The organism is Nocardia iowensis (assembly GCF_019222765.1).
GTDB lineage: Bacteria > Actinomycetota > Actinomycetes > Mycobacteriales > Mycobacteriaceae > Nocardia > Nocardia iowensis.
The window spans coordinates 4,413,761-4,637,329 of sequence record NZ_CP078145.1 but is presented as its reverse complement, the minus strand read 5'-3'; the positions used below and the strand labels follow the sequence as shown (position 1 = coordinate 4,637,329).

Sequence of the window (223,569 nt, the reverse complement as noted above, 5' to 3'; positions counted from 1 at the left end):
AGAGCACACCGGACGCGGAGATCGTCCCGATCACCGTGGTCGACGCGCAACCGCCCCGGCTGTTCTCGTTCCGCTGGAGCCACCCGGCCGATGAACCGGCGGCTGTCGGCAATTCGATGTTCGTGACCTTCGAACTCACCCCTTCCGGGGAGGGCACCACGGTCCGGATGACGGAGACCGGGTTCCGCGAAATGGGTTGGGAAGTCGCCGTTCTGGAGCAACATTACAACTCACACTGCGAGGGCTGGGACCTGTACCTGCCGCGTCTGGGCGAGTACGTCGTGCGGCTGGTTTCGAGCCGATGAGCGGCCTAGTCGACGACGACCTCTGGTCGGCCATCGGTGATCCGACCCGTCGGCGCATGCTCGACCTGCTCCTGGCCGACGGGGAGGGCACGGCGACCACCCTCAGTGAGCGGCTACCCGTGACCCGGCAGGCCGTCGCGCGCCATCTCGGCGTGCTCGACCGGGTCGGCTTGGTACACGGGACACCCGAGGGCCGCGAGCGACGCTACCGCGTCGATGACGCCCAACTCGCTCGCGCCGTAGCGCAACTCAACGCCGTCGGGTCCACGTGGGATGCCAGGCTGCAGCGGATCAAGCGGATCGCCGAAACCATTCAGCGCAACAAACAGCAGTAACAACGAGAAGAGGAGTTCGACATGGTGGACATTCTGCACAGGGCCGGGATCAAGGCAGGTATCGACGACGTCTATGCGGCGTTGACGACGACCGACGGACTGGCCGGTTGGTGGACGACCGACACCAAGGGGGACACGAACATCGGGGGAGTAATCCAGTTCCGTTTCGGGGCGGATGGATTCGATATGAAGGTGCTCGACGGCAAGCCTGCCGAGCAGGTGCGCTGGCAGGTCGTCGGGGGTCCGGAGGAATGGATCGGCACCGAAGTGGTGTGGGACCTGAAGCAGGACGGTGAGTACACGATCGTTCTGTTCCAGCATCGAGGATGGAAGGAGCCGGTCGAGTTCATGCACCATTGCAGCACCAAGTGGGCGATCTTCCTGATGAGCTTGAAGTCGCTGGTCGAAACCGGCACGGGGGCACCGTATCCCGATGATGTGAAGGTCGACAACTGGAACTAGGTCGATAGTGCGTGGGGGATGGTGGGCGATCTGTTGGATCGCCTGCCATCTCTTCTACTTGACATAATGTGCATTATCGGCGTAGAAACGGAGTCAATAATCGGGGCTGTACCGGGCCATATTGCTCCGTGTGTGCGCGGCGTTTGCGTTGACTCGTATTCGCTTGGGCGCCCGCCCCGCTGTCGTAGCCGGTCGTTGTGTGCGGTGTGCGCGTTGGATCGGCGTTGATCTCCCCTTGGCAAATTTGCCGTTGATGTAAATATTCCGGTCTACGGACGATTCAAGCGGAAAGTGTTGGCCTGGTTCCGGATTGGCCATTTAGGGCCGCTCCCCTAGGTCTACTTCCCTACCTTCAAAACGTCACAGTGACGTTTTGAAGGTAGGGAAGTGTAGACGCTGAATCCTGTTGAGGGTCAGCCGTTCCAGCTAGTTTTGGCCACTCGCGAAGGGGTGTCGACTCGGGCTTGTTGCGGACAAGTCTCGCCGACCCGTTCGGTGCGACCCGTTCCAGCGCCGGTCCACGAGGCCAGATCTTTACCGGTGGCTCTGTTTTGGCATGCCAGTGGTCGGCATGCTGGGCGGGTGTTGATTCGGCGGTTGGTTGCGTTGTATGTCGGTCTGTGGTTGTACGGGTTCTCGATGGCGGTGATGGTGCGGGCGGGTCTCGGGTTGGATCCGTGGGATGTGTTTCATCAGGGTGTGGTCGAGCATGTGCCGCTCAGCTTCGGTGCGGTGACGGCTGTGACCGGGATTGTCGTTCTGCTGGCGTGGATTCCGTTGCGGCAGCGGCCCGGCCTGGGGACGGTGAGCAATGTGGTGGTCATCGCGGTGTCGGTCGATGTGGGACTGTGGCTGTTGCCTGCGTGGCAGATGATTCCCGCGCAGGTCGGTGCGATGGGTGCGGCCGTGGTGCTCAATGCGATCGCCACGGTGCTGTACATCGGGGCCGGGATGGGGCCGGGCCCGCGCGATGGACTGATGACTGGACTGGTTCGGCGGACCGGAGTCTCGGTGTGGGTGGTACGGACCGCGATCGAGGTGACGGTGTTGTCGACCGGCTGGGTGCTCGGTGGCAGCGTCGGCATCGGAACCCTGGTGTACGCCTTCGGTATCGGCCCGCTGATCCAACTCATGATCCCCGCGGTGAACCGCCACCTGCCAGGTTTCCAGAACCGCCCGACAGACGAACCGGCCGCCGCGGTCCCCGCGTAAGCCAGGATTCGTCATGATCAACGGGACATGGCTGTGGCGCTACTCGCGAAATGCCTCAGCCATGTCCCGTTGGTCATGCTTGTTGCCTGTGGTGAGCCTGGAGGTCTCCCCTGCTGGCTCAACTGTAGGCTCAGGTTGTCCACCGCGAAACGTCACTGTGACGACAAGGTAAGGGCGCGTGGGAAAGTCGCGCCTCAATGCTTCCGTGGCTGTCGAGTGCCTGAGCGGGCCCGGCTCATCGGGTTGTGACATCTGATCATCGGTCGTGAATCGGTAGACGACGAGATCGTCGATATTCCGGGAGAACTCAGGGAAAACTCCCGCAATCAATTGGGGGCTCGGCCCGGATGCGGCGATCGGCGCTGCACAGAGACGATGGTCGGCATGAAAGCCGCCATGCGACGAGTCGATGTCTATTTCCTGTGGCTTCTGGTCATATTCGTCGGCATACAGTTCGGGGCCGGTTGGTACGAGAAGCTCGCAGTCGTTTCGCTGTGGGCCGACCTGCCACCCGACCAGGTGCTCGACGGAATGAACGAGTCGGGGATGCACCGTGCGGGACGCGCGTTCTGGCCGTTCGTGTCGCCGGTCGTCGCGGTTGCCGCAGTAGCGAATCTGGTGTTCGCGTGGCGCTCCACCGCGCCCAACCGTTCCTGGTGGCTGGCCGGTGCGGCCGTGATGTGCGGGTACGCCGCGATCAGCTACGGCTACTTCGTCCCGCAGATGCTGACGTTCCAGTCCGATGGGGGCTCGTGGTCACCCGAGCGCATCGACTCCTTCGTTACTTGGTGGACCCGACTGAATTACGGCCGCATGGTGATCGGTGGAATCGGCTGGTTGTGTCTACTGCGTGCGCTTTCACTGTCCACCGCCTACCGCGATCCGGGACACGCTGATTCCGAACATCGACACGCTGCGCCTCTCGGCATCCGCGATGGTCAACAGACCTGATCGGCTCCGCTCATGACCCCGGTCGCGCTGGGCGGTGCCTGATCCAGCACATCGCTCGGCCGGAGTCGGCGGGAGCGGTCTTCTCGCGCGGTCCGATCCGATCGAGGCGAAACCCGATCCGGCGGGCCACGGCGGCGCTGCGGGTGTTGGTTGCGTCGCAGTGGATTTCGACGCGGTCTATGGCTGGTAGGGCGAGGGCGATCTCGGTCAGCGCCGCCGCGGCGCGGGTGATCACGCCGTTCCCGGTGTGCGAGACGTGGCACCAGTAGCCGAGTTCGATTGCGCCGTAACCGATCCTGTCATGCAGGTCCGCGCCGCCGAGCACGGTCTCGGCTAGGTCGAAAATGCCGTAGCGGAAGGATCCTCGCTCGGTTGGCCAGCGCATGGCTTGTTCCCCGTAGGTGCGCTGGCCGTCCACTGTCGCGAGATCGAGGAGGCTGTCGTCCCACCATGGGCGTAAGTGATCGAACGATGCGGTCATCGCCTTCCATCGCGGCAGGAGATCTGCTGGCTGCCATCGGCGAATCAGTAGCTCGTCCAAGATGATTCGTTCGGGCGGGGTGATCCCGGGCGCCAGTGCCGGTGACCGTTCGGTTTGCATTGCACGAGGATGGCGGTGCATTCGGAGACAGGCAAGCCAATAAACCCAGCGGACGCGCCGTCGACCGGCGGTCTCGGCGGGATGGCACCCACCGGAATCCCCGGTCGGCACCGCATGCCTCGCACCGATCGCCTGGGATGATTTCGCGGTCAGAGTGGTAGTCCCTTGAGGCGGTGGTGGTAGCACGTACGTAGGCAGCAGCTCCTGAAACCCGCTGTGCCATAACCACACGGCGCCGCCACCTCCCGGAGGCGATCGCAGAACTGGAGACGGTTATCCGGGGCGTGAGAAGCGCCTCGTGGCACCCGGCCCTCGCCTGAATGTGGCGGGTGCCGGGTGCCGTTCGGTCCGGGTCGGGTGCGTAGCTATTGGTCGTGGTGTTGTCCGGGGGCTGCGCTGCCTTGGTATTCGCCGAGATCGGTGACCAGTCGGGTGAGTTCGGGGTCGCTGTCGTAGCGCCGCTGGTGTAGCGCGGCGATCTTCGCGCCCATCTCGGGGTCGGGGTCGTCGGTGATGTCGAAGGACATGAACTTGTCCACCAGAGGCAGTCCGATGCGGTCGGTGTGCAGATGGGCGGGGTGGGTGAGGTATTCCCAGTAGCCGTCGAGATCATCGATGGCGAAGACCGCGCCGTAGTCGTATTCGCCGCCGTAGTCGGGTCCGACGGTGAAGTGCCGTACCGATGGGATCTGGCGTCCCTGGTTGCGCAAGCTTTCCAGTGCCTGCTCGAGCCGTTCGGCGGGGGTGCCGGGTTTGATGGTGAAGCGATTGCCGTGGTAGATCATCTTTCTGAACCTTTCTGAGTGGTGTTCTTTTTGCGTCCGTGGACGAGGGTGACCGCGGAGCCGGCGAGCAGTGTGATGCCGGTGGCGGCGAAGGCACCGGCTGTTCCGAGGGCCGATACCAGCGGGGCGAGGAGCAAGGGGGATAGAAATTGGCCGAGGAATATCGCGGTGACCAGCCCGGCGAGGATCCGTCCCCGGTGCTCGGGCGCAGCGAGGTCGCCGAGTCTCGAGCTGAGATGCGGTACGACCACGCCGACGCCGAATCCGCCGATCAGCAGTCCCGCCATCACCTGCGGAAGAAATGCCGCGGTGCCGACGACAATCCACCCCACCCCCAGCATCGCGATGCTGAACCCGGTGAGCGATGCCGAGGACAAACGACTTCGCAAGGCCGGAAACGCCAGCGCCCCCGCCGCACTGGTCAGTGTGCTGCCCGCGATGACGGTGCCGATCGCGGCGGGACTCACGCCGTCACCGGCGAGCAGGAACGGTAGTTGCGTTGGCGCCATGTAGAACGCGAGCGTCGCGGCCAAGGCGAAGGCGTAGATCCCCAGGACAGGGCGGGTCCTGCTGTGCATGGGGCGGCGCACCGATGATGGCGCCGGCTGGTGATCGCGACGTTGATCGCGTAGCGCGGTGGTGGCGGCCAGGGCGAGTACCGCGGCGACCGCGTAGATCCAGAACGGAGCCCGCCAGTCGATGGCGGCCAGCAGGCCCGCCAACGGCAGGAACACGACACCGCCGAGGCTGGCGGACGCCTGTTGCCAACCCAGCCATCGCGCCCGCCGCGCACCGTCGTACCAGTGCGTGAGCGCAGTGCTCACGGCGGTCATCACTGCGCCGACCGCGATGCCGAGCACGACCCTGCTGACCAGCAACACGGGCAACTCGTCGAGGAAGTAGCCCGCCGTGCCGCTCACGGCGTACAGCAGCAAGCCGCCAACCAGCAGTGGTGCATATCCGAACCGGTCGGCGATCCGGCCCGAGATCGGCGCGGTTACCGCGATGGCCAGGGAGGTGACGGTGACCGCGAGACGGACCAGCAGATCCGCACCCGGGGTAGCCGCGAACTCGGTGCGCATGCCGGGAAGGCTCGGGGAGATGATCGCGGCCGCCATGATCGTCAGCGCGGCCGCGGCGAGTACCGTAGCGCGTGCGTGCCGGGACGGCCCTGCGGACAAGACCGGCGACCGGCTGGTGGAAACGCTCATGACTCGAGCACCACCTTGCCGACGACGGTGCCGGATTCGGCGAGTCGCATCGCCTCGGCCACCTCCGACAAGGAATTCGAGCAGCCGCCCGGGTCCGTATCCGGCCCGCGACGGCCAGGTCGAAGACGCGGCCGAGGGGGCAGGACGACCTCCACGGTGGTGACAGTCTGTGTCGTGTCGCGAGTCACGGGTTCTCCTATAGTGTGTGACTGGTCAATCACTCTGAGCGAATGAGAGACGCGCGAGTTCACAGATCGTCGAGCGCCTCTGGCGGCTAGGTCTTGTGGCGGGTCTCGGGCCTGTTGGGATGACGGATTCCGGCGGTGAGGATTTCTGCCCAGGTGCCCTGGTGGTCGTCGATGTCCAGCGTCGTGATGAGATGGCAGAGTTGCCCGAAGGCCATGAATCGCTGGACTTGTTCGTCTCCGGCACCCGAGCGCACCTTGGCCATTTCGGTGACTCGCGCGAGCCCTTGGCGCATGGCGTCGGCGATTTCGGCGATCTCAGCGACCGACTGCGCATGGACCTGGAGCATCAGCAGCTTGTCGTCGGCGATGAGGTCGGCGTACGCGCCGCCCATCCGGTACAGAACCTCCTCCGGAGCGCAGCCCGCGGCGGTCGCGGCTGCGGCGGCCAGGGCCTGCTCCACCAGTTCGAAACAGCGATCCAGCGCCGCAACGAACAGGGCGGTCTTGCCGGGAAACAGCTTGAACACATAGGCGGGGGAAATCCCGGCCCTGGTCGCGACGTTGGCGATGGGCGTGCCGTGGTAGCCGGTGCGTGCGAACTCCTCGATCGCCGCGTCGACAACAGCCTCGCGCCGAATCTCGGCTGTCGAGAGAGTGGCTCGCTTGGTCATGTGAGTGACTGTACACTCACTCCCCGGCGCTGTCATCCCTGCCGCCATTTCCACCGACCTGGACCACGCGCTCGGCCCGAGACACACCGTTCGGCGCCGGCCTTCGCAACGCACCGTTGCGGCTCGTCCGTGGCGTTCTTGGGCCGATGCGGCGTGTGCTTCGGTGGTTCAGAACCCTGGAGGCCGTTGGTAGCCGGGTGGGAAATCCTTGTCGCGCCATGCGGTGACTCCCCATTTCCCGTTCTCCCGCGTCCAGACGGTCGTGTTCGTTCCTTGCCGGTCCGGCCAGTCGCCTGCGCTGGTGCGCGCGCCCTGCTGGGTCCATTGCCAGTCGACGACCACGACATCTTTACCGAGCACTCGCACGGACTGGATCGAGCCTGTCGATGAGGTGCCGACGAAGCTCGGGAAGCCTGGCGGGGGCTGTGGCGAGAACAGTTTCTCGTGCAGCGACCTGATCTCCGCCCGCCCGTGCAGCACCATGCCGATCGGGTTGTGAAAGTCCGCGTCGGGATGGAATTCAGCAACGAACCCTTCCAGATCGCGGTGATCGAGCGCCGCCATGAGGCGCTGAATTCCGTCATTGACCGACTGCTGGGCTTGCGGACGATCCCTGTCTCCCCCGCCCTGGGCTCCGCACCCAACCATCGCTAGCACCACTCCGGTGAGTAGGGCTACGAGCGGTATATGCCTAGTCACATGCATTGATCGACCTATCCTGTGCTAAATCGGAACCGGAACTCCAATTCCACATTATCGGAGCGCCTCAGGTAGATCAAGTGGAACCGGATTTCTGGATCCGGTTAACTGGTTGCATGACGAGCAACAGCGCCAAACGTGAACGATCCGACGCGCGTCGCAACCGCGAGCGCATCCTGGACGCTGCGCGCGCTGCTTTCGCCGCCGACGGCACCGGCCTGGAGATGCGCGCGATCGCCGAGGCGGCGGGTGTCGGCATCGGCACCGTGTTTCGCAACTTCCCCACCAAACAGCAGCTCGTCTCGGCGATGGCGCACGAATGGGCCACCCAACGGGACGCGACCCTCGGGCGTTCGTTATCGATCACCGATCCATGGGGAGCTGTCGCCGACCACGTCCGGTGGTGTGGCGAGATGATGAGCCGCGAACCAGGTCTGCGCAGGTTGCTGATGGATGAGTCCGTCAAATCCCAGTTGTCGGACGAAGAGGACACAGCATTCGCGGCGGGCCTGGCCGAGTTGGTCGCCAGAGCCCAGGCGGCGCAGGTGCTGCGTACCGAAGTCACGACAGCCACCTACTACGGATTGCTGGTCGGTCTCGCCGCCGCGATCAACGCCGGAAGCGCTTGGCAGATCGCCGCCGACGTCATCTTGTCGGGCCTGCGCCGCCCCAAGGACGCGCCGCAGGTCGACAACGGGGCATCGACATAAGCGCGCATTCGACGGATCGGCCCGGGCGCTGCGCGCCGAGTTGGTGGTGCCACCAGCGGCGTGGGCACGGCAATTGACGGCGTTTCAACGGATGATCAGGTCGCTACCGTTGGGCGCGCACGGAGTGCACTGATTGTGAAAGGTAGTGTCAATGAAGCGTTTTGGGGTTTCGTCTCTGGTGGTCGGTGCGGCCGTGGCAGGCGCGGTGTACGCGGCGGCGCCCGCGATGGCGGGGCAGGGCCTCCCCCTCGAATCTCCGACCGCCAGCGCTGAGACGCAGCAGGTGGCCGATATCTCGCCGTCCGGCTCGGCGAATTCGCTGGCCTCCGGCTCGGCGTGGCTCCCGTGCCTGCTCGGTCAGAAGTCGACGTTCTGTAACTGGGTCGGCTGAGGGTTCGGTTCGACCGGCCGGTGCCGCGCGCTCGACGGCGGCACCGGCCTCGGCGCGTTCTACCGGGACTTCCTGTGGCTGGCCGTCTTCAACGATTCGTACGCGTAATAGGAAGAGGCCTACGTGACCGACCTGTCCCCGCAGGAGCAGCGCTACATGCAACTACTCGACGAACTCCAACAGGCTCGCGGCATCGAAGTCTATTTCGAAGAACGAGGCCCGGTCGAGAAGATCTACGGGGATGTGCCGACGACCTTCGCGAGGTTGGCCGAGCTGCATGGGCTGATCCTCGATCCGGAACTCCAGCAGGGCTTTCTGCGGTTCGAGGGCGTGTCCAGCCACTGGGGCATCTACCTCGAGGACACCTATCTGAGCGGTGAATTCTCGGTTCGGCACCTAGGGGCGGCGATGTTCGCCACCGCGAAGCATTTGGTGACCGAAGACAGCACCGAGTTCGAACGTCACCTTTATCCACAGCTGCGAGTATTCGACAGCCAGCCCAGGACTGGGGTCGGTACGATGGCGGCACTGCGCATCCAGCCCGGCGTCACCACCCCGGAGATCTGGTACTACCACGGCACTCGCGGTACTTTCCGACTCGACTTGAACTACCGGGAGTACCTTGACGCTCTCCTTGTCACCAAAGGGGCACATGGGTGGCAATATTTGTTCGCCGATGTGGACATGAAGAACGACGAATTCCACGGACCGGCGACGAATATGCGAATCATGCTGGCCGCGTTCCCTGATCTCTTCCCTGACCACGACTATTCTCCGCTGCGCGCGCGGCTGGCTGAGCGACTTCGCTGAGAGACGCGAGCAAGCCGGGCCGGTCCCGGACAGCGCGTTCAGATCCTCGACGAACTCCGTGTCAGCGGCGAGTTCAACATCTCGTACCTGCTCACCGCGCTCTCCACTGGGTCACCTCCGACGGCATGGGAGTTGTCGGCAGCCGAGCAAGAACGGTACGCGGATCGCGCCTGGGCGCTAGCTTGCTAGTATGCTAGCATTGGCTTGTGGGCGAAGAGGAAGTGAAGCAGTTCAACGTTTACCTGCCGCTCGGGCTGATCAAGCAGGTCAAGTTCCGGGCGATCGAGTCGGGGATGTCGCTGTCGGCGCTGGTGGCCGACGCGCTGCGCGCCTACCTCGACGACACCCGCCCGCAGTCACCGTCAGGAAAGGATTGATATGAAGACCGAGGGCATCGAGGCCGTGTTCCTGGAGACCCACAATTGGGGCAAGCAGGCCAGGTTTCTACAGGAACTGGGTTTCGAGGTCGAGTTCGAGACCGACCACAATTCGGGCCAGTTCCGTAGCGGTGACGGCCCCTATGTCTTCGTGGCCGAGGTCCCACCGACCCAGGATCCGCGGACGCTGCTGGTGGTGAAGGTCGCCGACACGCACAATCGCCCCGGCGGCGATGTCGACATCGTCACCGACTTCGAGGCGACCCACTACGGGACCCAGGAGATGACCGTCCGCGACCCGGACGGGCGGCTGTGGAATCTGCAGGCGCCGGGCCAGGAGTGAGTGTGATGCCGAGCGAGCAGATGATCGCCCCGGATCACACCGCGGTCCGGGTTGCGCTGTGGCGGGCACTGCATACGCAGATCGATGCACCCCCTTATGTTTTCGACGACGAGATCGGGCTGCGGCTGGCGGCGCCGGAGGACGGCTGGCGGGATCGCCCGGATATGGATCCGCAGACCACCAGCCCGATGCGCGCGGGCGTCGTGTCCCGGGCTCGCTTCATCGAGGATCTGCTCGCCGAACAGGTCGGCCGCGGCGTGGATCAGTACGTTCTCCTCGGCGCCGGACTGGACACCTTCGCGCAGCGCCGGCCCGAGTTGGCCGCGCGGCTGACGGTGTTCGAGATCGATCAGCCCGGCCCGCAGGCATGGAAGCGGCAACGCCTCACCGAACTCGGATTCGGCGTTCCGGACCGATTGCGGCTGGTACCTGTCGATTTCGAGGTGGACTCGTGGTGGGAGCGATTGACGGCCGCCGGTTTCGACCCGCGCCGACCGGCGGTCGTGGCATCCACCGGCGTCTCCATGTACCTCACCCGGGAGACGAATATCGCCACCCTCCGCCAGATTTCGACGCTGGCGCCCGGCTCCACGCTGGCTACGACGTTCATGCTGCCGCTCGGACTCGTCGATTCCGACGAACAGCGGCTGCGCCGGTTCGCTGAACAGGGCGCCCGCGCATCGGGCACTCCGTTCATCAGTTTCTTCCGCCCCGACGAGATCGTGTCGCTGGCCAAGGAGGCGGGTTTCGCTGCAGCCCAGCATATTTCGCCCAGCCAGCTGACCCGCCACTACTTCGCCGACCGTGCCGACGGGCTCCAGCCCGCGGAATCGGAACAGATCCTGGTGGCAACCACCTGACTGGTCCATAGCTGCGGCAGCAGGTCAGGCAACCTGGAACCAATCGCCGATACCCCTGTCCAGCAGCTCGAAGGCGCGCTCTGCCTCGCCGACCGCCACCGGATGCCGCTGTGCTGCCGTCTGGCCATTGGCCAGCGCGTGCCAGTTGGCCTCGCTGAGGTTGCGCTGCACCGCGATGATCGCGCTCGCCGCCAGCCGCGCGTCCAGTTCCCCTGGCGGCCCGAGTGTCCGGGCGAGCGCATCCTCTCCGCTGGTGAGGAACTGGGCGAGGCGCGCGGTCAGCGCCGGGGTATTCAGTACCAGTCGGTAGCAGGCCAGCACCTCGGGCGCATCGCACAGGCCGGTGCTGGGTTCGTGGTGGTCCAGCCCGGCGCGGAACGCGGCTCGCAGGGCGGCCAACGGCACCTGTCCGGGTGCCCGGCTTCGTACCACGCGGGCAGCCTCGTCGACGTGGTCGGCGAACCGGTGCACGACGAGGTCCTCCTTGGACGGAAAGTACTTGAACAGTGTGCGTTTGGACACCTCCGCGGCGGTGGCGATGTCCACCACCGACACCGCGTCGAATCCATCGGCAAGAAAGAGCCGCAGCGCGGCGTCGGAGATGGCTGCGCGAGTGTGTTGTTTCTTGCGCTCGCGCAGGCCCGGCTCGGGGGTCATGTCAGCAGTGTAGCCAAATGTAAACCGAGTAGATAAGTAAACTTGGTGTACTTTTGTTGGTATGCGAATCGGCGTTGCCCTGCCCACCGACTACTACAACCAGCTCACCCCAGGGGTGAATCCCGTCGACTACCTGCTCGACCAGGCCCGCAAGTTGGCCGCGCTCGGCGTGCCCGCGGTCTGGCTGACCCAGCGGTTCGACTACGACGCACTGACAGTTGCCGCGCTGATCGGGCGGGAACTGCCCGACATCACGGTCGGGACGGCGATCGTCCCGATCCACCCACGCCACCCCAACGCGCTGGCCATGCAGGCGCAAACAGCGCAGGCGGCCGGCAACGGGCGCTTCGAACTCGGCCTCGGTTTGTCGCTGCCGGAGATCGCCGCCGGCTACGGCAACACGCACCCGCGCATCCGCTACCTACGCGAATACCTCAGTGCCTTAAGGGATCTGCTCCACACAGGCGCGGTCGACCACAGCGGCGAGACGCTGGTGGCCAAATCACCGACCCGCAGCATGATGCCGACGGTCCACGCACCGGTCCCCGTGCTGCTGGCCACTTCGGGTCCGCTGACCCTGCAGGTCGCCGCCGAACTCGCCGACGGCGCGCTCCCACTCCTCACCGGTCCCAACACCCTGGCCGACTTCACCATCCCAACACTTGCTCGACACGCGGCGGCAGCCGCTCGGCCGACACCTCGGGTGATCGGCATGGTGGGCGGAGTAGTCACCGCTGACGTCGCCGCCGCCCGTGATCGCGCGGCGCAACAGATGCACAGATACGGCGAGATGCCGACATACCGTGCGTTGCTGGACCGTGAGAAAGTCTCCCATCCAGTGGAATTGGCCGTGATCGGCGACGAGCAGACCATGGCCGACGCGGTAGCCCGTTACGCCGAGGCCGGCGTTGGCGAACTGATCTTCGCGCTGACCGCGATAGGGTCGACGCGCGACGAGGAGCGAACCTGGGCACTACTCGGCGAATTGAGCAGAACCGGCAGCGCCTGAAGGTGTGTACTGACCCACTCCCCGACCACGGATTCAATTGAGGTGTTTGACCAGGATGGTGTACTCGCCTGCCGTCGTATGGGGTGTCCATCCTTCGTTGCGGTAGAGCCGTTGCGCGGGTTGGTTGTCGCGATGGACTCCCAGCGTCAGTGCGGGCAGCCCAGACTGTCTGGCGGTGTCCTGAAGGCGTTGTAGCAGAACAGTTCCCAGTCCTTGGCCGCGAACGGTCGCGGCGGTGGCGATAGTCAACTCCGGGGTGTGGTCGTCGATGAACGCCGGTGAGCCGACCGGTCGAACAGTCGCGCCCACGCCGCGCCGACGGGTATGCCGTGCTGATCGTGGGCGATGACCCCGAGGTCGGAAGGTTTGCCCCAGTCCGCGACATAGCGGTAGGACTCGGCGGTGCTGGGCAAGTCGTCGAGGGTGAGCAGGTGACCGGAGGCTTGGGTCGCCTCGATCAGCATCTCCGCCAAGAATTGCTGGTCGGCGGGGGTGGTTTCGCGGTAGATGAATCGGGTGTGTGACATGGTGACTTTCCTTGGTCGGGCGGCGACCCGGTGCACAATGCGCGGCCGTTCAGATCCACCCTCGTTGGGTGGACAACCGAATCGCCTCGATGCGATTGCGGGTGCCGAGTTTGTGGTTGATGGCCGCTAGGTTGTTGCGGATGGTTCCGGCCGAAAGATGCAATGTCGCAGCGATTTCGCCGGGAGTGCGTCCCTGCGCGGCAAGGCGCAAAATGTCGATATCGCGGGCACTGAGCGGGTTGCCGGGCACACGCAGGGCTTCGGCGACCGTGTGTGGCTCCAGTACCCGCTCGCCGTGGGCGACCCGATGCACGGTGTCGGTCAATGCACCTATCGACGCCGCTTTGCTCAGCAGCCCCTCCACCTGGGCCCCTAAGGCAGACTTCAACAGATCGGGCCGGTGCGGCGGCGTCACGAGGACGACACGACAGGACGGTAAGACCGACTTGAGCTGCACGGCGGCCGAAACCCCTTCCAGCCCTGCGAGATCAGCGTCCAACAGCGCGAGGTTCGGCCGAGTACGCAGCGCGCTTGGCACTACCTCGGTGCCCAGTGACACCTGTGAAACCACCTGGATGCCGGGCACGCCGGACAGGACGGTGGCCATCGCTTCGCGGGGCAGTCGTAGGCTGCCGGCGATCAGCACTCGAATCATGGATGTTCCATTTCGGAGGACGCCAAAGAGGTCTGGAATGTGCCGAAGCACGCGGCGAGCCGTCGTTCCCCTCCGGGAAGGAGCGGAGGGGAACGACGGTGGGCTCAGGCGCGGGCCGGTCGGAGGCCGAAAGCCTTGGCTCGGGCTTCGCCGTCGAAGCTGATGTAGAGGGTGGCCAGCACCTGCGGCACCATGACCGCGGCGGCGGCACCTTGCAGCGCGCGAGCGCCGATCAGCATGGCAGGTCCGGTCGCGAGGCCACACAGCAGCGAGGCCACGGTGAACGCGGCGGTGCCGGTGAGAAAGACCCGTTTGCGGCCATAGATATCACCCAGTCGCCCACCGGTGATCAGCCCGAGGGCGAACACCAGCGTGTATGCGGCCGGAATCCACTGCACCGCAGCGCTTGTCGCGCCGGTATCGGCTTGGATCGAGGGTAGCGCGGTGTAGACGATGGAGCCGTCGAGCGCGTTCATCAACTCGGCGACCAGCACCACGATCAGCGTGATGGTGAGCGCGCGGCCCGCAGCGCCGGTGGAACTGCGGGCGCGGGCGGTGTCAAGGGTTTCCGAAGACACGAAAACCTCCTGTTCTTACAGTTGGTCAGGGATACGGGCAGACCTGGGCCACGTACGCCAACTGCGCACAGGAGAGTGGAAACGGGTACGACAAAGTCCCAGGCCATCGGGAAAAGCCGTCCACGACATGACCGGAGCACGCACTCGGCGGCTCACGGGTCAGTGCCGGAACAACGGCTACTTGGCCTGGGAAGGAATAAGTCATCACCTCGAACTCGATCGGAGCGAAACACGGGTTCGTGTTCCGCGGGCGCACCCTGCGGGAGGCCGGGCAAACCACTGTCCGAATCGGTGACCGATCGGCAGTGACGCCGATCGGTGGGCTCCGTCGAACAGCGGTATCGCTAAGTACAGTTGTACCCTATGGGCAAGTCCGAGAAAAGCCGATATGAGCCAAATCGCACTAGGTACATACGTACCCTGAAGGTATCGGAAAGTCCGGACAGCTGCGGTGGAGGAAAAATGGCCGAGGTCGCACAGAGCGCAAAACCAGTGCGCCGACGCCGATTCGATCCGAACCGCCGGGAACGCATCGCGCACGCCGCGATTCAAGTCATCGGAGAACGGGGCGTGGAGGGCTTGACCCACCGCGCGGTCGCCGAGGCCGCCGACGTTCCGATCGCGGGCACCACCTATCACTACAAGGACAAAGAGGATCTGCTCACCGCAGCCCTCGAGATCTGCGTCGCCGACTACGCCGCCCTCATGGCCGCCATCCCGCGGACCGATCCCGCGAAGACGATCGAGCAGATCATCGATCAGACCGCGGACGCCCTGATCGGCTGCTTCACTACCGAACGCACGATCACCACCGTGCAACTCGAGTTGTACGTCGCCGCCATTCGGCGTCCCGCATTGCGACCGATCGCCGACCGCTTCACCGAAGCTACCCGCACCATGTACGCCCACTACACCGACCCCGACACCGCCGCCCTGCTCACCGACACCGCCCAAGGGATCACCCTGCGCGGCATGGCAACCGACATCCCACCCACCGGGGAACAAATCCGCAACCTTCTCATCCGCTGCCTGCCATGAACACCCGCGTGAACCCGCATTGCAGGTGGGTTCGCGCGGGCGAGGCCGCGAAACCGGCGTGACCGCAAGACTTGATCGCCGCACCGATGCATCCGGTGGTGGTCACGGCCAGCGCCGAAACCAGGGCCGCGAGAAAGCGGCGGCGAGGTGGCGTGGACTGCACCGGATAGCGCTGGAATGACCGGAGATTGCCCGTGGGTGGGCGGATGTTAGGTTCACCAGCGCTGGGCGTATGTCCAGTTGGGTCGGGCTGGTTGGTGTGGAGGCATGGTGGGCAAGACGGCGCGAGTTGTGATCGCTTGTGCGGCAGCGGCAATGGTGACGGCGGGCGGTGGCGCTCCGGTGGCGTCAGCGGCTCCGGCGTTCGGTGAGTATGTGGCGCTGGGTGATTCGTGGTCCGCGGATGCCTCGCTGAGCCAGGCGACGGGTGAGTTCGTGCCGTTGGCGTGCGCGCAGAGCCAGGGTAGCTATCCCAAACAGGTCGCGGCCGCGCTGGCTGTTCCGGTTTTCCGGGATGCGACATGTGGTGGCGCGACCTCGGTGCATATGACCGGCCCGCACAGTGTTCCGTTCGGGGTCAATCCCCCGCAGTTCGATCGGCTCACCGCGTCCACCGATCTGGTGACGCTCGGAATCGGTGGCAACGACGCGGGGTTGGCGGCGACCGTGCAGCAGTGCGTGACCGGTGACGCGGCGCTGTCGCCGTGCCTGGATACTTTGGTGGACGGCGACGTGGATCAGATGTCGCTGAATATCGCCGCGGCAGAACAGAAGGTGACCGCGACCATCGACGGCATTCGGCAGCGCTCGCCGCGGGCGCGGATTCTGCTGCTGGACTACTTCGAAGGAGTCACCACCGGACCCGGCTGTTTCCCGACCGTACCGATCTCCGATGCCGACGCGGATTGGCTGGGTCGCAAGCTGATCGAGCTGAATGCGATGCTGGCGCGCGTCGCGCGAGCCACGGGCGTCGAGTTGGTCGACACATACAGCACGAGCAGCGGTCACGATGCGTGCCAGCCTCCCGGTGTCCGGTGGGCCGAAGGGCTGGTCCCATGGTCGAGCAACCCTCCGGGTTTGGCGGTGCCGTTCCACCCCAACCAACTCGGCGCCGACCACCAGGCACGCAGGGTGCTGGCGGCCCTGGGTCGATAGCCCTTACCGCATGACGGGCGGGTTCGTTGGTTGTGTGGTTCGGCGTGCGCCTCGTGAGCGGCCCGGAAGGCGCTGATTCGGTGGGTTGTGAGCATAGAGGTACCTACGGTCTGCTTGGTAGCCTTTGGCAAGCGAACCGGCGGAAGGGGTAACCCCATGAGTGCCACCACCATTGCCCGGCAGTGCACGCTGTGTGAGGCACACTGCGGAATTCTGGTGACCGTCGAGGGCGAGCAGGTCACGCGGATCGAGGGGAATCCGGATGACGTGCTGTCGCAGGGCTATATCTGCCCGAAGGCGACGGCGATGGGTGGGCTGCATCATGATCCGGATCGGTTGCGGACGCCGATGCGACGGGTGGGTGACGGGTTCGAGCCGATCGGATGGGATGAGGCGTTCCGGGAGATCGGCCAGCGGCTGCGGGCGGTGCGCGGCGAGTACGGGCCGAGCGCGATCGGCATGTATCTGGGGAACCCGGCGGCGCACAGTTCGTCGGTGATCTACGGGGCGCTGCTGCGTGCGGTGTTGCTGACCAAGAACTTCTATTCGGCGTCGTCGATCGATCAGTTTCCGCAGGAGTTCGTGGCGTGGCGGATGTTCGGGTCGAACGTGCTGATGCCGGTCACCGATATCGATCGCACCGATCGGCTGGTGATCCTTGGCGCGAACCCGGCGGTGTCGAACGGGTCGATCACCACGATGCCCAATGCCAAGCAGCGCATTCGGAATGTGCGGAGCCGGGGCGGAAAGGTGGTGGTGATCGACCCGCGGCGCACCGAGACCGCGCGGCTGGCCGATCAGCATGTGGCGGTGAGCCCAGGTGGTGATGTGTATCTGCTGCTGGCGATGCTGCGGGTGCTGATCACGGAAAACCTGTGCGACGAAAAGGCAATTCGCGCGCAGTGCACCGGATGGGAACAGCTGCGGGAGCTGGTGGCCGAGGCGACACCGGAGCGGATGGCCCCGCATGCCGGAGTCGACGCGGACACCATTCGCCTGCTCGCTCGCGAGCATGCCGCCGCGTCGTCGGCGGTGTTGTACGCGCGGATCGGGGTGTGCCAGCAGGTGACCGGCACGCTCACGCATTGGCTGGTGAACACCATCAACGCGGTCACCGGGAACCTGGATCGGGCGGGTGGGCAGATGTTCGCGACCCCACCGGTGGACGCGGCACGGTTCACGAAATACCTGCCGATGGCCTACGGGGCGTGGACGGATCGTTCCGGGGTCTACAAGTCGTTCCGGACCGAGCTGCCGGTCGCGGTATTGGCCGATGAGATCCTGACCGAAGGTCCTGGCCGGATCCGGGCGATGATCACCTACGCCGGAAATCCGGTGCTGTCCACGCCACAGCGCGGCCGGCTCGGCTCGGCGCTGGATTCGCTGGATTTCTATGTCGCCGTGGACATGTACATCACCGAGACGACCCGGCACGCGGACATCATTCTGCCGCCGATCTCGCCACTGGAGCGCGAGGACGTCAACCTGCTGTTCCCGGTGTTCAGTGTGCGCAACAACCTGCGCTACGACGCTCGGGTTTTCGATCCGCCCGCCGATGGGCTGGAGGATTGGCAGATCATGGCGCGGCTGGTGACCGAGTTGGTGCCGTTGCCGGTGCGGCGGTGGACGGGACGGGCGCTCAATGGGGTGTTGGAGCAGTTCAGTCCGGTGCGGTTGGCGACGGTCGGGGTGGCCACCGGCCCGTATGGGGTGTTGCGGCGGGGGCGTAAGGGGTTGACGGTCGGTAAGGTGCGGGACTCGGCCGGGGGGATCGATTTGGGTCCGTTGCGGCCGAGGTTGCGTTCGCTGATCGGGACCAGGGATCACAAGGTGCGTTTGGCGCCGGAGGATTTCTGTGCCGCGGCCCGCCAGATTCTCGATGACGCCCGCGCCGGTAGCGCGATCACGACGCCGATGGACGGTTATGACCTCAAGTTGATCGGGCGGCGGCACTTGCGCAGCAACAACTCCTGGCTGCACAACGTCCCCGCGATGGTGAAGGGGCGTGACCGCTGCACCGCACTGATGCATTCCGCGGACGCGTCCGCGCGCGGGCTGACCGATGGTGAACCCGTGGCGGTCACCTCCCCCACCGGTTCGATCGTGGTACCGCTCGAGGTCAGTGACGATATCCGGGCGGGCACCATTGCCGTCCCGCACGGGTGGGGGCATCGGGAGCCCGGTGTCGGCTGGTCCGTCGCCGCCGCGCTGCCGGGGGCCAATGTCAATCTGCTGCACGACCCGTCGCTCACGGACACGTTCTCCGGCAATGCCGCGGTCAACAACACCTGGGTGACGGTCACCCGTGCGGCAGGAGTTGTGGTCGACGAGGGCACTGCGGCGTCGGTGGCGACGTCCTGAACACTCAGAGGTGGCGGGTGTCGCCGAGCCGGACGAGTTGGCGGTTGTGGAAGTAGTCGTCCTCGCGGAGTTCGGTGATGCTGCCCGAGGGGGCGTTGAACCGGGCGTAGGCGAGAGCGTCGAGCGGTAGCCTGGTCCACGCCGCCACGGTGAAAGTGATTGCGCCGCCGTGCGTCACGATGACCTGATGGCCGCAATCGCTGTCCATGATCACGTCCATCGCCGCGTAGACGCGCGCACCGAACGCGGCCATGGTCTCGGCTCCCGCTATGCCTTCATCGTGTGCCAGCCGCTCGCCCACCGCGGGCGGGGGTACGAACCGCCGCCGCAGCCATTCCTGGGGCTTGCCTTCGGCCTCGCCGTAGGACTTCTCGCGCAGTCTGCGATCGAGGATCGGCGTCGTGTGCAGGATGTCGCCGATCACCTCGGCGGCCTGCGCGGCGCGCTGGAGATCCGAGGAGAACAATTCGACATCGGCCTGTTCGGGGATTGTTGTCCGCAGTGTCTCGGCGATGGCCGCCGCAGCGCGCAAACCCGTCGGGGTGAGCGGGGAGTCGTACCATCCGCCCACCAGTCCGTCGACGTGATGTGTCGACTCCGGATGTGCGATGACGTAGAGGGTTCGCACTAGCCTGTCTCTCGCTCGAGGGTTCGGTGATCCCGGCAAGCACGCGGCCTGCGGACCAGCTGCCCGTTTCGAATTCACTGCCCTCAGCGCATCGCACGATTGGACCTGTCCCGTTACGCCGATCCCACCATGATCAACGGGACATGATCCATGCCTTACCCGTGAAACGCCTCAGCTAGGTCCCGTTGGCGATAGCTCGACCGCGGCTCGCGCAGGAGGGTCATCCGGTCACCACGGTGACTCGGTAACCGAGGCGGATTTCGCGGCCGATATGGGCGGCGCCGCTGAGGTAGAGCCAGCGGTCGGTGCCGCCGCGCGGGTCGGGCAGGTAGCTGGCTTGGACGTGTTCGACGCCGAAGGGGAAGTTGCCCGAGGTGGAGGTGGCGATGCCGGTCATCAGGTGCGCCTCGGCGAGCAGTCGCGGTTCGGGCGCGGCCGCGGGCAACGGGGTGGCGGTGGGGACGAAGAATCCGAACGGTTCGGGTGGGGCGCCGGAGCCCTGGACAAGCATGCCCGTCACGAACAGCCGCGCGATCCCGGTGTGGACCAGGCATTCCGGCGTCAACTGCAACGGTGGAGTCGGCCGCAAGTCGAGTTGGAACGCCATGGGCCGAACTTTACGGTCACCCGTTGTCCGCTGTCCCCGCGACAACAACCAGCTTTCCGAACCATGCACAACCTGTGCCTGCGGTATGCGTGAACGCCACCGATTCAACACGCACACCACACACAACCGTCAGCTACGGCACAGGGTGGACAGGCCACAGAGTCATGGCCTGGAGGACTCGGTCAGCGATGTTCGCCATGGCCGATGGCGGGGAACGCAACGTTGCACTCGCCGCCGTTTGCATTGGTCACGTGGTTCGGCTGAGCGCACCGCTGCGGCAAACCGCCCGTCGCGGGCACCTTCCCGGCCAGCGTTGCGCCCGATGCAGACTTGCGTCCGGTGCATCAATTGCACGTGAACGGCGTTGGCGGGCTTGGTAATTCATCGTCTGCACGCGGGGTTCCACGTGAATCAGGCTGACTGTCCAAGAATTCGGGGACCCGATTACGGAGGCAAGGAGCCGGGTGGGGATCAGCTGCCGTCGCGCAGTGACTCCTGGTAGCTCGTCTCGATCTTCTCGCGCAGGTGCTTCTCGGTGTGCCGGATCGCCGGACCCATGAACGCCTGGATCACGCGATCGAGGGCTCGTCCGGCCAGGCCGCCAGGTACCCGGTAGTCGGCGGTGGCGGTGACCTTCGTGGTTTCCGGACCCAGTGACGCGAAGTCCCAGCGGATCGTGCCCTCGATGCCTTTGATCGCACGCATCGTCACCCGCGAACCCGCCATCCATTCGATGGTGTCGGTGCGCAGGTGCAGCGTGGTCGGGCCCAGATGCAGCGCCGTGTCGAACACCGACCCGACTCCGGAGGTCTGCTCCCCCACCGGGGTGAAATGCCGTATCCCGTACATCCACTCCGGAACGTTCCGATAGTCCTCTACATAGGTGAACGCGTAATCCACCGGCGCCTTACACGTCGCACTGTGCTCGACATGCCCCATAGTGCCCTCCAGCGCTCCGATCCTGTGCCTCGACCCTAGGGCAGTCTGCCGACCTTCGCCCCTCGATGAACTCCACTGCCCGCCAAGCATTTCCACTCGCGAATACTGCCTGGCTACCCATCCAGCGGCGTCCGGTGCCGCACTGGTAGCCAGCAGGATCGATGGCTCGCCGCATTCGTCACCGCAGCAACGCCGCCCGGTGCGGCGGCTCAGCCCGCCGAAGCGCCGACATCGCGTGTCCAACGGGACCTGACGGAGCCTCTTCTCGCACAATGCCGCAGCCACCCCCGTTGATCATGGAAGAGCGTGCGTTCCGGCGATGGTGCGACACCGGCTGACATCGCCAGCCGAGGTGCCTGCTCGAGGAGAGGGGTTCGCTGGTCGCGGCGGGGGCGGCGGATAGGGTCGGGGGGTGACCTGGACGGTGGGCTTCGACCTGGATATGACGCTGATCGACTCTCGACCGGGGGTCAGCCGGGCCATCGACATTCTCGCGGCGGAATTCGATGTGCCAGTGCGTGGCGCCGACTTCGCTGATCGGCTCGGGCCGCCGCTGGCCACTCTGCTTGCCGAGTCGGGGGCGCCGCAGGAGCTCATTCCGGCGCTGGTGGCTCGGTATCGCGAGCTGTATCCGACGATCGTGTCGAGCATTCCGGCGATGCCGGGCGCTGCGGCGGCGCTGGCCGCGATCGACCAGCGGGGCGGGCGGGTGCTGGTCGTCACCGGCAAGCACGGGCCGCTGGCACAGTTGCACATCGACGAACTCGGTTGGCGGATCGACCATCTCGCGGGCGATCTGTGGTCCGCGGGGAAGGCGACCGTGCTGCGGCAGGAGCGGGCGAACATCTTCGTCGGTGACCACGTCGGCGACATGCGCGGCGCGCGGACGGCGGGTGTCCTCGCGGTCGGCGTCACCACCGGGCCGTGCGACGCCGACGAACTCCGCGCCGCGGGTGCGGACGTGATCCTCGCCGACCTCACCGAATTCCCGCAGTGGCTCGCCGACGAGCTCGGACCGGTCGCCGACGCCGGATAGCCGCCGGGACAGCGGGATCGGCGGCGAAATGCGTTGGGCGGCTCACGCCCTGGTTCGGCGGGTTAGGTTCGTGGTCGCTAGCCTGCACACCAATTGCTTGTCGGCCGCGTCGAGACCGGAGCGGGCGCGTTCGGAGAGGAGAACGAACCAATGGACCGTTTCACCGACAGGATTGCCGTGGTGACGGGTGCGGCGCAGGGTATCGGCGCGGCCACCGCGCTGCGGCTCGCGGTCGAGGGTGCCGCCGTCGCGGTGCTCGACCGCAACACCCCCGACGCCACCCTCGAGCAAATCGCCCGGGCGGGCGGCACGGCACGCGGCTACATCTGCGACGTCACAGACCGCGGTTCCGTCCACACCGTATTCGACCAGATCGCCACCGATCTGGGTGACCCGCAGATCCTGGTGAACAACGCGGGCATCACCCGTGACGACCTGTTCTTCCGGCTCTCCGAGGACGACTGGAACGCCGTGCTGTCGGTCAATCTGACCGGCGCCTACCACTGCGCCCAGGTCGCGCAGAAGTACATGGTGGCCCAGCGCTACGGAAAGATCGTCTCGCTGTCGAGCCGCTCGGCCCTCGGCAACCGCGGCCAGGCCAACTATGCGGCCGCCAAGGCAGGCATCCAGGGCCTGACCGCCACCCTCGCCATCGAACTCGGCCCCTACAACATCAACGTCAACGCCGTCGCCCCCGGCTACATCGCCACCGCGATGACCGCCGCCACCGCCGACCGCGTCGGCCTGACCCCCGAGGACCACCAGAAATCCGTCGCCGAACGCACCCCCCTCGGCCGCGTCGGCCAACCCGACGAAGTAGCCGCCGTCATCGCCTTCCTCGCCAGCGACGAAGCCTCCTACGTCAGCGGCCAAACCCTCTACGTCAACGGCGGCGCCCGCTGACCCTCATGATCAACGGGACATCGCGGAGACATTTCCCGAGTGGAGCCTCCGTCACGTCCCGTTGATCATGAGGCCCTCACCATGGGATCGGGCCTCGGCGGTCGAAGTAGCCGCCGGTGGGGCCGTCGGGGTCGAGGGTGGCCAGGTGGACGATGGCGTCGGTGCCTTCGGTGAGGGTTTGGTGACCCGTGTGGTTGTTGAAATCCGTTGCGGTGTAACCGGGGTCGGCGGCGTTGATCTGGATTCCGGGTAGGGCTCGGGAGTACTGGGAGGTGATCATGTTGAGGGCTGATTTCGAGGCGGTGTAGGGCAGGTTCGGGAAGGTCGATTCGAGGCGGTTCGGGTCGGCGGTGATGGCCAGCGAACCCATTCCGCTCGACACCATCACGATGCGCGGTTGCGGTGCGGCGCGCAGCAACGGCAGGAACGCGTGGGTCACCTGGACCGGTGCGAAAACATTGGTTTCGAAGACCGCACGGAAGTCGGCGGCTTGCGTTTGCTCCGGCGGATGGAACCCACCGGAGATCCCCGCGTTGTTGATGAGCACGTCCAGGTGCGCGGTGCGCTCGCGCACCAGCTCGACCGCCGCGGCGATCGATGCGACGGAAGTGACGTCGAGCTGGACGAATTCGACGTTCAACCCCTGCTCGGCGAGCTCGACCGCCGCCTGCTTGCCGCGGTCGGCGTCGCGCGCGCCGAGGAACACCTGCCAGCCCAGCTCGCCGAGCCTGCGGACCGTCTCCCGGCCGAGCCCCTTGTTCGCTCCGGTCACCAGAGCCGTTGTCGTTGCGTTCATGCCCTCAGCCTCGGCCCGCGCCCGGCACCCCACCAGGGCCGCATTGTCCTGGGACCGGTGGTACCACCCCGGGCCGGTCCGGCTGCGGGATGATCGAATGATGGATCGCTCGGAACTCGCGGCGCTGCTGAGGCAGGCACGCACCCGGATACAGCCGCGCGATGTCGGACTGCCCGCGGGCTCGCGCCGTCAGGTGCCCGGACTGCGCCGCGAAGAAGTGGCCCAACTCGCCGGAGTAAGCGTCGACTACGTGGTGCGGCTCGAGCAAGGCCGTGGACCGCGACCCTCGACCGCCGTGCTCGGCGCACTGTCGCGAGCGTTGCGGTTGACCGACGACGACCGCGACCTGCTGTTCCAACTAGCCGGATCGGCGCCACCGCAGGCAGGCCGCATCGCCCAGGTGGTCCGGCCCAGCGTGTTGCGGCTGCTGGACCGGATGGCGGACCTGCCCGCGCTGGTGATGTCCGCGAAAGCTGATGTGCTGGCGTGGAATTCGATGGCGGCGGCGCTGCTCGGCGACTTCTCCGCCTGGCCGCCGCAGCGACGCAACATCATCTGGCAATGCTTCCTCGGCACCGACCCCGGCCGGGTGCGATTCACCCCCGATGAACTCCGAGCGGTCGGCGCGTACGGCGTCGGCACCCTCCGCAGCGCCAAGGCCCGCTACCCCACCGACCCCGACCTGGACCGCCTCATCACCGAACTCCGTTCCGGCAGTCCCCAATTCGAACAACTCTGGCGTGAACGTCCCTCCGCGCAATGGCGCAGCGCCACCAAAACCATCGACCACCCCGAAGTCGGCGTCCTGGTCCTGGAATGCGACACCCTGCTGGTCCCCGACACCGACCAATCCGTCGTCGTCTACTCCGCCGCCCCCGGCACCCCCGCCGCCACCGCCCTCGACCTACTCCGCATCACCGGCACCCAACAATTCACCGCCCCCACCTGAACCACCCCGCAACCGCGCACATCCTGACCCGCCGCGCACCGAACCACCGACGAAAACGTGCGCGGGAAGACCGGGCCGCTCCCGACCCGGCCCAGCGCCGAAACCCTACGCCGCCTTGTACTTACGCAAGTACTCGCCGGTGAGGGAGGTCGGGTGGTCGAGTAGGGCGGCGGGGGTGCCGGTGAAGACCACTTCGCCGCCTGCCTTGCCGCCGTCGGGGCCGAGGTCGATCACCCAGTCGGAGTGGGCGACCACGTCGAGGTTGTGTTCGATGACGATCACGGTGTTGCCGCGCTCGACGAGACCGTCGAGCAGGGCGAGCAGAGTGTCCACGTCGGACATGTGCAGGCCGGTGGTCGGTTCGTCGAGGACATAGACGCTGCCGGTGTTGCCGAGCTGGGTGGCCAGTTTGATGCGTTGCCGCTCACCGCCGGACAGGGTGCTCATCGCCTGACCGAGGCTCAGATAGTCCAGGCCGACCTCGTTCATGGTGCGCAACTTGGTGTTCAGCGCCTTCTCCGGGAAGAACACCAGCGCCTCTTCGGCGGTCAACTCCAGCACGTCGGCGATCGACTTGCCGCGCAACGTCAGTGCCAGCACCTCCTCGGAGAAGCGGCGGCCGTCGCAGGCGTCGCAGTGGGTGGTCACCGGGTCCATGTAGGCGATCTCGGTGATGATCACGCCACGGCCCTCGCACTGCTTGCAGGCACCGGCGGAGTTGAAACTGAACAGGCCCGGCGATTCGCCCGTGGCTTTGGCGAACAGTTTGCGGATCGGATCCATCAACCCCAGATACGTCGCCGGCGTGGAGCGGGAGGAGGCGGCGATGGCGGACTGGTCGACGAAGATCGCCTCGGGATGCTCGACCACGAACACATCCCGGATCAGACTGCTCTTACCGGAACCGGCGACCCCGGTGATCGAGGTCAGAATGCCGGTCGGGATCGCGACGGTCACGTTCTTGAGGTTGTGCACGTCGGCATCCTCGATCAGCAACTCACCGGTGGCCGTGCGGAAGGTGTCCTTCACCGTGAACGGCCTGCGCAGTCCGGCCCCGGTCGGGGTGTCGGCCGCGCGCAGTTCGGTGAAGCTGCCCTGGAACACGATTTGCCCGCCGTGCAGCCCGGCTCGTGGCCCGACATCAACGATATGGTCAGCGATCTGGATGACGTCGGGATCGTGCTCGACCACCAGCACCGTATTTCCCTTGTCCCGCAACGCCTCGAGCAGATTGTTCAACCGCCCCACATCACGCGGATGCAACCCGACGCTCGGCTCGTCGAAGATGTAGGTCATCCCGATCAACGTGCTCGACAGATGTTTGATCATCTTCAGCCGCTGGCCCTCACCACCGGACAGTGTCGAGGTCGGCCGATCCAGACTCAGATATCCGAGCCCGATATCGGCCACCCGCTGCAACGAGGTGCGGATCGCGGCGGCCAGGCCGATGGCGGCCGGGTCGCTGATCTCGTCGAGCACCACCATCAGATCGGTGATCTGCAGCCCCGCCCAGTCGGCGATATTGCGGCCGTTGATCTTCGTGGCCAGTGCCGCGGCGTTGAGCCGGGCACCGTGACAGGTCGGGCACACCCCTTCGGTGAGGAACTGCCGGATCTGCTCACGGGTCTTCTCGCTGAGCGTGGAGGTGTCGCGTTGCAGCCGGGTGCGGGTGAACTTGGTGGCGATGCCCTCGTAGTTGGCTTTCCAGGTGCCTTTGGCGAAAGTCAGCTCCACCTTGCCGCCGGTGCCGTGCAGCAGATCCTCGAACTCCTCGTCGGTGTAGTCGGCGAGCTTCTTGTCCGGATCGAAACGGCCCGAATTGCCGTAGAGCTGCCAGTCGCCGCTGCCGACGCCGTAACCGGGCAGCAGGATCGCACCCTCGTTGAGCGATTTGGTCCGGTCCAGCAGCCGATCCGGATCGGCGCGGACGGCGATGCCGAGTCCGTCGCAGTCCGGGCACATGCCCTGCGGCACGTTGAACGAGTAGTTGTAGACGAAACCGGCCGAGGGCGAACCGAATCGGGCGAACATGGCGCGCACCATGGAGAAGATGTCGGTCATCGTGCCCACGGTCGAGCGTGGCCCGCCACCGACCGGTTGCTGGTCGATGATCACCGGCGCGGTCAGGTTCTCCATCGCCTCGGCGTGCGGGCGTTCGTAGCGCGGCAGGAAATTGAGGATGAACGCCGGGAAGGTCGCATACAGCTGACGTTGGGATTCCACGGCGATGGTGTCGAACACGATCGACGATTTGCCGGAACCGGACACCCCGGTGAACACGGTGATCTTGTTCTTGGGGATTTCCAGCGACACGTTGCGCAGGTTGTGCTCGCTGGCTCCGAGGACGCGGATGACATCGGAGGGAAAAGCGGATGCGGCAGAAGACATACCGAACACCATGCCATCCGATACCGACATTTCGCGCAGCGCAATGTGACGCAGATCACACACATTCGTACGACGTCGACGCGGATCTCTGCTCCCGCTCGTACTGTCGTGGGGTGAGTGACGACCCGTACTGGAACCACAACACCCACTACCACCCCTGGCTGCTCGCGCAGGCGCCCGATTCCGCCCGCACCGTGCTCGACATCGGTTGCGGCGACGGCCTTCTCGCCCGCAAATTCGGCCGCCGCGGCCTGACCGTCCACGGCGTCGACCTCGACCCCGTCATCCTGGACACCGCGGCACCGGCCACGAACGTCACCGTCGAACAGGCCGACTTCCTCGATCTGCCAGGCACTTTCGACCTCGTCACCGCCGTGGCGAGCCTGCACCACGTCCCGCTGAAGGACGGCCTGACAGCCCTGCACCGTCTCGTCGCCCCCGGCGGCACCCTCGCCGTGGTGGGCTTGTGGCGGTTCGACATCCGCACCGACTTTCCGTATCTGGCGCTGCTGCCGGGCATTTGGGCCTTCGACACACTGCACCGCCCGAAACTCAGCGGCCCCGATGCCCACCTGCGCGACCCCGAGGACACCTACCCCGAAATCCGTGCCGCCGCCGCCGAGATCCTGCCCGGCGCCCGGCTGCGCCGCCGGGCGCTGCTGCGCTACACCCTGCTCTGGCACAAGCCCGCGACTCCCCCTGCCGGACGCGGGCTGGCCGAGATAAAGTCGTGAGATGGCCCCGTCGCGCGCGCACCGGACACGCAAGGTCACCGTCACGCTGCCCGAGGAACTGGTCACCACCCTCGAACACTGGCGCGCGGAAGGGCGGATCGAATCGCTGTCGGCCTTCGTCGCCGAATCGGTGCTGGCGCGGCTCAACACCGCCGAATCGCTGGCCAAACTCGAGGAAGTCTTCGGCGGGCGGCCACCGCTGGATCTGATCAACCGAGCTCGCGCCATTCAGGGATTGCCGCCGTTATCCGAGGAGGATGCCGGCGGATCGCACGCCGGCGCCGCGTGAGAACCCCAGCCCTTGGCGGTGTCGTCTTCGACACCGCCGCCGTCGTCAGCTGGGCCAATCAAGCCAACTACGCCCAAGCGGTGGTCTGGGCGACGGTGGGCGCGGGCAACACCATCGTCGTGCCCGCCACCGCGCTGGCCGCGGCGCGCGCCCATATCCCCGACGATCGGCTCGACGTGCTCGAGGTGCTGCTGGAACTTCCGCACACCGTCATCACCGCACTGGACCGTGCCGCCGCCGAACGGCTCGGCGCCGCCTTCGCGGGCAACCCCGACGCCGAGGTGCTGCTGCCCGCCGGTCACGCCGCCGCCGAGGCCGTCGCCCGGGACTGGCCCTGTCTGACTTCACGCCCCAAGAAGCTGCGTCAGCTCGACCCGCGAGTCATCATCGACCTACTGCCCTGACGGCGGCCGCGCCGGGCGTCACTGCCCGCGCAGCAGCTCGATGACCGGCGCGAACTCCTCCATGCTGTGTTCGAGCACGGTGATGTAGCTGAACCCGTAGCGGTCACGGTGATCGCGCACGCGATCGGCCATCTCCTTCGGCGTGCCGATGAGCAGGGTGGGCAGGTCCTCGGGATGATCGGCGACGTCGTCGGGCAGGGCCGGGCCGAACAATTCGAGCACGGCGGTGCGTTCCTCCGGCGGGACCACCCGCTGGATGAGGATGTTCAATTCGACGTCGGCGAGGCGGTCGCCGAGCAGGCCGCGCACGTAGTCGACGCGCTCGCCCACTTCGGCGAGCCCGGCCAGGTGCAGCGGCCCGCCGTTCTCGGTCGGCGAAGCGCCGGGGAAGGCGATGATGTCGGCGTGCTGGGCGGCCAGGCGCAGAATCCGGTTACCCCAGCCCGCGATCAGCAGCGGCGGCCCCGAGGGCTGCGCCGGGCGCGGCTGATACTCCGGATCGGAGAACAGGGTGCGCAACGTGGCGACCGTGCGCTCCAGATGCGCGACGCGGTTGGCGCCGCTCTCGAACGGGATTCCCGCGGCCTCGAATTCGGCCTGCACATAGCCCGCGCCCAGCCCGATCTCCACCCGTCCGTCGGTGAGTTGATCGGCGCCCGCGATATCGCGGGCCAGCAGCACCGGGTTGTAGAACGGCGCATTCAGCACAAAGGTGTTCAGCCGCACCCGTTCGGTCGCCTCGGCGGCCAGGATCATCGACGGAAACGGCGCCGGACACCCCAGATGGTCGGCCACCCCGATCACGTCGTAACCGAGTTCCTCGGCCCTGCGGCACTTTTCGAGCCAATTGCGCCGTGAGTCGGCAGTCACCATATTGACACCGAAACGGAACGCACGCTGCCCAGTCACCAGTCCTGTTTACCAGCAGGCGGCGCGCGACAACAGCGCCCGCGGCCATCCCGGCACGGGTCACCGATCTGCCCTACAGTAGACGCCAGAGGTTTGCTGAATGACCGCTGATGTTCTGCCACCTGATCCGAGAGGGGTAACTCGATGACTCAGCTAGATCCCGTGGTACAGGAATTCGTGGACGCGCTCAACGCCAACGACCAGGACCGGCTCTTTGCCGCGCTCACCGACGACGCGACCATGTCCGACGACGGCGTGGAACGCAACATCACCCAGTGGACCGGCTCGGAGGTCTTCGGCGCCAACGGGCACATGCGGGTCGAGTCCGTCGCCGACGGCGGCACCGACCTCGTTGCCGACTACACCAATTCCCGCTGGGGCTCGATGCGCACCAGCTGGCGGTTCACCGTGCGCGACGGCAAGGTCGCCCGGTTCGAGACCGGCCAGGCCTGATAACGGCTTGCCCGCCGCCCACCCGCCTTGACATCCTGACGCTCGTGTTCGACGCGCCCCGTTACGGTACGGGCTCCCTCGCTGATCTGTTCCCCTCGCTGCTGGCCGGTTTCGGGGTGCCGGGCGAGGTCGATCGGCTCGGTCTCGGCATCACCGCCGACCGGGTCTGTGTGCTGCTGGTCGACGGTCTCGGCGCGGCCGCGCTCGCCGCCAATCCCGGTGTGGCGCCGTTCTTGTCCGGCCTGACCCCGGCCACCCTCACCGCCGGATTCCCGAGCACCACCGCCACCAGCCTGAGTTGCCTCGGCGTCGGCGTGCCACCGGGCGAGCACGGCATCATCGGCTACCTGATGCACGTGCCCGGCCAGGATCGGCTGGTGAACGCGCTGCGCTGGCGCCTGCACGGCGAGGGCCCGAAGGTCGATCTGCTGACCGAGCTGGTTCCCGAACAATGCCAGCCGCTGCCCACGGTCTTCGAACGCGCGGCGGCACACGGGATCACGGTGACCCAGGTCGCCCCGAACTACCAGAACGGTTCCGGGCTCACCCGAGCGGCGTTGCGCGGCTGCGAGTTCCGGCCCAACTTCTCGGTCGGCGATCTCGTCGACGGCATCGGCATCGCGGCTCGCGCCGGTGAGCGCGCACTGGTCTACGCCTACCACGGCGACCTCGACACCACCGGGCACGTGCGCGGACCGTCCTCGGACGCGTGGCTGCTGGAGCTGGCCCACGTCGACCGCATCGCCGCCGAGATCGCCGAACGTTTGCCGCCCGGTGCCGTGCTGGTCGTCACCGCCGATCACGGCATGGTCGAACTCACCGAACGCATCGATGTCGACCACCACCCCGAGCTGCGCGCGTCGGTGCGCCAGGTGGGCGGGGAACCCCGTGCGCGCCATATCTATACCGAGCCCGGCGCCGCCACCGACGTCGCGGCCGCCTGGCGGGCCACCCTCGGCGCCGACTTCGCGGTCCTGCCCCGCGCGGAGGTGATCGAGCGCGGCTGGTTCGGCCCGACCGTCGCCGCGCGGGTCGCCGAACGCATCGGCGACATCGTCGTCGCCGCGACCGGTACCCGCGGCGTCATCCGCAGCGGCGCCGAACCGTTGCAGTCGATCATGCTCGGCCACCACGGCTCCCTCACCCCCGCCGAACTCGACATCCCGCTGCGCGTCTTCCGCGCCTGAGCGACAAAGAGGGGGGAACTGGTGGTGGCAGCGCGAGGACCCGCCGCCACCCCCTCGCCCGCCCGACCCGGCACGGACGCCGTGCGGTCACCCGGTGGCTCTAGGCTGAGGGGCGATCGCCGCGGATCCCCGCGCGACCGAGCATTCAGGAGGAGCACATGAACGCCACGCTGTCACGGACCGGACGGACCGGCCTCGGGATCGCGGCGGTCGCGCTGGTGCTCGCCGGCTGCACCGACGTCCAGCGCGCCCTCAACCGCGGCGGCGACACCCCGTGCAGCGAATACGTCAAGCAGGGCCAAGACGAAAAGCGCATGACGATCACCAAATTCGTCAAGCAGCAGACCAAGGACGACCACGAGCCCGCCGGTACCGTCGTCGACGCGACCATGGTGTCGGTCGATCTGCTGTGCGGCGCCCAGATGAACGCCGAAACCCCCATCAAGAACGCCGACGTGGCAGGCATTTTCATCAACAAGTGACCCCCGACGGCACTCGAGGCACCCTCGCACCGGCTGCCGTGTTCACCGGACCGGGTGCGCCGCCAGCCAATCGGCCGCCCGCTTGCGCGAGGCCCGCGACAGCCACGCGTCTTGCACAACTTCCGACAGCTCCCGATAGCTCAGCTCACCGATCCGGCTGCCCCGCAGCAGCACCGACGGGTGACCGTCGAAATGCGCGGTGGTGAAAAACGGTGAGTCCGGATCCTGCACCATCGCCTGCTTGTCGGACTCCGAAGGCACCCAGAACACGATGACATCGGCGTAGCGTTCCCCGGTGTCGGCGTCGACGGCATCGGGGCGCGGGTTGCGGAAGAACACGAACGACTTGCCGCCGACCTGATAAACCGGATTGCCGTGCGGGCCGTCCAGGCGCGTCACATGCGGCATGCCCGCCGCCAGTTCGTGCACGTCGGCGATCCGGGCCCGCCGCGAAACGGTAGCCATGCCAGCAGCATAATCGGCGCGCCGCTCCTCGGCCGCCACGCCGGGGACGACACGGGCCACGGCATGGGGACCGTTCGGCTTGCCGCCAAACCCTCCCGTTCCCGTCGTGCGTACGCCAGAATGAGAGAGCGAATGTGAGCTCACACGACGATGGGGTTCCCCGAGGTGGCACAGTTCCGCACCCTGACCCAGCAGCGGGCCGAACTGGAAAAAGAATGGGAGCGCTGGGCTACGGCTCCGAATACCGCCGCGCCGCCACCCCGCACCACCCTGCTGCGCAGCGACGTCGCGCAATCCTGGCAGCGCTCGCTGCACACCGTCGACCCGGCCGTCACGGTGGCGCCCGGACTCGCCGACATCGGCGACAAATGGTCGGAATCGCCACTGCGCACACCGATCACCGAACTGTCGGCTGATCTGCGCGGCATCACCGAGGACGCGGGCTATCTGGCCGTGGTCACCGACGAGGCGGGCACCATCATGTGGTCGTGCGGCGACCGCACCCTGCGCAGGCAGGGCGAAGCGGTGAACTTCGCGCCCGGCGGCTGCTGGGACGAAACCCACATGGGCACCAACGGTCTGTCGCTGGCGCTGCACGACGACCGCGCGTGCTCGGTGTTCTCCGCCGAACATCTGGTCGCCGCACTGCACGGCTGGGTCTGTTACTCCGCGCCGATCCACGCCCCCGACGGCCGCCAGGTCGGCGTGCTGGATCTGTCCAGTTCCTGGGACCGCTCACATCCGGCGGTGATGACCTCGGTACGGGCACTGGTCACCGCCGTCGAAACCATGCTGCGCGCCGCTGAACCCGCACCCACACCGGGCGTGCGCCTCGAATGTCTCGGCACCGCACGGCTGATGCGCGACGGCAGACCCGTCCCGCTGCCGCCGCGTCAGCTCGAGATCCTGGCGCTGCTCGCCCTCGAACCCGACGGGTTCACCCCCGAACAACTGCACGCCGCGGTGTACGGCGACCGCGCGGTCTCCACCAGCACCCTCAAAGCCGACGTCTCGCACCTGCGCCGGGCCACCGGCGGTGAGATCACCAACCGCCGCTACCTGCTGACCGGCCCGGTCGCCTGCGATGCGGTGGACTTGCTGGCCGCCGTCGCCGCCGGCGACACCACCTCGGCGGTGTGGCTGTACCGCGGGCCGCTGCTGCCGGGCTCGGACACGCCCGGGGTGATGCAGTGGCGCGCGTATCTCGATGTGGGCGTGCGCAATGCGGTGCTGGCCAGCGACCGTGCCGAGCACGCGGTGGCCTTCGGCGAACGCGCGCCCGGCGACATCGAGGTGCACGAACACGCGCTGCGCCTGCTGCCCCTCGACGACGTGCGCCGCGCCGTGGTCGCCGCCCGGTTGCACACCGCGTTGCGCACGTAAGCACCGCACACCAACCTCGCACCAACCTTCACCGGTCATAGTGGCCCTCTCAGAGTGAGTCTGTGAGGAGCGAGTGCCATGATCTACGCCAGGCCGGGTTCCGAGACCGGCATAGTCAGCTACGCCACCCGCTATGACAACTTCATCGGTGGCGACTGGGCGGCTCCCATCGAGGGACGGTATTTCGACAACGCCTCCCCGGTGGACGGCGAAACATTCTGCGCGGTAGCCCGATCCGGTGCCGCCGATATCGATATGGCCCTGGAGGCCGCGCACGCCGCCGCCGAAGGATGGGCAGCCACCTCGCCCACCGAGCGAGCCAACATTCTGCACACCATCGCCGACCGCATCGAACGCCACCTCGAACCGCTGGCCGTCGCCGAAACCTGGGACAACGGCAAACCGGTTCGCGAAACCCTGGCCGCGGACCTACCGTTGGCCGTCGACCACTTCCGCTATTTCGCGGGCGCCATCCGCGCCCAGGAGGGCAGTGTCGCCGAAATCGACCGCGACACAGTCGCTTACCACTTCCACGAACCGCTCGGCGTGGTCGGGCAGATCATTCCGTGGAACTTCCCGATCCTGATGGCCGCGTGGAAGCTCGCGCCCGCGCTGGCCGCGGGCAATTGCGTGGTGCTCAAGCCCGCCGAGCAGACACCGGCCTCGATCATGCTGGTCGTCGAACTGATCGCGGACCTGCTACCGCCCGGAGTGCTCAACGTGGTCAACGGATTCGGTGTCGAAGCCGGAAAACCGTTGGCCTGCAGCCCGCGGGTGGCGAAGGTGGCGTTCACCGGCGAGACCACGACCGGGCGGCTGATCATGCAGTACGCCAGCGAGAACATCATCCCGGTCAGCCTGGAGCTGGGCGGCAAGAGCCCCAACATCTTCCTGCCCGACGTCATGTCCGCCGACGACGAGTTCCTCGACAAGGCCATCGAGGGGTTCGTGATGTTCGCGCTCAACCAGGGCGAGGTGTGTACCTGCCCGTCGCGGGCGTTGATCCACTCCTCGATCTACGACGAGTTCCTGGCGCGCTGTGTCGCCCGCACCGAGGCCATCCGGGGCGGTGACCCGCTCGACGACACCACCATGATCGGCGCCCAAGCCAGCAACGACCAATACGAGAAGATCCTGTCCTACATCGATATCGGCAGGCAGGAGGGCGCGCGCGTGCTCACCGGAGGGGAAGCACGCAAGGTCGACGGACTGCCCGGCGGCTACTACATCCAGCCCACCATCTTCGAGGGCGTCAACACCATGCGGGTGTTCCAGGAGGAGATCTTCGGACCGGTGGTCGCGGTGACCCGGTTCGACACCGTCGAGGAAGCGGTGCGCATCGCCAACGACACCCTCTACGGTCTCGGCGCCGGGGTGTGGACCAGGGACGGCAACATCGCGTATCGGATGGGGCGCGCCATCAAGGCGGGCCGGGTCTGGACCAACTGTTATCACGCCTACCCGGCGCACGCCGCGTTCGGCGGCTACAAGAAGTCCGGGATCGGCCGGGAGAACCACAAGATGATGCTGGATCACTATCAGCAGACCAAGAACCTGCTGGTCAGTTATTCACCGAAGAAACTGGGGCTGTTCTGATGCAGCAGTATCGAACCCATCGCGTCGCGATGACCGAGCGGGCGCGAACGGTGTTGCGGCAGTTGATCGACCAGCACGGCGCCGTGCTGTTCCATCAGTCCGGCGGCTGCTGCGACGGAAGCTCACCGATGTGCTTTCCGGTGCGCGAGTTCCTGGTCGGGAGCGCTGACGTGCTGCTCGGCTACCTGCCCTGGCACACCGAATTCTGGATGACCGCAGACCAATACGAGCTGTGGAAGCACACGCATCTGACGGTCGACGTGGTGACCGCGCGTAGTGGTGGCTTCTCGCTGGAAGCAGCCGACGGTGTGCGTTTCCGCATCCGATCGCGGCTGCTCACCGACGAGGAGGCGGCGCTGTTACCGCCACCGCGCACCGGTGCCGATCGGATGACCTAGACCTCCGGGACGCCCGGCGCCGCGCGGTCGAACCGGACGACCGAGCGCGGCCACGCGAACCGGCGGCGGCGTCCGCCAGGTGGGCACGACCACCTGGCGGGCGTCGAGTCATCGGCCGGGCAGGAACCGCAGGCCGCGCGCGACGGCCATCAGGAACCGCTGCCACTTGTCCTGCGAAACCATCGGCGGCGCATCCAGATTCAGGAACCGGGTGACCACAACGGTCTGCGGTTCGGTGAACTTGAGCAGCCCGTCCGGGCCGTGCCTGCGCCCGACCCCGGAAATACCCATCCCGCCCATCGGCGCGGCCGTGCTACCCCACGCGGGGGCGTAGCCCTCGTCGACACAGACGGTGCCCGCGTGCAGTTGCGCGGCTATGCGTTCGCCCTCGGTCTTGCTGGCCGCCCACACGCTGGCGTTGAGGCCGTACTCGGTGTCGTTGGCCAGGCGGATGGCCTCGTCGACCGAATCGACCGGGTAGATCGCGACCAGCGGGCCGAAGGTTTCGTTGCGGCCGCATTCCATCTCGTCGGTGACCTCGGCGAGCACCGTCGGTTCGAAGAACAGCGGACCCAGATCCGGGCGGGCCTTGCCGCCAGCGAGCACCTTCGCGCCCTTGGAGGTGGCGTCGGCGACATGCTTGGTCACCGTCTCGAGCTGTGCCTCGGAGATCAGTGAGCCGATATCGGCCGAATAGTCATAAGCCGCACCGAGTTTCGCGGCTTGGACGGCGGCGACGAACTTCTCGGTGAATTCCTCGGCGATCGCGCGTTCGACGTAGAGCCGTTCGATCGAGATGCACAGCTGTCCGGCATTGGAGAAACAGGCACGCACCGCGGCCTTGGCGACCTTGTCCAGTTTCGCGCCCTTGGCGACGATCATCGGGTTCTTGCCGCCGAGTTCGGCGGAAAAGCCGATCAGCCTGCGCCCGCACTGTTCGGCCAGGGTGCGCCCGGTCGCCGAGGAGCCGGTGAACATCAGGTAGTCGCAGTGATCGACGATGGCGGTGCCGACCACGGTGCCAGGGCCCGGCACGACCGCGAGCAGATCGCGGGGCAGGCCAGCACGGTAGAGCAGTTCGGCGTTGGCCAGCGAGGAGAACGGAGTCTGGCTGTCGGGCTTGACGACCACGGCGTTGCCCGCGATCAGTGCGGGGATGGAGTCACCGATGGACAGCAGCATCGGATAGTTCCACGGTGCGACCACCCCGACTACGCCCTTGGGCTGGGTGCGTACCGAGGTACGGTTCAGCACCGGGAACGCGCCGGGCACGCTGTGCGGGGCGAGCAGGCTCGGTGCGGTTCTGGCGAAATAGCGGGCCGCGAAGATCAGGCCCATGATCTCTTCCTGCGCCGCCCAGCGCGCCTTGCCGGTCTCGGCCTGCACCACGTCCATCAGGAACTCGCGGTTCTCGACGATCAGCGCTCGATACCGTTCCAGGACCGCGGCGCGCTCGGCGACCGGGCGCGCGGCCCATCGGGTCTGCGCGGCCTTGGCCTTGGCGAACGCGGCCACCACATCCTCGACGGTGCCGACGGGCACGCTGCCGAGCGGGGTGCCGGTGAAGGTCTCGGCGATCGTCTTGCGGCGGCGGGCATCCGGGGTGTCGATCGCGGCCAGCGCGCTCAGCCGGTCGAATACCGCGGCTTCCGGTGCGGGCATCGGTGCCTCCTACGTCTGTGTCCCTGCGATCTCGTGTTACCGCGAGATACACACAATCTACGCCGGACCGGCCCCGATCAGAAGTCACTGCCCTTCACACCGGCCGTTCGCCGGACGGTCCGCCGGAAATGCCGGGTTCGGGCGGTATCGGCTCGGCCGTCCGGGCAAAGTCAACTCGAGTCCCACTCACCGGGACACAACGGCCGTGCGGTCCGTTTTCTGGTTTAGGTTGTGCCGATGTTCAGAGCGAGGCTCGGGGTCCGTACGCGGATTCTGGCAATCGCGCTCATTCCGAGCTTGACTCTGCTTGTAGTCGGCGTGGGCGCAGCGGGGTATCTGGTAGCCGAGGGGACCAAGGCCGAGGAGTGGGCGGTCCAGAACCAGAAGGCCATCCCGTCCACCCGCGAGTTGATGGAAGCGGTCCAGCAGGAACGGCGACTGACCCTCGCCCAGCTCGCCGGCGACGACACCGTCCCGCCCGCGCTCGCCGCGGCCCGCATCCGGCTCGACGGGGCCATGCAGGGCCTGATCGAGGTATCCAGTGGCCTTCGCGAGGTCGATGATTCGAAGATCGGCGACGACGTCGCCGGCTTCAACACCCTGCTCAGCCAGATGACCCAGGTGCGGATGGCGACCGACGCGGCCCAGCTGCAACCGTCGGACGCCTACATGTTCTACAACCGGATCCTCGATGTCATCTTCGTCGGCACCGAGATCGCCGAACAGACCGCGCCCGACGCCGAGATCGGTGTCGCGATCGCCGAGGGCATGCGCTTCCTCAACGCCGCCGAGGCCATGGCGCGCAGCCACGCGCTCGGCGTCATGCTCGCCAACACCGACGGACCCGCCCCGATCCCGATCGAGGAGTTCCTGCGCCAAGTCGGCTTCTACCACAGCGAAATCGGCTTTCTGACCACCGAACTCGGCGCCGCCGAAGTGCAGAGCCACCGGCTCCAAGAACTCACCGGCAGCAACGCCTGGCAGCAGCTCTCGGCAATGGAAACCGCGCTCGCGCAACGCCATCTGACCGCGAACTCGACCGGCAACAGCAGCTCGTCCACCGGTTCGACCAGCTCGTCGAGCACCAGAGGGTCAACCCCCGCGCTGCCGTTGTCGACGACCGAGTGGCAGAACGCCGCGGCCGAGGTCAACCGCGGCCTGGTCGACGCCTGGATCTCGCACAACCGCGAAGCCCAGGCGCTGGCCGAGGACAAGGCCGCCAACTCCGCCGCGAACTCGCTCTACGCGGGCGGTGGCGTGCTCGCGGTCAGCATCGCGGCCTTCCTGATCACCCTGGTGCTGGCCAACCGCATCATCCGCAGGCTCAAGCGGCTGCGCAAACAGACCCTCGCGATGGCCGATGACCGACTACCCGAGACGATGCGCAGGCTCAACGCCGGCGAAACCATCGACCCCGCGGCCGAAACCCCCGTCCTCGACTTCGGCCACGACGAAATCGGCCAGGTGGCACGGGCTTTCCAGCACGCGCACGCCGCGGCGATCAGCGCCGCCGTCGCCGAGGCCCGCACCCGCGAAGGCGTCAAGGCGGTCTTTCTCAACATCGCCCACCGCAGCCAGATCGTGGTGCACCGCCAGCTCGAGATCCTCGACGAAGCCGAACAGCGCCAAGAAGATCCGGCCCTGCTCGACCTCCTGTTCCGGCTCGACCACCTGGCCACCCGGGAACGCCGCAACGCCGAGAACCTGACCATCCTCGGCGGCGGCCAGCCCGGCAGGCAGTGGCGCAACCCGGTCCCGCTGATGGACCTGGTGCGCAGCTCGGTCGGCGAAACCCTGGACTACGCCCGGGTGCGGGTCTCCCGGTTGCCCGAGGTGCACGTCGTGGGCACCGTCGTCGCCGACCTGATCCACCTGCTCGCCGAGCTCGTCGACAACGCCACCGCGTTCTCCCCGCCCCAGTCGCGGGTCGAGGTCAGCGGCAACGTCGTCGGCAAGGGCGTGGTCACCGAGATCAACGACCAGGGCATGGGCATGCCCGAGACCGAACTCGCCCGGCTGAACGACATGCTGCGCACCCCACCGGATTTCGGTGTCGCGGCACTGTCGGCGGACTCGCGGCTCGGCCTGTTCGTCGTCGCCCAGCTCGCGGCGCGCCACGGCGTCACCGTGCGGCTGGCCGAATCCGACTACGGCGGCATCAAAGCGATCGTGCTCATCCCGTCCGCGCTGATCGTCACCGACCGCGTGCCCGCCCCCGCACCGGCGGAGCTGACCGACCCCGGCCGGCGCCGCCGCATCCCGGCGCCGGTGGCCGAACCCGGCGAATCCGCCGAACCCGCAACCGGTTCGGTCGCGACCCTGGCCATCGAATCCCCGGCGCCCTACGGTCCGCGACCACACATCGAAGCACCGCCGCACCCGGACGGCGACGGCAGGCCCGCGCTGCCGCGCCGCAGCAGGCAGACCAATCTCGCACCGCCACTGGCCGAGCCAACCCCGGCACCGGCCGCACCCGCGGCGTCCACCCGGTCGGCCGAACAGGCCCGCGATCTCATGTCCGCCATCGAGAACGGGACCAGGCAGGGCCGCCGCGCCGCTGTCGTCCCGGACGAACAGGAAGGTTAGGGGTGTCCTCTTCTCCCACAGGTGATCTCAATTGGCTGCTCGACGATCTCGTCGACCGGCTGGCCGGGGTACGGCACGCGGTGGTGCTGTCCACCGACGGACTGTTACTCGGCCGCTCCAGCGCGATGACCCGGGAAGACGCCGAACACTTCGGTGCCATGTCCTCGGCGCTGTACGGGCTCGCCCGCAGCGCGGGCAACCGATTCGACGGCGGCGGGGTCCGCCAGGCCGTCATCGAACTGGACCGGGCCGTGCTGTTCGTCACCTCCGCGGGCGACAACGCCTGCCTCGCACTGCAAGCCATCGAGTCCGCGAACCTGGGCATGGTGGCCTACGAGATGAACCTGACCGTCCAGCGGGTCGGCAACTATCTGTCCACCACGCCACGACGCGACCTCGTCGGACAAGGCGAGTCGAATCTGTCATGACCCACCCGCGTGAGCCCTGGTTCGACGAGGCGGCAGGCCCGCTGGTCCGCCCGTACGCGCTCACGCGCGGGCGCACCACCGGCGCCGGCCCCGAGCTGGACATGCTCACGTCGGTGGTCGTCGACGACACCGCGGGCGCACTGCGCCGGATGGAACCCGAATACGCCGATATCCTTCGGCTGTGCCGAGTTTCGCAATCGGTGGCCGAAGTGTCGGCACAGTTGCGTTTACCGCTCGCGGTGACGAAGATCCTCGTCGGCGACCTCATCGGCGACGGGCACCTGATATTCCGTGCTCCCGTTCCGACGGAAGCCGGACCCGAAGACCTCAACATATTGCGAGCGGTACTGGATGGAATCCGAAAAATTTGACCCGAGCGGCACCCCGCACCTGGCCGCCTCGGTCAAGATCCTCGTCGCCGGCGGGTTCGGTGTCGGCAAGACGACCATGGTGTCGGCGATCAGCGAGGTCGCGCCCCTGCGCACCGAGGAGTTGATCACCGAAGTCAGCACCGGCGTCGATGATCTGTCCGGTGTGGAATCGAAGACCACGACCACGGTCGCGCTGGACTTCGGCAGGCTCACCATCGACCGAGACCTGGTGCTGTACCTGTTCGGCACGCCGGGACAGGACCGCTTCTGGTTCCTCTGGGACGAATTGGCCCGCGGCGCGCTCGGCGCGGTCGTGCTCGCCGACACCCGCAGGCTCGGCAATTCCTTTGCCGCCGTCGACTTCTTCGAGCGGCGCGGGCTGCCGTTCATGGTCGGGGTCAACTGCTTCGACGGCGCGCCGGTGTACACCGTCGACGAGGTGCGCGACGCACTCGACCTCGACCGGCAGACCCCCGTACTGCTCTGCGATGCCCGCGACCGCGGCTCGTGCAAGACGGTGCTGATGACATTGGTGGAACACCTCATCGAACGCGTCCAGCGGCCGATCGTCACCACCTGAGGCAGCCGGAACCCGACAGCCGACAGCTGCCGGGCACAGTCTCACTCAGGCCTGTTGCAGCCAGGAGAGGAAAAACAGCACACCGGCGGCACACAGCAGCAGCGCCACCGGCACCGGCCAGCGAGGGCCCGCGCGTCCCAGCAGGCCGCGGGCGACCCGCACCTGCAGCGCACCAAGCCCGGCCAGCAGCAGCAACCACACCGGCAGCAGCGCGATACCGATCAGCGCGTGCACCGACCACGCACCGGTCAACGTCGGCCCGCCCCAGGAGTTCTCGTAGTCGTCCGAGGCGACCAGCGGGTAGAGGACGCCGCGCACCAGACCCACCACGGCCAGGAACGCGAGGAACCAGCTCAGCAGGCCCAGTGCGCCGCCGAGCATCGAGTGCAACACCGCACGCGCTGCCAAACGGTCACGCGGGGTGATGGATTCGCCGAGCAGCCGCCGGGGCACCCGCAGCCGCGTTGCGACCGGGCTGACCGCCAGTGGCAACGCCCACAACGAATAGGCGGCCGCGCGCAGCCACCCGAGGAGCACAGTCATACCGCCGACGGTAGCGCGTTGTGCCGGTGGCTCAACTCAATCGGCCCGCATCCACCAGATCGTCGAACAACAGTTGATCGACCGGGGGCACCAGGGCGCGATCGGCGTAGCTGAACCACGCCATCTCCTCGATCTCGCTACTGGCGGCCAGCGTGCCGTGATAGTCGGCGGTGTAGCAGCTCATCCGCACGACCAGACCGATCGTCGGCTCGTGCACCGCCTGGTAAGTGCCCACGTGCGCAACCGTCTCCGGCCGCAACGCGACGGTGAGCTCCTCCTCGATCTCGCGCACCAACGTCTGCAGATCGGTCTCGGCGCCCTCCCGCTTCCCGCCCGGGATGTAGAAGACATCCTTACCGCGCGGCCGCGCGCACAAAATCCGCCCGCCCTCGATCCGCACCCACGCCACCGTATCGATCAGCCGCCCGTCCGCCACCCCCGCACCCTAACCGCCACCCTCCGTTACCTCCCCACCCACCGCCCCCGGACGGGACACCACCGAGCGACCCCGCAGTGCTGTCCCGTTCGATCAGTGCGTGGGGACCGGGAGGAGGGCGGGGGTGCGGGCGCCGGGGCCGAGGACCGGTCGCAGGTCAGGGCCGGTGAGGTGCTCGCCGCACGCCGAGCAGACCGGCTCGACGACCGAGGTGTGGCCGCAGGTCTTGTGCACCACCTCCAGTGGCGGGCCGTCGGGTGCGGCCCACTCGTCACCCCACTGGCGCATGGCGGTGACCACCAGCCACAGCGAGCGGCCCTTCGGGGTGAGGCGGTAATCGTGGCGAACCGGGTTGTCCTGGTAGGGCTCTCGGGTCAAGATGCCGTGCTCGACCAGGTGCTCGAGGCGCTGGGTGAGCACGTTGCTTGCGATGCCGATGCGGGCGCGGAAGTCGTCGAACCGGGTCACCCCGAATAACGCGTCACGGATGATCAGCAGCGTCCACCACTCCCCGACCACCTCCAGGCACTGGGCCAGCGAGCAGTTCATGTCCTCGAAGCTCGTCCTGCGCATGAGCACAGCCTAGTCGGTTGCTTCATAAAACTTACTGACCTATGGTTCGTTGCATGAAGCAACTCACTAGCCGGTCGCTCGTCGAGGCGTTCGCGCTCAGCGAGATCGACCACCGTGTCTGGGAGGCATGGGTCGACGAATCGTGGCGCGGGTGGACCGGACCGCACGGCGGTGTGATCGCCGCCCTGCTCATCGAGGTGGCCCGGCGCGCCGGTGGCCGCGAGCTGCCGGTGCGCGCGGTGGATCAGCGGTTTCTCGGGCGGCCGACGGCGGGGCAGTTCACCTTTCGCGCCACGGCGCATCCGGTGGGGCGCAGCGCCGTCGTGGTCGACGTGGAGGCCTTTCAGGCGGCCGGAGCGCTCGCATCGGCCTCGATCACCTTCGGCCGCACCATCGCGACCGGCGTCGCCGACCACGCCGGTGCCCCCGCACCCGACGTGCCCGCCCCCGAACACTGCTCAGCGTTCGCGATGCCGCCCGAACTGCTCCCGGTGGCAGCACATTTCGAGATCAGGCCCGCGACCGGGCCGCTGCCGCTGAGCGGGGCGGACGACGCGATGATGTGCGCCTGGATCGCGCTGCGACCCGCCATGCCCACCGACGCGGCGACCCTGGCCATCCTCGCCGATGCCCTGCCGCCCGCGTTCTTCCCCACCCTCACCACACCCGTCGCGGTGCCCACCGTCGCGCTGTCGATGCACCTGCACACCGACCTGCGCACACCGGCACCGCAGCCGGTGCTGGTGTGCACCGCCAATGCCTCCACCGGCGGTGGCTGGTCGGTCGACGACATCGATATCTGGGACGGCGGCGGGCGAATGCTGGCCTCGGCCAGGCAAACCCGCCGCGTGCTCGGCTGAAATCGGAGAAAGCGTCGTGAATTCCACTGTCTCACTCCAGGACCGGTCGGCCGCCGATTCCCGGATCGTGTTCGCCATCGTCTCGGTCGGCGTGCTGCTGTCTAGCCTGGACCTGTTCATCGTCAATGTCGCGCTGCCCGAGCTGGCCGCCGACTTCGACGGCGCCGAGATCGCCGGATTGTCGTGGGTGCTCAACGCCTACGCGATCGTGTTCGCCGCCTTGCTGGTACCCGCGGGACGGCTCGGCGATCGCGGCAGCAACCGGACCACCTTCCTGATCGGGCTCACCGTGTTCGTCATCGGATCCGGTTTGTGCGCCGCCGCATGGGATGTCGCATCGCTGGTCGGGTTCCGGGTGCTGCAAGCCGTCGGTGCCGCGATGCTGATTCCCACCTCGCTCGCGCTGGTGCTGGCGGCGACGGCACCGCACCGGCGGCCGGTCGCGGTGCGGCTGTGGGTGGCGTTCGGTGGGCTCGGCGCCGCGCTGGGCCCGGTACTCGGCGGCATCCTGGTCGAATTCGGCTGGCGCTGGGTGTTTCTGGTGAACGTTCCACTGGGCATCGTCGCCGTGGTGTTGGGTCTGCGGCTGTTGCCCGACCCGCCCGGCGACGGCGGCCGGTTGCCGGATCTGCTCGGCGCGCTGCTGCTCGCGGGCACCATCGCCGCGTTCGTGCTCGCGTTGGTCAAGGGCGAAGACTGGGGTTGGTCCTCGACCGGAGTGCTGCTCGCGTTCGCCGCCGCCGTGCTGCTCGGCCTCGCGTTCGCCGTCTCCTCGGCGCGCCATCACAGCCCCGTCGTCGATCCCGCCCTGCTGCGTGCCCCCAATTTCGCGCTGATGGCCGGGAACTCGATCTTGTTCAACATGGCGTTCGGGGCGATGCTGCTGTCCTCGGTGCTGTGGACACAGCACGCGTGGGGCTGGTCGGCGCTGCGCACCGGGCTCGCCATCGCACCCGGCCCGCTGATCGTGCCGATCGTCGCGATCCTGGCGGGTAAGATCATCGGCCGCGTCGGCGCGGGCCCGGTCATCGCCGCGGGCGGGGTCACCTTCGCCGCGGGCATGCTGTGGTGGGCCCAGGCGATCACCCTGCAACCCGACTACGTCGGCGGACTACTCGGCGGCATGCTGGTCAGCGGACTCGGTGTCGGCCTGAGCCTGCCGACCTCGTTCGCCGCCGGGACCAGTTCGCTGCCGCCGCAGCGCTTCGCCACCGGTTCGGCGGTACTGAGCATGGCCCGCCAGATCGGTCTCGCCGTCGGTGTCGCGGTCTTCGTCGCGGCGCTCGGCTCCCCGGCCGGTCCCGAGGCGACACTCGAGGCGTTCCAGCGCGGGTGGTACGTGACCGCGGCCGTCGCGGTCCTTGCCGGGCTCGTCGGGATCGCGGCCAAGATGCCACGCCCCGCTGTGCCGCAACCGGATTCAGCGGCGCAATCGGTCGCGCCGGAGTCAGTGGCACACCCAGCCGCCGACGACCGGCAGGAGGCCGCCGTGCACGAGCCGCGCACCGGGTTTCACCAGATCGCGGACTGAGTCCCCCAGACGTTCGGTGCCCGGCATCCCATGAAAATGCCGGGCACCGAACGACCGGCGAGCTCACCGGCTCAGTCGCTGGAAGCGGCGCACCGCCAGCGGCAGAAAGACCACCGTGAGGATCAGCGGCCACGCCAGCGCCATCAGCAGCGCGTGCTGCTCGATCCAGGTGTCCCCGCTGCCGACCGGTGTGCCGAACAACTCGCGCGACGCCGCGACCGTGGACGAGATCGGATTCCACGACGCGATCGCCCCCAGCCAGCTCGGCATCAGTTGGGGCGCAACGAAAATGCTCGAGATCATCGTCAGCGGGAACGCCACCGCGAACAGGCCGCCCGCCGCCTCCGGGTTCGGCACCATCAGCCCGAGCCACACGCCGACCCAGATCAGCGCGAACCGCAGCCACAGCAGCAAACCGAACGCCGCGAGACCGCCGAGGATGCCACCGTCGGGCCGCCAGCCGATGGCCAGCGCGGTGAGCATCAGGATCGTCAACTCGGCGCAGGCGACGATCAGATCGGTGACACCGCGCCCCGACACCACCGCCGACGGGGACATCGGCATCGAACGGAACCGGTCGATGACGCCCTTGGTGGCGTCGTGCACGACCAGCGTCGCGGTATTGATGAAGCCGAAGGCCATCGTCATCGCGAACATGCCTGGCATCAGGAAGTCCCGATAGTCGCCGCCGCCGGGCACGGTCATCGCGCTGCCGAACACATACCCGTACAGCAGCACCGACAGGATCGGGAAGCCGAGCTGCCAGGCGATGTTCACCGGTTGGCGCTGATAGTGGGTCAGCCCGCGCCGCACCACATTCCAGCAATCCATGAGCGTCCAGTAGACGCGGGATCGGGTCTTCGCCGGGGTGAGATCCATGGTGGTCATCAGGCCGCTTCCTCCGTGCTCGTGCGGTGTCCGGTCAGGTGCAGGAAGACGTCGTCGAGACTGGGCCTGCGCAGCCCGATGTCCTCGACATTGACGCCTTCGTCCTGCAGGGTGCGCGCCACCTCGGTGAGGGCGGCCACGCGATCGGTGACGGGTGCGTGCACGCGCCGCTCCACCTCGTCGATATCGGGTTCGCCCACGCAGACCCGGGCCACCACCTTGGCGACCGCGGGCAGGTCGATCGCATCCACCGCGACGACCTCGATCAGGTCGGCCCCGATCGTGTTCTTCAACCCGTCGGGGGTGTCGTCGGCGATCGAGCGTCCGTGATCGATCACCGTGATCCTGGACGCGAGTTTGTCTGCCTCCTCCAGATACTGGGTGGTGAGCAGCACCGTGGTGCCGTCGGCGACCAAGGCCCGCACCGAATCCCACACCTCGCCGCGGCTGCGCGGATCCAGGCCGGTGGTCGGTTCGTCGAGGAACAGCACGTCGGGGGCGAGGATCATCGACGCCGCCAGGTCCAGCCTGCGCCGCATGCCGCCGCTGTACTTGCCGACCCCCTTGTCGCCGGCGTCGGTGAGGTCGAACCGGTCCAGCAGTTCGCGCGCCCGCCGCTTGGCCTCGGCATTGCCCAGATGAAAGAGCCTGCCGAACATCTCCAGGTTCTGCCTGCCGGTCAGCACCTCGTCGACCGCCGCGTACTGGCCGGTGAGTCCGATCCGCGCGCGGACCTGCCTGGGCTGCTTGGCCACGTCGAGCCCGGCCACGGTGGCGGAGCCGCGATCGAGCCGGATCAGGGTGGACAGGATGCGCACCGCCGTGGTCTTGCCCGCGCCGTTCGGTCCGAGCAGACCATGCACCGTGCCGCGCCGCACGGTCAGATCGAACCCGTCGAGGGCGCGCTTGTCCCCGTATCTCTTCTCGAGCCCCTCGGCGAAGACCGCGTAATCGTTCACTAATCACCCTCCGAATCGAACCTGCACCCGAAACTGGGTACGTTGTACCCGAATAAGAGTACAACGTACCCAGTTCTTTGGCCAAGCGATTATTCTGGCCATCATGACGAGCACGGAGGCCAGCGGAAGCGGTCAGATCACGCGCACCCTCGCGCTGCTGTGGGATTCCGGTCCGCGCCCGAGTCGAGGGCCGAAGCCCGGCCTGACCTTGGATCGGATCGCGGAGGCGGCGATCGAGGTGGCCGACAGCGAGGGGCTCGACGCGGTCACCATGCGCCGGGTCGCCACCCAGCTTGGCACCGGCACCATGTCGCTGTACCGCTACGTTCCCGGCAAGGCCGAACTGCTCGGGGTGATGCTGGATCGGGTGCAACGCCCGACCGGTGAGCCCGTACGCGGCGACGGCTGGCGGGGCGCGCTCGAGACGATGGCCTACGAGCAACTCGAACTCAACCGCCGCCACCCCTGGCTACTCCAGGTGAATCAGGCTCGCCCCGTGCTCGGCCCGAGCGCGGTCGAAGGGATGGAGGTGATGCTGTCCCGGATCCGGCCGATGGGCTTGCCCGATCGCGAGCTCGTCTCGGTGGTCATCATGATCAGCGGCTACGTCGACGGGGTCGCTCGCACACAGCTGTATCAGGAAGAGGTGGAACGCAAGACGGGCCTGACCGATGACGAATTCTGGGCGGCCCAGTACCCCGTCCTGGAGCGGGCACTGGCCAGCGGCCGCTACCCGGTGATGGCCTCACTGGCCGAGGACTCCTTCGATCGGGGCTTCGACCACTTCGGCTTCGGCCTGCAACGCATTCTCGACGGACTCGAACATTATGTCGCGCAACGGGATACGAAGTAGGGGCGCCGGGGAAGTAACAGCGGAGTCGCCAGGATGAGCAGGCCCGCGATCGCGATCGCGATGCGCAGGCCGGTGATGGCTGCCAGCAGTCCCCACAGGGCGGTCATGGCGGCGATGGTGGCGTTGCTGCTGATCGACCACGCCGACAGCGTGCGGGCGGCTCGCTCGACCGGCACCTGATCGAGCCGGACCGTGGCGAACACCGGGTTGAACACGCCCATGCAGGTGACCAGGCCGAACTGAACGGCAAGGACGAGCACGAGCCCGGCGGCGCCGGGGCCGACGAAGGCCAACCCGAGCGGCCAGACCGCGCGCAGCGTCCCGACGGTGCGCAGTACGTTGTGCTGTCCGAACCGGGCGACGAATCGGCGGGCCAGCCGTGCACCCATCAGGCCACCGAGGCAGGGCGCGCCGAATGCGATGCCGTACTGCCATGGCGCGAACCCGAGGTGGGCGAGCATGAGGACGGCGACCAGCGGCGAGCTCGCCATGATCAAGCCGTTGACCAGGATCGCGTTGCAGAACAACGGGCGCAGCGTCGGGTGGGTCAGGATGTAGCGCCACCCGTCGAGCAAATCGCCTGCGCGCAACCGTGATTCAGCGGTGCGCACGGGAGGTTGCTCGTCGGCGCCGATCGCGCGGATCCCCATTGCGGAGAGCAGGAAGCTGAGCGCATCGGCCACCACGGCCGTCACCGGGCCGAACAGCCCGATCGCGGCCGTGCCGAGCGGCGGTCCGAGCGCGGTGGCGGTCCACCTGGTCGCCTCGAATCGACCGTTGGCGACGAGCAGATCCGAGGACGGAACGAGCGTCTTGAGGAACGCGCCGCTCGCCGCGGCGAATGCGTTGCCCGCCGCGGCGACGACCACCGACACGACCAGGAGCTGACCGAAGCTCAGCCAGCCCAGCACGTACGCGACAGGAACACTGGCCAACGCCACGAATCGGGTCAGGTCCATCCCGATCATGACCGGCTGCTTGTGCCGGAACTCCACCCACGGGCCCAGTGGCACCGCCAGCGCCGCACCCACCGCCAGTCCCGCGGCGGCCAGCGCCGATACCTCGGCGGGCCCGGCGTGCAGTACCAGAATCGCGATGAGCGCGAACGCATCGAACGCCAGCCAGGTGCCGAACGTGCTCACCGCGTACGCGGCCCACAGCCACCCGAACTGGTGTCCCAGCGATCCGCCCGCACTCATGCCCAGCCTCGCAAAACTCGATCGAACAACCCGACGTTGACCAGCGATATCCAAACAAGCGGCTCGACTGCTGATCAAACAACCGTCTCACCGGCGAGCCACAACGATCAGTTGTGCGGCTAAGGTCTATCGCGTGGATCTCGATGCCGTACGCACCTTCGCCGCCGTCGCCGACGCGGGCCAGTTCCAAGAAGCGGCGGTGCAGCTGTCGATCACCCAGCAGGGCGTCTCCAAACGCATTGCCGCCCTGGAGAAACAGCTCGGGGTGCGCCTATTCACCCGCACCGCGCGCGGCGTCCGACTCACCGTCGACGGGCAGGCGTTCCTGCCCCATGCCCGCGATCTGCTGCGGGCCGCGGAGCGAGCAGCCGCGTCCGTGCGACCCGGCCGCCGCGCGTTGCGCGTCGACGTGATCGGCCGGCGGATCGCACCGGCACATCTGATGCGCGACTTCCACCGGGCCTATCCCGAGATCGAGCTGGACATCGTCGCTCTGCTCCAGGCCGACGAGGCGATCGCCGCCGTCCGCTCCGGCGAGGTCGATGCCTCCTTCCGCGCCGTCACCATGCCCGTCCGGCAGCTCCCGGACGGCATCGAGACCGTTCCCGTTCTCGACGAAGCCCACTACCTGCTCACCGGACCGAACCACAGGTTCGCCACCGCCCCGGCCGTCACGCTCACCGAGCTTGCCGGACAACGGATTTGGATGCCCGGCATCGCCACCGGAACCGAATGGGCCGCCTACTACGCCGAACTCGCCGCCGCATTCGGGCTCACCATCGACGCCACCGGCCCCAATTTCGGCACCGAGGCACTGCTGGACGTGATCGCCGATTCCTCGACGGTGGTGACCCTCGTCGGCGAGCAGGCTCGGCTCCTGTGGCCCGCACACTACGATCTGCGACGCATTCCCGTGCGTCACCCGACCCCGGTTTACCCGCACTCGCTGATCTGGCGCAGCGACAATCCGCACCCCGCCCTCACCACGCTCCGTAACTACCTCCGATCCCGGCAACACGACAGCGCGGACGGAGACACCTGGGGTTCCGGTTACGCGAAAACACCGGATAGTTAGGTGCCGTCAGGAATTCGCGCTGTGGTGGTCGACGAGCTTGGTCAGCAGCGCAGCCAGCTGCTTGCGTTGTGTCGCGGTAAGCGGGGTGAGGAGTTCGTTTTGCAGGCCGGTCAGCACGACATCGAGTTCACGCAGCCGCACGGTGCCCGATTCGGTCAGCGTGATGACGTTGCGCCGCTGGTCGTCGGGATCGGGGACGCGTTCGGCGTAGCCGTCGCGTTCGAGTTCGTTGAGCACCGCGACCATGTCACTGCGGTAGATGCCGGTACGCCGGCTCAGCTCGGCTTGGCTGGACGGCCCCCACTCGGCCAACGTGGCCAGTACCGCGTAGTGCCACTTGCGCGCGCCGATGCGGGCGAGGCCGGTCGACACCAGCCGATCGCCATGCGCCGCAGCCTGACTCAACAGCCGACTGGGCAGCGCGCGCAATCGGGGTGCCGGTGTGGTCATACACAGAGCATACCCACTTGCGTTAGTGCGACTAACGATCTAATTTGTTAGTCCAATAAACGTTCACCGCACTAACGAAAGAGGATCCACCATTCCCAGCAAGACACTCCAGATTCCCACCCCCGACGGCCGGGCCGACGCTTTCGCCGCCTTCCCCGACGATGGCCAGCGGCACCCGGCGGTGCTGCTGTACCCGGACGCCTTCGGCCCGCGGCCAGTGCTGGAGCGCATGGCCCGCGAACTGGCCGAGCACGGGTACTACGTGCTCGTCCCCAATCTCTTGTACCGGCACGGCGCGGCACCGGTGGTCGACCTTCCCGAGCACATCCGAGAAACGGCCCGACCCGCGATCACCGCTCAGTTGATGCCCTTGATCCAGGCGCACACCACCGAACGCATCCTGCGCGACGCCGACGCCTACCTCGAATTCCTCACCACCCAGCCCGAGGTCAGTGCCGGACCGGTGGCCGTGATCGGCTACTGCATCGGCGGCCTGCTGGCGATGCGCACCGCGGCGGCCCACCCCGGCCGGGTGGCCGCCGTCGCCGGATTCCACCCCGCCTTCCTGGTCACCGACGCACCCGACAGCCCGCACCGCCTCGTCTCCGACCTCACCGCCGAAGTCCACCTCGGCCTCGCCGAGGGCGACATGTCACCCGAGGCCATCGGCGAGCTCGAGCAGGCCCTCGATGCCGCGGGCGTCCGCTACACCTGCGAGATCTATCCCGACACCGTCCATGGATTCACCATGTCCGACACCGATGCCTTCAACCCCGCCGCGCTACAGCGCCACTGGGATCGGCTACTCCCCCTCCTCGGCCGCACCCTGACCAAAAGCTGAAGCTCTGGACTGCGCAGGCGGGTCGGCAGCGCAGTGACAGCGATCACAGGGCAGGACAGGGCTTTACTGAGCCTTTACCATGGCAGGCGGCCAGGTTATGTCGATCGAAAGGGATACACCATGAACGATCTGATCAAGACCCTCGCTCAAGACGTCAACTGGGACAAGTGGGTAGCCGCCAACTCCGAATCCGGGACCAAGGACGGCTGCATTTCCAAGGCAGGCTGTATCTCCAAGGCGGGCTGCATCTCCTAGTCGCGGTCTCCGGGCCGAGTCGCGTTCCAGGCCCGGCCCGGATGCCCCGGACATCATGGCCAACACTCCCGTCACGCGCCCCCTGCCGAGCGACTTCGTCGACGCGATCCGCGACATCCCCTTCTACCGGGAGCACGCGGCGGCGAATTCTTTCCCGATCATCACGAAATCCGATCTCGCCGAATCGTTCCCGGATTCGTTCCTGACGCCGCGGGTTAACGCTGCCCTGGAATCCGGTGCCGCACAGTACGTCTGGTCTACCGGAACGAATCATGCCCGCATGCAACTGATCCGGCCGCCACTGTTTCTGCTGAAGACCTACTACGCGGTATGGCGGGACCACCCGGAGATCGGTGACACTTTCGCCGCCGGTGTCCCGCGCATCTCCGTCACCACCCGGTTGGCGACCGATCACGTGGCACGGATCAACGAAGCCAAGGGTGGCACGCCGGCCGATATCGCACGGCGGTGGCTCGACGACCGGACCGTGTATGTCAATCAGGAGCTGGATCCGGCACGCTGGACTCCGGCGGCCGTCGATCGGATGCTGGCGGAGATCGATGCGGTGCGCACCGAAAGAGGTGACGGCCGTTATCATCTCGATTGCTCGTCCTACCATGCGGCCTATCTGCTGATGGCGGCAGGCGACCGGCTCGCGCAGCCGGTCAGCGCGATCCACGGCTACGAATTCACTCCGCGCAATGTCCGGCGTTTCCTCGCCGAACGGCTCGAATGCCCGGTGATCGAGCTGTTCGGTAGCACCGAGCTCGGATATCTGTATTACGGCGATACGCGGGGCCGCTACCACCCGCACCTCGGTGAGATGGAAGTCGAGCTCCAGCCGATTTCCGGCAGCCGTGGCATTCACAGCCTGGTCGTGTCGAGTATCCGCAACCCCTACATGCCGTTGATCCGGTACAACACCGGCGACTGCGTGCACACCCGGGACGGATCGTCGGATCCCCGCCAGATCGTGCGCTTCTGCGGCCGCGAGAAGGAACTGCTCGTCACCGACACCGCCATCACCTCGCAGGCCGAGCTCGACGATGTCATCGCCGAGATCAGCCCACAGGTGTTCGTTTATCAACTGCGCGTCGACGGTTCCCAGTCGCGGCTGGCCTACACCACCTTCGACGGCGCGGCACTCGATCGTGCTCGCGCCGACGAATTGGCCGACGCGGCAACGAAATTGACCGGATCGACCGTCACCGTCGCGCACCATACCCACATTCCGATCGGCAAGTCCGGCAAGTACGCCTGGCTGGTTCGATGAAGGAGCTCGCGGATGACCGAACAGCAGATTCTCGGCGACCTGTACGAGGAGACGGTCCGCTATGTGCGACAGCACAATCAGGTCGATGAGCCCACCGCCCGCGTCCAGGTCCGCGAGGCGGTGCGGTACCTGACGCTGGTCTCCGCGCACCGCGATGAACTCAGCGGACTGTTCCTCCCGGTCGAGCAGGCGATCGATGAAGTCTGGCACTACCTCATCCTGCAGACCCGGGAGTATGTCGACCTCTGCGAGAACCGGCTCCCCGGTGGCTATTTCATCCATCACCGGTCGATCTCCTACGACGACTACGGACAGCAGCAGCCCTCGCGCGAGGCCATGATCGAGCAATTCCTGCGGTGGATTCCGTTCTACAGCCGCAGATTCGGCGAGTTCGACGCCGACGGCGGCAGATGGTGGACGATGGTGCGCTTCCTGCACGAAGAGATGGGTTACAGCCTCAGCGAGATCTCGTCGCTAGCGCCCGCCGACGCGCCGACCGGCAGCTGATCGAAGACTGGCGATGATCACGATCGCCGCCAGCAGCACCTGCACGACGAGTACCACCACCATCGCGGTGCGATGCCCCGACGACTGCACGACCACACCGAACACGGTCCCCAGAACGGCTGTGCCCGTGGCGATCGAGACCTGTTGCGCGGTGAGCAGCACACCACCACCCATGCCCGCCAGCTCGGCGGGGACCAGCGCCAACAGGTGCGCGTTCATCGCGCCGAGGGTGATGCCCTGCCCGGTGCCGATCAACAACATCGCCACGCACATGAGCGGGGAACTCGCGACCGTCACCGCGACAGCCATGCCCGCCAGACCCGCACCTTGCACCGACGCGCCCAGCGCGATCGCGCCGACACCGAGCCGGCCACGTATCCGCGGGACCGCGAACGACGAAACCAGGAACCCCAGTGCCATCGGCGCGGTCAACGCGCCCGCGAGCAGCGGTGAATGCCCCAGACCCTCTTGCAACGTTTGCGGCAGCGCGTAAAGAAATCCCCCGGCACCGGCGAAGAAGGGCAACATCAGGACAAGGGCCCACCGCAGGTCGGGGTTGGCGAACATGCCCTGCGGGATCACCGCGGGCTTGGTCGTGCCCGCACGGCGCCGTTGCTGCGACAGCCACGCCGAGCCGACGACAACCGTCAGCACGGCCAAGGCGAGCACCGCGGGACCGAGGATCGACGACAACGACACTGTGAACAAGAACGACAGCACCGTCAGCGACAACAGCGCACCGCCGCGACCATCGATGTATTGCGCGAGATTCGGTTCGGTGTCCGGCACCATGCGTGGCAGCAGAATCAACGCGACGATGCCGACCGGAATGTTGATGATGAACAGCCACCGCCACGCATCGCCACCGATAACGTCGAGCAGCGCGCTACCACCGATGAGCCCGATCAGCGCGGAGATGCCACTCATCGACGAATACCAGCTGATCGCGCGCTCCCGGCGCTGCCCGGCACGGGCCGTGACCAAGCCCAGCACCTGGGGCATCACGAACCCCGCGCTGGCGCCCTGCAGTATTCGGCCGCCGACCAGTACCTCGAAAGTGGGTGCCGCACCGCAGATCGCCGAGGTGACAAGGAATCCGGCTACCGCCACCCACAGCACCCGGCGACGCCCGAAGCGGTCACCGACGCGACCGCCGAGGATCAGCAGCGACCCGAATCCGGCGAGATAACCGACCAGCACCAGACTCAGCAGCGCCGACCCCTGCGCGATGCCGAAGTCGCGCCGGATACCGGGTAGTGCCACACCGGCGATGAACGTGTCCATCATCGGAACGAACGCACACGCGAGGATCAGGAAGATGCCTGGCGTGCGCAACTCTCGATCATCGGGCGGGGACAACGAATTCCGGGTGCGCATGCTCGGCAAATATCTGCCCACCACGGTCACCGTGCCCGCACGTGCGGGGTGGCCGATCCCAGGGCCGCGGCGAGGTTGTCGAGTGCCGCATCGAGACCGTTCTTCGGCAACGGCGCACCATCGAACATGGTGATGTGCACCGTGTCGTCGATGAGCTCCCAGGTGCCGACGATGCGTCCGGCGACGACGACGATCGGTGAGATCCAGCCCGCGGTTCGGCTCACCTTCGCCCGGTGCTCCTGCGGCAGCAATGCGGTGTCCTTCGTGCCGGGGCCCAGGACGTACTGGTCGAAGGCGCCCAGCAGGTGCACCGACTTCGTCGGCTCGGTCGCGGCCAGTTCGTCGACGTGTTCGCTCAGCAGATAGCCGGTCCGACCTTCCACCTCGACCTCGGTCAGCGTGTCCCCCAGCTCCGAAAACCACCGGCGCAGCACGGTTTTGCGCAGGCTGCCGCGACTGAGCCAGGCGTCGAACGTCTCCGGGGTGCCCGGGCCGTATGCCCCCAGGTAGGCGGTGATCGCCAACGGTGCGGCGGCGTCGGGTTCCGGCAGGCCGGGCCAGTCTCTGACCTGCCGCGCCGGTGCGGCGAAGGTAATTTTGCTGCCGCGCGACGGTCCGTGGCAGATCGCGCCTTGCCAGGCAAGAGGTTTGAGCAGCGCACCCCAGCCGGAGCGCAGCTGCTCGCCGAGTCGATGGAAGGCGGCGTCTGCGGTCAGCGCGTCGACGAGTTCCTCGCGGGTGAGCGTGGCGCCGTCGAGGAGGTGGCGTACCTGCTCGGTCAGTGCCGCGACCTCCTCGGGTGACGCGCCGTAGTTGCGTTGCCACACCGGCTTTTCCCAGGTGCGGGCCGAGGCGAGTAGCGCAAGGCAGGCCGCGGCGAGTTCGGGGGTGAGTGCGTGCAGCGTGCCGCGCATCGCCCACGTCTTGATCAGCGTGCCCTCGGTCAATTCGCGCACCAGCGCACCCGGCGCCGGCGCCGAACTACGCAGCGCCACCGCCAGTTCCGCGGCCGAGGTGACCTGTGCCTGCACCCCGCCCAACCGGCCGACGATTTCGGACACGCTCGCCGCGCCCGAGGTGACGTACTGGCGCCGCAGCCGCCACGCGAAAACCTGGTCCCAGGTAAGGCGCACGGGTCCCCCTTCGATCTTCAGCCGAGCACAGCGCTGCAGAACGCTACCGTAGCCGCGGCCACCGCCAATCCGGTCACCGTTGTCGCGATCACCCCGAGCAGCGCGGTGCGCGTGGTCGCCCGCCGGATCGGGCTCACCGGGTCCACCAGCCGCTCGGCCCTGGCCAGCACCGCCGTCCCCGCGGCGCCCAGCGCGCCCGCCGGTACCGCCCCGGAAACGCCGAGGATCGCCAGCAACCCGCCGAGCAATGGTTCGGACCCGTGCTTGTCGGCCGCCTTGTCATCGGCACACATCTCCAGTAGCCGGGTAATTTCCGCGGCGCCCGCGGTGGCCAGGCGCAGACCGGGCAGCGTGGTCGCGATCGCGCGCAATACTGCGGTCAGCGGGGCGTGCCTGCCGGACAAGTGGGCGCGTTCGTGGGCCAGGACCGCGGCGAGCTGGTCCGGTGCCAGCGCGTCGAGGGCGGCGCTGGTGACGACGATGGTGTCGGGGCGTCCCGGCACGCAATAGGCTTGGCGCTGCGGCGAATCCAGCACCAGCGCGCCGAGACCGGGCACCCGGCGCCCGACCAGTCGCAGCGCCGTCGCGTGCGCGTGGGTGCGTCTGCGCATATCCCGCACCACCGCGACCGCCCGCGCCACCACCGCGGCGGTGCAGGTGGCGACCAGCGCGCCGACCGCGAAGGTGGCGGCCTTGGTCGCGCCGCTGCCGTCCTCGTGGATCGGGGTCCACATGATCGCGAAGCAGGCGCGCAGCGCCTCGTGCGGATGTCCCCAGTAGGTGGCGAACTCGACGGTCAGCATGGTCGCGGCCGCCGCCCACGCGCCGAGCGCGCCGATGATCGCGACGACCCAGGCGATGATGCCGAGCCGCGGGGCGTTGCCGCGCCGGGTCAGCCGGGTCAGCACCGGCGGGCCGAGCGTGGCCACCGTGCTGCCGTAGAGCATCAACGCGATCGCCAGCGTCACGGCGTGGCGTTCTCGGCGCCCGGTAGCGCGCCGGGCGTCTTGCGGGCGGTGAGCCTGCGTAGCGCGGCACGCAGACCGGCGGATTCCTCGGCGCTGATCCGGTCGACGAAGTGGCTGAGCACCAGATCGGAACGCCCGCCCGCACCGAGCGCCTCCAGCATGAGCCGGGCGCTGTGCTCCTCGCGGGTCAGCGTCGGCCAGTACCGGTATGCCTTGCCGGAGCGCTCGCGCGCCAGCCAACCCTTGCGGTGCAGATTGTCCATGGTGGACATGACGGTGGTGTAGGCGATGTCGCGTTGCGCGGACAGTTCGTCGAAGATTTCGCGAACCGTGGTGTCCTCCGCGTCCCGATCCCAGATGCGGTCCATGATCACCGCCTCCAGGTCTCCAAATCCGCGCAACGTACCGACTCCCTCATCCTGAACGTGCCGTGCTGTCGGGTCAGCGTACCGGTTAGTCCGGATTGCTACGTAGTCAAGCCGTAGATTTGGCCGGTTGCTCGGCGGATGTCGGTGGGCCATGCGAACATATGTTCGTGTCCGACGCACTCGCCTCCCGTCCGCGGATAGTGGCGCGGGCCGAGTCGTCCATCCTGCATGCCGACCTCGATTCGTTTTATGCCTCGGTCGAGCAGCGCGACAATCCGCGGTTGCGCGGCAAGCCGGTGATCGTCGGCGGCGGTGTGGTGCTCGCGGCCAGTTATGAGGCCAAGGCGTTCGGGGTGCGCACGCCGATGAACGGCGGGCAGGCGCGGCGGCTGTGCCCGCACGCGATCGTTGTGCCGCCGCGCATGTCGGCCTACGCGGAGGCGAGCAAGGCGGTATTCGAGGTCTTTCACAACACCACGCCCGTGGTCGAGGGCGTGTCGATCGATGAGGCGTTCCTCGATGTCGGCGGGCTGCGCCGGATCGCGGGTGAGCCGATCGGGATCGCCGAGCGACTGCGCGCCACGGTGCGCGATCAGGTCGGGCTGCCCATCTCGGTAGGCATCGCTCGCACCAAATTCCTCGCCAAGGTCGCCAGTGCCGTCGCCAAACCCGACGGCCTTCGCTTCGTCGCACCCGACGGCGAGCTCGACTTCCTGCACCCGCTGCCGATCGAAAGACTTTGGGGCGTCGGCGAAGTCACCGCCCGCACCCTGCACGACCACGGCATCACCCGGGTCGGCCAGCTCGCCGACCTCGGCGAAAGCCCGCTGCGCGCGATCCTCGGCCCTGCGGCCGCCCGCCACCTCTACGCCCTGTCCTGGGCGCGCGACCCGCGTCGCGTCGAAACCGGCGTGCGCCGCCGCTCCATCGGCGCCCAACGCGCCATCGGCCGCAAACCCCACCCACCCGACGAAATCGAGGCCTACCTGCACGGCCTCACCGACCGCCTGGGCCGCCGCCTCCGCGCCGCCGACCGAATCAGCCGAACAGTCGTGCTACGCATGCGTTTCGACGACTTCACCCGAGCCACCCGCTCGCACACCCTGCCCGAACCCACCGACCACACCGAAACCCTCCTCCACGCCGCCCGCACCCTCCTCGCCACCGCCATGCCCACCATCGAAGAACGCGGCCTGACCCTCATCGGCCTAGCCCTCACCAACCTCACCGACGCCACCCCCTACCAACTAACCCTCCCCTTCACCCCCCGCGCCACCAACACCCTCGACGCCACCCTCGACACCCTCCGTCACCGCTTCGGCTCCACCGCCATCACCCGAGCCGCCCTCCTCACCCGAGGCGAAGGCCTCTCCGTCCCCCTCCTCCCGGACTGATTCGGCCGATCGCAATCGCGTCCGAGGTGTGTCGGCCTCGAAAAGAACATTGTCGGAGGTTGATTCGATCAACCCGATGCCTAGGAAGCGGACTGCCCCTGCGCGGCGGCCAAGGCTTCTTCCTGGATGCGGGGGAACTGGGCGCCCATGGCTTCGGCGAGGGCTTGGGCGGCGGAGAGGGGGCGGACCATGACGGTGAAGGTGTCGATTTTGCCGTTGTCGTCGAAGTGCAGGAAGTCGCACCCGTTCACGGTTTTGCCGTTGACGGTGGCTTCGAAGACGAGGGCGTGGTCGCGGCCGTCGGCGTCGACGATTTCGCGCAGGTAATGGAAGTCCTCGAAGACGCGCATGACGCCGCGCAGGATGGCGGCGGTGATGGGCTTGCCCGGATAGGGCTTGAAAGCGACGGGGCTGGTGAACACGACGTCGTCGGCGAGCAGCGACTCGAGCGCGTCGAAATCCCGGTTCTCGACGGCTTCACGGAACGTGGTCATGCCAGCACCTCGCATATGCAACTAGTTGAATAGGGTCTGACGCGAGCGTAACCCAGAATCACCGTTGCGTGCCAGCTGACGGGCATGACGGCACAGGACGACCTCCGCCGACGGGCGGTCGCCGGCGGAGGTGCTGAGCCCCGCCCTATTCCATCTTCACCGGGATCTTGCGGGCGGTGCTGCTGGATTCGCCCATCCGGATGCGCACGGTGAGGATCCCGTTCGCATAGGTCGCGGCGATGTCGTCGTCGCGGGCGCCGACCGGCAGTGCGACGGTGCGCATGAACGATCCGTAGCGGAACTCCGAGTACCCGCCCTCCGAACGCCGCTCACTGCGCTCGGCTTTGATCGTCAGTCGCCCATCGTGCACGGAGACCTCGAGGTCTTTGTCCGGATCGATCCCGGGAATCTCCGCACGCACCACGTGATAGTGGTCGTCGTCCGGCGTCTCCTCCACCCGCAGGTTGCTACCCGACCCCGAGCCGACGAACGGCACCAACTTGCGCACGAAATCGCCGATACCGGCCAGGGGCGAACGGGACTGCTGTGACACAGGAAGCTGACTCATGATTCCTCCTGAAGTCGGCTGCTGACCAGGACAATTGTACCGAAATCAGCGAGATCGTTTGGGTCGCTTGTCCATCAGGCGCAGGATCAGCGGCGTGAAGATGAGCTGCATGGCCAACTCCATCTTGCCGCCGGGCACCACGATGCAATTCGGACGCGACATGAACGAGTCGTGCAGCATCGACAGCAGGTACGGGAAGTCGATCACCTTCGGATCGGCGAAGCGAATGACGACGAAACTCTCGTCGGCGGTCGGAATGCTGCGGGCGATGAACGGGTTCGACGTGTCCACGGTCGGCACCCGCTGGAAGTTGACATAGGTGTGCGAGAACTGCGGGCAGATGTATTTCACGTAGTCGGGCATCCGGCGCAGGATCGTATCGATGACCGCCTCGCTGGAGTACCCGCGCTCGGTCTTGTCCCGGATCACCTTCTGGATCCATTCGAGGTTGACGATCGGCACCACGCCGACCAGCAGATCCGCATACCGCGCGACATTCACGCTGTCGGTCACCGCGGCACCGTGCAGTCCCTCGTAGAACAGCAGATCACTGCCGGGTGCCAGATCCTCCCACGGCGTGAACGTGCCCGCGGGCTGCCCGTAAGGCTTGGCCTCGAACTCGTCGTGCAGGTATCTGCGCACCGAACCGACCCCGGTCTCACCGTACTCGCGGAACAACGTCTCCAGCTCCGCGAGCAGATTCGCCTCCTCCCCGAAATGCGAGAAGGTGAGGTTGCGATGCTGTTCGGCCTCGGCCATCGCGAGCTTCATCTCGTTGCGGTCGTACCGGTGGAACGAATCCCCCTCCACGACAACCGCATTGATCCCCTCACGCCGAAATATCTCCTGAAAGGTCCTGGTGACGCTGGTCGTTCCCGCACCGGAGGATCCGGTGATCGCGACGACGGGATGCTTGACCGACATGACACCTCCTCGATTACCGGACAACAGAACTCAGTGCGGCGCCGGACGAAACAGCGACCGGGACCCGAACAACGAACTGTCGAAGCTGGGCCCGGCCTCGGGCTCGCGGTGGTAGCGCTCGATCCGCTCGACCTCGTTGCGCGAGCCGAAGATCAACGGCACCTGGTGATGCACGTGCTCGGGCGGCACCTCGAGCACCCGCTCGCCACCGGTGCTCGCCCACCCACCCGCCTGCTCGACGATGAACGCGACCGGGTTGGCGCCATAGAGCAACGACACCCGCCCCGGCCGCACCGGCGGACGGTTGTCGTGCGGATACAGATAGACCCCGCCGCGGGTCAGAATGTGGAAGGTGTCCGCGACCAGCGACGCGACCCAGCGCATATTGAAGTCGCGCCCGCGCGGCCCCTCAACACCGTCGAGGCATTCGTGCACATACCTGCGCACCGGCCGCTCCCAGAACCGCTCGTTGGCGGCGTTGATCGCGAAACCCGAGGTGTCATCCGGGATCCGCATCCGCGGATGGGTGAGCACGAACGCGCCGATCTCCCGATCCAGGGTGAACCCGTCGACGCCACTGCCGGTGGTGAGCACCAGCATCGTCGCGGGCCCGTACAGCGTGAATCCGGCACACACCTGGCGCACACCGCGTTGCAGGAAGTCCTCGGCGGCAGGCGCGCCGTCGTCGCGCTCCGGTGACCGCAGCACGCTGAATATCGTTCCGACGGGCAGATTTACGTCGATATTGGAGGATCCGTCCAGCGGATCGAAGGCCAGCAGGTACTTCCCGCGCCGGTGTGCGTCGGGCACCGGATGAATGGTCGGCATCTGCTCCGACAACAGTGCCGACAGATGCCCGGTCCACTGGGTCTCGGCCACCATGATGTCGTTGGCGATGGCGTCGAGCTTGCGGTGCACCGTCGGCGGCAGATTGTCCGGCTCCGAGGCGCCGAGCGAGCCGACGATGGCGCCCCTGGTCACCTGGTTGGCGATGATTTTCGTCGCGGTCGCCACCACATTCACCAGGGCGGAGAACTCACCGGACGATCCGGGGTGCCGGTGTTCCTCCTCGATCGTGTAGCGGGTGAGCGTCTTCAGTCCTTCTGGCATGGGCGTCTCGATCTCGTCACGCCGGGGCCCGCGCGCTTGGCCCGTCCCGCGGTTCGGTGCTGTCGGTGAACACGCTGCTGCCGTAGACATCCTGGTCGGTCAGCGTGATCAGGTCGGTCTTGGTCAGTGGTCGCCGCAGTTCCACCAGCCGTTTTGCCTGCCGCAGTCGGCACCGGTCCAGTGCGTTGCGCACGCTGCGCGCGTTGGAGAACCGCGGCCTGGTCATCCGCAATGCCAGGTATTCGGCGAAGGCGGCCTGCGCGGGTTCGTCGAAGCGGAAGTTCTCCCGCGCCACCATGAGTTCGGCGATGCCGAGCAGTTCGGCGTGGGTGTAGTCGGCGAACTCGAGATGGTGGGCGACCCGTGAGGACAGGCCCGGATTGGCGGAGAAGAAGCGCTCCATCCGATCCGGATAGCCCGCGAAGATCACCACCAGGCTGGCCCGCTCACTTTCCATCTCCTGCAACAGGATTTCGATCACCTCCTGCCCGTAGTCCCGCTCGTTCTCCGGGCGGAACAGGTAGTAGGCCTCATCGATGAACAGCACCCCGCCCGCCGCCTTGGCCAGCGCCTCCTTGGTCTTCGGCGCGGTGTGCCCGATGAACTGTCCGACCAGATCGTCACGGGTGACGGTGTGCACCTTGGGCTTTCGAATGTAACCCAGTGCGTGCAGCATCTCCGCCATCCGCAGCGCCACGGTCGTTTTGCCGGTGCCAGGCCCGCCGGTGAAGCTCATGTGCATGGTGGGCCGGGACGCGCTCAAGCCGAACCGTTGCCGGGCCCGATCGATGAGCAGCAGCGCGGCGATCTCCCGCACCCGGCGCTTCACATTCGCCAGGCCGACGAGTTCGGCGTCGAGCCTGGTCAACGTGTCCTCGACGTCGTTGCCCGCGATATCTGTCGAAAGATCCAGCAGCGCACCATCATCCAGGATCTCGACCGCGTCCTCGGCAGGCTCGGCACGCACCGGCCTGCCGTCCCCGGTGCCGGGGCGGTGCAGTCGGAAACCGTTGGCCTCAGCCGCCATACCGCTGCCCCTGGCGTTTGTCGGTAGCGTAGGAGTGCAGGCCGTACTTCTGCTGGCGATCCGGCCCCTCCAGGCGGGTCAGGCCGAAACCGGGTTCGTCGGCCGGGCGCTGCACCAGGAAACTCAGCGCCGTGGTCTGCCTGCCGAAGCGGGCGTCGTAGGCCAGCACCCGGACGTAGTGGCGGGGAAAGGTCGCCCGGCAGGCATTGATCTCGGCGAGCACACCGTCGGGCTCGTCCAGATCGAACAGCGGCAGCCCCCACATCTCCCAGTAGGCGTTACGGGGATGCGGGTCGTCGGTGTATTCGATCGACACCGGCCAGCTGTTGAGCAGCGCGTAGCGCACCTGGGCGGCGATCTCCGCATCGGTGAGCTCCGGCAGATAGGAGAAAGTTCCGTGACGCAGATACATGGCGGTGCTCCAAGGGATTTCAGCGGGTCGCGGTCGGCACCGCGTCAGGGGCGTCGGTGGAGGTGTACTCGAAGGTGACATCGCCCCAGGTCGCCAACGCCACCTCGAGCGGACGGCAGATCTCGGCCGCCTTGCGCAACACCTCCGGGCCCTCCTTCAACAGATCACGACCTTCGTTGCGCGCCTTGACAACTGCTTCCAACGCGACCCGATTCGCCTCGGCCCCCGCCGCGATTCCCAGCGGGTGTCCGATGGTGCCGCCACCGAACTGCAGGACCACGTCGTCGCCGAAAAGATCCAGCAGTTGGTGCATCTGACCGGCGTGGATACCGCCGGAGGCCACCGGCATCACGCCCGGCAGGCTCGCCCAGTGCTGGTCGAAGAAGATGCCGTTGCCCGGGTTGGCGGGAATGTGGTTCTCCCGCAACGTGTCATAGAAACCCCTAGTTGTCGCCGGATCACCCTCGAGCTTGCCGACCACCGTGCCCGCGTGCACGTGATCGACGCCGATCAGCCTGCACCACTTGGCCAGCACCCGGAAGCTCACGCCGTGCGTCTTCTGCCGGGTGAAGGTGGAATGCCCGGCGCGGTGCAGGTGCAGCAGCACCCCGTTGCGCCGCGCCCAGTGCGACATCGACTGCATGGCCGTGTATCCCACGGTCAGATCCATCATGATCACGACACTGCCCAGTTCCTTGGCGAACTCGGCGCGCTCGTACATGTCCTCCATGGTCGCCGCGGTGACATTCAGATAATGGCCCTTGATCTCGCCGGTGTCGGCCACGGCGCGGTTGACGCCCTCCATGGCGAACAGGTAGCGGTCACGCCACCGCATGAACGGCTGGGAATTGATGTTCTCATCGTCCTTGGTGAAATCCAGGCCGCCCTTGCACGCTTCATAGATCACCCGGCCGTAGTTGCGGGCCGACAGACCGAGTTTCGGTTTCACCGTCGCACCGAGCAGCGGCCTGCCGTATTTGTTCAGATATTCGCGTTCCATCACCGTGCCGTGCGGCGGGCCTTGGAAGGTTTTCACGTAGGCGACCGGAATCCGCATGTCCTCCAAGCGCAATGCCAGCAGCGGCTTGAAACCGAACACGTTGCCGATGACCGAGGATGTCAGGTTGGTGATCGATCCCTCCTCGAACAGGTCGAGATCGTAAGCGACATAGGCGAAATACTCACCCGGCCGACCCGGTACCTCGTCGACCCGGTAGCACTTGGCCTGATACTTCGAGTGCGCGGTCAATCGGTCGGTCCACACCACCGTCCACGTCGCCGTGGACGATTCACCCGCCACTGCGGCCGCCGCCTCGATCGGATCCACCCCCGGCTGCGGGGTCACCCGGAAAACGGCCAGCACATCGGTATCCGACGGCTGATAGTCCGGCGCGTAATATCCCATCGACGCATACGATTGAACACCCGGATCCCACCGGTCCCGCTCGGTCTCTTCGGCCATCGTTCCTCCTGGCAGTCATTACGGCGGGACGCCCGTGCCCGGGAAGGGATTGCGCGCCTTGCGAATTCCAGGATGACGGCAGCGTGCACAACAAACAATTTGATTGTTCCTGCGAAAACTCAACCGAATAGTCAGGTTTCGTGCTTCGCGGAATGGGGTAAGAAGACCCCCGGGCAGTGGAAAACTTCCTGACCCGCCGCGAACACCTCGGGGCGCGCACCGCCCCGAGGTGTTCGAGCGCGACGCGGAAGGGGAGTCACGCGCCGCAGTCGGGTTGACCTCGACAACACCGATGTTTGCACAGATCACCGCCCGCGCGGGGACGTCAATTCCGTTGGCACCAGAGTCGCGGTCGAAGTTTTGCTACCGTCGGCGGATGGGAGCGGTCAGTGCGGCCAGGATGGAAACATTCCTGGTGGTCGCCCGGCTCAGCAGCATCCGCCGCGCCGCCACCCAACTGCACATCACCGAGGCAGCTGTCTCCGCCGCCGTCGCGCACATCGAAAAACAATTGGGCGTCAAGCTGATCGCCAAATCCGGGCGCGGGATCGCACTCACCGAAGCCGGCCGGATCTACGCCGAATACTGCCGCAGCATACTCGGACTGATGCGGGAAGCCCACGCCGCCGTCCAGCAAGCCGAGACCGGACGGCTGCGCATCGGCGTCGTCGCCACCGCGGGCGAATACGTGCTGCTGCGCCCACTCGCCTCGTTCCGCCACCGTTACCCCGACATCGAACTGAGCCTGTCCGTGCATCCGCGCGACGTCCTGTTTCTCGAATTGCAGCACCACGAAACAGATCTCGTCATCGCGGGCCGCCCACCCCGCAACACCGGCCTGGTCATCCGCGCCCGCAGACCGAGCCGTCTCGTCGTCGTCGGCGCCGCCGATCAGAGCCCCGACCCGCTGAACGCCACGTGGCTGCTCCGCGGCCGCGGCTCCGGCACCCGCGACGCCACCCTGGCCTTGCTCGACGAACTCGAAATCAACCCACCTACCCTCACCTTAGGCAGTCACGGCGCCGTCCTGGCCGCCGCCCGAGCAGGACTGGGCGTCACCCTGATCCACAGCGACGCCATCTCCCAGGATCTCGAATCCGGTCTGCTGCAAATACTTCCGGTCACCGGCACGCCCCTCGACCGCCCCTGGCACGCCATCACCACCCGCACCCCCACCCCCACCGCCCGCCTGTTCCTCGCCCACATCGCCGACCCCACCGAAGTCGGCCCCGCCGCCTTCCACCCCGCCTGAACCCGTCCAGCGAACTGCCCCGCCGCTCGACGTACCTGAATCTCACCCCAACACCCTTTGGCCGAGTGGCTACAAATCTGGAGCGAGCCCTTCGCCATATTTGACCTATGATTACAGAATCGCTACGGTCGACCTTGTGGCACGCACAAAAAGCTTCGATCCCGACGACGCGGTCGCCAAAGCGATGGAGGTGTTCTGGAGCAAGGGATACGCCCGCACCACCCCCCAGAACCTGGTCGACGCGATCGGCATCGGCCGGGGCAGCCTGTACAACGCGTTCACGGGCAAGCACGATTTGTTCGAACGGGCGCTGCGCCGGTATCAGGCGCAAGAAACAGCGCGGTTGATCAATCTGCTCGACGGGCCGGGTTCGCCGCGACAGCGGGTGCACGCCGCGTTGACCTTGGTGCTCGAGGCAGCCTGCGCGGACACCGACCGGCGCGGCTGCCTGGCCACGAATGCCGCAGTTGAGCTGGGTGGCGATGACGAGGCGGCCACGCTACTTGTTCGCCGCATCTTCGACCGCCAGCACGACGCCTTCCGGGGCGCCATCGAGGAGGGGCAGCGTGCTCGGGAGTTCGCCGCCGATCTCGATCCGCGGGCCGCAGCCGACTTCTTGCTCGCCACCATCAACGGTATGCGGGTGCTCGCCAAAGTCGACCCTCACCCGGCTCGCCTCGCCGCACTGGCCGAAACAGCAATGCGCGCGCTGTAATTCACCTCCCCCGTCGACTCGATAGGCAAACGTTCAGCAGAGGGCAATTACGTTGCCCTGATTTTGTAACTGTAGTTCAAGAAAGGGAACGCCATGGATCTGCAACTCGCAGGCAAGACCGCCGTCGTCACCGGGGCGAGCAAAGGTATCGGCCTGGAAATCGTCCGGGCACTCATCGCCGAAGGCGTGCGCGTCGTCGCCGCCGCACGCACTATCACCCCGGAACTGCGCGCGCTCGACGGCCCGTCCACCGCGGTGACCGTCGATTTGGCCACCCCGGACGGAGCCGCCGCCTTGGTGGAACGAGCCACCGAGATCCTCGGCGACCTCGATATCCTCATCAACAATGTCGGCGGGGTCGTCCCCGGCAGCGCCGACGCCCGCGGCTTCCTCGAGATCGCCGACGATGCCTGGCAGCGCACCTACGACCTCAACCTGTTCAGTACCGTCCGGGTCACCCGTCACGCCTTGCCCGGTCTGCTCCGGCGGCGCGGGGTGATCATCAACATCTCCTCCATCGGCGCACGCGCCGCCTACCACCCCGTCGATTACGGCACCGCGAAAGCCGGGCTGAACAACCTCACCAAGGCGCTCGCCGAAGAGTTCGGTGCGCACGGCTTGCGGGCACTCACCGTCTCTCCGGGGCCCACCCGCACCCGCAATTGGTCGGCCCCCGACGGATACGCCGCCGACGTGGCCGCCCAGAACTCGATGACCCTCGACGAGTTCCTCGACCAGGCCCCCACCCAGATGGGCATCACCACCGGCCGACTCACCGAACCAGCCGAAATCGCGGCACTGGTCAGCTTCCTGGCGTCCCCTCGGTCCGGAAACCTCACCGGCGCCGACTATTTGGCCGACGGCGGAGTGATCAAGACGGTTTAACGCGGTGAACCGTCCAGCGGCCAGCTACCTCTCGACCAACTGGCCGCCGGCGGGGAACCCCGTGCGACGGGTCAGTTGGCTAACGGCGTTGCAGCGCCTTGACGTTGTCGCCGAAGGTCCAGCCGCGGGAGCCGTCCCAGTTGATGGACCAGGTCATCAGGCCCTTGAGGGCGTTCGCGGAGCCGGTGCCGTAGTGGTTCCAGGCCTGCGCGACCAGGCTGGGCGACATGTAACCCCCGCCCGCGCCCGGCTGGGCGGGCAGGCCGGGGGCCTGCTTGTCGTAGGGGACGGTGATGGTGGTGCCCTGTATGGTCAGACCCTTTGCCAGGCAATCGGTCTGCGCGACGAACCCCTGGACCGTCCCGGCCTGGTAGGAGTCGCCGGAGCAGCCATACATGCTGCCGTTGTAGTACTGCATGTTGAGCCACCAGAGCCGGCCGTTGTCCACGTACTTCTTGATGATCGGCAGGTAGGCGCCCCAGATCGAACCGTAGGTGACGCTGCCGCCGGTGACGTACGCGGTCTCGGGCGCCATGGTCAGGCCGAAACCGGGGGGCATCTGCGCGAGGATGCCGTCGATGATGCGGATCAGGTTGGCCTGCGAGGTCGACAGCTTCTTGATGTCACCGCTGTTGGTGAGGCCGGTCTCCAGGTCGATGTCGACGCCGTCGAAGTTGTATGTCTTCAGGATCGGCACGATGGTCGCGACGAACCGGTCGGCGACCGCGGCGGAGCTGAGGTCGATGCCGGCCGCCGCGCCGCCGATGGACATCAGGATGGTGGCGCCCGCCGCCTTGGCCTGGCACATCTCCGCCGGGGTCGCGACCTTGACGGTCGGGCTCATCCCGTCCTCCCACCGCGCGGTCCCGTTCGATTCGATGACCGGGAACGCCGCGTTGATGACGTTATAGCCGTGCGCCGCGATACGTGCGTCGGTGATCGGGATCCAGCCCATGCCCGGGTGGACGCCGTTGGCCGCGCCGTCCCAATTCTCCCAATACCCTTGCAGCACTTTGCCTGCCGGACGCGGTTTGGTCGGACAGGTCGTGTCGTTCGGCGCCGCGGACACCTCCGGCGCGATCGCGACCACCATCGCGCCGATCATTGCTAACACTGCCATCACGCATCCGAAGAGTGCCGAGCGACGGCCGACTCCACGTGAGCCACCTGTGGAATTCATACCCAAGTAGAACCACAACCAGGATGATCATCTCCAATGGCGACAACTGGGGAGAAGTTGCCCGAAATTACAGCTGACCGTGCTGGGAGTCGAAGGTGGCGACACGCCCGCCGAGCTGGACCTGGGCGCCGGGGACCAGTTTCACCGGATGCCCGGGAATGGCCCTGGTCCAATCCGGATGGCCGGGTTGGCGGATGTGGGTTCCGTTGGTCGAGCCACCGTCGACAACGGTGACATCCCAGTCGATGAGCCGAATCTCCGCGTGGGCGCGCGACATTCCACCGGAACGGTCCTCGAGCCGCACCGGGCGCGCGCCGCGAGCAACCGCTTCGGCATGCTCGGGTTCGCGGCCGAGCACGCAATCGTTGTCGAGGACGAACGAGGTGCCGTCGTCGAGTAGCAGCAGACCGAGCGGCGGGCGCACACCATCGGTGAGCACGCAGGTCAGCTGATCCATTCGAATGCCACACACCGCGCAGAACGACACCCGCGGATCATTGTGATGATCACGCGCGCACTTGAATCCCTTGACGATCACACCTGGCTGGGCCGACTCGCGCACGGTGGCGCTGTCGGGCACGCGCGACACCAACGTCTCCGCGGGCACCACGGTCTCTACGAAGTCGATATCGCTGACGAAGCCGCGCGCGGGATTACCTTCGGCCTTCGAGATGTCCGGCCTGGCCGGACCATCTGACGGGCCGCCGCCGGAGCGTGGCGGCTCAGCACCTGTCGAGACATCCTGCGCAACCGGCTCCCGCGGCGCGGTCCGTGGCACCGCTTGGCCGCTGTAGGACTCTGTTGGCGCATCCATGGATTCGTCACGCTTGCGCAGATCCGGTCCACTGTGCGGCTGGGATGCCCGCTGCGGCACCGGCTTTGCGGCGGGCATACTCTCACCGGCCGCACCGAACCACAGCACCGCGCCCGACCCCGGCGCGGTCCCTTCCGTCAACGCGAAAAACCCACGCTCGGGCAGCGTCTCGACCGCGCGTCCCGGCTCGTCCACGAACAACCCGGCCCCGATCCCCGGCGCGGGCGTCACCACCCGATCGACAGTGAACCCGGCGTCGCGCCCGCGCAGAATCTCCGCGCCCTGCGACCCGGCCAGCACCGCCGTCACCTCACCGTGCAGAAACACCGCGATCCCGGTTTCCCCCGGCGTGATCACCCCGAACTCGACCGCGTCCTCGTCCCCGTTCGCCAAACCCATCAACCAGCTCGTCGCCAGCCGCGCCAACGTGCGCCCGCTGCGCCGCGGTTCGTTCGAGGCGGCCTGCCGCACGATCCCGAGCAACGCCGTCATCGCGCGCGCCGCCACCGAATCCGCGGTCACCGCGGTGTCCAGCCGGTGCGCGACCACCACGACCACACCCCCGGCGGCGGCCACCAGGTGCCGACCGGGCATGACCTCGATCTGCCTGCTCACACGAATCTGCCGCCCTGAAATCGCCACCGATGGAACACCACTCGCATCGGACCGTTCACGATGAGCCAGAACACGATCCAGGTGAGGATGAACTGGATGAGGAACGCGGTCAGCGACGGGCGCAGCGACTCGGGCAGCACGATGGTCGTGTGACGGACGAGGACCCACATGAGCGCCCCCTCGTTGACCATGGTCAGAAAGCCGAACAGCGTCGGCCAATCCTTTTCCCAGCGGAACTGTTGCAGGAAATGGTAAAGCAACTCCCACAGCACCCCGACCAGAACGGTGCCGAGCAGGACCGACAGCGTCACCCGGTAGGCCTGTCCGAGACTCAGCGATCCGGTCGGCAGCAATGGTGTGATGATCAGCGCGACGAAGCATCCGATCACGCTCAGCGCGAGCACACGGGTCTGAATTCGCCCGTTCAAGGTTGGCAGCATCAGCTCAGATCTTCTTGTTCGTGACCCAGGACCACCACTGGCTCGTCGAGCGCAGCGGACCCATCCGGCGGCAGAACCCCAGCGCCGCAAGATCGTCCGCGATTTCTTGCGCGGCGATCTGCAGGCCGAGGAAGGTGTCCACCCCGACGAACGGCCCGCCGAGCGTCGCGCTACCGGATGCGTAGATGCGCCCGGTGCCACTTCGGGTGCCGATCAGCTCGAAAGTGGTGTCGACGTCGAGCCGCCCGACCGGGTTGCGCCCGGCACCGGTGTGATCCAGCAGATCGGCGAGCAACCGATGCTCCCGGATATCGGCCTCGAGTCCGGTGCAGTCGATGATGTAGTCCACCGTCGTGTCGAACGGTTGTGTCGGCGGCGGGAACGGCAGCTCCGCCGTTGTGTCCGGAATGATGGTGGCTACCACGCCCTGCCGTCCCTCGGCAGGCCGTGGCGCGCGCATGGTCCCGGCCATCACCTGATACCACCCCTGCTTGCGTCCGCGACGCAGCTGCTCCTGCCATGAGGACCGGATCGGCGTATTGGTACCGGAGATCTCCTGGTACGCCGCCGCTCGCTGCTCCCCTTGCAGGTTGCGCATCTTCTGCTTGAGCTGGCCGCCCCACACCGATTTGGGGTAGTTGAAGCCCTGGTACGCCCAGCCGTCGCCGCCTTTGCGCCGGTTGAACAGATTCTTGCCGTGTGCCTTGGCGACGTAGGTGCGGAACAGGTGCAGGATCTGAGTGTTCAGCCGCATGGTGTCCCGGTCGTCGATGAGCCGCTGTAGCACCCGGCTCGCGACGATCCCGCTGCCTCGGATCAGCACCGTTCCCGGCCTGCGTTGCAACGCCTGATAGACGTGCTCGTGCGGCTCGTACGCGTTCACCACCCGCGTCGGATCGCGATGCTTCTCCCGATACTCCTGCAGGTCCGGCAGCAGCTTCAAACCCGGATATCCCACCGCCACATGCACATACGTGCTGCGAAACGCCACCCGCTTGGTCGGCGTCGATCCCACGGGCGGGGTGAGGATGGTGAAATAGCCGCCACCGTGCCGCTTGCGCACCATGCGAACCTGCCCGCGATGCAACGAGCTCGCGTAGCCGATGCGGTGGAATTCGCGCTCCATCCCGACGAATGCCATCCCCGCCCGCGGCGTGTAGTAGTTCGCGAAGATCGGCTCCACGAAGACGTTCCACAGCGGCTTGATCGACTTGTCCGCGATGGCCTCGCGCACCGCGTAGGAGGGAAAGCCCCAGATATTGTCCGGCTCCGACGCCGAATCGCTGCGCAACCGCTCACCGCGCGGAATCTGCGACACCCGGGTCAGATACTCATACGACGCCCACGGATGCTCCTGCGGGCCCAGCACCGCCATCGACTGCGCGGGCACCCCGAAGATCCGCAACGTGTCATAGGTGACGAACGAGCCGATCCCACTGCCGATCGTCACGAACGGCACATCGACCACCGGAATTCCGGCCCTGTCCAGCATTTCATCGGCCCACACGTCGCTGTCGACGAGGGCCGGGGTGAGATCGCCCCGCATTGGCCGGACTCTACCGCCACCCGCTTATCGCCAACTTACGATCACCCGTGCTCCCGGCGTCGGGTGAATGGCATCTGGCTGCGGCGAAGTGCGAGAGCCGGGCACGCAGGTGTGCGGGCGACGCGCGAGGTGATCTAGCCGAACATGCCACGGGAGGGAGCTTTGCCGACATATCATGCGGTCGTGGCCGACTCGACGCGTTCCACCCCGCTGCGGGTACTCGTGTACAGCAATGACGCCGATACGCGGCGCCAGGTGATCCTGGCACTGGGCAAACACCCGCACCCGGAACTACCCGCCTTCGACTACCTCGAAGTGGCCACCGGCCCCGTGGTGATCCAGCACATGGACGCGGGCGGCATCGACCTCGCCATCCTCGACGGCGAGTCGGCCCCCACCGGCGGGCTCGGCATCGCCAAACAACTCAAGGACGAAATCGACCACTGCCCACCGGTGCTCGTGCTCACCGGTCGCCCGGACGACGCCTGGCTGGCCAACTGGTCCCGCGCCGAAGCAGCGGTCTCCCACCCCATCGATCCGATCCGCCTCACCGAGGCCGTAGTCGGTCTGCTCCGCAACCGCTCAGCAGCCTGAGCAGTTCGGCTTCAGCGCACGCATTCATGCAGTCTGCGCATTAATCGCACCGACCCTCGGGGGCGGTCCGCAGCTAGCGCTTTGGCATCACAGAGGTTTCGCGCGCGACACAACGGTTGTATGCGCTGTGCGGCGCCGCGAAGGTCTGTGACGGCGTAGGAGGCGGGTCGGAACGGCGAAAACATCGGCCAGCACGAGGTTTTCGCGGTACGGACTGACCGGTCAACCAACGTCACGTGACAACGACCCGGATTACCCCCGTTTCAGTCATGAATCGGCGTCACGAATTAGATCAAACGCAGCAGTCAATCCCGCGGCACTCAGACCGATCAGTTGTAGGCTGTGCCCTAGCTCACAGGAGCGCGGGCACCAGCCTTACCCGCCTCGAGCAGGCCATGGGGCGAGTCTGGCCGAGGCGGACAACGACGTCAGCCCGCCTCGGAAGCTGCCGTCCGGCAACGGGCGACCCACCCGCAGGCTCCAGGTCCCAAGGAGGGGCCGGCTCACATTGGAGGGAGGGCAGTTGTGAATATCGAGGTGCCGACTCTTGTATTAGGCGCGGTCGCTGCGGCGTTCGCGGTGTTCACCATCATCATGGCGGCCCTGGTCGGGCCGAAGCGGTACAACCGAGCCAAGCTCGAGGCGTACGAATGCGGTATCGAACCGACCCCGCACGCCATCGCGGGCGGGCCGGGAAACGTGACCGGCCAACGCTTTCCGGTGAAGTACTACCTCACCGCCATGCTGTTCATCATCTTCGACATCGAGATCGTGTTCCTCTACCCGTGGGCAGTCCACTTCGATGCGCTCGGTCTCTTCGGTCTCGCCGCGATGGCGCTGTTCATCTTCAACGTCTCCGTGGCCTACGCCTACGAATGGCGACGCGGTGGCCTCAGTTGGGAGTGATTGCCGCGCAGTGTGTTCGGGCGACGAGTGGAAGTGAAGGTTAGTCGGATATGGGGCTAGAGGAAAAACTGCCCAGTGGCTTTCTGCTGAGCACGGTCGAAGATTTCGCCGGATATTTGCGTAAGGGCTCGCTGTGGCCCGCCACCTTCGGTCTGGCCTGCTGCGCCATCGAGATGATGGCCACCGGCGCAGGCCGTTTCGACATCGCCCGCTTCGGCATGGAGGCGTTCCGCGCCTCGCCGCGGCAGGCCGATCTGATGATCGTCGCGGGCCGGGTCAGCAACAAGATGGCACCGGTGCTGCGGCAGGTCTACGACCAGATGACCGAACCGAAATGGGTGCTCGCCATGGGCGTGTGCGCGTCCTCGGGCGGCATGTTCAACAACTACGCCATCGTGCAGGGCGTCGACCATGTGGTGCCGGTCGACATCTACCTGCCCGGCTGCCCGCCGCGGCCGGAGATGCTGTTGAACGCGATCCTGGCACTGCACGCAAAGATTCAGGAGATGCCGCTGGGCGTCAATCGCGAAGAGGCCGTCCGCGCCGCCGAAGCGGCGGCACTGGCCTCCACACCGACCATCCGAATGGAGGGTCTGCTGCGATGACGTTCGATTCTCCCGACGAAACCACCACCGCGCACGACGAAATCGACGCGGCCGCAACGGCGGGCCCGGAAGGCACGCTGCCCGGCGCGGACGAACCGCAGGCGTCCGGAGCCGAGGTGATCGGCGTGCGCCACGGCATGTTCGGTGTCACCGGCACCGGCGACACCTCCGGCTACGGCAGGCTGGTCCGCCCGGTCAGCCTGCCCGGCAGCACCCCGGCGCCCTACGGCGGCTACTTCGACGAGATCGTCGACGCGGTGCGCGCCGCGCTCGGTGCGGTCGGCATCCGGTTCGAGACCGCGCTGGAGAAGGTTGTCGTCTTCCGCGGCGAACTGACCCTGCACGTGCACCGCGAACACCTGGTGGCCGTCGCCCAAGTGTTGCGTGACTATGCCGCACTGCGATTCGAGCTGTGCCTCGGCGTCAGCGGCGTGCACTACCCGGAGGACGCGGGCCGGGAACTGCACGCGGTGTACCCGCTCATGTCGATCACGCACAACCGTCGCCTGCGCGTCGAGGTGTCCGCACCGGACGCCGACCCGCACATCCCGTCGCTGTACGCGGTGTACCCGACCACCGACTGGCACGAGCGGGAAACCTACGACTTCTTCGGCATCATCTTCGACGGGCACCCCTCGCTCACTCGAATCCTGATGCCCGACGACTGGCGCGGTCACCCCCAGCGCAAGGACTACCCGCTCGGCGGGATCCCGGTCGAGTACAAGGGCGCGCGGATACCGCCGCCCGACGAGCGGAGGGCTTACAGCTGATGAACGATGTTGATACCCGGGCCGATGTCACTGGTGACGCCGGTCCGGAACCCACTGTTGTCACTGTCGCGGGACAGGACTGGGAAGAAGTCGCCGACTCGCTCCGCGGTGCGGGCGAGGAACGCATCGTCGTCAACATGGGCCCCCAGCACCCGTCCACGCACGGCGTGCTGCGGTTGATCCTGGAGATCGAGGGTGAGACGGTCACCGAGGCGCGCTGCGGAATCGGCTACCTGCACACCGGAATCGAGAAGAACCTCGAATTCCGGAACTGGACCCAGGGCGTCACCTTCGTCACCCGGATGGACTACCTGTCGCCGTTCTTCAACGAGACGGCGTACTGCCTCGGCGTGGAGAAACTGCTCGACATCACCGAGGCGATCCCGGAGCGGGTCAACATCATTCGGGTCATGCTGATGGAGCTGAACCGGATCTCCTCGCACCTGGTGGCGCTGGCCACCGGCGGCATGGAGCTCGGTGCGCTCACCCCGATGCTGTTCGGTTTCCGCGAACGCGAACTGATCCTGGACGTGTTCGAGACCATCACCGGCCTGCGGATGAACCACGCGTACATCCGGCCGGGCGGGCTCGCCCAGGACCTGCCCGACGACGGCGTCGCCAAGGTCCGTGAGCTGCTTGCCCTGATGCCGAAGCGACTGCGCGACATGGAGCAGTTGCTCACCTCGAACCCGATCTGGAAGGCCCGCACGCAGGACATCGGCTACCTCAACCTGCAAGGTTGCATGGCTCTCGGCATCACCGGTCCGGTGCTTCGCGCCACCGGCCTGCCGCACGACCTGCGCAAATCCCAGCCGTACTGCGGTTACGAGAACTACGAATTCGACATCCCCACCACCACCGGCTGTGACTGCTACGGCCGCTACGTGATCCGGGTGGACGAGATGAAGGAATCGCTCAAGATCGTCGAACAGTGCCTGGACAAACTGCGCCCCGGCCCGGTGATGGTCGACGACAAGAAGATCGCCTGGCCCGCCGATCTGGAACTCGGCCCGGACGGACTCGGCAACTCCCCCAAGCACATCGGCAAGATCATGGGCACGTCCATGGAGGGACTCATCCACCACTTCAAGCTGGTCACCGAGGGCATTCGGGTGCCAGCGGGCCAGGTGTACACCGCCGTCGAGTCACCACGCGGCGAACTCGGCGTGCACATGGTCAGCGACGGCGGCACCCGGCCCTACCGGGTGCACTACCGCGACCCCTCGTTCACCAATCTGCAAGCGGTGGCGGCGACCTGCGAGGGCGGCATGGTCGCCGACGTCATCGCCGCGGTCGCCAGCATCGACCCCGTGATGGGCGGAGTTGACCGATGACTATCGAGCGCACCGAAGCGCAATCCGGCGCAGCCATTCTGCTGAAACTGTCCGTCCGGCCCGAGCCGTATCAGCCGTTCATCCGTGAGCGCCTGGAGTTGGATGCGAAGGAGATCATCGCCCGCTACCCGGACCCGCGGTCGGCGCTGCTGCCGCTGCTGCACCTGGTGCAGTCCGAGGAGGGCTGCGTCACCGGCACCGGCATCGACTTCTGTGCCGACCAGCTGGGTTTGACCGGCGCCGAGGTCACCGCGGTGGCGACGTTCTACTCGATGTACCGGCGCACCCCGACCGGCGACTACCACGTCGGCGTGTGCACCAACACGCTGTGCGCCGTGATGGGTGGCGACGCCATCCTGGCCGCGCTGGAGCGGCATCTCGGCATCGGGCACGGGGACACCACCACCGACGGCAAGATCACCCTCGAGCATGTCGAATGCAACGCGGCCTGCGATTTCGCGCCGGTGATCATGGTCAACTGGGAGTTCTTCGACAACCAGACCCCGGAATCGGCGCAGGCCCTGGTCGATGCGCTGCGCGCGGGTCAGCAGGTGACGCCGACGCGCGGCGCACCGCTGTGCACGTTCAAGGAGACCGCGCGCATCCTCGCCGGTTTCCCCGACGAGCGACCGGGCGTGCTCGACGGCGCGGCGGGCGAGGCCACCCTGGCCGGACTCCAGGTCGCTCGCGAACAGAACATGCGAGCTCCCGCCGCCGCGGAAATCCCAGCGCTCTTGGAAAGTTCAGCGCCGCAACAGGATTCGGAGGGCGCCTGAGATGACGCTGACCCCCGTACTCACCCGGTACTGGGACGACCCGCAGTCGTGGACGATGGACACCTACCGCCGCCACGACGGCTACCAGGCCCTGCGCAAAGCGCTGGCGATGGAGCCGGACCAGGTCATCCAGACCGTCAAGGACGCAGGACTGCGCGGCCGCGGCGGCGCGGGCTTCCCGACGGGCATGAAGTGGAGCTTCATCCCGCAGGGCGCGGGACCCGACGGCGTCACCAAACCGCATTACATGGTGGTGAACGCCGACGAATCCGAACCCGGTACCTGTAAAGACATTCCGCTGATGCTGTCCAGCCCGCACGCGCTGATCGAGGGCATCATCATCGGCTCCTACGCCATCCGCGCCGCGCACGCGTTCATCTACGTACGCGGTGAGGTGGTGCCGGTGCTGCGCCGACTGCAAGCCGCGGTTGCGCAGGCCTACGAGGCAGGATTTTTGGGTCGCAATATCCTCGGCTCCGGTTACGACCTCGAACTCATCGTGCACGCCGGAGCGGGCGCCTACATCTGCGGCGAGGAAACCGCGCTGCTCGATTCGCTGGAAGGCCGGCGCGGCCAGCCCAGGCTGCGGCCGCCGTTCCCCGCCGTCGCCGGGCTCTACGCCTGCCCGACCGTGGTGAACAACGTGGAATCCATTGCCAGTGTGCCGCCGATCATCCTCAACGGCACCATGTGGTTCCGCTCGATGGGCACCGAGAAGTCCCCCGGTTTCACCCTCTACTCGCTGTCCGGGCACGTGAATCGGCCCGGCCAGTACGAGGCGCCGCTCGGTGTCACCCTGCGCGAACTTCTCGGCTATGCCGGTGGCGTACGCGACGGGCACACGGTGAAGTTCTGGACTCCCGGCGGTTCGTCGACGCCGCTGTTCACCGACGAACACCTCGACGTGCCACTCGACTACGAGGGTGTCGCGGCGGCCGGATCCATGTTGGGCACCAAGGCATTGCAGATCTTCGACGACACCACCTGCGTGGTGCGCGCCGTGCTGCGCTGGACGGAGTTCTACGCCCACGAATCCTGTGGCAAGTGCACTCCGTGCCGGGAAGGCACCTACTGGCTCGTCCAACTGCTCGAACGCATCGAGCAGGGCCGGGGCACCGAGGCCGACCTGGACAAGCTGCTCGACATCAGCGACACCATCAATGGCAAGTCGTTCTGCGCGCTCGGCGACGGCGCGGCCAGCCCGATCTTCTCCTCGCTGAAGTACTTCCGCGACGAGTACATCGCCCACTTCGAACACGGCGGGTGTCCGTTCGACCCCGCGTGGTCCACCGCGTGGGCCGCGGGTGGACCACGAGACACGGAAGGAGTGCGATGACAGCCACCGTGAACACCAATACCAGCGGGGTCGTGCCCGCCGACCTGGTGAGCGTCACCATCGATGACACCACCGTCAGCGTGCCCGCGGGCACCCTGGTGATCCGGGCGGCCGAGCTCATCGGCATCCAGATCCCCCGGTTCTGCGACCACCCGCTGCTCGACCCGGTCGGTGCCTGCCGCCAGTGCATCGTCGAGGTCGAGGGCCAGCGCAAGCCGGTCGCGTCGTGCACGATGACCGTCACCGACGGCATGGTGGTGCGCACCCAGCTCACCTCCCCGGTGGCCGACAAGGCACAAAAGGGCGTGATGGAGCTGCTGCTCATCAATCACCCGCTCGACTGCCCGGTGTGCGACAAGGGCGGCGAGTGCCCGCTGCAGAACCAGGCGATGTCCTCCGGGCGCGCCGAATCCCGGTTCGAGGGCGAGAAACGCACCTTTCCCAAGCCGATTCCGCTGTCCACCGCCGTGTTGCTGGACCGAGAACGCTGCGTGCTGTGCGCGCGCTGCACCCGGTTTTCCCAGCAGGTCGCCGGTGACCCGTTCATCGAACTGCTGGAACGTGGTGCGCTGCAACAGGTCGGCACCGCACAGGCCGAACCGCTGGACTCCTACTTCTCCGGCAACACCGTGCAGATCTGCCCGGTCGGCGCGCTGACCGGCACCAGCTACCGGTTCCGCGCCCGCCCGTTCGATCTGGTGTCGAGCCCGAATGTGTGCGAGCACTGCGCATCCGGCTGTGCACAGCGCACCGATCACCGCCGCGGCAAGGTGCTGCGCCGACTGGCCGGGGACGACCCGCAGGTCAACGAGGAATGGAACTGCGACAAGGGCCGCTGGGCATTCGCCTACGCGACCGAACGCGACCGCCTCAGCACGCCGCTGGTCCGCGGCTGGGACGGCAACCTGGCACCCGCCTCCTGGTCCGAAGCCCTCGCCGCGGCCGCGGAAGGATTGGCCGCTGCATTCGGCAGCGCCGGTGTGCTGGTCGGTGGCCGGGTCACCGAAGAGGACGCCTACGCCTACGCCAAGTTCGCCCGAATCGCCTTGGGCACCAATGATGTCGACTTCCGCGCCAGGGTGCACTCGGCCGAGGAGGCCGACTTCCTCGCCGCACGCGTCGCGGGCCAGGGCATGACGGTCAGCTACGACAACCTGGAGGCCGCGCCGATCGTCCTGCTCGTCGGATTCGAGCCGGAAGAAGAGTCGCCGATCGTCTATCTGCGACTGCGCAAGGCCGCCCGCAAGCGTCGCATGCCGATCTACTCGCTGGCGCCCTACTCCTCGCGCGGACTGGACCGCATGTCCGGCAAGCTGATGCAGGCCATGCCGGGTGCCGAACCGCATCTGCTCGACGCGGTCCGCACCGGCGATTCCGCGGCGCCGGGCGCCGATCCCACCCAGCTCGCCGATGTCGGTCGATTGCTGCGCGAACCGGGCGCGGTGATCATGGTCGGTGAGCGGATGGCGGGTATCCCCGGCGCGTTCTCGGCCGCCGTGCGGCTCGCCGACGAGACCGGTGCCGCGCTGGCCTGGGTGCCGCGCCGCGCCGGTGAGCGGGGCGCGGTCGAAGCCGGTGCGCTGCCCGGCCTGCTGCCCGGCGGTCGCCCCGTAGCAGATCCCCTTGCCCGCCAACAGGTTCGGGCCGTATGGAACGTGCCGGACCTGCCGGTCACGACCGGCCGCGACACCGCCGCCATTCTCGAAGCCGCGTCCGGTCTCGGTGCGCTGGTGATCGGTGGCGTCGACGTCGCCGACCTGCCGGACCCGAACGGCGCACTGGCCGCCATCGACGCCGCGCGGTTCGTCGTCAGCCTGGAACAGCGGCACAGCGCGGTCACCGACCGTGCCGACGTCGTGTTCCCGGTCGCCACGGCGATGGAGAAGTCCGGCACCTTCCGCACCTGGGAGGGCAGGCCACGCCCGTTCGCGGCCGCGCTCGGCGACGACATGGTGCGCCGCCAGTCCGCCCCGCTGTCCGATCAGCGCGTGCTGCAAGCCATCGCGGATGAGATGAAGGTGCGTCTCGGCCTGCCCGACACCGACGCGGCGCGCGCCGAACTCGCCGAACTCGGCGCATGGGACGGCGCACCCGTCGCACCGCCCGCGCACCGGCCACACCCGCTGACCCAGCCCGGACCGGGCACCGCGGTGCTGGCGAGCTGGCGGATGCTGCTCGACCTCGGCCGTCTGCAGGACGGCGAACCCAACCTGCCCGGCATCGCCCGCACACCTGTGGCCCGCCTGTCCCCCGGCACCGCCGCCGAAATCGGCGCCGCCACCGACGATCTGGTGACCGTCGCCAGCGACCACGGCACCATCACGCTGCCGCTGGTGATCACCGACCTGCCCGACCGGGTGGTCTGGCTGCCCCAGCACTCGCCCGGCAGCTCGATCGCCGAACAGTTGGCCACCCAGCCCGGCGGCATCGTGCAGCTGCGGCGCGCCGACGAGAGGATGAAGGAGCACAGGCATGAGTGATCTGTCCCTCTTCGGCCACGACCCGTTGTGGCTCGTGCTCGGAAAATCCCTCGCCATCTTCGTCTTCCTGCTGCTCACCCCGATGATCGCGGTGGTCGCGGAACGAAAGATCGTGGCGCGCATGCAGATGCGCATCGGCCCGAACCGGATCGGCCCCTACGGCATGCTGCAGAGCATCGCCGACGGCGTGAAGATGGCGCTCAAGGAAGACATCGTCCCGGCCATCGTGGACAAGCCGATCTTCATTCTGGCGCCGATCATTTCGCTGATCCCGGCGGTGATGGCGTTCGCGGTGATCCCGTTCGGCCCCGAGGTCTCCGTCTTCGGCCACCAGACGGCGCTGCAACTCACCGATATGCCGGTGGCGGTGCTCTACATCCTGGCCATCACCTCGATCGGTGTGTACGGGATCGTGCTGGCCGGCTGGTCTTCGGGGTCCACCTATCCGCTGCTGGGTGGGCTGCGCTCGACCGCGCAGGTGATTTCCTACGAGATTGCGATGGCGCTGTGCTTCGCCACCGTGTTCCTGCTCGGCGGCACCATGGCCACCTCCGGCATCGTCGAGGCGCAGGAGGGCACCTGGTATGTCTTCCTGCTGCTGCCCTCGTTCCTCATCTACTGCATCTCGATGGTCGGTGAGACCAACCGGGCACCGTTCGACCTGCCCGAAGCCGAGGGCGAACTGGTCGGCGGCTTCCACACCGAGTACTCCTCGCTGAAGTTCGCCATGTTCATGATGGCCGAATACATCAACATGGCAACGGTTTCCGCGCTCGCCACCACGCTTTTCCTCGGCGGCTGGCGGGCACCATGGCCGTTGAACATGTGGGAGGGCGCCAACACCGGCTGGTGGCCGGTGCTGTGGTTCACCGCCAAGGTGTGGATGTTCCTGTTCGTGTTCATCTGGTTGCGCGGCACGCTGCCCCGCCTGCGCTACGACCAGTTCATGAATCTCGGCTGGAAGCTGCTGATCCCGACCGCGCTGCTGTGGGTGATGCTGGTCGCCACCGCTCGGGTGTTGCAGGCCGAGGGCTACGAGATCCAGACACCGGCGCTGGTCATCGGCGGCCTGCTGGTCTCCGGCCTGATGGTGGGAATGTTCCTGCGCGCCGGACGCCGGGGCGGCGCACCACCGCCCGCCGAGCCGATCCCCACGGCACCGGCGTCGGATTCGGCGGTGTTCCTCGGTTTCCCGACACCACCGCTGCCCGAACGCCCCCGCCCGGTCGCCAAGTCGGGCTTGTTCGATCCGCTGGCCGGATTCGTGGTCACCGCGGCGACGATGTTCAAGAAGCCCAACACCGAGTTCTATCCGGAGCAGAAGGTGCCGACCGCGCCCCGCTACCACGGGCGCCATCAGCTCAACCGGCACCCGGACGGGCTGGAGAAATGCATCGGCTGCGAGCTGTGCGCCTGGGCCTGCCCGGCCGACGCCATCTACGTCGAAGGCGCGGACAACACCGAGACCGAACGCTTTTCGCCGGGTGAGCGGTACGGGCAGGTCTACCAGATCAACTATCTGCGCTGCATCGGCTGCGGATTGTGCATCGAGGCGTGCCCCACCCGCGCGCTGACCATGACCAACGACTACGAGATGACCGACGACAACCGCGCCGACCTCATCTACGAGAAGGACCGGCTGCTCGCTCCGCTGGCACCCGGCATGACCCCGCCACCGCACGCGATGCAGCCGGGCACCGACGAGAGCGACTACTACCTCGGCAACGTGCTCGGCAGCATCGCGGAACCCAACGGCGCCACCGTGCCGGACGGTGCGAAGCAACCCGCCGCCGCAGGCGTGGAAGGAGCGGCGCAATGAACGAATTCCTCCTTGCCGCAGAACCACTCACCCGGACCTCCACCGGCGAAGCGGTGAACTTCTGGGTGCTGGCTCCGCTGGCCACCCTCGGCGCGCTCGGCATGGTCTTCGCCCGCAAGGCAGTGCATTCGGCGATCTGCCTGGCCGCCACCATGATCGTGCTCGCCGTGTTCTACATGGCGCAGGACGCACTGTTCCTCGGTGTGGTGCAGATCGTCGTCTACACCGGCGCGGTCATGATGCTGTTCCTGTTCGTGCTCATGCTGGTCGGTGTCGACTCGGCCGAATCGCTGAAGGAAAACCTGCGCGGACAACAGCTCGCCGCGGCGGCGGTCGGTCTCGGCTTCGGGCTGCTGCTGATCAGCGGCATCGCCCGCGGCATCGGCGACTCCGGAATCACCTTCCCCGCCACCGGATTCGCCGGACGCAACGTGATCGGCGAACTCGCCGAGCTGATCTTCGTCCGCTACGTGTGGGCCTTCGAGCTCACCGGCGCGCTGCTCATCACCGCCACCATCGGCGCCATGGTGCTCGCGCACCGAGAGCAGTTCGGCCCGCGGATCGGTCAGCGGGAAATGTCGGTGCGCCGGTTCCGCGAAACAGGCCACCGGGCGACCCCGCTGCCCACTCCTGGCGTCTACGCCCGGCACAACGCGGTCGACATTCCGGCCAGGCTGCCCGACGGCTCCTTCGAGGAACTGTCGGTCAGCACCATCCTGCGGCACCGCCGCACCCGGGCGCTGATCGTTTCGAGCGACCTGCAAGCAGTCGCTACGGATGCTGAGGCGGCCGTCATCTCGGTCGGGACCGAGAACCAGAGCGACGAGGAAGGCAACCGGTGAATCCCCAGAACTACCTGTTCCTGTCCGCCCTGCTGTTCACGATCGGCGCGGCCGGCGTGCTGCTGCGGCGCAACGCCATCGTGGTCTTCATGTGCGTCGAGCTGATGCTCAACGCGGTGAACCTCGCGTTCGTCACCTTCGCCAGGCTGCACGCCAACCTGGACGGTCAGGTGTTCGCGTTCTTCACCATGGTGGTCGCCGCGGCCGAAGTCGTTGTCGGCCTTGCCATCATCATGACCATCTTCCGCGCCCGCCGCTCGACCTCGGTCGACGACGCCAACCTGTTGAAGTTCTGACGTGGATACCGCAACGCTCTGGCTGCTGCCAGCCCTGCCCCTGGCAGGTGCGATCGTCCTGCTGCTCACCGGCCGCTTCAGCGACAAATGGGGTCACCTGCTCGGCACGCTGATGGCGCTGGCCGCGTTCGTGGTCGCCGCGATCGCGTTCGTCGACATGCTCGGCCGCGACACCGCGCAACGCGGCATCCACACCGACCTGTTCAGCTGGGTGCCCGCCGCCGGGCTGCAAGTCGACTTCAGCCTCCAATTGGACCAGCTCTCAGTATGTTTCGCGCTGCTGATCACCGGTGTCGGCTCGCTGATCCACATCTACTCCATCGGCTACATGAGCCACGACCCCGGGCGACGGCGGTTCTTCGGCTACCTCAACCTGTTCCTCGCGGCGATGCTGCTGCTGGTGCTGGCGAACAACTACCTGGTGCTCTACCTCGGCTGGGAAGGCGTCGGCCTGGCGTCCTACCTGCTGATCGGGTTCTGGTACCACAAGCCGACGGCGGCAACGGCGGCCAAGAAGGCGTTCGTGGTCAACCGGGTCGGTGACATGGGGCTGGCGATCGCCATGTTCGTTATGTTCTCCACGTTCGGCTCGATCAACTTCACCGATGTTTTCGCGGGTGCGCCGCAGGCCGGGGAGGGCACGCTGACCGCGATCGGGTTGCTGTTGCTGCTCGCCGCGTGTGGTAAGTCCGCGCAGGTGCCGCTGCAGTCCTGGCTCGGGGACGCGATGGAAGGCCCGACCCCGGTGTCGGCGCTCATCCACGCGGCCACCATGGTTACCGCGGGTGTGTACCTGATCGCGCGGTCCGGCCCGATCTTCGACCTTGCGCCCGACGCGCGGCTCGGGGTTGTGCTCGTCGGTGCGGTGACATTGCTGTTCGGTGCGATCGTCGGTTGCGCGAAGGACGACATCAAGAAGGCCCTCGCGGCGTCGACCATGAGCCAGATCGGTTACATGGTGCTCGCCGCCGGTCTCGGCCCGGCCGGGTACGCCTTCGCCATCATGCATCTGCTCACCCACGGGTTCTTCAAGGCCGGGTTGTTCCTCGGGGCCGGTTCGGTGATGCACGCGATGGACGACGAGACCGACATGCGCCGCTACGGCGGATTGCGCACGTTGCTGCCGATCACCTACGTCACCTTCGGGCTCGGCTATCTCGCGATCATCGGGGTGCCGCCGTTCGCCGGGTTCTTCTCCAAGGACAAGATCATCGAAGTGGCGTTCAACCAGGGCGGCGTAAGCGGTTTGGTGCTCGGCACGGTGACGCTGCTCGGTGCGGGGCTCACCGCGTTCTACATGACGCGGGTGATGTTCCTGACCTTCTTCGGTGAGCGGCGCTGGAAGCCGGATACCCATCCACACGAGGCACCGGCGGTGATGACCGGACCGATGATCCTGCTGGCCATCGGATCAGTGGCGGCGGGTGCGTTGTTCGCGTTCGGCTCCTCGCTGCAGAACTGGCTGGAACCCGTGGTCGGCGCGCATCACGGCGAGGAAGCCGTCCCCGCGGCTGTCGTCACGGCGCTCGCGCTGGCGGTGGTCGCGGCCGGGGTCGGGTTCGCCTACTACCAGTACGCACAGCGCAAGATCCCGGAGACCGCACCGGAAGCCGTGTCCGCGTTGACCATCGCGGCCCGCAAGGACCTCTACGGTGACGCGATCAACGAGGCGGCGTTCATGCGGCCGGGCAGCTACCTGACCCGCGCGCTGGTGTTCCTCGACAACCGCGGTATCGACGGGATCGTCAACGGAACGGCCGCGCTGATCGGTGGCCTGTCCGCCCGAATCCGGCCGGTGCAAACCGGTTTCGTGCGGTCTTACGCCCTGTCCATGTTCACCGGCGCGGCCCTGGTGGCTGCCGCCCTGCTGGCGGTGAGGTTGTGGTGACGGACTTTCCCTGGTTGACCACTCTGTGGTTGGCACCCGTGCTCGGTGCGGTCGTCGTACTGGTGCTGCCCGCGAGTCAACGGCTGCTCGCGCGCTGTGTGGCGTTGGTGGTGGCGGTGGCGGTGCTGGCGTTCGCCGTCGTGTTGGCGGTGCGCTTCGAACCCGGTGGGGCGCAGTACCAGTTCGTCGAGGACCACGAGTGGATTCCGGCGTTCGGCGCCGGGTACACCGTCGGGCTGGACGGGATCGCGCTGGTGCTGGTGCTGCTCACCACCGCGCTGGTGCCGTTGCTGATCCTGGCCGGCTGGCACGACGAACGCGAGGTCGGCAGCGGACGGCGGGTGTCGCATACCTATGTGGCGCTCACCCTGCTCGTCGAGGCCATGGTGCTGGTTTCCTTCATCTCGCTCGACATCCTGCTGTTCTACGTGTTCTTCGAAGCCATGTTGATTCCGATGTACTTCCTCATCGGTGGCTTCGGACCGCGATCGGCGGATGTGCAGCTGCGGCAGCAGCGGTCGCGGGCGGCGGTGAAGTTCCTGCTCTACAACCTGTTCGGCGGGCTGATCATGCTGGCCGCGGTGATCGGGTTGTACGTGATCACCGCTCGGGAAGGACTCGGCGACGATTCGGCGGGCACCTTCGACTTCCGCACGGTGGTCGCCGCGGCCAACTCCGGACAGCTCGGCGCGGCACCGGCGGTGCTCAACGCGCTGTTCCTCGGATTCATGTTCGCGTTCGCGGTGAAGGCGCCGCTCTGGCCGCTGCACACCTGGCTGCCCGACGCCGCCGTCGCCGCGACACCGTCCAGCGCGGTGCTGATGATGGCGGTGGTCGACAAGGTCGGCACCTTCGGCATGCTGCGCTACTGCCTGATGCTGTTTCCCGAGGCGTCGAATACCTATGCGCCGCTGGTGATCACGCTCGCCGTGATCGGCATCGTCTACGGTGCGCTGCTGGCCATCGGGCAGACCGACGTGATGCGGTTGATCGCCTACACCTCGATCTCCCACTTCGGATTCATCATCCTTGGCATCTTCGCGATGACCAGTCAGGGCCAGACCGGCGCGACGCTGTACATGGTGAACCACGGCATTTCCACCGCGGCGCTGTTCCTGATCGCGGGATTCCTGGTGTCGCGCCGGGGCACTCGGGTCATCGCCGATTTCGGTGGCGTGCAGAAGGTGGCGCCGGTACTGGCGGGCACCTTCTTCATCGCGGGCCTGGCCACCCTGTCGCTGCCCGGCCTCGCGCCGTTCATCAGTGAATTCCTAGTGCTGGTCGGCACATTCAGCCGCTACCAGTTCGCCGCGGTCGTCGCGACCGGTGCGCTGGTGCTGGCGGCGCTGTATGTGCTGTGGCTCTACCAGCGGATGATGACCGGGCCGGTCAAGGAGGGCAGCGAACGCATCTACGACCTGGTCCCGCGCGAACTCGCGGTGGTGGTGCCGTTGATCGCGGCGCTGATCTTCCTCGGTGTCTATCCGAAACCGATCCTGGATTTCATCAATCCCGCGGTGAGCCAGACATTGACGACCATCGGCAAACACGACCCAGTGCCCACGGTGCCGCCGCTGCCCGAGGCGGGTAAGGCCGATCTTCCCGGAGGTGTCCACAAATGAGTCGCACCAGTGTTCGCGTCGCCATCGCCCGCATCGCGGCGGGCCTCGCCACCGTGATCTCCTTCTCGAGGACGGCCTAAGTGACTTCCTTGGACTACGGAACAACGCTCGCCGCAGCCATTCCGGCGCCGAGCATCGAATACGGGCTGCTTTCGCCGATGCTCATCGTCTTCGGCGTCGCGGTGATCAGCGTGCTGGTCGAGGCGTTCATGGGGCGGCGGTTCCGGTTCGGCGCGCAGGTGCTGCTGAGCCTCCTCGGGCTGATCGCCGCGTTGGTCGCGGTGGTGCGGTTGGCGGGGACCGAGGCGACCGCGGTGGTCGGCGCGGTCGCTATCGACGGGGTCACGCTGTTCTTGCAGGGCACCATTTTGATGGTGTCGATCCTCGGGGTGCTGTTCATGGCCGAGCGTGGTGCCGAGCCTCGGGTCGCGGCGCGCAGTGGGCCCGGCACCTGGAGCGTGGCGGCGGCGACGCTGGGGCGTGGGGTGGATGCGTTTACCCCGCAGGCGTCTTCGGTGCCGGGTAGCTCGATGGAGCGGGTCGCGCTTCGTGCGGGTATCGCGACGACCGAGGTGTTCCCGTTGACGCTGCTCGCGGTCGGCGGGTTGCTGTTGTTCCCGGCGTCCAATGATCTGCTCACCATGTTCGTCGCGCTCGAGGTGCTGTCGTTGCCGCTGTATCTGCTGTGCGGGCTCGCGCGGCGCAAGCGGTTGCTGTCCCAGGAAGCGGCGCTGAAGTACTTCCTGCTCGGCGCGTTTTCGTCGGCGTTCTTCCTCTACGGTGTCGCGCTGCTGTACGGGCAGGCGGGGACCGTCGAGCTGGCCGGGATCGCCGATGCCATCGCACTGCACCCGGACAACGCGCTGCTCGCGCTGCTCGGCGTCGCGCTGCTCGCGGTCGGCCTGTTGTTCAAGATCGGCACGGTGCCGTTCCAGTCGTGGGTGCCCGATGTGTATCAGGGTGCGCCGACACCGGTTACGGCGTTCATGGCGGCCGCGACCAAGATCGCCGCAGTCGGTGCTTTGTTGCGCGTGCTGCACATCGCGGTGCCCGGGCTGCGCGACGACTGGCGTCCGGTGCTGGCCGCCATCGCCATCGCCACCATGGCGGTGGGCGCGGTCATGGCCATCACGCAGACCGACGTCAAGCGGATGCTCGCGTATTCCTCTGTCGCCCATGCCGGTTTCATCCTGACCGGTTTGGTCGCCGCGAACGACAAGGGCGTCTCGGCGGTGCTGTTCTACCTCGTCGCCTACGGCGTCGGTACTGTCGGCGCCTTCGCCGTCGTCAGCCTCGTGCGCGATGCCGCGGGCGACGAAGCCACCACACTGTCCCAATGGGCCGGCCTCGGTCGCCGCTCCCCCTGGCTGGCCAGCGTTTTCGCGCTGTTCCTGCTGTCCTTCGCCGGCCTGCCCCTCACCAGCGGATTCGTCAGCAAGTTCGCCGTTTTCGAAGCCGCCGCCGCAGGCGAGGCCACCCCACTGGTAATCGTCGGCGTCATCTGCAGCGCCATCGCCGCGTTCTTCTACATCCGCGTAATCGTCCTCATGTTCTTCACCGACCCACCCACCGACGCCCCCATAATCGTGACCCCCTTCCTCACCACCGCCGTAATCGCCTTCGGCGCCGGAGCCACCATCCTCCTCGGCATCCTCCCCCAACTGCTGCTCGACTTGGCAGACCGCGCTTCAACCTTCGTCCGCTGAGGACCCGTTCCCCAGCCACCACCCCCGAGCCGCACACCCCGTCCCCGGGTGTGCGGCTCACCCCTTCCCCTTTCATGATCAAACGGGACATCACGTGGGCCTTCTCGGACTTTGGGGGTAGCCGTAGCATTCGCCGAAAATCGGGCGTATATGGCGTAGGTGCCTGGTAGGCAACAGTTTCCGGGTTCGACATGCGTCGTCGGCGGGTTGGTGCTTGGCTGCCGGTGATGTTGTTGTTCGGCGTTGGTGGAGGCTGGGGTTCGTGGCGACGCGGATGTTCGCGGACGAGGAGTTGGAGCGTCTGCGGGGAATTCGTCACCGCGACGCAGGTATTCGAAGCATTTGTCCCACTCCGGGCGCCGCGCCAGCTTGCCCGATGCCTTGTCCACCCAGATCCGTTCGCACCCAGCCGCGGTGAGCGCGTCGATCTGGGAGTCGTCTTTCTGCCCTCGCGTGGACACCTGCGCGTACCCGAACCGAGCCATGCCGGAACTGTCCCATAAAGGGCCGACACCCGGGGTTTCGTCTCGTAGATTCCGCACACGGGTTCTGACCCGAATCGGGTCGGTGGCGACCTGGGCGGCGTGCCGGTGCCCGGCGGAAGCCGTTGTGGGACAGAAACGATCGTTTTCGACCCACTCCCGCCGCGCGATCTTCCGGGCTAGCGGTCCACCGGCAGCCCGGCCAGGGCCCATTCGAGCATGCCTTCGTCGAGGCGTTTGACCTGCCGTCCCGAGGACTGCGCGATGCGGACCGCGTCCGGTGCCATCACGCAGTAGGTCCCGCGACAGTAGGCGACTATGTCGCGATCGGCGGGCAGCTCGGCCAGGCGCGCGGCCAGCTCGGCGAGGGGGACGCTGATCGCCCCAGGGATATGACCGGCGTCGTATTCCTCGTGCGGGCGCACGTCGATCAGGGTGATCTCACCGGCGTCGTGGCGGTAGATCTGACGGGTGCCCTCGCGGCGGGCTTCGACCAGGCCGCCGGACTTGAGCGATTGCAGGTTCGCCGAGGCGGTGGTCACGTTCTGGCCGGTGGCGTGCGCGATGGCGTCGACGGTGCGCTCGCCCTGGGCGAGCAGGTTCAGGAACGGGTTACTGGTTGAAGAACGTCTTCAGTACACGGGCCATGAGTTCGGGGGCGACGACGTGTCCCTGCCCGTCGAGCGTGTGTCGTTCGGTCTGGGGTGTGGCAGCGGTTATCGCTTTCGCGGCGCGGTCGAAGAAGTCGGTCGGGAGGCCTGCGAACTGGGGCTCGGTGGTCGGACCCTCGGTGGTCACCAGGACCGACTGAGTGATGCGGGCAAGTCGGTTCGTGGGGATCTTGTAGTCATTGAGGATCACGGCGTCTTTGACGAGCGTGTGGGCGAGCGCGACGGACGAGGCCCACATCGGGTGCTGTTTGCCAGCCGCGATGTCCGCGTCGGGTCCGCCGGTAAGCCTCATGAACAGTTCCAGGAGCTCCTCGTCCCGGCCGGCTTTGTATGCCTCGTGGGTGTCCGCGAGGTACTGGTTGAACCTCGGCCACAGGTCGTCCCCGATCACGTACGGCACATCCCACACCGCGATCTTGTCGATCGCCGAACCTGCCGCTGCTGCCTCCAGCGCGAGGGCGCCGCCAGATGAGGCGCCGTACACGTGAGCTGAGCCGCCGGCTGTCGCAATCAGCGCGTCGAGGTCTTCCACCTCCCGCGCAACCGCGTACGGCGGTGTATTACCGCTGGCGCCCCGGCCGCGTCGTGCGTAGTTGTAGACCGTGAAATGGTTGGCAAGGAGCCGGGCCAGCGGCGCGTTCTCAGCGCCGTCGTCTAGGGTGCCGCCGACGAGGATCACCGCCGGGCCAGTGCCTTTCCGGTCGTAGGCGATCCTCGTACCGTCGGCGGACGTCACACGAAGTGTCATCTCGTTCACTGCTTCTCTCCATATCCCGATGCGTGGTCGTCACCGTCGGAGCATGTCGATCAGGATTGAGTTACTGGATCTAATCTACGAGCCCAGGCGATCACCGCAACCACTACCAGGAGGGCCAGGGGGCCTTCGCCAGCGAGGTCCACCTACGACTACCGCGTACTCCGATAGCCGAGTTCCGTTGATCGGCACTTGCGGTCCGGTGTCGCCTCAAGTAGAGCGGGCGACGACCGGGCCGAGTCCGAAGACTCCTGACCGCGCCCACCGCCGGCCTGGGCGGCGGCCCCACCGAGACGATCAGCCAATCCTGCGACGTGGCCGTCAGTTCGACACCGTCAGCCCAGCGTCGCGTGAGGGGTGCCGTCTACACGAGGCCGGACCGCATTTCGAAGTTCCGTTTCCCCGGCTACGAGACGAACTCGCGAACCGGATCGACGTCCTCGAACGCCACGCGCCCAGCGTCGAGGGGATCCACCTGCTGGACGTGGCCATGCCCGTGCTCAGGAGGCTCGCCCGCGGATTTCCGGATCTGGTGAGACTTTCGCAGGTCGAGTGAGAATCGACATGTTCCCGTCGATCAACTCTCGATCGGAGCGCCTAGCCCGCGGCCGCGGCCCGCTCCCACAGCGGGCCATCGTGCCCGCGTCCTACTGGCGCGAAATGCAGAAGCCACAGAAGCTCTGGCACCACCTCGCACTACCCGACGCCGAGCTGCTTGGCCTGGCGGCCGTCGCCCGACCCGGACGCACCGAGGACGGCGCAGAGTTCGTCTGCTACAGCCTCGTCATGCACGCCGCGGCCGCGCACATCGCGGACGTCCACGACCGGATGCCCGTGCTCGTGCCGCCCGGCTTCGCAGAGGAATGGCTGACCAGCTCCGCCACTGCCGGGGGTCAAGCTGGTGACTGAGCACAGGCGAGCAGTCGAATTCGCACATCGACACGAGCTACGCCATATCCGCCCGATTTTCGGCGGATGCTACGACTACCCCTTTTGCCACCACCATGTCCCGCTGATCGTGATCGCTGACGGGACAGCGCACCCCCAGAGGTCGAAACCTCGAGGGGCGAACAAGAGCGGGTCGATTTCGCGGGGTGGGTCAGGCGGTGAGGCTGCGCCCGCCGTCTATGACGAGGCGTTGGCCGGTGACGAACGAGGCTTGGGGTGAGGCGAAGAAGCTCACTGCGTTGGCGATGTCATCGGGGATCCCCAAGCGGCCGATCGGGACCGTGGCGAGGTAGGCGTCTCGGGTGGTGTCAGGGACGTCGGTGTGGCGCTCGACGGGGATGAAGCCAGGTGCGACTGTGTTCACGGTGATGCCGAACGGGGCGAGTTCGCTGGCCCAACTGCGGGTGAGGCCGATCTGGGCGTGTTTGGCGGTGGCGTAGGCGGAGCGGCCCGGCGGTGGGCGGTCGGCGACCTCGGAGTCGACGTGCACGATGCGGCCGTAGCGGCGTTCCTGCATACCGGGGATTATCTGGTGGCCGAGGAGGATAGGGCTTTTGACGAAGAAGTCGAGTTGCCCCAGATGGTCCGACCATGCGACATCGGTCAGCGGCGCTTCCGGTTGGGGCCCGGTCGCATTAAACACCAACACATCGACCGGACCGAAGCGTTCGGTGATCGCCGCGACGAGCTCGCGTACCTGATGCTCGTCGGTGACGTCGGCCGAAAACGCTTCGGCGACACCGCCTTTATCGCGGATATCGCGCGCCACAGCCTGCACCTTCTCGTCCCGTAAACCGTTGACGGCGACAGCCATCCCATCGGCGGCGAGCCGGTGCGCGACCGCGCTACCCAACCCACGTGAACTCCCCGTCACCAACGCCACCTGCCGCTGCGGAACCACCATGTATTCGATCATGCCAGGCGTATACCCACCCGCCGATTGGATGAGCGAAAGGGTGGCGGTGATGTCAGGATCGCCGCTTGGACAACGTGATCCCAGCGGGCGTCGCCTCCGGCTACCTAAGACGACCCGTCACCGCGGAACCTCAGTATTCGATCACGCCGCGCTGTTCGTCGACGCCACCATCCTGCGGATGCTGCTCGTCCCCGCCGTGATGAAACTGCTCGGCGACCACTGCTGGTGGGCGCCCGCCTGGGTGCAGCATGTGCAACAACGCGTCGGACTCAGCGAACCGATCCTCGCCGACGCACACGCCGCCGTATCAGGTCACCGCCCAGGCGTTGGCAGAGCGGCGTTTACCCGCAACTGTCTACCGCTGTTGGTCAGTGCAAATACGAGGCGCCATTGACGTTCAAGACAGACCCGGAGGTCCACGTCGCTTCCGGTGACGCGAGATAGCGCACGGCAGAAGCGATTTCCTCCGGGGCTGCAACGCGACCGAAGGGGCTCTGGGCGCGGACCTCATCGGTGACGCGGTGCACCACCCGCTCGGTGGCGACGAAACCTGGTGCCACGGAGGCGACCGCAATCCCATAGGGCGCCAACTCGACCGCGAGCGACTGCCCCAGCGCGTGCACGGCGGCTTTGCTGGCGCCGTAGCCGGTGTACTCGGGCTCGCCGCGGAACGCGCCGCGCGAGCCGATGTTCACAATCCGCCCCGCGACACCTTTGTCGATCATGTGCCGGGCGACGCAGTAGGACATATTCGCCGTCCCGAACACGTTGACGTCCATGGTTTCCCGCCACACCCGCTGCCACTCCGCGTAGTCGGTGTCCGCCACCGGATGCGCGATGTTCACCGCCGCATTGTTGACCAGCACGTCCACCGTGCCGAGCCCGTCCACGGCAGCGCCGACGATCTCCGCGACAGCCTCCGGCGACCTGATATCGCCGCCGACGAGTACATGACCCTCCCCCGGCAACCCACGCAAGGTCTCGTCACCATCGTCACGACTGGACGAGTAGTGCACCGCCACCCGATCACCGATCTCCGCGAACGCCAGCGCAATTGCCCGCCCGATCCCCCGCGAAGCCCCCGTTACCAACACGCCCCGGCTCATTCTGTGATCACCATTCGCCAAGCTTGCCATTGACACCCAGCCGACGTCGCGCTGAACGGGCACCCAACCCTCGCAGGTCCGGCTGTTCCGCCACGGACCGCTCCAGCGGGCCGAAGATACTGGCCCTCCCAATCCGCCGCTAAACCCCGGCCCCGGCCAGGCCCCACCCCAGCCGTCGAACGGGACACCACCGCGCTCCCACTCGACATCCGACGCGGCGAGGTCCCACTCGGCGGGCAGCAACTCCACTACTGGCCCGCGAGTGGCGCACGATGGAGGTCGTGAGTTCGCGCGGCGACGGGCGGAACGATCGGGTCCCGCCACGCGGTTGAGCTGGCATATCCGTCGCGCAGTCCCGGCACGCCCCCCAGTCCCGCCGCTACGCCCGCAACTCTCTCGCCACGGCGACGAAACGGTACGCGATTGGCCGACCCGGTGTATGAGCCGCTGGCTGCACGAGGCGGCCCACATCGACGCACACAACGCCTGGAGCTTGCCCGACCAAGTCCCACTCGACACTCAGTCAGCGGTGATGGGTGCGATGCGTGGATCCGCCACGCGAAGGTAGTCCTCGGTCGCTACAGCTAGGGATCGATCCAGTCGCGCCGCATTGAAGTAGAGCTCGGGCACCGTCAACAGCGCGGGGTCGGCGATGACTTCCAGTTCCGGGTGGTAGCTGAACGGCAACACGGTTCCGCTGACGCTGCCTGCCAGCTGTTCGGCCTTCTCTTTGCTGGCGAACGCGACGTAGGTTCCCTCGTGCAGCGCCTTCACCGCTTGGAGGTCCAGTCGCGCGTGACCGGGAACCACCGCGAGCACGTGCCGGGTCTGCTTCTTGCCGATCTTGACCATCACGATCAAACATTTCGCGGCTGCCGCGACGTCGTGTCCACGCATGGCACTGACCAATTCGGTCCGTCCCTCGGGCACGTGGTCGATCAATCGGTATCGTGCCCCCGCGGCATTCAGATCACCGATCAGCCGCTCGTAGAGTCCGTTGTGCTCACCATTCACTGCTCAGCAGCTCCTTCGCTTGCGCGATGCGGTCTTCATCGCGTTGGTAGAACACCCACTGTTTGATCTTCGTGCCGCGCACCAGGCCAGCGGCGGCGAGAACTTTCAGGTGCTCACCGCAGGTCGGCTGACTAACGCCGAGTTTCTGCGCGATGCTCTGCGAGCACACGCCGTCGCGCACCAGATCGCCGTCGCGCTGCGCCGGGAAGTGCTGTTCCGGGTCGCGTAACCACGCCAAGATCAGCAGGCGCTTGTCGTTGGCCAGCGCTTTGACCAGATCCACGTCCAACACGAAGGCATTATGGCAATTAGCTAAATGCCTGTCTAGCCCGAGAGTAGGCTAATCCGTTGGACCACAAGGTGTCTGGGCCGCAGCTAATTGCGCGCGGTCAAAGCGCTCTCGGCCTTGGCGGACTGCATGAACGCATCAGTAAACTCCTGACAAATCGCCCAGTGACGCGAACCTCATCGCATGGCAACGTCACTCATCGTGGCAAATGCGGCGCGGCGTCTCGGACGGTTGGCACAACAGGAGCGGCGCGAGAGGCGCCGAAATGGTTGGGCGACAACGGTGGTGCTGACGGTGGTTGCCGCCGGTCTGGTCCCACCGGGGGTCGCGGCGGCCGAGGAGTCGGCCCCGACATCGGTCGCGACCGATCGACAGGAACAGCCGGTGGCGACGCGCGACGGGATCACGGTGTCCCACGTCAGTTTCCGGCTACCGTTGCCGAGCGGCGCACCGGCGCACCCGGATGCCTGCGATCGCACCGGGTTCCTGCGCTACCGGCCCGCCGACGGCCCGGAGAATTCGCGCGATGCCGACGCGGTGGTGGTGCAGCAGCAGGGATTGCTCGGCGGCGCGGTGAATTCGGATGCGGTCGCCGCGAATACCGTGCGCTCGGCGAAGACGCTGGGCCGGTCGGTCGAGTTCTGGGCGTTGGCGCGGCGCGGGTCCTGCCTGGACGAGCGGACCGGTTTCGACGCCGCTCTGCAGAGCGGGAACTACCTGGACGCGGTCGACTACTACTTCAACGGCAAGCCGATCGATGGACGAACCTTCCCCGGTTTCAAGCATTCCGCGGATCTGCCGATCCTGGATTCGATCGGCGTCGAGCGGGTGGTGCGCGACCAGTACGAGATGATGCTGCACGAGGTGCCCGATCAGGCCGACCGGCAGCGCAAATACATCTGCACCGGTATCTCCATGGGCGGGATGATGACCGGGTTCTTCGCCGACTGGGATTTCGACGGCAACCCCGCGACCCAGGCCGACGCGGGCTACAACCAGTGCGCCGCGTTCGCCGCCCAGGACTCGATGGTGTCCTCGGATCCGGCCGCGATCCAGAACACCCCGTTCTTCCGCGACGTCACCGACGCCGTCTTCGGCCCGACGAACACGGTGCTGAAGGCCGGTCTCGACGTCGGAGCGCTGCCGCTGCGCATCTTCGGGCCCGCCCCCATCATCGGCACCAAGGCCCTGATGCTCTATCGGCTCGCCGGACTTGCCGCGCACCTGGAACCGGACGCGGAAAGCCAACTGCTGGCCCACCTTCCGCGCGACCCCGAGATCGATGCCACGCTGGCGATCCTGTTCGGACAGAGCTGGAGTGCGGTCGCGACCAACGGCAACAACGGTGAAGGCACGATCCGCGACTTCCGCTTCACCAACACCGCATTACTCGGCACGCTGATCGACAACAACTCCGGCAACTTCGCCCTGCTACAGCAGGGTGTCGGTGCCTTGTCAGGTGGGCCGGTGCAGGAGAAGACCTTTCCGAATCCCGGCTCGATCACCCAGGTTCCGGTGTTCGGCAACCTGCTACGGATGAGCGCGGGTCCGCAGCAGCGGGTCGCGCCGACCGACCGGACCGCGCTGTACACGTGGCGCAACTACAACGACGTCGTCGGCGTACCGTGGACCGCGCCGAACCGGGAAACCTCCGATATCCGAGAAGTGGCCCGCCAGTTGGGCACCGGCGCACCGACGGCCTATTGGGAGAGCTACTTCCCGCTCCGCATCCTGCTGGACATGGGCGCCGGGTTCACCGGTGCGCGCAGCGGCGATATGGCAAACCTGCGCTACCGCAACATGAGTCGCACCAAACCGAACTTCGTCGCCTACGCCGGTGACAGCGTGGTTCAGTACGGCGTCGGCGCTTATCTCCCGACCCCGGCGACCGCGCAGGTCGAGACGCTACCCGGTTACACCCACATCGACACGATCGGCGCCGCGGCGGTCCAGAACAACGGCAAGCCCGATTACAGCGGTCAGTACCTGGCCGAATTCATCAGGGGGCTCACCTAGCAGATCGTCACCGCTCGCGTGCCGGACCGCGCGAGTGGTGACACCGAGCGGCCTTTCGGTCGCGCGGTGAATGTCCTGGACGGCGGTGAGGGCAGCACCGTCGTCCAGGACGCCACCTTCGCGAGTCGATCGGACGTGACCGCGAGGCGATCAGCTCAACGCAGCACTTCGCGCAGTCGAGTCGCGAAACCGGCTGGGTCATCGACGAATCCGACGTGCGCGCCCGGGAACAATGTCGGTTCGATGCCGAGTTGTGCGGCGAGCGCCCGGGTGGTGTGGTCACAGAACTGACCGGTCGAGTCGGCGCCGATACCGGCGACCAGCCGCACCGGGGTCGCGCGCAGTGTCCCGAGATCGGGCTCCCACCAGTTGGTTCCCTGGATCTCGTGCAGGTACCAGTAGCGTTCGCTGGCTACCTGAGCCGGATCGCGGTCGCCGCCGAACATTTCGTGCAGTGCCGGTTCCGGCATCTCGATGTTGGCATTGGCGAAGAACTTTCGCCAGGCGCCGAGCACATCGCCGCTGGCGTAGGTGGCGACGAGATCGGCTGCCCTGGAGCGTAATTCGTCGTGGTCGGCGAGCACGCGGTGCAGCGGTGGTTCGTGCGCGATCGCGATGGTGACGAGGTCGGGGCGGGCCTGCACCAGGGCCAGTGTGGTTACCGCGCCGCCGCTGGAGCCGAAGACCACGGCCGGTCCGGCGTCGAGGTGGGTGATGAGCCGGGCCAGGTCGTCGGCGCGCAGTTGCGGGGTGGAGTCCTGTTCGGGATCGTCGAGCACGCTGTTCTTGTGTCCGCGCGGGTCCGTGGTGAGCACGGTGTATTCGGTGGCGAGCAGCTCGGCCAGTGGGGCGAAGGCCGCGGCATCCATGGGAGCGCCGACCAGTGCGACCAGTGGTCCGCTGCCGCGCACCTCGTAGTACAGGTGGGCGCCGGGCACGTCGAGGGTGTGCGCGTCGACGGACGAGGTTCGGGTCATGAGTTCTCCTTTGAACGGTGCTCATGACTGTCGACGGGGCCGTTGCCGGAAACTCATCGCTCGCCAACGGATTGGCGCGCCGACGTCGGCACATTTGCCAACCTAGTAGCCCTAGGTTATAAACTAGTAGCCCTAGGTTAATGGAGGTTGGGACATGATGGCACGAGCCGGGTTGACCGCCGAGCGGATCACGCGCGCCGCAGCCGATCTCGCCGATGAGATCGGTTTCGACAACGTGACGATGTCGGCGTTGGCGAAGAAGTTCGGTGTCAAAGACGCCAGCCTCTATTCCCACGTCAGGAATCTGCAAGAACTCCGGGCGCGGGTCACGATGCTGGCCGCGGCCGAGAAGACCGAGCTGATCGCGGCCGCCGTCGCGGGACGAGCGGGACGCGACGCCCTCGCCGCGTTCGCGCACGCTTGGCGCGACTACGCACTCCAGCACCCCGGCCGCTACACCGCGACCCAGACCCCCGTCGCGCCCGGACTGGTCGAGGCCGACCCGGGCGCGGTGCGCGGCATCGAACTCACCTACGGCATGCTGCGCGCCTACGGCTTGACCGAACCCGACCTCACCGATGCGGTCCGGTTGCTGCGCAGCACTTTTCACGGTTATGCCGCCCTGGAAGCGACCGGCGGTTTCAGCCATTCCCGCGACACCGAGGCCTCCTGGGCCCGCATCATCGACGCCCTGCACGTCACGCTCGAGCAGTGGCCGTCCAGCACCGAGAAGGACGCGACATGAAATCCGACACCTTGAAGGTCCCCGGCGCCACCCTCTACTACGAGGTACGTGGCAGCGGGCCCGTGCTGTTGCTGCTGCCGGGCAGCGGCGGTGACGCGGCCGTCTTCGACCCGATCGCCGAGCCGTTGGCCGAGCATTTCACCGTCGTCACCGTCGACCCGCGCGGCTACTCACGCAGCGTGCTCGACTCCGCCGAACCGGTCGATCAGCAGGTCGAAGTGCAGCGCGACGACGCCCACCGGCTGCTCGAAACCCTCACTCCCGCAGGCGAAGACGCCTACGTCTTCGGCGGAAGCGGCGGCGCGGTCGTCGCGCTCGACCTCCTCGCCCACCACCCCGACAGGTTGCGCCTGGTCGTCGCCCACGAACCGCCATGCTTCGCCGTCCTGCCTGACGCCGTCGAGCAGAAGGCGTTCGTCGACGAGGTATACACACTGTTCCGCACCGAAGGCGTGGCGGCGGCGGGCGCCCGCTTCGTCGAGGGCATCGGCGGCACCATGACGGGCATGCCCGATCCCACCGACATGCCACCGCGCACCGCCGCCATGATCCGCAGGCTGCACGCCAACGCCGCGCCGATGATGGCCCACGAACTACGCCCCATCACCGGATACCTACCCGACGAACCCGCCATCGCCGCCGTCGCGGACCGCCTCGTCCTCGGCGCAGGCCGCGAAAGCCGCGGCCACCTGCCCTACCGCCCCGCCGCCACCCTCGCCGAACACCTGAACCTCCCACTGACCGAATTCCCCGGCGGCCACAGCGGATTCACCGACGCCCCCACCGAATTCGCCACCCAGCTCCTGGACCTCCTGCTCGCCGCACGGGTGCGCTAGCCTCGCCATCGACCGAGCACCGCCAGTGTCCGAGAGGACGCTTTGCCATGTCCCGCTCGTGCGCACCGAGTTCGTCTCCTCTGGGCCGGGGCACGGCGTCCTACGCGCGCGGCCAGGTCCTTGGGCCAGCGTGTCGCAGGAGACGAGGCGTGGTCCGACTCGGTCAATCCGCCTGTGGCAGAACAGGTTCTCGACGACGCTTCCACTCCGGGATCGACAGGTAGGTTCCGGCCCGCAGTAACCATTCGATCGGTCCGTAGCGGTGGTTGCGTAACCACCAGGTGCTCAGAGCCAGTTGGGCGGCGAAGGTGAGCAGGGCGAGGCCGACGACGCCTGCCGGTGGAATCTTGTCGGCCAAGGCGAACCCGTAACCGGTATAGATCAGCATGAGGACGACTGATTGGGCGATGTAGTTGGAGGCGGCCATGCGTCCGGCGGGTGCCAACAGGCTGGTCAGCTGTGCGGTGCGCGGCGACTGGGTCAGGTAGATGATGCCTGCGATGTAGGCGAAGGTCATGAGCGGGTTGATCAGTTGTTGGATGCCGAACCAGATGGTGGGCAGGGTGAGCCAGTTGAGCGCGCCGGCGAAGGTCACCGCCGAGACCGGCAGGCCGATGGCCAGGCCGCCGACCAGGACGCGAGGGGCCCAGCGCCGCAGGGTGTCTCGGTCGTCGAACAGCTCACGCTTGCCTGCCGCCATGCCGATCAGGAACATGCCGAGGCTGGTAATGCCCTGAGTGAACCAGATCAGCAAGAGGAACCCTGGGGCCAGCCACATCTGGGTGGCGAACGTATCGCCGAAGGTGCCGGCGTACCCGTCGTGTATGCGCTCGAGGTCGAAGAGTGCGCCGAGCGCCGAGATCGCATGGCCTTTTCCGCTCGGCAAAAAAGCCCATCCGCACCACACCACGTACAGCACCGCGCCGGTGATCACGGCGGTCCGCGGCTTCAACTTCTTCAGCGAAATCAGGATCAGGCACAGGAACGCGTACAGGGTGAGGATGTCGCCGAACCAGAACAGGAACACATGCGCGAGCCCGATCGCCATCAGCGCCGCGCAGCGCCGCAGCAGCCTGGCGTTGGCCGACGCACCCGCGCGCTGTGCCGCCGCGATCTGCAAGGTGAACGAGTACCCGAACAGGAACGCGAACAGCAGATAGAACCGGCCCGCGAACAACGCGTCGACCATCCCGGTCACCGCGTGGTCGATGGGACCGTCGAATCGCGGTTGCGGATCGTCGTTCGTCCCGCCGAACGACCACAGTGTCGTCGCGACGACCACATTGGTGATGAGGATGCCGAACAACGCGAATCCGCGAAGAATATCGACCTCGGCGATCCGTCGACCTGTGGTGGTGGCGGGAAGAACCGATTCGGTCATGCCATCGAAGGTAGATGCCCGTACCGGAACGGCGCGTCGGTCGCCGGACTGAACTCGCCCCCACCAAAGGCTGGTCGCGCCTGCGACCCGCGCCGTATTGACAATCGCCGCCGGAAGTCACGCCAGGTCGGCGACCTCCAAATAGATCTGCCGCTCGACGACGATCTCGGCCAGAAATCCTTGCGCGTCACCCGCGGACGCGGTCGGCGGAAATGCCGCAACCGCCAGTTCCCCTGCCCGCAAGCGGGTTCCGGTGAACTCGCGCTGCCCGAGGATGATGGGCTGCGCCTGCTCGAAGCGTTGGCTCGGCACGTGGTCCGGGACTGGCTCGCCGAGCATGTCGGTCACTGTTCCGGGGATGAGCCGCGCCCCGACGATCTGGTCGAAACTGGGTCGGAGGGTGATGCGGTGCGCCAGATACATTCGGTCCGGCCGTCCGAAACACAGGTGGGTGAGCAGTCCTCGGCCGCGTTCGCGATCGGCGCCGAGTTCGGCAAAGTAGACGACACGGCGCACGGTGGCGACCACGTCGTTGGCGATCGCGATACCGCCGCGCTCATGTCGGCCACGAATCAGGGTGCCGCGGAACGAGCCGCGTCGGTGTTCGCTTGCCGGATCCAGTTCCGCGATCGGGAAGTCCTCGGGATCGAAGGTGTGGATGCCGGTGTAGCCGACCCGCCGGTCCGCGCCCAATGCGCGGCTACCCCGTTCGTCGAACTCGACCGCGAGCAGAACCTGGAAGTTGTAGGGTTCCTGGAACATCGGACGGTACGAGAGGTAGCAATCGAGGCCGGTGCCGAAAACCACCATGCCATGCATCCCCGCACCGGCTGCCATTCCGGGCCGATGATGATGTCGAGGGGCACGAATATGGATTGCGCTCATAATGAGCTCCTTTCTCGCCACCATCACCTTGCCAACAACAAACCCCCCTGCCACGAGTGCCGGGCTACTCGAATCTCCCGCCCCTTGCTACTCGGCAACCAGTGAACTTCGCGAATACCCCGCCCACGTCGTAGCGGCCGCTGGAAGCCTCCGGTGCGTTGGGAGCTAGCCCGATCGTCCCGACATCGGCGGGTCCGGGCGAAGGTTAGGATTCCGGACGTGGGTGTTTCACAACATGGGCGGTCCCGGGTGCCCGCGCAGTATCGTTCGGTCCTGCCGACGGTCCCGGGGCTCCCGATGGGCGCGGCCGTCCTGATCGCGGCTGCCTGCACGTTTCTGGGGTTCTTGATCGATGCGAACGGCGGTAGTGCCGACCTGACCGGTACATTCGCCGCGCTGTACATCGCCGGTTGTGTGCTGGCCGTGCTGACGGTCCGCTATCGCGGCCTGTTCACCACCCTGGTGTTGCCACCGCTGCTGCTGTCGGTCGCCGTCTCGCTCGCCTACCAACAGCTCACCGGCCGCCCAGCGACCTCCATCAAGGACATCCTGCTGAATCTGGCCGTCCCGCTGGTGGAGCGCTCCCCGATAATGATGGCGGCCACCGCGCTCGTCCTGCTGATCGGCGGCGCACGCATCGTGCGGCAGCGCCGCAGCGAACCATCGGCCCCCGCGACGGTCTCCTGACGGTCAGCCCGGCGCGGCCATCGCCCTGAGATCGGGCAGGTTGCCGATTCGCTGGCTTGCGGGCCGCCCGGGTGCGCTCGTCTGCGGGGACCCGGTGGCGCGCAGTCGGGCGCGCATCTCGGCGGGCGTCCTGCGCCGACCCGCCGCGGCGCTCATGCCTTGATAACTCGCGACGGCGCCGGTGACGATCGGTGCGGCGCTGGATGTTCCGCTGAACACGTCGGTGTACCACAGGTCCTCGTCGGAGCCGCCCTGCAGATCGCCGTAGCCGGTGGTGGTGACTTCCCGGCCCCAACCCTGGGCGTCGATGCGGGAACCGAAGTTGGAGAAGGCCAGCCGGGACCGAGCGGGTCCGTGATCGCGGCCGTGGAAGCCGGGCGGCGGGGCTCCCGCACCGACCATGATCGCCCCGGAATCGGCCGCACCACCGCGGAACGGGTTGCGCCACGACGCGGGAAATCCGAAGGGACGGGCGTCATACAGAGCATCGTCGAGGTCTTCGGCGCCGTTGCCGCCCGCTTCGACCACGATGACGCCGCGACCGTTCGCGTAGCGGATCGCCGCCAAGTCGTCGGGCCACCACTCGAGCGCGATATAGCCTGCTTGGTCCGGACGGTCCGCGTAGTTGAATCGCGGCCCGGGACGATGCAGTTCGATCAGGACGACATCGCCCGCACCGAGCGCGTCGACGGCGGTGCGGATCGCGGCGGCTGTTCCCGCGCCGAAGATCGAGACTGCCCGGATGAAGGTTTCCGGTGCGATGCCGGTGATGCCGAAGGCGTTCACATCACCGCTGATCTCGCCGGCGACCGCGGTGCCGTGGTTGCGCCAGCCCCGGTCCGGTGAGGTGTTGCCGCCGATCACCCCGCCCTGGTTGGCCAGCAGATCCTCGTGCGTGAACCGCCACGCACCTTCGATGTCGATCATGCGCACACCCGCGCCGCGACCGCCGGGCACAGTCCACGCCGAGCGCGCATCGACACCCTCGGGTGCGGGGTCCAGATAGCCTTGGCGCACTTCGAAATTCGGGGTGACCGGCGGTGCGTCGGTTGTCGCGGTTTCGATGGTGTCGTAGGGGGCGATCGGGGGTTCGGCGGGTGGCTTGACGTAGGCGCCGTCGACCGCGTCGTCTTCGCGCAGCCGCGCGGCGATCGCGTCGAGGTCCTGGTCGAGCCCGCGGACCGAGAAGTACTTCAGATACTCCGCGGCGACGGGCTCGTGCGGAGTGCCGGCGACCCGGCCGGGCAGGCGGTTGGCGGGCCCGAAGATGCGGGCGAGCTCAGCGCCGGGCGGGAGTAGTGCGGCCAATCGTGATTCGATGCCGCGACTCTGCTCGAGCACGCTCGGCGTGAGCGGGCGTTCCGTGCCGTGCGTGACCACGATCAGTTCCGCAGGCGATCGGAGTGCGCGGTGTTGGGATGCCATGGTGCCGAGTCAACCTGGTGTGCGAGGGGGTCACCACCATTATGCGCGTAACTGCCGCCGGGAAACGCCGGGCAGGTCCACCACACCGTGACGCACCGCGGCGACGCTGAGCACTTCCATCGTCCCGATCAGGATGAGGCACAGCCCCACCACCACACCGAGTGCATCCAGCGAATCGAAGGGGAGCACGCCGACCAGGATGCCGAGCACCATGGTGGCGAGACCGAAAACCTCCTGCCTGCCGGGTAGCTCGTCGGCCCAGGACGCCACTGTGGCGTGGCATATCCCGCGGATCGACCAGGCCAGTGCGATCCAGAACGACAGCAGCAGTGCCGAATTGCCGCCACTGAAACACAGCATGGCAAGCAATATCGAGAGCACGCCGCTGACGAACACCAGCGCTCGCAGCACGGGCGCGAACTTCGCGCCGAACGCGACAATCATCTGCAATCCGCCGTTGAGCAGCAGGTAGAGACCGAAAAGCAGCTCTGCGGTTGGTAGCGACTTGTGTGGCCAAACCGCTATGACCACACCCACGATCATCGAGCAGGCACCGGCCACCAGTATTGCCTGCCGGGCACCCCCGGCCAGTGGTTCCGTACGCCCTTCGAGCTCGTTTTCGGGCATAGCTACATGATATGGCCGGGCCGTTCAGTTAGCGGCGTGTTTGCCTTCACTCGGTGCGGCGAGCTGGGTCTGGCGGCTTCCCTGTTGACCGAGGCGGCGGTGTACGGGGGGCACTTGAGCCATTGGCCGCCCTTGTCACGGACCGCCGCCGAATGTTGCCGGGTTGTTGCCATTGGCGTGGCGCGCTGGGACCGGCGATGATGACCCGAAACAGGGTGGCGCGCCGCTATAACTAGTCACATGGCATTGAGTTGGAAGCTGGTCATCGACAGCAGAAACGCCGCCGAGCTCGCCGACTTCTGGGCCGCGGCCCTGGAGTACGAGGTGGAAGATCCCAGCGCTCTCATCGAGCAACTGCTGGGCGCCGGGCAGCTCGGCGAGGACGCGGTGGTCGAGCATCGGGGCCGCAAGACCTTCCGGGGCTACGCCGCGATCCGGCACCCCGATGACCCGTTCGACCAGACCAGCGGCATCGGCCGCGGTCGGCGACTGCTGTTCCAAGACGTACCCGAGGAAAAGTCGGGCAAGAACCGTCTGCACGTCGATGTGCACAGCGCGCCCGGCGACCTCGCCGGACTGGTGGCGCGACTGGAAGGGCTCGGAGCGACCAGGGTTCGCGAGATCGACAAAGGACCCGCCGGGCACTGGTGGATCATGCTCGACCCGGAAGGCAATGAGTTCTGCGCCGCATGATTTCGGCTACTACTCGTCCTACGTGGCGTTCAAGGTCAGGAACACACCGCGAACCTCGGTTCGGTCCGCCAGCCGCCACGGCGCTATGACCTGACCGGCCCCGGCCGGATCCGCGGTCTCGGCGACCGGCCGCAGGATCCGGTTGACCCGGATGATCGCGGTGTTCCCCGGTGCCTGCATGCCGACCGCGATGTCGGTGCCGGTCGATCCGTCTTCGGCCGCCACCGGCCCGGATCCGAGCGCGGGAACCGCGACGTCGGCGATCGTCACGGCAACCGAAGGATCCACCGTCGCACTGTCGTTCTGCGCCTGCGGCTCTGCCGTTCCGGTGAGTAGCGCCAGGATCTGCGCCACTACCACTGGATCGCGCGTTCCGTCGTAGAGCCACCGCTGCCCGAGCACACCGTGCATGGACGTACCGACGAGTGCGTCCTCGGCGCCATCGAGCGGCGTCCCGCGGTAGCCGAACGGCACTTGATAGGTGACCGGTTGTTCCCCTGAGCTGTCGGTCACCACCATGAACTCGATGCCGACCTCCCCGTCCGGATCGTCGAGCCGGAAACCACCGGCCCGGTGCAGCACCGGCCGAGCATCGCCGCGATACCACGAGCGAGTCGGCAACCAGGAACTCAGCAGCTCGGTCTTCGTGGGAACCATTGTGGTCTCGTGGATTACGGCCATGGTCGAGTCCTCCTCTTGCGCGCCAAGACGATCCGCCGCTGCGCTTCGCAGTTTATGGGACCGACGCGCGACTGCCGAGGTCGGTGACTGTGGCCGACTGGCGGCGGGTTTCGGCGAGGAGTTCGTCGAGTTGGGCTTCGGCGCGTTCGGCGCGGGCCAGGGTTTGGGTGCGGGCCTCGTCCAACGCCTCGATGCGGTGTGCTGCTTCGGCGCGGGCCTTGTCGATGGTGGCGGTGGATTCGGCGCGGGCCGCGGCGATGTCGGCTGCGGCGGCACGGCGGACGTCCGCGAGTTCGGTGCGGGCGGTGTCGAGTTCGGCACGGACCCTGCGCCATTCCTCGCGAGCCTCGTTGGCCGCTTCGATCCGTTCCATGGCTGCCTGCTCGGCGCGTTCGGTCGCGCGTTCGGCGTCGGCGGCGCGTTGGACGGCGAGGTCGCGTTCGGCGTGGGCGGCGGCGACCTGGGCGGCTGATTCGCGTTGTGCGTGCGCGATTTCCGTTACTGCGCGGCGTTCGGCGCGTTCGACCTGTTCGGCGGCTTCCTTACGGATTCGTTCGATCTCCTCGGCGGCTTCCCGGCGGGCGGTGCGGACCTCGGCCTCGGCTTCGCGGCGGGCGGCGAACACGTCGTCGGCGGCTTGCCTGGTGGCGCGCTCGACTTCGCGTAGCGCGTCGTCCCGCGTGCTGTTGGCGTCGGCGACCGCGGCTTCCGCGCGTTCGGCCGCACCGGCCGCGTCGTCGGCGGCGGCTTCGGCCAGCGCGCGGGCTTCCTCGGCCTCGCGTCGTGCCTGTTCGGCGGCGACAGTGGCCATTTCGGCTTCGGCGATGCGGCGGGCCGCATCGGCTTGGACCGCCTGGACCTGCGCTTCCGCGACCGAGGGGTCGCCGAGGGTGGACAGTTCGGCGACGGCGGCGTTGAGGGTGTTGCCCAGTTGGTCTGCCAACCCACGGAATTGGGTGAGCAGCTCGTCCGCGCGCAAACGGGCGACGGTGACCGGACCCTGCTGCGTCACAGTGACAGAAGCCAGAGGTACCTCCGACTCCTGTTGTTGCCGTTGACGTTCCCGCCACGCACGCCATCGCGTGTGATCGGGGTGATCACAGTATTCCGAGGGGCGGCCGGGGCCCCCGCCGCGCGTGATCGGTCGAGCGCAGCCCGGGTAGTTGCAGACGTTGGACACCTGAGAATCGTAGCGTTTGTTTCGTCACTGTTGACGTATTGAGACGAAACGAAATGCGCCGTGTCGCAGGAAATCCCATACGCCGACCAGGATTTCTGACCGCCGATAAGTGAACATTATCGGTGGTCAGATCCCCCTTCGATCACGAATCCTCTGGCCCCAGTTTCGTTTACGTTTGGTTGGCGCATACGAAACGAAACCGCTACGGAACGCCTCGAAAGCTAGGCACCCCTGTACGTCCGTCCCATTCGCAGCTTGTCAGCCCCTCGCGACCAGCGGGCGATTCGCATCAATCTGGTGAAACCGTGGTGGCTTCTCACCTGAAGTGGCGAGAATGATCCCGCCTAAATACGGTTACGTAGCTACGGTTGCTAAGCTACGACATCGTGTCTAGTATTCCTGCCATGGCCACCGATGATGAACAACAGGGACGACGCCGCTCCCTCGACGAGGTACTCGACGCGTGCCGGTCCGCCGTGGTGGCCGAAGTGGCGGAAAAGGGCCTGGGGCGGCTCTCGATCGAGGGCGTCGCCCGGCGGTCCGGGGTCGCGAAGACGTCGATCTACCGGCACTGGCCCTCGGTCGAGGAGTTGCTGCTCGACGCAATAGGCCATTCCCATCCCGTGGAGACGGTCGCTCTCGACGGCGGGGGGCTGCGTTCGGATCTGCTGCGGTCGCTCGAACAGTTGGTCGGCTGGCTCGGCGGGCCAACCGCACCGGCGGTCGCGGCGGTCGTCGCCGAACGGCAGCGTCGACCGGATCTCGTCGAGGCCCTGTACACCCGGGTGTTCGACGCCCATGGCAATCGGTTCACCCGCACTGTGATCGAGCACTACGCCGAGCGTGGTGACATCGACCCTCGTCTGGTCACACCTGTCGTCGTCGACATCGGCGAGGCACTGGTGATCAAACACCAGATCGACACCGGGAATCTGCCCGATGCGCAAACCCGCGCCGCGATTGTCGACCAGGTGATCCTGCCTGCGCTCGGAATCCCGCGCATACCTGAGAACGGACCTTCGATATGACCCGCACCGCCCACGACGCTCCCGCGGCACCGCCCGCCACCGTGCAGGTGAACTGGGAGGAGACGACCGGCACCGCACGGACCACTCTCACCACCCACCTGTGGACCGCGCCGCCACTGCGCCGTGAATCTTCGATCCACGACAAGGCATTCGACGCCCTGCGGGAACTGCGCGTCGATCTCGCTCGCTTCCTGCCCTGGTTCAGCCATCCGCGGATCGCGGTTCCCGAGCTCACCCCGCCGACGTCCACCGAAACGTCGTGGAACTTCGAACTACTCGACCCCTTCGTCGAGGACTTCGTTGCGGCATCGGAGGGCCGGCCCATCGTGGCGAACTTCGCCACCATCCCGACCTGGATGTTCGTTACCCCCGAGCCCGTGCCGGTCGCCGACGATCCCGACGAAATCCAGTGGCATTACGAGCAGGGCTCCGAACTGCGCGACCCCACCTGCGCCGAGGTCGCCGACTATTTCTACCGGATCGCGAGCTGGTACATGGCCGGCGGCTTCACCGACGAGCTGGGCCGATGGCACGAGTCGGGTCACCACTACCGCTTCGCCTACTGGGAAGTGTTGTGCGAGCCCGATATCGGACACCGGATCTCACCGGCGAACTACACCAAGCTCTACGACGCCGTCGTCGCGAGGCTGGCTCCGCTGGACCCGGAGATGAAATTCATCGGGCTGTCACTGAGCCACGTGCACCATCAGCCGGAATACTTCTGGCATTTCCTCGATCCGGCCAACCACGCCGACGGTGTCCCGCTCGACGCGATCTCCTATCACTTCTATGCCCAGCCCGAGATCGTGAATCCCTTTGGGGCAGCGGGGAATGCCCCGAGCACGCACTGGCGTGACATCTTCTTCGCCCAAGCCGACGCGTTCCTCGACCAGGTTCGCTTCATCGACTCGATCCGCAAGCGCCTCGCGCCCGGCACCGCGACCTTCATCAACGAGTTGGGCAGCTACCCGGCCGATGTGATGAACCCGGCGCCCGACATCCCCGACACGTACTGGGCGCTGAGCGCCTCGGTCCAGTCGTATCTGTGGGCCAAGCTCGTCGAGCTCGGCATCGACCTGGTCGGCATCGCCGAATTCATGGACTATCCCGGCATGATCCCCGGAGTCAGCCTGATCGACTGGGAAACCGGCGCACCCAACACCCGATACCACGCGCTCGCACTGCTGCTGCGCCACTTCGGCAAGGGGGACGTTTTGGTGTCCAGCTCAACCGGCGCGTTCGGCTTCCCGGACCCCCGCATCCACTCCCAGGCCTTCGTGACCGCCACCGGCCGCCGCAAACTCCTGCTCATCAACAAGACGGCCGAACCGGTCGCCGTGGCGGTCCCTGACATCGACGGGCGAGCCGAACTCGAACAGCTCGGTGTCGGCACCGTCGGCGTACAGCGAACGCCCTTCGAGGACGGTGCCGCGGTACTCGACGGCTACGCCACCGCCGTCGTCTCCTACTGACCACGCGGCCCGAGATCAGGGAATCCGCACGGCCGCCCGGATCCTGCAAACCCACACACTTTCAGTTCTCATGACTGGTGGACGAGCAGATGCTGCACCGAGCGAAAGTGAGTACCCACGAATGACTATCGACCCTGAAGTCCGCACGACTGCCGGAGTTGTGCGTGGCAGGTGGGAGCACGCCGTCGCGGTTTTCCGGGGCATCCCGTACGCCCAACCACCGGTCGGCGCTCGGCGGTTCGCGGCTCCCGTTCCGGCACAGCCATGGGACGGCTGCCGTGACGCGCTGAAGTTCGGTCCGCCCGTTCCCCAAGCAGGTAGCGCGGTATCCGGCACCAGTGATAGTTCCCGAAACTGCTTGACCCTCAACGTTTGGTCACCTGACCTCGGTGCCGGGCTGCCGGTGATGGTGTGGATACACGGAGGCGCGTACCTGGAGGGCACCTCCGGAAACCCGCACCACGACGGTGCGACCCTCGCCCGGTCCGGTGTGGTGATGGTCAGCCTGAACTACCGCGTCGGTGTCGAAGGGTTCGCCCACATCGCCGGTGCTCCGGACAACCGCGGCATCCTCGATCAGGCCGCCGCGTTGCGGTGGGTGCAGGACAATGTCGCCGCGTTCGGCGGCGATCCGGGCAATGTCACCGTGTTCGGTCAGTCCGCCGGCGCGGGTTGCCTTGCGGCGCTGATGACTATGCCGTTGGCCGCTGGGCTGTTTCAGCGGGCGATCGCCCAAAGCGTGCCGGGCACCTATTTCTCTACCAGGCTCGCCGCTGCGATCTCCGCAACGATCGCAGGAGAGCTCGGCGTGCAAGCCACGGTCGACGAGCTGTCCCGGATCTCCCCGGGCGCGCTGATCGACGCAACGGATGCAGTCATCCAGAAGATGCCGGGACTCGTCGAATCGTGGGGGCCGATGGCGCTGACCCCGACACCGTTCTCACCTGTTGTCGACGGTGATGTTCTCCCACATGCGCCATGGCGCGCGCTCGCCGGTGGCGCCGGGCGAGGCATAGACCTACTCGTGGGGCACACGCGTGACGAATACCGGCTGTTCACTACCAGGCTCGCCAGCGAGGTGACCGCCGAGCAGGTGACCGCCACACTAGAACGTCTCGGGCCCGCCTCGGACAGCCATAGCGTTTACCGTGCCGCCTATCCCGACGCCAGCCCGGGGCAGCTGTACGAAATCGTCAACTCCGACTGGCTGTTTCGGATGCCCAGCCTGCATCTCGCGGGCGCCCGGCATGCCGGGGGTGGACGCGCGTGGACTTACGAACTCTGCTGGAGCTACAACCGGGACGAAGGCGCCTCGCACAGCCTCGACGTGCTCCTGGTATTCGGCACACTCAGTGCCGACGAGGTGCGCCGCCATCCCTCCGCTGTCCCGAACGCCGCGGACGAGGTCGTCAGCGTCGCCCACCACATGCGCACCGACTGGCTGAACTTCGCGACCACCGGCAATCCCGGCTGGAAGCCCTACGATCCGGAGACACGATCCACCCGTGTCTACACCGCCGAGCCGATCACCCAGCCCTACCCCGAGGAACAATCGCTCTGCATCTGGCACACGCACCGGTTCGACACTCTGGACCTACTGCATCCCGAATAGGGTGTCCCACTTGCGGATCACTCACCTCCAGTCGGTGCGTAGGCCCATGGATGCGGCTCGAGAGCCGTTCAACTGGTGCTGAGCTCATTCGGCAACAATCCGGGCCACTGGATCGTGTTGCCCGGCTGGGGACGGGCACTCGGTGGGTGTGAACGGACTTGACCAGCCGACTCGATACTGGCCACTCGCGGCGGGCACGTACCGGATCTCCTCCCCGTTCGGAAGACGGGCAGATGGGTTCCACTACGGGGTCGATTTCGCGGCGGCGCGTGGCACACCCTTTTACGCGCCCGCGGAGGGCGTGTGTGTGGAGGGCGCGGAGCGGTTCGATGTCCAAGGGTTCGGACGCTGGGTATGGCTGGATTGTCAGGAGTCGGTCGGCGTGGACATCATTGTCGGCCATGGTGATCCGGCGGTACGCGGCGGTGAACGCGTGCTCGCCGGTCAGTTGATCGGCCATGTGAACACGCATGGAACGTCTACCGGGCCGCACGCGCACGTCGAGGTGTGGACCGCGCCGGGCCGACTGGGTGGGCGGGCCATCGACCCTGCGGAGTGGTTCGCGGGCGCGCTCGACCCCGGGAACGACGAGGAGGAACTCATGGCACTCACCTTCGTGAACTTCGAAGGCAAGACGGTCGACGCCGCCACCGCGCTCGAATGGATCGATCGACGCAGCTACCAGAACGAAATCATGCTGATGGCGATACTCGATCAGCTCCTCGGACCCGGCGCGGGACGGATCATCCGGGACCGCGCGGGCGAACAGTTGAGGGGCTGGCGTCAGAACGGCGGGCGGTCACTCAATGATTTGACCGCCGCGATCGCCGCGCAAGTCGACGTCCCCCGCACCGAGGACACCGCGGCACGACGGCCGTAAGGAGCGGACGCACGGACGCGAGTATCCCTCGGCTGCGGCCAGCCCGATCGAGGGAGGCTGCTCGTCGGCGACCGGGATCCGCCCGACTCGCGGAGACCTGCGGGTGCCGCGAATTCGACTGCGACAGCAGGAGAATGAATGCGGTCGAGAAACAGGGAGCTGGTCGATGGAAGAGCGGACCGCGATCGTCGCGATGCCGGAGTCGGTGCGGACCGAGCTGCGGCGCGGGGTACGCAGTGTCCTCGTGGACGCCGCGGCGTTGCGGCTGGTGCGTGAGCGCTTCGATGACACGCAGGCGAGCTCGCTGCGCCGCTACCTCGAGGCCTCGCAGTCCGCGAATACGTTGCGCGCGTATCGGACCGACTGGATCGCCTGGTCGGCTTGGTGTCTGACGGAAAGTCGGCAGGCGATGCCCGCCGATCCGCTCGACGTCGCCGTCTACCTGGCTGCCGCGGCCGACGCACGCCGCGATACCGGCGAGTGGGCGTTCAGCGCGGCGACTCTGGAACGCAAGTCCGCCGCCATCGCGGCCGTGCACGCCGCCAACGGATTACCCTCCCCTACCCGATCCGACGTCGTCCGGCTCACCCTGCGCGGTATCCGCCGCACCCGCCGCACCCAGCCGAAACGCAAACGCCCCGTGCTGTTGCACACCCTCGACCAGTTGCTTGCCGGGCTGCCCGATCCCGGCTGGCCCACCGAACCCGCCCGGCGCCGCGACGCGCTGGTGTTGTTGATCGGGTTCGCCGGTGCGCTGCGTCGCAGCGAACTCGCCGGGCTGCGCATTGCCGACGTGGACGTGCAACTCGATCACGCCACCGGTGAACCGGTACTGCTGGTGCGGCTGCCGTCGACGAAGACCGACCCCACCGGAGTCGCCGAACAACGGGTCGCACTGCCGCGCGGCCAACGCCCACGCACCTGCCCGGTCTGCGCCTTCGCCGACTGGGTTCGCCTGCTCGAAATCCAGGCCGCCGAAGGCACATCGGGCCTGCGCGCCCGGCTCGCCGAGGACGCCACCACCGACGCGGACATCCACCGCTGCCACGGCTTCACCGGAACCGCCCTCGCCGCCCAACCCGACCTACCCTTGTGCCCCACCATAAATCGTCACGGTACGGTCGGCGCCGACCCTATGTCCGGCCGCGCCGTCGCCGAACTCGTCAAACGCTACGCCGCCCGTGCGGGCCTGGACCCCGACCTTTTCTCCGGCCACTCGCTGCGGGCCGGTTTCGCCACCCAAGCCGCTCTCGGCGGTGCCAGCGACCGCGAAATCATGCGCCAGGGTCGCTGGTCCAACCCGCGCACCGTGCACGGTTACATCCGTACCGCAAACCCCTTGGAAGACAACGCCGTTACGAAACTGGGTCTCTGACCAGAGGTCAGGATGAATGAGGGGATTCGGATGTTCCCCGTGCGGCAGCGGCAGAGTCGGCATGTCGTACCTCTCTGGCACAGTGCTCGACCATGAGTTGGAGACCGTGGTTGTCACGCTGGAGTCAGGAGTGGATCCGCAGGCACGAACCCGGCCAGGAGGATCCGGAGATCCTGCGCGACGGCTGGCTCGGGTTCGCCCCGGCAACCGAGGGCGCGGTCGCGGCGGCCGAGGTGCGGATCGGGCGGACGCTGCCGCCGTCTTACCGCGAATTCCTGCTGACGACCGACGGCTGGCGGCACGCCGGTTGCCTGCTGCAGATTTGGAGTCAGCCCTACACGAAACCCCTGGTCCACCCGGCGACGTGATTGCTCCCGATCGAGCGCTCATCGCTGATGGCTTCGGTAGTAGGTTTAGCCAGTTCGTTGGCCGGACCGGAAGCCTGACGTGGCGGGTCGCCGAAACTACGCTCCCCCATTACTACTGCAATGCGATTGGGGGAAACATGTTCAGAGGACGCACGTTATGGCAGTCCCATCGCCCGCTCGCCGCGCCCGCGCTGACGGTGTACAACAACACGTTGGTGCTGGTGTGGTCCACGGATAACGGCACCATGTACGCCGCGTCGGGCATGGAAACCGACGGTGTCGTCAATGCGAAGCCGCTGCCTTCCGACTTCAGCCTGCAGCGGCCGTCACTGGCTTTCCACGCGCAGACGGGTCTGCTCTATCTCGGCTACTCAGGCACGGACAACCAGCAGTGGCTCGCGTGGTCGCGCAACGGCGTCGACTATCACGACCACCGCGCGTGGCTGGAACCTGTGATCGGCGGCCCGGCGATGATGTCGGACAACGTCACATTCTGGTTGGCCTACACCGCGCAGCGGGAGCAGTACCTAGAGGTGGTGCGCTCGCAGAACCCGCCGTTCAGCTCCGCGGGGGCGAGCCCAAGCCCCGCCGAATTCAGCGTGGACACCCCTGGGCTCGTGCTCAACCCGGCCAGGGGCACGCTGCTGGCGTGGACGGGCACCGATAGCAGTGGGCTCCACCTCAATGCGCGCTACATCGGTGTCGGGGTGCCCCCTACCAGGGCCACCTTCAGCGACGTGCTTGTCGGCGGGCCCAATCTGTTCACCATCGGCGGCCGTTACGTGGCGGGCTACAGCGGGCGAAATACCAACATCTACCTGCTCTTCGACATCGACAACCTGAACGAGGGGCAGGCACAGCGATGGAAGTTCGCCGACACCAGTCCATGGCCGCCTGCGGTGGCGACGATCAACGGCATCACCTACGTCGCCTGGTTCGGCACCGACGGTGACCGGAAGCTGAACTTCGCCGATCTCGGGTCCATGCCGACCATCTACCAGGGTGGCAGCGGATAGATACCCCGCAGCTCACGTATTCGGTTGGCCCCCAGGCGCTGTCGCGCGCATCGCGGATCGCAGTGCGCGAATCTCTGCGGCGGTGCTGTCTTCGGCTGTTCGCATGAATCGCAGGAGGGTGTCGAGTTCGCGGTCGTCGAAGGGGTCGAGGTCGTCTCGGGTGCGGTCGATCAGTCCTGTGTAGGCATCGCGGACTCGGTCCAAGCCGTTCTGGGTGGGCTCGATCAGCACTCGGCGACGGTCCTTGGGGTCGGCCACGCGTCGGACGCATTCGGCGGCGACGAGGCGGTCGATCATTCGGGAGGCCGATCCGGTGGTGAGGTTGACGTATTGGGCCAGCACGCTCGGTGTCGTCGGGCCGTGCTGGCCGAGTACGTGCAGGCACTGCACATCGGTATCGGTGACGCCGAGGCGTTCGGCGACAAGGTTGTTGAGCTGAACAACCAGGATCGCCCAGTTCGGTATTGCCTCGGTGAGCAGCTGGTCGAGTAGCGCGTTCCGCGCCGGGTTCGGCTTGGCCATCGGGAACCTATTCCTCGTTATTACTGCGTCACGCAGCGAATCTGGTGTAAAATCACTGTGTGACACAGCTACTGTGTCACACAGTGACCTTACCGGATCGGCTTTCGGCAGTGAGAGCGCAACGCCGCGTGTCCACTTCCCCGGCTGCCGAGGCGATTCCGGACAGCTTCCGAGGAGTGCCCGTGACCGTCGCGCCCCATGCCGCCGTCGACCCATTCGCCGTCACCGTCCGAAGGGTCGATGAACCTCATCCCGCACATGCCGCTCTGCGCGCTACCGGACCGATCGTCCAGGTCACCGCACCGGCGGGCGGTCCGGCGTGGATCGTCACCGACGATGCGCTGGCCCGGGAGGTCTTCGTCCATCCCGCAATCGTGAAAGACCCCGCCTACGCACCGGAAAGCTGGGACCCACGGATCGCGGGCCTGGAACCGACAGCGGCCGCACAACCGTCACTCACCACCTCCGACGGACCTGCGCACGCTCGGCTGCGCGGCGCACACGCCCCACTTTTCACGGCCCGCCGCATGCACGACTACTCCGCGCGGATCTCGGCGTTCGCCCGTGCGCTGCTCACCGATCTCGCGGCGGCCGGCGAAACAGTCGATCTGATGGCGGATTTCGCGACGCGGTTCCCACTCACCGTCGTCTGCGACGTGCTCGGCGTCCCACTCGACCGAATCGACCCCGCTATCGCGGCTTGTCGGCTCATGCACAGCGACGACCCTGCGGATGTCGGAATGGCGATGGACGCCTTCGCGGAATTGGCCGCCGCCGCATTGCGCGATGGCCGGAACGGTCTCGCCGTCGAGTTGCGTGCCCGGATACCCGACGATCTGACCGAAGCGCACCTGCACTACCTGCTCTTCACCCTGATCTACGCCGGGCAGCTCACCACCGACCCCGCACTCGGCTTCCTCCTCGCGCACACCTTCGCGGCGAATCACACTGCCGCGGAACCGGATACGACCGACGCTTTCGTTCGCGAAACCCTGCGCCTACACGCCCCCGCCCCCTTTTCGCTCTGGCGCTTCACTTCCACCGACATCACACTCGCCGGGGTGCGCTTGCCCGCCCGCTCGCCGGTGCTCGTCGATATCCAGGGCATCAACACCCACCCGGACAGATCGATCGGCCCGGACCTCACCTTCGGCGCCGGTGCGCACTACTGCACCGGAGCGCAACTCGCGCAACTGGAACTGACCGCGGTTGTCGACGTGCTCCGCACCGATTTTCCCGACGCACGTCTCGCAGTGCCGTTCACCGAACTCCGCCAGACCGACCTCGGTGGCATCCAGGGACGCCGATTGCTCACACTCCCGGTGCGGTTGCGAGGCTGACGGGACGCACTCGTGGGCTAATCGTGCTGTGGCAGTGGATGTTCGGGGACCCGATCCCGCGCAACCGACGCCCCACAACCCGCGAACCTGACCGAATACCTGCGCAGACTGCTGCGCCAAACCGGCCTCGCACTCCCCGCCACCACCGACCGCTCAGATCCCGCGACATAGTTCCGCCAAGCTCACTCCCCCAATGAACGACGTCCGAATTCGCCGACACAGTCAGGTAGCTGTTAGATCGCCATCGGATCTACATCCAGGGCATGAAGCGGCCATCAACCAGATGAAGTTGCAGTTCAGAGCGGCGCGCCAGGTAGCGGGGTGCGGTGAAGCTGTGGATATGCTGATCTTGTGCAGTCTGCGCCGGCGCCGATGCTGGCCGTCCCCGGGCGGCCACCGGCAGACACCGGTCTGTGGGCGATCGAGATGAAGTGGGACGGTATTCGCGCGATCGCGCGGTCGACGGGTGGGCAGTGCCGGTTCTACAGTCGCAACAACCGCGACCTCAGTGGCTCATTCCCGGAATTGACCTCGGCATTTGCTGGAATTCTCAACGGCAGGGACGTGCTGATCGATGGCGAGATCGTGGCACCGGAGCCGGGCACCGGCGTGCCTTCTTTTCGGCGGTTGCAGCGGCGGATGCACGTCGTGCGACCGGGCGCGGAACTATTGCGTGAAGTGCCGGTGCAATACCTGGTATTCGATTTGCTCGCTGAAGACGGCGAGTCCATCATGGGGCGCCCGTACACCGAACGACGCTCCCGGCTAGACGAATTGGCGATCGACACCCCCCTCGTGCGCACCCCGCCCTACTACGCCGATATCGACGCCACCACCATGCTCGGCGTCGCCCGCGACCACGGCCTCGAGGGCATCATCTCCAAACGCCTCGACTCCAGCTACCAACCCGGTCGCCGTTCCCCCGCGTGGATCAAAACCCCGCTGCGCAGAACCACCGAAGTCGTCGTCGCGGGCTGGCTTCCCGGCAGCGGACGCTTCTCCGGGATCTTCGGCTCCATCGTGATGGGCGCCTACGACGACGCGGGCCGCCTGGTCCACGTCGGCAACGTCGGCACCGGCTGGACCATGCGCGACCGCAAAACCCTGCAGCTACGCCTCAACGACATCGCCCGCCCCGACAGTCCGTTCGACATCCCACCACCGCGCCCCGTAGCAATCGCGGCGCACTGGGTAGAACCCGAACTCGTCGCCGATATCGAATTCCGCGAGGCCAGCGCCGAGGGGTTACGCCACCCGAGCTGGCGCGGCCTGCGCCCCGACAAAGCACCGCGCGAAGCGAAACTGCCGAACCGTGCCTGATGCCAGCCTGCCACCGCCTCTACACTTTGTGTCATGACAGATACTTTGTGTCGATGAGTTTCCGTTCGCGCTCTTATCACCACGGCGACCTGCGCGCGACACTGTTGCAGCGGGCCGAGGTGACACTGCGCGAATCCGGGGTGGATGGGCTGTCGTTGCGGCAGCTTGCTCGGGATGCCGGGGTCAGTCATGCGGCGCCGAGTCGACACTTTCGGGACAAGCAGGCGTTGCTGGATGCGCTGGCGTTGAGCGGCTTCGAGCGGCTCGCGGAGGTCTACCAGGGTGCCGCGGTGGCGGGGACGTTCGCGGAACGGCTGCATGCGATAGCGCGGGCTTATCTGACGTTCGCGATCGAGAATCCGGAGTTGCTCGCGGTGATGTTCGCGCGCAAGCACAGTCCTGATCCGGGCGCAGAGATGGCTGCTGCAGTGGCGAAGGCCTTCGCGGTGCCGATGGCGGCGATTGCCGAGGGGCAGGCGCGAGGGGAGGTCGCGGCCGGTGATCCGATGCGGATCGGTATGCCGGCTGTCGCGGCACTGCAAGGTCTCGCCACGTTCGTCGGCTCGGGATTCGTTGCCGCGGAGAATCTGGACGAACTGCTGGCCGACACTATTGGCCAGCTCATGGTCGGGCTGCGACCTCGCGACTGACGTATCGCAGACCCGTCACCAAGGGGTCAGACGGTGGACGGTACTCGGGTCAGCTGCTCGGACAATTCCCATAGTCGGTGCGCCATTTCGGTGTCGCTTGCCGCGGCGGTACGTCCGACGAGGGTCGGGTGGCCGCGATATTCGAGCAGGCCGTCGGGTCCGACGTAACTTGCCGGCGGTAGGTCCTGGCTGGCGGCGTAGAGGGTGGGCAGCGCACCGGTGGCCGCGTCCTGCGCAAGCAGTTTGTTGCCGAGGGCCATCACGCTGCCGAGGAGTCGGTTGCCCGAATGGCTCTGCAGGTTCGTCGCGGCCCAGCCGGGGTGTGCGCTGTGCGCGCGTAGCGATCCGGTTGCCGTCAGCCGTCGCTGCAGTTCGAGGGTGAACAGGAGATTGGCGAGTTTGGACTGCGCGTACGCGTCGGCCGCGCTGTAGTTACGGGTTTCCCAATTGAGGTCGTCCAAATCGATGGTGCCGCGGCGGTGAGCCTGCGAAGACACGGTGACCACGCGATCGGTGATATGCGGCAACAGCAGGTTCGTCAGGGCGAAGTGGCCCAAATGGTTTGTGCCGATCTGGCTTTCGAAGCCGTCCTTCGTCCGCATTTCGGGGACGAGCATGATGCCCGCGTTGTTCACCAGGACGTCTATATCGCCGGTCCATTCGTCGGCGAAGCGCCGGATCGAGGTCAGGTCGGCGAGGTCGAGGGCGCGGACTTCGGTGTCGCCCGCGATCTCTCCGGCCACCTCGCGACCGCGCGCGACGTCTCGCACGGCGAGTACGACATGGGCGCCCACGCGGGCGAGTTCCCGGGTGACCACCAGGCCCAGTCCGCTATTGGCACCGGTGACGACAACTCGGCGCCCGGCAAAGGAAGGTAGATCGCTCGATGTCCATCGGGTATCGGTCATACTCGCCAATGTAGGCGTTGCCTACAAAGTAGTCAACGTCAACATTGTCGTACCGTCGTCTCCTATGGAAAGGGGTTGTGGCCGAGCAGATCTGGCGTGAGCATGTGTCAGTTAGGCTGGCGCGGTGCTCGAACCGACGGAATCGGATGTGGATTGCACGAGGTGGGCAGGCCATTGACCGATAGGACGACCGAAGACCAGTTGTCCGCGCCGGACGAGGCGGGCAGCGGGACGGATCGGATGCTTCGCCGACGGCGGATCATCCGGAGGTGCGCTGTCCTTGCGCTGTTCGTGGCAGGAATCGCGGCAGTGCCCGCATGGTTTCTGTCAGACAGCTTCTATCGATTCGACTGGATCCCGGTGTGGGCTCTGGCGGCGTGCTGGACGGCCGCCGTGGTGCTCCTTGTCCTGCCGTGGCTTGGTCGGCGCGGCACACCGGGGTGGGTTGCCCTCGCCATCGCGCTGGGGATGGGGATGGTGCCTGTGTGGGGCATTTCGATGTTCGTGGCCTCGTTTGTTGCCGAGGACAGCCAGGTGGTGGCTACCGAGGTGAGTTCCGACGGGCGCCACGAAGTCGTCACGGAATCGTACAAGCTCTACAACAACCCTGCCTCGTGCCGCGTCTTGCTTCGTGAGCGCGGTGGGCTGTTCAGCAGACAGGCCCTTGTGTGGGACGGGGCCGGAAATGTTTGCCCACAGCGCGTGTCCTTCACGGACGACACGACGATCAGCGTCACCGAGGCGGGCTGCGCGAAGCCCAAGATGACGACCTTCGACGCCGACCGGACACAGGTAGCACAGACCTACTGGGCTTCACGGCGGATCTGCTGACGCTAGCCGTCGGTGCCGGGGAGGCTGATCGGGTCGGCGAGATCGGCTGTGCTGCAGCCCATCCCATGGGGCGGCGCTATGCGGCTTCGGCGGTGGTTTGCGGGGAGACGGCGACTCTCACGACGGCACTCCGTAGCAGGTAGCGATCGCGGCGGCGCGGTCGCGCAGGGAGGTGCGCAACCACTGCGGGGCGAGGGCTTCCGCGTTCGTGGCGAGTTGCCACAGTGCCCATTCGGCGTGTCTGGGATCTTGGAAGGCCACCTCGAGCCGCAGCCAACCGTCTGCGTCGGTCTCTTCGGCGCGGACGGCCAGCGCGGTGCCCACTAGTTCCTCCCGCCGTGCCGGGTTCACCCGGACGAGCACGGTGACTTGGTCGCCACCGGTCCGGAACTGTGTGCTGCGCTCCTGCCAAGCCCGGTCCAGGTCGACCTGGTCTGGTCGCTGCGCGAGTTCGGGGAGTTCCTCGGCGGCCAAGATCCGCGACAGCCGGTAGGTGCGGTCCGCGCCGGAGCTCGTGGCCAGCAAGTAGCCCTGGTCGCGCACGGTGACCAGGCCGATCGGGTCCACCGTGCGCCACTTCGGGGCCTGGTTCACCGCCGCGTAGTGGATGCGCAACTTGCGTCCGGCGAGCACTGCGCGCCGGACCTCGGTCACTACGGTGTCGGGCTCCGCCGAGGCGGCCAGGCGGCGCGAGAGGATGTCGGTCTCCGGGTCGATGAGCAATCGCTGGGCCGCGCCGGTCGCGGTGGCCCGATAGTTTTCGGGCAGCGCGTCGACCACCTTGCGCATGGCCGAAGCGAGCGCCGAGCCGAGGCCGAATGCCTGTGCGCCGCGCCGTGATCCGGCTACCAGCAGGGCGAGTGCCTCGTCGTGATTCAGTCCGGTGAGCTCGGTCTGAAAACCGGGCAAGAGTGCGAAACCGCCGTGCCGGCCGCGTTCGGCGTAGACCGGGACGCCGGCCGTGGACAGCGCCTCGATGTCGCGCAGCACGGTACGGGTGGATACCTCCAGCTCGCGGGCCAGCGCGGTCGCGGACAGCCGACCGTGCCGGCGCAGCAGCAGTACCAGCGAGACCAATCGATCGGCGCGCATACGAAAACCTTTGCAGAAATACACGACACAAGATGTCGTGATTCGTTGAGAGCCTTATCAGTATGACGAACAAGAAAGTGGCCACTGAGCCGAACGACCTGAGCAGGTATTTCATCGAGCGCGCCAACGCGGGCGACGTCGACGGGCTGGTGGCGTTGTACGAGCCGGATGCCGTGCTGGCGTTCCCACCGGGGAACCTCGCGACCGGACATGCGGAGATCCGCAAGGTGTACGAGCAGTTCGTCGCGGCCGCACCGGTGCTCTCGCTCGGTAAGCAGCATCCAGCGCTGGTGAGCGGCGACCTGGCACTGACGGCGTCCACACTGCCCACCGGCGAGGTGGTCGTCGAGATCGCCCGTCGCCAGCCGGACGGGTCGTGGCTGTGGGCCGCGGACCAGCCAGCACTCGTGCCGTAGCCGGGCGGCGGTGGGCCGGCGCGACCGAGCCCACCGCCGTGCGGCGGCGGGTAGACGTGCGCCGCGCCGCTTTCGGTGAACGCCTCGGACATGGGCTCGGCGTCCTGCCGCGCCACCGAGTCGGCCGGGTGCTGCGATGACGCGCATCGCGACGATCGGCGTCTACGGCTTCACGGTCGACTCCTTCCTCGAGAAGCTCACCGGCAGGGGCGTGGGGTTGCTGCTCGACCTCCGCCAGCGCCGCGGCGTTCGGGGCCCCGAGTACTCCTGGGCGAATTCGGCGCGGCTCCAGCACGCGCTGGCCGAGGCGGACATCGGCTACCGGCATGTGAAGGAGCTGGCGCCGACGACCGAGCTGCGCCAGCTCCAGTACCGCGAGGACGACCGCCACGGCGTGGGCAAACGCAACCGCATCGCGCTGGCGCCCGAGTACGCCGAGCGCTACACCCGTGAAGTCCTCGACCCGTTCGACCTCGGCGCGCTCGCAGCCGAGCTTCCGGGCGACTCGGCGACCGCCCTTTTCTGCGTCGAGCGCGATCCGGACGCATGCCACCGCTGCCTCGTGGCCGAGCGCCTGCGCGCCGAGCACGGCCTGCCGGTCACACATCTCCGCCCGGGCTGAGCTATGGAGTTCGTGGACTGGATGATTGGCGTTTCACACAACTGGGCCACAACAGCGGATGTTGGTGTCGGCGGACTCTGGTCACCGATGAGTGAATGAGCTCGGCGGCTGGGCGGAGCAGCCTGGCGAGAGGAGCGCGGATGCCCGTTGGTGCGTTCGGCGGTGGATGCTGGTGATAGCAACCTACAATAACTGCTAGCCGAAAACCGTTGCGGGACCGATCTCGTGGAGGCGTCATGAGCAGAGCTCTCATCATCGTCGACGTACAGAACGACTTCTGCGAGGGCGGTTCGGTGGCCGTACGTGGCCGCCGCATTGCCGGGTCGATACCCCCGGCGCCGACTTCCACCCGAACCTGGACACCGCGCCGATCGACGAGGTCTTCTTCAAAGGCGCCTACGCCGCCGCCTACTCCGGATTCGAAGGCGCCACCAAAGACGGCATCGGTCTCGCGAAGTGGTTGCGCAGCAAGGGAATTGATACCGTCGATGTCTGCGGCATCGCCACCGACCACTGCGTTCGCGCCACCGCAATGGATGCCCGCACCGCGGGGTTCGACACCCGGGTACTCGTGGACCTGTCCGCCGGTGTCTCCCCCGCGAGTATCGAACGGGCCCTGGACGAACTTCAAAAGGCGGGCGTGGAGATCGCCGGAAACATCAACGATTGACCGAGGCCGCTCATCGGGCCGTCGGGTGCGAGGCCCTGCTCAGGAGTGGGAGTAGCGGTGTCGAGGTGCGACGCGTCGGCAGCTGCCTACCGAGATGAACGTCCGATGATGCCTCTACCTCACCGACAAACGCCGCATTCCGGTGAATGCGCTGTGGCGCCGCGACATTCGGCGTAGCAGCCAGGCGGTGAGGTGATGTACGTAAAAGGGCAGCGAGGTCATGCCACGCGCTGGGCGACGGTTGTCGATCGACCTCCCCTCATCCGGGGCCAGCCTTTGCCTGTTATGGGAAGAGAGCCCAATGCCGTTCGGCGGCGTCGACATCGCCGCCGAGAACGGCGGGGTGGTGTTCGAGGTCGACGTGCACCCGGTACTGACCGGTGAGCAGGGCTTCGACACGACCGTAATCCCGTTCGTACAAGCACATCTCGCCGAGTCGGCAATCACTGGCCGCCGGGCACGGGACCAGGCCTGACGGGGAGGCCGCGCGGCATCACCATGCAGCCTTACTGGAGTGAGACGAGGATCGGTATCAAACCGCGGCCGTCGGCACATCCTTGTAGTGCTTTGCCTATGACGGCGCCGAAAGACCGCGTCGGGTCATCAGCTTTCATGGCGTATCCCGGTGTCGGCGAGGTGGTCAGGAGATCACCCACCTCGACGGCCCCGTGGTCGGCATCGACCATGCAAAAGGTCTTGCCGTTGAGCGCGACCGTCACTCGTTCGCTGTCTGCTCCGGCACGGTCCAGCACGATGCCCGGCCGTAGGTTGCCCGCACCCGATACGACGCCGGCCACTCGCCGGTCGTAGGGCTGATCGCTCGGCCGTAACCCGCCGCTCGGATCGATCACCAGCACGCTACCGGGCGCGAAATCCGAACCTGCCGTGTCGAAATCCTCGGCGCAGTCGCCGCCCGCCAGAATGAGATCGGTGGCGGTCACCGTTCCGGTAACTCTGACGTCGCCTTCGAAGTGCCCGGCCGGTGTGCCCCTGCCCCAGATACCAACTCCGCGTTCGCTGTACCCTTCGACCGCGGTGGCGTTGGTCGCGGTGCCGACCACGCCGCGTCCCCGTTGGCCGCCTGTGCCGAGGACACCGATTCCGTTCTCGGTGTTGCCCTCGACGGCGGTGTGGTCGGAGCTGGTGCCGACGACGCCGCGTCCGTGTTGGCCGCCCGCACCGAAAACGCCATCGCCTCCCGCCGCGTGTTCGGCCAGCACAGCCGCAATCGCCGGATCTGTGGACTGCTCCCTGATTGCCATCCAAGCTCTCCTTGCTAGGTCATCAGTTCCCGGGCGCAGTACCTCCCATGGATCTGCGACCTCGCGGTGCTGGTCAGTGTGGCAGACCAGCACCGTGGCCCTCACGAGTCGTTTCGCTGAGCGGACCGCCGATTTTGTTCAGCCATGGCGTGATGGATCGCTTCTGTCGGAGCCGCTGGGGACGCTCGGGCTACTGCTGGGCCACGGTCAGCGTGTCAGGAAGGTGTGTAATGCGGTGATCAGCGCGGCCGGATTGTCCTCTTGGACGTTGTGCCCCGCGTCCGGTATGACCACGAGTTCGCCGTAGGGGATGCGGCCGACGAGGCGTTCGGCGGTTGCCTGAGGGACCACTCTGCTGCGTTCGCCGCGGACCAGCAGCACCGGCACTTCGGTCAGCTGGGCGGGCAGCCGGGTGATGGCCGCGAGAATGGCCGGGTAGTCGGGTGGGCACGGATCGGCCTTCGGCACCCAATCACCGTCGGGCACAAGACGAAACAGTGTGCTCATGCGGTAGCGGACCGTCTCGCGGTTGGCGCGGGGATTGATCCGCATCGCGGTCTCCACCACCGTCTCGAGTTCTCGCACCGGGCCGAGTTCGCTGATGAATTCCCGCATTCGCCGGGTGCTCTCGAAGTCGGCGCCGGGTGCGACATCGATGAGCGCCACCCGCTCCACCAGGTCGGGCCGCGAATCGGCGACGGTAGCCGCGACCACGCCCCCAAGGGACATGCCAACGAGCCGGACCCGATCGAAGCCGAAGTGGTCGGCCGCGGCGACGACATCGGCGGCCAGAGTGTCGATTTCGTAGTCGTGTGACCAGTCGCTGTCACCGTGACCGCGCAGATCCAGCGCGATCAGTCGGGCGGCACCGCGCAGGCCGAGGCAGACGAAATCCCATGTGTGCGCGCTCAGCCTGCCGCCGTGCAGCAGGAATACTGGGAATCCCGTTCCGCCCCAGTCGAATCCATGCAGACCGCAGCCCGCATGGGAGAAGCGGAACTCGCGAGGCGGCGCCGCGTCGTCGATCGTGACGCCCAGTGTCGCCGCCAACTCGGCCATCGCCGGAACCGTCGATTGTCCTCGCACGTCCCCCACCCTTCTTACCTTGAGCATCCAAGGTAGCCCGCCAGCCTTGGCGCGTCAAGGTAGGAGCGCCTATCCGCTCCGGCCGCACCCCTGCTGCCAGCACCGAACGGGACTTCACGGCGCCCAAGCCAGCGTGTCGCCACAACCCTGTCCGTTCGCCGCTCAAGCGGATCGACAGCGTGGCGGACCGGCTACCCGCCCAGGCCGATACGGCCCTGCGCGGCCACCGGCAAACGCCGACCGCAGGTGATCCCGCCCCCGTGGCTGGCGCGCCGGGGCCAGGTCAGCACGGTCCTCGCCGGAGACTAGATACGACTCCCACGGACGCTGACCCGACCACCCCAAGCGCCACCAGCCGGTCGCAACCCCTCGTTGAAATCGGTTGGGCCGCCATATCAATAGCGGCTTGCGGTGAGCGCGGTTGGGTGGGCTTTCCGTCAGGTGGGCGGTGCGATGATGAAGACCTTCGAGGACGGAGTTTTGGCACCGTCGGGGGTTTCGACGTAGAAGGTGACGGGGCTCTGTTCGGCTGCGTGACTATCGATGTCCACCGACACCGTGACCGGGGGGTATGACTTGCCGGGGTCGAGGGTGTCGGTGTCCTTGGCGGGGCGGTGGCAGCTGACCACTTGGCCGGCGATGGCGCAGGTCCAGCCGTCGCCATTGGCGCTCGTCGGGGCGAGCCCGTCGGGGTAGGTCTGTGAGGTGTTGATCGTGCCGGTGGTGGGCCCTGCGAGTTCGCTGTTGGCGACGGTCATTCTGAAGACCGCGGAATAGTCGGCGACGAGTTTGCCTTCGGCGACGAGTTTGATCGTCAGTTGTGGCGAGGTGGGAGCGGCGAAGGCTACGGGCTGGTTCGCGCCGAGCAGGAGGCCCCCGGCGACCAGGGTGGCAAATCGTGCGCCGTCGAAACGCATGGTAGTTCCCATCTCTGGAGGTAGACGGACCAGTACGTCAACGTATTCGAACCCGTGGGCAACCTGGATCAGACACGCTGGATCGCGTGCCGAGGCGCGAAGACCAGTGGCAGGCGTCGGCGATACCGTCGGGCCAGTCGCGCGCTAGCTCGACTCCCCGATGAGCGCCCCTGTTCAGCGCGCACTGCGTACTTGCACTCGACGCAGTGCGGCGCGGGGTGGTGATTCCCGCTGACGCGGGTTCCCCCGCAGCGATCGGATCGGCGTGCACCTCGAGTCGTACTTACCCTCGATCGGCATCCACCTCAAGCGCACCCCCCGATCGGTATGCACCCCAATTCACCCCCACCCCCGATCGGCCTGCGACCCCGGCGGAGTTGATGGGCTCGCCGCCGGGGCCGCGTTTCGGTCGGTTCAGTTGAAGTGCAGGGTGTGGATGGGGATCCGACCGCCTTGCATCGTTCCGTTCATGCATGCGCCGACTAGCGGCTGGCTGTCCACCGGTCCCTGATCCACGTGCAGTCGACCGCCCGCACCGGGTCCGTCCATGATGTTGAGAACGTTCGTGACGGAGGCCGCGGGGTTTCCGCCGGGAACATGCCATTGCCCGGACACGCGGCTGACCTCCCCGTTGCCCCACTCCAGGGTGCCTTCGACATGCCCGAGCGCGTCGTTGCAGCTGGCGTTGCCGTTGAACTCGGTGCGGAAGGCAACGTCGGCGGCGGGCGTCCCGGTGCAGCCGCCGATGTCGGCGTTGAATCCGCCCCGAGCGGGCACGGTGTTCATGCCGATCGGGTTGGTGTGGAACGTCATTTCACTTGCCGGGCACCAACCGCCTATTGGCTCGGACACCGCAGGTTGTGTGGCAATCAGCGGCGCGGCAACTGAGGCCGCGACGGCAAAGAAAACACCGATTTTCCTGGGTGTTGCCATGTGAATCCTCTCCTTTTCGATCGACCTTGATCTCGTGGGAGTGGTTAACCGCGGGCAATCCCACGGCGAGTAGTCGATACCCGAGCGCATCGATACAAAACCACGGCGGACGCATTTTCCCGAACCGCGATTGCGACCGCCTCAGAACTCGCCTTGATGGCCGCGTCGAGGTGGGGACAGATTCTGATCCAGACGCTTGCCTTCGATTTTCCACGGCCTCGGCGGCGTCAAGGAACCAGCACTGCCAATCGGCTCGGGCAGATTCTCGGGAATACGGGCTCGACGAGTCGGTGCCGCTTACGGACGAACGGCAAAAACCGCCTCACCGGGCACGACAACATGTGCGTCGCGCCGAGGCCGCACCGCCGACTCGAAACGCTCAATTCCCCTGCCCCTGCCAATGGTTAGGAGGTAACGGCTTCGTAATCGGCGCGTTATCGACCTGCCACACGGGCGGCGCCTGACCGCCCGCGTACTGGAACGCCATCACCCCGCCGATGATCAGTGCCAGTGCCACCAACGAACCAGCCAGTGGCCGCACCCACCGTAGTTGGGTCAACCGCCACAGTCGCCACAGATTCGCTAACCGCCACAGTCGCCACAACTGCACTACCCGCCATGGTTGCCATAGTCGCAGTTCGTTCATGCCACAGTCCCGTCGTCGCACGGCATAAACGGAATCGTGCTGGCGACCAACACGTTACGCAACCGCTCTGCTACTGGGGAACCGACCGGGAGAGCCTGCCGAAGTCGACACGACGCGGCGACGGTCCGCACGCCCTGCCATTCCGCTGCGCTGGTGTCCGAGCACACCTATTCGTCGACGGCGAGCTGGAATTCGAGCCGTACCGGCGCGGGTAGGCCGCTCGGCCGGTGGTGATGCTGTGGGCGAGTTCGACGAATGCCAGCTCGGCGCGGCCGCCCGCGGCATCCAGACGCAGGAGGTCGGTCAGCCCGTTGTCGGCATCGGTTCCTTCGGACATGATTCGCTTGCACTCGGCCCCCGACCCGGGCTTCGACGCACGCCAGCGATCAGCAGCGGATGCCGACTTGCCCTCGATGCAGAACACCGTGCGCCGCAACAGAAATCGGGCTACACCGTGTTGGCGAGCACCCGCGCGTTCCCCAACGCATCAGCCAGCGCGACGAGCGCACCGGAGCATCCCGCATCCAGAGTGAGCGTCGCCAGTTCATCCCCTCGGGTGTTTCCGCGATTGACGATCACCACTGGCCGCCCATGTTTCGCCGCGTGCCGCACGAAACGCAAACCCGACATGACGGTCAGCGACGACCCGGCGACAAGCAGCGCATCCGCCTCGTCGACGAGTTCGTATGCCGCCGCGACGCGCTCCTTGGGCACATTTTCCCCGAAATACACGATGTCGGGCTTGAGCATTCCCCCACAGCCAACGCAATCGACCATCCGGAAACTGGCGGTATCGGCGATCACCGCATCGGCATCGGGCGCAACCTCCACACCATTGGTCGTAGCCCCCTCGGCGAAGCCGGGATTCACCGCCTCCAATTGCTCCGCCAACGCCATCCGGGAAATGAGTGCATCACAATTCAGACAGCGCACCCGCGCGTAAGTGCCGTGTAGATCGATCACCCGGCGATGGCCCGCCTTGGTGTGTAGCAGGTCGACGTTCTGCGTGATCAGACCGCTCACCACGCCCATGCGTTCCAGCCGGGCCAGCGCGCGGTGCCCCGGATTCGGCCGTGACGCATCCATCCGCCGCCAGCCGACGTGATTGCGCGCCCAATACCGCTGCCGGAACACCGCGTCGCCGACAAACTGCTGGTAGGTCATCGGATTGCGCGGCGGTGCGGCAGGCCCGCGATAATCGGGAATCCCGCTGTCGGTCGACACGCCCGCACCGGTCAGCACCACCACGCGCCGACCGGCGAGTAACTCGACCAGCCGCTCGAAGCCCACACCGGCGGGCAGTTCCGAGACATCCGACATCAGTTCAGGGTACGGCGGCCCGCCGCCGAGGCTTCAGACCCGGCGCATCACCGACACCACCTTGCCCAGCACGACGGCCTCGTCACCGTCGATGACGGGATAGGCGGGGTTGCGCGGTTCGAGGTACACGTGACCGTTGCGCCGCCGATACACCTTCACCGTGGCTTCGCCCTCGATCATCGCGGCGACGATCTCCCCCGAATGCGCCTCGTTCTGCTGCCGTACCACCACGATGTCGCCGTCACAGATCGCCGCATCGATCATCGAATCCCCGCGCACCCGCAGCCCGAATACGGTGCCGCGGCCGACGAGCTGGCGCGACATGGTCACCATGTCGTCGGTGTGTTCCTCGGCGAGAATCGGCGTCCCCGCCGCGATGTCGCCGACCACCGGAACGGCCACCGAATCCTCGTTCGATTCCCGCGGCGCCGACCCCTGGAGGAACATTCGCACATCGATCGGCCGTGACATCGTCTCGCTGCGCCGCAGAAACCCCTTCTCCTCCAGGCTGTTCAGATGCTTCGACACCGACGACGAAGACCGCAACCCCACCGCGTCCCCGATCTGCCGCGAGTTCGGCGCATACCCGTACCGGACCACCCAGTCTCGAATCGTGGCAAGGATGCGCCGCTGCCGTTCCGGCAGCCGGGAAGTGTCGAGATGGTCGAAGTCGTCGTAGGTCACCCGGGAATCGTAGAGGTCGTCGCCGATCCCGCGGCCGCACAGGCCATTCCAGTGGAGTGTCGTGATCTGCGCGAGATTCACGCCCGGCCGAGGTGGTCGAGGAACAGCTCATGTGGCCACCCCTCGTGCAGGACACGCTCGAGGATCGGGTCACTGGAGTCGGTGCAGTAGGGGGTCTGGCTGGTGTCGCGGACCGTCGCGACCACCGGGGCGGCCAGCAGGCCCCACGGCTCGATGGCATTCGCGAGCAGGCCCTCGACCCGCAGCGCGGCGTATTCGGGTTCGAACCAGACGTCGAAGATCGGGCGCAGTTCGCGCGGGTCGATCGCGATCCAGACGCCATAGGTGAGGGTGTATCCCGCCGTGAGTCGGATGGGCAGCAGCGCCCGGACGAACGCACCGAGCCGCGGAACCTGCATCAGTACCGATCCGTTGGCGGTGTCGCCGCTCATCCAGGTGCCGGGTGTGCGCTCTTTGTCCGGTAGGTCGCGCACGGGATCCGGCAAGATGAATCGCATATGCCTGTCGTGGCCATCGAGGGGGTCCCCGCAGGTCGGGCAGGCGCCGAAAGCCGGCGGCTGGTCGTGCGCGTCGTGGTCAGTCTTCGGTACCTCGTTCGGCTGTGCTTCGCTCGACACAGAATTCGTTCCCTTCGGGGTCGAGGAGGGTGACCCAGCCGCGACCCTCGGCGGTGCGATGATCCTCGTACAGTGTCGCGCCCAGGCCGATGATGCGCTCGACTTCCTCGTCGCGGGTGCCCTCGGACGGCATCCAGTCGAAGTGGATCCGGTTCTTCACCGTCTTGGCCTCGGGGACCCGGATGAACAGCAAACCGGGCACGGGCGCGGGGGCGATCAGCACCGTGTCGTCGTCGCCGGGTTTGTCCTCGTCGGATACCGGCCATCCGGTGACGGCGCTCCAGAACGTCGCGAGTTCGTAGGGATCGGCGCAGTCGATGGTCACGTGGCGAAGAATCATGTCCGGGAGCCTAACGGCGCGCCGAGTGCCGATGCAGCGCAATAGGACTGCCGGTTCGGGTGGCTCGCGGCGGACCGGCGCGCACCGCGCACCCGTCCGCATAGCAGGATTGGCACAGTGCACACCTTCGTCTTCGACCAGGTCGGCGTAATCGCCGGTTCGACACCCCTGCTTGTCGACTTGGACCTCACCCTGCCCGGCGGGCGGTGCACCGCGGTGGTCGGGCCGAGCGGGACGGGCAAGAGCACACTGCTGCGGCTACTCAACCGGCTCGCCGAACCGAGCAGCGGGCGGATCCTGCTCGACGGCGCCCCGATCACCGGACTCGACGTGCTGGAGTTGCGCCGCCGGGTCGGGCTGGTGCCGCAGCGGGCGGTGCTGTTGACCGATCTGGTGGTCGATGAGGTGCGGGTCGGCCGCGCCGATCTGCCGATACCGAAGGTGGCAGCGCTGTTGGCCAGGGTCGGCTTGCCGGAGTCGTTCGCGGAGCGCCGCTGTGCGGAACTGTCCGGTGGTGAGGCGCAACGGGTGTGCTTGGCCCGCGCGCTGGCCGTCGAACCCGACGTGTTGCTGTTGGACGAACCTACCTCCGCGTTGGACACGGCCGCCGCGGCGGTGATCGCCGACCTCATCCGCGCGCACATCGGCGCGGGCGGCACCGTGGTACTGGTCAGCCACGACCACGGTTTCGTGCGATCAGTCGCCGACGACATCTTGTTACTCGACAACAAACGCCTGATCCGTGATGGGCGCTCCGACCAGATCGATCGGAAGTCGTGACGGTGGAGGGCCTTTCGGTACCCGACTGGACCGGTGTCTCCGCGTCGCTACTACTCGTCGCCCTGGCTGCCTTCATCGCCTACCGGCAGCAGCTCAACTTGACCCGCGAACTGGTGATCGCCGCGATCCGGGCCGGAGTGCAACTGGTCGCGGTGGGCGCGATCCTGCTGATCGTGTTCCGGCACACCGCATTGCCCGGCGCGTTCGCCTGGGTGATCCTGATGGTGATCATCGCGGGGCAGGTCGGCGGACGCCGCGGCGCGGGCCTGCCGCAGGCGCGCCGGGCCGCCACGATCGGCGTGGCTGTCGGCGCGGCCAGCACGCTCAGTGCGCTCCTCCTGCTCGGCGTCATCTCCACCGAACCCCGCGTCGTCGTCCCCGTCGGCGGGATGGTCGTCTCCGGCGCCATGCAAGCCACCGGTATCGCACTCCGCCGTATCCGCGAGGACGCCCACCAATCCCGCCCCGCCATCGAAGCCCGCCTGTGCCTGGGTTTGCCCGCCCGCCAAGCCTTTCTGCCGCACCGACAGTCGGCGCTGCGCACCGCCTTGGTCCCGTCGATCGACGCCACCAAAGTCGTCGGCCTCATCAGCCTCCCCGGCGCCATGACCGGACTCATCCTCGCCGGCGTCGACCCCCTCACCGCCATCCGCTACCAAATCGTCGTCATGTACATGCTCCTCGCCGCCACCGCCCTAGCCGCCCTGGTCGCCGCCCGCGTCGCCGAACGAGCACTGTTCGACCCCGCTCAACGCCTCGTGCCCCTGCCCGACTGACCATCGATTGAGCAGGTCCACAAGAGGCTGAGACGCCCGCCCCATCGCCGCCCGCCCATGATCAACGGGACTTAGTGGAGGCATTGTGCGAGTAAACCCACCGTCATGTCCCGTTGATCATGGCCGGGCACGGTGACACAGGGAACACCTATTCATCCTATGAATTATTGACTTCGGTGAGGGCGGGGAGGAATGTGGACTGGTCAGGTGCGGTTTTCGCAGACGGCTCGTGGCTCTCGGGGCGGCGGTCGCGATGTGAGGAGGTCGGATATGGATGACAACGAGACGCTCCAACGCCGCATCGAGGAGTTGATTGCCCAGGATGAGCAGGTGGCCGCGGCGGTGCCGAGTACCGAGGTGATGGCTGCGGTGGACCGCGATGGGTTGGCGTTCGCCGGGATGCTCGAGATGATCATCGAAGGCTACGGCGACCGTCCGGCGCTCGGGCAGCGCGGCGTCGGGTACGTCACCGATGACAGCGGCCGCAGCCGTACCCGACTGCTGCCCCGCTACGACACGATCAGCTATCGGCAGCTGTGGCAACGCATCGGCGCGGTCGCGTCCGCGTGGTATCACGACCCCGAATTCCCGTTGCGTGCCGGTGATTTCGTGGCTGTTCTGGGGTTCGCCAGCGTCGACTACGCCACCGTCGATCTGGCGTGCGGGTACCTGGGCACCGTGTCGGTACCACTGCAGGCCGGTTCGGCCGAAGCGGCGCTGAGCGCGATCGTCGCCGAGACGGAGCCGCGGATGCTGGCCACGAGCGCCGAGGAGTTGGCGGTGGCGATGCGTTTGGCGCGGGCCGCCGAATCGATCTGTCGCGTGGTCGTCTTCGATTACGACGACCGCGACGACGATCACCGGGATGCTCTGCGTGCTGCTCGAAACGGTCAGGGCGACAAGCCAGTCCGGGTCGATACCCTCGACGAGTTGCTGGCGCGCGGCCGGGAACTGCCGGTCGCGCCCGCGCGCACCGAGGCGGACCCGAACGAGCTGGCGCTGATCATCTACACCTCCGGCAGCACGGGCGCGCCCAAGGGCGCGATATACACCGACCGGCTGGTCAGCAAGCTGTGGCGTGCGGGCTGCCGCCGCCCGGTGCCCACCGTGCAACTGAACTACATGCCGATGAGCCATGTCGCGGCCCGAATGCTGATGGGAGCAGCCCTCATTCGCGGTGGCACCCTATATTTCGCGGCTCGCAGCGACATGTCGACATTGCTGGAGGACCTCGCGCTGGTGCGACCGACCTCCCAGTTCCTCGTTCCCCGCGTCTGCGACCTGATCTTTCAGCACTACCGCAGCGAGTTGGCTCGCGCCGGAAGCGAGACGCAGGTGAAAACGGCTCTGCGGGAACACCTGCTGGGCGGCCGCGTGATCCACGCCGGGACCAGTAGCGCGCCCATCGCGGCCGAGATGAAGGATTTCATCGAATCGGTGCTCGACATCCCCTTGCACGACAACTTCGGCACCACCGAAACCGGTCCCGACGTCATCCTCGACACCGTGGTCCAGCACCCGCCGGTGCTCGACTACAAGTTGGTCGACGTTCCCGAACTGGGCTACTTCCGCACCGACCGGCCGTATCCGCGTGGCGAACTGCTGGTAAAGGTGGACACGCAGATTCCGGGCTACTACAAGCGGCCGGAGTTGAACGAGCAGATCTTCGATGCCGACGGCTACTACCGCACCGGCGACGTGATGGCCGAGCTCGCCCCGGACCGGCTGGTCTACCTCGACCGCAGCAAAAACGTGCTCAAGCTGTCACAGGGAGAGTTCGTGGCCGTGTCCAAGCTCGACGCGCTTTACATCAGCAGTCCCCTGGTCCGCCAGATCTACGTCTACGGCAGCAGTGTGCGCTCGTATCTGCTGGCCGTGGTCGTGCCGACCGCCGACGCCTGTGCGGCGCACCCGGATGCCGCGGAGTTGAAGGCGGCGGTCTTGGCGTCGCTGCAACAGGTCGGTCAGCAGGCTGCGCTGAGCTCCTATGAAATTCCCCGCGACATTCTGCTCGAGACCGAGCCGTTCAGCATCGAAAACGGGATGCTGTCCGGCATCGGAAAGTCATTGCGGCCCAAATTGAAACAGCGCTATGACGAGCGCCTGGAGCAGCTGTACGCCGACATCGAGCACCAACAGCAATCCCAGCTCGCCACCCTCCGGCACGAGGGGCGTGAGCTGCCCGCGGCACAGGCGGTCGGTCGTGCGGTTCAGGTGGTGCTGGGTTGTGCCGCAACAGATCTGCGGCCGGATGCGCACTTCACCGATCTCGGCGGCGATTCGCTGTCCGCGTTGTCGCTGTCGAATCTGCTGGGCGAGATCTTCCAACTCGGTGTCCCGGTGGGAGTCATCGTCAGCCCCGCGACCACTCTGCAGGGTCTCGCCGACTACATTCAGGCACAACAGAGTTCGATGAAACCCGCACCCACCGCCGCCTCAGTACACGGCAGCGAACTGCGTGCGGCGGATCTGACACTCGACAAGTTCATCGACGCCGACACATTGGCCGCCACCACCACACCGCGCGTCGATTCCCAGCCGCAAACAGTCCTGCTGACCGGCGCCAACGGGTACCTCGGACGCTTCCTATGCCTGGAATGGCTACAGCGCCTCCATGATTCGGCAGGCACCCTGGTCTGCATCGTCCGCGGCAGCGACGCCGCAGCGGCCCGCGAGCGGCTCGATGGCGCCTTCGACAGCGGCGATCCCGAGCTGCTGCGGCGCTACCACGAGCTCGCCGACGGCACGCTCGAGGTGCTGCCCGGCGATATCGGCTATCCGAATCTCGGCCTGGGCGAAGACGATTGGCGGCACCTGGCAGGCACGGCCGACCTGATCGTGCACGCGGCAGCACTGGTCAATCACGTCCTGCCTTACGACCAACTGTTCGGCCCCAATGTCGTCGGTACCGCCGAGATCATCCGGCTGGCGCTGACCGAACGCATCAAGCCGGTCACCTACCTGTCGACCGTTGCCGTCGCCTCCCAGATCGACCCGCAGATCTTCACCGAGAACGGCCACATCCGCGAGATCAGCCCGGTCCGTACCCTCGGCGACGACTACGCCAACGGGTACGGCAACAGCAAATGGGCCGGCGAGGTGCTGCTGCGCGAGGCCAACGAACACTACGGCCTGCCGGTCACGACGTTCCGGTCGGACATGATTCTGGCCCACAGCCGTTACGCGGGTCAGCTGAATGTGCCCGACATGTTCACCCGATTGCTGCTGAGCGTGCTCGTCACCGGTCTGGCCCCGAAGTCCTTCTACGAACTCGATGCCCGCGGCAACCGGCGCCGCGCCCACTACGACGGCCTGCCCGCCGATTTCACCGCGGCGGCCATCACCGCCCTCGGCCCGCAGACCACGTCCGGCTACCAGACTTTCGACGTGATCAACCCGCACGACGACGGCATCTCCCTGGACACCTTCGTCGACTGGCTCATCGAGGCCGGACACCCCATCCAATGCCTCGATGACTACCCGACCTGGCTGTCGCGGTTCACCACCGCACTGCTGGCCCTGCCGGAACGCCAACGCCAGCACTCGATCATTCCGCTACTGCACGCATTCCAACAACCAGAAGCCCCGCTGCGTGGCGCGGCACTGCCCGCCAAAGAATTCCAAACGGCCGTGCAGGCAGCGGGACTGGGCCCACAGCGCGACATTCCGCACCTGTCACCCGCATTGATCGAGAAGTACGTCGCCGATCTGCGGCTGCTGAACCTGATCTGAGCGCACGCCCGCGACTGCGTAGCAGTACCGAGACGAAGTCATCCTCGGCCAGATCCGCCCGATGGTCGCAGGACACCGAGAGTGCCCCCCCCCCCCCAGGGCCACCGTTCCGTGCCAGCAACGGGACATGGTGGAAGCGTTGTGCGAGTAAGCCCGCCGTCATGTCCCGTTGATCATGATTGCGGGCGGACGATTGACGGTCAGGTCTGGGAGGTCGGGTTCGTATCGCTCGATGTCGACGAGGCATAGTTGGCCGGTGCTGCCTTGGCTGAGGGTTGACGAGGGGCGGTCGGGGGTGAGGACGTTCGGGTTGCCGTGGCGGCAGAAGGCGGGGTCGGTGGGGTCTGGGTCGTACCAGGCGCCGGTGGACAGTTGCGCTACTCCTTGGCGGACGGCGTCGTCGATGATCAGGCCGGCCAGGCAGCTACCTTGTTTGCTGAAGACGCGGACCACGTCGCCATCACGCAGACCGCGCGCGGCGGCGTCGTCGGGATGTAGTCGAACCGGTTCGCGCCCAGCAACTTTGGTGGATTGACTGTAGGCGCCGACGTCGAGTTGGCTGTGCAGCTTGGAGCGTGGCTGGTTGGCGATCAACTGGAGGGGAAACTCGGCGGCGGCCGGACCGCCCAACCACTCGTCGGGTTCCAGCCACACCGGATGGCCCGGGCAATCGGCGTAACCGAAGCTGTCGATGGTTTCGGAGAAGATCTCGATCTTGCCGCTGGGCGTGGTGAGCGGGAACCGCTGCGGGTCGGCGCGAAAGTCCGCGCCGAGCACCTGCTGCGGGTCGGGCACCGGCAATTCGATGTGCTCGCTCGCCCAGAAGGTGTCGAAGTCGGGCAGGTCATGCTCAGTGTGCCGCTGCCGCCATTCCTCGTAGAGGTGGCGCAACCATTCGACGACGGTGCGGCCCTCGGTGAATTCCTTTCCGACACCCAGACGTTCAGCCAACTCACCGAAGATGGCGTAGTCGTCCCGCGCCTCGCCGTGCGGACGGGTGATCGCCTTCATCGCGAAGAACACGCGGTCGTTCTCACCCGCGCCGTAGTCGTCGCGTTCGATGGTCATGGTCGAGGGGAGCACGATGTCGGCGTGCCGAGCGGTCGACGTCCAGAACGGATCGTGCACCACCACCGTCTCGGGCCGGGTGAACGCCTCCCGCAGCCGGGCCAGATCCTGGTGGTGGTGAAAGGGATTGCCGCCCGCCCAGTACACCAGCCGAATGTCGGGATACACCAGGTGCTGCCCGTTGTATTCGAAGGACTGGCCGGGATTGAGCAGCATGTCGGAGATCCGCGCCACCGGAATGAACGTGTCGACCCCGTTCGGTCCTTGCGGCAGCCGCGGCGGCGAGAATTTCCGAGCGGGCTCACCCAGGCTCGCCGCCGACCCGTAACCGTGCCCGAACCCGCCGCCGGGCAGCCCGATCTGGCCCAGCATCGCCGCGAGCACCACCCCCAACCACAGCGGCTGCTCACCGTACTGCGCGCGCTGTAGCGACCAACCGACCGTCACCAAGGTCCGCGCGGCGGCCATCTCGCGCGCGAGCGTCCGGATGCGCTCGACGGTGAGACCGGTGATCGGTGCGGCCCATTCCGGCGACTTGACGATGCCGTCCACCTCGCCGCGCACATAGCCGACGAAACGCTCATAGCCCACCGTGTACTTGTCCAGGAATTCCGTGTCCGCCAACCCCTCGGCGTCCAGCACCTGGGCCAGCGCGAGCATCAACGCCGCGTCACTGCCGGGCCGCGGGGCGAGCCATTCCGCCGCCGCCTCGGCCGGGGTGTCGTCGCGCAGCGGCGTAATCGACACGAATCGGCAACCCCGCGCCCGCGCGGCACCGATCCAGCCCCGCGTGTTGTGTCGAGACACACCGCCCGGGGACACCGCCGAGTTCTTCGGGGACAACCCGCCGAACGCCACCACCAACTCGGCGTGCTCGACCAGCGACTCCTTCGACGTCGCCTGCGTCATGATCCAGCCGATATCGCCGATCACATGCGGCAGCAACACCGTCGACACCCCGAGGCTGTAGCTGTTGACGTGGCGCACATACCCGCCCAGACAGTTCAGGAACCGGTGCACCTGACTCTGCGCATGATGAAACCGCCCCGCACTCGCCCACCCGTAGGAACCGCCGTAGACGGCTTCGGCCCCGTGCTCGCGATACACCCGCGCCAACTCACCCGACAGCAGATCCAGCGCGGTCTCCCAGGACACCGGCACGAACGGCTCGTCCCCACGCCCGGTGCCGCCCGGCCCCCGCTCCAACCACCCTTGACGGACATAGGGTTGATCCACCCTGGTCGGATGATGCTGCGCGGACGCCACATTCTCGATCAGCCGCATCGGCTCCGGATCATCACGCCACGGCCGCACGGCGGTCAGGCGATCACCATCGCTGTCTGCTTCGAAAGCTCCCCAATGCGTCAGATGCGTCGTCACCGTCTCACCGTAACGGCAGCCTCCGACAATTCGTCAGCACCATGTGACGCGCGACTCACCCACGCCTCGAACACTTTTCAACCGAGCGGCGGGTGCGCTTCAGGCGCGGCGCAGTTCGAACATCCGGAACTGGCGGCCGCCGGACAGTTCGTATTCCATTTCGTACCCGGGCCAGAATTCGACGGCCAGATCCCACGCCCGTTTGCGATCGACGCCGGTGATCTCGGTGACGGTGACCGTGAATTGCTCGCCCTTGTGCCGAACAGTGGCAGTGTCGGCGGCACGCAGATTGGCCGACCACACCGGATGCTTCGGACTACCCCAGTTGGAACCGAGCACGAGGAAGTCTTCCCCGCGCGGAACGTACAGCAGCGACGTGGTCCGCGGGATGCCGGTCTTGCGGCCGGGGACGGTGACCTCGATCGAGGGCAGTCCAACCAGATCCAGCACACCCATCCGGCCGTCGGTCCAGCGCCGCACCGACCGCTCCACCGGGATCACGACCGGCGCCGTGCGCATCACCCAGCGCTGTTGGGCGAGCCGACGGGCAAGCGGAGGCAGCGGATTCGACACCATCCTCGAATCCTGACACGTCTTTGTTCAGCGCAAGCACCGGCAGGCCGGACCGAGGGGCATCTCACATCGGAACCGCCGGGTCCGGTTCGGCCCGGCGCGGCCAGCGGATGGCTGCTCAACATCCGCGCCCACCCGCACGTCCGAATCCGCCTGCCGGACGCAACATTCGACGGCGTCGCCCGCGAAATCACCCAGCCGACCGAACGCATGATCGCACGAACCATCCTCTGCGAGACCGTCACGCGACCGATTACGGCGAATGCGCCCTGCATCTGCGCGGACGCTTGAGCCGAGTCAAAATCCAAGAGCTGCACCGCTATTGGTTCGACACCGGCAACCCGCTCGTCATCGAGCTCGAGCGCTGATCCCCGCAGGGCCGCAGCCCCGCGGAGATCAGTGGACACGACTGGTCCAGCGGCTCAGGCGCCCTCCTCCACCGGCAGACCCGCCTCCGCCCAATCCTGAATACCCGCACGGTATACCCGGACATTCGGGTACCCCAGCGCCCGCAGTTTGACGGCAACGTTGTGGCTGTTGCGGCAGGCTTCGTTCGCGCAGTAGGTCACGATGGCCGCATCGCGATCCGGAAGCAGTTGTCCAGCAGTCGATTCCACGTCGGATTCGACGAGGACCAGTGCGCCGGGCAGATGCGCCTTCTCGTAGTAGCCGGGCCCGAGCGTGTCCAGCACCGTCACCGAATCCGCCTCGATAGCGGCGGCGAGCTCTTCGCGGGCAATGACGTCGGTCATGAGAGTTCCTTCCTCAGAACACAAATTATGTGCGTGTGCACGCTACTAGATGCGTGCACGCGCACGCAAGTAGGTAAGATCAGACCGTGGCACACACCGACAATCACCGCCGCGCAGCAGGCAACGCCTGGTCCGCGCTGCTGCGCGTACACGCGCAGCTGGTGCCCCGAATCGATGCCGACCTGCGCAAATCCACCGGACTCCCGCTCGCGTGGTACGACGTCCTCCTGGAGCTCGACGGCATCCCTCCGCTGCGCATGACCGATCTCGGCGAACGCGTAGTCCTCAGCCGCACCCGCGTCAGCCGTCTGGTCACCGAACTGGAGACGGCCGGATTGGTCACCCGCGAAGCCAACCCCGACGACGGCAGATCCGCCTTCGTCGCCATCACCGCCGCCGGAAGCACCCGCCTGCGCGAAGCCGCCCCGCGCTACCACGCAGGCATCGAAGAACGCTTCGCCGGCAAACTCGAACCCGACGAACTGCAGGCGCTCACTCGAACCCTCAGCAAGATCCTCGGCCCGACAGACATTTCCTAGCAAACACTTTCACCAGGGCTACTCCGCGACGCCGGTACTTTGGAGAGCGCGCACCTCGGGCGCGACCTCATCGGAAAGGATGCAGCCACTTGATGACCGGTGCCGTCAGGCCGCCCACCGCACCACCGTTCCGCCGCCACTTACGAAGAGCCGCCTGATGTTCGCGCGCTGGGGAGATCTCGTCTATCGCCTCCGGTTCGCCGTCATCGGCATCGTCGCCGCCGGACTACTCGGACTCGGCGGATACGGATACGACCTCGGAAACCATCTCGGCGCCAGCGGATTCGACGACCCGACCTCGGAATCCTCACTCGCCGCGCGTATCTCCGACGACGCGTTCGGCCGCGACCACCTAGCCGACGTGATCGTGCTCTACACCGCTCCCCCCGGCGTGCGACTCGACGATCCGGCGTTCAGCGGCAAGATCATCGACAATCTCAACAACCTGCGGCGCAAGCACCCCGACCAGATCGACAAGATCAACGGCTCCTACTGGACGACCGATGCCGGTCCAGGACAACCGGCCGCCTTCGGCAAACCCGACAAGAATCGAGCCTTCGCCTCCATCGCCATCAAGGGCGACAACGACACCGACACGGTCAACAACTACCGCGCCGTGCAGGGGGCCTTCGATATCCCCGACGTCGACGTCCAGGTCGCGGGCCTCCAGCCGTTGGCAGGCGCACTCACCGACACCCTCGCCGACGATATCCACCGCATGGAGCTGCTCGCCTTCCCCCTCGTCGCGATCCTGCTGTTCTTCGTCTTCGGCGGTCTCGTCGCCGCGGCGCTGCCATTGATCATCGGCGTCCTCACGATCATCAGCGCCAACGGGATCGTCCGATTCATCACCGAGTTCACCGACGTCAACTCGTTCGTCTCCAGCGTCGTCTCGATGGTCGGCGTCGGACTCGCGATCGACTACGGCCTGTTCATCGTCAGCCGCTTCCGCGAAGAACTAGCCGAGGGCTACGACACCCGCATCGCGGTACGCCGCACCGTGATGACCGCCGGACGCACTGTGGTCTTCTCCGCGGCCATGATCGTCATCAGCCTCGGCGGCATGCTGTTCTTCCCCCAGGGCTTCCTCCGATCGCTGGCCTACGGCTCGATCGCCACGGTCTCCATCGCCGCGCTGTCGGCCATCACCATTCTGCCCGCCGTCCTCAGCATCCTCGGGCCGCGCGTCGACATGCTCGGGATGAAACGTTTCCTCCGGACCAAGACCGCCGAGGAAGTCGAAAACGGCTTCTGGGGCCGCACCACCCGATGGGTGATGAAGCATCCGTTGAAGATCGCCATCCCCATCTGTATCGGACTGCTGATCCTCATCACCCCGGTCAAGAACATCGCCTTCGGTACGTTCAGCGAAACCTATCTACCGCCGGACAACCCGACCCGGATAGCCCAAGAGGAGTTCGACGAAACCTTCCCGCTCCGCAAGCCCGACCCCGTGCGGCTCGTGTTCATCACCGAGACCGACAATCGCACGGCCATCGGCGCGGCCCTCAACGAGGCAAACCGAGCGCCCGGGCTCGTCCAGTTGGCACAGGGAACATCGGCGCAGTTCCACTCCCCGGTACCTTCGACCAAGCGGCCTGGCGTCTTCCGCACGGCGGCGCCGCTGACCAATCCCAAGGACGCCAACGAGACAATCGACTATCTACGCGCGATCGACTTGCCCGACGACGTCACCATGCTGGTCGGTGGCACGCCCGCGTTCCAGAAGGACACGATCGACGGACTCTTGGGCCGCATTCCGTTCATGGTCGTCGTGGTCCTGTTCCTCACCACGCTGCTCATGTTCCTGACCTTCGGATCGCTCGTGCTGCCGCTCAAAGCCGTCCTGATGAGCATCCTCGGCCTCGGCTCGACGCTCGGCATCCTGACCCTCATCTTCGTCGTCGGCCACGGCGCGGATCTGCTCAATTTCACGCCGCAGCCGATCCAAGCGGTCGTCCTCGTCTTGATCATCGCCATCGTCTACGGCCTGTCCACCGACTACGAGGTATTCCTGTTGTCCCGCATGGTCGAAGCCCGCAACAAGGGCGCGACCACCACCGAGGCCATCCGCATCGGCACCGCGCACACCGGCGGCATCATCACCGCCGCGGCGCTCATCCTGCTCGTCGTCACCGGCGCCTTCGCCTTTTCCGATCTGGTGATGATGAAGTACATCGCCTACGGCATGATCGCCGCACTGTTCATCGACGCCACCATCCTGCGGATGCTGCTCGTCCCCGCCGTCATGAAACTGCTCGGCGACGACTGCTGGTGGGCACCCGCCTGGATGCAGCGCGTGCAGAAACGCGTCGGACTCAGCGAACCGATTCTCGCCGACGAACACGCCGCCACCCGCAACATGCCCGACCTCATCGAAACCACACCCATCACCGACCCGGTCACCTTGACCCTCCCGATCGTCACCGAGGAGAAGCAGCGGCGCTGACACCGGAATTCGCCCACAGCGGAATCACTTACACCGCAGGCCCTTCCGAATTAGCGTGAGCACCTCGAAGGGAGGTCGAGCATGAACGCTCCGATCAAGTTCTCGATGACCGCCAATGTGATCGAGGTCGGCACCTGGCCGGAATTCGCCCGAGGGTGCGAGCAGGACGGCTTCGACGCCCTCATGGTTCCGGACCATCCCGGCTCGTTCGCTTCGCCGTTCGTTGCCCTCGCCGCGGCGGCGACGGCGACCGACACGATCCGGCTCGGGACCAATGTGGTGAATGCCGGGATGTGGGAGCCGTACCTGCTCGCCGGCGAGGTCGCCACGCTCGACCTCGTCTCGGGTGGCCGGGCGCTGTTCGGCATCGGCGCCGGGCACACTCCGGCGGAATGGACGATGCAGGGACGTGCGCATCCGTCGGCCGCCGCGCGGGTCGACCGGATGATCGAAGTCACCGACACCACTCGGCGACTGCTCGCCGGTGAAACCGTGACCTTCGACGGGGACCACGTGCGACTGCGGGACGCCGTGCTGACCCGGCCCCGGCCGGTGCAGGAGCAGATTCCGCTGCTGGTGGGCGGCAGCGGGCCTCGGGTGGTTCGCTATGCCGCCACGACCGCGGATATCGTCGGGTTCTCCGGGCTCGGGCGGACACTGCCCGACGGGCGTAACCACGAAACCCGTTGGGGCCGCGACCAGATCGACGCACAGGTGGAGGTGGTGCGCGATACCGCGGCCAAGGCGGGGCGCGATCCCGCGTTCGAGGCACTGGTGCAGCATGTGGAGATCACCGATGACGCCGAGGCCGCCTGTGCCCGCTTCGCCGAGGATATTCCGACCACCAGCGCCGCCGAGTTGCTCAGCGCGCCTTACGTGTTGATCGGCACGGTAGACGAACTGGTCACCGAACTTCGCGAGCACCAGAAGCGTTGGGGGTTCAATCGATTCGTCATGCGCGCCCCCGCCCGCGCGGCCGGTGCGCAACTCCTCGCCGCGCTCGGCTGATCGGAGTCCTAGTAGAGACGGGCGGCAGCCAGCTGGCTGCCGCCCCTCCGCCCATGCTGGGTGAGTGGATGTTGGCGTGAGTTTTGTCGTGTGGTGATGTGTGGGTCTTTGATATTGGACGAGCCAAATGCGTAGATGCGCATATATAAGTACCTACATGTATTATTTCAGTTTGCGCCTTCTGCCGCGCTCTTCGACCCAGCCACTGAACGCCCCCAGCTACGAAGGGCCCTCGCTCAAAGTCTTACTAGAACCACGGCCACTTTCCTGCCCCGCACAACGCCCCTTCCCTCTGACTGCCTCTCCCCTACGGCATCGACTCAGCGGCTAGCGGCGACCTTGTCGGCAGCAAAAGACGTCAAACCTATCCCCCGATACTGCTTCATGAGCTGGGCGTATCGACGTCGATTGCGAGTCAGTGGCGTCTGGGTGATCGCTTCGGGCACCAACCGATTCGCGAGCCGAAGCGACCTGGTCAGAACGGCGAATTCCAGGTCGTGACGCCTGCTCCAGCGCACCGGCGTCAGTGCCCGCACTCCCGGATGCATGATGCCGAAGCCGAGGACGTAGCCGACGTGTCCGGCAACCGGCCCGACCAACTTCCACAGCGGTGTCGCGGCGACCGGCAGGAAGTCGGGCAACGGCGGCCGCAAGACGATGTCGGTGGCGTTCTCGAGCGTGGCGGTGGTTGCCAACTTCTCGGCGACCATGCGGTCGTAGTAAGCGCACAGTTCGGGATAGCTCTCGACCAGTCGGGAACGGCCGGGTAGCTGCAATTCCTCGGTCAGCTGCCGGTACCGGTCCCAAATCGCCTGATCCTCAGCAGGACTCAGCCGATGACCCGTCACCGCGACAAAGGCGCCGCTGTGCACGAAGAAGGTGCTGATCAAGATCCAGTTCCAGGACTCGGGCATCAGCGCGCTGTAGCGGACCCCGTTGGCGCCGACACCTTTGACATCGCGATGCAGTTCCTTGAGTCGCCGCATCTCCGCGCGCCGGTCGGCGTCCTGCCCCGAGAAGGCGATCTGATCCGAGGCCGCGGTGCGCAAGGCACGGCCCCAAGGCGCGTTGCGGATGCGGCCGGTGTTCTCCAGGGCCGCCGAAACTTCCGGCAGCATCGCCTGATCGAACAGGCCCGCCGCGAAGAACGCGATGTACACCGTTCCGGCGAACCGTTCGAAGCGGTCCGCGATGTCGTCACCGTCCGGCCAGGAAACTGCTGCGGACGACGGCGCGGGTGCGGTCAGCTGGCCAGATCCGGCCGATTGCTGCACGGGGCATGTCATCGGTGAACTCCCTTGTTCCGGCGCCAACGGGTCGTCCGTCCGCCACCTCCGCGATATCTGGTGCAGTGCGGCACCAAATTATTCTGGTGTCAGAGTGCACCAAATACGCGGGCCGGTCAAGAGGATGAGGAAGAATGGCTCGACATGGCAGCAGCGACACGCACCTACGGCGGAGTGACCGCAGTCGAACGCCGTGCCGTTCGCCGCGCCGCACTGCTCGAGGCCGCCTTGGACCTGTTCTGCGAGGGCGGCTGGAGCCAGGTCTCCAAGCGCGCCGTGTGTGCCCGCGCCCGCCTCAACGATCGCTATTTCTACGAACACTTCACTGATCGCGACGCGCTGATCGAGGCGATGGCCGAAGAGCTCACGGCCCATGGCCTGGAAGCCGTCGTCACCGCGACCATGCACGCACCGCCGGACCTACGAGTCCGAGTCAAGGCCGCCGCCGATGCCGCGCTCGATTACGTGATCGCCGACCCACGCCGCGGCCAACTACTCGTGGGCTCCTACACAGTCGATGTCCTGCAACGCGCTCGGCAAGCCAGCATCCGCACGATCGCCGCCGCCCTGGCGGCGATGACGCGTGACGTTCTGGGCGAGTCGGCTCCGGCCGAATTGGACACCGAGATGGCGGCGTTCACGCTTGTCAGCGGAACCATGGAGCTGGTCGCTGCGTGGGTGCGCGGAGAATTCGACACCGGTCGCGCGCATCTTGCCGAACTCATCGCCGCGATGCTGTTGTCCGGCACCAACTTCGCCAACACCCTGGGTAGCTCCAGTGCTACCGACGCGAGCTCGCAGTAAGCGCTGCGCCGGACAAACATGCTATCGCCCTAACGCCGGACCGCAGACGACACACACGGATCCGCCTGAAACGGACATTCGACCAGTTAGGCTGTCCCCCAGTTCATGGCCCCCGGTCATCTCGTTGAACAGGAGATCCATGCGATCACAGCGCCGTCTCTTGGCCACGCTGGCGGCTACCACCGCCGCGCTCATCATCGGAAGCACCAGCACCGCTGCCGCACGGCCGGAACCGCCGGCTCAGGTCGCGCCGTTCGGCGCGGACTTCCTCTGGGGTGTCGCGTCGTCGGGATACCAGTCGGAAGGGCATGTGCCCGACAGCAATTGGTCGCGCTACGTCGCGGCGGGGAAAACCCCTGACCCGTACGGTGATTCGATCGACTTCTTTACGCGCTACCGCTCGGATATCGAGCTGGCGGCACAGCTGGGCGTGCGGGTCTATCGGATCGGTATCGAATGGGCGCGGGTGCAACCGAAACCCGGCGAGTGGGACGAGGGCGGGCTGCGGTTCTACGACAGTGTCATCGACGCGATCACCGCGGCGGGCATGCGGCCGATGCTGACGCTGGATCATTGGGTGTATCCGGGGTGGGAAGTCGATCGCGGCGGCTGGCGCAACCCGGGGATCGTCGACGACTGGCTGGCCAATGCGCGTAAGGTCGTCGACCGCTACGCCCAGCACGATCCGCTGTGGGTCACCTTCAACGAGCCGACAGTCTATATCGCCAACGAACTGCGCAAGGGTGGACTGTCGCCGATCGACGTGCCTGCCATGCACGATCGAATCGCCCAGGCGCACAACAGCATCTACGACCACATCCACGCGGTCCAGCCGGGCGCCATGGTCACCAGCAATGTCGCCTACCTGCCCGGGGGCGAGGACCTGATCAACAAGCCACTCATCGACAAGATCAGCGCGCGACTCGATTACATCGGCATCGACTACTACTACGGCCTCACCCCCGATAGCCTCCTGACCACCCCACCTGACGTCGAGAAACTGTGGACGCAACCGCTACATCCGGAGGGCATCTACTACGCGCTGGAGCACTATTCCCGCCAGTTCCCTGGAAAACCGCTGTACATCGTCGAGAACGGCATGCCAACGGAGAACGGCGCGCCCCGCGCGGAAGGCTACACCCGCGCCGACAACCTGCGCGACACCGTCTACTGGCTGCAACGCGCCAAGACCGACGGCGTGAACCTCATCGGCTACAACTACTGGAGCCTCACCGACAACTACGAATGGGGTTCCTACTCCCCACGTTTCGGCCTGTACACCGTCGACGCCCTGACCGACCCCACCCTGACCCGCAAACCCACCGACGCCGTCCCCGCCTACACCGCGATAACCCGCGCAGGCGGTGTCTCCCCCGACTACCGACCCACCCGAGCCCCCCAACCCTGCTCCCTCGTCGACGCCGCCACCAGTTGCCTCGACCCGCTCACCGTGCCCCGCTGAACCCGCCCGAGAGGACCTCGAATGTCCAGCGCACGAGGCGAAACACCGGACGCGACAACGATTCTGCGTCGTTGGGAAGACTCCGGTGCCGTCTGGCGCGTCATCAGCCGGAGACCGAGCCAGGTGACCGTCGCACTCTACGAGTGCACCGGCGGCCAGGAGGTCGATCGACTCGCCTCCGACGACCCAACTCTCCTAGACTTCATCGGGGACCGGGCGAGCAGCGAAGACTGACCACCTCAGAATCTCCTCGAAAGCCTAAATGGCTACTGCCACACCTTGTCTCAGGGCATGGGCCGGTAGCCCAGCATGTCCAGCAGTCCGTCGAGCTGGAGCTCGAAGAGTTCGTTGCGGTCGGTGAAGGTGTCGGTGCCGTACATGTCGAATACGTCGGCGCTTATCGCGCCGAATAGGCTGGTCCAGAAGGTGATTCCGCGGGCGAGTAGCCAATCGGGGAGTTCAAGACCGAATTCGGTGCGGATGCGGGCGAAACTGCTTGCGAGGGGCGGGGATACGCGGGGCTCCGGGGAGGGTGGTTCGAGCAGGCGGGCCTGGTGGGCGCGGGCGAACAGGGTTTGCAAGGTGGTGATCACCCGGGTGCCGGGGGCGACGGTTTGGTCGGCGGGCGCCTGGTAGCCGGGGACCGGTGTGCCGAAAAGCAGTCCGTAGCGGGCGGGTTCGGTGTGCGCCCAGTGGCGGATGGTGCGGGCTACGATGCGGAGTTGTTCGATCGGGTCGTCGGGGGCCTCGGTGAGCGCGGCGTCGACCTCGTCGCCGAGTGCGTTGTACCCGTCCACCACCAGCAAGGTGAGTAGCTCGTCACGACTGCTGACGTACCGGTAGACCGCTGAGGAGACGACGCCGAGGTCGCGTGCGACGGCGCGCAACGAAAGGGCCGCGGCACCGCCGGTGGCCAGGTGTTCGCGGCCGATGCGGACTATGTCGTTCATGGTCTGTGCCCTTGCTCGGGCCCGCGGCGTCGTCGGCATCTACCCACGGTGCAATATTTCGAGAGCATTGTCAACAACAGTGAGCACCGCTCTTGAGAATGCGAGCGGGCCCCCCGCATGAAACGCGCCGTCGCCACCACCGTCGCGCGGTGGAAGACTCGTTCCTGAGCGCACAGCAGTCGGCACCGAGCCACCCACCGCCCTGGTTCGGCGCGCAACCTACCCGGTAGTAGTGTTACCCGAGTCACTGGCGACCCGATCGAGGAGTTCTTCATGGACCAGCGAGCAACGGATTTCGACGTCCTCATCGTCGGTTCTGGGTTCGGCGGCAGCGTCACCGCGCTCCGGCTGGTCGAGAAGGGCTACCGGGTCGGCGTCCTGGAAGCGGGTCAGCGGTTCGCCGACGACGAGCTGCCCAAGACCAGCTGGGAGCTGAAGAAGTTCCTCTGGGCACCGAAGCTCGGCTGCTATGGCATCCAGCGCATCCATCTGTTGCGCGACGTCCTCATCCTCGGCGGCGCCGGTGTCGGCGGCGGATCCCTGAACTACGCCAACACGCTGTACGTGCCGCCGGAGCCGTTCTTCCGGGACGCGCAGTGGCGCGACATCACCGACTGGCGCGACGAGCTCGCTCCGTACTACGAACGCGCGCAGAAGATGCTCGGCGTGGTGCGCAACCCGCACATGACTCCGGCCGACGAGGTGTTCAAGCAGGTCGCCGACGACCTCGGTGTCGGCGACACCTTCGTACAGACCCCGGTCGGCGTGTTCTTCGGCGAACCAGGAAAGACGGTGCCGGATCCGTACTTCGGTGGCGTCGGCCCCGAGCGCACCGGTTGCGTCGAATGCGGTGACTGCATGGTCGGCTGCAAATACGGCGCAAAGAACACGCTCGTGAAGAACTACCTCTACCTCGCGGAACAGGCCGGAGCTGAAGTCATTCCGATGACGACGGTCACCGAGCTGCGCCCGCACCCGGACGGCACCTGGGACGTGTCCACCGCCCGCACCGGAGCCTGGGTGCGCAAGCAGCCGAAGACCTACACCGCCGCGAACGTCGTGCTCGCGGCCGGTACTCGCGGCACCCAGAAGCTGCTGTTCGCCATGCGGGACAAGGGCAATCTGCCGGAGCTCTCGGCTCGGCTCGGCCAGCTGACCCGGACCAACTCCGAATCGATCGTCGGCGCGGCGACCAAGAAGGTCACCCCCGGTGTCGATTTCACCAAGGGTGTGGCGATCACCTCGTCCATCCACCCGACGCCGGACACGCATATCGAACCCGTCCGCTACGGCAAGGGCTCCAACGCCATGGGCCTGCTGCAGACGCTGATGGTGGACGGCGGCGGCCGAATTCCGCGCTGGCTGCGCTTCCTCGGCATTCTGCTGCGCCATCCGATGGACCTGATCAGCTTCCTGAGCACCAAGAACTGGAGCGAGCGCACCATCATCTCGCTGGTCATGCAGCACCTGGACAATTCGATCACCACCTACACCAAACGCGGGCTGTTCGGCCGCAAGCTGACCAGCAAACAGGGCCACGGCGAACCGAATCCGACCTGGATTCCGGTGGGCAACGATGTGACCCGCCGGGTGGCCGCCAAGATCGGCGGCATCGCGGGCGGCAGCTGGGGCGAGATCTTCAACATCCCGCTCACCGCCCACTTCCTCGGCGGCGCGGTGATCGGCGCCGACCCTGAGCACGGCGTAATCGACGGCTACCACCGCGTTTTCGGTTACCCGACGCTCAGCGTCGTCGACGGCGCGGCGGTCTCGGCGAACCTCGGCGTGAATCCGTCGTTGACCATCACCGCCCAGGCCGAGCGTGCCGCCGCCTACTGGCCGAACAAGGGTGAGGCGGACATCCGTCCCCCGCTCGGTGCGGGATATCAGCGCATCTCACCGATCGCCCCGGTCGCGCCCGCGGTACCCGCGAACGCGCCCGCGGCGCTGGTGCTGCCGATCGTGGAGATCCGGGAAACCCCCGCCGCAGGCTGAACTCACACTGCCGCGGGTTCAGCGTGGTACTGGCGACGGTGTTCGATCCACGGCTCGCGTTGTTCTTGCGGGCTCATCGCGAGCAGCCGCCGCAGTTGTGCCCAGTGCGTTTCGTCGGCCGGGGTGTAGATCTGTACCCAGGCACCGGCTACGGCGGGCAGTGACATGCTGGTGATGAACATTTCCAGTTCGCCGATGGCCAGATTGCGGATCTGCTTGATCCGGTTCGCCGGCACCGCGACATCGTTGCGCGCCCACAGGGCGGCGAAGTCGGCGCTCTCGGTACACATTTCCTCGATGAACTGTTGCCAGCTCGGGTCGTCGAGGTTCTTGGCGTAGGAGCCGCGCAGGTAGGCGACCATGCGGCGCAGGTCATCCCAGCTGTGCTTGTAGGTGTTGCAGCACTGCGGGGTGAGGAACACCCGCCGCGCGACATTGCGCTCCCCCATCAGGAAGCCCGGGCACAGCGCCGCGTAGGACTGGTTGTACGCAAGCAGGTCGTACCGCGCGCTCAGCACCGCCGCGGGCAGTGGCGCCAAATGGTCGAGGATGGTTTGCATCTCCTCGGGCAGCGCGGTGTTCGAGTGCGGACTCGGCACGGTCGGCACGTCGGCCAGCCGGTAGAGGTGCGCGCGCTCGGCATCGTCGAGCGCCAGCGTCCTGGCCACGGCGTCGAGTACCTGCACGCTGACATTGATCTGGCGGCCCTGCTCGAGCCAGGTGTACCAGGTAACGCCGATGCCGGACAGCTGCGCGACCTCCTCACGTCGCAGGCCAGGTGTCCGGCGGCGCGGTCCGGGTGGCAGCCCGACATCATCCGGCGAGATCTTGGCCCGCCGCGACTTCAGAAAGGTTCCCAGTTCCGCACGCCGCGCTTTGCGCACCGCCCGCACATCGAGCACATCGGTCATCCGACGATCGTGCCCGAAACAGCTAACGGTATCCAGGTGCTGGTAGTACCAGTTTTACCAAGTTCATCCGCGATCAAGTGGGCGACCCGACACTTCGGGGCGTGCTCGGGATCGAGTTATTCGGTAAGTTGATCACTTGTGCCCAAGTCCCGGATGCTGGAATTTCCACGCAGGGGCCCAACGCTTTTCATACTGGCCGCAAGCGCCGTTCTGGCGGTGATCCTGCTGTTCACCACGGTCGATCCGTGGCTGGAACGGGCAGGCATCCTGGACGGCGGGCTCGACGTGCACGTGTATCGGGACGGCGCGTGGCGCATCCTGCACGGACTGCCGCTCTATACCGAGCCGACCATCGCTGGGCTTCTGTACACCTACACGCCCTTCTCCACTATCGCGTTCATCCCCATCACGCGAATTCCGTGGTTATATGTCGCCGACACCTGGCTGGTGCTGAACCTGATCGCCATGTTCGGGTGCGTCCTGATCAGCTGGCGCATCCTCGGGTACCGGATCAACGCCAGACTGGCCGTCGTCAGCGCCCTACTGGCGCTCACCTGCGCGTTCATCGAGCCCGTCCGGACAACGCTGTTCTACGGCCAGATCAACCTGATGCTGATGCTGCTGGTGCTGTGGGACTTCTCCCGGCCCGACCGCAGCAAGCTGCGCGGCCTCGGCGTCGGGGTGGCGGCGGGCATCAAGCTCGTCCCTGGCTACTTCGTCGTGCAATTCCTCGCGTTGCGGCAGTGGCGGTCCGCGTGCACCGCCGTGGCGGTGTTCATCGCGTCCATCGTCCTCGCCTGGATCGTGCTGCCCGCCGATTCCCGGCAGTACTGGACCTCGACGTTCTTCCAGTCCAATCGGATCGCGGACGATATGCACCCGTCCAATCAATCCATCCGCGGCGCCATCGCGCACCTGACCCATCACCCGGCGCCGGTGTGGCTGTGGCTGCTCATCGCGGGCTCCGTCGCGCTGGCGAGTCTGGCCGTCACCATCGGCCTGTATCGGCGTGGCGAACAGCTCCTCGCGGTCACCCTCGCCGGCCTCACCGCCTGCGCGGTCTCGCCGTTCTCCTGGGACCACCACTGGGTGTGGTTCGTTCCCCTGTTCGTCTATCTACTGCACAGGGCGCAGTCGCAGCCGTGGTGGTGGCTTGCCTCGGCCGCGCTCTTCGTCTCGATCGGCGCGTGGACGTGGGAATACAGCCCGGACTACGTTGTCGTCGGGCTGTTCCTGTTCCCGCCGTGGTGGCCGGTCGCCCAGGTCCTGATCAACAGCTTCGTCATCGTCTACGCCGCTGTCCTGGGTGGCTCGGCGGTATTCCTGTTTCGCCTCCGGCGCGAAGGCGCCGAACGCACCGACGAGGTGCGCGCGGCGGCCTGATATCCGTCAGAGCAGCTGAAGCAGTTCCAGATCGCTGACGTACTTATCGATCAGTGGCGCGGACAAATGCGGGATGTCCTGTTCCGGACCGATTTTGGCTGTTTGCACCGCCGCTTGGAACTCCTTGGCCGGGAGTATCGCGCCGCGGACCGCCGGGCAGGGGTTGCGGTAGGCGTCCAGCAACGGCAGCACCGAGGCCTGGCGTTGCTTTTCCGGCAGCGCGCGGATCGCCGTCTCGAAACGGTGGAACCAGTCGCTGTAGTCGGTGATGCGCTGGATCGGGTGGCCGGATTCGACGAGCCAGTCGACGAATTCATCGAGGGAGATGCCATCGTCGTACGGATTGAGCACGTCGTAGGTCCGGAAGCCTTCGGTGGCTTGGATGCCGAGCGCGGTGATCGCCGCCGCCGTGAAATCGGCGGGCAGACCGTCGTAGTGGGCCCGCTGCCGGTTGCCGTCCGCGTCGGTTCGGTAGAACGAGTACGGCGCGATGCCGGTGGCGACCAGGCTGAGGATCAGCCGGGTGAACACGTCCTGGACGTTGAGCTGACCCGCGTACCGGCTGTGCGCCAGGATCATGTCCGAACGGAACACCGCGACCGGCAAGCCACACAGATCGTGTGCTTCGCGCAGCAGGACCTCCCCCGCCCACTTGCTGTTGCCGTAGCCGTTGGCGTAACTCTCGCGCACGACGCGCACCGCGCTCATCTCGCGGACGTCGCTGTCCTCCTGATACTCCGCCGGGTCGACCTGGTCGGCCACTCCGACGGTCGACAGGTAGGTGACCGGCTTGCGCCGCGCCGTGATCGCCAACCGGACGATTTCGGCGGTGCCGACGACATTGGGGCCGAACAGCTGGGTGTAGGGAAGGACGTGGTTGACCAACGCGGCGGGATGGACGATCAGGTCGACGGTTTCGGCCAACCGCTGCCAAGTCGCGTCGTCCAGACCGAGATTCGGGTCGCCGATATCACCGGCGAGGACTTCCAGGGTCCGTGCGGCCAGTTGCTGGTAGTGCTCGAGCAGGCCGGGATCGCCGCTGTCGAACGCCGAGTCCAGCCGTTTACGGGCCGCGGCCGCGTCACTACCGCGCACGACGCAGATCAGCGTGCCACCCGTCTTGTCCAGCCGCTCCAGCCATTCCAGGCACAGGAACCGGCCGAGGTAGCCGTTCGCGCCGGTCAGCAGCACCGTCTGCGCTGGCACCGGCGCGTGCGGAATGCTGTCGGCGGCGGCCAGGGTGCGGGCATCGATGAACTTGTCGAGGGTCAGATCGGCGGCGCGGATCTCGGAACCGCCGCCGTGCACCGAGGTGAAGGTGGGACGCTTCGCGCCCGAGTTGCGTTCCGCCTCAATGTAATTCGCCAGATCGCGCAGCTCGTTCGCCGGGCTGACGACGACACCCACCGGCACCTCGACCCCGAAGATCTCGTGCAGCAGGTTCGAGAACGACAGCGCGGAAAGGGAATCGCCGCCCAGGTCGGTGAAGTGCGCGTCGGGACGCATATCGGCGGAGGCGACGCCGAGCATCGCTTTCGCTGCCCGGCTGACGGTTTCGAGCACCGGCAGGTCGGCGGCTTCGCGGCGCAGGGCGAGCAGCTCATCGGCCTGGCCTGTCGCGAGATCGGTGTACATCTGCTCCAGCTGAGCGCCGTAGCGTTCCTTCAGATTGGGGCGCAGCAGCTTCGCGATGCCGGAGAGCAGTCCGTTGGCGATGGTGAACGGCTCGGTCTCGATCAGGAAATCGCGCGGAATCTCGTAGGGCTGCAGGTTCGCGTCCTTGGCGATGCGCTGAATCGATTCGGCCAGTGCCGATTTCAAGGTGGCGGTGTCGCGGCCGCGCAGCGCGTCGTCGGTGGGGACGATCACCGCGAGCAGATAGGAACGTTCGCTGCTGCCGTAGATGAAGATCTGCCGGATCAGCGGGCTGCTGGCGAACACGGCCTCGAGATGGGCGACGGTCACGAACTCGCCCTGCGACAGTTTGAGCACATTGTTGCGACGGTCGACATAGACCAGCCGATCGTGCTCGAGCTCGGCCACGATATCGCCGGTCTTGTAGAAGCCGTCCTCGTCGAAGATCTCCGCGGTGACCTCGGGCCGCTTGTAGTAGCCCGGAATCGTGGTCTCCGCCTTCAACAACAGCTCACCGCGCGGATGCGGCCGGTCGGTGCGGAAGTAACCCAGTTCGGGCACGTCGACGAGCTTGTAATCGAGCACCGGCGGCCGCTGGATCTGGTTGTCGAGCAGCACGCTTGCGCCCGCCTCGGTCGACCCGTACCCGTCGTGCAGTGGCAGATCGAGGACGGACTCCATGAACGTCTTCATCTCCGCGGCCAGCGGCGCGCTGCCGACGACCGCCACCAGGAAGCGCCCACCGAGGTAGTTCTGCCGGAGGTCGGCTTTCACTTCCCGATCGAGCGTGTCCAGGTCGGCGCCCGCCACCGAGCGCCGGTCCAGCTCGCTCTGATAGCGCTGGAAGACCATGTCGCACACGCGCGGGACGAAGAAGATCTCGGTGGGACGTACCAAGCCGATGTCTTCGAACAGTGTCGACATGTCGCTCTTGGCCGCGAAGTATGCGGTGCCACCGCGAGCGAGCACGCCGAACAGCGATATGCGACCGGCGATGTGGCTCATCGGCATGTAGTTGAGATTGATCCCGACCCGTTGCGAGTTCCCCTGCAGCATCGAGTTCCCCTGCCACATCGTGGCGGCCAACCGATTGGTGTACATCGCGCCCTTCGGCGTTCCGGTGCTGCCGGAGGTGTAGATCAGCAGGGCCAGCGGGTCGTCGTCGGTGTCGGGAACGAACAGTGGCGCGGCCGGTAAGTCGCGGCCCCGGGCACGCACGGCATCGAGCGTTTCGACGATCACCGAGCTGCCCGCGTCGGCAAGGCGGCGGCGGGCGGATTCGAAGGCCGCACGCTGGTCGTCGTCCTCGGGGTGGTAGTCGAAGACCACCAGTCGTTCCGGTGTGGTGCCCGCGAGTAGGCACTCGACCGCCGCATCGAGGTGCTCCGGGGTCGAGGCGAGCAGCCGCGGCGAAGTCTCGGTGAGGATAGCGATCAGCTGGGACACCGCCGCGCTGGCCTGCAACGGCACGGTAACCGCGCCGAGGTGGATATCGGCCAGGTCGAGGGTGGCGTAGTCGATGCTGGTGAAGCCGAGCAGGGCGACGAAATCACCTGCGCGCAAGGGGTTCTCGGGATCATGATGCCAGGCCGCGGCAACCTCGCCGACTCGCTGCCACAGTTCGCGATAGGTGATGGTCTCGAATCGGGGAAGTAACCGCAGCGAGGTGCGGCCCGTCGCGTCGTCGGTGTTCAGTTCGAACGCACGCTGCCCGGCGGCCGGGCGGTCGGCGTAACCCGCCATAACAGTGGCGGCGATCTGCGCCAGCCGCATACCGGGCGCGCTCACCGCCGCGCTCACCGCTTCGAGCGGACGTGCGGCCTTGACCTGCTCATCTTCTGCAAACAACTGTGCAATGCGGCGCTGTAGCCGCTCATCCGGTGAATCCACTGCCATGGCAAGCCTCCCTTGTCATAAGTAGGAAAAGCCCTGCAACCCGTAAAACACGTTAGCCTAAGTAAATACTTCCGGGAAGGTGATACGCGGCGGTGACTCGAGTGGTCTTGGCCACATCGGGCCGGAACGGCGGCCACTCCACCGCAGCGGCCCAGGATCCGACCGCTTATCCAGGTATTGCCGGTACCAGTTTTAATGGGCTCCTGTTACCGGTGTCATCGAGCTCGCAAGATCAGCATATGACCCAGATCTTGTCGCCGGACCCGGCCACCGCATCGCCGGTTGTCGCGCCCCCGGCAGCTCCACCGGCCGCGTACGGTGCGCGGCGCACCCTGGCCATCCTCACGGTGATCCTCACCGGCCAGTTCATGGCGGTGCTCGACTCCTCCATCGTCAATGTCGCGATTCCGTCGATTCGCGATTCCCTGCACACCTCCGGCGCTGCCTTGCAGCTGATCGTGGCCGGTTACGTGATCGCCTACGCCGTGCTGCTGGTGACCGGCGCACGGCTCGGCGACCGATTCACTCAGCGGCGGATGTTCATCGCCGGATTGGCCCTGTTCACGGCCGCGTCGCTGGCCTGCGGGCTGGCCTGGAACGAGACCGCACTCATCGTGTTCCGGTTCGCCCAGGGCGTCGGAGCGGCGGCAATGGTGCCGCAGATCATGACGCTCATTCAGCGAAACTTCACCGGTCATGCGCGGGCCAAGGCGCTCAGCGTGTACTCGGCGATCATCTCCGGCGGCATGGTCGCCGGGCAGGTGCTCGGCGGGCTGATCGTCAGCGCCGATCTGTGGGGCAGCGGCTGGCGCGGGGTGTTCCTGGTCAATGTGCCGATCGGCGTGGTGCTGCTGGTGCTCGCGCCGCGAATTCTGCCCACGGCGACCCAGCGCTTCGATCGCAACCTCGACCTGTCGGGGCTCACCATGCTGACGGCGGCGGTACTGGCATTGGTACTCCCGTTGGTGCTCGGCCCGGAATTGGATTGGCCGGTCTGGTCGTGGATTTCGTTGGGCGCCTGTGTGATCGGCTTCGCGGTGTTTGTCGGGATCGAGCGGTCGGTCGCGGCGCGTGGTGGTGAACCGCTCTTCTCGCACCGGGTGCTGGCCGCGCCGGGACTGCTGCTCGCCGCCGCGACGCTGTTCGTGATCATGGCGACCTTCGGCGGGTGGATGTTCGTGATGGCCATCCATCTGCAGAGCACTCTCGGTTACAGCGCATTGCATGCCGGTCTGCTGTTCATTCCGATGGGCGTGACGTTCGCGCTCGCCAGCCTGAACTGGGAGCGCATCCCGAATCGCTTGCACACCAGCATGATTCCGCTCGGTCTGGTGCTGGCCGCGGCGAGCATGGTCGCCATCGGCGCGCTGCTGCGCAACGGTGCGGACGTCGGGGAGCTCGTGCTGGTACTGCTGGCGATCTGCGGTATGGGCAACGGGCTGGCGTTCAGTCCGCTGATGACGCGGACGCTGGCCAAGGTGCCGATGAACCTGGCCGCGGACGCCAGCGGAATCCTGGTGACCAATGTGCAGCTCGGCATCGTGGTCGGTATCGCCTCCTTCGGCACGCTGTTCCTCGGGCTGGCCGGTAGCACGACGCTGTCCGCGGCGCACGCACTCGGCGGCACGGCCATCGCGGAAGGAGTGACGGTGCTGCTCGCAGCGGGTCTTTCGGCCCGCGCCGCGCGGTAGTCCGCGGAGTCCCGGGCTCGAGCGAGCCCGGGATTCGTTACGTCGCGGTCGTCTTCGAATCACCCCGAGGTAAACCGTCGCGCCCAACCGCACCGAATTGCATGCTCGAGGAGGGCTGCGCCGCCGACAATGGCGTTGTCACTGCCCTTCGATCGCAGCACGGAAGAAGGTGTCGGATGGGCGTTTTCGCGCTCGGTATCGAACTCGACGGCGAAGGCTTCCACCCCGACGCGTGGCGACGCGCCACGCATGCGCCGGATCGTCTGCTGACCGGCGAGACCCTGCGCACCCGCGTCGCCGCGGCCGAGAACGCGGGCTGCACGCTCGCCACCTTCGCCGATTCCATCCTGCCACCCGACGCCGTCGCGGGCCGCATCGATGCGGTGACGCGGGCCTCGTTCGTCGCGGCGGCCACCAGCACCATCGGCTTGGTCCCGACGGTCGAAACCACTTACGCCGAACCGTTTCACACCTCCTCGCAGATCGCGACGCTCGACTATGCGTCACGCGGCCGGGCCGGATGGATCGCCGAACGCATCGATGACCCGCGCGCTGCCGCCGCCTGGGGCCGCCCGCGGATCACCGGCGAGGACGAACTCGCCAGGGAATACCGCGATTCCATCGAGGTGACGCGTCGCCTGTGGGACTCGTGGGAAGACGACGCGGTAATCCGCGACCACCCCAACGGGCGCTTCCTGGACCGGAACAAACTGCACTACATCGACTTTCGCGGGGCGACGTTCTCGGTGAAAGGCCCGGCGATCGTGCCACGCCCGCCGCAGGGGCAACCGGTGGTATTGGGTGCCGACGGTGACGTCGACGTCCGGCTCGTCGCGGCCGATTCGGTCGCCGCCGCGATCGAATCGGCGGAGCAGGCCCGATCAGCGGGTACGCCGCTGGCCTTCGCCGAAATCGACGTCACCCTGGATACGCCCGGCGCGACCGCCGTCGAACGGTTCGGTGTCGCGCCCTCGAATTCTCCCGCCCGGCTGGCTTTTTCCGGATCGGCGGCCGCTCTCGTCGATCTGCTGACCCACCTCAGCGCCCACCTCGACGGCGTGCGCCTGCACCCGGCGGTCATCGATGAAGACCTGCCGGTACTGACCCGCGAGGTGCTGCCCGCGCTGCTGCGTACCGGCGTCACGCACCGTCCGGTGCCCGGCTCGACGCTGCGCGCGAACCTCGGGCTGGCCCGTCCCGCCAATCGCTATGCCGCGGCGCACTGACCGACAGGAGCCAACGACATGACAGTCCCGCCACGTCCGGACGCCCAGCTCCATTTCGGTGTGTTCTTCCAGGGCGTCAACCACACCACCATCTGGTCCGATCCGGCCAGCGGCTCGCAGATCGACTTCGAGACCTTCCGGCGCGTCGCGCAGACCGCCGAGCGCGGCTTGTTCGACGCGTTCTTCCTCGGCGAGGGGCTGCGGCTGCGCGAGCAGGACGGCAAGATCCTCGAATTGGACATCGCGGGCAGGCCGGACGCGATCGCCCAGTTGGCCGCACTGGCCGGTGTCACCCGGCACATCGGCCTGGTCGCCACCCAGAACACCACCTACAACGAGCCCGCCGATCTGGCGCGCCGCTTGAGTGGCCTCGACCTGATCTCCGGCGGCCGCGCCGGATGGAATGCCGTCACTACCGATAACGCCTGGACCGGCGAAAACTTCCGTCGCGGTGGCTATCTGGAGCACGCGCAGCGCTACGAGCGAGCCGGGGAGTTCCTCGACATCGCCCGCGCCATCTGGGATTCGTGGCGCGACGGGGCCATCGCCGCCTCCCAGCAGAGCGCGTCCTGGGCAAGCGAGGACGCCATCCGTCCGGTCGAAAGATCCAGTGACCACTTCCAGGTCACGATCACACCCACGCTGCCGCGCAGCCCTCAGGGCCACCCCGTCATCTTCCAAGCCGGTGACTCCCCCACCGGCCGCGACTTCGCCGCCACCCACGCCGAGGTCATCTTCTCCAGGCACGGAACACATTTCGACGAAGCACTCGCCTTCGCCGATGACATCCGGGCCCGGCTCCGCGCTGCGGGGCGTCCCGACGACGACATCAAGATCCTCCCCGGCACTCAGATCGTATTGGCGGAGAAGGAATCCGAAGTCGAAGAGAAGGTCCGCTGGGTCAAGGACGGCCAGTACACCGGCCAAACCGCCTTGTCCCTGGCCGGGCAGGTCTGGGGCCGCGACCTCTCCCACCTGGACCCCGACGGCCCGCTTCCCACCGAAGATCCCGAACACCGCGCCATCTCCGAAACCCGCGGCGCGCCCCGTCACGGCCAAGACCCGCACGCCATCGCCCGCGAATGGCGAGCCCGCGCCGAAGCCGAAAACCTCTCCCTCCGTGAAGTGGTCATCGCCACCACCGAACGTTCGGGCTTCGCGGGCACTCCCGCCCAGGTAGCCGACGAACTCGCCCGCTGGGTCCGCCACGGCGCCGTCGACGGCTTCAACGTCTCCCCCTACCTCGTGCCCACCGGGCTGGACGAAATAGTCGACTGGCTGATCCCCGAGCTCCAGGAACGAGGCGTCTACCGCACCGAATACACCGGCACCACCCTCCGCCACCACCTAGCCCTCCCCGAACCCCTCACCCACCGCAGCTGAGCCGCCGCACTCACAGAGGGCCCATACCCTCCACAAGGGCTACAAGCTCTGTGTGGAGTATGGATGCTCTGTGCGGTGCCATTACGGGGGCGTCACGCCAGGAAGCCCGGCGAACAGCAGCTGGAATATCTTGGGCCCGTTGACTACCACCGCGGTGGACGGCGCGTAGGGGGTCCGCTCGCCGGTGTCGGTGACGATGTACGGGGCGTGGCTGCCGGGTATGCGATCAAGTATGCCGCCGCAGTGCGGGCCACCGGTGGCATTGACCTTCGGCAGGTCGTCGGGATAGGTGTACGGTTCCCCGCCGGTCATGAAACCGGCAAAGAAGACCGCGCCCGGTTGCACACCGCCGACGAAGGATTCGGCCGCGGGCAATGCCTGGGCGAGACCGCGGATCAGGCAATTCAGTGCGGGCTCATACGCATTCAGCAGGCCGGTGGTAGGACGGAGCAGGTCGAGGGCCGCGCTGGCGGACTGTTCGTTTTCGGTGAGCACGGCCGAGGTGGTGTCGGCGAGTCCGATGACGTTCACCAGCAACGCGTCCACCTCGGACTCCCGGTCGGCGATCGTCGTGCTCGTCGACGTGACATTCGCCGTGGTACGCAACAGATCTTCGAGGGTATCTGCATACAGCCCGCTGACCTCGGCTGTAGCGATCGTGTCGCGGTGCAGGGCGGGCAGGCTCGGGTTGAGGTCCTTCAGATAGGCGTCGGCGCGCGCCAGCAGGTCACCGAGTCTTTCGCCGCGGCCCTGGAGCGCGGTTCCGAGGGCGGTGAGGGTGGCATTGAGCCGTTCCGGTGCCACCTTCGCCAGGATTTGCGTGAGATGTTCGAACAGCGTGTTGAATTCGACCGTCACCGCCGCCGCGGACACCGTCGCGCCCTCACGCAGCGGTTCGGCTGACGGCAGCTGCGGGACAACCAAATTCACGTACTTCGCGCCGAATATCGTGGTGGAGCGGATATCAACGCGCACGTTCGCCGGAACGAGCTTCAGCGCTTCGGGATCGAGCTCCAGCCCCAGCAACACCCGGTCGGCCGCCCGGCGCACCGACGCCACCCGCCCGATCTCCACCCCACGCAGCTTCACCTTCGCGGCGGGGTCGAGCACCAGCCCACTGCGCGGCGCGTCCACGGTGACGGTGGCCGTCGCACCGTAACGGCCCGCGAACATCGAAAGGGCCGCAACGACTATCGCGACCAGCGTGACCACCATCGCCGCCGCGGCCAGCTTCAATCGCACCGCCGACCACAGCGACCATCTTGCCCGGTCACCCGTGTCGTAGTACTGTCCAGACACGTGTCCATGATAGATCCGGACCGCGATCCCCGGGAGGATTCCGATGACTCTGGTTACGCCACAACGCGTTTCGGGCGGACAGCAGGAGCACGGGCATCTCGAAGAGTTTCGGAGTGATCCGATCGGATTGATGCGCCGGGTACGGGCGGAGTGCGGGGACGTCGGATCGTTCGAGCTGGCCGGGCGCCAGGTGATCCTGCTGTCCGGCGCCGAGGCGAACGAGTTCTTCTTCCGGTCCGGCGACGAGGATCTGGATCAGGCGGCCGCGTATCCGTTCATGAAGCCGATCTTCGGGGAGGGCGTGGTCTTCGACGCGCCGCCGGAGCGGCGCAAGGAGATGCTGCACAATCAAGCGTTGCGCGCCGAGCAGATGCGCGGGCATGCCGCCACGATCGGCCGCGAGGTGGATCGGATGCTGGCGCGCTGGGGCGACGCGGGCGAGATCGACCTGCTCGACTTCTTCGCCGAGCTGACCATCTACACCTCGTCCGCCTGCCTCATCGGCGTCAAGTTCCGCGACGAACTCGACGAGCGCTTCGCCAGGCTCTACCACGACCTGGAGCGTGGAACCGATGCGCTGGCCTACGTAGACCCCTACGCCCCCATCGAGAGCTTCCGCCGCCGGGACGCCGCGCGGGCGGAACTGGTCGAGCTGGTCCAGGGCATCATGGACACCCGCGCCGCGAATCCCCCCGCGGGCAAGGACGACCGGGACATGCTCGACGTCCTCGTTTCGATCAAAGACGAGCACGGAACACCGCGATTCAGTGCCAGCGAGATCACCGGAATGTTCATCTCGATGATGTTCGCGGGGCATCACACCACCTCGGGTACCGCGGCGTGGACCGTCATCGAACTACTCCGCCACCCCGACCAGCTGCGGCAGGTTGTCGATGAACTCGACGAGCTGTACGCCGACGGTTCCGACATCAGTTTCGGCGCGCTCCGCCAGATCCCGAACCTCGAAGCCGTCATCAAGGAGACGCTGCGCCTGCATCCGCCGCTGATCGTGCTGATGCGGGTCGCGCGCGGTGATTTCGAGGTGTGCGGGCATCGCATCGCGCCGGGCGAGCTGGTGGCCGCCACACCTGCCGTTTCCAACCGCATCGCGGACGACTTTCCGAATCCGGACCTGTTCGATCCGGGCCGCTACTTGGACCCGAAGCAGGAGGACATCGTCAATCGGTGGACCTGGATCCCGTTCGGGGCCGGTCGGCATCGCTGCGTCGGTGCGGCGTTCGCGCTGATGCAGTTGAAGGCGATCTTCTCGATCCTGCTCCGGGACTGGGAGTTCGAGATGGCGCAGCCGTCGGAGAGTTACCGCAACGACCACAGCAAGATGGTTGTGCAGCTGCTGCAACCATGCACGGTGCGCTACCGAAAGCGGCGGCGCTGAACATGATTCGTGGCCCGGTCCCGCCGTCGGCGGGACCGGGCCACGAATTTTGCACTCAGAGCAGCGATTCCACCGCGGCGACGAGCTCGGGCGCGTCCGGTGCGACGGTCGGCCGGAATCGTCCGGCGACCTTACCGTCCCGGTCGATCAGGAACTTCTCGAAGTTCCACTGAACATCCCCTGCCGCACCGTCGGCGTCGGCCGTCTCGACCAGCGTCGCATACAGCGGATGCTGGTTTTCGCCGTTGACGTCGGTCTTCGCCAGCAGCGGGAAGTCGACGCCGTAGGTGGTCGAACAGAACTGCTGGATCTCCTCGGCCGAGCCGGGTTCCTGCCCCATGAACTGGTTGCACGGCACCCCGACCACGCTGAGTCCGCGCGGTCCGTAGGACTTCTGCAACTCGACCAGACCGGCGTATTGCGGCGTGAGCCCGCATTTCGATGCGACGTTGACCAGCAGCACCACGTTGTCGCCTGCCAACTTCGCCAGCGTCGCGGGTTCCCCGCTCAGTGTCTGTAGCGGTACGTCTCGAAGATTCATTCGTATCGGACCTGCCAATTCTTGATTCCGTTGATCCACCCCGACCGCAACCGTACCGGATCGGCCACTTCGGTGATCTTGGGCATGGCGTCGGCGATGGCGTTGAACATGAGGTCGATTTCCAACCGGGCCAGGTTCGCGCCGACGCAGTAGTGCGCGCCGGTGCCGCCGAAACCGACATGCGGATTGGGGTCGCGCAGCACATCGAAGGTGAACGGATCGGTGAACGCGTCCTCGTCGAAGTTGGCCGAGCCGTAGAACAGCCCGAGCCGCTGGCCCTGCCGGATCACTTGGCCGCCGAGCTCGGTGTCCGCGGTAGCCGTGCGCTGGAACGCGGACACCGGCGTGGCCCAACGGACGATCTCGTCCGGCGCGGTGCGCGGCCGCTGCGCCTTGTACAGCTCCCACTGCTCCGGATTGTCCACGAATGCCTTCATGCCGTGCGTAATGGCATTGCGTGTCGTTTCATTGCCCGCCACCGAAAGCAGGATGACGAAGAAGCCGAATTCGTCGGAGCCCAGCGACTCACCGTCGACGTCGGCGTGCACGAGTTCCGACACGATATCCCCCGCCGGATGGCCGCGCCGCTGCTCGGCCATGTTCCAGGCATAGCCGAGGATTTCGGTCGAGGCGAGCGCGGGATCGCCGTAATCCGGGTCGTCGTAGCTGAGCATCTGGTTCGACCAATCGAACAGCTTTCGCCGATCCGCCTGCGGCACGCCGATCAGCTCGGCGATCGCCTGCAACGGCAGCTCACAGGCGACCTGCTCGACAAAGTTTCCACCGCCCGCTTTTTTCGCCTCGTGCACAATGGCATGCGCTCGTTCGGTCAATGCGGCGCGCAGTCCCTCCACCGCGCGCGGCGTGAAGCCTTTCGTGATGATCCTGCGAAACTTGGAATGTTTCGGCGGATCCATATTCACCAGCAGCACACTCGACGCCGCCTGCTGCTCGGGGGTGATGTCATCGGACAGCCGAATGATCGAGCCTTTGCGCTCGGACGAGAACAGCTCCGCATTGCGCGAAATCTCCTTCACGTCAGCGAGCTTGCTGACCACCCAGTAGCCGCCGTCGCGGAATCCACCCGAGTGATCATCGGGCTGCGGATTCCACCACACCGGAGCGGTCCGGCGCAGCATCGCGAATTCCTCGACGGGCCTTCGTGTCTCCCACAGCGCCGGATCGGTGAAGTCGAATCCGGCCGGCAACGACGGTGTCGCCACGGCTACCTCCTTGGGCTCAGCGCAGCCTGGTTCTACGCATCAGCCGCAAGGACGTCAGCGTCATCTTCAATTGCTTCTCGTACGGCTGCCCCGCACGCGCGGACAACACCTGACGCTTGAGCACCCCGACGTTCACCGTGTCGGTGTACTTGAGCAGTCCCTGATCACCGTGCCGCGTCCCGACGCCGGACTGCTTCACCCCGCCCGACGGCGTCGCCTTGGCGGCATAGGTGGCCACGAAGCCGTCGTTGATGTTGATATTGCCCGCCTGGAGTCGGGCGGCAATGCGGTTGGCGCGGGCCAGGTCTCGGCTCCACACGCTCGCGTTCAGGCCGTAGTCGGTGTCGTTGGCGAGTCGGATGGCTTCCTGCTCGTCATCGAACGGATAAACGCTCACGACCGGGCCGAACGTCTCCATCGTCGCGTGCGTCATCTCCGGCGTGACGCCGGTGAGCACGGTCGCCTCGTAGAACGCGGGTCCGACGTCCGGCCGCACCTTGCCGCCGGTCAGCACAGTCGCCCCCTTGGCTCGGGCATCCTCGACGTGTGCGGCGACCCGTTCCATGTGCTGAGCCGACACCAGCGACCCGAATTCCGGGTTGTAGTCGTACGCGGCGCCGATCTTGCTGTTCAGTTCCTCAGCGGCGGCGACCAATCGGCGCACGAACTCGTCATAGCGGCTGCGGTGCACGTAGATCCGTTCGATGTGCATGCAGGCCTGGCCCGAGTTGGCGAACACCGAGAACGCCGCGCCGGGGATCACCTCGTCGAGGTTCGCGTCGTCGAGCACGATCATCGGGTTCTTGCCGCCCAGTTCGAGGCTGCACCCGATGAGGTTGCGCCCGGCCTGTTCGCCGACCACCCGGCCGGTGGCGGTCGAGCCGGTGAACATGACGAAGTCGACGTTGTCGATCAACGTCGGACCGATGTCGGGACCCTCGCCGCAGACGACCTGGACCAGCCCGCGCGGCAACCCGGCCCGATGCAGCAGTTCGACGCCGTAGAGGACACACAACGCGGTCTTGTTGTCCGGCTTGAGAATTACGCCGTTGCCCGCCATCAGCGCGGGCATGGCGTCGGACAGCGCGATGGCAAACGGGAAGTTCCACGGCGCGATCACGGCGACCAGTCCCTTGGGCCGGTGTTCCTCGGTCGAGGTGGTCAGGATCGGCATCGGACCGCCGCGCCGCCTCGCGCGCAGCACGCGGCGCGCGGTCTTCAGGTAGTGGCTGATAACCATCGGCACGTCGCAGGATTCCTCGACCGCCATCCGGCGGGTCTTGCCGCAGCCGATCTGGATGAGATCGGCGATGGTCTCGACCTCGGTCAGGATCAACTCGTGCATCCGCTCGAAGACACGCAGCCTGGTGCGCAGCGGTAAAGCGGCCCACTCCTGGTGTGCCGCACGGGCGGTCGAGGCCGCCGCGATCACGTTGTCCGGCGTGGACTGCGGGAGCTCACCGACCGCGGCGCCGGTGTAGACCTCGGTCATCGAGTACGGTGCGGCGTTACCGTCGGCGGCGACCAGGTCGGTCAACCGCTCGATCAGTGCTCCGGTGATCCGCGTGGGCAGGACTGCCGTCGGACTGTTCTTGGTCTCAGTACTCATTGGGACTTCTCCATGACGTGCGGAATCGCCGCAGGTATCGGGCCAGACATTGTCTCCGAATTAGAACACGTTCCTGTTGGGTGTCGCTGGCGTTCGCTCGGTCTCATGGTTCAGTCCGCTCGATAGTCCGGCGCGTGCTGTGCCGCGTAGTCCTTGGCCCACCGGTAGTCCGGTTTGCCGCTGGGCGCCCGGGCGATGACGTCGGCTACCCAGATCTTCTTGGGCACCTTGTAACCGGCGAGGTGCTTGCGCACGTAACTGTCCAGCGCGCCGAAATCGACCGGGCCCGTGGCGGACACCACGGCCGCGACCTGCCATCCCCACCGCTCGTGCGGGACGCCGATCACCACGGCGTCGTAGATCCCCTCGTGGGCCTTGACCACGCCCTCGACCTCTTCGACGAACACCTTCTCGCCGCCGGTATTGACCACCATGTTGCCGCGGCCGAGCAGGGTGACCGAGCCGTCCTCCTCCATCCGCGCGCGATCGTCGGTGACCACGATGCGTGCGCCGTCGACCGTCTTGAACAGCTTGCCGGTCTTCACCGGGTCCTTGTAGTAGCCGATCGGGACCGACCCGCTCTTCGCCAGCCACCCTTCCTCGCCGGGCCGGACCGGACGCCCGTCGTCGTCCACCACCACCGAGCCACGCCCCGTCTGCACCCTAGGCCCTCGACCGGGATTGTCGTCCTTCTGCGCGAAACCGATTCCGCCGAAACCGGTTTCCGACGAACCGATGGAATCGGTGATAACCAGCGACGGAAACAGTTCCAGCAGAGTGTTCTTCACCGGCTGCGACAGCAGCGCGGCACCGGAGCCGATGGCCACCAGTCCGGACGCGTCGACAGGGCGGGCGCGGTAGGCGTCGATCAACGGCCGCGCCATGGCGTCGCCGGTGATCACCATGACCTGCGGACGATGCCGAACCACCGCCTGCCACACCCGCTCTGGGTCGAATCGGGGCTCGAAGAGCACGGCGTTGCCGGACCACAGCGCGGTGAACGTCGGCATCATGGCGGCCGCGTGGATCAGCGGCGGCAGCACGAACCAGGTGCTCTGCTCCCGTTGCGCGCCGACCCGGGACTGCTCGTATTCGTCGGCGACCGGGACGCCGGTGTAGAAGTCGATGCCGCCGCCGAGTACCCGCCACATGTCTTCCTGGCGCCACATCACGCCCTTCGGCAAGCCCGTTGTGCCGCCGGTGTACATCATGAACAGGTCGTCGGCGCTGCGTTCCGGGAAGGCGCGCTCCGGTGCGCCCCCGGCGAGCGCGTCCGCGTAGTGCACGGCGTCGACCGGCGGATCCGTGTCGGTGGTGTCGTCGGGCACCACGATCCGGTGCTGGATCGAACGGACCTGTCCCGCCGCCTCGTGCACCGCGCGGGCGTAGGAGGCGTGGTACACCAGCGCTTGCAGATCCGCGTTGTCGTAGACGTAGCGCAGTTCCTCGACACCGTAGCGGTAGTTGATATTGATGGGGACGGCCCGAATCTTGAAGCAGGCGAGCAGCGTTTCCACGGTTTCGATGCCGTTGTGCAGCTGGAATCCGACATGTGTGCCCGCCAGGATGCCCGCGGCGGTCAGGTGCGCGGCCACCTGATTCGCCCGCGCGTCGACTTCGGCGAAGGTCAGGCGGCGATCGCCTTCGAGCAATGCCACCCGATCGGGCATCGCGTCGACGGAATGTTCGAACAGGTCGGCGAAGTTACGTGCCACGGCTAATCACTCTCTCGATACTGGTCACACCACCGTGAGCGGCAGGGGGATGCCGCGGTCGGTGAAGGCGAAGGCGGCGCCGGTGCTGAATCGGGTCAGCGCGACCTCGGACGATTCGCGAAATGGTTGGTCGGCACAGGTGATTTCGACCGTCAGTTCATCGTCGCCGGAATCCACCGCGTGCGCGGTGAATCGGGGATTCACGCCGCGGACCATCGCGTCGACCGGAGCGAGGTGTTCGGCATCGATCAGCGCAGGCCATGCGCCGTCCGACTGGGCACCGCTGTCGCGTGGAAACGCCAGTCGGACACTGTCTTCGGTCTGCACGACGCGGATGCCCGTGTAGGACAGCGGATTCCATGCCGGATGCAGTCGCAGGACGGTGGCAAGGGAAGCCGGGTCGTCACCGAGCTGCAATGCCTTGCGCAGACGTTCGGCCGTGAGCCCGGCGATGCCCGCGAATTGCTTGCGGCCGATCTCGATCGCCGCGGCCGGGTCGAGGCGGGAGCGCAACGCGACCAGAAAGCCGAGAGTCAGCAGGTGGTGTTGCAGGCACACTTCATCCGCCATGCGTACCAGCGCCGACTTCGAGAAGTCCGCGAAGCGAAGATCACTCAGCAGCGGGCCCGCGTAGTTCGACCGTCCGTCGTCCTCGGTGTCGATGTCGGCCAGCGCCAGACCCGCGGCGGCCGAGTTCGCGACCAGGTCCGCGTTCGGCGGCACCGGCGGCGGAACGTGCGCGGCGTCGATGGTGACCGTCCACGCGCACATCGGTTTCCGGTCGGCCGGTCGGCGCGGCGGCCGATGGATCGGCCGGACCTGGGCGTGCGGATTGGTGGCCAGCGCGGTAGCGTCGAAGGTCGGGTCCTCGATGTCATGGCACATGGCGACCACGAAGTCGTCCCCCATCGGCTCCACGTCCAGCAGCGCGCCACAGTGGTCGAGCCAGAATTCCCCGTGGTCGCGGTCGTCGACGCGGAACCGGAAATCCATGAATTGCGGCGGCGCACCGATATCCAGCTGCAACCCCTTGAAGATGGTCGCCACATCGTCACCGGGGAAGCCGAACGCTCGCTGCATCCGCCGGGTGTAGACCGGGCTGGCCAGCTGCCACTCCTCGATGGCGACGGCGGTCATGCCCGCCCGGCCGAAGGCCGCGATGGTGTGCGCCATGCCGGACCTGTCGATCAGATGACCGCACAGCAGCAATTCGGGCAGCAGCGCGGCGAGCTGTGCCCGCGACAGCTGCTCGAAGTTACTCACCGGCATCGCGTTCACCACAACGGGGCCGGCGCCGCACCGACGGGATACCACCCCGGCAGCGGGCCGGCGACCGCACGTTCGATCCGCTTCTGCATACCGGGCGGCAGCACCTTCTGGGTGATCATTTCCATGAACAGGTGCGAGACGTTGCCGAAGTCGAAAAAGTCGCGCTGCCACGACCATTGGAAGTCGCCGCCGTAGCGGAACCAGCTGCCGCCGATGCCCTCGGGCGAATAGTGGCGCCCGTCCGGCCGTTTCACCTCCGACACCTGCTTCCAGAAGCCGATCACGGTGCCGCTGCGGTCGTCGATGACGAACTCCTGGTACGGGTAGGTCCAGCCGTCTAGTCCCCGCATCTCCTGGCCGAGGGCCAGTTCCCGGATCTCCTCGCGGCCGACGGCCATGAATTCCTGCGTCGGACCGTAGTTCCAGCCGTAGGTGGCGTCCTCGGTGTACATGTCCGCCAGGGGTTTCCAATCCCCTTTTTCCTCGCAGCGCTGGTTCTCCAGTACCCAGCGCCGAACCATCTCGTCCAGCTCGTCACGTGCGAAACTCGCCATCACCGTGCACCTTCCGTCGAAACGATGGACAACGCCTGCGTCGGGCAGTAGTGGACGGCGCGTTCGATGTCGGCACGGGCGGCCTCGTCCGGGGCGTCCAGCAGGATTTCCACTTTGCCCCGCTTGGGCACTCGGAACGCGTCCGGCGCCTCGTCCTGACACACGGCATGGCCCTGACACAGGTCCAGATCGGCGACAACTCTCACTGTCGGCTCCTGTCTTGTTCTTTCGTGAGGTCCCGTAACGGCGCCTCCGGCTGGACCTCGACGAGCACGAGATGCGCACCGCGCGGGGTGGCTACGACGGCCGCGACCGCGGCGGCCAGATCGTGCGGGCGCAGCATGTTCGGATGCCGGGCGAAACCCCAGTCCTGCCAGGACGCCAGCAGCGGCCCGATGACGTCCGGGGTGGAGTTCATGCCCATGCCGGTGAGCGTGGGGCCGGGGCGCACGAGCGACGCGCGAATGCCGGTGCCCTCCAGCTCCATTCGCATCTGGTTGGCCATGGCCTCCAGGCCGGCCTTGGCGGCGCTGTAGGCGCCGGTGCGCGGCCGGGGCTCGGGCGCGCAGTCCGAGCTGATCAACACCACGTCACCACGCCGCCGTTCGAGCATGCCGGGCAGCACTCGGTGTACCAGCCGGTGGGCACCGACCAGGTGCACCTGAACCTGCAGTAGGAACCGCTCCGGATCCATCTCGTGCACCGGCGAGAATTCGATGTCCCCGGCGCTGGCGACGAGCACCTCGACGGGGCCCAACGCCGCTTCGACCGCGGCCACGAATTCCTCGATGGACGCGGCATCGGTGACGTCCAGCCGATGCGCGAAGGCTTCGCCACCATCGGCGCGAATCTTGTCCGCCAGCTCCACACACTGGTCCACTCGACGTGCGCCGAGGGCGACCGGATGCCCGAGCTCGGCCAGCGTGGCGGCGGTGGCCGCGCCGATACCGGAGGAGGCTCCGGCGACCAGAACGGGGCGGCGAGCCGGGTGCGGTTCGAAACGAGGCACTATCCCACCTCCGCGACGATCGGGAGTTTCGCGAAGCCGCGCACGTTCGACGAATGCACCCGCACGATTCCCGTGTCGACGACGTCATAGGACCGCACCCGAGCAGCGAACTCGCGCAAGGCGACTGCCGCTTCCAGCCGCGCCAGGTGCGCGCCGAGGCAGTAGTGCACGCCCGCACCGAAACTCGCGAGCCCGGCCTTGTCGGGCCGGTCGATGCGGAAGCTGTCGCCGTCGTCGAACACCGCGGGATCACGGTTGGCGGAACCGATCAGCAGCAAAACCTTGGCGCCGGTGGGGATGGTGCCGCCGTGGTATTCGAGATCGGCGGTGGCCGAGCGCGCGATCACCTGACTCGACGTGTCGTAGCGCAGGGTCTCCTCGACCCAATCCGGCACATGGGCCGGTTGCGCGGCGACCTTGGCGTACTCCCCCGGGTTCTTCGCGCCCCAGTACAGCGCGTTACCGAGCAGCTTCGTGGTGGTCTCGTTGCCCGCCACCACCATGAGGAACAGGAATCCGATGATCTCTTCGTCGGACAGTGTGTCGCTGTCGATTTCGGCGTCCAACAGCGCGGAGGTCAGGTCGTCGCTCGGCTTGCGCCTGCGTTCGGCCAGCATCTCGGTGTAGTAGGTGAGCAGCTTGATCGACGCGTCGACCGCCGCGGGCGGGATGTCGAGCACCCCGTCTTCCCGGTGCACGACCAGGTCGGCGAGCCTGCGGATTTCGACGCGGTCGCTCGCGGGCACACCCATCAGCTCGGAGATGACGTCCATCGGCAGCTTGCCCGCAACCTCGTCGATCCAGTCGAACGACCCCTCGGCGACCGCGGGTTCCAGGTAGGACAGCGTCAATTCCTTGATCCGGTCCTGCATTTCGGCCACCCGCTTCGGCGTGAACCCCTTGTAGACCAGTCTGCGCATGCGCAGGTGCCGGGGATCATCCATGGCCAGGAACGACATCACCCGATGCGCGTGCGGGCCCCAAGCCGCCGGGTCGAGGGAAACACCGTTGGCGCTGGAGAGCCGTGCGCTGTCCCGGAATCCGGCGGTCACGTCCGCGTGCCGGGACAGCGCCCAGAAGTCCAGGTCCGCGTTGTAGTAGAGCGGCGCTTCGGTGCGCAGCCGGTGATAGGTCGGGTACGGGTCCTCGTGGAACCGGTAGTCGTAGGGATCGAACGTCAAAGGTTCCAATGCCGCTGTCACCACACCCACCAAACATTCGATAACACGTTCTCCCGAGCCGGATGAGGCGAAAATCCTGCGGGAGACACATAGCTGGACATGTGTCTGGACAGTACCATCGGCCCACACCTCCGACAACGGTTCCGGCGGTTTACCAACACCATTGCGCACAATCCCATCGACTCGCACGGAAACCACGGAGATTCCCCACCAACCGCGTGGGTCGTGGATCAGAATGACTGAGTTAGAACCTGTTCTTGCGGCAAAACGCGACCCGAGACTATATTCCGTACACGTGTCCAGACAGCATCGGAGCAATGCATGAGCAGCCTTCTCCCCGCCGACGGTGCGCGCCTGCTGATCGGCGGCAAGCTGGTCGAGGGCGCGGACGGAGTGTTCGCCACCGTGAATCCGGCGACCGAAGAGGTCCTCGGGCACGCGGCGAACGCGAGCGCCGCGGACTTGGACGCGGCAGTTACCGCGGCCAGCACCGCATTCGACGAGACCGACTGGTCCCGCGACCATGCCTTCCGCGCGCACTGCCTCGAACAGCTGCGCACCGCACTGCGATCCCACATCGAAGAACTGCGCGCGCTCACCATCGCCGAGGCGGGCGCGCCCGCCATGTTCACCCGTGGCCCGCAGTTGGAGGGCCCGGTCGCCGACCTCGCCTACTCCGCCTCGCTGGCCGAAACCTACAGCTGGGAAACGGATCTCGGCACCGCGGAACCCATGGGTATCAAGACCCGCCGGGTATTGCGCCGCGAGCCCGTCGGGGTGGTCGGCGCGATCACCCCATGGAACTTCCCGCACCAGATCACCTTCGCCAAACTCGGTCCCGCGCTCGCCGCCGGAAATACCGTGGTGCTCAAGCCCGCTCCGGACACACCGTGGTGCGCGGCGGCCGTCGGCGCGATCCTGGCCGAGGAGACCGACATCCCGGCGGGCGTGGTGAACATCGTGACCTCCGCCGACCACGGGCTCGGCGCGCGGCTCACCGAACATCCCGGCGTCGACCTGATCAGCTTCACGGGTTCGACTCAGACCGGTCGAGCCGTGATGCGCGGCGCCGCAACGACACTCAAGAAGGCGTTCCTGGAGCTCGGCGGCAAGTCGGCGTTCATCGTGCTCGACGACGCGAATATCGCGGCAGCCTGCGGGGTGGCCGCGTTCTCGGTGTGCGTGCACGCCGGGCAAGGCTGCGCCATCACCACCCGGCTGCTCGTCCCGCGCGCGGCCTACGCCGAGGCGGTGCAGGCGGCCGCGGCAACGCTCGCCGGGATCCGACCCGGCGATCCGGCCGACCCGCGGACGGTCTGCGGGCCACTCATCTCCGCACGCCAGCGCGCCAGGGTGGAGCGCTACCTCGAGATCGCGCGGGCCGAGGGCGGCCGCATCGTGACCGGTGGCGGGCGACCGACGAATCACGAACGCGGCTTCTTCATCGAGCCGACCCTGATCGCGGACGTACCGAACTCCGCGACCGTCGCCCAGGAAGAGATCTTCGGCCCCGTGCTGGTGGTCATTCCATACGACGGCGACGACGACGCCATCCGGCTCGCCAACGACTCCCCCTACGGGCTGTCCGGCTCGGTGTGGGGTACCGACCCGGAGCGGATCCGCCGCGTCACCGACGGGGTGCGGACCGGGACGTTGAGCGTGAACGGCGGCGTCTGGTATTCCGCCGACGCGCCGTTCGGCGGGTACAAGCAGTCCGGCATCGGCCGGGAGATGGGCATCGCCGGGTTCGAGGAATACCTGGAAACCAAGCTGATCGCGACCGCTGGATAAGAGGAGCACACTGTCATGGCCCGTTTCGCGGGAAGATCCGTCATTGTCACCGGTGCCGCACAGGGCATCGGTGCCGCCTACGCCGCGGCCCTGGCCGCCGAGGGCGCGAAAGTCGTTGTCGCCGACAAGAATGCCGAGGGCGGCCAGGCGATGGTAGAGAAGATCACCGCAGACGGTGGCACCGCCGTGTTCGGCCAGGTCGACGTGTCCGATCCTGAATCCGCCACGGCCCTGGCCGAATTGACCGTCGCCGAATTCGGCGGGATCGACCATCTCGTCAACAACGCCGCGATCTACGGCGAGATGAAGGTCAATCTGCTGCTCACCGTGCCATGGGACTACTACAAGAAGTTCATGAGCGTGAACATGGACGGCGCGCTGAATATGACCCGCGCCGTCTGGCCGCACATGCGCAAGACCGGCGGTTCGATCGTCAACCAATCGTCCACCGCCGCATGGATGTACGCCAGTTTCTACGGTTTGGCCAAGGTCGGCATCAACGGTCTGACCCAGCAGCTGGCGTTCGAGCTGGGTGGGTCGAACATCCGGATCAACACCATCGCACCGGGCCCCATCGACACCGAGGCCACCAAGGCGGTGACACCCGGGGTAATCGTGGAGGATATGGTGAATCGGCTGCCGCTCAAGCGAATGGGGACACCGGCGGATCTGGTCGGCGCCTGCCTCTTCCTACTCTCCGACGAGGCGGGCTGGGTCACCGGGCAGATCTTCAATGTCGACGGCGGGCAGGTCTTCCGCTGATGAGCGACGCCAGGATCGGTTTCATCGGCATCGGCGCCATGGGGGCGCCGATGGCCACCCGGCTACTCGACTGGCCCGGCGGGCTCACGGTGTGTGATGTGCGGGCCGACGCGGTGCTGCCGTACACCGCGGCCGGTGCCGGAGCCGCCGACTCCCCCGCCCGTTTGGCCGAGCAGGCCACGATCATTTCGGTGGCCGTGGTGAACGACGCGCAGGTGCGCGACGTGATCACCGGACCCCAGGGCCTGTTGCGCAGTGCCGCACCGGAAACTGTCGTGGCCGTGCACTCGACCATCAGCGACCGCACCGCCGAAGAACTGGCCGCCGAATGCGCCACGCACGGCGTCGAATTCATCGATGCACCGGTGAGCGGCGGAGCACCGGGCGCCACACGGGGCACGCTCGCGGTCATGGTCGGCGGCAGCGACGCGGCCTTCGAGCGGATCCGTGCGCCGTTCGGTTGTTTCGCCGATCTGATCGTGTATGCCGGGCCGGTCGGCGCGGGCACGCGAATGAAGCTGGCGCGCAATCTGCTCCACTTCATCGCGTTCACCGCGGCCACCGAGGCGCAGCGGCTGGCCGAGGCGGCCGGACTCGACCTGAAGGTGCTCGGCAAGGTGGTCAGGCATTCCGATGCCGTCACCGGCGGGCCCGGCGCCATCATGCTGCGCGACCGCACCGCGCCGATCGAGGATGGCGACTTCTGGCTGCCGATCCTGCGGCACGTGCGTGATCTCGGTGAGAAGGACCTCGGTCTCGCCCTCGACCTCGGCAACCGACTCGACGTCACCCTCCCCCTCGCCGAACTCGCCCTCGAGCAGCTCGGGCAAGGGCTCGGCGTCGGCGCATCCGAAAGGCACAGCTCATGACCGACAACGGTTCCGCCGATTCCGTCCGCCAGCGCGGACTGGCCAAGATGGCCGAGGTCTACGGCACCGAATTCAAGGACTATCCCGGCAGCCACTTCGCCGTCACCGCCGACCACCTGTTCGCCGACATCTGGTCGCGTCCGGCGCTGTCCATCCGGGACCGGCGACTGCTGCTGCTCGGGGCCCTCACCGCACAGGGGGCCATCGACACCGCTGGCATCCAGATCGGCGCAGCGCTGCGCAACGAGGAGCTCACCGAGGAGCAGCTACACGAGATCGCGGTATTCCTCTGTCATTACGTCGGTTGGCCGAACGGCACCAAACTCGATCTGTTGGTGGGCACCATTGTGGCGCAACAGAAAAAGTCCGCCCGCCAGAGTGAAGGACCGAAACATGACTGACGCCAACCCCCTTCGTCCGTTGCGTGCGAGCGGCATCACCGAGTGGGACCAGCAGGCCGATGTCGTCGTCGCGGGCTACGGCATCGCCGGGGTCTGCGCGGCGATCGAAGCGGCGAGGGCAGGCGCCGACGTGCTGATCCTGGAACGCACCGGCGGCTGGGGCGGCGCGGCCGCGATGGCGGGCGGCTTCATCTACCTCGGCGGCGGCACCCCACTCCAGCAGGCACTCGGCTTCGAGGACACCCCCGAGAACATGGAGACCTTCCTGCTCGCGGCGCTCGGCCCCGGCGTGGACAAAGCCAAGATCGCCGACTACTGCCGCGGCAGCGTCGAACACTATAACTGGCTCGTCTCCTGCGGAGTGCCGTTCCGGGAGGCGTTTTGGGGTGAGCCAGGGTGGGAGCCCCCGCACGACGAGGGGCTGATGTACTCCGGCGGCGAGAACGCCGCCCCGTTCAACGCGATCGCGAAACCGGCGCCGCGCGGCCATGTTCCGCAGCTGGCCGACAAGAAGATCGGCCGCAAGAGCGGCGGCTACATGCTGATGAAGCCGCTGGCCGAGACCGCCGAATCCCTCGGTGTCCGAGTCGAATACGACCTGCGGATCGGTCGTCTCGTGGTGGACGACGACGATCGCGTCGTCGGGGTGATGGCCAAGCGTTACGGTAAGACTGTGGCGATCCGCGCCGATCGCGGACTCGTCTTGGCCACCGGCAGTTTCGCCTACCACCAGCAGATGATCGAAGGCTACGCGCCGCGACTGATCGGCAGGCCCGCGGCCGCGATCGAGGAGCACGACGGGATCGGTATCCGGGTCGCGCAGGCGCTCGGCGCGGAACTGGCGCACATGGACGCGACCGAGGTGGCGTTCTTCGGCGACCCGCAGCTGATGGCACGCGGCATCCTGGTCAACGGGCGCGGCCAGCGGTTCATCGCCGAGGACACCTATCCCGGCCGGATCGGCCAGGCGACGCTCATCCAGCAGGACAACCAGGCATATCTGGTCATCGACGAGGCCGCCTACGAGGCCGGGCTGGCCACCGAGACCGCTACCCCCTTCTTCCGGCAGCCGCCGACCTGGGCGGCCGAAACGGTGGCGGAGCTGGAGGCCGACATGGGGCTGCCGACGCTGGCGTTGCAGTCCACTGTCGACTGCTACAACCTGCACGCCGCCGACGGCAAGGACCCATTGCTCGGCAAGAAGCCGGAATGGGTTCGCCCGCTGCGAGGTTCGCTGGCCGCGTTCGACATGCGCGGTTTCACCGCGGGTTTCACCCTCGGCGGGTTGCGCACCGACCTCGATTCGCGGGTGCTGCACGTTTCCGGTGCGCCCATCCCCGGCCTCTACGCCGCGGGGCGCTGCACCTCCGGGCTGTGCGCGGGCGGCTACGTGAGCGGGGCCTCGCTCGGTGACGGCAGTTTCTACGGCCGCAGGGCCGGCTTGGCCGCGGCCAAGAACTGAACCGGCCATAGTAGTATCCAGACACATGTCCGAACCCGATTCCGTCATTCTCGAGGCGACCCGCCGCAGGCTGTCCGGAAAGCAGGCCGACACCGTCGACAAGCTCACCAGGTCGGCGGTGGAAGTGCTTGCCCGCGAAGGATTCGCGGGAATGACGATCCGGATGGTCGCAGCGGCGGCGGGGGTCGGTACGGCGACCGCGTACACGTATTTCTCCTCGAAGGAACATCTGGTCGCCGAGATCTTCTGGCGGCGTTTGATTTCCGCGCCGTCACCGGCGAGCGAGGATGCGGACCCGACCGTCCGGGTGATCGCCGAATTGCGGAACATCGCCATGCTGGTGGCCGACGAGCAGGAGCTGTCCGGCGCCGTGACCAGCGCGCTGCTCGGCCGCGATCCCGATGTCGAGCATCTGCGCGGCCGCATCGGCACCGAGATCCGCAAGCGGATCATCCGCGCCCTCGGGCCGGACCCGGATCCCGATGTCGTCGAGTCATTGGAGTTGCTGTACGCGGGCGCGCTCGTGCGGGCGGGCATGGGCTACGGGTCGTATTCGGAGATCGCCGACCGCATCGAGAAGTCGGCGTTGCTCATCCTGAACTAGCCGCTCACAGCGGCGGAGCGAGCACAAGGGCCACCGCGACGAGCACGTCGACGCGCAGATGAGCATGTTCGTTGCCGCGCCACCGGCCGACCACGACCTGGTCCGTCGCGCCGTGGCCTACCTCAACAGCCACCTCGACCAGGCCCTGTCCGCGAGCAGTCTCGCGGCCGAAATCGGGGTTGCCGCTGACCTAGCGCCCGCCTGCGAGATCGATAAAGGTGCCGGTTACGTACGAGGCGCGCTCGGACAGCAGCCACGCGATGGCTTCAGCGACTTCCTCCGGGCGACCGCCGCGGCGCATCGGCAGGGTCGGGGCGATCCGGTCGACCCGGCCGGGCTCACCGCCCTGAGCGTGCATATCGGTGTGGATGAAGCCCGGTCGGACGGCGTTGACGCGGATGCCTTCCGCGGCGACTTCGACGGAGAGTCCGCGGGTGAAGGTGTCGAGGGCGCCCTTGCTCGCCGCGTAATCGACGTACTCGCCGGGTGAGCCGAGGCGCGCGGCCGCCGACGACACATTGACGATCGCGCCACCCGTGCCACCGTGCGAGGTGGACATGCGCTGGATCGCGTGTTTCGCGCACAGCATCGGGGCGACGACGTTGACGGTCATCACGCGGTGCAGCCGTGCGGCGTCGAGTTCGTCTACCCGACATTGGGTTTCGAGCGTCGCCGCATTGTTGACCAGGCCGCGGAGTGGTCCGAGCTCGGTGTCGACGGTGCTGAACAGCGCGGCGATGTCCGTGGGACTGCTCATGTCGGCGCGCACCGCGAGCGCGGTGCCGCCCGCGGCGGCGATGTCGGTGGCCACCGCCTCGGCCGCCGCCGCGTCGGCGCGATAGGCGATGCAGACGCGGCGGCCCGCCCTCGCGAGCAGGTGGGCGGTGGCGGCGCCGATACCGCGACTGCCGCCGGTGACGATCACTGTTCCCGCATCCACTGCTTCGATACCTCCGTAGTCGGTGACTTGTGTCCGGTTGGGCCGAAATCGAACCCCGGCCAACCCGATCCTCGTATCTTTGCCGTAGGCAGCGCAGATCGGAGTGGGACAGTGCAACCAGGTGGGCTTACCGCGGACTATGTGATCGTCGGCGCCGGATCCGCGGGCGCCGTACTGGCGAACCGGCTCAGTGCCGATCCGAACAACTCGGTGGTGCTGCTCGAGGCCGGGCCGCAGGACAAGAACAAATTCGCCCACATCCCCGCCGGATTCGCGAAACTGTTTCGCTCCGAGGTGGATTGGGACTATCTCACCGAGCCGCAGCCGGAGTTGAAGAACCGGCAGATCTATTGGCCGCGCGGCAAGATGTTCGGCGGCTCGTCATCGATGAACGCGATGATGTGGGTGCGTGGTTTCCGCGCCGACTACGAGGAGTGGGCGCTGCTGGCCGGCGACGAGTGGGGCTTCGCGGCCGCCGTCGAGCAATTCCGGCGGATCGAAAGTGTCGAAGCCGCACAATATCCGGACGAAGGCGCCAACGGCCCCCTGCACATCTCGCGGCAACGCAGTCCCCGCTCGCTGACGGCCGCTTACCTGACGGCGGTGCAGGAGGCCGGTTTCGAGGTCGAGCCGCCGAATCGGCCGGAGCCGGAAGGCTTCAGCCAGACCATGGTCACCCAGCACGGCGGCCGCCGCTGGAGCACCGCGGACGGCTATCTGCGGCCCGCGATGCGCCGGCCGAACCTGACCGTCCGCAGCGAGGCATTGGCCACCCGGGTCCTGTTCGACGGAACCCGCGCGGTCGGCGTCGAATATCACCAGGGCGGCGGTCCGCACACGGTCACCGCGCGGCGCGAGGTGGTGCTGTGCGGCGGTGCGATCAACAGTCCGCAGTTGCTGATGCTTTCGGGCATCGGCGACCGGGACGAGTTGGCGCGCCAGGGCATTCGCGCCCTTCGGCACGTGCCCGAGGTGGGCGCGAACCTGCAGGACCATCTCGTCGCCGGCATCGGCTACGGCGTCGCCGCCGACTCGCTGTTCGCCGCCGAGAAGCCGCGCCAACTGCTGGACTACCTGCTCCGGCATCGCGGCATGCTCACCTCCAATGTGGGCGAGGCCTACGGGTTCGTGCGCAGCAGGCCCGATCTCGACCTGCCCGACCTCGAGCTGATCTTCGCCCCCGCGCCGTTCTACCACGAGGGCTTGGTCGACCCGACCGAGCACGGCGTGATCCTGGCGACCGTGCTGCTGCGCCCGCACAGTCGCGGCCGCATCACGCTGGCCGCCGCCGACCCCGCCGCCAAGCCGGTGATCGACCCGCGGTACCTGTCCGACAGCGCGGGCGTCGACCGCGCCGCGATCATGTCCGGCCTGCGCACCTGCGCCGAAATCGCCGCCACCCCGGCGATGAAGGCGGTACTCGGCCCGCTGATCTATCCGCCGCAAGCACCGGCGAATATGGAGGCGACCCTCGAACTCACCTTGAACGGCTACTCGCACACGCTGTACCACCCGGTCGGCACCTGCCGGATGGGCACCGATGTAGCCAGCGTCGTCACCCCGCGCCTGGAAGTGCGTGGCGTGCAGGGCCTTCGGGTGGCGGATGCGTCGGTCATGCCGCTGCTCATCCGCGGCCACACGCACGCACCGGCGGTCTTCATCGGTGAGCAGGCGGCGCGGTTCATCCTGAACGGGTAGCGGGCGGCCCCTTCCGACAGTGCGCCGACTGATCGGTCGTGCTCACGAGGCGACGAACAAGCCGAGCGACGCGGCGGCCAGGACCAGGTACGGCGTCGGATAGACGAGGTCGCCGTAGCCGCGGGCACGGACAATGGTGATGATCGCGCCGATGAAGTACAGGACCAGGCAGATGGCGGCGGCCAAGCCGAGCGCGGGGATGGCGAGCCCGACGAGCAGGCCCAGCGCCCCAGCCGCCTTGATCACGGCCAGCGGGTACAGCGTCCACTCGGGCAGGCCGTAGCGCTTCATGTTGTCGCGCACCCACTGGGCGCGGAAGACATCGACACCGGACGCGATCAGCATGGCGGCCGCGGCAACGATGGTGACGATGACGTAGGCGGTGGACATAGGTAATACCCTCCTGGTTCGTGCTGCGACCGGCCTGCGATCGTGGTGTGGCGCCGGGCGACGCCGCACCTCGCCGAGCCGGGCGCGGGCGGATCTGTCGAACGTGTGACGGATGGCGGAACGGAAAGGTGACCGATGCGGGCCGAAGACATGCTGGCGCGGCGGTTCGAGACGCATCGCGGCCACTTGCGGGCGGTCGCGTATCGCATGCTCGGTTCGGTCAGCGAAGCCGACGACGCCGTCCAGGAGGCGTGGCTGCGCCTGGCCCGCCACGACACCGGTGACGTCGAGAACCTGGTCGGCTGGCTGACCACGGTGGTCTCGCGGATCTGCCTCGACATGTTGCGCTCGCGGGCCGCCCGCCGCGAAGACCCCATCGATCTGCTCGCCGAACTCGGCGACGCCGCCTACGACAGCGACCCGGAACACGAAGCGATGCTGATCGATTCGGTCGGCCGCGCGCTGCTGGTGGTGCTGGACACGCTCGGCCCCGACGAGCGGGTGGCGTTCGTGCTGCACGATCTGTTCGCGGTGCCGTTCGACCAGATCGCACCGATCGTCGGGCGGACGACGGCAACCACGAAGAAGCTCGCCAGTCGGGCACGGCAGCGCGCACAGGGTGAATCGACAGCGACGGCAACCGAACTCGCCGAACAACGGCATGTGGTCGAGGCGTTCTTGACCGCTGCCCGCGGCGGTGACCTCGACGCCCTGCTCGCCGTGCTCGCCCCCGATGTGGTCCGCGTCGCCGACCCGGCAGCGCTGCCAGCGGGCATGGCGGCGGTGGTCCGCGGTGCGCGGGCGGTGGCCGAGGAAACTGTACTGCTGCAACGTCGTTCGCGGGTGGCCACGCTGGCCGTGGTCAACGGTGCGGTCGGCATCCTGGTCGCGCCGCGCGGCAAACTGTTGCTCGCTCTTACCGTGACAGTGCGCGCCGACCGGATCGCGGGCTACCAGGTGATCGCCGATCCCGCTCGCCTGCGCGCGCTCGACATCGCGGTGCTGGCGTAATCGTTTTGGGCCACAACGCAAAACGTGCCCACACACCGGAAAGGTGTGCGGGCACGGCTGGCACCGGCCTTACGGCAGGATGCGCGGAACCGAGTTCGGCGCGATGATGCCGACGAGGGCACCGACCACCGCACCGAGCACGGTGCCCCAGATGGCGCCGTTCACGGCACCCGGGATGCACAGCACGTAAATCGTGGCAATGCAGCCGATGATCGCCGAGCCGGTGGCACCGGCGAGCGCGCCGCCGACAATGCCGTTGGCCAGCGGATCCTCGTTCTTGATCTCGTCGTTCTTGATCGACTCCAGCGGCAGACCGGCCTCTTGCGAAACCGGCACGACCTGCGCGACCGGCTCAGCGACCGGCGCTGCCGCGCTGTTTTCCACCGCTGCGACGGCGACCGACTGACTACCGGGCACACCCGGATCAGCCTGAGCAACGCCGACGGACGCCACGGCAACCGCGACCGGCAACGCGGCCGCGATCAACAGACGACGAAACTTCACGGTGGTATGGCGAAACGCCACGAACCCCCTCCTTTTCGAACTCCCCGACCCAATGTTGGATACAACGGTCAATTCATAACAGTCCGACCAGGTTTCAACAAATCAAGCGACCAATTGTCAGCCGCGGCTCGCCGCTGTGACCGGTCACAACCGCCAACCGACCAGTCTCTGACGCTGCACAGAACCGCCCAAATCGTTCCGTTACCAGGAAGAAACGATTAGTGTGAATGCGCCGCACAGCTAGATCCCGGGGGCGGAAGGAGTCGTCAATGTCGATCGACAACTCGGCACGGCAAAGCCTGACTCTCGCAGGCAAACCGATGTCGTCCCCGCTCAAGGACGTCCGTGCGCTATCCCGGCAGATGGTCGGGCACTTCGTCGAAAACATCATCCCCTGTGGCACATTGCCCGCCGACGCGATCTCCGGCGACGTCACCACCATCACCCGGGTGTGCCTCGAGTTCGCGGTGAGCATGCTCGACGGCCAGAACATCCCGGAGAAGCTGCAGCGCCTCCAGGACGCCGCCGCGGGTTGGGCGCGCGAGGGCGTGCCGATCGACACGATTCACCACTCCATCCACGAGGGCTTCAAAATGGGGCTGGATCTGGTGATCTCCGACGCCTCGATCAAGGATTACGACAGCCTGGTCGACGGCGCCAAGATGGTGCTGGAAATGCTGGACATGATCAGCTCGGCGACCTCCGTCGCCTACATCAGGGAACTGCGCGCGGTGGTCAGTGAACACCACACGGCCGTGCACACGCTGACCTCCGCGTTGCTCGGCGGGCACAGCACCTCCACCATGGCGCGCGAGTGCGGCATCGCCATCGCGGCGGCGTATGCCGTTCTCGCCGTGGCGATCCCGCCACATCGGGAGGAACACAACCCGATGCTCGACAGCCAGGTCGTCGCGCGTCGCAAGCTGAGACGGGTGCAGGCCGAACTCGCGACGCGTTGCGGTGACAGCGCCCTGTCACTGCTCAGCGTCGACGGCGGCACGGTTCTGATCCCGTCCACCAAGTTCGACAACGCGGGCCTCGAAACCTTGGTCAACCAGCTCTCGCATGCCGCGCAGGTCGGCATCACCGCGACCATGGTCGAGGCCACCCCCGAACAGATCCCCAATGCCGCCGACCAAGCCCACGAACTGCTCGATATGGTGCAGCGCCTGGAGGCGGTGGCCGGCCTGTACCGCTTCGACGAACTCGCGCTCGAATATCAGCTCACCCGCCCCGGCCCCGGCCGCGAATACCTCGGTCAGCTGCTCGACCCCCTCGACGAGCACCCGGAACTGCTGGAAACCCTGCAACGCCACATCGGCAACAACCTCAACCGCCAGCGCACCGCCCGAGTCCTGCACGTGCACACCAACACCGTCGACTATCGCCTCAAGCGCATCGGCCAGCTCACCGGCTTCGACCCGTCCCAGCCTTCCGGCCTCTGGTACCTGCGCTCGGCCCTCGTCGCGCGCAGCTATCGCACGACCTGACGTCCGGAAGCAGTCTGCGGTCGTGCCACCGAAACGGGTAGCGCCGCCAGACCGGGGAGGGCGCCGAGGGGCACCGCATCGGCAGGGCCGAAGATATCCGCGAACCCGGCGGGCACCCGCGCGCCCACTGTCCCGATGCCGAACTGCCAAGGCGGCGCAAGCACACCGCTCGGTCCGCTCACCCGCACCGCGATCTGCCTGGTGACGAAGTCGATGTCGCACTGCGGATAACACTGCACGGAGATCGCGGAACCCGCCGGGCCGTTCAATGCCATCCACGTGATGTCACTCTTGCCGGGGAACCGGCCCAGATACGGCGACTCCGCCCGTAACTCGGCCGAGCGGAAAACCGGTGCCGCCGCACCGAGGGCGGCGAAACAACGCAGAATGTCGCCGGGGCCGTAGATCAACAGACTGAGCCCGGCTCGGTCGAGCCCGAGGAAGGCCCGCTGTTTGGGGTTGCCTTCGTCGTGCGGGTCCGCCAAGGTGACCCGTTCAGACTTCGCGCTCGGCCGCTGCCACTCTGTGAAGATGCTCATCACTCAAATGCCCCTGATTCGGTCTGCACGATCTCGAACTTGTTGTCCAGCAATCTCTTCAGTTGTCCGGGTGTGGTGATCCGACGCGCACCCGGAGTCCTGCGGCCGCACCTATTGAGTTTCGTGGCGCCGGTCGCCGATGTCTGTCCACCGAACACTCGACATCCCGGTACCGGCCCCGGCGTGGCCCGCGTGATCCCGATCGACCCGCCACTGAAGCGGCCTCGATCGACGAGCGCCGACTGTAAAAACGGGTAATTTGAGGAAATATCACGCAATACCCCAACCGGCTCGATAACGACGACATCGAGCGCATTCCACGCACATATGCGCAATTACCTACAGAGATCCGCGCACACAGAATACGGCTACCGCCATCCTCGAGGAACCAATCCTGATCCCCACTGCCGCAAGCGGATTCGACCGCCGAATTATCGAACCGACCGGTCGAAATCAGCTTACGACGTAAGGTGACAATCTCGTCCGACCCCTTCGATCACCATTCGCTCCGATGATGCACGGTGTTACCTCCGAATATCAGAACAGGTTCCCTTGGCACGCCGGTTATCGAGTGATTTAATTCCATTCATGGTGATCCGCCGGCTGCTCACAATGGCGGGAGTCGCCGTCACCGATCTGCCCGGCGACTATGCGACGCCAGGAACGGTGCGCCGAATCGGCATCGTCGAAGACCACCAAGCCGTCGCGGTCGGTCTGGCCGCGATCCTGTCCGACCAGCCCGATCTGACCGTCGTCGCGATCGCGCCGACCGTCCCCGCGCTGCTGGACCGGACAACGGAATTGGATCTGGCCGTCCTCGATCTGCGGCTGCCCGACGGTTCCAGCCCACGTGCGAATGTCGAACTGCTGCACAGCCTCGACATTCCGTGCCTGGTCTACACCACCGGCGATTGGCGCGACCTGATCCGCTCCGCGGCACGCGCGGGCGTACTCGGCGTCGCGCTGAAAAGCGATCCGGCCGAACGCACCACCGCGATGATCCGCGCGGCCGCCTCCGGCAGACAGGTCGCGACGATGGCATGGGCCTCGGCCATCGACAGCGATCCGGCGCTGACCAACATCGATCTGCCACCCCGGCAACGAGACGTGTTGGAGCACTACGCGAATGGCGAGACCGCCGCCTCCGTCGCACACAAGCTCGGCCTTTCCGAACACACGGTCAACGACTATCTGAGCCGGATCCGCCGCCGGTACGCCGAGGCAGGCCGTCCGGTCCGGTCGCGGGTGGACCTCTACCGGGAGGCGAAACGGGACGGTTTCCTCGGCGGCGATCCCCGGCCCCGATGATCGAAACGGCCGCGCCACCGCGCAGCGCCGAATCCCGCCTCGTCCGTGGCGCTTGCCTTTTCGTCGGATCCGGTGGCCTGTTCTATGCGGCCCTCACCGTGCCGATCGCCCTGGCCCAGTCCGCGCTGGCCGCACCGTGGTGGACACCGGTCGCGCTCGTTCTGGTCTACGGGCCCACCGTGTTCATCATCGGCGCGGCCGTGCGCTGGCGCTTCGACCTGGTGCGCTACGCAGTCCTCGCGTTCGCGCTCGGCTACCTGCTCGCGGCGACCAGTTGGCTCGTCGTGCGTACCGGCGCCACGGTGACCCCCGAGGAATCCTTGTGGACCACGTGGATTCCAGGGCTACCCGCGCTTTCCCTGTGTGTCTTCTGGCGCCGCATGCCATTCGGCTACCTCGCCGTCTCCGCGGCGCTCAGTCAGCTCAACGCGGCGTATGCCAGAGGCCCGGACGCCCATAATCCGCTGCTGCCGGAATTGCTGTTCGCCGTGGCCTATTCGGCGCTGCCCTGCGCGGCTTGCGTCGTGCTGGTCCGGGTCGGGCGGACGCTGGATCAGACCTCCTCCGCGGTGCGCGCGAAGGCCACCACCGCGGCCGCCGCGGAGGCGCGCCGATTCGAGCGGCGACGCTTCGACGCCCTCGCGCACGACTGGGTCATCGCGACTTTGCTCGAGGCGTCGCGTGCGCCCAACTCCCCCGTGCTGACCCACCACGCGGACAGCACGCTGCGCGACCTCGAACGGCTGCGCTCCGGGCTGCCCGTGCAGGACAACCTCGACCTCGATCAGGTGGTCTCCAGCATCCGCGCGGCGGCGGCCGAGGTCGACGACACGGTGCGGCTGCGGGCCGCCGGTGCCGCGGGTGTCGCGCTGGCGGTGCCAAGCGATGTCGCGGCGGCGCTGGCCGCAGCCGTGGGCGAGGCGCTGCGTAATTGGCAGCGGCACGCCGGTTCCCGGGGACGCGAGGCAGACTGCGAGGTATTGGTGACCGCCGATGCCGCGTCCGTGCGCGTCGACGTCGTGGACGACGGTGTCGGTTTCGATCCCACGACCGTCCCGCCGGACCGACTCGGGTTGCGCGCCAGCATCACCGACCGCCTCGCCGAACTTCCCGGCGGCTGGTCCGACATCGATACCGCGCCGGGGCGCGGCTGCCGGATCAGCACCGGATGGGTGGCGCGATGACCACGACCGTCCGAGACGATGTTCGTGACATTCTCGGCATGCGGACGCCGACCGCGTGGCTGCTGACCGGGCTCTTCGCCGTCGCGATCTGCTCCATGGCGTTGGCCGCCGACGACGGGATCCGCGACATCCGGTGCACCGTTTTGGCCGCGGTTCTCATCCTCGGTGCCGGCCTGAGCATGCTGCTCGCGCCCGGCGATCCGCTGCCCGCCCGTTTCGCGATGCCCACCGCGGCGGCGGCTCCGCTCGCGAGCGCGCTGGCCATCTGGCAGTTGCCGGTCCCGATGGCCAACTCCACCCAGATCTGGTTTCTCGGGGCCTGCTCCGCGTACCTGAACTTCCTGTGCGTGCGCGGGGCCGCACTGTGGGCGTGGGCAGGCTTGCTCGCGCAGATCGCGGTCTGTGCGTGGTGGACCGCGGGCACCGGTCAGGGATTGCTCACCGGGGTGGGGTTCTCGTTCATCAACCTCACGCCGTTGCTGATGGCGACGTTCTTCGCCAGGGTGGTCCGCCCGATGGCGCATTCGATTCTCGCGCTGCGGCAACAAGATACCGAACGAGCCGCCGCCGAGGCCGCGGCGCAGGCCGCGCAGCAGGAGCGAGACGAGCGCGTCGCCCGGCTGGACAGCGCCGCGCGCCCGCTGCTGGAGATCATCGCCTCGGGCCGCCCGCTCACCACGCACGAACAGGCCGAGTGCCGACTCGTCGAGGCGGAACTTCGCGACGATATTCTCGGCGGTGTCATGATCGACGCCTCGGTCGGCGCGGCGGCGCGCAGTGCGCGACAACGCGGCGTGACCGTGGTACTCGATGACAGCGGCGGCCTCGACGACGTCGACACCGACCTTCGGCAACTCGTGCGCACCGTCTTGCGGGACGCGCTCGACTATGCCGATGGCGGCACGGTCACCGCCCGCGTCCTGCCTCCGGGGCGCACCACGCTGGCGTCGATCCTGTTGCGCGACAACGGTGAACTGCGGATCGAGGTCGAGTCGACCGGTTCGGTGCGATCCGACCTGGACCGCCGACAACCACTTCGCGAAGCTAAGCAAGACCCAAGACCTGCGGGCTGAGAGTTGGGGAATTCCCATGGGCGACAACGGCTCATATATTCATTAGGCACGTCGGTTATTGGTCCGCAACCTTCGGGGAGGTGTGGTACCGGAACCGGATGACACTGCATGAAGCGGGAAACTCTGATGACCTCCATCGTTCCGGACCCCCGATCACGACCGAACCGGATGGGATTGTGGCAAGACCCGCACTTGTCCGCGCGCGAGCGCGAAGTGCTCGTCGCCTGGGTCAAGTGTGATTCGAAAACCCAAGTCGGAAAACAGCTTTACCTGTCTATCGGTACGGTCAACACCCACATCACCCGTATTCGCGGCAAGTACGCGGCGGCTGGGCGGGCGGCCAACACCAAGGCAGCGCTGGTGGCTCGGGCTCTGCAAGACGGCCTGATCGTGCTGGACGAGTTGTAGTCGTACCCGACGCTGCCCGCCACCGTTGCGCCGCGGCGGAGTGCCGACCGCGTGCCCATCGTTTCCTTGTCGGACATTCGACCGACAGACAACGTTGCGGAATCGTGACATCGTCAGGATTCGCGGACGAAACACCGGCCAGGGCATTCGGCGAAGACCCGCCGTCGTGCAGATCGGTTGCGCCCACGATCTTCTCGGACATTGTTTGACTCTGAACTCGGTCGCCGGTGCGACAGGATCGCGACCGTATGCGGAAAGTGTGGGCACCCATCGTGAACCGGCGACATATCTATGAGGTGACTGTTCCGGCCTCGGCCCTCGGCGAGCTCATCCTCGCGGTGCACGAGGCAGCGGGGCAATCGGGCGGTCCATCCATTCGCCGGTGGCGGTACGGCAACGTCGTCGGCATCAGCACGCCACAGGTGCACGATCTCGCACTGGCCACCGTGCACCTGAAGCACGTGATCGAACGCCGGGCGATCGCGGCGATCACCGTCGCGGTGCACAGCAAGATCGCGGTGGACGTGATCTTCACGCTGGACAACACCGTCGCGTCGGCTCAATTCCGCTGCGCGACAATCGGGCCCGAGCCCGCTCGGGGCCCGGAGATGGCGTTGGCCGAGTCGCTGGCGACCAAGACCTCGGCGGCGCTCGACGCGCACGACATCGCCACCGAAATGTCGTGCGGTAACGCGAGCGCCACCGACTGAACGGCACGGTCCCGCTACAACCGCCCACCGCCGCCGATCAACCACGGGTTGAACGTGCAGTCGAGGTTCGGGTGACCGGCCGGGTCCAGGGCGTGCAGGGCGATGGAGAGGGCGCGGGGTGAGTACATCATGGTCTGGTGGTCGGAGAGGTCTTGCTCGCAGCCGTCCTGCAGGGTGATGTTGCGCACCGAGGCGCCGCGGCCCGCGTGCAGGAAGCTCAGGTGGTATGGGGTCATGACTTCGTCGTAGCGGGTGCCGACGATCGTGTAGTCGACGCCAGGGACGGTGTCGCCGTTCGCGTTGAGCCGGTTGACGAAGTTCGAGCCGACGGTCTGTTCGGCGACGGCGTGGCCGACGACGATCGAGCTGGCGCCGATGGCGTCGACACCGATGGTGTCGACGACCCGGCCGAGGGCGGCGATGCCGTCGATGGTCGAGCCGTGATGCGTTGCGCCGTAGGTGATCAGATTCCGCACCTTGTCCGCACCGCCCTCGAACTTGGTGTACCAGTTGGCCATCGCGCCGCCCTGCGAATAGCCGATGATGTCGACGGCGGGCGCGCCGGTGGCGGCGAGCACCCGGTCCACGAAGCTGGCCAGCTGCTTCGCGGAGTCCTCGATGTTGCCCGTGCCCATCACACCGGGCAGCAGCGGCGGGAGACCACCGCCCTGCGCGGGGTCGGCTCGGCCATAGTTGAAGGCGAAGGTGCAAAAGCCCGCGTCTTTGATCGGCTGGCCCATGAAAGCGAAGCTGTTGTAGGCGTTCATCCAGGTGCCGTGCAGCAGCACCACCGGGCGGGGATGCTCGGCGGTCGGCTTGCAGTTCCAGTCGTTCGCGCCGGGCGGGGCAGCGTCGGGGTTGACCAGGCCGTAACCGAAAGCAGCCAGCCAGGAAGCCATCGGCGGGCCGGAACCGACTGTGTCACTGGCGAATCCGCCGGACAGCCCCGAGCTGAAGCCGTAATCGGTGACGGCGGTAGCCTTTCCGCTCGCGGCGATGCGGTCCGCGATCGATTGCTCGATCGACTGGTCCGTCGGCGCGGCGCTCGCGCCGGTGCTCGCGACGCCCATGACGAGCGCGGTGACACCGGCCAACACAGCCGCGATCGACAGCCGACTGGAGGTCCTTCGTTTCATTGACACGCCTTCCTGCGTCGAGCGCAGCATTCGAGATCCACGGAAACGGCACAGTCCGGCGCGGGAAGGTTCGAGAGCGAAGCTTTCATCCGAACAAACCCGTGCCGGACAGTGAGGACTACAGGCAAGCAGCAGGGGGTGGAGCGAACATGGCCAGTTGACCAATGGCGGGTGAACCTGGTCCAGATCAGGTAAACCTCATACAGATTCGCTGCAACGCACAGTGCCCACCGGCGGCGCGTGCGGCAGCCGCTCGGTGGGCACTTCGCCACGGGCCGGAGAGTGGGCAACGAACAGAGAGCGGTTGAGGGGAACCTGTTCGGTGCGCACGTGTCACGTGGCGGGGGGTGCATCCGTCGGAACAGGCTCGGAGAGTGCGGGTTTCACCTGCCCGACGCGGTGCACGTTCTGTTACAGCTGTCCGCCACCGCCGATCAGCCACGGGTTGAAGGTGCACTCGAGATTCGGGTGACCGACCGGGTCCATGGCACGCAGGGCGATGGACAGGGCACGGGGTGAGTACATGATCGTCAAATGGTCGGAGACGTCTTGTTCGCAGCCGTCCTGCAGGGTGATGTTCTGCACCGACGCGCCGGGGCCTGGCCGCAGGAAGGTCAGGTCGTACGGGTTGGTGATCTCGTCGTAGCGGGTGCCGACGATGGTGTAGTCGACGCCGGGAACGGTGTCGCCATTGGCGTTGAGCCGATTGACGAAATCAGAACCGATGGTCTGCTGGATACCGGCATGGCCGACAAAGATCTCGATGAAACCGAGGATGTCGATGCCGAAGTTGTTGATCGCCCGACCGAGCGCGCCGATGCCGACCAACGAGGTGCCGTGATGGGTGGCACCGTAGGTGATCAGGTTCTGCACCTTGTCCGCGCCGCCCTCGAACTTGGTGTACCAGTTCGCCATCGAGCCGCCCTGCGAATGCGCCACGATATCGACCTCCGCCGAGCCGGTGGCGGCGAGCACCCGGTCGACGAAGGTGGCCAGTTGCTTGGCCGAGTCCTGGATGTAGCCGGTGCCCATCACACCGGGCAGCACCGAGCCGAGACCGCCGCCCTGCACCAAGTTGGACCGGCCGTAGTTGAAGGTGAAGGTACAGAAACCGGCGTCCTTGATCGGTTGGCCCATGTACGCGAAGCCGTTGTAGGCGTTCATCCAGGTGCCGTGCAGCATCACCACGGGGCGTGGGTGCTCGGCGGTCGGCTTGCAGTTCCAGTCGTTCGCACCGGGCGGAGCGACATCCGGGTTGAGCAGACCGTGCCCGAAGGCGGCCAGCCAGGAGGTCATCGGCGGGCCGTAACCGACTGTGTCGCTGGCATATCCGCCGGACAATCCGGAGCTGCTGCCGGAACCGCCGTAGCAGTCACCGGAGCCGTTGCCTGATCCGGCGCCACTGCCGGAGTTGCAGGCCGAGCCGGACGCGCTGCCGGAATCGGCGACCGGCGCCGCCTTCCGGCCCGCGGCGATGTAGTCGGCGAGGGCCTGCTCAGTCGCATCCGCCGGGGGTTCGGCGCTCGCGCCGACTCCGGCGATGCCCATGACCAGCACCGAGACGCCCATCATCACCGCCGCCGCGATCGACGACCGGCCAGAGGTACTTCGTTTCATTGCATGCCTTCCTGCTTCGAGCACAGAGTCCGAGTCGCAGTGCCGAGGTATGCCGGTCGACGGCACCGAAACTGCGCCAACGCTAAAGCCGGGCGCACCGTCGACCCATCGATCGACGCGGTGTCTGGACACCTCACCAAAGCCGCTGTCGCGGTTAGGGAACCGACACAGTCCGCCGCCGAGAATTACGTCGGTAAGGAATAGTCACAGTGCGACGGACCAACTGTTCCGGCAGCGCACAACCGCACGTGATTTTCACTGAATAGCGACCCTGCCGAACGGTGAGGTCTACAGATAAACAGCCGAATTGTGGAGCGAATACAACGGAGTGGCCGAACATGGGTGAATCTTTTCCAGCCACCGGTGGTGAGCCGATGGCTAACCCCGGAGATCCCTATGTTCGTCACCGTCTTTTCGAACTACCGCAGTCCCGCGTACCGAGCGAGGAGCACCGTTCGCACGCTGTTCGGCGCGGTCGCCGTCGCGGTCGCGGTCGTCCATCTGCCCGCCGCCTTCGCCGACAGCACCGGCTCCGCCGAAAGCCGATTCCCGGACGCGCTGCGCACCCTCGTCCCGCCGGAGCCGCAACCCCTTCCCGCACTGCGCGGTCCGGCGACCGCCATCGTGGTGCTCGGCTACGGCCTGCTGCCCGACGGAACGATGCGACCGGAGCTGATCGACCGCTTGCACGCCGGATTTGTGCAGGCCCTGCTGGCTCCGGCGTCACCGGTCATCGTCACTGGCGGGAATCCACACAACGGCATCACCGAGGCACAGGCGATGGCGGACTGGCTCATCCGACACGGCATTCCGGCCGAGCGGATCCACCTCGAACCGGACGCGGACTCGACCGTGCAGAACGCCGAACACTCCGCGCGGATCATGCGCGAAATCGGCGCGCAAGATGCGGTGGTGGTCACCTCGGCCGACCATATCGACCGGGCCGTCGGCACGTTCACCGACGCCGGTGTGGACGTGGTCGGCGCGGTGACGCCCGACCAAGTGCCGCGGCTCACTTGGCAATTCGGGCCAGGCCAGTAAAGCTCGACACCGTCTTTTCGGCCAGTAGCAATACAGGAGCAAACATGCGCGACATCGCCGTGAATCCGGCCGATCAGGTCCAGGCACTGGTCAACCATCGGTATCGTTCGACCACGCCCTATGAAGTCGGCCGGGAAAAGATTCGCGAATTCGCCCGCGCCGTTCAGGATTTCCATCCGGCGCACTGGAGTGCGGACGCGGCCGCCGACCTCGGTTTCCCGGGCCTGCTCGCACCGGCCACCTTCTCGTCGATAATCCTGAGTCGGGTGCAGCGGGAAATACTTGACACGCTGATCACCGGCTACCAGCCGACCCGCATATTGCACGCGGATCAGGTGCTCGACATCGGCAGGCCGTTGGTCGCGGGCGACCGGCTGACCTGTGACATCTATTTCGAGTCGTTCCGTCATTTCGCCGACTACGACGTGTTGGCGATCAAGAGCGTACTCATCGATCAGCACGGCGAAACGGTGCAGACCGGTTCGACCGCTCTGCTCGCCAGGACCGGTCCCCAACTCGCCGAAACGGTCCGCGGCATCGCCGTGAACGGCTACGCCCCCGCCCGATCCGGCTCACCGCCCGGCAACCTCGTCCCGTCGACGGCCGACCGGGTGGCTCCGCCGTGCGCGAGCCGGATACCGCGCACCACAGCCGATTTCGATGCGCTCGCCGTCGGCACCGAACTGCCCCGTCGAACTGTGCGGCTGTCTCGCGGTGATCTCATGAACTACGCGGACGTGGTCGGTGACGGTGATCCGGCAGTGTGCAACGAGCAGGCAGCGATGGCGAGCGGCTTGCCGTCGCTTGTCGCGCCCGGCATGCTGAAACTCGGTCTGGCCGCGGCGTTTCTGAGTCCATGGCTGGGCGACCCGGCCGCGGTCACCAGGTTTCGCGCGCAGTTCGCGCACTCCACCCACTCCCTGCGGATCCCGCTGCTGACCACCAGTGCGATCGAATTCCACGGCCGGGTGACCTCGCTCGATCGACGCCGCCGTCGCGCGACCATCGCGATCGACGCGCGATCCGACGGACGCAAGCTCTTCGGCTACGCGGCCGCGGAAGTCCGCTTCCCGCTTGCCGATTGAGTAGTGGCTACACCGCCTGTCCGATTCGCGCACCCGCTTCCGCGGCGCCGAGCAATCCGGTCAGCCGGGCCAGCCTACGGTGCGACTCCAGCCGCGCGGCCCGATCGTAAGTGCTGGTGTGCACCAGGATTTCGTCGGCACCGGTGCTGGTCACCAGGTGCTCCAACTGGTCGGCGACCTCGTCCTCGGTGCCGTGTACGTGGCCGAGCAGCGATTCGTCGAAGATCCTGCGCTCCCGGTCGGTCATGGTCAGCGCCTCGATCTCGGACGGCGGGATCAGCGTCGGAAATTCGCCGCGGGTGCGTGAGTACGCGTTCGACCACGCCTCCGGCAACAACAGTCGGCGCGCCTGCTCTGTGGTGTCGGCGATGACGACCGATCCGGACACCATGACATATGGTTCAGCGCCCCAGGCCGTGGCCTGGAACCCGGCGCGGTAGCGCTCGATCGCCTCGATCATCCGGTCCGTCCCGCCCACCGCGGCGATCACCAGCGGCAGCCCGAAGCGCGCGGCCCGCTCGGCACCCGAGCCGGTCGCCAGCAGGAACGCCGGAATCCGCAGTCCCTCGGCGGGCCAGCCGTGCACGCCGTTTCGGCCGTGGTCGAAATAGTCGAGCAGCTCGGTCAATTGGGCGTCGAAGTCCTCGGCGTCGCGCTTGTCGTGGCCGAGCGCGCGGCGGACCCCGTCTGTGAAGCCGACCGAGCGGCCGAGACCCATGTCGATCCGGCCCGGGTACAGCGATTCCAGCACACCGAACTGTTCGGCCACGATCAGCGGTTGATGGTTGGGCAGCATCACTCCGCCGGTGCCGATCCGGATGCGTTGGGTGGCGGCGGCAGCGGCCGCCGCGAGCACCGTCGGTGCCGACCCGGCCACACCGGGCACGCTGTGATGTTCGGACACCCAGAAACGGTGGTAGCCCCATTCCTCGGCGAGGCGAGCGAACTCGACGGTGTCGCGCAACGCCGCGGGGTGGCTCTGACCGCGCCGGACGCGGGACCGGTCCAGGATGGAGAACCGGACGGAGGGAAGTGCCGAGGTCATATCAGTGTCAACGCGCCGACCGGCCGGTGATTCCGCGCTGCGCCTTCCGTCCCTCCGAGACGACGTCTTCGGTCACTCCGCGATGCCGTCATCGGTCACTCCGTGACGACGTCCTCGCTCACTTCGGTGATGGCAGCTCGAGCGCCTTCGCCAGCACCTGCCAGGCCCGCGGCAGTTCGGCCTCGAAGTCCGGCCAGGTGTGCATGCCCTCGGGCCCGTATTCGACGGTGGCCGGGATGTTCAGCTCGGCCAGCCGGCCGGCGAACCGCTCGGTGCACGACCGGGCGCCGGCCTCCAATGCCGCACCGCCGCCCGCCAGCCGCAGCGCGTCGACGATCGTCGGCGACTGCGCGATGGCCACCAGATCGGCGCCGGTCGGCACGCCGGTGGCCGCCGAGAGGTAGATCGCGGTGCCGCGCAGCGCGGCCGCGCCGAGCAGACTGTCGTGCGCCGCCCATTCCGGTGAAGCCGGTGGGCCCCAGAGGTTTTCGACATTGCCGCCACGCGATGCGACGGTGATCGTGGTGACCGCGCGACCCAGCGGGTCCGCGGTGGAATAGCACCCGCTCATGCCCGCAACGGCGTGATAGCGCCCAGGATGGCGCGCGGCCAGCATCATCGCCGCCTGCGCACCCATCGAGACCCCGGCGATGGCGCGGCGGCCGGAGGACTTCAGCAGCGACTCCACGATCGGCGGCAGTTCGTCGGTGAGGAAGGTTTCCCACCGGTTGAGCCCGAGTGCGGTGTCGTGGCGCACCCAGTCGCTGTACATGCTGCCGGTGCCGCCGCTGGTCAGTACCACGTCCACCGGCTTGTCCGCGAAGAACTCCGCGGCGCCGCCCTTGGTGAGCCAGCCCGAGGTGGCTTCGCCGTCGACGCCATCGAGCAGATACAGCGTCGGGCGTGGCGCCGAGCCGGTGCCACGCAGCACGTCGACCTCGATCACCCGGCGCATGGCCGCCGAGGAAATCCGCAGGTGGTCGCGCTGCGGGCCGACACTCTCGATGGAGAGGAGGCCGGTCCGGGTCATCGACGGGTCGACGGCGGGTGGTGGCCCGCCGGGTACGCCGGGCGTATCCGCCACGGCGGGAACAGCGACCGTCGCGGCGATGAGTGCCATCGCCGCCGCGCTGATCGGCCGCCGGATGCTCATCTCGCTACGGCGGCTCGTTCTGCCTGCCTGGCCGCCACCCGGTCCCGCTGCTCTTCGAATCTCGTTGCCTTCGTGGCCAATTCGTCGAGGTAGGCGGCGAGCTCGTCGCGCGCCCGTTCGCCGTCGCCGGATAGGTCCGTGCGCTCGAAGACATTCCACGCCCGCAGCACCGGCCGCACCACTACGTCCAGGTGCTGACGGAGGTCGTAGATGCCGTGTTTGGCGAGCACCACCGCGTTGCGGCGGAAGTTCGGCTGGGTGAGACCGGGCATCTGGAAGCGCGTGACGATGTCGGTGATGGCACGCAGCGATTCGTTCGGCATCAGATCGAGGGCCGCTGCGCTGATGTTGCGGTAGAAGATCATGTGCAGGTTTTCGTCGGCGGCGATCCGTTGCAGCATACGCTCGGCGATGGGTTCGTCGCATGCGGTTCCGGTGTTCCGGTGACTGATTCTGGTAGCCAGTTCCTGCAAGGTGACATAGGCGACCGAACGCAGGAATTGCTGCCCTTTTTCGGGTTTCGCGATGCCCGTGGTCATATGCGCCATCCGGGCCTGTTCCAGCAGCACCGGGTCGACCGCGCGGGTAACCACCAAATAGTCGCGCATGACGATGGCGTGCCGATTTTCCTCGGCGGTCCAGCGGCCGACCCAGGTGCCCCACACGCCGTCGAGGGAGAACGTCTCCGAGATCTCGCGGTGATAGGACGGCAGATTGTCCTCGGTGAGCAGGTTGGTCACCATAGCGGTCCGGGCCACCTCGGACAGCTTGGATTGGCCCGGCTCCCAATCGATTCCGCCGAGTGCGGCGAAGTTGCGGCCGTCGTCCCACGGCACATAATCGTGCGGGTTCCACGCCTTGGCTTTGCGCAGGTGGTCATTGAGCAAACGTTCGGCGACGGGTTCCAGTTCGCGCAGAATATCGCGATCGGTCAACGCGGTGGTCACACGTACTCCTTGTGCTCGGCGGTAGCGCGGCGCATTCGACAGTAGGGATGAAACGTCAAGCCGAGCGGCCTATTTCATGATCGTTGGCCGAGGTGACCATGGGGGTCCGGACTTGCTGGGCCGGATCACAATCCGCCGCCTCGTCGGGGTCGGCCACGCGGTACAGACCCGGCGATCTGCCCGCGGCGCGGATGCGGTCCAGCAAATCGTGTGTGCGAGCGGCGAGTTCGGGGATGCGGGCGGTGCCGCCGGTGGCGACCACGGCGGTAAGCGGCACCTCGGCGGCCTCACTCAGGATGGCGAGCACATCGGCGGTCATCGCCGGTGCGCCGACGCGGGCGGGCCGGATATCGGACGGCACGAGCACGGTGCCGCCCGCCGCGGACAGCAGCGACAACGCGCGGGAACCGAGCGGGCCGGCCAGCGCGGCCTGCACCCGGCGCAGTTTGCGCCGGGCCGCCACGACGCCCGCACCCGGTCTTCGTTCATCGGGGTGGGCCGGAATACTCAGCGCCACCACCTGATACGCCGGTGCGATCGCGATTCCGGTCTGCGCGGCCAACTCGCCGACCGCATGGCCGCCGAGCAGGGCGGACAGCAAGGTCTGCGCGGCGGTTTGGTGCTCCCTGGCCACCGCGCGATGTTCGTCCACATAGGCGGTCGACGTGGTGACCGTGACCATTTCCAGCACCCGCAGGATCAACTGCGCCCCGGCGACCGCCTCGCCGTCACTGTGTTCGGCGACAAATTCCAAACCAGAACGGATTTCGTCGTGATAGGCGCCGAGCACTGTTTCCAGCGCGACCCCCTCGCGTGCCCATCGCGTTGCGGTGCCTGCGATTTCGGGCGGCCCGGCTATCCGCTGCGGTGGTCGCGGCGCGAGCAACTCTACCGCCGCCGCGACACAATCCCTGGTGGTCGTCGCGACATCACCGATCGGAGCGCCGCCCGCGTGCTGTGCCAAGTAGTCGAGGAGTTTCGACGCCAGACTCTCGGTACTCGAACTGACCTGCATAGCCGTCATGACTCAAGAAGACTAGCGACGATTCGTGATGAAAACGGGATACGATCCACCGAATCAGGGAAGTCATCAGCGGGCACCCCATTCGTTGGGCGAATTCACAAGCACCCGAGTGATTTTCGTTACGTGCAGCCGCCAAACGATCATGATTTCGGTATCGACCGCGTATTCGGCGCACAGGAATTTCGCCCCCGGCGCAGTTCCCCGACCCGCCCAAATAGATTGTGACGCAGCGCCGACCGCGCATTCCGGCGCTGCGTCGAAGTCACCCTAACGCCGCGCGACGGCACCCGGATAGGCACCGGCGCGATCCTCGGGACCAGTCATCGGCGCGACGCGCGCCGACTGGTAAGTTGCACAAACACCGCGTCCCTTCGCAGGCTGCGTGGGGTGTCGCATTGACCGAGAGCGTGCCGGGCAAACCTGTGAGCTGTCCCATCCGATGCGACGAACACCTGTGCAGCGGCCCACACCACGGATACCATCGGGCGCTGCGCCCGTACGGCGACACTGCAGAGTTCGAAGGGCAACACCAGGACATGAGGGAACGAAGTGAGCGAATCATGTGCCAGCGCGCCTCGCGCATGACGAAGCCGAGCGCCAGCGAGGCGCAGTCATGAGCGGTACGCGAGAGAAGCTGGACGAGCTGCGGGGGATCCTGGAGCTCGCCGAGGAACCCGCCGGCGAAACGGGCATCGCGAAACGCAAGGCCAAGGGAATACCTAGTGCACGAGAGCGCGTGCGCGCCCTGCTCGACCCGGGCAGCTTCGTGGAGATCGGCGCGCTGATGCGCCAATCGGCCCAACCGGGCGCGATGTACGGCGACGGCGTGGTTACCGGTCGCGGCTATATCGACGGCAGGCCCGTCGTGGTGATCGCGCACGACCAGACCGTCCACGGCGGCTCGGTCGGTGAGATGTTCGGCCGTAAGGTCGCCGCCGCCATGGAGTTCGCCTACGAGAACGCCTGCCCGGTGGTGGCGATCAACGACTCCGGCGGCGCGCGTATTCAGGACGCGGTGACCTCGCTGGCCTGGTACGCGCTGATGTGCCGACGCCAAGGTGACATGTCGGGATACGTGCCGCAGGTGGCGATCATGCTCGGCAAGTGCGCGGCCGGTTCGGTGTACGCGCCGGTCAATATGGATGTGCTGGTGGCGACCGAGAAGTCGTACATGTTCGTCACCGGTCCCGAGGTCACCAAGGCGGTGACCGGCGCGGACGTGAGCGCGGAGGAGCTCGGCGGCGCGGCGGCCCTGGCCCGCAACGGCACCGTCCACCATGTCGCCCCCGATGAGCAGGCCGCTTTCGACTGGGTGCGTAATTACCTGAGCTACTTGCCGACCAGCTGTCTGGAACAGCCGCCGGTGGTGAATCCGGGGCTGGAGCCCGAGCTGACCAGCCATGACCTCGAACTGAATTCGATCATCCCGGACTCCGACAAGGTCGGCTACGACATGCACGAGATCCTGATCCGGATCTTCGACGACGGCGCCTTCCACGAGATGGCCGCCAGTACCGCGCAGAATCTGATCACCGGTTTCGCCAGGGTCGACGGCCGCAGTGTCGGCGTGGTCGCCAATCAGCCGCAGGTGCTCGGCGGCGCGCTCGACGCGCAATGCTCGGACAAGGCGACACATTTCATCCGGCTGTGCGATGCCTACGGGCTGCCCGTCATCTTCGTCGTCGATACCCCCGGTGTGTTGCCCGGCATCGAGGAGGAACGCAATGGCGTCATCAAGCGCGGCGGTCGCTTCTTCCGCGCGGTGATCGAAGCGACCGTGCCGATCGTGACGGTCGTGACGCGCAAGGCCTATGGCGGCGGTTACGCGGTGATGGGCTGCAAGCAGCTCGGTGCCGATGTCAGTCTGGCCTGGCCGACCGCGCGGATCGCGGTAATGGGCGCGGAGAGCATGGTCGGCATCATCGGGCGTAAGCAACTCGAGGCCACCCCTGTCGATCAGCGTGCCGCGGTGCGAGATCAGATGATCGACTTCTACAACGCCACCATGGCGACGCCGTGGATCGCTGCCGAGCGCGGCTATGTCGATGCGGTGATCGAGCCCGCACAGACCCGACTGGAAATCCGTAAAGCGCTGCGCTTGCTGCGCGACAAAGACACCATGAAAACGAATCCGCGCAAGCACAGCCTCATGCCGGTGTGATCGACCGCACCCGCTTGTGTTGTGTCACAACGTAACCGGCCGTGAGTTATGGAGTGCCCGGCGATCGTCTGCTTGCCGGACGAAGCCGGCTGAAAAGACTTAACGTCGAGGACGTGCCCGGCCGCCGTTTGCCGCGATGTGGTCTGGTACGCGGCGTGCCCGCCTAACCTGTTCCCTACCCTCGTCGGCGGGCACGCCGTACCCGAGGTCAGCTGTGACTGCCCCAGCGCAGATCTACCGTGGCCCACTCCATTTCCCACATCCGTAGGCGGCGACGGTCGAGGGCGCGGCGAAGCGCGAAGTAGCAACCCACCAGGGCGAGCACGACGCCCAACAGGGCTCCGGAGGTGAGCAGCACCGCCTTGCTGAGCGCCTGGTCCGGTGACGGCGGCTCGACGATCCGTCCGGCGCCGTTCAGCCAAATGGTCACTGTCGAACCGGGTTCCACGACGGTGGTCGACTGATAGTCGTCGGTGTGGATGACGCCGTCGGCGTCTTTCCACTCCACTTTGGCGGGCATGATCGGGGCGTACAGCGGCGCCTTGCCGGTTGCCGTCACCGTCGCTTCGACCTGCTGCAGTTTCGCCGTTTCCGCTTGCACCGCAGCGGTTTCGGTGTGATAGACCCGGGCGCCCACCGACATCACCAGCACGGGAACGGCGATCAGGAAGACCAGCGTCAGTGCCGCCGCGACCAGGGTCTGCACTCGATCTTCCCTGCGGCGCATGGGATTACGATCCAGCCCGACGCGGCGGCAGGTCCTGCGGTAGATATTCACCGACTCTGTGGTCATGGCGGTGACTCCTCGGTCCGGAATTCGGTGGTCAGTTCGACGAGGGTGCCGAAGTAGCCCTCGATGAGTTCGGGCAGGCCGTCCGGATCATCACCCGCGGCCCAGGCCTGTAGGGCCGCGATGAGCAAGCCCGCGCCGACCGCCACCGCGGTGGCCGGGCGCAGATCGCGGTCCGGGTCGACGCCGAGCCGGGCGGCGATGATCCGCACCGATTCTCGCTGACCTTCGAGCCGGATGCGCTGATATCCGGCGAACAGCTCGGGTTCGTCCTCGAATCGTTGGAACAGCGCCCACCGCCGGGCCAGCAGCGCGGCTCGTTCGCCGCCGTATTCGGCGGTGAACCAATCGTGGATGGCGTTGTGGTAGGCCAGCAGCGGCGGTTCCGCCGCCGGACGGCGGCGCAGGGCGGCGTTGAACAGGTGGACGTCTTGGTCGACCTCGCCGAGGATGGCGTCCGCGATGGAGGTGAAGTGCCGGCTGAAGGTGCGCCGGGTGACCCCGGCCCGCACCGCGATGTCCTCGACGGCGACCGCGCCCAAACCCCGCTCGGTGAGCAGATCGAAGGCGGCGCGCGAAAGAGCTTCCCGGCTGCGTCTGGTCCGCAGCCTGCGGCCATCGAGATCGACACCGTCGTCGCTCATATCGTCAGTTTACCACCTTATTGTCCCATTGGGACAATACTTCAGGCCCTTCGCTCGCCGGTTTCGGGGCCGGGTGGCAAGGTCGGTCGGCCCCTGCTGCACGCAGCACAGCACGCGGAGCGTCGAGCACTACGGGTATTCGTCTCGATTAGCAGATGCCCAATTCGGCCGAGCCGAATCAGCCTGGGGCACTTGCCCGTCAGGGCTTGGTGCCGGCTGGCTGGTCGAGGATTCGCGGCTGACGGCGGCGCAGCGCCTCCAGCAGGCCGATGGTGTATTCCGGCGGCGCGGCGTGCACCGAAAGTTGGTTGGCGACAGCGCGATACGCGTCCAGGTCGGCTTGCTTGTCCAGGTAGAGGGCGCTGGTGAGCTGTTGCAGGTAGACGATGTCGGGCAGGTCGGCCTCGGCGAAGCGGAGCATGGTGAAGGCGCCGTCGGCGAGGGCGGGTCCGCCGACGTGATCGGCCAGCACCTGGACGGTGATGTGCCGCTTGGCTACGACCCGCAGCAGGTGCTCGATCTGGGCGTTCCACACGGCGGTACCGCCGATCGGACGGCTCAGGGCCGCCTCCTCGACGACCACCCACAGTTGCGGTGGATTCGGCCGGTCCAGGATGCTCTGGCGGCGCATCCGCAGGGCGACGCGGCGCTCGATCACGGGCTGCGGCTCGCCGGAGTGCGCCAGCGACAGCAGCGCCCTGGCGTAGTCGGCGGTCTGCAGCAGCTCGGGCACGGCCCTCGGTTCGTAGGCACGGACCAGCGTGGCCGCCTGCTCCAGGCCGAGATAGGTGTCGTACCACTTGGGCAGCCAGTCGCTGTCGCGGTGCCACCAGCCCGATTCGTTGGCCTGACGCGCCAGCTCCAGGTATTCCTCGCGCTCGACCGGATCGGTGACCCGGTAGAGGTCGAGCAGATCGAGCAGGTCCCGTTCGCGGAAGCCGGTGCGGCCGAGTTCGAGCCTGCTGATCTTCGAGTGCGAGCCGCGAATGGCCGCACCCGCGTCCTCGCGGGTGAGGCCGCAGGATTCACGGAGCTTGCGCAACCTGGCGCCGAGCACCATGCGCAGCACGGTGGGGCCACTCGCCGGAGTCATTGCGGCCAGCGGGGCATCAGTCGACTGTCGCACCTCCGAAGCCCGCATACCTCGAGTTTGCCATGCGTAGCTTGTCTGTTTCTACGGACTAAAGACCCTGTACCGATAACCGACCGCAGGTCCAGTGCCTGCCCAGCGTGCGAGATCGCGGCCGTCGGCATGACTCAGCGGAGCGCGACGTCCGCGGTCGCGCGACCGAACAGCTTGCGGCCGTCACACGTCGCGGTGAGCGCGACGGTGGCGGTCCGGCGTTCCGGATCGAGCGATTTGATCTTGCCGCGGAATTCGATGGCGCTCGCCTTGGTCGCCGCGACCGGCGCGAAACCGGCGAACCGCACGCCGTAACCGGTGACGGCGGCGGGATCACCCAGCCACGAGGTCAGGTAGCCCGCGCCGAGGCCCATGGTGAGCAACCCGTGCGACACCACGTCAGGCAGGCCCGCACTGCGCGCGACCACGTCGCTGAAGTGAATCGGGTTCGAATCACCGGACACCCCAGCGTAATTCACCAGATCGCCACGGGACAGCACCATCGAGCGCGGCGGCAGTTCCATTCCGACGGCGAGCTCGTCGAAACTCGGCACGGTGTGGGGGGTCCGCTGGTGATCGAGCGGGTCGGCCCGCACCGGTTCGTCGAAGCACTCCAGCACGCCCGCGTCCGCGCCGAGCTGTGTCGCGGCATCGTGCCGGTCGGCCGTCGACTGCCCGGTCATGATGACGCCGTCGACGGCGGCCGTCAGCTCCGCGGCGATCGCCACCCCGGTCTGCGCCACGGCGGTCGAGGTCGCGGTCTGCAGCAGTTCTTTGTGCTGATTGGTGAGCACGTTCTTGGTCACCATGAAGTCTTTGTCGCCGAATTGACGGAACGACTCGATATAGGAGACACAATGCAACTGGTCGCCCGCGAGCACCGGGCGGTGCACCTCGATGGACTGTTCGGTCTGCAGCACCTGGCCGATGTCATAGGCCGTGAGCACCGACTCGAACATCTTGCGCTGCATCAACATCAGCACGATCGAGGTGAAGGTCAGCGGCGCGATCAGCGCGTCGTAGCCCAATTCCGCGGCGGCGGACTCGTGCCAGTGCGCCGGATGCTGGTCGTGCACGGCGCGGGCGAACTCCCGGATCTTCTCCCGCCCGACCTCGTAGTGCTCGGTCATCCGGTAGTGCCGCCCCACCAAGGCCATTGCCTGTTCGGACGCGGTGGTAGTGATGTCGTTCATCTGCCTCTTTCGCGAATCCCGGCGTCGAGCTCGCCCGGACCGGCCCACAATACCGAAGCGCTACAGAGTCGGATAGCGCGGGCAGCCGGTCCAGACGCTGCCCGCCCGCCATCGAGGGAAGGGTCGTCCGTCATAGATCGCGACAATCGGGGCAAAATGTAACACCAAGTGTTCAGCTCACTTGACAACTCGCCCGGCGCGCGGCAAACCGTCAGCACTCGTTGGGCGCGGGTACACCGTGCAACCGTTCGTCCAGCCAGAGCATCGCCTCCGGATAACCGAGCCCACCCGCGATGATGTGTTCGCCGAGCACGCTGCGATAGACCGAGGGCACGCCGAGCCGACACTGTTCGTGGTAGAGATTGCGCGCCCCCTCGGCCGGGATCCAAAACTCCTGCTCGCCGTTGTAGATATAGAGCGGCGTAGCCGATTTCATGTCCGCCATCCGGGTCACCCGATAGATCTCCTCGGCGACATCGGACCGCAGCGGGTCGGCGATGTTGGCTGCCACATCGATCGGCAGCATCAGCACGCCGATCGCTCCATAGGTGCTGCCGCACAGGTTCTTCACCGGCGAGGTCGCCACCCACTGCGCCAGATTGTTCATTCGGGCGAGGATTTCCGGGCGCTCCCTGCCGATGCCGAAGACCGCCGCCATGAACACCGCCGACGCGAGATTGCCGTTCATGCTGCGCGCCAGGATCTCGTAGTCCGCGGGTACACCGCCCAGCGCCGCGCCGACGATGACGTCCGCCAATTCCGGTGCGTAACCGTCGATCAGCTTCACCGCGCCGTGCGTGGCGATGGCGCCGCCGGAATAGCCCGCCATGCCGAACCTGCTCGCGCCGAACTCGTCCGGGAACAGGCCGCGCACCGCCCGGATCGAGTCGAGCACCGCGTGGCCGGCGACGTACGGCTCGGCGTAGGCCATCCACGGGCCCTCGTGGTCCGGGATGAGCACCGCGTAGCCGCGCAGAGCCGCGACGTAGCTGGTCGGTGGGATGAAATCGGTGACGCTGGTATCGGGGTTCAACCCGTGCGCCAGCGTGTATCCGGGCGTGCAGCCGCGGCCGAGTGCGTCGATGGGCAGGTTGTTCACCACCACCGGGCGCGGGCCCTGTCCCGGCCAGGCAGCGGCCGGGACGACCAGTGTCGCGGTGGCGTAGGAGGGTCCGCCGTGCGCGTTGGTGGTCCGGTATTTGAGCAGTTGCGCGCGTTGGATCGGCAGCAGCATCAACGGGGCCGTGGTCGCGGTGACGTCCCTGACCTCGATGACCTGTCCCTCGTCGAGCTCCGCCAGGTTCGCGGGCCAGGCATCGAACATCGGATCACCGATGTTCGCGGGCAGCGACGCGTCGCGCAGGGCGACCACCGAGGGCGACAGCGTGGTCGCCTCCCAGATCGGCTCGGTCTGGCGCGGGGCAGGCTCGATCGGCGGCGGCGGGATCACCTGATCGATCAATTCGTGCAGACGAGGCAGCGGGCCGACAGGTGGCGGGAACAGACCGGGTAACTGCGGTAGCTCGGGCAGCCCCGGCAATGCGGGTACCCCCGGCGGGGCAGGCAGCGGCTCGGCGGCCGCCTGCCCCATCGTGCTCGGGCAGACGATCAGCAGTGCCACGGCAATGGCAGGCAAGCATCTCATGGCACACGCCTCTGGGTGCGATGTCGGGTTCGCCTGGCGCCCGGGAGATGTGGCCTTCGGCCCCGTAATGCCCCCTGTCGCACCGAGGCCAGACCGTCAGGCTAACCCGGCGAGTACCCTCCGACGCGGCGAAGCGCCCGAGTTGTGTGTGACACGTGGCCGAACCGCAACAACCGAGCCGAATGCCGCTCGTGGCGAAACAGGTTCGGCCCGGTCGTGGTCGTGCGGTTCAGCAGTTGCTCGGTGCGGGCTCCCCTCGGAAACGGGCGTCGAGCCAGGACAACGCCGCCGGGATGCCGAGCACCGCCGCGGTCAGGTGATCGGGTACCGGGATCTGTTCGGACTGCACCGTCGCCCCGGCCGCGCACCAGCGCCGGTCGGTATTGACCACCGCGTCCACCGGGATCAGTCCGTCGATCGGCGAATGCCATTCGAAGACCGGTGTTTTCGGCACGCCGTCGTACAGTTCCAGGCTGTTCTCCTCCACCACGGCCCGTGCGGTGCTGTCGTTGATCATCGAGGTCGTCTTCGCGAAGTCCAGCGCGCCACGACCAGCACCCGCCGCCAGAATGTCGTTGGTGCAGCTGTTCGCCATCTGCGCGCGGGCGGCGAGACCGCGTTCGTTCAGTTGCTCACTCAGCGGAAAACGCTCGGGATACTCGCGTTCCAGGCCGAGACCGGCCGCCAGCGCCAGCCCGAACACCGGGTGCGCGCCGAGACCGAGGCCCTCCAGCATTTTCACCAGGTTCATCGGCACGCCGCCCATCGCGGCGCCCACGATATCCAGCTCGGGCGCGTACTCCGGGGCAAGCGCGGCGGCCCATGCGGTGGCCATGCCGCCGCCGGAGTAACCCACCATCGCCACCGGGCTCTGCTGCACCTCCAGTTCGGCCACCTGCTTGACCGCGCGGATGCCGTCGAGGGTGATCTGGCCACCCAGCTTCGCCGCGCCGTAGGCGAAATTCGGGCCGAGATGGTCCGGCAGCGCGACGCTCCACCCGCGCTGCAGCAGCACGTTCCAGCCCGGCGCCTCCCGGACGACCAGGTTCGGGTCGCCGGTGTAGAGGACCTTGGAGACCGAGCATTCGGCGCCGAGGCCATTGATGATGTGCTGGAAGGACAGCAGCGGCCCATCCTTGGCGTGCGCCCGCGGGGTGAGCACGGTGGTGGTCGCCGCGATCGGCTTGCCCTCGGAACTGGTGGAACGGAACCGCACCACCGTCACGGTGGTGTCGGGGAAAATCGGCAGCGGCGGCATCACCCGGGTCGCCAGGACATCACCGGGTTTCTTGTCGGCCAGATCCGCCGGAGTCGCGTAGAACGGGTCCGGATCGGGTACGGGATAAAGAGGTGCGCTGTGGCCTGCCCCCGCCATCGTGGCGACGAGCACAAGACCCGCGGCCATTGCGCCGAAAGCGCGGGTCAATCGTCTGCGGGTCGCTCCCCTGCCCATCGAACGTAGGGCCTGACTCATCGATAGGTGCCTCTCGAATGGTCCAACGTTGTGATTCATCCTCGGCAATTTCGCCGACGAGCGGCAGACACCGCATGGATCATGTTGAGAATTCACAAGTTTGGGGCGACCAGTCTGTGACGACTGTGCGCATTCGCTCGTGACACTGCCCGACGAGCGCGACCCGGCCCTGTGACATGTCCAGCCAATAAGAAGTAACGTGTTGCAGCCGGTCCGGCGCCTCTACCTTCACGAAATACCGGCGCGGTTGCCGCGTCCGGCCGGAAGGAGACGGTGGCATGGACGGCACTGTGCGCGAACTGGCGAACCGCGACGATATCGATGAGGAACCGACGCGGCGCGTCACCGTCTACTTCGACGGCCCCACCCCCGACGACGCCCTGGTCCTCGAATACGCGGCCAGCAGCACCGAGGCGTGGGAATTCACCTCCGCCGCGGTGCATGCCGGTCTCACCGTCACCGTGGATGGCAAGGTGCGTCCGGGATTACGCCGACTCCCCTGCCGATCACTGTGGCGCTGAACGTATTTCGCTGACCGCCGAGCGGGTCCCGCGCCGTTCGCGCGGGACTCGGTCAGCCTGCGACGTAGGCGGCGAGATGCTCACCGGTTAGGGTCGAGCGGTCGGCGACGAGGTCCGCAGGGGTGCCCTCGAAGACGATCTTGCCGCCGTCGTGGCCCGCGCCGGGGCCGAGATCGATGATCCAGTCGGCGTGCGCCATCACCGCTTGGTGGTGCTCGATGACGATGACCGACTTGCCGGAGTCCACCAGCCGGTCGAGCAGGCCGAGCAGATTCTCCACATCGGCGAGATGCAGCCCGGTGGTCGGCTCGTCGAGGATGTAGACCCCGCCCTTGTCGGCCATGTGCGTGGCCAGCTTGAGCCGCTGCCGCTCGCCGCCGGACAGCGTGGTGAGCGGCTGGCCGATGGTGAGGTAGCCGAGGCCGACGTCGGCGAGCCGGGAGAGGATGGCGTGCGCGGCCGGAATGCGCGCCTCGCCGTCGCCGAAGAACTTCTCGGCCTCGCTCACCGACATCGCGAGCACCTCGCTGATGTCCCGCCCACCGAAGTGGTACTCGAGTACCGATGCGTCGAATCGCTTCCCCTCGCATACCTCGCACGGGGTTTCCATGCTGGCCATGATGCCCAGGTCGGTGTAGATGACGCCCGCGCCGTTGCAGTTGGGGCAGGCACCCTCGGAATTGGCGCTGAACAGCGCCGGTTTCACACCATTGGCCTTCGCGAACGCCTTGCGGATCGGTTCGAGCAAGCCGGTGTAGGTCGCGGGATTGCTGCGCCGGGAGCCGCGGATGGGTGTCTGGTCGATCGACACCACGCCTTCCGACGCGGGGATGGAACCGTGGATCAGTGAGCTCTTACCGGAACCCGCGACGCCGGTGACGACACAGAGCACCCCGAGCGGGACATCGACGTCGACATTGCGGAGGTTATGCGTGTCCGCGCCGCGGATCCCCAGCTTGCCGGTCGGTTTGCGGACCGTCTTCTTCAGGGTGGCCCGGTCGTCGAGGTGGCGGCCGGTGATGGTGCCACTGGTCCGCAGCCCGTCGACGGTGCCCTCGTAGCAGATGGTGCCACCCGCCGCACCGGCCCCTGGGCCGATGTCGACCACATGGTCGGCGATCGCGATCATCTCCGGCTTGTGCTCCACGACGAGCACCGTGTTGCCCTTGTCCCGCAGCTGCAGCAGCAGCTCGTTCATCCGCTGGATGTCATGCGGGTGCAGGCCCGCGGTGGGCTCGTCGAAGACGTAGGTGACATCGGTGAGCGCCGAGCCGAGATGGCGAATCATCTTGACGCGCTGGGCTTCACCACCGGACAGCGTGCCCGACGGCCGGTCGAGCGAGAGGTAGCCGAGCCCGATCTCCACGAACGAGTCGAGGGTGTGCAGCAGCTTTTCCAGCAACGGCGCGACCGACGGCTCTTTCAAGCCGCGGACCCACTCGGCCAGGTCCCTGATCTCCATCGCGCAGGCATCGGCGATATTGATCTTCTTGATCTTCGAGGTGCGGGCCAGCTCGCTGAGCCGGGTGCCCTCGCATTCGGGACAGACGGCGAAGGTCACCGCCCGTTCGACGAAGGCGCGAATGTGCGACTGCAACGCGTCGACATCCTTGGACAGCATCGACTTCCGAATCTTCGGGATGATGCCCTCGTAGGTCAGGTTGATGCCGTCGACCTTGATCTTGGTCGGCTCCTTGTAGAGCAGATCGTTGAGCTCGCGTTTGTTGAACTTCTTGATCGGCTTGTCCGGGTCGAAGAAGCCACAGCCTGCGAAGATCCGCCCGAACCAACCGTCCATGCTGTAGCCGGGGATGGTCAGTGCGCCCTCGTTGAGCGACTTGGAGTCGTCGTAGAGCTGGGTCAGGTCGATGTCGTTGACCGAGCCTCGGCCCTCGCAGCGCGGGCACATGCCGCCGGTGATGCTGAAGCTGCGGCGCTCCTTCATCGACTTCCCGCCGCGCTCGATCGTGACCGCACCGGCTCCGCTGATCGAGGCGACATTGAAGGAGAACGCCTGCGGCGAACCGATGTGCGGCTTCCCGAGTCGGCTGAACAGGATGCGCAGCATCGCGTTGGCGTCGGTGGCGGTGCCGACCGTGGAGCGCGGGTCGGTGCCCATTCGCTCCTGATCGACGATGATCGCGGTGGTCAGCCCCTCGAGCACGTCGACGTCGGGACGCGCCAGCGTCGGCATGAAACCCTGCACGAAGGTGCTGTAGGTCTCGTTGATCAACCGCTGCGATTCGGCGGCGATCGTACTGAACACCAGCGAGCTCTTGCCCGAACCGGAGACGCCGGTGAACACCGTCAGGCGGCGCTTCGGAATCTCGATGCTGACGTCCTGGAGATTGTTCACCCGCGCGCCGTGCACCCGGATCAGATCGTGGCTGTCGGCAGCGGGCAGCGCGGGCGCTTTCGCGCTCTTCTTCGCGCCGTTCTTCGTGGCCGTGGTCATCGGGGCTCCATCTTCTACATCTAACCTGATCAGTGCTGGTGGACGACGGTCTGGCGATTATTGCGTCCCTTGCGGTACGGCTGCACGAACATGTACAAACCGGTGCCCATGAGCAAGAAGAGCGGCGGCAGCGGCAGATAGAACAGCCACATCGCGGTCTCCGTCAGACCGAGGGCGGCGCCGATGAAAGCGATGACGACGGTCGAGGTGAAGATGATGGACAGTGCGCGGTGCAGCTGCCGGTTGCGCTTGCTCCAAGTCATGATGATCTCCTTTTCTGCGTGTTATTTCGCGGCTACCGCTCGTCCAGTACCTTGCCGTCGACTACCGAGTGGCCGGTGGTCAGCGCCGCTGTCGCCGCTGCCAGCGGGAAGTTCTGCAGTCGGTCCGTGGCGCCCCGCATCGCCTCGGCCGATTCCCAGCGCCAGATGTCGAGGTAGGACCCGTCGTCCTGGCGAATCAAGGTGGCAGCGGTGAACGCCGCGTTCGCCGACCTGATGCCACGGAGCAGCAGCGTGCGCTGCTCGAGCAACTGCGCCAGCTTGCCGGTCACGACGGTGTACCGGTGCGTTCGTACGACTGCCATGGTCGCTTCCTCTCGGCTCAAAGCGGTTTCCCTTACGACTCTTAGTTTTCCGCCACGGCCATCCGCGAACAATGAGCAATCGCGAAACGCCGGTTGCGTCGGGGGTTAACGATCGCGGAGTATGACGGGGTGGAATTGCGTGAAATCGAGATCTTCCTGACCCTGGCCGAGGAATTGCACTTCGGTCGTACTGCGGAGAGGTTGCACATCTCGACGCCGCGCGTAAGTCAGACAATCGCCAAGCAGGAACGGCGAATCGGTGCGCCACTGTTCGAGCGAACCAGTCGCAAGGTGACTTTGACACCGCTCGGCGAACAACTCCGAGACGACCTGCAAGCCGGTTATCGTCGAATTCTCGACGGCGTCGAATCGGCCGCGAACGCCGCGCGCGGTGGCCCGGACACCTTGACGTTGGGCGTGCTCGGTCCGATGTGGCAGGACCTCGCACCGATGACAGCGCTGTTCCGGACCCGTTGTCCGCACGTCGAATTCCGCATGCGCGAGGTGCGGATCGATGAACCGTTCGCGCTGATCCGCAATGGCGATGTCGACGTCGCCCTGCTGGCGATGCCCGTGCGAGAGCCCGATCTCCAGGTCGGGGCCCCGGCGTTCACCGAGCCCATCGTCTTGGTGGTCGGACGTACGCACGAGTTGGCCAGACGCCCCTCGGTCTCGCTGGCCGACCTGGCCGACTACCAGATCCTGCCGTCGGGGTTGCCGATGCCGGACTACTGGGAGGAGTCGTTCTCGCCGGTGCCGCCCGGCGCGCGCGAGCCGGGTGCTCCCCAGCCCACCCGCGAGGAGGTCCTGTGGGCCGTGACCGCCGGAGATGCCGTGGCATTCGCGTGCGGGCAAGCGATCAAGTACTACGACCGCGGTGAGGTCGTGTACATCCCGATCGAGGAGAATCCCACGCTGAGTTGGGGGCTGGTCCACCGCGCCGAGCCGGTCAGCCGGTGGGTGGCTGAGTTCGCCCGCATCGCGGCCGAACTCGGGCCGATCAACCTGACCCTCGACCTCGATCCGTCCGCTCTGCATCGTCTTCGTTCGGTCAGCTAGGGACGTTCGCGAATACGGCGGCGCTGCGACGGGCAGCGCCGCTCGACCGCCGGACCGCTCAGCTCAGCTCTTGGATGCGGATCATGTTGCCCGCGGGATCGCGGAAGGCACAGTCGCGCACGCCGTACGGCTGGTCGGTCGGTTCCTGAACGACCTCGACGTCGCCGGCCTGCACCCGCTCGAATGTGCCGTCGAGATCCTTGGTGGCCAGCAGGATGGAGGCGAAGGTGCCCTTGGCCATCATCTCGGCGATGGTGCGGCGCTCGTCGTCGGTGATGCCGGGGTCGGAGCCCGGCGGGTACAGGACGATCGATGTTTCGGGCTGGTCGGCGGGGCCGACCGTGATCCAGCGCAGCCCGTTGTAGCCGACGTCTTTGCGTACCTCGAAGCCGAGGGTGTCACGGTAGAAGGCCAGCGCGGCCTCCGGATCGTTCTGCGGGAGGAAGCTCGCGAGAATGCTGATGTTCATGGCGCTCACGCTAGCCGCGGCTAGGTGACCTGCGCTTCTCGATTCCTGATCGGTCTGGTCACCTGTTTCGCCACGCAGGACGGCATCCCCGCCGTCGCGAGCGTCGCCGCACGCCGATACACGCTGGGCGACACGCCGACCAACTCGGTAAAGCGCGTGCTGAAGGTGCCGAGCGACTGGCAACCGACCGCGAAACAGACCTCGGTGACGCTGAGATCGCCACGCCGCAGCAGCGCCATCGCCCGCTCGATGCGGCGCGTCATCAGGTAGCCGTACGGCGACTCGCCGTAGGCGAGCCGGAACTGGCGGCTGAGGTGCCCGGCCGACATGTGCGCGTCGCGGGCGAGCGCCTCGACGTCGAGCGGCTGCGCGTACTCCCGGTCCATCCGATCGCGAACGCGGCGCAGCCGTGCGAGATCGCTCAGGCGCTGCTCTTCGCCAGGTCTGCTCGTCACATTCGAAATGGTGCCACGTCGCACCGGCGTTGCCTAGCGCCGCCGACGTCGCACCCCTTCCGGTCCGCTGTGCTAGGTCGGATCCAGCACGCGATGCAGGAACGCCACGGCATCGGGGAGCGCGGCCCGTGCGGCGCCCAGGTGATCGCCGGGGTAGATGTGTGTCTCGAGGTCACTACCCGACAACCGCAGCTCGGCGATCAGTTTGGCGGTCAACGGCGGCGGGACTTCCATGTCGGTCAGTCCCTGACCGACGAACAGCGGAACCGTGTATCCGGAGGTCGGGATCTGCAGCATCGCCCTGGCCGCCGCCACCAGCGCCGGATCGTTCAGTGGTTTGGCCAGCATCTCACCGATCGGGACATCGGCCAGCCGGGCGTTGGCCTCGGTGATGCACTCCGACTCCACTACCCGCAGCGCGTCCTGACCGGTCGGCGTCAGGTAGCTGTCGACATCGAGTTCCGGTGCGCTGGCACGCAATCCGGCCAGCAGCATGGCCACGTAGGCGGGGGTCTTCTCCAGCGGAAGGCGCGGTATCCACGGCCCGGCCAACGGGATGGCGAGCTCGAGGTTCGACGGCGGGCCGGTGGCCGCGGCGCCGCGCAGTTGCAATTCCGGAGCGTCGGCGGGTCCGAGATGCGCGGTGAACAAGGCGGCTTGCGCCCCCTGCGACTGGCCGAGCACCGCCCACCGGGTACCGAGCGAGGGCGCGACCGCCCGTGCCGCGCGGACACCGTCGATCACGCTGCGGGCCTGCGACGGTCCGTCCAGATAGGGATGCGTGCCCGGCGTACCCAGCCCGACGTAGTCCGAGATCACCACCGCGTAGCCCGCCCGCAGCAACTCTGGGTAGAGCGAATCCAGGTAATACACGCGGGGTTCCGTCGTGAAGGCGCACTGATCCGCGATCCCGGTGGTGCCGTGCGCGTAGGCCACGATCGGCCAACCGCCCGGTGGCGGCGGGCCGGGCGGCACGTAGACCGCGCCCGTACTCTGCATCGGCCCGCGCGGCCCGCGCGACCAATAGGTCAGCCGCTCCGCAGTCGCCGCGCCGTCCACCCGGAATCGCCCGGTGAGCTCCGTCAGATTCGTCACCGTTCCCGGTGCTTCGCCCGCCCGCGCCGCCGCCGGTGTTGCCAGCACGACCGCCACCGAGATCACGACCCCAGCCGCCCCCGCCATGATCCGTGTACACATCATCGAACGACTATCCACACCCCGGCGCCCTCACGGCAAGCCACCACAATCAGTGGCCTATACCGGGTGCCACCGGCTGTCGCCCGGACAGGGACGGCTTCGGTTCCGGGCGCGCGGACTGTCGAGGGTACCGGCCGGTCGCTAGGCTCGAAGGTAAGAACGCTCCTCGGTCGGCCCGGGGACGACGCGGAAGGAGCCGGAGTGGGTGACCCGAACCGGCCGGTCCGCAGGCTATGGCGGGCCGGTATGCCAGTTCAGGTCCGGACGACCGCGCTGTTGTGTGCGGTAATACTGCCGACGGCGACCGCATGCGGCTCCGACGCACCGGCGACCGAGCCCACGGCCGCACCGACCACGATGTCCGCGACGCTACCGCCCGCCACTACGCCACCGGGCACCGTGCCGACCGTCGACCCGTACGCCGGGATGCCGCTCATCGACCATGTCGGCTGGACCGAGGCCGTCGACGGACCACGATTGCTCGTCTACCCCACCCAGGCCGGACGGCACACCACCTTTCCCGGCACCGACGAACGCGCGTGGCAGGAGGTGATCGCGCAGTCGCCCGACGCGGACACGCCCGGTATGCGCGACCAATTCGTCTGCCATTGGGCCTGGGCCAGGCTGGTCCAGCCCGACAAACCGAGCTGGAACCTGGAACCCTGGCGTCCCGCGGTCGGCTACCAGGCCACCGTCGAAGCCCGCTGCAATCCGGGTGGTCCCGAACGCTGAGTGCGGACCCACCCCCGACCGAAAGGACCGACGCATGCGCACCGTAATCGCAGGCGGACACGGGAAAATCGCTCTGTTGCTCGCCGACCTGCTCACCCGCCGCGGCGACGAGGTCGTCGCGCTGATCCGCAATCCGGATCATGCCGCCGACGTGACCGCCGTCGGTGCCGAACCGGTTCTGCTCGATCTGGAGCACGCCGACTCGGCGGACCTGCTCGCCACGGTGAAGGGGTCGGACGCAGTGGTTTTCGCGGCGGGCGCGGGCGCCGGTAGCGGCGCCGACCGCAAGTACACGGTCGACCGGGACGGCTCCGTCCGGCTGGCCGACACCGCCGAACGGGCCGGAGTGCGGCGTTTCGTGCAAATCTCCACGATGGGCGCCGGTCAGCCGCCCGCACCTGGGAGCGACGAAGTCTGGGCCGCCTACATCGATGCCAAGACACAGGCCGAAAACGATTTACGCGAGCGCGATCTGGCCTGGACGATCCTGCGGCCGGGCCGTCTCGTCGACTCCGCCGGCACCGGCCTGGTCACCCTGGCCGCGCCACGCGTTCCGCGCGGCGATATCGCCCGCGCCGACGTCGCGGCCGTGCTCGCCGAACTACTGCCCGCGACGCACACGGCGGGCGCCACCCTCGAGCTCGTCTCCGGCGACACGGCGATCAGCCGGGCGGTGGCCGAGCTCGCCGACCGCGCCGCATCGGATGGTGCAGCCCCTCTTGCCGATTGACCTTCACGTTCTCGATGGGAGAGAGCAACCTTGTTCAGCCGCATCGTATCCATGAAGATCCGTGAGGGATCGCGCGCCGAGTTCCTCGATGCCATCTCGCGCAGCGCGCTGTCCGCACTGCGTGACGAACCGGGTTGTCTGCGCTTCGACGTCTGTGCCGACCGCGTCGATCCGCACCGATTCTTCCTCTACCAGCTGTATACCGATGACGAGGCCGCCGAGGCGCACCGCTTCACCGAACATTTTCTGGCCATGCGCGCGGCGGCTGAGCGGTTTGTCGAGCCAGGCACCCAGATTCACTACAGCACAGACGTTCTTTTCGCCAACTGATCCTCTTATCGGAACGTGGCGTCAGCAAACATTCAGACGCCTAATCCCGCACGTGCGCTTGCAAATCGATCGTGCAGATGTACTTGCATCTGAAAGGTACGGAGTCCTAAACTCAGTCCCGCAACGCTTTATAGGGGACAACCAGGGGAGGCCGCATGGGCGAGCCGAAGGCCGAAGTCGCCGTGGGTCCGCCGCCGCCAAACGTCAAGGGCGTTCTGATGAACCAACCACTTTCCGGCGGCCGGCTCGGAATAGCCGACGCCGCACTGGTCGACCAGCCAGCGAACGGTATAAAAATGAGCACACCGTCGGCCCGAAGTGGCCACAGGAACACCGCGTACTCGCGGGAAACCGCCGTCGCGTTCGTCATCGATGCCGTCGAGTCCAAAGGTGCGGCCACCCGGCACGATTTCGATATCGACCGGATCGTCACCACCGCACACGATGTGGTCGACGACTGGGACTTCCACACACTGCAGCCGTCGACGTTCTGGCGGATAGCGTCCAGCTTTATCAAGCAGTGATACTTCCGGGCATCCCGGTGTCCGGTAGACGCCGAATTGCCTTGTACCGCAAGCCTTGAGCCAACTTGCTCCACTGGCGATGATCTACCCTCGGGCGCAGGGCTTGCGGTACAAGGCACTGAGGCGGCGAAGGGCGTCGAGCCGCCCGATGATGCTCGCACCGAAATACCTGGTGCGCGTACTGAATTGACTCGCGCCTGCGTTGAATGATCTCGCGCCCGCGCCGAATTATCGAGTGGCCGTGTCGAATTGGCGCTCGATGCCCGCCCCGAATCGGCCAGCGCCGACGACCATGGATCCTGCGGTGTCACCGGCAGCGAGTGCCGTCGGACTCCCCCACCGAATCGTCCTGCGGCATAGGCTCGCACTTCCCTGCTCGCCCCACAGCCTCTCGGCTCCCGGTTCGGCACCGGTGTGTACGGCAGCCCATTCTCGGCCGACCATAGCGCCATCAGACGCCGCGAATCACGCGGCAGCCCAGACGAATCCTCGCCCTCGGCGAAATTGTGGCGCACAGCGCCTGAACATCCCCGTACCGCGCAGTGAGACACGGATCGCGTTCCAGTACACCACGGCCGACTTCGTGACGCGTGGTGTCCTGGTTGTTCATCGGTATCGACGGGTGCCGACATGATCCCCTCACCGGGTGATCAGTAACCTTCGGCGTACCTACCGAGGATCTCGATCGACTTCTCCGGCCGTTCGGCCTGGACGCTCAATCGGTCCATGACCGACAGGTACAGCGCGAGGTCTTGCCGGCGATCCAGATATAGCGCACTCGTCAGGTGTTCGAGATACACGATGTCCGGCAGCTCGGGCTCGGCGAAGCGCAAGATGCTGAACGAGCTGCCCGCGGCGGCGTGTTCCCCCGCCGAGTAAGGCAGCACCTGGACCGTCACGTTCGGCAGTTTGGCCAACCGCATCAGATGTTCCATCTGTTCGCGGTGCACCCGCGGCCCGCCGACCGGCCGATGCAACGCAGCCTCATCGATCACTGCCCAGACGATCGGCGGATCCGACCGATGCAGAATCTCTTGCCTGCGTTGCCGCACCTGGACCCGCCGATCGGTGTCGGCGTCCTCATACCCCAGCGCCACCACTGCCCTGGCGTATTCGGGGGTTTGCAGCAGTCCAGGAACAAGATGCGCCTCGTAGGTACGAATCTTGCTCGCCGCCTGCTCGAGGCCGAGGTAGGTGCCGAACCACTGCGGCAGCAGATCGCTGTAGCGATGCCACCAACCGGGCTCGTTCGCCTGCCTGGCCAGATCGAGAAACCGCTCCCGCTCTTCGGCCTCGTCGACGCCGTACAGCGTCAGCAGGTCCCGGATGTCACGTTCTTTGAAACCGGTGCGGCCCAACTCGAGACGACTGATCTTCGCATGCGACCCACGGATGGCATCGCCCGCTGCCTCGCGGGTGATGCCTTTCGCCTCCCGGAGCCTGCGCAACTGACCGCCCAGTGCGATGCGCAGCACTGTCGGACCACGTTCCGCGACAACGGAATGCAGCTGACCATCGTCATCGGGTTCAGCGATCATTGAGTTCGTCTCCGATACTCGGGGGTTGCCCACAGTGTGTCACAACCACCTGTCGCGAAACACACCGCACCGATCGCTTATGTTACCGCTCAACTCGTCAGATAGTCGAACTCCCCGGCCTTCGCGCCGCGGACGAACGCATCGATTTCCGGGCGGGTGTAGAAGAGCACGCCGCCTTCCGGATCCCGCGAGTTCCGTACAGCTACCTGGCCGTTGGTCGCCTCGGCGACTTCGACGCAGTTCCCGCTCGGGTTGCTGTAGGTGCTCTTGCGCCAGGTACCGGTGATCTTGTTGGTGGATGTATCCGACATTTTTCCCCACTCCTCGGTTACGCCAGTTTTGGATGAACAGTTCGTGCATATGCACGCTCAAACGTTCTTGCATTTGCACCAACACTTTGGACGATAGCACGAAGTTCGCCCCTGCGCCCCTACTAATTCGGACCATCCGGTTCGGGATGTGACGCACGAGTGTTTCGCCACCGAACCGGCTGCTCAGCTCGCTGATCACGCCCTCCGACAGACGCGAATCCGGTACTACACAAGGCAGATCGGAGGTTCCAATCGTTCGCGACAGCCCTGCTCCGCACCCGCGCAGCGCGTCGTCACCCGCGTCCCGAGACGCCCGGGCATGCCCGAAAAGCGACAGCAGACCCCGTGATCCGGACATACATCCCGCGCTCCGCGCGCATCCCGCACTACTGGATGGGCGGCAACGACTTCGGCACTGCCGGCCGACCACGCGGAACACGCACGAAGTCGCTTAGGCCGCGACACCGGTGTCGAAAGTTGTACATAGGCAACGACCCCGATGGGACTCACCCCGTCAAGGGCCCTACCGCCCAACACCCGAAAGCGTGGCCACACATATAGGCTGCCGGCCACACCGCCACCGAGCGCATCGTCGCCGCGAGCGCGTCGCCGCGAAGGGACGTTGCCGAACTTCCGACCAACCGATCACGTCATGTTCATGAGCGTCCTCGGCCACGCCGAGTCGTACGCCGACCTGCTGCGGATCGCGCGAACGACCACGCCGTCGTGCCATCGGGCAGCTACCTCGCCATGCGGGACGACGCCGACGACAGCCCCGGCTACGTCAAGCTCCGCGAGCATTACACCGGAATCCGTGGCGCGTCCCATGTTCCGCGCCTCGAGGAAGAGATCCGCAGCGTCCTCGACGGACCGAAACTGATGCGACGAGGCTCCATTTCGATCTCCCAATGGCAGCCCGACGCCACAGAGCCCCCTCTGACCAGGACCATCTCCGCAAACAGTGCGGTCGACCGAAAGCCATGACCTGTCAGAGAACTGAAACGGTGGCCGTTCACGACCGCCGTGTCGGCCCGGATTCAGCTCGTGTTCATCGTGTTCGTCTGTGCAAATGTACTTGCATCTGTAAGCGACGGCGGCATAGACTTGGGCTCATATCGGGGAGGTACGCAGGGAGTTCGAGCCGGCGGCGCCTACACAGCAACCTCCCCACACGCCACACGCGAGGGGCGGTCGAATGAGCCAGCCATTCCGGACTCCCCGCCGGGTCGCCGTCATCGGCACCGGCGTCGAGACGCTACGGCAGTGTCCCGCTACGGGCCCGGTATCCGATTGCGGTGTCGAACCCCCCGGCCTCACCTACCGGCTGGCACGCGACATCCTGTCCGCCCACGAGGTCCACGGCCCCCAGTGCAGGCAGTGGCTGGCCGCCGCCGCGTACCTCTCAGCCGGCCTCGACGACGAGTAAATCCTCCGAATCAGTTGGTGGACAACGATGTTCGCCGCGTGACACATTCGTTGCAACGTAGCGCGAACGCACGCCGATATCCCGAAACAGCGGTAGGTCACAAACGGGTTACCGCACAATGCCGTAGGCTCCCAATAGATCTCACCGATAGCACACCACGCGCAGCACCCTTTCGTATAGTGAGCCGAACGATTCGGGCACAGTTCTATTACGCCCGACGTGGCAATGGAGCGACCCGAATGACCTTCTCCGCGCTGGATATGTCCGCTGGTTCCTCCGACGCGGCGCTCGAAATCGGTGGCCAGCCGGCTTCGGTGCCCCTACAGAACACCGACCGAGTGGCCTCGCGGATGGTCGGCTACTTCGCCACCTGCATGGCACCGTGCCGCACCCTGCCGGGCGAGCAATTGCGCGGTGACGTCACCAAGGTCACCCGCAGCTGCCTGGCTTTGGTCGCCGAAATGTTCGACCGCCGCACCGTGCCCGGCGACGAGCAACTCGGCGAGGTACGCGAGGCGGCCACCCAATGGGCCAGAGAAGGCGTACCGCTCAGCACCATCCTGCGCGGATACCACGAAGGGGTGCGCATCGCGTTCGGTCTGGTCACCGCACCCGCCAGAGCCGACGACGTCGACGAGCTGCTGGTCGCCACCGATCTGATGCTGGAACTCCTGGAGGCCGTCACCGCCGCGGTGGCCGACGCCTACGTCGACGAACAGCATCTCGTCGCCAAGGAACACCAGACCGCGGCACAAACCCTTGCCTCGGCACTGCTGAGCGGACGGGGCAGCTCGGCACTCGCCCGACAGGCGGGCATCCCGATCGCCGACTCGTATCAGGTAGTGGCCCTGTCCCTTTCGGAGCATCCGGACGAACGCGATCCGCGGGTCGACGGGCACGTCGCGGCCCGGCGCAAGCTACGCAGGCTGCAATCCGCGCTGGCCACCGTGTTCGCCTCCCGCGCGCTGGCGCTGCTCAGCACCAAGGGCGGCACCATGCTCATTCCGGTAGGTGAAAGCACCGACGCCATGATGACCGCCGAGACATTGGCGCGACTAGCCGAGGCCGCGGAGGTTCCGCTCACCGCGACGGTCGTCACCAGCGACACCGACGAGGTGCCCGAGTCGGCCGATCAGGCGCACGAACTACTCAATCTGGTTCGCGTCGGTGGCAAGTCCCCTGGCCTCTATCAGATGGCCGACTTGGCGGTGGAGTACCAACTGACCCGCGGCGGTCCGGCGACCCGGCGCATCGCCACCATCCTCGATCCGCTCGAAGCACATCCCGAGCTGTTCGAAACCATGCGCGCCTATCTCGGCAACGATATGAACCGCCAGCTCACCGCGCGTCAGCTCTACGTGCATCCGAACACCGTCGACTACCGGCTGCGCCGCATCGCCCAGCTCACCACGGTCGACCTGGCCACCTCGGCGGGAATTTCCCAGGCGGCCATCGCCCTGCTCGCCCGGGACCTGGACCACAGTGTCACCCGGCGTTTGTGATCGCCACGTGACCTGTAACGGATTTGTGCTGGTCACCAGGCGATCGACTTGGGATCCTGAAACTGCCGCGGACGTCTGGATGGTGAAGTATGCGAATAGCCGAAATCTTGCGCAGAAAAGGTAGCGACGTCGCAATGGTCGCGCCCGACACGACAATTCGGAGCCTGCTGGCCACCTTGGCCGAGCGCAACATAGGCGCGGTTGTCGTGTCACGTGACGGCGAAGGGATCGTCGGGATAGTCTCCGAACGCGACGTCGTGCGCAGCCTGCACGCGCGCGGCGCGGAGCTGCTCGACACCCCGGTGTCGGAGATCATGACCACCGACGTGCGCACCTGCGCGCCCGACGACAGGGTCGACGGGCTGCGAAACACCATGACAGAGCATCGGATTCGACATCTGCCCGTCGTCGACAAGGGCAGGATGATCGGCATCGTCAGCATCGGCGACGTGGTGAAGAGCGCCATTTCGGAACTGACGACCGAACGCCAGCACCTGGTCGAATACTTGCAGGGCAAGTACTGACCCAGCAGCCGGCTACACCCCGCCGAGGTCCGCGGACAGCCAGTGCTCGGGCCGCAGGTAGACCACGACCTGCGCGCCGAAGCCGGCCGCCTGCTTCAGGTAGGCCTCGGCGGCGTCCCCGCTCAGGTAGCGGTGGACCAGCTCGAGGTGCAGTTCGTCGGTCATCGGCTCGACCCTGGCGACCGGACCTTCGACCGTCACATACCGAACGGTCGGCTCGATACGGTGCACCATCAGAGTGAACCGGCCGGCCTCCTTGATCGCACGCATTTTCTGCGATTCCGCGCCGGTGAGCACCCACGGCTCGCCGCCGGGCTGGTATTGGTACCAGATGGGCACGGTGAGTGGCCCACGACCGGGAGCACCGGCCACGGACAATGCCGCGACGTGTGGCTGCGCGAGGAACTCTTGACGCTCTTTCAAGGTCAATGCCATGGCTCCCACCCTAGTCCGTCAAAGCCGTTGCCCACGAGAAACCTTCGAAGACCTTACGAAAAGTGCGTATCGTTGGGAGCGTCCAGCGCACCTTGTGAAGCGCTTTTGCGGAGGGAGCGTCATTGCGATCCCATGCCTCGAGGTCGCATTTCGCGCGGCCGTCCGCCGCGCGATTATCGTCGGCGTCGACACCGATGCCCCCCGACCTCCGCAAGCTCTTCCCCGCCCTCGCCGAATCCACCGAGATCTATCTGGACAGCGCCGCGACCACGCAAAAGCCGCTGCCGGTCATCGAGACCATTCACCGTTATCACAGCTCACGAACCGCCAATGCCGGGCGCGGCACCTATCCGTGGGCGACCAGTCTCAGCACCCGATTGAGCAGAATCCGGGACCGCACCGCGGCCTTCATCGGCGCCGAGCACCCCGATGAGGTGGTCTTCACCAGCGGCGCCACCGCGGCGCTGAACGCGGTCACCCTGTCCTGGGGGCTGGCGGTGCTCGAGGATGGCGACGAAATCCTATACAGCCCAGCCGATCACGCGTCGAATGTGCACCCGTGGCACCACCTGCGCGGCCTGCTCGCCCGTTTCGGCCGCCGCATCGAGCTGGTCCCCTATCGGGTGACCGCGCTCGGCGAGGCGGACACCGCGGACATCCTCGCCAAGGTGACCCCGCGCACCCGGTTGATCACCACCAGCCACCTGCACCACGTCTACGGCGGCCTGACCACGCTGGAGGAATTGCGTGGCCTGCTCGACCCCGCCATCCTGCTGTGCTTCGACTGTAGCCAGAGCGGCGGTCATGTGCCGGTGGATGTCACCGCGCTCGGCGCGGATTTCGCGATCTTCG

229 protein-coding genes and 4 pseudogenes (2 of these 233 only partly in view) are annotated in these 223,569 nt (G+C 66.7%); 122 read left to right on the top strand and 111 right to left on the bottom strand.

Annotation, left to right across the window (positions count from 1 at the left end; translation table 11 throughout):
• The 5 genes from KV110_RS21475 to KV110_RS21455 all read left to right on the top strand — a co-directional run.
• Positions 1-305, top strand: partial view of an SRPBCC domain-containing protein gene (locus KV110_RS21475; protein ID WP_218469074.1) — the 3' portion only. The gene continues 160 nt to the left of window position 1, outside the view; 305 of the gene's 465 nt are visible here — the last part of the coding sequence; its start codon lies beyond the left edge, outside the window; its stop codon occupies positions 303-305.
• Entirely contained in the window at positions 302-640 is a 339-nt protein-coding gene (locus tag KV110_RS21470; RefSeq protein WP_218469073.1) for an ArsR/SmtB family transcription factor, read from the top strand. The genes KV110_RS21475 and KV110_RS21470 overlap by 4 nt, the downstream gene beginning before the upstream one ends.
• A 21-nt stretch (positions 641-661) precedes the next feature.
• Entirely contained in the window at positions 662-1,102 is a 441-nt protein-coding gene (locus KV110_RS21465; RefSeq protein WP_218469072.1) for an SRPBCC family protein, read from the top strand.
• A gap of 582 nt (positions 1,103-1,684) precedes the next feature.
• On the top strand, positions 1,685-2,314 hold the full coding sequence (gene yczE, locus KV110_RS21460) for a membrane protein YczE (protein WP_218469071.1): 630 nt from the start codon (positions 1,685-1,687) through the stop codon (positions 2,312-2,314).
• Between the two features lie 384 nt (positions 2,315-2,698).
• Positions 2,699-3,265, top strand: coding sequence for a DUF1772 domain-containing protein (locus KV110_RS21455; RefSeq protein ID WP_246633887.1), 567 nt, complete (start codon positions 2,699-2,701; stop codon positions 3,263-3,265).
• 10 nt (positions 3,266-3,275) lie between these two features.
• Here the strand turns inward: KV110_RS21455 and KV110_RS21450 are convergent, their stop codons facing one another.
• The 6 genes from KV110_RS21450 to KV110_RS21425 all read right to left on the bottom strand — a co-directional run bounded on the left by KV110_RS21450 (position 3,276) and on the right by KV110_RS21425 (position 7,369).
• Complete coding sequence (locus KV110_RS21450; protein ID WP_218469069.1) at positions 3,276-3,866, bottom strand: GNAT family N-acetyltransferase; 591 nt, start codon at positions 3,864-3,866, stop codon at positions 3,276-3,278.
• Positions 3,867-4,231: 365 nt separating this feature from the next.
• On the bottom strand, positions 4,232-4,651 hold the full coding sequence (locus KV110_RS21445) for a Dabb family protein (RefSeq protein WP_218469068.1): 420 nt from the start codon (positions 4,649-4,651) through the stop codon (positions 4,232-4,234).
• Positions 4,648-5,862: an MFS transporter gene (locus KV110_RS21440; RefSeq protein WP_218469067.1), complete on the bottom strand. Its 1,215-nt coding sequence runs from the start codon at positions 5,860-5,862 to the stop codon at positions 4,648-4,650. The genes KV110_RS21445 and KV110_RS21440 overlap by 4 nt, the downstream gene beginning before the upstream one ends.
• Positions 5,859-6,050 carry a hypothetical protein gene (locus tag KV110_RS21435; RefSeq protein ID WP_218469066.1) on the bottom strand — a complete coding sequence of 64 codons (192 nt, stop codon included), beginning with the start codon at positions 6,048-6,050 and terminating at the stop codon, positions 5,859-5,861. Before KV110_RS21435 ends, KV110_RS21440 begins: the two co-directional genes overlap by 4 nt.
• 86 nt (positions 6,051-6,136) lie before the next feature.
• Complete coding sequence (locus tag KV110_RS21430) at positions 6,137-6,721, bottom strand: TetR/AcrR family transcriptional regulator (protein ID WP_218469065.1); 585 nt, start codon at positions 6,719-6,721, stop codon at positions 6,137-6,139.
• Positions 6,722-6,889: 168 nt separating this feature from the next.
• On the bottom strand, positions 6,890-7,369 hold the full coding sequence (locus KV110_RS21425; protein WP_281427825.1) for a YybH family protein: 480 nt from the start codon (positions 7,367-7,369) through the stop codon (positions 6,890-6,892).
• Between the two features lie 167 nt (positions 7,370-7,536).
• Here KV110_RS21425 and KV110_RS21420 point away from each other — a divergent pair, with 167 nt between their 5' ends.
• From KV110_RS21420 to KV110_RS21395, 6 genes are all read left to right on the top strand, one after another.
• On the top strand, positions 7,537-8,130 hold the full coding sequence (locus KV110_RS21420) for a TetR/AcrR family transcriptional regulator (protein ID WP_218469063.1): 594 nt from the start codon (positions 7,537-7,539) through the stop codon (positions 8,128-8,130).
• Positions 8,131-8,281: 151 nt separating this feature from the next.
• Entirely contained in the window at positions 8,282-8,521 is a 240-nt protein-coding gene (locus KV110_RS21415) for a hypothetical protein (protein WP_218469062.1), read from the top strand.
• 123 nt (positions 8,522-8,644) lie between these two features.
• The gene (locus tag KV110_RS21410; RefSeq protein WP_218469061.1) at positions 8,645-9,331 is read left to right on the top strand and encodes a hypothetical protein; all 687 of its coding nucleotides are present in this window, start codon (positions 8,645-8,647) and stop codon (positions 9,329-9,331) included.
• A 206-nt stretch (positions 9,332-9,537) separates the two neighbouring features.
• Positions 9,538-9,708 carry a ribbon-helix-helix domain-containing protein gene (locus KV110_RS21405; RefSeq protein ID WP_218469060.1) on the top strand — a complete coding sequence of 57 codons (171 nt, stop codon included), beginning with the start codon at positions 9,538-9,540 and terminating at the stop codon, positions 9,706-9,708.
• 1 nt (position 9,709) lies between these two features.
• Complete coding sequence (locus KV110_RS21400; protein WP_218469059.1) at positions 9,710-10,051, top strand: VOC family protein; 342 nt, start codon at positions 9,710-9,712, stop codon at positions 10,049-10,051.
• 20 nt (positions 10,052-10,071) lie between these two features.
• Entirely contained in the window at positions 10,072-10,911 is an 840-nt protein-coding gene (locus tag KV110_RS21395) for a class I SAM-dependent methyltransferase (RefSeq protein WP_393539679.1), read from the top strand.
• Between the two features lie 24 nt (positions 10,912-10,935).
• Here the strand turns inward: KV110_RS21395 and KV110_RS21390 are convergent, their stop codons facing one another.
• The gene (locus tag KV110_RS21390) at positions 10,936-11,568 is read right to left on the bottom strand and encodes a TetR family transcriptional regulator (protein ID WP_218469057.1); all 633 of its coding nucleotides are present in this window, start codon (positions 11,566-11,568) and stop codon (positions 10,936-10,938) included.
• A 61-nt stretch (positions 11,569-11,629) separates the two neighbouring features.
• On the opposite strand from KV110_RS21390, the gene KV110_RS21385 reads away from it, so the two are divergent.
• The gene (locus KV110_RS21385) at positions 11,630-12,577 is read left to right on the top strand and encodes a TIGR03564 family F420-dependent LLM class oxidoreductase (RefSeq protein ID WP_218469056.1); all 948 of its coding nucleotides are present in this window, start codon (positions 11,630-11,632) and stop codon (positions 12,575-12,577) included.
• Positions 12,578-12,610: 33 nt separating this feature from the next.
• Here KV110_RS21385 and KV110_RS21380 read toward each other — a convergent pair whose 3' ends face one another.
• The 4 genes from KV110_RS21380 to KV110_RS21365 form a co-directional block, all read right to left on the bottom strand.
• Positions 12,611-12,826 carry a GNAT family N-acetyltransferase gene (locus KV110_RS21380; protein ID WP_218469055.1) on the bottom strand — a complete coding sequence of 72 codons (216 nt, stop codon included), beginning with the start codon at positions 12,824-12,826 and terminating at the stop codon, positions 12,611-12,613.
• Positions 12,823-13,104 (bottom strand): hypothetical protein, encoded by a 282-nt coding sequence (locus tag KV110_RS21375; RefSeq protein WP_218469054.1) that lies wholly within the window; start codon positions 13,102-13,104, stop codon positions 12,823-12,825. Before KV110_RS21375 ends, KV110_RS21380 begins: the two co-directional genes overlap by 4 nt.
• 49 nt (positions 13,105-13,153) lie before the next feature.
• The gene (locus KV110_RS21370; protein WP_218469053.1) at positions 13,154-13,759 is read right to left on the bottom strand and encodes a response regulator transcription factor; all 606 of its coding nucleotides are present in this window, start codon (positions 13,757-13,759) and stop codon (positions 13,154-13,156) included.
• Positions 13,760-13,863: 104 nt separating this feature from the next.
• Positions 13,864-14,337, bottom strand: coding sequence for an MFS transporter (locus KV110_RS21365; protein WP_246633886.1), 474 nt, complete (start codon positions 14,335-14,337; stop codon positions 13,864-13,866).
• Positions 14,338-14,799: 462 nt separating this feature from the next.
• Between KV110_RS21365 and KV110_RS21360 the strand changes: the two genes are divergently transcribed.
• The 3 genes from KV110_RS21360 (at position 14,800) to KV110_RS21350 (ending at position 18,891) form a co-directional block, all read left to right on the top strand.
• Positions 14,800-15,375 (top strand): TetR/AcrR family transcriptional regulator, encoded by a 576-nt coding sequence (locus KV110_RS21360; protein ID WP_218469052.1) that lies wholly within the window; start codon positions 14,800-14,802, stop codon positions 15,373-15,375.
• A 267-nt stretch (positions 15,376-15,642) separates the two neighbouring features.
• The gene (locus tag KV110_RS21355; RefSeq protein ID WP_218469051.1) at positions 15,643-16,530 is read left to right on the top strand and encodes an SGNH/GDSL hydrolase family protein; all 888 of its coding nucleotides are present in this window, start codon (positions 15,643-15,645) and stop codon (positions 16,528-16,530) included.
• Between the two features lie 156 nt (positions 16,531-16,686).
• Complete coding sequence (locus KV110_RS21350) at positions 16,687-18,891, top strand: molybdopterin oxidoreductase family protein (protein ID WP_218469050.1); 2,205 nt, start codon at positions 16,687-16,689, stop codon at positions 18,889-18,891.
• Positions 18,892-18,895: 4 nt separating this feature from the next.
• Here KV110_RS21350 and KV110_RS21345 read toward each other — a convergent pair whose 3' ends face one another.
• The 3 genes from KV110_RS21345 to KV110_RS21335 form a co-directional block, all read right to left on the bottom strand.
• On the bottom strand, positions 18,896-19,519 hold the full coding sequence (locus KV110_RS21345) for a histidine phosphatase family protein (RefSeq protein WP_246633885.1): 624 nt from the start codon (positions 19,517-19,519) through the stop codon (positions 18,896-18,898).
• 220 nt (positions 19,520-19,739) lie between these two features.
• Positions 19,740-20,126, bottom strand: a complete 387-nt coding sequence (locus KV110_RS21340; RefSeq protein WP_218469049.1) for a hypothetical protein — start codon at positions 20,124-20,126, stop codon at positions 19,740-19,742.
• 471 nt (positions 20,127-20,597) lie between these two features.
• A complete protein-coding gene (locus tag KV110_RS21335; protein WP_218469048.1) occupies positions 20,598-21,065 on the bottom strand; it encodes an SRPBCC family protein in 468 nt (155 codons plus the stop codon).
• Positions 21,066-21,477: 412 nt separating this feature from the next.
• Here KV110_RS21335 and KV110_RS21330 point away from each other — a divergent pair, with 412 nt between their 5' ends.
• Positions 21,478-22,101, top strand: a complete 624-nt coding sequence (locus KV110_RS21330) for an HAD family hydrolase (RefSeq protein ID WP_218469047.1) — start codon at positions 21,478-21,480, stop codon at positions 22,099-22,101.
• Between the two features lie 150 nt (positions 22,102-22,251).
• Positions 22,252-23,004 (top strand): 3-oxoacyl-ACP reductase FabG, encoded by a 753-nt coding sequence (gene fabG / locus KV110_RS21325; RefSeq protein WP_218469046.1) that lies wholly within the window; start codon positions 22,252-22,254, stop codon positions 23,002-23,004.
• Between the two features lie 76 nt (positions 23,005-23,080).
• Here fabG and KV110_RS21320 read toward each other — a convergent pair whose 3' ends face one another.
• Complete coding sequence (locus KV110_RS21320; RefSeq protein ID WP_218469045.1) at positions 23,081-23,800, bottom strand: SDR family oxidoreductase; 720 nt, start codon at positions 23,798-23,800, stop codon at positions 23,081-23,083.
• On the opposite strand from KV110_RS21320, the gene KV110_RS21315 reads away from it, so the two are divergent.
• Positions 23,799-24,749, top strand: coding sequence for a helix-turn-helix transcriptional regulator (locus tag KV110_RS21315; protein WP_281427666.1), 951 nt, complete (start codon positions 23,799-23,801; stop codon positions 24,747-24,749). The two genes, KV110_RS21320 and KV110_RS21315, sit on opposite strands and share 2 nt — an antisense overlap.
• A gap of 105 nt (positions 24,750-24,854) precedes the next feature.
• Here the strand turns inward: KV110_RS21315 and KV110_RS21310 are convergent, their stop codons facing one another.
• Positions 24,855-27,137, bottom strand: a complete 2,283-nt coding sequence (locus KV110_RS21310) for an ATP-binding cassette domain-containing protein (protein WP_218469044.1) — start codon at positions 27,135-27,137, stop codon at positions 24,855-24,857.
• Between the two features lie 113 nt (positions 27,138-27,250).
• Between KV110_RS21310 and KV110_RS21305 the strand changes: the two genes are divergently transcribed.
• The 3 genes from KV110_RS21305 to KV110_RS21295 are packed head-to-tail and all read left to right on the top strand — an operon-like array spanning position 27,251 to position 28,564.
• On the top strand, positions 27,251-27,871 hold the full coding sequence (locus tag KV110_RS21305; RefSeq protein WP_246633884.1) for a class I SAM-dependent methyltransferase: 621 nt from the start codon (positions 27,251-27,253) through the stop codon (positions 27,869-27,871).
• A gap of 1 nt (position 27,872) precedes the next feature.
• A complete protein-coding gene (locus KV110_RS21300) occupies positions 27,873-28,160 on the top strand; it encodes a hypothetical protein (RefSeq protein ID WP_218469042.1) in 288 nt (95 codons plus the stop codon).
• Positions 28,157-28,564, top strand: a complete 408-nt coding sequence (locus tag KV110_RS21295) for a hypothetical protein (RefSeq protein ID WP_218469041.1) — start codon at positions 28,157-28,159, stop codon at positions 28,562-28,564. The genes KV110_RS21300 and KV110_RS21295 overlap by 4 nt, the downstream gene beginning before the upstream one ends.
• A gap of 18 nt (positions 28,565-28,582) precedes the next feature.
• Here the strand turns inward: KV110_RS21295 and KV110_RS21290 are convergent, their stop codons facing one another.
• Positions 28,583-29,473: an LLM class F420-dependent oxidoreductase gene (locus tag KV110_RS21290; protein ID WP_218469040.1), complete on the bottom strand. Its 891-nt coding sequence runs from the start codon at positions 29,471-29,473 to the stop codon at positions 28,583-28,585.
• Between the two features lie 144 nt (positions 29,474-29,617).
• On the opposite strand from KV110_RS21290, the gene KV110_RS21285 reads away from it, so the two are divergent.
• The 3 genes from KV110_RS21285 to KV110_RS21275 all read left to right on the top strand — a co-directional run bounded on the left by KV110_RS21285 (position 29,618) and on the right by KV110_RS21275 (position 31,595).
• The gene (locus tag KV110_RS21285) at positions 29,618-29,926 is read left to right on the top strand and encodes a nuclear transport factor 2-like protein (RefSeq protein ID WP_246633883.1); all 309 of its coding nucleotides are present in this window, start codon (positions 29,618-29,620) and stop codon (positions 29,924-29,926) included.
• Between the two features lie 44 nt (positions 29,927-29,970).
• Entirely contained in the window at positions 29,971-31,113 is a 1,143-nt protein-coding gene (locus KV110_RS21280) for an alkaline phosphatase family protein (RefSeq protein ID WP_218469039.1), read from the top strand.
• Positions 31,114-31,271: 158 nt separating this feature from the next.
• On the top strand, positions 31,272-31,595 hold the full coding sequence (locus KV110_RS21275) for a hypothetical protein (RefSeq protein ID WP_218469038.1): 324 nt from the start codon (positions 31,272-31,274) through the stop codon (positions 31,593-31,595).
• Positions 31,596-31,637: 42 nt separating this feature from the next.
• Here the strand turns inward: KV110_RS21275 and KV110_RS21270 are convergent, their stop codons facing one another.
• On the bottom strand, positions 31,638-32,060 hold the full coding sequence (locus tag KV110_RS21270) for an MmcQ/YjbR family DNA-binding protein (RefSeq protein ID WP_218469037.1): 423 nt from the start codon (positions 32,058-32,060) through the stop codon (positions 31,638-31,640).
• 150 nt (positions 32,061-32,210) lie between these two features.
• On the opposite strand from KV110_RS21270, the gene KV110_RS21265 reads away from it, so the two are divergent.
• From KV110_RS21265 to KV110_RS21255, 3 genes are all read left to right on the top strand, one after another.
• Positions 32,211-33,443, top strand: coding sequence for a transcriptional regulator (locus KV110_RS21265; RefSeq protein ID WP_218469036.1), 1,233 nt, complete (start codon positions 32,211-32,213; stop codon positions 33,441-33,443).
• A gap of 78 nt (positions 33,444-33,521) precedes the next feature.
• Entirely contained in the window at positions 33,522-35,039 is a 1,518-nt protein-coding gene (gene adh / locus KV110_RS21260; RefSeq protein WP_218469035.1) for an aldehyde dehydrogenase, read from the top strand.
• Positions 35,039-35,437: a DUF779 domain-containing protein gene (locus KV110_RS21255; RefSeq protein WP_218469034.1), complete on the top strand. Its 399-nt coding sequence runs from the start codon at positions 35,039-35,041 to the stop codon at positions 35,435-35,437. Before adh ends, KV110_RS21255 begins: the two co-directional genes overlap by 1 nt.
• 108 nt (positions 35,438-35,545) lie before the next feature.
• On the opposite strand, the gene KV110_RS21250 is transcribed toward KV110_RS21255, so the two are convergent.
• Positions 35,546-37,099 carry a succinic semialdehyde dehydrogenase gene (locus KV110_RS21250; RefSeq protein WP_218469033.1) on the bottom strand — a complete coding sequence of 518 codons (1,554 nt, stop codon included), beginning with the start codon at positions 37,097-37,099 and terminating at the stop codon, positions 35,546-35,548.
• 237 nt (positions 37,100-37,336) lie between these two features.
• Between KV110_RS21250 and KV110_RS21245 the strand changes: the two genes are divergently transcribed.
• Genes KV110_RS21245 through KV110_RS21230 form a run of 4 tightly spaced genes read left to right on the top strand, consistent with a single transcriptional unit; the run spans position 37,337 to position 41,064 of the window.
• A complete protein-coding gene (locus tag KV110_RS21245) occupies positions 37,337-39,685 on the top strand; it encodes a sensor histidine kinase (protein ID WP_218469032.1) in 2,349 nt (782 codons plus the stop codon).
• A gap of 2 nt (positions 39,686-39,687) precedes the next feature.
• Positions 39,688-40,113 carry a roadblock/LC7 domain-containing protein gene (locus KV110_RS21240; RefSeq protein ID WP_218469031.1) on the top strand — a complete coding sequence of 142 codons (426 nt, stop codon included), beginning with the start codon at positions 39,688-39,690 and terminating at the stop codon, positions 40,111-40,113.
• The gene (locus KV110_RS21235; RefSeq protein WP_218469030.1) at positions 40,110-40,484 is read left to right on the top strand and encodes a DUF742 domain-containing protein; all 375 of its coding nucleotides are present in this window, start codon (positions 40,110-40,112) and stop codon (positions 40,482-40,484) included. Before KV110_RS21240 ends, KV110_RS21235 begins: the two co-directional genes overlap by 4 nt.
• Complete coding sequence (locus tag KV110_RS21230; protein WP_218469029.1) at positions 40,465-41,064, top strand: GTP-binding protein; 600 nt, start codon at positions 40,465-40,467, stop codon at positions 41,062-41,064. Before KV110_RS21235 ends, KV110_RS21230 begins: the two co-directional genes overlap by 20 nt.
• A 45-nt stretch (positions 41,065-41,109) precedes the next feature.
• On the opposite strand, the gene KV110_RS21225 is transcribed toward KV110_RS21230, so the two are convergent.
• From KV110_RS21225 to KV110_RS21215, 3 genes are all read right to left on the bottom strand, one after another.
• Positions 41,110-41,607: a hypothetical protein gene (locus KV110_RS21225; RefSeq protein ID WP_218469028.1), complete on the bottom strand. Its 498-nt coding sequence runs from the start codon at positions 41,605-41,607 to the stop codon at positions 41,110-41,112.
• Between the two features lie 31 nt (positions 41,608-41,638).
• Positions 41,639-42,043: an NUDIX hydrolase gene (locus tag KV110_RS21220; protein WP_218469027.1), complete on the bottom strand. Its 405-nt coding sequence runs from the start codon at positions 42,041-42,043 to the stop codon at positions 41,639-41,641.
• Between the two features lie 93 nt (positions 42,044-42,136).
• On the bottom strand, positions 42,137-42,616 hold the full coding sequence (locus KV110_RS21215; protein WP_218469026.1) for a winged helix-turn-helix transcriptional regulator: 480 nt from the start codon (positions 42,614-42,616) through the stop codon (positions 42,137-42,139).
• A gap of 53 nt (positions 42,617-42,669) precedes the next feature.
• On the opposite strand from KV110_RS21215, the gene KV110_RS21210 reads away from it, so the two are divergent.
• Both KV110_RS21210 and KV110_RS21205 read left to right on the top strand, forming a co-directional pair.
• Positions 42,670-43,476: an acyl-CoA thioesterase gene (locus KV110_RS21210; protein ID WP_218469025.1), complete on the top strand. Its 807-nt coding sequence runs from the start codon at positions 42,670-42,672 to the stop codon at positions 43,474-43,476.
• Between the two features lie 16 nt (positions 43,477-43,492).
• Positions 43,493-45,007: an MFS transporter gene (locus tag KV110_RS21205; protein WP_246633882.1), complete on the top strand. Its 1,515-nt coding sequence runs from the start codon at positions 43,493-43,495 to the stop codon at positions 45,005-45,007.
• 63 nt (positions 45,008-45,070) lie between these two features.
• Here KV110_RS21205 and KV110_RS21200 read toward each other — a convergent pair whose 3' ends face one another.
• The gene (locus KV110_RS21200) at positions 45,071-45,895 is read right to left on the bottom strand and encodes an ABC transporter permease (RefSeq protein WP_218469023.1); all 825 of its coding nucleotides are present in this window, start codon (positions 45,893-45,895) and stop codon (positions 45,071-45,073) included.
• Entirely contained in the window at positions 45,895-46,854 is a 960-nt protein-coding gene (locus tag KV110_RS21195; RefSeq protein WP_218469022.1) for an ATP-binding cassette domain-containing protein, read from the bottom strand. Before KV110_RS21195 ends, KV110_RS21200 begins: the two co-directional genes overlap by 1 nt.
• 103 nt (positions 46,855-46,957) lie before the next feature.
• Here KV110_RS21195 and KV110_RS21190 point away from each other — a divergent pair, with 103 nt between their 5' ends.
• Positions 46,958-47,707 (top strand): TetR/AcrR family transcriptional regulator, encoded by a 750-nt coding sequence (locus KV110_RS21190; RefSeq protein ID WP_218469021.1) that lies wholly within the window; start codon positions 46,958-46,960, stop codon positions 47,705-47,707.
• Here the strand turns inward: KV110_RS21190 and KV110_RS21185 are convergent.
• On the bottom strand, positions 47,680-48,906 hold the full coding sequence (locus tag KV110_RS21185) for an MFS transporter (protein ID WP_218469020.1): 1,227 nt from the start codon (positions 48,904-48,906) through the stop codon (positions 47,680-47,682). The two genes, KV110_RS21190 and KV110_RS21185, sit on opposite strands and share 28 nt — an antisense overlap.
• A 133-nt stretch (positions 48,907-49,039) precedes the next feature.
• On the opposite strand from KV110_RS21185, the gene KV110_RS21180 reads away from it, so the two are divergent.
• Positions 49,040-49,981, top strand: a complete 942-nt coding sequence (locus tag KV110_RS21180; protein WP_218469019.1) for a LysR family transcriptional regulator — start codon at positions 49,040-49,042, stop codon at positions 49,979-49,981.
• Positions 49,982-49,987: 6 nt separating this feature from the next.
• Here the strand turns inward: KV110_RS21180 and KV110_RS21175 are convergent, their stop codons facing one another.
• Entirely contained in the window at positions 49,988-50,431 is a 444-nt protein-coding gene (locus KV110_RS21175) for a MarR family winged helix-turn-helix transcriptional regulator (protein WP_218469018.1), read from the bottom strand.
• Between the two features lie 55 nt (positions 50,432-50,486).
• Here KV110_RS21175 and KV110_RS21170 point away from each other — a divergent pair, with 55 nt between their 5' ends.
• From KV110_RS21170 to KV110_RS21160, 4 genes are all read left to right on the top strand, one after another.
• On the top strand, positions 50,487-51,272 hold the full coding sequence (locus KV110_RS21170) for a dienelactone hydrolase family protein (RefSeq protein WP_343224199.1): 786 nt from the start codon (positions 50,487-50,489) through the stop codon (positions 51,270-51,272).
• Positions 51,273-51,392: 120 nt separating this feature from the next.
• Entirely contained in the window at positions 51,393-51,527 is a 135-nt protein-coding gene (locus KV110_RS41835) for a hypothetical protein (protein ID WP_281427663.1), read from the top strand.
• A gap of 55 nt (positions 51,528-51,582) precedes the next feature.
• Positions 51,583-52,800 (top strand): hypothetical protein, encoded by a 1,218-nt coding sequence (locus KV110_RS21165; protein WP_218469017.1) that lies wholly within the window; start codon positions 51,583-51,585, stop codon positions 52,798-52,800.
• Between the two features lie 12 nt (positions 52,801-52,812).
• Positions 52,813-53,307: a glycine-rich domain-containing protein gene (locus KV110_RS21160; RefSeq protein WP_218469016.1), complete on the top strand. Its 495-nt coding sequence runs from the start codon at positions 52,813-52,815 to the stop codon at positions 53,305-53,307.
• On the opposite strand, the gene KV110_RS21155 is transcribed toward KV110_RS21160, so the two are convergent.
• From KV110_RS21155 to KV110_RS21140, 4 genes are read right to left on the bottom strand one after another with little or no spacing between them, the layout of a single operon-like run.
• A complete protein-coding gene (locus tag KV110_RS21155; protein ID WP_218469015.1) occupies positions 53,275-54,705 on the bottom strand; it encodes an MFS transporter in 1,431 nt (476 codons plus the stop codon). The two genes, KV110_RS21160 and KV110_RS21155, sit on opposite strands and share 33 nt — an antisense overlap.
• A gap of 5 nt (positions 54,706-54,710) precedes the next feature.
• Positions 54,711-55,817: a winged helix DNA-binding domain-containing protein gene (locus tag KV110_RS21150; RefSeq protein WP_218469014.1), complete on the bottom strand. Its 1,107-nt coding sequence runs from the start codon at positions 55,815-55,817 to the stop codon at positions 54,711-54,713.
• A 17-nt stretch (positions 55,818-55,834) separates the two neighbouring features.
• On the bottom strand, positions 55,835-56,785 hold the full coding sequence (locus tag KV110_RS21145) for a M56 family metallopeptidase (RefSeq protein ID WP_218469013.1): 951 nt from the start codon (positions 56,783-56,785) through the stop codon (positions 55,835-55,837).
• A complete protein-coding gene (locus KV110_RS21140; protein WP_281427662.1) occupies positions 56,782-57,186 on the bottom strand; it encodes a BlaI/MecI/CopY family transcriptional regulator in 405 nt (134 codons plus the stop codon). Before KV110_RS21140 ends, KV110_RS21145 begins: the two co-directional genes overlap by 4 nt.
• 128 nt (positions 57,187-57,314) lie before the next feature.
• Between KV110_RS21140 and dinB the strand changes: the two genes are divergently transcribed.
• A complete protein-coding gene (gene dinB, locus KV110_RS21135; protein ID WP_218469011.1) occupies positions 57,315-58,547 on the top strand; it encodes a DNA polymerase IV in 1,233 nt (410 codons plus the stop codon).
• An 80-nt stretch (positions 58,548-58,627) separates the two neighbouring features.
• Here dinB and KV110_RS21130 read toward each other — a convergent pair whose 3' ends face one another.
• From KV110_RS21130 to KV110_RS21100, 7 genes are all read right to left on the bottom strand, one after another.
• Positions 58,628-59,041, bottom strand: coding sequence for a nuclear transport factor 2 family protein (locus tag KV110_RS21130; protein WP_218469010.1), 414 nt, complete (start codon positions 59,039-59,041; stop codon positions 58,628-58,630).
• Between the two features lie 145 nt (positions 59,042-59,186).
• Positions 59,187-59,609, bottom strand: coding sequence for an Hsp20/alpha crystallin family protein (locus tag KV110_RS21125; RefSeq protein ID WP_218469009.1), 423 nt, complete (start codon positions 59,607-59,609; stop codon positions 59,187-59,189).
• Positions 59,610-59,654: 45 nt separating this feature from the next.
• Complete coding sequence (locus KV110_RS21120) at positions 59,655-60,533, bottom strand: phosphoribulokinase (protein WP_218469008.1); 879 nt, start codon at positions 60,531-60,533, stop codon at positions 59,655-59,657.
• Between the two features lie 30 nt (positions 60,534-60,563).
• Positions 60,564-61,643 (bottom strand): class 1 fructose-bisphosphatase, encoded by a 1,080-nt coding sequence (locus KV110_RS21115; protein WP_218469007.1) that lies wholly within the window; start codon positions 61,641-61,643, stop codon positions 60,564-60,566.
• Between the two features lie 16 nt (positions 61,644-61,659).
• Positions 61,660-62,670 (bottom strand): AAA family ATPase, encoded by a 1,011-nt coding sequence (locus tag KV110_RS21110; protein WP_218469006.1) that lies wholly within the window; start codon positions 62,668-62,670, stop codon positions 61,660-61,662.
• Complete coding sequence (locus KV110_RS21105) at positions 62,660-63,082, bottom strand: ribulose bisphosphate carboxylase small subunit (protein WP_218469005.1); 423 nt, start codon at positions 63,080-63,082, stop codon at positions 62,660-62,662. Before KV110_RS21105 ends, KV110_RS21110 begins: the two co-directional genes overlap by 11 nt.
• Before the next feature lie 19 nt (positions 63,083-63,101).
• On the bottom strand, positions 63,102-64,544 hold the full coding sequence (locus KV110_RS21100) for a form I ribulose bisphosphate carboxylase large subunit (protein WP_218469004.1): 1,443 nt from the start codon (positions 64,542-64,544) through the stop codon (positions 63,102-63,104).
• 376 nt (positions 64,545-64,920) lie between these two features.
• Between KV110_RS21100 and KV110_RS21095 the strand changes: the two genes are divergently transcribed.
• The 3 genes from KV110_RS21095 (at position 64,921) to KV110_RS21085 (ending at position 67,396) form a co-directional block, all read left to right on the top strand.
• Entirely contained in the window at positions 64,921-65,796 is an 876-nt protein-coding gene (locus KV110_RS21095) for a LysR family transcriptional regulator (protein WP_246633880.1), read from the top strand.
• A gap of 136 nt (positions 65,797-65,932) precedes the next feature.
• Positions 65,933-66,511, top strand: a complete 579-nt coding sequence (locus tag KV110_RS21090; protein WP_218469003.1) for a TetR/AcrR family transcriptional regulator — start codon at positions 65,933-65,935, stop codon at positions 66,509-66,511.
• A 93-nt stretch (positions 66,512-66,604) separates the two neighbouring features.
• Positions 66,605-67,396 carry an SDR family NAD(P)-dependent oxidoreductase gene (locus KV110_RS21085; RefSeq protein ID WP_218469002.1) on the top strand — a complete coding sequence of 264 codons (792 nt, stop codon included), beginning with the start codon at positions 66,605-66,607 and terminating at the stop codon, positions 67,394-67,396.
• 79 nt (positions 67,397-67,475) lie between these two features.
• On the opposite strand, the gene KV110_RS21080 is transcribed toward KV110_RS21085, so the two are convergent.
• The 4 genes from KV110_RS21080 to KV110_RS21065 all read right to left on the bottom strand — a co-directional run bounded on the left by KV110_RS21080 (position 67,476) and on the right by KV110_RS21065 (position 71,991).
• The gene (locus KV110_RS21080; RefSeq protein ID WP_246633879.1) at positions 67,476-68,516 is read right to left on the bottom strand and encodes a chitinase; all 1,041 of its coding nucleotides are present in this window, start codon (positions 68,514-68,516) and stop codon (positions 67,476-67,478) included.
• Between the two features lie 127 nt (positions 68,517-68,643).
• Positions 68,644-70,005 carry an FHA domain-containing protein gene (locus tag KV110_RS21075; RefSeq protein WP_218469000.1) on the bottom strand — a complete coding sequence of 454 codons (1,362 nt, stop codon included), beginning with the start codon at positions 70,003-70,005 and terminating at the stop codon, positions 68,644-68,646.
• Positions 70,002-70,445 (bottom strand): hypothetical protein, encoded by a 444-nt coding sequence (locus tag KV110_RS21070; protein WP_218468999.1) that lies wholly within the window; start codon positions 70,443-70,445, stop codon positions 70,002-70,004. Before KV110_RS21070 ends, KV110_RS21075 begins: the two co-directional genes overlap by 4 nt.
• Positions 70,446-70,449: 4 nt before the next feature.
• A complete protein-coding gene (locus KV110_RS21065; RefSeq protein ID WP_218468998.1) occupies positions 70,450-71,991 on the bottom strand; it encodes a hypothetical protein in 1,542 nt (513 codons plus the stop codon).
• Between the two features lie 144 nt (positions 71,992-72,135).
• Here KV110_RS21065 and KV110_RS21060 point away from each other — a divergent pair, with 144 nt between their 5' ends.
• The 15 genes and pseudogenes from KV110_RS21060 (at position 72,136) to nuoN (ending at position 88,965) form a co-directional block, all read left to right on the top strand.
• Positions 72,136-72,585, top strand: a complete 450-nt coding sequence (locus tag KV110_RS21060; RefSeq protein WP_393539472.1) for an Rv3143 family two-component system response regulator — start codon at positions 72,136-72,138, stop codon at positions 72,583-72,585.
• 525 nt (positions 72,586-73,110) lie between these two features.
• Positions 73,111-73,491, top strand: a complete 381-nt coding sequence (locus tag KV110_RS21055) for an NADH-quinone oxidoreductase subunit A (RefSeq protein ID WP_218468996.1) — start codon at positions 73,111-73,113, stop codon at positions 73,489-73,491.
• Positions 73,492-73,541: 50 nt separating this feature from the next.
• The gene (locus KV110_RS21050; protein WP_040735073.1) at positions 73,542-74,096 is read left to right on the top strand and encodes a NuoB/complex I 20 kDa subunit family protein; all 555 of its coding nucleotides are present in this window, start codon (positions 73,542-73,544) and stop codon (positions 74,094-74,096) included.
• Positions 74,093-74,866, top strand: a complete 774-nt coding sequence (locus KV110_RS21045; RefSeq protein WP_218468995.1) for an NADH-quinone oxidoreductase subunit C — start codon at positions 74,093-74,095, stop codon at positions 74,864-74,866. Before KV110_RS21050 ends, KV110_RS21045 begins: the two co-directional genes overlap by 4 nt.
• On the top strand, positions 74,866-76,200 hold the full coding sequence (nuoD, locus tag KV110_RS21040) for an NADH dehydrogenase (quinone) subunit D (RefSeq protein WP_218468994.1): 1,335 nt from the start codon (positions 74,866-74,868) through the stop codon (positions 76,198-76,200). Before KV110_RS21045 ends, nuoD begins: the two co-directional genes overlap by 1 nt.
• The gene (gene nuoE / locus KV110_RS21035; RefSeq protein WP_218468993.1) at positions 76,197-76,976 is read left to right on the top strand and encodes an NADH-quinone oxidoreductase subunit NuoE; all 780 of its coding nucleotides are present in this window, start codon (positions 76,197-76,199) and stop codon (positions 76,974-76,976) included. Before nuoD ends, nuoE begins: the two co-directional genes overlap by 4 nt.
• Before the next feature lies 1 nt (position 76,977).
• On the top strand, positions 76,978-78,312 hold the full coding sequence (nuoF, locus tag KV110_RS21030) for an NADH-quinone oxidoreductase subunit NuoF (RefSeq protein ID WP_218468992.1): 1,335 nt from the start codon (positions 76,978-76,980) through the stop codon (positions 78,310-78,312).
• Complete coding sequence (locus KV110_RS21025) at positions 78,309-80,792, top strand: NADH-quinone oxidoreductase subunit G (RefSeq protein WP_218468991.1); 2,484 nt, start codon at positions 78,309-78,311, stop codon at positions 80,790-80,792. The genes nuoF and KV110_RS21025 overlap by 4 nt, the downstream gene beginning before the upstream one ends.
• A pseudogene (gene nuoH / locus KV110_RS21020) lies at positions 80,785-82,017 on the top strand (NADH-quinone oxidoreductase subunit NuoH); the annotation flags it as partial. The gene KV110_RS21025 and the pseudogene nuoH, both read left to right, overlap by 8 nt.
• A gap of 15 nt (positions 82,018-82,032) precedes the next feature.
• Entirely contained in the window at positions 82,033-82,611 is a 579-nt protein-coding gene (nuoI, locus tag KV110_RS41550; RefSeq protein WP_281427824.1) for an NADH-quinone oxidoreductase subunit NuoI, read from the top strand.
• On the top strand, positions 82,608-83,453 hold the full coding sequence (locus KV110_RS21015; RefSeq protein WP_218468989.1) for an NADH-quinone oxidoreductase subunit J: 846 nt from the start codon (positions 82,608-82,610) through the stop codon (positions 83,451-83,453). The genes nuoI and KV110_RS21015 overlap by 4 nt, the downstream gene beginning before the upstream one ends.
• Positions 83,450-83,749 carry an NADH-quinone oxidoreductase subunit NuoK gene (gene nuoK, locus KV110_RS21010; protein ID WP_218468988.1) on the top strand — a complete coding sequence of 100 codons (300 nt, stop codon included), beginning with the start codon at positions 83,450-83,452 and terminating at the stop codon, positions 83,747-83,749. Before KV110_RS21015 ends, nuoK begins: the two co-directional genes overlap by 4 nt.
• Before the next feature lies 1 nt (position 83,750).
• A complete protein-coding gene (gene nuoL / locus KV110_RS21005; RefSeq protein ID WP_218468987.1) occupies positions 83,751-85,637 on the top strand; it encodes an NADH-quinone oxidoreductase subunit L in 1,887 nt (628 codons plus the stop codon).
• Entirely contained in the window at positions 85,634-87,259 is a 1,626-nt protein-coding gene (locus tag KV110_RS21000) for an NADH-quinone oxidoreductase subunit M (RefSeq protein ID WP_218468986.1), read from the top strand. Before nuoL ends, KV110_RS21000 begins: the two co-directional genes overlap by 4 nt.
• 80 nt (positions 87,260-87,339) lie before the next feature.
• A complete protein-coding gene (nuoN, locus tag KV110_RS20995; protein WP_218468985.1) occupies positions 87,340-88,965 on the top strand; it encodes an NADH-quinone oxidoreductase subunit NuoN in 1,626 nt (541 codons plus the stop codon).
• Positions 88,966-89,291: 326 nt separating this feature from the next.
• Here nuoN and KV110_RS20990 read toward each other — a convergent pair.
• The 3 genes and pseudogenes from KV110_RS20990 to KV110_RS20980 form a co-directional block, all read right to left on the bottom strand.
• Positions 89,292-89,450 (bottom strand): annotated as a pseudogene (locus tag KV110_RS20990) (recombinase family protein); the annotation flags it as partial.
• Positions 89,451-89,626: 176 nt separating this feature from the next.
• Positions 89,627-90,052 (bottom strand): annotated as a pseudogene (locus tag KV110_RS20985) (rhodanese-like domain-containing protein); the annotation flags it as partial.
• A 7-nt stretch (positions 90,053-90,059) separates the two neighbouring features.
• Positions 90,060-90,866 carry an alpha/beta fold hydrolase gene (locus tag KV110_RS20980; RefSeq protein WP_246634756.1) on the bottom strand — a complete coding sequence of 269 codons (807 nt, stop codon included), beginning with the start codon at positions 90,864-90,866 and terminating at the stop codon, positions 90,060-90,062.
• Positions 90,867-91,424: 558 nt separating this feature from the next.
• Here KV110_RS20980 and KV110_RS20975 point away from each other — a divergent pair.
• Complete coding sequence (locus tag KV110_RS20975; protein WP_218468983.1) at positions 91,425-91,781, top strand: SOS response-associated peptidase family protein; 357 nt, start codon at positions 91,425-91,427, stop codon at positions 91,779-91,781.
• Between the two features lie 190 nt (positions 91,782-91,971).
• Here the strand turns inward: KV110_RS20975 and KV110_RS20970 are convergent, their stop codons facing one another.
• From KV110_RS20970 to KV110_RS20955, 4 genes are all read right to left on the bottom strand, one after another.
• Positions 91,972-92,736, bottom strand: a complete 765-nt coding sequence (locus KV110_RS20970; RefSeq protein ID WP_218468982.1) for an SDR family NAD(P)-dependent oxidoreductase — start codon at positions 92,734-92,736, stop codon at positions 91,972-91,974.
• Positions 92,737-93,104: 368 nt separating this feature from the next.
• Positions 93,105-93,842, bottom strand: a complete 738-nt coding sequence (locus KV110_RS20965; protein ID WP_246633878.1) for an SDR family NAD(P)-dependent oxidoreductase — start codon at positions 93,840-93,842, stop codon at positions 93,105-93,107.
• A gap of 519 nt (positions 93,843-94,361) precedes the next feature.
• A complete protein-coding gene (locus tag KV110_RS20960; protein WP_218468980.1) occupies positions 94,362-94,856 on the bottom strand; it encodes a YbaK/EbsC family protein in 495 nt (164 codons plus the stop codon).
• Positions 94,846-95,148: an ArsR/SmtB family transcription factor gene (locus tag KV110_RS20955; protein WP_218468979.1), complete on the bottom strand. Its 303-nt coding sequence runs from the start codon at positions 95,146-95,148 to the stop codon at positions 94,846-94,848. The genes KV110_RS20960 and KV110_RS20955 overlap by 11 nt, the downstream gene beginning before the upstream one ends.
• A gap of 180 nt (positions 95,149-95,328) precedes the next feature.
• On the opposite strand from KV110_RS20955, the gene KV110_RS20950 reads away from it, so the two are divergent.
• The gene (locus KV110_RS20950) at positions 95,329-97,161 is read left to right on the top strand and encodes a hypothetical protein (RefSeq protein WP_246633877.1); all 1,833 of its coding nucleotides are present in this window, start codon (positions 95,329-95,331) and stop codon (positions 97,159-97,161) included.
• A 155-nt stretch (positions 97,162-97,316) separates the two neighbouring features.
• On the opposite strand, the gene KV110_RS20945 is transcribed toward KV110_RS20950, so the two are convergent.
• A complete protein-coding gene (locus tag KV110_RS20945) occupies positions 97,317-98,138 on the bottom strand; it encodes an alpha/beta fold hydrolase (protein WP_218468978.1) in 822 nt (273 codons plus the stop codon).
• A gap of 154 nt (positions 98,139-98,292) precedes the next feature.
• Between KV110_RS20945 and KV110_RS20940 the strand changes: the two genes are divergently transcribed.
• Both KV110_RS20940 and KV110_RS20935 read left to right on the top strand, forming a co-directional pair.
• Positions 98,293-98,883: a TetR/AcrR family transcriptional regulator gene (locus KV110_RS20940; RefSeq protein ID WP_343224090.1), complete on the top strand. Its 591-nt coding sequence runs from the start codon at positions 98,293-98,295 to the stop codon at positions 98,881-98,883.
• Positions 98,880-99,719 (top strand): alpha/beta fold hydrolase, encoded by an 840-nt coding sequence (locus tag KV110_RS20935; RefSeq protein ID WP_218468977.1) that lies wholly within the window; start codon positions 98,880-98,882, stop codon positions 99,717-99,719. Before KV110_RS20940 ends, KV110_RS20935 begins: the two co-directional genes overlap by 4 nt.
• A gap of 163 nt (positions 99,720-99,882) precedes the next feature.
• Here KV110_RS20935 and KV110_RS20930 read toward each other — a convergent pair whose 3' ends face one another.
• Both KV110_RS20930 and KV110_RS20925 read right to left on the bottom strand, forming a co-directional pair.
• Entirely contained in the window at positions 99,883-101,100 is a 1,218-nt protein-coding gene (locus KV110_RS20930; RefSeq protein ID WP_218468976.1) for a DUF418 domain-containing protein, read from the bottom strand.
• Positions 101,101-101,217: 117 nt separating this feature from the next.
• Positions 101,218-101,985, bottom strand: a complete 768-nt coding sequence (locus KV110_RS20925) for a hypothetical protein (protein WP_218468975.1) — start codon at positions 101,983-101,985, stop codon at positions 101,218-101,220.
• A 219-nt stretch (positions 101,986-102,204) separates the two neighbouring features.
• Between KV110_RS20925 and KV110_RS20920 the strand changes: the two genes are divergently transcribed.
• Entirely contained in the window at positions 102,205-102,672 is a 468-nt protein-coding gene (locus KV110_RS20920; RefSeq protein WP_218468974.1) for a DUF6542 domain-containing protein, read from the top strand.
• A 3-nt stretch (positions 102,673-102,675) separates the two neighbouring features.
• On the opposite strand, the gene KV110_RS20915 is transcribed toward KV110_RS20920, so the two are convergent.
• Together KV110_RS20915 and KV110_RS20910 are read right to left on the bottom strand one after the other, a co-directional pair.
• On the bottom strand, positions 102,676-104,097 hold the full coding sequence (locus KV110_RS20915; RefSeq protein WP_218468973.1) for a S8 family peptidase: 1,422 nt from the start codon (positions 104,095-104,097) through the stop codon (positions 102,676-102,678).
• A gap of 39 nt (positions 104,098-104,136) precedes the next feature.
• Complete coding sequence (locus tag KV110_RS20910) at positions 104,137-104,724, bottom strand: DUF308 domain-containing protein (protein WP_218468972.1); 588 nt, start codon at positions 104,722-104,724, stop codon at positions 104,137-104,139.
• Positions 104,725-104,964: 240 nt separating this feature from the next.
• Between KV110_RS20910 and KV110_RS20905 the strand changes: the two genes are divergently transcribed.
• Entirely contained in the window at positions 104,965-105,417 is a 453-nt protein-coding gene (locus tag KV110_RS20905) for a VOC family protein (protein WP_218468971.1), read from the top strand.
• Positions 105,418-105,435: 18 nt separating this feature from the next.
• On the opposite strand, the gene KV110_RS20900 is transcribed toward KV110_RS20905, so the two are convergent.
• Together KV110_RS20900 and KV110_RS20895 are read right to left on the bottom strand one after the other, a co-directional pair.
• Complete coding sequence (locus KV110_RS20900) at positions 105,436-106,098, bottom strand: maltokinase N-terminal cap-like domain-containing protein (RefSeq protein WP_218468970.1); 663 nt, start codon at positions 106,096-106,098, stop codon at positions 105,436-105,438.
• A gap of 52 nt (positions 106,099-106,150) precedes the next feature.
• Positions 106,151-107,110, bottom strand: a complete 960-nt coding sequence (locus tag KV110_RS20895) for a coiled-coil domain-containing protein (protein WP_218468969.1) — start codon at positions 107,108-107,110, stop codon at positions 106,151-106,153.
• Positions 107,111-107,682: 572 nt separating this feature from the next.
• On the opposite strand from KV110_RS20895, the gene KV110_RS20890 reads away from it, so the two are divergent.
• The 7 genes from KV110_RS20890 to KV110_RS20860 all read left to right on the top strand — a co-directional run bounded on the left by KV110_RS20890 (position 107,683) and on the right by KV110_RS20860 (position 115,029).
• On the top strand, positions 107,683-108,306 hold the full coding sequence (locus KV110_RS20890) for a TetR/AcrR family transcriptional regulator (protein ID WP_218468968.1): 624 nt from the start codon (positions 107,683-107,685) through the stop codon (positions 108,304-108,306).
• Positions 108,303-109,778, top strand: coding sequence for a hypothetical protein (locus tag KV110_RS20885; protein WP_218468967.1), 1,476 nt, complete (start codon positions 108,303-108,305; stop codon positions 109,776-109,778). Before KV110_RS20890 ends, KV110_RS20885 begins: the two co-directional genes overlap by 4 nt.
• Before the next feature lie 121 nt (positions 109,779-109,899).
• On the top strand, positions 109,900-111,390 hold the full coding sequence (locus tag KV110_RS20880) for a carboxylesterase/lipase family protein (protein ID WP_218468966.1): 1,491 nt from the start codon (positions 109,900-109,902) through the stop codon (positions 111,388-111,390).
• A gap of 148 nt (positions 111,391-111,538) precedes the next feature.
• The gene (locus KV110_RS20875; RefSeq protein ID WP_218468965.1) at positions 111,539-112,270 is read left to right on the top strand and encodes a M23 family metallopeptidase; all 732 of its coding nucleotides are present in this window, start codon (positions 111,539-111,541) and stop codon (positions 112,268-112,270) included.
• Between the two features lie 166 nt (positions 112,271-112,436).
• Complete coding sequence (locus KV110_RS20870) at positions 112,437-113,645, top strand: site-specific integrase (RefSeq protein ID WP_218468964.1); 1,209 nt, start codon at positions 112,437-112,439, stop codon at positions 113,643-113,645.
• A gap of 92 nt (positions 113,646-113,737) precedes the next feature.
• The gene (locus KV110_RS20865; RefSeq protein ID WP_218468963.1) at positions 113,738-114,013 is read left to right on the top strand and encodes an SMI1/KNR4 family protein; all 276 of its coding nucleotides are present in this window, start codon (positions 113,738-113,740) and stop codon (positions 114,011-114,013) included.
• Between the two features lie 137 nt (positions 114,014-114,150).
• A complete protein-coding gene (locus KV110_RS20860) occupies positions 114,151-115,029 on the top strand; it encodes a hypothetical protein (RefSeq protein ID WP_218468962.1) in 879 nt (292 codons plus the stop codon).
• Positions 115,030-115,041: 12 nt separating this feature from the next.
• Here KV110_RS20860 and KV110_RS20855 read toward each other — a convergent pair whose 3' ends face one another.
• On the bottom strand, positions 115,042-115,551 hold the full coding sequence (locus KV110_RS20855; RefSeq protein WP_218468961.1) for a MarR family winged helix-turn-helix transcriptional regulator: 510 nt from the start codon (positions 115,549-115,551) through the stop codon (positions 115,042-115,044).
• A 182-nt stretch (positions 115,552-115,733) separates the two neighbouring features.
• On the opposite strand from KV110_RS20855, the gene KV110_RS20850 reads away from it, so the two are divergent.
• The 3 genes from KV110_RS20850 to KV110_RS20840 all read left to right on the top strand — a co-directional run bounded on the left by KV110_RS20850 (position 115,734) and on the right by KV110_RS20840 (position 118,861).
• Entirely contained in the window at positions 115,734-116,891 is a 1,158-nt protein-coding gene (locus KV110_RS20850; protein WP_218468960.1) for a cytochrome P450, read from the top strand.
• Positions 116,892-117,263: 372 nt separating this feature from the next.
• On the top strand, positions 117,264-118,211 hold the full coding sequence (gene ligD / locus KV110_RS20845) for a non-homologous end-joining DNA ligase (protein ID WP_218478720.1): 948 nt from the start codon (positions 117,264-117,266) through the stop codon (positions 118,209-118,211).
• Between the two features lie 53 nt (positions 118,212-118,264).
• Positions 118,265-118,861 carry a TetR/AcrR family transcriptional regulator gene (locus tag KV110_RS20840; protein ID WP_218468959.1) on the top strand — a complete coding sequence of 199 codons (597 nt, stop codon included), beginning with the start codon at positions 118,265-118,267 and terminating at the stop codon, positions 118,859-118,861.
• A gap of 26 nt (positions 118,862-118,887) precedes the next feature.
• On the opposite strand, the gene KV110_RS20835 is transcribed toward KV110_RS20840, so the two are convergent.
• Entirely contained in the window at positions 118,888-119,769 is an 882-nt protein-coding gene (locus KV110_RS20835; protein ID WP_218468958.1) for an oxidoreductase, read from the bottom strand.
• A gap of 309 nt (positions 119,770-120,078) precedes the next feature.
• Here KV110_RS20835 and KV110_RS20830 point away from each other — a divergent pair, with 309 nt between their 5' ends.
• Positions 120,079-120,600, top strand: a complete 522-nt coding sequence (locus tag KV110_RS20830; protein ID WP_218468957.1) for a hypothetical protein — start codon at positions 120,079-120,081, stop codon at positions 120,598-120,600.
• 117 nt (positions 120,601-120,717) lie between these two features.
• Here the strand turns inward: KV110_RS20830 and KV110_RS20825 are convergent, their stop codons facing one another.
• On the bottom strand, positions 120,718-121,692 hold the full coding sequence (locus KV110_RS20825; protein ID WP_218468956.1) for a helix-turn-helix transcriptional regulator: 975 nt from the start codon (positions 121,690-121,692) through the stop codon (positions 120,718-120,720).
• A 62-nt stretch (positions 121,693-121,754) separates the two neighbouring features.
• On the opposite strand from KV110_RS20825, the gene KV110_RS20820 reads away from it, so the two are divergent.
• The 4 genes and pseudogenes from KV110_RS20820 to KV110_RS20805 all read left to right on the top strand — a co-directional run bounded on the left by KV110_RS20820 (position 121,755) and on the right by KV110_RS20805 (position 123,875).
• Entirely contained in the window at positions 121,755-122,108 is a 354-nt protein-coding gene (locus KV110_RS20820; RefSeq protein ID WP_218468955.1) for a YybH family protein, read from the top strand.
• A gap of 136 nt (positions 122,109-122,244) precedes the next feature.
• The gene (locus KV110_RS20815) at positions 122,245-122,730 is read left to right on the top strand and encodes a DUF488 domain-containing protein (protein ID WP_218468954.1); all 486 of its coding nucleotides are present in this window, start codon (positions 122,245-122,247) and stop codon (positions 122,728-122,730) included.
• Positions 122,731-122,966: 236 nt separating this feature from the next.
• Positions 122,967-123,400, top strand: a pseudogene (locus tag KV110_RS20810) (isochorismatase family protein).
• Between the two features lie 301 nt (positions 123,401-123,701).
• Positions 123,702-123,875, top strand: a complete 174-nt coding sequence (locus tag KV110_RS20805) for a hypothetical protein (RefSeq protein ID WP_218468953.1) — start codon at positions 123,702-123,704, stop codon at positions 123,873-123,875.
• A gap of 31 nt (positions 123,876-123,906) precedes the next feature.
• On the opposite strand, the gene KV110_RS20800 is transcribed toward KV110_RS20805, so the two are convergent.
• The 10 genes from KV110_RS20800 to KV110_RS20755 form a co-directional block, all read right to left on the bottom strand.
• Positions 123,907-124,662 carry a hypothetical protein gene (locus tag KV110_RS20800; protein WP_218468952.1) on the bottom strand — a complete coding sequence of 252 codons (756 nt, stop codon included), beginning with the start codon at positions 124,660-124,662 and terminating at the stop codon, positions 123,907-123,909.
• A gap of 207 nt (positions 124,663-124,869) precedes the next feature.
• Complete coding sequence (locus KV110_RS20795) at positions 124,870-125,748, bottom strand: alpha/beta fold hydrolase (RefSeq protein ID WP_218468951.1); 879 nt, start codon at positions 125,746-125,748, stop codon at positions 124,870-124,872.
• Positions 125,749-126,185: 437 nt separating this feature from the next.
• Positions 126,186-126,665 (bottom strand): hypothetical protein, encoded by a 480-nt coding sequence (locus KV110_RS20790; protein ID WP_218468950.1) that lies wholly within the window; start codon positions 126,663-126,665, stop codon positions 126,186-126,188.
• Positions 126,666-127,079: 414 nt separating this feature from the next.
• Positions 127,080-127,478, bottom strand: coding sequence for a hypothetical protein (locus tag KV110_RS20785; RefSeq protein ID WP_218468949.1), 399 nt, complete (start codon positions 127,476-127,478; stop codon positions 127,080-127,082).
• A gap of 499 nt (positions 127,479-127,977) precedes the next feature.
• Positions 127,978-128,244 (bottom strand): hypothetical protein, encoded by a 267-nt coding sequence (locus KV110_RS20780; RefSeq protein WP_218468948.1) that lies wholly within the window; start codon positions 128,242-128,244, stop codon positions 127,978-127,980.
• Between the two features lie 70 nt (positions 128,245-128,314).
• Positions 128,315-128,581 carry a hypothetical protein gene (locus KV110_RS20775; RefSeq protein ID WP_218468947.1) on the bottom strand — a complete coding sequence of 89 codons (267 nt, stop codon included), beginning with the start codon at positions 128,579-128,581 and terminating at the stop codon, positions 128,315-128,317.
• 110 nt (positions 128,582-128,691) lie between these two features.
• A complete protein-coding gene (locus KV110_RS20770) occupies positions 128,692-129,564 on the bottom strand; it encodes an NAD-dependent protein deacetylase (protein WP_218468946.1) in 873 nt (290 codons plus the stop codon).
• A 33-nt stretch (positions 129,565-129,597) separates the two neighbouring features.
• The gene (lexA, locus tag KV110_RS20765; RefSeq protein WP_218468945.1) at positions 129,598-130,248 is read right to left on the bottom strand and encodes a transcriptional repressor LexA; all 651 of its coding nucleotides are present in this window, start codon (positions 130,246-130,248) and stop codon (positions 129,598-129,600) included.
• A gap of 77 nt (positions 130,249-130,325) precedes the next feature.
• On the bottom strand, positions 130,326-130,886 hold the full coding sequence (locus tag KV110_RS20760; RefSeq protein WP_218468944.1) for a DUF2199 domain-containing protein: 561 nt from the start codon (positions 130,884-130,886) through the stop codon (positions 130,326-130,328).
• Entirely contained in the window at positions 130,846-131,226 is a 381-nt protein-coding gene (locus KV110_RS20755) for a VOC family protein (protein WP_218468943.1), read from the bottom strand. Before KV110_RS20755 ends, KV110_RS20760 begins: the two co-directional genes overlap by 41 nt.
• A 117-nt stretch (positions 131,227-131,343) precedes the next feature.
• Here KV110_RS20755 and KV110_RS20750 point away from each other — a divergent pair, with 117 nt between their 5' ends.
• From KV110_RS20750 to car (KV110_RS20740), 3 genes are all read left to right on the top strand, one after another.
• Complete coding sequence (locus KV110_RS20750; RefSeq protein ID WP_246633875.1) at positions 131,344-132,006, top strand: ABC transporter ATP-binding protein; 663 nt, start codon at positions 131,344-131,346, stop codon at positions 132,004-132,006.
• Entirely contained in the window at positions 132,003-132,782 is a 780-nt protein-coding gene (locus KV110_RS20745; protein ID WP_218468942.1) for an ABC transporter permease, read from the top strand. The genes KV110_RS20750 and KV110_RS20745 overlap by 4 nt, the downstream gene beginning before the upstream one ends.
• Before the next feature lie 270 nt (positions 132,783-133,052).
• Complete coding sequence (gene car, locus KV110_RS20740) at positions 133,053-136,514, top strand: carboxylic acid reductase (protein ID WP_218468941.1); 3,462 nt, start codon at positions 133,053-133,055, stop codon at positions 136,512-136,514.
• A 159-nt stretch (positions 136,515-136,673) separates the two neighbouring features.
• Here car (KV110_RS20740) and KV110_RS20735 read toward each other — a convergent pair whose 3' ends face one another.
• From KV110_RS20735 to KV110_RS20720, 3 genes are all read right to left on the bottom strand, one after another.
• Positions 136,674-138,962, bottom strand: a complete 2,289-nt coding sequence (locus KV110_RS20735) for a molybdopterin-dependent oxidoreductase (RefSeq protein WP_246633874.1) — start codon at positions 138,960-138,962, stop codon at positions 136,674-136,676.
• A 99-nt stretch (positions 138,963-139,061) separates the two neighbouring features.
• Positions 139,062-139,538: a nitroreductase family deazaflavin-dependent oxidoreductase gene (locus KV110_RS20730; protein ID WP_218468940.1), complete on the bottom strand. Its 477-nt coding sequence runs from the start codon at positions 139,536-139,538 to the stop codon at positions 139,062-139,064.
• 419 nt (positions 139,539-139,957) lie between these two features.
• The gene (locus KV110_RS20720) at positions 139,958-140,287 is read right to left on the bottom strand and encodes a rhodanese-like domain-containing protein (RefSeq protein ID WP_218468939.1); all 330 of its coding nucleotides are present in this window, start codon (positions 140,285-140,287) and stop codon (positions 139,958-139,960) included.
• A gap of 86 nt (positions 140,288-140,373) precedes the next feature.
• Here KV110_RS20720 and KV110_RS20715 point away from each other — a divergent pair, with 86 nt between their 5' ends.
• The 3 genes from KV110_RS20715 (at position 140,374) to KV110_RS20705 (ending at position 144,283) form a co-directional block, all read left to right on the top strand.
• Complete coding sequence (locus tag KV110_RS20715) at positions 140,374-140,826, top strand: MarR family winged helix-turn-helix transcriptional regulator (protein ID WP_218468938.1); 453 nt, start codon at positions 140,374-140,376, stop codon at positions 140,824-140,826.
• Between the two features lie 157 nt (positions 140,827-140,983).
• Positions 140,984-143,275, top strand: coding sequence for an MMPL family transporter (locus KV110_RS20710; RefSeq protein ID WP_218468937.1), 2,292 nt, complete (start codon positions 140,984-140,986; stop codon positions 143,273-143,275).
• 81 nt (positions 143,276-143,356) lie between these two features.
• On the top strand, positions 143,357-144,283 hold the full coding sequence (locus KV110_RS20705) for a TIGR03621 family F420-dependent LLM class oxidoreductase (RefSeq protein WP_218468936.1): 927 nt from the start codon (positions 143,357-143,359) through the stop codon (positions 144,281-144,283).
• A 320-nt stretch (positions 144,284-144,603) separates the two neighbouring features.
• On the opposite strand, the gene KV110_RS20700 is transcribed toward KV110_RS20705, so the two are convergent.
• A complete protein-coding gene (locus tag KV110_RS20700; protein ID WP_218468935.1) occupies positions 144,604-145,569 on the bottom strand; it encodes an oxygenase MpaB family protein in 966 nt (321 codons plus the stop codon).
• A gap of 144 nt (positions 145,570-145,713) precedes the next feature.
• Between KV110_RS20700 and KV110_RS20695 the strand changes: the two genes are divergently transcribed.
• The 3 genes from KV110_RS20695 to KV110_RS20685 all read left to right on the top strand — a co-directional run bounded on the left by KV110_RS20695 (position 145,714) and on the right by KV110_RS20685 (position 148,069).
• Positions 145,714-146,373, top strand: coding sequence for a TetR/AcrR family transcriptional regulator (locus KV110_RS20695; protein ID WP_218468934.1), 660 nt, complete (start codon positions 145,714-145,716; stop codon positions 146,371-146,373).
• Between the two features lie 139 nt (positions 146,374-146,512).
• Positions 146,513-147,835: a family 1 glycosylhydrolase gene (locus KV110_RS20690; protein WP_218468933.1), complete on the top strand. Its 1,323-nt coding sequence runs from the start codon at positions 146,513-146,515 to the stop codon at positions 147,833-147,835.
• A 21-nt stretch (positions 147,836-147,856) separates the two neighbouring features.
• Complete coding sequence (locus KV110_RS20685) at positions 147,857-148,069, top strand: hypothetical protein (RefSeq protein WP_218468932.1); 213 nt, start codon at positions 147,857-147,859, stop codon at positions 148,067-148,069.
• Positions 148,070-148,119: 50 nt separating this feature from the next.
• Here KV110_RS20685 and KV110_RS20680 read toward each other — a convergent pair whose 3' ends face one another.
• On the bottom strand, positions 148,120-148,824 hold the full coding sequence (locus KV110_RS20680) for a TetR/AcrR family transcriptional regulator (RefSeq protein WP_218468931.1): 705 nt from the start codon (positions 148,822-148,824) through the stop codon (positions 148,120-148,122).
• Between the two features lie 234 nt (positions 148,825-149,058).
• Here KV110_RS20680 and KV110_RS20675 point away from each other — a divergent pair, with 234 nt between their 5' ends.
• Positions 149,059-150,780, top strand: a complete 1,722-nt coding sequence (locus KV110_RS20675; protein WP_218468930.1) for an FAD-dependent oxidoreductase — start codon at positions 149,059-149,061, stop codon at positions 150,778-150,780.
• Positions 150,781-150,782: 2 nt separating this feature from the next.
• Here the strand turns inward: KV110_RS20675 and KV110_RS20670 are convergent, their stop codons facing one another.
• Positions 150,783-151,691 (bottom strand): helix-turn-helix transcriptional regulator, encoded by a 909-nt coding sequence (locus KV110_RS20670; RefSeq protein WP_218468929.1) that lies wholly within the window; start codon positions 151,689-151,691, stop codon positions 150,783-150,785.
• Between the two features lie 216 nt (positions 151,692-151,907).
• Between KV110_RS20670 and KV110_RS20665 the strand changes: the two genes are divergently transcribed.
• Positions 151,908-153,074: a glycosyltransferase 87 family protein gene (locus KV110_RS20665; protein WP_218468928.1), complete on the top strand. Its 1,167-nt coding sequence runs from the start codon at positions 151,908-151,910 to the stop codon at positions 153,072-153,074.
• Between the two features lie 6 nt (positions 153,075-153,080).
• On the opposite strand, the gene car (KV110_RS20660) is transcribed toward KV110_RS20665, so the two are convergent.
• The gene (gene car / locus KV110_RS20660; RefSeq protein WP_218468927.1) at positions 153,081-156,605 is read right to left on the bottom strand and encodes a carboxylic acid reductase; all 3,525 of its coding nucleotides are present in this window, start codon (positions 156,603-156,605) and stop codon (positions 153,081-153,083) included.
• A 239-nt stretch (positions 156,606-156,844) separates the two neighbouring features.
• Between car (KV110_RS20660) and KV110_RS20655 the strand changes: the two genes are divergently transcribed.
• The 3 genes from KV110_RS20655 to KV110_RS20645 all read left to right on the top strand — a co-directional run bounded on the left by KV110_RS20655 (position 156,845) and on the right by KV110_RS20645 (position 160,905).
• Positions 156,845-158,296, top strand: a complete 1,452-nt coding sequence (locus KV110_RS20655; RefSeq protein ID WP_246633872.1) for an MFS transporter — start codon at positions 156,845-156,847, stop codon at positions 158,294-158,296.
• Positions 158,297-158,472: 176 nt separating this feature from the next.
• On the top strand, positions 158,473-159,522 hold the full coding sequence (locus KV110_RS20650) for an LLM class flavin-dependent oxidoreductase (RefSeq protein ID WP_218468926.1): 1,050 nt from the start codon (positions 158,473-158,475) through the stop codon (positions 159,520-159,522).
• 18 nt (positions 159,523-159,540) lie between these two features.
• On the top strand, positions 159,541-160,905 hold the full coding sequence (locus tag KV110_RS20645) for an NtaA/DmoA family FMN-dependent monooxygenase (protein WP_218468925.1): 1,365 nt from the start codon (positions 159,541-159,543) through the stop codon (positions 160,903-160,905).
• 81 nt (positions 160,906-160,986) lie between these two features.
• On the opposite strand, the gene KV110_RS20640 is transcribed toward KV110_RS20645, so the two are convergent.
• Positions 160,987-162,204 (bottom strand): MCE family protein, encoded by a 1,218-nt coding sequence (locus tag KV110_RS20640; RefSeq protein ID WP_281427659.1) that lies wholly within the window; start codon positions 162,202-162,204, stop codon positions 160,987-160,989.
• Between the two features lie 43 nt (positions 162,205-162,247).
• Here KV110_RS20640 and KV110_RS20635 point away from each other — a divergent pair, with 43 nt between their 5' ends.
• Positions 162,248-163,600: a cytochrome P450 gene (locus KV110_RS20635; protein ID WP_218478052.1), complete on the top strand. Its 1,353-nt coding sequence runs from the start codon at positions 162,248-162,250 to the stop codon at positions 163,598-163,600.
• Positions 163,601-163,655: 55 nt separating this feature from the next.
• On the opposite strand, the gene KV110_RS20630 is transcribed toward KV110_RS20635, so the two are convergent.
• The 9 genes from KV110_RS20630 to KV110_RS20590 form a co-directional block, all read right to left on the bottom strand.
• Complete coding sequence (locus KV110_RS20630) at positions 163,656-164,141, bottom strand: glutathione peroxidase (protein ID WP_218478051.1); 486 nt, start codon at positions 164,139-164,141, stop codon at positions 163,656-163,658.
• Positions 164,138-165,364, bottom strand: a complete 1,227-nt coding sequence (locus tag KV110_RS20625) for a cytochrome P450 (protein ID WP_218478049.1) — start codon at positions 165,362-165,364, stop codon at positions 164,138-164,140. The genes KV110_RS20630 and KV110_RS20625 overlap by 4 nt, the downstream gene beginning before the upstream one ends.
• A 16-nt stretch (positions 165,365-165,380) precedes the next feature.
• Positions 165,381-166,973, bottom strand: coding sequence for a succinic semialdehyde dehydrogenase (locus KV110_RS20620; protein WP_218478047.1), 1,593 nt, complete (start codon positions 166,971-166,973; stop codon positions 165,381-165,383).
• A gap of 110 nt (positions 166,974-167,083) precedes the next feature.
• Positions 167,084-168,688, bottom strand: coding sequence for an acyl-CoA synthetase (locus tag KV110_RS20615; protein ID WP_218478046.1), 1,605 nt, complete (start codon positions 168,686-168,688; stop codon positions 167,084-167,086).
• 24 nt (positions 168,689-168,712) lie between these two features.
• Positions 168,713-169,957 (bottom strand): hypothetical protein, encoded by a 1,245-nt coding sequence (locus KV110_RS20610; protein ID WP_218478045.1) that lies wholly within the window; start codon positions 169,955-169,957, stop codon positions 168,713-168,715.
• 5 nt (positions 169,958-169,962) lie between these two features.
• Positions 169,963-170,511 carry a nuclear transport factor 2 family protein gene (locus tag KV110_RS20605; RefSeq protein WP_218478044.1) on the bottom strand — a complete coding sequence of 183 codons (549 nt, stop codon included), beginning with the start codon at positions 170,509-170,511 and terminating at the stop codon, positions 169,963-169,965.
• Positions 170,511-170,717 carry a ferredoxin gene (locus tag KV110_RS20600; protein WP_218478043.1) on the bottom strand — a complete coding sequence of 69 codons (207 nt, stop codon included), beginning with the start codon at positions 170,715-170,717 and terminating at the stop codon, positions 170,511-170,513. Before KV110_RS20600 ends, KV110_RS20605 begins: the two co-directional genes overlap by 1 nt.
• Positions 170,714-171,520, bottom strand: coding sequence for an SDR family oxidoreductase (locus KV110_RS20595; protein WP_218478042.1), 807 nt, complete (start codon positions 171,518-171,520; stop codon positions 170,714-170,716). Before KV110_RS20595 ends, KV110_RS20600 begins: the two co-directional genes overlap by 4 nt.
• Complete coding sequence (locus tag KV110_RS20590; RefSeq protein ID WP_218478709.1) at positions 171,520-172,725, bottom strand: cytochrome P450; 1,206 nt, start codon at positions 172,723-172,725, stop codon at positions 171,520-171,522. Before KV110_RS20590 ends, KV110_RS20595 begins: the two co-directional genes overlap by 1 nt.
• A 297-nt stretch (positions 172,726-173,022) precedes the next feature.
• Between KV110_RS20590 and KV110_RS20585 the strand changes: the two genes are divergently transcribed.
• From KV110_RS20585 to KV110_RS20560, 6 genes are read left to right on the top strand one after another with little or no spacing between them, the layout of a single operon-like run.
• Positions 173,023-174,492 carry an aldehyde dehydrogenase gene (locus KV110_RS20585; protein ID WP_218478041.1) on the top strand — a complete coding sequence of 490 codons (1,470 nt, stop codon included), beginning with the start codon at positions 173,023-173,025 and terminating at the stop codon, positions 174,490-174,492.
• Positions 174,493-174,507: 15 nt separating this feature from the next.
• On the top strand, positions 174,508-175,254 hold the full coding sequence (locus KV110_RS20580; RefSeq protein WP_218478040.1) for an SDR family oxidoreductase: 747 nt from the start codon (positions 174,508-174,510) through the stop codon (positions 175,252-175,254).
• The gene (locus KV110_RS20575) at positions 175,254-176,123 is read left to right on the top strand and encodes an NAD(P)-dependent oxidoreductase (protein ID WP_218478038.1); all 870 of its coding nucleotides are present in this window, start codon (positions 175,254-175,256) and stop codon (positions 176,121-176,123) included. Before KV110_RS20580 ends, KV110_RS20575 begins: the two co-directional genes overlap by 1 nt.
• Positions 176,120-176,524, top strand: coding sequence for a carboxymuconolactone decarboxylase family protein (locus KV110_RS20570; protein ID WP_218478036.1), 405 nt, complete (start codon positions 176,120-176,122; stop codon positions 176,522-176,524). Before KV110_RS20575 ends, KV110_RS20570 begins: the two co-directional genes overlap by 4 nt.
• Positions 176,517-177,986 carry an FAD-dependent oxidoreductase gene (locus KV110_RS20565; protein ID WP_218478035.1) on the top strand — a complete coding sequence of 490 codons (1,470 nt, stop codon included), beginning with the start codon at positions 176,517-176,519 and terminating at the stop codon, positions 177,984-177,986. Before KV110_RS20570 ends, KV110_RS20565 begins: the two co-directional genes overlap by 8 nt.
• A 25-nt stretch (positions 177,987-178,011) precedes the next feature.
• On the top strand, positions 178,012-178,590 hold the full coding sequence (locus KV110_RS20560) for a TetR/AcrR family transcriptional regulator (RefSeq protein WP_218478034.1): 579 nt from the start codon (positions 178,012-178,014) through the stop codon (positions 178,588-178,590).
• A 4-nt stretch (positions 178,591-178,594) separates the two neighbouring features.
• On the opposite strand, the gene KV110_RS41830 is transcribed toward KV110_RS20560, so the two are convergent.
• A complete protein-coding gene (locus KV110_RS41830) occupies positions 178,595-178,723 on the bottom strand; it encodes a hypothetical protein (RefSeq protein ID WP_281427799.1) in 129 nt (42 codons plus the stop codon).
• A 57-nt stretch (positions 178,724-178,780) separates the two neighbouring features.
• A complete protein-coding gene (locus KV110_RS20555) occupies positions 178,781-179,530 on the bottom strand; it encodes an SDR family oxidoreductase (protein WP_218478033.1) in 750 nt (249 codons plus the stop codon).
• Positions 179,531-179,641: 111 nt separating this feature from the next.
• Between KV110_RS20555 and KV110_RS20550 the strand changes: the two genes are divergently transcribed.
• Positions 179,642-181,228: a GMC family oxidoreductase gene (locus KV110_RS20550; protein ID WP_218478032.1), complete on the top strand. Its 1,587-nt coding sequence runs from the start codon at positions 179,642-179,644 to the stop codon at positions 181,226-181,228.
• A gap of 42 nt (positions 181,229-181,270) precedes the next feature.
• On the opposite strand, the gene KV110_RS20545 is transcribed toward KV110_RS20550, so the two are convergent.
• Entirely contained in the window at positions 181,271-181,618 is a 348-nt protein-coding gene (locus KV110_RS20545; RefSeq protein ID WP_218478031.1) for a DoxX family protein, read from the bottom strand.
• A 135-nt stretch (positions 181,619-181,753) separates the two neighbouring features.
• Between KV110_RS20545 and KV110_RS20540 the strand changes: the two genes are divergently transcribed.
• Complete coding sequence (locus tag KV110_RS20540; protein WP_218478030.1) at positions 181,754-182,629, top strand: sigma-70 family RNA polymerase sigma factor; 876 nt, start codon at positions 181,754-181,756, stop codon at positions 182,627-182,629.
• Positions 182,630-182,698: 69 nt separating this feature from the next.
• On the opposite strand, the gene KV110_RS20535 is transcribed toward KV110_RS20540, so the two are convergent.
• Positions 182,699-183,154, bottom strand: coding sequence for a hypothetical protein (locus tag KV110_RS20535; RefSeq protein ID WP_218478029.1), 456 nt, complete (start codon positions 183,152-183,154; stop codon positions 182,699-182,701).
• A 248-nt stretch (positions 183,155-183,402) separates the two neighbouring features.
• On the opposite strand from KV110_RS20535, the gene KV110_RS20530 reads away from it, so the two are divergent.
• A complete protein-coding gene (locus KV110_RS20530) occupies positions 183,403-184,623 on the top strand; it encodes a PucR family transcriptional regulator (protein WP_218478028.1) in 1,221 nt (406 codons plus the stop codon).
• On the opposite strand, the gene KV110_RS20525 is transcribed toward KV110_RS20530, so the two are convergent.
• The gene (locus KV110_RS20525; RefSeq protein ID WP_218478027.1) at positions 184,608-185,162 is read right to left on the bottom strand and encodes a hypothetical protein; all 555 of its coding nucleotides are present in this window, start codon (positions 185,160-185,162) and stop codon (positions 184,608-184,610) included. The two genes, KV110_RS20530 and KV110_RS20525, sit on opposite strands and share 16 nt — an antisense overlap.
• Before the next feature lie 612 nt (positions 185,163-185,774).
• On the opposite strand from KV110_RS20525, the gene KV110_RS20520 reads away from it, so the two are divergent.
• The 5 genes from KV110_RS20520 to KV110_RS20500 all read left to right on the top strand — a co-directional run bounded on the left by KV110_RS20520 (position 185,775) and on the right by KV110_RS20500 (position 189,845).
• Complete coding sequence (locus tag KV110_RS20520) at positions 185,775-186,470, top strand: response regulator transcription factor (protein ID WP_218478708.1); 696 nt, start codon at positions 185,775-185,777, stop codon at positions 186,468-186,470.
• Positions 186,467-187,654: an ATP-binding protein gene (locus KV110_RS20515; protein ID WP_218478025.1), complete on the top strand. Its 1,188-nt coding sequence runs from the start codon at positions 186,467-186,469 to the stop codon at positions 187,652-187,654. The genes KV110_RS20520 and KV110_RS20515 overlap by 4 nt, the downstream gene beginning before the upstream one ends.
• Positions 187,651-188,727: an ATP-binding protein gene (locus tag KV110_RS20510; protein WP_246634667.1), complete on the top strand. Its 1,077-nt coding sequence runs from the start codon at positions 187,651-187,653 to the stop codon at positions 188,725-188,727. The genes KV110_RS20515 and KV110_RS20510 overlap by 4 nt, the downstream gene beginning before the upstream one ends.
• Positions 188,728-188,853: 126 nt before the next feature.
• Positions 188,854-189,135 carry a response regulator transcription factor gene (locus KV110_RS20505; RefSeq protein ID WP_218478023.1) on the top strand — a complete coding sequence of 94 codons (282 nt, stop codon included), beginning with the start codon at positions 188,854-188,856 and terminating at the stop codon, positions 189,133-189,135.
• A gap of 248 nt (positions 189,136-189,383) precedes the next feature.
• A complete protein-coding gene (locus KV110_RS20500; protein WP_218478022.1) occupies positions 189,384-189,845 on the top strand; it encodes a hypothetical protein in 462 nt (153 codons plus the stop codon).
• 14 nt (positions 189,846-189,859) lie between these two features.
• Here the strand turns inward: KV110_RS20500 and KV110_RS20495 are convergent, their stop codons facing one another.
• Together KV110_RS20495 and KV110_RS20490 are read right to left on the bottom strand one after the other, a co-directional pair.
• Entirely contained in the window at positions 189,860-190,981 is a 1,122-nt protein-coding gene (locus KV110_RS20495) for an esterase/lipase family protein (RefSeq protein WP_218478021.1), read from the bottom strand.
• A gap of 411 nt (positions 190,982-191,392) precedes the next feature.
• On the bottom strand, positions 191,393-192,598 hold the full coding sequence (locus KV110_RS20490; RefSeq protein ID WP_246634666.1) for an esterase/lipase family protein: 1,206 nt from the start codon (positions 192,596-192,598) through the stop codon (positions 191,393-191,395).
• A gap of 396 nt (positions 192,599-192,994) precedes the next feature.
• Between KV110_RS20490 and KV110_RS20485 the strand changes: the two genes are divergently transcribed.
• Together KV110_RS20485 and KV110_RS20480 are read left to right on the top strand one after the other, a co-directional pair.
• Entirely contained in the window at positions 192,995-193,639 is a 645-nt protein-coding gene (locus KV110_RS20485) for a YdcF family protein (RefSeq protein ID WP_218478020.1), read from the top strand.
• Positions 193,640-193,683: 44 nt separating this feature from the next.
• The gene (locus tag KV110_RS20480; RefSeq protein WP_218478019.1) at positions 193,684-194,724 is read left to right on the top strand and encodes a fused (3R)-hydroxyacyl-ACP dehydratase subunits HadA/HadB; all 1,041 of its coding nucleotides are present in this window, start codon (positions 193,684-193,686) and stop codon (positions 194,722-194,724) included.
• Positions 194,725-194,731: 7 nt separating this feature from the next.
• On the opposite strand, the gene KV110_RS20475 is transcribed toward KV110_RS20480, so the two are convergent.
• The 4 genes from KV110_RS20475 to KV110_RS20460 form a co-directional block, all read right to left on the bottom strand.
• Positions 194,732-195,769, bottom strand: a complete 1,038-nt coding sequence (locus KV110_RS20475; protein ID WP_218478017.1) for an LLM class flavin-dependent oxidoreductase — start codon at positions 195,767-195,769, stop codon at positions 194,732-194,734.
• 118 nt (positions 195,770-195,887) lie between these two features.
• Positions 195,888-196,922, bottom strand: a complete 1,035-nt coding sequence (locus KV110_RS20470; protein WP_218478015.1) for an alpha/beta hydrolase — start codon at positions 196,920-196,922, stop codon at positions 195,888-195,890.
• On the bottom strand, positions 196,919-197,869 hold the full coding sequence (locus KV110_RS20465; protein ID WP_218478013.1) for an acyl-ACP desaturase: 951 nt from the start codon (positions 197,867-197,869) through the stop codon (positions 196,919-196,921). Before KV110_RS20465 ends, KV110_RS20470 begins: the two co-directional genes overlap by 4 nt.
• Before the next feature lie 55 nt (positions 197,870-197,924).
• On the bottom strand, positions 197,925-198,893 hold the full coding sequence (locus tag KV110_RS20460) for an RsbRD N-terminal domain-containing protein (RefSeq protein ID WP_246634665.1): 969 nt from the start codon (positions 198,891-198,893) through the stop codon (positions 197,925-197,927).
• A 613-nt stretch (positions 198,894-199,506) separates the two neighbouring features.
• Between KV110_RS20460 and KV110_RS20455 the strand changes: the two genes are divergently transcribed.
• Positions 199,507-201,054 (top strand): acyl-CoA carboxylase subunit beta, encoded by a 1,548-nt coding sequence (locus KV110_RS20455; RefSeq protein ID WP_218478011.1) that lies wholly within the window; start codon positions 199,507-199,509, stop codon positions 201,052-201,054.
• Positions 201,055-201,262: 208 nt separating this feature from the next.
• Here KV110_RS20455 and KV110_RS20450 read toward each other — a convergent pair whose 3' ends face one another.
• From KV110_RS20450 to KV110_RS20425, 6 genes are all read right to left on the bottom strand, one after another.
• On the bottom strand, positions 201,263-201,847 hold the full coding sequence (locus KV110_RS20450; protein ID WP_218478009.1) for an Rv1733c family protein: 585 nt from the start codon (positions 201,845-201,847) through the stop codon (positions 201,263-201,265).
• The gene (locus KV110_RS20445; RefSeq protein WP_218478007.1) at positions 201,844-202,488 is read right to left on the bottom strand and encodes a TetR/AcrR family transcriptional regulator; all 645 of its coding nucleotides are present in this window, start codon (positions 202,486-202,488) and stop codon (positions 201,844-201,846) included. The genes KV110_RS20450 and KV110_RS20445 overlap by 4 nt, the downstream gene beginning before the upstream one ends.
• Positions 202,489-202,687: 199 nt before the next feature.
• The gene (locus KV110_RS20440; RefSeq protein WP_218478005.1) at positions 202,688-203,629 is read right to left on the bottom strand and encodes a helix-turn-helix domain-containing protein; all 942 of its coding nucleotides are present in this window, start codon (positions 203,627-203,629) and stop codon (positions 202,688-202,690) included.
• Between the two features lie 116 nt (positions 203,630-203,745).
• Complete coding sequence (locus KV110_RS20435; protein WP_218478004.1) at positions 203,746-204,804, bottom strand: fused (3R)-hydroxyacyl-ACP dehydratase subunits HadA/HadB; 1,059 nt, start codon at positions 204,802-204,804, stop codon at positions 203,746-203,748.
• Positions 204,805-205,015: 211 nt separating this feature from the next.
• Positions 205,016-206,449: a lipase family protein gene (locus KV110_RS20430; RefSeq protein ID WP_218478003.1), complete on the bottom strand. Its 1,434-nt coding sequence runs from the start codon at positions 206,447-206,449 to the stop codon at positions 205,016-205,018.
• Between the two features lie 229 nt (positions 206,450-206,678).
• On the bottom strand, positions 206,679-207,902 hold the full coding sequence (locus tag KV110_RS20425; RefSeq protein WP_393539687.1) for a lipase family protein: 1,224 nt from the start codon (positions 207,900-207,902) through the stop codon (positions 206,679-206,681).
• Between the two features lie 299 nt (positions 207,903-208,201).
• Between KV110_RS20425 and KV110_RS20420 the strand changes: the two genes are divergently transcribed.
• Positions 208,202-208,444: a hypothetical protein gene (locus KV110_RS20420; RefSeq protein WP_218478002.1), complete on the top strand. Its 243-nt coding sequence runs from the start codon at positions 208,202-208,204 to the stop codon at positions 208,442-208,444.
• 52 nt (positions 208,445-208,496) lie between these two features.
• Here the strand turns inward: KV110_RS20420 and KV110_RS20415 are convergent, their stop codons facing one another.
• From KV110_RS20415 to KV110_RS20405, 3 genes are read right to left on the bottom strand one after another with little or no spacing between them, the layout of a single operon-like run.
• Entirely contained in the window at positions 208,497-210,899 is a 2,403-nt protein-coding gene (locus tag KV110_RS20415) for an ATP-binding cassette domain-containing protein (protein ID WP_218478001.1), read from the bottom strand.
• A 29-nt stretch (positions 210,900-210,928) separates the two neighbouring features.
• Positions 210,929-211,162, bottom strand: coding sequence for a hypothetical protein (locus tag KV110_RS20410; RefSeq protein ID WP_218478000.1), 234 nt, complete (start codon positions 211,160-211,162; stop codon positions 210,929-210,931).
• A gap of 32 nt (positions 211,163-211,194) precedes the next feature.
• Positions 211,195-211,485, bottom strand: a complete 291-nt coding sequence (locus KV110_RS20405; RefSeq protein ID WP_218477999.1) for a hypothetical protein — start codon at positions 211,483-211,485, stop codon at positions 211,195-211,197.
• A 129-nt stretch (positions 211,486-211,614) separates the two neighbouring features.
• On the opposite strand from KV110_RS20405, the gene KV110_RS20400 reads away from it, so the two are divergent.
• Positions 211,615-212,544, top strand: a complete 930-nt coding sequence (locus KV110_RS20400; protein WP_218477998.1) for a LysR family transcriptional regulator — start codon at positions 211,615-211,617, stop codon at positions 212,542-212,544.
• A gap of 58 nt (positions 212,545-212,602) precedes the next feature.
• Here KV110_RS20400 and KV110_RS20395 read toward each other — a convergent pair whose 3' ends face one another.
• The 3 genes from KV110_RS20395 to KV110_RS20385 form a co-directional block, all read right to left on the bottom strand.
• The gene (locus KV110_RS20395; RefSeq protein ID WP_218477996.1) at positions 212,603-213,013 is read right to left on the bottom strand and encodes a VOC family protein; all 411 of its coding nucleotides are present in this window, start codon (positions 213,011-213,013) and stop codon (positions 212,603-212,605) included.
• A gap of 20 nt (positions 213,014-213,033) precedes the next feature.
• A complete protein-coding gene (locus KV110_RS20390; protein WP_218477994.1) occupies positions 213,034-213,468 on the bottom strand; it encodes a helix-turn-helix transcriptional regulator in 435 nt (144 codons plus the stop codon).
• A gap of 72 nt (positions 213,469-213,540) precedes the next feature.
• Positions 213,541-214,668 carry a lipase family protein gene (locus tag KV110_RS20385; protein ID WP_246634664.1) on the bottom strand — a complete coding sequence of 376 codons (1,128 nt, stop codon included), beginning with the start codon at positions 214,666-214,668 and terminating at the stop codon, positions 213,541-213,543.
• 198 nt (positions 214,669-214,866) lie between these two features.
• On the opposite strand from KV110_RS20385, the gene KV110_RS20380 reads away from it, so the two are divergent.
• From KV110_RS20380 to KV110_RS20365, 4 genes are all read left to right on the top strand, one after another.
• Positions 214,867-215,397 carry a DUF2599 domain-containing protein gene (locus tag KV110_RS20380; RefSeq protein ID WP_246634663.1) on the top strand — a complete coding sequence of 177 codons (531 nt, stop codon included), beginning with the start codon at positions 214,867-214,869 and terminating at the stop codon, positions 215,395-215,397.
• Positions 215,398-215,431: 34 nt separating this feature from the next.
• Entirely contained in the window at positions 215,432-216,127 is a 696-nt protein-coding gene (locus tag KV110_RS20375) for an SDR family oxidoreductase (RefSeq protein WP_218477992.1), read from the top strand.
• A 51-nt stretch (positions 216,128-216,178) separates the two neighbouring features.
• Positions 216,179-216,457: a putative quinol monooxygenase gene (locus tag KV110_RS20370; RefSeq protein ID WP_246634662.1), complete on the top strand. Its 279-nt coding sequence runs from the start codon at positions 216,179-216,181 to the stop codon at positions 216,455-216,457.
• 296 nt (positions 216,458-216,753) lie between these two features.
• Entirely contained in the window at positions 216,754-216,981 is a 228-nt protein-coding gene (locus tag KV110_RS20365) for a hypothetical protein (RefSeq protein WP_246634661.1), read from the top strand.
• Positions 216,982-217,631: 650 nt separating this feature from the next.
• On the opposite strand, the gene KV110_RS20360 is transcribed toward KV110_RS20365, so the two are convergent.
• Both KV110_RS20360 and KV110_RS20355 read right to left on the bottom strand, forming a co-directional pair.
• Complete coding sequence (locus tag KV110_RS20360; protein ID WP_218477990.1) at positions 217,632-218,519, bottom strand: helix-turn-helix domain-containing protein; 888 nt, start codon at positions 218,517-218,519, stop codon at positions 217,632-217,634.
• Positions 218,520-218,608: 89 nt separating this feature from the next.
• Positions 218,609-218,830 (bottom strand): DUF397 domain-containing protein, encoded by a 222-nt coding sequence (locus KV110_RS20355; protein ID WP_218477989.1) that lies wholly within the window; start codon positions 218,828-218,830, stop codon positions 218,609-218,611.
• A 726-nt stretch (positions 218,831-219,556) separates the two neighbouring features.
• Here KV110_RS20355 and KV110_RS20350 point away from each other — a divergent pair.
• The 4 genes from KV110_RS20350 to KV110_RS20335 all read left to right on the top strand — a co-directional run bounded on the left by KV110_RS20350 (position 219,557) and on the right by KV110_RS20335 (position 222,282).
• Positions 219,557-219,814 carry an SAM-dependent methyltransferase gene (locus KV110_RS20350; RefSeq protein WP_218477988.1) on the top strand — a complete coding sequence of 86 codons (258 nt, stop codon included), beginning with the start codon at positions 219,557-219,559 and terminating at the stop codon, positions 219,812-219,814.
• A gap of 211 nt (positions 219,815-220,025) precedes the next feature.
• A complete protein-coding gene (locus tag KV110_RS20345) occupies positions 220,026-220,256 on the top strand; it encodes a hypothetical protein (RefSeq protein WP_218477987.1) in 231 nt (76 codons plus the stop codon).
• A 239-nt stretch (positions 220,257-220,495) separates the two neighbouring features.
• Complete coding sequence (locus tag KV110_RS20340) at positions 220,496-221,758, top strand: PucR family transcriptional regulator (RefSeq protein ID WP_218477986.1); 1,263 nt, start codon at positions 220,496-220,498, stop codon at positions 221,756-221,758.
• Between the two features lie 89 nt (positions 221,759-221,847).
• Complete coding sequence (locus KV110_RS20335; protein WP_218477984.1) at positions 221,848-222,282, top strand: CBS domain-containing protein; 435 nt, start codon at positions 221,848-221,850, stop codon at positions 222,280-222,282.
• A gap of 12 nt (positions 222,283-222,294) precedes the next feature.
• Here the strand turns inward: KV110_RS20335 and KV110_RS20330 are convergent, their stop codons facing one another.
• Positions 222,295-222,717 carry a pyridoxamine 5'-phosphate oxidase family protein gene (locus KV110_RS20330; protein WP_218477983.1) on the bottom strand — a complete coding sequence of 141 codons (423 nt, stop codon included), beginning with the start codon at positions 222,715-222,717 and terminating at the stop codon, positions 222,295-222,297.
• Positions 222,718-222,911: 194 nt separating this feature from the next.
• Between KV110_RS20330 and KV110_RS20325 the strand changes: the two genes are divergently transcribed.
• On the top strand, positions 222,912-223,569 hold the 5' portion of the coding sequence (locus KV110_RS20325; RefSeq protein ID WP_218477981.1) for an aminotransferase class V-fold PLP-dependent enzyme. Its footprint extends 575 nt past the window's final position; the window shows 658 of its 1,233 coding nt (coding positions 1-658); its start codon is at positions 222,912-222,914; its stop codon lies off the right edge, out of view.

What these genes read in the sequence shown, in the direction of transcription:
- KV110_RS20370 (WP_246634662.1), top strand. Translation starts at nt 216,179, where the DNA reads ATGAAGATCCGTGAGGGATCGCGCGCCGAGTTCCTCGATGCCATCTCG.
- KV110_RS20330 (WP_218477983.1), bottom strand. Translation starts at nt 222,717, where the DNA reads ATGGCATTGACCTTGAAAGAGCGTCAAGAGTTCCTCGCGCAGCCACAC.
- KV110_RS20840 (WP_218468959.1), top strand. Translation starts at nt 118,265, where the DNA reads ATGAGTTTCCGTTCGCGCTCTTATCACCACGGCGACCTGCGCGCGACA.
- KV110_RS20540 (WP_218478030.1), top strand. Translation starts at nt 181,754, where the DNA reads ATGCGGGCCGAAGACATGCTGGCGCGGCGGTTCGAGACGCATCGCGGC.
- KV110_RS21215 (WP_218469026.1), bottom strand. Translation starts at nt 42,616, where the DNA reads ATGCGCAGGACGAGCTTCGAGGACATGAACTGCTCGCTGGCCCAGTGC.
- KV110_RS20360 (WP_218477990.1), bottom strand. Translation starts at nt 218,519, where the DNA reads ATGATCGCTGAACCCGATGACGATGGTCAGCTGCATTCCGTTGTCGCG.
- KV110_RS21115 (WP_218469007.1), bottom strand. Translation starts at nt 61,643, where the DNA reads ATGCCAGAAGGACTGAAGACGCTCACCCGCTACACGATCGAGGAGGAA.
- KV110_RS20630 (WP_218478051.1), bottom strand. Translation starts at nt 164,141, where the DNA reads ATGAATCTTCGAGACGTACCGCTACAGACACTGAGCGGGGAACCCGCG.
- KV110_RS21165 (WP_218469017.1), top strand. Translation starts at nt 51,583, where the DNA reads ATGGCCAACACTCCCGTCACGCGCCCCCTGCCGAGCGACTTCGTCGAC.
- KV110_RS20355 (WP_218477989.1), bottom strand. Translation starts at nt 218,830, where the DNA reads ATGTCGGATACATCCACCAACAAGATCACCGGTACCTGGCGCAAGAGC.
- KV110_RS20755 (WP_218468943.1), bottom strand. Translation starts at nt 131,226, where the DNA reads ATGATTCTTCGCCACGTGACCATCGACTGCGCCGATCCCTACGAACTC.
- KV110_RS20570 (WP_218478036.1), top strand. Translation starts at nt 176,120, where the DNA reads ATGACCGACAACGGTTCCGCCGATTCCGTCCGCCAGCGCGGACTGGCC.
- KV110_RS20340 (WP_218477986.1), top strand. Translation starts at nt 220,496, where the DNA reads ATGACCTTCTCCGCGCTGGATATGTCCGCTGGTTCCTCCGACGCGGCG.
- KV110_RS20905 (WP_218468971.1), top strand. Translation starts at nt 104,965, where the DNA reads ATGGCATTGAGTTGGAAGCTGGTCATCGACAGCAGAAACGCCGCCGAG.
- KV110_RS20870 (WP_218468964.1), top strand. Translation starts at nt 112,437, where the DNA reads ATGGAAGAGCGGACCGCGATCGTCGCGATGCCGGAGTCGGTGCGGACC.
- KV110_RS20485 (WP_218478020.1), top strand. Translation starts at nt 192,995, where the DNA reads ATGTTCGTCACCGTCTTTTCGAACTACCGCAGTCCCGCGTACCGAGCG.
- KV110_RS20415 (WP_218478001.1), bottom strand. Translation starts at nt 210,899, where the DNA reads ATGACCACGGCCACGAAGAACGGCGCGAAGAAGAGCGCGAAAGCGCCC.
- KV110_RS21335 (WP_218469048.1), bottom strand. Translation starts at nt 21,065, where the DNA reads ATGGGGCATGTCGAGCACAGTGCGACGTGTAAGGCGCCGGTGGATTAC.
- KV110_RS20950 (WP_246633877.1), top strand. Translation starts at nt 95,329, where the DNA reads ATGGCAACGTCACTCATCGTGGCAAATGCGGCGCGGCGTCTCGGACGG.
- KV110_RS20445 (WP_218478007.1), bottom strand. Translation starts at nt 202,488, where the DNA reads ATGAGCGACGACGGTGTCGATCTCGATGGCCGCAGGCTGCGGACCAGA.
- KV110_RS21440 (WP_218469067.1), bottom strand. Translation starts at nt 5,862, where the DNA reads ATGAGCGTTTCCACCAGCCGGTCGCCGGTCTTGTCCGCAGGGCCGTCC.
- KV110_RS20650 (WP_218468926.1), top strand. Translation starts at nt 158,473, where the DNA reads ATGGGCGTTTTCGCGCTCGGTATCGAACTCGACGGCGAAGGCTTCCAC.
- KV110_RS20480 (WP_218478019.1), top strand. Translation starts at nt 193,684, where the DNA reads ATGCGCGACATCGCCGTGAATCCGGCCGATCAGGTCCAGGCACTGGTC.
- KV110_RS21255 (WP_218469034.1), top strand. Translation starts at nt 35,039, where the DNA reads ATGCAGCAGTATCGAACCCATCGCGTCGCGATGACCGAGCGGGCGCGA.
- KV110_RS20335 (WP_218477984.1), top strand. Translation starts at nt 221,848, where the DNA reads ATGCGAATAGCCGAAATCTTGCGCAGAAAAGGTAGCGACGTCGCAATG.
- KV110_RS21070 (WP_218468999.1), bottom strand. Translation starts at nt 70,445, where the DNA reads ATGCTGCCAACCTTGAACGGGCGAATTCAGACCCGTGTGCTCGCGCTG.
- KV110_RS21430 (WP_218469065.1), bottom strand. Translation starts at nt 6,721, where the DNA reads ATGACCAAGCGAGCCACTCTCTCGACAGCCGAGATTCGGCGCGAGGCT.
- KV110_RS20935 (WP_218468977.1), top strand. Translation starts at nt 98,880, where the DNA reads ATGAAATCCGACACCTTGAAGGTCCCCGGCGCCACCCTCTACTACGAG.
- KV110_RS20375 (WP_218477992.1), top strand. Translation starts at nt 215,432, where the DNA reads ATGCGCACCGTAATCGCAGGCGGACACGGGAAAATCGCTCTGTTGCTC.
- KV110_RS21360 (WP_218469052.1), top strand. Translation starts at nt 14,800, where the DNA reads ATGGCCGAGGTCGCACAGAGCGCAAAACCAGTGCGCCGACGCCGATTC.
- KV110_RS20860 (WP_218468962.1), top strand. Translation starts at nt 114,151, where the DNA reads ATGTTCAGAGGACGCACGTTATGGCAGTCCCATCGCCCGCTCGCCGCG.
- KV110_RS20915 (WP_218468973.1), bottom strand. Translation starts at nt 104,097, where the DNA reads ATGGCATCCCAACACCGCGCACTCCGATCGCCTGCGGAACTGATCGTG.
- KV110_RS21400 (WP_218469059.1), top strand. Translation starts at nt 9,710, where the DNA reads ATGAAGACCGAGGGCATCGAGGCCGTGTTCCTGGAGACCCACAATTGG.
- KV110_RS21225 (WP_218469028.1), bottom strand. Translation starts at nt 41,607, where the DNA reads ATGACTGTGCTCCTCGGGTGGCTGCGCGCGGCCGCCTATTCGTTGTGG.
- KV110_RS20505 (WP_218478023.1), top strand. Translation starts at nt 188,854, where the DNA reads ATGACCTCCATCGTTCCGGACCCCCGATCACGACCGAACCGGATGGGA.
- KV110_RS21250 (WP_218469033.1), bottom strand. Translation starts at nt 37,099, where the DNA reads ATGCCCGCACCGGAAGCCGCGGTATTCGACCGGCTGAGCGCGCTGGCC.
- KV110_RS20785 (WP_218468949.1), bottom strand. Translation starts at nt 127,478, where the DNA reads ATGACGTTCCACACCAACCCGATCGGCATGAACACCGTGCCCGCTCGG.
- KV110_RS21025 (WP_218468991.1), top strand. Translation starts at nt 78,309, where the DNA reads ATGACAGCCACCGTGAACACCAATACCAGCGGGGTCGTGCCCGCCGAC.
- KV110_RS21375 (WP_218469054.1), bottom strand. Translation starts at nt 13,104, where the DNA reads ATGTCACACACCCGATTCATCTACCGCGAAACCACCCCCGCCGACCAG.
- KV110_RS21175 (WP_218469018.1), bottom strand. Translation starts at nt 50,431, where the DNA reads ATGACCACACCGGCACCCCGATTGCGCGCGCTGCCCAGTCGGCTGTTG.
- KV110_RS20510 (WP_246634667.1), top strand. Translation starts at nt 187,651, where the DNA reads ATGACCACGACCGTCCGAGACGATGTTCGTGACATTCTCGGCATGCGG.
- KV110_RS20880 (WP_218468966.1), top strand. Translation starts at nt 109,900, where the DNA reads ATGACTATCGACCCTGAAGTCCGCACGACTGCCGGAGTTGTGCGTGGC.
- KV110_RS20770 (WP_218468946.1), bottom strand. Translation starts at nt 129,564, where the DNA reads ATGTCGGATGTCTCGGAACTGCCCGCCGGTGTGGGCTTCGAGCGGCTG.
- KV110_RS21270 (WP_218469037.1), bottom strand. Translation starts at nt 32,060, where the DNA reads ATGGCTACCGTTTCGCGGCGGGCCCGGATCGCCGACGTGCACGAACTG.
- KV110_RS21265 (WP_218469036.1), top strand. Translation starts at nt 32,211, where the DNA reads ATGGGGTTCCCCGAGGTGGCACAGTTCCGCACCCTGACCCAGCAGCGG.
- KV110_RS21350 (WP_218469050.1), top strand. Translation starts at nt 16,687, where the DNA reads ATGAGTGCCACCACCATTGCCCGGCAGTGCACGCTGTGTGAGGCACAC.
- KV110_RS21275 (WP_218469038.1), top strand. Translation starts at nt 31,272, where the DNA reads ATGAACGCCACGCTGTCACGGACCGGACGGACCGGCCTCGGGATCGCG.
- KV110_RS20700 (WP_218468935.1), bottom strand. Translation starts at nt 145,569, where the DNA reads ATGACATGCCCCGTGCAGCAATCGGCCGGATCTGGCCAGCTGACCGCA.
- KV110_RS20980 (WP_246634756.1), bottom strand. Translation starts at nt 90,866, where the DNA reads ATGACACTTCGTGTGACGTCCGCCGACGGTACGAGGATCGCCTACGAC.
- KV110_RS20710 (WP_218468937.1), top strand. Translation starts at nt 140,984, where the DNA reads ATGTTCGCGCGCTGGGGAGATCTCGTCTATCGCCTCCGGTTCGCCGTC.
- KV110_RS20825 (WP_218468956.1), bottom strand. Translation starts at nt 121,692, where the DNA reads ATGCGCGCCGATCGATTGGTCTCGCTGGTACTGCTGCTGCGCCGGCAC.
- KV110_RS20940 (WP_343224090.1), top strand. Translation starts at nt 98,293, where the DNA reads ATGATGGCACGAGCCGGGTTGACCGCCGAGCGGATCACGCGCGCCGCA.
- KV110_RS20455 (WP_218478011.1), top strand. Translation starts at nt 199,507, where the DNA reads ATGAGCGGTACGCGAGAGAAGCTGGACGAGCTGCGGGGGATCCTGGAG.
- KV110_RS20565 (WP_218478035.1), top strand. Translation starts at nt 176,517, where the DNA reads ATGACTGACGCCAACCCCCTTCGTCCGTTGCGTGCGAGCGGCATCACC.
- KV110_RS21235 (WP_218469030.1), top strand. Translation starts at nt 40,110, where the DNA reads ATGACCCACCCGCGTGAGCCCTGGTTCGACGAGGCGGCAGGCCCGCTG.
- KV110_RS21050 (WP_040735073.1), top strand. Translation starts at nt 73,542, where the DNA reads ATGGGGCTAGAGGAAAAACTGCCCAGTGGCTTTCTGCTGAGCACGGTC.
- KV110_RS20945 (WP_218468978.1), bottom strand. Translation starts at nt 98,138, where the DNA reads ATGACCCGAACCTCGTCCGTCGACGCGCACACCCTCGACGTGCCCGGC.
- KV110_RS20490 (WP_246634666.1), bottom strand. Translation starts at nt 192,598, where the DNA reads ATGAAACGAAGTACCTCTGGCCGGTCGTCGATCGCGGCGGCGGTGATG.
- KV110_RS21185 (WP_218469020.1), bottom strand. Translation starts at nt 48,906, where the DNA reads ATGAGTGCGGGCGGATCGCTGGGACACCAGTTCGGGTGGCTGTGGGCC.
- KV110_RS20890 (WP_218468968.1), top strand. Translation starts at nt 107,683, where the DNA reads ATGGCCACCGATGATGAACAACAGGGACGACGCCGCTCCCTCGACGAG.
- KV110_RS20775 (WP_218468947.1), bottom strand. Translation starts at nt 128,581, where the DNA reads ATGTCCGAAGGAACCGATGCCGACAACGGGCTGACCGACCTCCTGCGT.
- KV110_RS20855 (WP_218468961.1), bottom strand. Translation starts at nt 115,551, where the DNA reads ATGGCCAAGCCGAACCCGGCGCGGAACGCGCTACTCGACCAGCTGCTC.
- KV110_RS20620 (WP_218478047.1), bottom strand. Translation starts at nt 166,973, where the DNA reads ATGAGTACTGAGACCAAGAACAGTCCGACGGCAGTCCTGCCCACGCGG.
- KV110_RS21450 (WP_218469069.1), bottom strand. Translation starts at nt 3,866, where the DNA reads ATGCAAACCGAACGGTCACCGGCACTGGCGCCCGGGATCACCCCGCCC.
- KV110_RS20460 (WP_246634665.1), bottom strand. Translation starts at nt 198,893, where the DNA reads ATGACGGCTATGCAGGTCAGTTCGAGTACCGAGAGTCTGGCGTCGAAA.
- KV110_RS20430 (WP_218478003.1), bottom strand. Translation starts at nt 206,449, where the DNA reads ATGAGATGCTTGCCTGCCATTGCCGTGGCACTGCTGATCGTCTGCCCG.
- KV110_RS20690 (WP_218468933.1), top strand. Translation starts at nt 146,513, where the DNA reads ATGCGATCACAGCGCCGTCTCTTGGCCACGCTGGCGGCTACCACCGCC.
- KV110_RS21465 (WP_218469072.1), top strand. Translation starts at nt 662, where the DNA reads ATGGTGGACATTCTGCACAGGGCCGGGATCAAGGCAGGTATCGACGAC.
- KV110_RS21045 (WP_218468995.1), top strand. Translation starts at nt 74,093, where the DNA reads ATGACGTTCGATTCTCCCGACGAAACCACCACCGCGCACGACGAAATC.
- KV110_RS41835 (WP_281427663.1), top strand. Translation starts at nt 51,393, where the DNA reads ATGAACGATCTGATCAAGACCCTCGCTCAAGACGTCAACTGGGACAAG.
- car (WP_218468927.1), bottom strand. Translation starts at nt 156,605, where the DNA reads ATGGCAGTGGATTCACCGGATGAGCGGCTACAGCGCCGCATTGCACAG.
- KV110_RS21310 (WP_218469044.1), bottom strand. Translation starts at nt 27,137, where the DNA reads ATGTCTTCTGCCGCATCCGCTTTTCCCTCCGATGTCATCCGCGTCCTC.
- KV110_RS20470 (WP_218478015.1), bottom strand. Translation starts at nt 196,922, where the DNA reads ATGAGCATCCGGCGGCCGATCAGCGCGGCGGCGATGGCACTCATCGCC.
- KV110_RS20885 (WP_218468967.1), top strand. Translation starts at nt 108,303, where the DNA reads ATGACCCGCACCGCCCACGACGCTCCCGCGGCACCGCCCGCCACCGTG.
- KV110_RS21445 (WP_218469068.1), bottom strand. Translation starts at nt 4,651, where the DNA reads ATGATCTACCACGGCAATCGCTTCACCATCAAACCCGGCACCCCCGCC.
- KV110_RS21455 (WP_246633887.1), top strand. Translation starts at nt 2,699, where the DNA reads ATGAAAGCCGCCATGCGACGAGTCGATGTCTATTTCCTGTGGCTTCTG.
- KV110_RS20910 (WP_218468972.1), bottom strand. Translation starts at nt 104,724, where the DNA reads ATGCCCGAAAACGAGCTCGAAGGGCGTACGGAACCACTGGCCGGGGGT.
- KV110_RS20930 (WP_218468976.1), bottom strand. Translation starts at nt 101,100, where the DNA reads ATGACCGAATCGGTTCTTCCCGCCACCACCACAGGTCGACGGATCGCC.
- KV110_RS20925 (WP_218468975.1), bottom strand. Translation starts at nt 101,985, where the DNA reads ATGAGCGCAATCCATATTCGTGCCCCTCGACATCATCATCGGCCCGGA.
- KV110_RS21130 (WP_218469010.1), bottom strand. Translation starts at nt 59,041, where the DNA reads ATGACCACGTTCCGTGAAGCCGTCGAGAACCGGGATTTCGACGCGCTC.
- KV110_RS20545 (WP_218478031.1), bottom strand. Translation starts at nt 181,618, where the DNA reads ATGTCCACCGCCTACGTCATCGTCACCATCGTTGCCGCGGCCGCCATG.
- KV110_RS21320 (WP_218469045.1), bottom strand. Translation starts at nt 23,800, where the DNA reads ATGAACGCAACGACAACGGCTCTGGTGACCGGAGCGAACAAGGGGCTC.
- fabG (WP_218469046.1), top strand. Translation starts at nt 22,252, where the DNA reads ATGGACCGTTTCACCGACAGGATTGCCGTGGTGACGGGTGCGGCGCAG.
- KV110_RS20865 (WP_218468963.1), top strand. Translation starts at nt 113,738, where the DNA reads ATGAGTTGGAGACCGTGGTTGTCACGCTGGAGTCAGGAGTGGATCCGC.
- KV110_RS20435 (WP_218478004.1), bottom strand. Translation starts at nt 204,804, where the DNA reads ATGAACGACATCACTACCACCGCGTCCGAACAGGCAATGGCCTTGGTG.
- KV110_RS21100 (WP_218469004.1), bottom strand. Translation starts at nt 64,544, where the DNA reads ATGGCCGAAGAGACCGAGCGGGACCGGTGGGATCCGGGTGTTCAATCG.
- KV110_RS21210 (WP_218469025.1), top strand. Translation starts at nt 42,670, where the DNA reads ATGAAGCAACTCACTAGCCGGTCGCTCGTCGAGGCGTTCGCGCTCAGC.
- nuoF (WP_218468992.1), top strand. Translation starts at nt 76,978, where the DNA reads ATGACGCTGACCCCCGTACTCACCCGGTACTGGGACGACCCGCAGTCG.
- nuoD (WP_218468994.1), top strand. Translation starts at nt 74,866, where the DNA reads ATGAACGATGTTGATACCCGGGCCGATGTCACTGGTGACGCCGGTCCG.
- KV110_RS21420 (WP_218469063.1), top strand. Translation starts at nt 7,537, where the DNA reads ATGACGAGCAACAGCGCCAAACGTGAACGATCCGACGCGCGTCGCAAC.
- KV110_RS20695 (WP_218468934.1), top strand. Translation starts at nt 145,714, where the DNA reads ATGGCAGCAGCGACACGCACCTACGGCGGAGTGACCGCAGTCGAACGC.
- KV110_RS21065 (WP_218468998.1), bottom strand. Translation starts at nt 71,991, where the DNA reads ATGCGGGGCGATCTCACCCCGGCCCTCGTCGACAGCGACGTGTGGGCC.
- KV110_RS21245 (WP_218469032.1), top strand. Translation starts at nt 37,337, where the DNA reads ATGTTCAGAGCGAGGCTCGGGGTCCGTACGCGGATTCTGGCAATCGCG.
- KV110_RS21200 (WP_218469023.1), bottom strand. Translation starts at nt 45,895, where the DNA reads ATGACCACCATGGATCTCACCCCGGCGAAGACCCGATCCCGCGTCTAC.
- ligD (WP_218478720.1), top strand. Translation starts at nt 117,264, where the DNA reads ATGCTGGCCGTCCCCGGGCGGCCACCGGCAGACACCGGTCTGTGGGCG.
- KV110_RS21060 (WP_393539472.1), top strand. Translation starts at nt 72,136, where the DNA reads ATGCCACGGGAGGGAGCTTTGCCGACATATCATGCGGTCGTGGCCGAC.
- KV110_RS21385 (WP_218469056.1), top strand. Translation starts at nt 11,630, where the DNA reads ATGCGAATCGGCGTTGCCCTGCCCACCGACTACTACAACCAGCTCACC.
- dinB (WP_218469011.1), top strand. Translation starts at nt 57,315, where the DNA reads ATGTTCGTGTCCGACGCACTCGCCTCCCGTCCGCGGATAGTGGCGCGG.
- KV110_RS20790 (WP_218468950.1), bottom strand. Translation starts at nt 126,665, where the DNA reads ATGCGTTTCGACGGCGCACGATTTGCCACCCTGGTCGCCGGGGGCCTC.
- KV110_RS20395 (WP_218477996.1), bottom strand. Translation starts at nt 213,013, where the DNA reads ATGAACATCAGCATTCTCGCGAGCTTCCTCCCGCAGAACGATCCGGAG.
- KV110_RS21190 (WP_218469021.1), top strand. Translation starts at nt 46,958, where the DNA reads ATGACGAGCACGGAGGCCAGCGGAAGCGGTCAGATCACGCGCACCCTC.
- KV110_RS20530 (WP_218478028.1), top strand. Translation starts at nt 183,403, where the DNA reads ATGTCGATCGACAACTCGGCACGGCAAAGCCTGACTCTCGCAGGCAAA.
- adh (WP_218469035.1), top strand. Translation starts at nt 33,522, where the DNA reads ATGATCTACGCCAGGCCGGGTTCCGAGACCGGCATAGTCAGCTACGCC.
- KV110_RS20495 (WP_218478021.1), bottom strand. Translation starts at nt 190,981, where the DNA reads ATGAAACGAAGGACCTCCAGTCGGCTGTCGATCGCGGCTGTGTTGGCC.
- KV110_RS21470 (WP_218469073.1), top strand. Translation starts at nt 302, where the DNA reads ATGAGCGGCCTAGTCGACGACGACCTCTGGTCGGCCATCGGTGATCCG.
- KV110_RS20475 (WP_218478017.1), bottom strand. Translation starts at nt 195,769, where the DNA reads ATGACCTCGGCACTTCCCTCCGTCCGGTTCTCCATCCTGGACCGGTCC.
- KV110_RS20655 (WP_246633872.1), top strand. Translation starts at nt 156,845, where the DNA reads ATGACCCAGATCTTGTCGCCGGACCCGGCCACCGCATCGCCGGTTGTC.
- KV110_RS21390 (WP_218469057.1), bottom strand. Translation starts at nt 11,568, where the DNA reads ATGACCCCCGAGCCGGGCCTGCGCGAGCGCAAGAAACAACACACTCGC.
- KV110_RS20605 (WP_218478044.1), bottom strand. Translation starts at nt 170,511, where the DNA reads ATGGCGAGTTTCGCACGTGACGAGCTGGACGAGATGGTTCGGCGCTGG.
- KV110_RS21425 (WP_281427825.1), bottom strand. Translation starts at nt 7,369, where the DNA reads ATGGTTGGGTGCGGAGCCCAGGGCGGGGGAGACAGGGATCGTCCGCAA.
- KV110_RS21120 (WP_218469008.1), bottom strand. Translation starts at nt 60,533, where the DNA reads ATGTCGGTCAAGCATCCCGTCGTCGCGATCACCGGATCCTCCGGTGCG.
- nuoE (WP_218468993.1), top strand. Translation starts at nt 76,197, where the DNA reads ATGACTATCGAGCGCACCGAAGCGCAATCCGGCGCAGCCATTCTGCTG.
- KV110_RS20560 (WP_218478034.1), top strand. Translation starts at nt 178,012, where the DNA reads ATGTCCGAACCCGATTCCGTCATTCTCGAGGCGACCCGCCGCAGGCTG.
- KV110_RS20805 (WP_218468953.1), top strand. Translation starts at nt 123,702, where the DNA reads ATGCCGTTCGGCGGCGTCGACATCGCCGCCGAGAACGGCGGGGTGGTG.
- KV110_RS21105 (WP_218469005.1), bottom strand. Translation starts at nt 63,082, where the DNA reads ATGTATCTGCGTCACGGAACTTTCTCCTATCTGCCGGAGCTCACCGAT.
- KV110_RS20835 (WP_218468958.1), bottom strand. Translation starts at nt 119,769, where the DNA reads ATGACCGATACCCGATGGACATCGAGCGATCTACCTTCCTTTGCCGGG.
- KV110_RS20820 (WP_218468955.1), top strand. Translation starts at nt 121,755, where the DNA reads ATGACGAACAAGAAAGTGGCCACTGAGCCGAACGACCTGAGCAGGTAT.
- KV110_RS21340 (WP_218469049.1), bottom strand. Translation starts at nt 20,126, where the DNA reads ATGGCGTTCCAACTCGACTTGCGGCCGACTCCACCGTTGCAGTTGACG.
- KV110_RS20645 (WP_218468925.1), top strand. Translation starts at nt 159,541, where the DNA reads ATGACAGTCCCGCCACGTCCGGACGCCCAGCTCCATTTCGGTGTGTTC.
- KV110_RS21085 (WP_218469002.1), top strand. Translation starts at nt 66,605, where the DNA reads ATGGATCTGCAACTCGCAGGCAAGACCGCCGTCGTCACCGGGGCGAGC.
- KV110_RS20965 (WP_246633878.1), bottom strand. Translation starts at nt 93,842, where the DNA reads ATGAGCCGGGGCGTGTTGGTAACGGGGGCTTCGCGGGGGATCGGGCGG.
- KV110_RS21355 (WP_218469051.1), top strand. Translation starts at nt 15,643, where the DNA reads ATGGTGGGCAAGACGGCGCGAGTTGTGATCGCTTGTGCGGCAGCGGCA.
- KV110_RS20420 (WP_218478002.1), top strand. Translation starts at nt 208,202, where the DNA reads ATGGACGGCACTGTGCGCGAACTGGCGAACCGCGACGATATCGATGAG.
- KV110_RS21285 (WP_246633883.1), top strand. Translation starts at nt 29,618, where the DNA reads ATGACTCAGCTAGATCCCGTGGTACAGGAATTCGTGGACGCGCTCAAC.
- KV110_RS20405 (WP_218477999.1), bottom strand. Translation starts at nt 211,485, where the DNA reads ATGGCAGTCGTACGAACGCACCGGTACACCGTCGTGACCGGCAAGCTG.
- KV110_RS20580 (WP_218478040.1), top strand. Translation starts at nt 174,508, where the DNA reads ATGGCCCGTTTCGCGGGAAGATCCGTCATTGTCACCGGTGCCGCACAG.
- KV110_RS20680 (WP_218468931.1), bottom strand. Translation starts at nt 148,824, where the DNA reads ATGCCGACGACGCCGCGGGCCCGAGCAAGGGCACAGACCATGAACGAC.
- KV110_RS21370 (WP_218469053.1), bottom strand. Translation starts at nt 13,759, where the DNA reads ATGATTCGAGTGCTGATCGCCGGCAGCCTACGACTGCCCCGCGAAGCG.
- KV110_RS20815 (WP_218468954.1), top strand. Translation starts at nt 122,245, where the DNA reads ATGACGCGCATCGCGACGATCGGCGTCTACGGCTTCACGGTCGACTCC.
- KV110_RS21300 (WP_218469042.1), top strand. Translation starts at nt 27,873, where the DNA reads ATGGCCCCGTCGCGCGCGCACCGGACACGCAAGGTCACCGTCACGCTG.
- KV110_RS20425 (WP_393539687.1), bottom strand. Translation starts at nt 207,902, where the DNA reads ATGGGCAGGGGAGCGACCCGCAGACGATTGACCCGCGCTTTCGGCGCA.
- KV110_RS20970 (WP_218468982.1), bottom strand. Translation starts at nt 92,736, where the DNA reads ATGATCGAATACATGGTGGTTCCGCAGCGGCAGGTGGCGTTGGTGACG.
- KV110_RS20410 (WP_218478000.1), bottom strand. Translation starts at nt 211,162, where the DNA reads ATGACTTGGAGCAAGCGCAACCGGCAGCTGCACCGCGCACTGTCCATC.
- KV110_RS21015 (WP_218468989.1), top strand. Translation starts at nt 82,608, where the DNA reads ATGAACGAATTCCTCCTTGCCGCAGAACCACTCACCCGGACCTCCACC.
- KV110_RS20800 (WP_218468952.1), bottom strand. Translation starts at nt 124,662, where the DNA reads ATGGCAATCAGGGAGCAGTCCACAGATCCGGCGATTGCGGCTGTGCTG.
- KV110_RS21395 (WP_393539679.1), top strand. Translation starts at nt 10,072, where the DNA reads ATGATCGCCCCGGATCACACCGCGGTCCGGGTTGCGCTGTGGCGGGCA.
- KV110_RS20670 (WP_218468929.1), bottom strand. Translation starts at nt 151,691, where the DNA reads ATGACCGATGTGCTCGATGTGCGGGCGGTGCGCAAAGCGCGGCGTGCG.
- KV110_RS20685 (WP_218468932.1), top strand. Translation starts at nt 147,857, where the DNA reads ATGTCCAGCGCACGAGGCGAAACACCGGACGCGACAACGATTCTGCGT.
- KV110_RS20385 (WP_246634664.1), bottom strand. Translation starts at nt 214,668, where the DNA reads ATGATGTGTACACGGATCATGGCGGGGGCGGCTGGGGTCGTGATCTCG.
- KV110_RS20500 (WP_218478022.1), top strand. Translation starts at nt 189,384, where the DNA reads ATGCGGAAAGTGTGGGCACCCATCGTGAACCGGCGACATATCTATGAG.
- KV110_RS20440 (WP_218478005.1), bottom strand. Translation starts at nt 203,629, where the DNA reads ATGCGGGCTTCGGAGGTGCGACAGTCGACTGATGCCCCGCTGGCCGCA.
- KV110_RS20520 (WP_218478708.1), top strand. Translation starts at nt 185,775, where the DNA reads ATGGCGGGAGTCGCCGTCACCGATCTGCCCGGCGACTATGCGACGCCA.
- KV110_RS20780 (WP_218468948.1), bottom strand. Translation starts at nt 128,244, where the DNA reads ATGAACGAACTGCGACTATGGCAACCATGGCGGGTAGTGCAGTTGTGG.
- KV110_RS20515 (WP_218478025.1), top strand. Translation starts at nt 186,467, where the DNA reads ATGATCGAAACGGCCGCGCCACCGCGCAGCGCCGAATCCCGCCTCGTC.
- KV110_RS21415 (WP_218469062.1), top strand. Translation starts at nt 8,282, where the DNA reads ATGAAGCGTTTTGGGGTTTCGTCTCTGGTGGTCGGTGCGGCCGTGGCA.
- KV110_RS20345 (WP_218477987.1), top strand. Translation starts at nt 220,026, where the DNA reads ATGAGCCAGCCATTCCGGACTCCCCGCCGGGTCGCCGTCATCGGCACC.
- KV110_RS21125 (WP_218469009.1), bottom strand. Translation starts at nt 59,609, where the DNA reads ATGAGTCAGCTTCCTGTGTCACAGCAGTCCCGTTCGCCCCTGGCCGGT.
- KV110_RS21315 (WP_281427666.1), top strand. Translation starts at nt 23,799, where the DNA reads ATGCCCTCAGCCTCGGCCCGCGCCCGGCACCCCACCAGGGCCGCATTG.
- KV110_RS20525 (WP_218478027.1), bottom strand. Translation starts at nt 185,162, where the DNA reads ATGAGCATCTTCACAGAGTGGCAGCGGCCGAGCGCGAAGTCTGAACGG.
- KV110_RS21230 (WP_218469029.1), top strand. Translation starts at nt 40,465, where the DNA reads ATGGAATCCGAAAAATTTGACCCGAGCGGCACCCCGCACCTGGCCGCC.
- KV110_RS21095 (WP_246633880.1), top strand. Translation starts at nt 64,921, where the DNA reads ATGGGAGCGGTCAGTGCGGCCAGGATGGAAACATTCCTGGTGGTCGCC.
- KV110_RS20610 (WP_218478045.1), bottom strand. Translation starts at nt 169,957, where the DNA reads ATGCCGGTGAGTAACTTCGAGCAGCTGTCGCGGGCACAGCTCGCCGCG.
- KV110_RS20730 (WP_218468940.1), bottom strand. Translation starts at nt 139,538, where the DNA reads ATGGTGTCGAATCCGCTGCCTCCGCTTGCCCGTCGGCTCGCCCAACAG.
- KV110_RS21080 (WP_246633879.1), bottom strand. Translation starts at nt 68,516, where the DNA reads ATGGCAGTGTTAGCAATGATCGGCGCGATGGTGGTCGCGATCGCGCCG.
- KV110_RS20705 (WP_218468936.1), top strand. Translation starts at nt 143,357, where the DNA reads ATGAACGCTCCGATCAAGTTCTCGATGACCGCCAATGTGATCGAGGTC.
- KV110_RS20720 (WP_218468939.1), bottom strand. Translation starts at nt 140,287, where the DNA reads ATGACCGACGTCATTGCCCGCGAAGAGCTCGCCGCCGCTATCGAGGCG.
- KV110_RS20450 (WP_218478009.1), bottom strand. Translation starts at nt 201,847, where the DNA reads ATGACCACAGAGTCGGTGAATATCTACCGCAGGACCTGCCGCCGCGTC.
- KV110_RS20585 (WP_218478041.1), top strand. Translation starts at nt 173,023, where the DNA reads ATGAGCAGCCTTCTCCCCGCCGACGGTGCGCGCCTGCTGATCGGCGGC.
- KV110_RS21110 (WP_218469006.1), bottom strand. Translation starts at nt 62,670, where the DNA reads ATGGCGGCTGAGGCCAACGGTTTCCGACTGCACCGCCCCGGCACCGGG.
- KV110_RS20635 (WP_218478052.1), top strand. Translation starts at nt 162,248, where the DNA reads ATGACTCTGGTTACGCCACAACGCGTTTCGGGCGGACAGCAGGAGCAC.
- KV110_RS21160 (WP_218469016.1), top strand. Translation starts at nt 52,813, where the DNA reads ATGACCGAACAGCAGATTCTCGGCGACCTGTACGAGGAGACGGTCCGC.
- KV110_RS20675 (WP_218468930.1), top strand. Translation starts at nt 149,059, where the DNA reads ATGGACCAGCGAGCAACGGATTTCGACGTCCTCATCGTCGGTTCTGGG.
- car (WP_218468941.1), top strand. Translation starts at nt 133,053, where the DNA reads ATGGATGACAACGAGACGCTCCAACGCCGCATCGAGGAGTTGATTGCC.
- KV110_RS20365 (WP_246634661.1), top strand. Translation starts at nt 216,754, where the DNA reads ATGAGCACACCGTCGGCCCGAAGTGGCCACAGGAACACCGCGTACTCG.
- KV110_RS20900 (WP_218468970.1), bottom strand. Translation starts at nt 106,098, where the DNA reads ATGGCCGTAATCCACGAGACCACAATGGTTCCCACGAAGACCGAGCTG.
- KV110_RS20575 (WP_218478038.1), top strand. Translation starts at nt 175,254, where the DNA reads ATGAGCGACGCCAGGATCGGTTTCATCGGCATCGGCGCCATGGGGGCG.